Here is a 227,212-nt window from a genome sequence, read left to right as displayed (position 1 = left end):
ACGCCCCCTCCACACCCGTCGGAGCCATAACGAAATCGGGCGTGGTCAAAAGGGCGCAACGGCCTTCGTAGAGGCCGGACGCAACTGCGCACGCCCCCTCCCCCTCTTCCATTTCCCCCTCACTCAGGATTCCTGAGTACCTCCAACACCTCCACCCGCGACGCCTGCCACGCCGGGTACGCCCCGGCCACCAACCCCAGCAGCACCGACGCCACGCAGGCCCCCGCAATCAGCAGCGGGTCGTACAGGTACGGAAAGTCCCCCACGGTGTACACCACGGTGACGATGCCCACAGCCGCCAGCACGCCTGCCGCGCCGCCCACCCCGGCCATCACCCCGGCCTCGGCCAGAAACTGGCGGATGATCACCGTGCGGCTGGCGCCCACGGCCCGGCGGATGCCGATTTCCAGCCTGCGGGCGCGCACCAGCAGGATCATGATGGACAGGATGCCCAGCGCCCCCACGGCAAACGAGATGGACGACGACAGCACCCCCAGCGTCCACACCAGCTCCAGCGCCTGGTTGCGCAGGCGGGCGGAATCCTGCGCCGAGATGACCGAAAAGTCGTCCTTGCGGCTTGGCCCCATGTGGTGGCGGCGGCGCAAGATGTCGGTGACGGCGGCCTTGGCGGCAGCCTCGTCGTTCTGGTCGTGCAGGTTCATGAATACGCCGCTGATCCAGTCCTGATTGGTGAAGCGGCGCATGTACGTGGACAGCGGGGTGAACACCATCTCGTCCAGGTTGGCGCCGGTCACGTCCTGGCCCTTTTCCGGCAGCACCCCCACCACCAGCACGTTGGCGCGAAAGAAGAACACCTGCCTGCCCACGGCGTCTGCCGTGTCGCCGAACAGGCGCTGCGCGATGGCGTAGCCCAGCACGCAGACCTTGGCCTGCGTGGCCTCCTCTTCCTCGTTGTAGAAGCGGCCATGCTCGGTTTCCAGCACGCGCACCTGCGCGTAGGCCGGGGGCGATGCCATGAGCTGGCTGCCCGTCTTCACCCGGCCATAGCGCACCGGCATGGAACCGCTGGCATAGGGCACGCCAAGGCGCACCTGCGGCACGGTGCCCAGGATTTCGCGGGCGTCCTCCAGGCTGAAAGTGGTGGTCATACCGGTGACGCGGGTGGACCCTTCGCGCCGGAAGTTGGCCTGCCCGGACAGGGCCTGCAACAGGTTGGGGCCAAGGCGCTGCGTCTCGATGTCGGCCTTCTTGACCATGGCCTTGGAGATGTGCAGCACGGCGGTAAGCGCCAGCGCGCCCAGAAAGACCCCCAGCATGGCCAGTATCGTGCGCATGCGGTGGGCGGCCAGCGAACGCAGGGCAATGCGCAGCCGTTGCATCACTCGCCCCCGCGCAGGGCCTGAATGGGGTCAAGTGCGGCGGCCTGCCGCGCCGGGCGCAGCCCGAACACCAGGCCCACCGCCGTGGCGGCGGCCAGGGCCAGCAGGAACACCTTGACCGACAGCACCATTTCGATGAGCCCAAGGCGTTCCAGCATCTGGCCCATCAGCGCGCCCAGCAGCACGCCGCCCACGGCGCCGCACAGGGTCAGCGCCAGCGATTCCATCAGAAATTGCAGCAGGATGGCCCGACCCGGCGCGCCCAGTGCCTTCTTGAGGCCGATCTCCACCCGCCGTTCGGTGACCGAAAGCAGGAACAGGTTGGCCAGCACGAAGCCACCCACGATCATGGCCGCCGTCGCCGTCACCCCCAGAAACAGCACCAGTCCGCCCTTGATCACGGACAGGAACTTCAGCACTTCCTTGGCGGTGAGTATGGTGAAGTCGTCGGGGTCTTCAGGGGCAAGGCGGTGCAGGTGGCGCAGCAGGCTGCGCAGGTCTTCCACGTGGGCGTCCATGCCCGCCACGTCCTCGAACTTCACGCGCAGGGCACGGAAGTAGCGGCGGTCCATGTTGAAGCGCTGGGTCAGCGTGGTAAGGGGAATGATGACACGGTCGTCCACGCTGCTGCCACCGCCGGACATGCCCCGGTACTGCAACAGCCCCACCACGGTGAACGGCACGCCGGACATCAGGAAGGTGCGGCCCACGGGGCTTTCGTCGCCGAACAGCTCGCGGGCGGGCCTGTCGCCCATCAGGGCCACGCGCGCGCCGCGCTGCACGTCTTCCGCCGTAAGGTCTCGGCCTTCCACCAGCGGCCAGTTCCAGGCTTTGGCGTAATTCTCGGTGGTGCCGCCCACCAGCGACACGTCGTAGTTGTTGGCCTCGTGCTTCAGGCGCACGTTGCCCTTGGAACGCATGGGCAGCACGATGTACGCACCCGGCAGCGACTGGCGGATGCGCGCCGCGTCTTCCCAGGTAAGGGTAAGGGTGCGGGCGCCCACGGCTTGGTTGACGATGTTGCCCCCGAACACCAGCACCGCGTCCGGCCCGAACATGTCGGCGATTTCGTCGGCTTTCTTGGATGCGCCGTCAACGGCGGCCACGATGACCGTCAGCGAGGCGATGCCCAGCGATACGGCGGCGATGACGAAGAAACTGCGCAGCCGGTAGGCCAGCAGCGCGGAAAGGCCCAGCCTGGCGGCGCGCCAGACTTCGCGCAGTTGTCCGGACAACTCTGACAGGCCTGACACCCCTGACAGGCCACGCGGGCGGGGCGGCGTACCCTGCCCGCCGAAACGGCGGGAAGTCGGGTCGGATTCCGGGCGCGTCATGCGCGTCATGCGCGTCAGGGGCGTCAGGGGCGCCGGGGCCACCGGGGTCGTCATGCCGGAACTCCGCCGCCGACCGGGCCGATGGCGGAAGGATCGGGAGAGGGCAGCCCCTCGCCGTGCAGGCCGTCGCTTTCGATGACCCCGTCGCGGATGACGATGCGCCGCCGCGCGCGGGCGGCGGTTTCCATGTCATGGGTCACCACCACCACGGTCTTGCCGGTACGGTTGATGTCCGCCAACAGGTCCAGGATGTCGGCGCTGGTGGTGGAATCGAGCTGGCCGGTGGGCTCGTCGGCCAGGATCAGGGCGGGGTCGTTCAGCAGGGCGCGGGCCAGGGCCACGCGCTGTTGCTGCCCGCCGGAAAGGCGCGCGGGCACGAAGTCCATGCGGTCGCCAAGGCCCACGCGGTGCAGCAGGTCTTCGGCCCGCTTGCGCTGGGTGCGCAGGTTCTTGTGGCTGTACAGGCCGGGCAGCAGCACGTTGTCCAGCGCGGTGGCGTAGGGGATGAGGTAGAAGTTCTGGAACACGAAGCCGGTCAGCTGGTTGCGGGCCTCCGACCGGGCGTCGTCGTCCAGGTGCGACACGTCGTGCCCGTCCAGCACGTAGCGGCCCGCAGTGGGGCTGTCCAGCAGGCCCAGGATGTGCAGCAGCGTGGACTTGCCGGAGCCGGAAGAACCCTGGATGGCCACGAACTCGCCGCGTCCGATGGAAAAGCTGACGCCGCGCAGCACGTCCACGGTCAGGTCGCCCTGCCGGAAACTGCGGGTGATGCCGGACAGTTCGACCAGTGGCGCGCCAGTGCCCGTCGATGGGGCGGGTGTTTTCACCGCCTCGGTTTGCCGTGCCGTGTCGTTGGGTGTGCTGGTCATGCTGCGCGCCCCGCTACCGGCCCGGACGCGCGGAACCGGGGCCGCCGCCCTGTCCACCAGGACCGCCCGATCCGCCAGACGCCTGCTCGGGCCGCGCCCCCCCGCGCGATGCGGGCAGCACCACCCTGGTGCCCACCACGTCACCTTCGGCCAGCCCTTCCAGCACCTCGCTGGTTTCAGCTCCGGCCAGGCCGATGCGCGGCCGCACCCGGCGGATGGCGCCGCCGTCCTGCACGAACACCACCTGCTCGCCGCCCACCCATTTCAGGGCTTCGTTGGGCACGGCCAGTACATTGTCCTTCTGCTGCACCACGATGCGACACTGGGTGGTCATTTCGGGCCGCAGGTCGGTGGAGGTCTGCGGGGTAAGGCGTACCAGCGCCCGGTAGTACACGATGTTGTCGCGGATTTCCGGCTGCGGGTATATCTGGTTCACCGTGCCGCCAAAGGTGCGGCCCGGCAGCGAATCCACGCGGAATTCCACGGACATGCCGGGGGTTACCTGGCCCACGTCGGTTTCGTCCACGTAGATCCACATTTCCAGCCGGGTGGGGTCCAGCACGGTGATCAGGTTGGCCACCTGAAAGCCCGCCACCACGGTTTCGCCGCCCTGCGCCGTGACCTCGCTGACCACGCCGTCCAGCGGGGCGCGAATCACCGAGTAGGACAGGCGCACGTTGGTGGCTTCCAGCGCGGACTGCGCCTCCTTCACGGCCTCGCGCGCGGTCCTGATGGCCAGCGTCGATTCGCGTTGCAGGCGTTCCAGGGTGGCCTTGCGCGCGGCCAGGGTGTTGGCGGTGGTTTCAGCCTGCTGTTTCGCCTCGTCCAGGGTATTGCGGGCGTCCAGGTCCTGGTCCACCAGGGTGCGGCGGCGCTTCAGGTTCAGGGCCGCGTAGTCGTAGTCGGCCTGCGCGGCGGCCATCTGGGCTTCTGCCTCGCGGATTTGCAGGGGGTACGATGCTTCAACGCGGGCGCGCTCCGATTGGGCCTTGCGCAGGGTGGCCTCGGCCTGGTCCTGCTGGGCGCGCTGCTCGCGGTCGTCGATTTCGGCGATGATCTGCCCGGCTTTCACCTTGTCGCCCACCTTGACGTGCATGGTGCGGATGATGCCGGTGAACCGGGTGCCGGTCTTCACGATGGCGCCCACCTCGGGCTTGATGATGCCCGTGGCGTCCAGCACCTTGCGTACCGTGGCCCGGCTCACGGTGGCGGTCTGGGTGATTTCGGTGCGGCCTTCGCGCCGCGACAGGAAGTAGGCGGCGATCAGGGCCACGGCGAGGGCGATGGCGAGGCCGATGATGATCTTCTTGCGCATGGGGTTCCCGTGTCCGTGAAGTATGGGGAAACATGGAGAAATATGACGGTATGGGCTGTGGGAAGAGGTGGTCCCTCGGGGGCAACGTGGCGCTGGTGCCGCGTTTGCTGTCCGCACTCGTGCGTGGCGTACATATACAGTACGGGATGCACATGGCGTGCACGCCCCACGGGGGGGGCACCGGGCAATGCCGGGACTATAAGTATTCGCGCGGCGAAGGGGAAGGGCATGCGCCGGATGGAACGGCAAGGACCGCACCACCCGGTACCGCGCGCGGGAGGGGGACGGGCTAGTCGCCGGGCCGCAGCGCGGTAAGCCCGTCCGGTCCGTCGGCCAGGCGCAGGCCGAAGCCCGCCCACAATGCCGCCAGCAGTTCCGTGCCGGGTTCCATGTCGGGCGAACCGGCCACGTGGCGGTTGCGGAAGAACGTGTGCAGGTCGCGCGCGGCGGCGGGCAGTTCGGCCCGGTGCAGCAGTTCGGCGCCGGGCGCGGCCAGGTCGGGGAAGTGGTCCAGGGTGGCCCAGGCGTGGGACAGGGCCAGCGAAAGGCGCATCACCAGCGGGCGCACCGCGCGCAGGTAGGTGACGGTATCGCCGGTGCGGGCGTGGTCGTCGGCCAGCATGCGCAACCATGTGCGGGCGTCTGCCGAGGTGACGTGGCCGAGGTCTGCGGCAAAGGCGTGCAGCAGGGCGGTGCGGGCGCGTTCGGAAAGTTCCTGCCGCAGCACCTTGCGCAGCAGCCCGTCGCGGAAGTCCCAGGCCTTGCGGGCGGCGTCGTATTCACCGAACAGGCGCGAGACGGCGGTGAGCAGCACGGCGTGGCTGTCCTGCCGGGAAGCGCCGGTGGCGGCGCGCAGGGGCACTGGCAGCCGCCCCTTGTTCACCAGGCGGGTCAGTTCGCGCCAGTACAGGGCGTAGCGCATGTGGGCGTCGTGCTCCGGCCCGTAGATGCCGGGGTGGAAGACCAGCACCCAGCCCTGCGGGGCGGGGATGGCTGCCGTCATCGCTTTCGGGGGCTTGGGGGCCGTGGGGGCGCCAGACGCGGAAGGATCCGTGCGTGACCGGGGCGCATGCCTGTCCGGGGCCAGTTCGTCCAGCGCCGCACCGAAGTCGGCAGGCACAAGGATGCGCGCGATGCGTACCACGTCGGAAAGGCCGCGTGCCGCCCCGGCGATGACGCCCAGTTCCTCGCGCGCGGCCTGGGGGCCGGTACCGCCTTCCGGGCCGCGCAGGCTCTCCGGCAGGGTTGCTTCCACATCCACCGAAATGCGCATGGGGGGGTGCTCCTTGCGTCGCCGCGCCCCCACGGAATGCGGGGGTGCGCCCCACCATGTAGAGGAAGCACGAAGCCGGGTCAACCTTCCGGCGGCAGCCGTCTGTCAAGGCCCGGCGCGGGCTCCCGCCACGGGGGCGGGCCGTGGAGGCCCACGCCGGGTTTCGGGTTGCCCGGAAAGGGACGCACCATGAAGTGTGTGCCGGGGGTGTTGACACTGCCGCGAGCGGATTTAGCTAATTTCCGGAAAGGGTGCGGCGGAAATTCTGTTCCATGTGCATGCCGCCGCACTGTGGCAATGGCAAATCATGAACGTGCCGGACCAGAGGAGGTACCAACATGGTGATTGACTTCAGCACACTGTACGACATGCCGAAAAGTTTCGAGAGCATGTTCGACGAAATGTCGCGGTTGCATTCGTTCAGCTCGCGGCGCACTGCATATCCGTTGCTGAACGTGCACGAGAATGATGACGGCTACACCGTGGACGTCAGCGTTCCCGGCGTGGCACCCGGAGACGTGGAACTGACCCTTACCGACCGCAACCTGATCATCAAGGGCGAACGCAAGCCCACCGAGGGCAGGTACTTCAGGCAGGAGCGCCTTTCCGGCTCGTTCCAGCGCATCCTGAGCCTGAACGTGCCCGTGGACCGCGACCGCGTTTCCGCCCGCAGCGAGAACGGCATCCTGCGGGTGACCCTGCCCAAGGCCGAAGCCGTGAAGCCGCGCAAGATCGCCATCGAAGCGCCGGCAGGAGGTGTGCAATGATGCCCGACATCACCGAACGCAACGCCAGTGTGGCCCGCACCGGGGACGCCAGCGGCGCAGAACGGTCCGCGTCGGTGCGTGAAGGCAGCGCCGCGCGCATCGAGCGGGTTTCCCCTGCCACGGACATCATCGAGCAGGCCGATGGCTTCCATATCCTGATGGACCTGCCCGGCGTGCCACCGGAGGGGCTGACCATCGACCTTGAAGAGAACGAGGTCACCGTCACCGGGCGCAGCAGCTATGCCCCGGCGGGAAGCGACCGGCGCATGCACGCCGAGTTCGACGCCGTGGAGTTCGTGCGCACCTTCACCCTGTCGGACATGGTGGACAGGGAGCGCATCCGCGCCGTGCTCAAGGACGGGATGCTGAACCTGTTCCTGCCCAAGGCGGAAGCGGCGAAGCCGCGGCGCATCGAAATCTCGCAGGGATAGCGCCAAATTGTCTTTTTGTCCGTTGACGTCGTCAAACGTCCTCTGCCATTTCGGTCAAATACGGTAAGAGTATATTTCCTCATGGCAGGCTCGTTTTCCTTGTCAACGAACAAAAATCCTGCTTTGGCGGTCTTGAGCAAGGGCCGTCGCCCGTGATGCCATCCCCACCGTCGCAATGGAAAGGCCCCCGGCAATGCCGGGGGCCTTTTCGCAGCGCGTCCTTCGGGTCGGAAGCCGACGGGCGAAAGGACAATGGGGGGACAATCCCTACCGGAACCAGCCGCGCTTGTGGAAGAACCACATCATGCCCGCGGCCACCGCCAGCATGCCGCCCAGCGTCGCGTAATAGCCGTAGTCCCAGTCCAGTTCCGGCATGTGGCGAAAGTTCATGCCGTAGACGCCAGCGATGACCGTAAGCGGCATGCACACCGCCGTAAGCACGGTAAGCACCCGGATGCGGTGGTCGGTGTTGCGTTGCAACAGCAGCAGGTAGAACTGGTACAGGTCGCGCAGGCGCATTTCCAGCCGGGCCTGGCTGCGGGCCAGGTGGTTCTGGTTGTCCATGATGTCGCGCAGGCCTTCGCGCTGGCTGGTCAGGGGTAGGGCGGTGGCCTGCAATGTCTGGAGCGTGGCCAGGCAGTAGAACTGGTCCTCGAACTGGATGGACAGCCGGGTGATGGCGCGCTTCAGCGGCAGGATGTCGTCGGGGCTGACCGCGTCGGGGGTGTCGTCCAGCAGTTCGGCCAGTTGTTCGACGCGCGTGCGGGCCTCCATGTAGAAGTGCACGTTGGCGTCGATGCAGGCGTCCAGCAGAAAGATGAGCAGGGCCTGCACGCTGGCCTGTAGCGGGGCGTTGCCGGAGCGGATCATCTGCACCAGTTTGTCCAGCAGGGAGATGTCTTCATCGTGCAGGGTGATCATGCGGCCCGGCAGGCAGAGCACCGTCAGATAGCGGCTGTGCTGGGCGTTCCAGTCGTGGCGGGTGGGCAGGTGGACCATGATGCCGGAAGGAAACACGCTGACTTCGGGGTAGCGGCGTGGTGCCAGGCAGGCTTCCGTCACGTCGTCGGGCAGGTCGTAGGGGGCCAGGAAGCGGCCCAGGTCGTCGCGTGAGGGGGCGGTGATGTCATGCCAGATAACGGCAGGCCTCGGGGACTCGGCCTCGCCTGGCCAGATAACGGCGGGCCTCGGAGACTCGGTCTCGCCTGGCCAGGTAACGGCAGGCCTCGTGGACTCGGCCTCGCCTGGCGCCATGTCAGCGGGCTTCGCGGGCTCGGCCTCGCCTGGCCAGACAACGGCAGGCCTCGTGGACTCGGCCTCGCCTGGCGCCATGTCAGCGGGCTTCGCGGGCTCGGCCTCGCTTGGCCAGACAACGGCAGGCCTCGTGGACTCGGCCTCGCCTGGCGTCATGTCGGCAGGCCTCGTGGATTCGGCCTCGCCAAGCCTTGCGATAACGGGGCCGGGAATGCCGGTTCCGTTTGCCGTGGCGGGTGCGGGCACCCGCGAACAGGCGCCGTTCGGCGCAACGGGCGCTTCCGTGCCGGGGGATACGGAGGCAATGGTGCAATCCGGCGCCAGATGCAGGGTGCGTACGCGCAGGCTGCCCATGGAGGCGGCATCCGGGGGGGACATGGAAGTGGTGATCATGGCGGCTATGCTCCGGAAAAAGCGCATTGCGCGGGTGCGTTGATGGGGGCGTGTGTACCATCATTCACGGCGTTGCGTAAGGGTGTGGCGCGCGGGGTTCTGTGTTCCGCGCGTATGCGTTGCCTGAACGGGGGGCGGATGCTACGGTTACACGGGGCGGCATCTTGTCCAGGCCAGACTGGTGCAGGCCAGACTGGTGCAGACTGGAACGGGTCGGGCCGGACCATCGGCGGGGGCATCCCGTCTGGGGCATTGCGCAACGGAGCGGAGGAGACGATGGAATGCACGGAGCCGGCCACGCACGGCAAGTTGCGGGTACTTTTCGTGGACGACGAGCCCAACGTGCTGCACGGGCTGCGTCTGGCGCTGCGCCACATGCGCGATGCCTGGCACATGTCCTTTGCCGGCAGCGGGGCCGAGGCGCTGGACATTCTTGCCCGCGAGACGCACGACGTCGTGGTTTCGGACATGCGCATGCCCGGCATGGACGGCGACAGGCTGCTGGCGGAAGTGCAGCGCCGCTTTCCCGATACCCTGCGCATCATCCTTTCCGGCTATTCCGACTACGCCATGATCATGCGCACGGTGAAGCCCGCCCACCAGTTTCTCAGCAAGCCGTGCAGCCACGAGGACCTGGCCCGCACCGTGAACCGCGCCTTGCGCCTGCGCGAGGTGCTGTGCAACCCGCGTATCAGGGGGCTGCTGGGGGCCATCGGCTCGCTGCCGTCGCTGCCGGAGGTCTTCGCCGCCCTGCGCGAGGAAATGGACAAGCCGGAACCCTCGCTGCAACGCATCGGCGACATGATCTCGCGCGACATGGGCATGACCGCATCGGTGCTCAAACTGGTCAATTCCTCGTTCTTCGGGTTGCGCAGGCACATCGGCACGCCGCGCCAGGCGGTGGTGCTGCTGGGGCTGGAGACGGTGCGCGGCCTGCTGCTGCTTTCCGAACTGTTCCGGCAGTTCACCCCGCCTTCGGAACTGGGCTGCTCCACCGACCTCTTGTGGCGGCACTGCACCGGGGTCGGGCGGTTCGCCAGGGCCATCGCGGCGGCAGAGGGGCTTTCGGCGGCAGAGCAGGATGACTGCTTCATCGCCGGGTTGCTGCACGACGTGGGCAAGCTGGTGCTGCTTGCCCACATGCCCGGGGAATACGGCGCGGCCCTTGCCCGGGTGCGCGAGGAGGGCAGCCTGGTGCATGACGCCGAGCGTGAGGTCTTCGGTGTCTCGCACGCGGAAATGGGGGCGTACCTGCTGGCGCTGTGGGGCCTGCCCGACACCGTGGTGGAGTCGGTGTACCGCCACCACGCGCCCGCCTGCGGCAGCGTGGATATTGTCTGCGTGGCAGCAGTGCATGCCGCCAATGCCTTGCACCACGAACTGGTGGTGCTGACGCCGGGGCGGGTGCCGAGGCCGATGGACATCGACTGGCTGGCGGCCTGCGGGTTCGAGGGACGCATGACGGCCTGGCAAGAGGCGTGCAACGCCGTCCTGGCCGCGCAGGAGCCGGAAGCGTAACCGTATTCCGGTTGCCACCGTACCTGTCCGCCCCTGTCCGCCCCTGTCCATTCCTGTTCGCGGTGTTTCCGGTTAGCGTCCGGTTTGCTTCCGTTTCATGTCCTGTTCGAGGGGAAAGGCGACCCGGCGGCGGCCCGGCGAGTGCCTTTTGGACTTGCCTTCGCTGTCTCGGGGGGGTAAGGAAGCCGTTCCGCAACACCCCGCCCGACCACAGGTGCCAACCTGTGGTTTTTTTGCGGCGGTGGGTGTTTTGCCACGGCTATGCAGCCGGGTTTCCATGATCCCCAACAGTTGCGCCCACGGGCCGATGCCCGCCGCGCCTGGACCACCCGTCCGGGGGCAGCGCGTCGTCCGCCCACCCATATTGTGGACGCGCGCGGAATGCAGGCCGCGTCAGGGGGAAGGACCGGTGGCCGTGGGCGATGCAGTGTTGCGGGTATACGGATGCGGGCATGCACCCCGCCGGGTGCCGCTGCGTTCCCTTGCCGGGAACGGGCGGCCGATGGAGCGCGGGGGGGATTCATTCTTTTCCGGGATGGCGCGTACGCCCGGCGGCATGGCCGCCGGACGGCCCGTGCCGCCCGACAAGCGAAAGGTGTGTTGATGCGCAGTACAGGACTTGCCGCCGGGTCGATCATTGAGGCCAAGTGCACCCGATGCAACGACATTACGGGTCACGTCATCGTGGCCATGGTCGGCGGTGAAGTGGTGAAGGTCGAATGCCGGGCCTGCGGCTCGGTGCATAAATACCGTCCCCAGAAAAAGGACGCCCCGCGCAATGCCGCACCCTCCGTGCGCAAGGTGCGTGCGGGTGCCACCCGCGCCGAGGCCGTGGACGTTTCCAATTCGCGTTCCGAGGCCGCCCGCAAGGCCGCCGCTACCCGCGCCAATCAGCGGGCCGCGCGCGACGCCGAGGCCACCGAAGTGGCCTGGAAGGTCGCCATGACCCGCAACCCTGCGGAAAACAACCGTAAGTACAGCATGAACGAAAGCTACGAACAGGGCGAGATCATCGACCATCCCGTGTTCGGCCCCGGCGAGGTGCGCGCCGTGCTGCGCCCCGACAAGGTGGAAGTGCTTTTTCAGGAAGGGCTGAAGGTGTTGCGCTGCGTCTGCTAGCTTTTTCGCGGTGACATTGCGCACCGCCCTGCGGACAACAGAAAACCCGGACCTTGGTCCGGGTTTTTTCATGCGCCATGGTGCGGGGCGGGCCAGCTCAGTGTGCGTCAGTGTGCGTTAGGGGCCAACCACGCGCGAATGTCCCCGAACGCCGTGCGCGCCGTGAAGTCGAGGGTCAGCGGGGTTACCGAAACCACCCGGTCCACGCTCAGGGCGTACACATCGGTTTCCGGCGATTCGCCGGGGGCGGGCCTCTTGGTCACGGTGGCGTCACCCAGCCTGCTGGCCAGCGAGGGGGCGGCCAACCGCGATTCGTAGTACATGTCCGGCGAAAGACGGGTAAGCCGCCACGGCGTGCCGAGTGTGGCCCCGGCGGGCACGTCTATCTTCAGCACGTGCACGTCGCCGGGCAGGCCGCGTTCCAGCACCATGCCCGCGAACAGCGCCAGAAAGTGCATGGCCGCGCTCCAGTCCTGTTCGGTGTACGCATGGTGCGATTCGATGCCCGTTTCCATGGATACCGCCAGCGCCGGAATGCCCCGGCAGGCCCCCTCCAGGGCGGCGCCCACCGTGCCGGAACTGGTGATGCTGGCCCCCAGGTTTTCGCCGTAGTTGATGCCGGATACCAGCAGCGCGGGGGCATAGCCGGGCATCACCTTCAGCCCGTGGCCCACCGTGGCCGCCGGCGATGCATCGCAGGCCCAGGCCGTCAGCGGGGTGCCCCCCACGGCCAGTTCCACCTGTTGCAGGGTGGCGTTGCGGTCGCCGGTCTGGGCGCGGCCCATGGCCGTCTGCTGGCGCAACGGGGCAAACACGTCCACCCCGCCCAGGGGATGCAGCGCCTTTGCCGCAGCCAGCAGGCCGGGCGAATGCACGCCGTCGTCGTTGGTCAGCAGGATGCGCGGTGCAGGCATGGGTATTCCTTGCGTGGCGTATTGTCCGGCGCAGGGCCGGTCAGAGTTGTTCGGATGTTGCCGGGCCGCTGGTGTTCCGTTCGGCAGGAACGCCCCCGGCGGCGATGAAATCCACGGCGCGTTCCTCGGCAACGGGGCGGGAGAAATGGTACCCCTGCACCGAGTGGCAGCCCAGTTCGGCCACGATGGCGAGTTGTTCCGCCGTCTCCACCCCTTCGGCCACCACGTGCAGGCCCAGGCTGCGGCCCAGGGTGACCACGGTGCGCACGATCTCGCGGTTTTCCGGGTCCCCGGCCACGGCGGACACGAACGAGCGGTCCACCTTCAGGGTGTCCACCGGAAACCGTTGCAGATAGGCCAGGGACGAGTAGCCGGTGCCGAAGTCGTCGATGCCGATGCCCACCCCCAGCCTGCGCAGGGCTTCCAGCCGCTGCAACGCGCCGTCCGGGTCCTTCATGATGGCGGTTTCGGTAATTTCCAGCTTCAGGGCCTCGGGCGGCAGGCCGGTGTCGGACAGGACGCGGGCCACGCGCCCGGTAAGGTTGGACTGCGAGGCCTGCCGCGCCGAAAGGTTCACCGATACGTACAGGTCGCGCGCGCCGGGCAGGGTGGCCCGCCAGCGGGACAGGGTGGCCGCCGCCTGTTCCAGCACCCACTGGCCGATGCGCAGGATCAGTCCCGTTTCTTCGGCCATGGGGATGAACCGGGCGGGCGGCACCGCCCCCTCGGTGGGGTGGCGCCAGCGCACCAGCGCCTCGAAGCCCAGAAGTCGTGGGCCGTCCACGGCGAACACCGGCTGGTATTCCAGGTACAGTTGCTTGCGGCGCATGGCCATGGAAAGGTCGCCTTCCAGGGTCATCATTTCCATGGTGTGGCGGTGCATGGCCTGGTTGAAGACCCGGAACCGCCCCTTGCCCTGGGCCTTGGCCTGGTACATGGCGATGTCCGCATCGCGCAGCAGCGCATCGGCGGTATCGTACCCCTGGGTGCGCAGCACCATGCCGATGCTGGCGGACGTGCGCACCACCTTGGCGCCCATGCGCACCGGGCGTTCCAGCGCAGCCAGCAGGCGGCGGGTGATCTGCACGACGCGCCGGGGCGAGTCCACGTCTTCCAGCAGCAGGGCGAACTCGTCGCCGCCAAGGCGGGCCACGGTGTCGCCTGCGCGCACCACCGGGCGCATGCGCCGGGCCACTTCCACCAGCAGGTTGTCGCCCGTGGTGTGGCCGTGGCTGTCGTTGATGAACTTGAAGCGGTCCAGGTCCAGCATCAGCACGGCAAAGCGATAGCTGTCGTTGCGGCGGCGGCGCTGGATGGCCCGGTCGATGCGGTCCAGCAGCAGGGCGCGGTTGGGCAGGCCGGTCAGCGGGTCGTGCAGGGCGAGGTGGGTCAGCATTTCCTCGCCCTGCTTGCGCTCTATGGCCACGGCCACCTGTTCGGCCACTGGCACCATCAGTTCCGCATCGCGGGCCGAGAAGAATTCCGAATCCTCGTAGTGCTGCACGACCATGGCCCCGATGACCTTGCCGCGCGAGCGCAGCGGAGTGCCCAGCCAGGCCGCCGGGCGCGCCCCGAACACGGGCCGCGCCTCGATGTCGTTGCTGTGCAGGTGCAATTGCCTGCCGGTGCGGATGACCTCCAGGGTGGGGCTTTGCACCCCGGGGTCGGAAATGCGTTCCACCGGGTTGTAGCGGGCGTCGCGCTCGTCCGCGAAGTAGGCGAAGTCCAGACGGTCTTCCGGTTCGTTGACCAGGGCGATGAAGAAGTTGGGGGCCTGCACGTGGCGGCGCAGGGCCGCATGGATGGACAGGAACAGTTCGTCCAGGTCGCGCGTTTCGTTGATGGCGTTGGCGATGTGGAACAGGATGCCCGCGATGGCGTCGCCCTGCTTGTGGTCGGTGATGTCGGCCAGTGCGCCGGCCACCCTGCTCAGGCGGCCGCCGGGGGCGCGCCGGGCCGCGCCGCGCGCCAGCACCCAGCGCCATGTGCCGTCGGTGTGGCGGATGCGGAACTCATGCTCGAAGCGCTCCGCGTCCGCTCCGGTTATGCGGCGCACCTCCGACAGCACGCCCAGCCTGTCCTCCGGGTGCAGGATGGCCGCGACGTCCATGGGGGAAAGCGCCGCGTCGGGGGCACGGCCCATGATCTCGAGGCAACGGGGCGAATGGTACAGGGTGTTGGTGGCCAGTTCCCATTCCCAGATGCCGTCGTTGGTGGCGGAAATGGCCATGTCGTAGCGCTGGCGGCTTTTTTCCAGTTCCAGCACCTGGTTGCGACGCTCCGTTATGTCACGGATGGTCTGGATGACCCCGGCAAGCCGTCCTTCGCCGTCGCGCAGGGCGGATGCCACGGTCCACACGTGGGCGCCCCGGCCACCATACAGCGTGGGCACGTAGGCTTCCGCCGTCAGCTTGTCGTCGTGGCCGCCAAACTGGGTGTAGTGGCTGGGCAGGGGCATGTCCGGGCTGAAGAACCGGTCGCCCAGCAGGGGGATGCGCTCGCCGTAGAAGGGCAGGGCGTATTCGAAGTTGCCGCGCCCCAGCATCTCGCTGGCGGAATGACCGGTCATTTCCTCCATGGCGCGGTTCCAGGCGGTGATTCGGCGGGTTGCGTCCAGCACCAGGGCCGCGTCGGGCAGGAAGTCGATGATGTCGCGCAGCCTGCGCCACGCCTCGGAAAGCTGGTCCTGCATCACCTTCTGCTCGGTGATGTCCAGCACGAAGCCGTCGATGTAATCCACCTCTGCCGGGGCGTTTTGCGCCGCCCCGTTCGAACCGTCCGCCTGGCCTGGCTGGGTGGGGTGCGTTGGCTGGGTCGGGGCCGGGCCGCGTACCAGCCGCGCGCTGACCAGCCCCCAGAACTGGCTGCCGTCGCGGCGCTTGAGGCGCAGTTCCATGCGGTCCACGCGGCCGGTGGCCCGCAGCGCGCCCACGAAGCGCTGGCGGTCATCGGGGTCGGCATACATCTGCCGGGGAATGTCCGAGACGCATTCCAGCATTTCTTCCGTGGTGGGGCAGCCCCAGATGCGTGCGTATTCCGGGTTGACGTTTTCGTAACGGCCTTCGGGCGTCACGCGGAAGATGCCCACCGGCGCGCTGGTGAAGATGGCATGGTACTGTTCGCGCGCATGATCCAGGTCGCCCGCGTGATTCGAGGCAACTGTGCAATCCGGCGCGGCGGCCCGGTCAGGAGTGCGCGGTTGCGCGTCCCGTGGGGTATCCTGCCCCGCTCCGGCGGTTTTGCCGCGCCGCGCCCGCAACCCCGCCAGCAGCCCCAGCACCAGTCCGGCGGCAAGGCCCAGCAACAGCGCGGGGACCGTCCACGGCATGGCGCCTTCGGTGGCGGCCCAGGCCGGGCGGACCGTGGCAATGGAAACAATGGAAGCAATGGCGGCGAGGGCCAGCAGAAGCGGCGAGCACGGACGTGATGCGGGCGGGAGAACCGGCAGGCGAAACACGAGGGTCAGGCGGCGTGGGGGGCGCAGGCGGTCGATGCTGCGGGGGCTGTCTGCGACAGGATGGCGCACGGCGGGCACGAGGCCCGGCGGAAACAAGCGGGAGCGGCGCGGGCAGTCGGCGGGCACGCGCAAAGGCGCATGCGGCGATGCCTCCTGCGGCCAGGGCGCCTTGCGGCGGGTGGTCATCTGAGGCCCTTCGGGAAACGGCGTTGGATGGAAAAAGGATAGAGGATTCCGCTCCGTTTGAAAAGCGGTCCAAAGGTCATGTGCCTGATGTCATGGAACATTGATCCAAAGCCGGTGTCGGCAATGGTTCCGGGTTCGCCCGGCCGGGCTGGGGCGGGCGTGGCGCATGCACGCAGGGGGGCACCACCCTTGATCTTACCTGTTGACGGATGGCCCTGCATGGGGCAAGGGCAGAAACTGGGGCCGCGCAGCAGGACATCGGTCCTGTCCCGATGAAACGGCGCGGGCGTGATCCATTTTTAGTGAGAGGTTTTTCGCATGGCCAAGTCTATCTACGTCGGCAATCTGCCTTGGGCCGCCACCGAGGACGAAGTGCGCAGCCTGTTCAGCACCTATGGCACGGTGCTTTCCGTCAAGCTGGTCACCGACCGTGAAACCGGGCGCGCCCGTGGTTTCGGCTTTGTCGAGATGGATGACGCCGCAGCTGCGGCGGCCATCGAAGCCCTGGACAACACCCCGTTCGGCGGTCGCAACCTGCGCGTCAACGAGGCGCAGCCCAAGGCGCCCCGCCCGCCCCGCTACTAGACCGGAACCGCACAGGCATTCGCGCCGCTCCGGGACTGCAGGTTCCGGGGCGGCGTTCTGCATGGCAGCCATACCGGTCACCGGACCGGCCCCCGGACGCCACCCGGACGCCACCCGGACCGGCGCCGGGAGTGTGCCGGAAGCGCCGGAAGCGCACTGCGGGGGCGTGTTGCATCCCCCGTCCGCAGGCTGTATATTCAGCTAGGAAATCGCGCCGTCATTTCCGGCGGCGCGGCAAACGATACGGTCTTAAAGACAAGGAGAACGAGATGCGTCAACTCAAGGCCCTCGTGGCGCTGCTGATCGTCGGGCTTGCCCTTTCCGGCTGCGCCCAGACCTACGGCGGCGGCACGTACAAGGGCGGGCAGACCCGCATGTCGCACACCGTGCAGTACGGCACCGTGGAACAGATCAGCGATGCCGTGATCGAAGACAACGCCTCCGGCCTCGGCGCGCTTGGCGGCGCGGTGGTTGGCGGCGTGCTCGGCAACATGATCGGCGGCGGCAAGGGCCGCGTGCTGACCACGCTTGGCGGTGCCGTGGCCGGCGGCGCGGCGGGTTACGCCGGTGAAAAGGCCATGTCCACCAAGAAGGCCATCGAAATCACCGTCAGGCTGGAAAACGGGCAGACGATGTCCGTGGTGCAGGAACCGGACGAAACCTTCGTTGTGGGTGACCGGGTGCGCATCCTGACGGGGAATGACGGGTCTGCCCGCGTCCGCCACTAGACAGGAACCGTTGTCCGCAGGGCGCAAACCGCCCCTCATGCGGCAGGGTTCCGTTTGCCAGGCAGCAGGGTAGTCGGCCCTGGTAGGGCACTTCCCCCATTGCTGACCGCCCGCTGTACACCGGAAGCCAAATGCGTATACTGGACCCGTCCCGGCCTTTCGGGGCGGGTCTTCCCTTTTCATGACGTGTCGCCGGGTGGTGCCCGCCGCGCACGTCGCACGACGCCACCACACCGCGCCGGCGGCGGGCCGGCCTTCACGAACGCGACGGAGGATACCGATGCTTGATCCCAGGGAATGCATCCTGTACAGCGGCGGCGCCGCGGGGACCGAGGCCTGCTTCGGCACCACGGCAGAGGCGTACGGCCTGCAAGAGGTCAACTACAGCTTCGAGGGCCATCAGGTGGAACGCATGCGCGGCGTGCGCGTGCTGACCAGCGAGGAACTGGCCCTGAAGGACGTGAGCCTGACCTACGTCTCGCGCCTGATGAACCGCCAGTACACCCGCGCCCCCCTGTTCCGTAAGGTGTTGCAGTCCATCTGCTGGCAGGTCAGCAGCGGGCACGAGGTGTTCGTTGTGGGCGAGGTGATGGAGGACGGCACCGTCAAGGGCGGCACCGGCTGGGGCGCGGAATTCGCCAAGATCTGCAACAAGCCCCTGTTCGTGTTCGACCAGGTGAAGAACGGCTGGTTCCGCTGGGAACAGGACGCCTGGCTGCCCGAGGCCGCCCCGCGCATTTCCCACCGCCACTTCACCGCCACCGGCACCCGATTCATCGAGGACACCGGCAAGGCCGCCATCGAGGCCTTGTTCGCCAGATCCTTCAGCCGGTAGACAACGACCCAGCGCAATTTAGGGGGCCGTCGGCGACGGCCCCCTTCGTTTTTGGGGCCTGCCGCGACTGGCCGTGACTGGCCGCGACTGGCCGTGACTGGCCGTGGCCACCCAGGCCATTCATCCGCCACATTTGGGCGCGGGGCGCACACCCCCGCCGCCAGGAGAAGCCATGCCGCCGCAACCGGAGCAACACACCACGCGCGCGGGCCTTTGGGGGGCCCTTGGCGCGTTCGGCCTGTGGGGTCTTCTGCCCCTGTACTGGAAGCTCGTCCAGCAGGTACCCTCGTTCGAAATCCTGTGCCACCGCATCGCCTGGTCGGTGGTGTTCCTGCTGCCGCTGGTGCTGCTGGGGGGGCGCCTGGCAGAGGTGCGCGCCGCCGTGGTCTCGCGCCGCAATCTGCTGACCATCGTGGGCAGCAGCCTGCTCATCGGCGGCAACTGGTTCCTGTACATCTGGGCCGTGAATTCGGACATGGTGCTGGAAACCAGCCTGGGCTACTACATGACCCCGCTGGTCAACGCCCTGCTGGGCGCGCTGGTGCTGAGCGAAAGGCCCAGCCGCGTGCAGCTTGCGGCCATCGCCATTGCCGCTGCCGGGGTGCTGTCCATGCTGGTGTCGTACGGCAGGCTGCCGTGGGTGGCCCTGGTGCTGGCGGTGTCGTTTTCGTTCTACGGCCTGTTGCGCAAGCTGGTGAAGGTGGAATCCATCCCCGGCCTGTTCATCGAAACCATGCTGCTCGCGCCCATGGCGGTCGGGTATCTGGGATGGCAGGCGTGGCAGGGGGGCGGCGCGCTGGGGCATCTGGGGGTGACCACCGACCTGTTGCTGGTGGGGGCGGGCATCGCCACCTCCACGCCGCTGCTGTGTTTCGCCTTCGCGGCGCGTCGGCTGCGTCTGACCACGCTGGGGGTCATGCAGTACATCGCGCCGAGCATCGCCTTTCTGCTGGGGGCCTTCGTGTTTCGCGAGCCGGTGACCTCGGCCCACCTGCTGACCTTCGGCTGCATCTGGGCTGCGCTGGCCCTGTACACGGCGGAAGGCCTGCGCGTGGCAAGAAGTGCGCACCGTCATGCCATCCGGTGACAGCCGCAGGGTTTTGGAGTAGCCTGACACGAGTGGTCGTGCGGCCGTGACCCGTGTGTGGCTTGCGCGCAATCCTCGTGTAACATGGGGGCGCCATTGTGGGCGTTCCGTTGCGGGGTTGCGCCGTGCATGGGATGCGGCGCGCGCGGGCGGGAAACCCATCATACCCGGAGGCTGCACATGACCAGGAAGATGTTGTTGCTGCTGTCGATGATCACGGTGCTGCTGCTGCCCTGCCTGGGCCATGCCGCGCCCAAGGAATTCCGCCTGCTGACCTGGAAGGGGTACGCCCCGGCGGAACTGGTGGAAAAGTTCGAGAAGGAAACCGGCTACAAGGTGCAGGTGACCTATTCGAACAACGAGGAAATGATCGCCAAGCTGCGCGCCACGCGCGGCGGCGGGTTCGACCTCGCCCAGCCCAGCCAGGACCGCATTTCTTCCGTGCAGGAAAGCTTTGGCCTGTACCAGCCCATCGACTTCGGCCGCATCGAGGCAGCCCGGTTCATTCCCTCCATGCTCGACGCGGTGAAAAAGAACACCCTGGTCAAGGGCAAGTCGTACGCCGTGCCGTTCTGCTGGGGCACCGACGGCCTGATCGTGAACCGCAAGTTCGCGCCCGAGGCCAAAAGCTTCGCCGACCTGCTGGACGCCAGGTACGCGGGCCGTGCCAGCTACCGCCTGAAGCGTCCCTCCATCATCGCGCAGGCCTTCGGCATGGGCATCGACCCCTTTGCATTGTACGCCGATGAAGCCGCCTACCAGAAGATGCTGGACCAGGTGGAGGGCAAGCTCATTGCCGCCAAGGGCGTGGTGAAAAACTACTGGACCAACGGCGACGCGCTGCTGGAATCCATGCGTTCCGGCGAAGTGCACATCGCCCAGGCCTGGGACAACGGCGGCTTCAAGCTGCACGCCGAAAATCCCGACATCGACTTCGTGGCGCCCACCACCGGCGCGTTGGGCTGGATCGACACCTTCGCCATTCCCGCCAAGGCCGACAACGCGGACGCCGCGTACAAGTGGATCAACTTCATGATGCGGCCCGAAAACGCGGCCGTGTTCACCAACGCCGAAGACACCCCCACTGCCGCCGTGGGCGTGGGCGAACGCCTGAAGCCCGCGTTCCGCGCCGACTTCGAACGCTGCTACCCGCAGCAGGTCATCGACAACATCAAGTGGTACCCGCCCGTGCCCGCCAAGCTCGAAGCCATGGAAGGCAAGGCGCTGGACCGGGTGAAGGCCGCCCAGTAGCAAGACGCCGGGGCGCCGCGCCTGCCCGTTGGGGCGGTGCGGCGCCCCGATTCCGTTTTTATCCGGAACAGGACACGCCGGGCATGCAGGGCCCGGCGGTTTCGCCCCTGCCGCAGTACCGGGGCGGAACCGCAACGGATACCGGATGGCCCGGCAGCGGGTGGCCATCCAGATGCGCCGCGCATGGCGGCCCAAGCCCCCTCGCCAATCTGCGACACCCCCGAAGCGGACCCGGTGCGGGCCACGAAACCCGGTCACGAGACCGGGCGGGGAGAGCGGCGAAGGCGGGCGGGTGGACCGGCGCGGCGGGAGTGCATGACCAGATGCCCACGGATATTTCGCCAGTTGCTCCTTCGGTTCTTTCCCCGGTCGCATCCCCGGTCGTATCCCCGGACGCATCACCGGACGCGTTCGCCGATCTTTCCGTAACCAACCTCGTCAAGCGCTTCGAACGGTTCACGGCGGTCAACGACGTGTCGTTCGAGGTGGAGCGGGGCAAGTTCTTTTCCATCCTTGGCCCTTCGGGTTGCGGCAAGACCACCCTGCTGCGGATGATCGCGGGCTTCGAATCGCCCGATTCCGGCGTCATCGCCATTCGCGGGCGCGACATGGCGGGCATTGCCCCCAACCGCCGCCCGGCGAACCTGATCTTTCAGCACCTCGCGCTGTTCCCCATGATGACCGTGGCCGAGAACATCGCCTTCGGCCTGAAACGCCGGGGCATGGCCGGGGGCGAGATAACCCGCAGGGTGCAGGACGTGCTGGAGCGCGTGGGACTGCCCGGCTACGGCGCCAAGATGCCCGCCCAGCTTTCCGGCGGGCAGAAGCAGCGTGTGGCCATTGCCCGCTGCCTGGTGCTGGAACCCGCCGTGCTGCTGCTGGACGAGCCCCTGGGCGCGCTGGACCTGAAGCTGCGCGAGCAGATGAAGGTGGAGCTGAAGACGTTGCAGGCCGAGGTGGGCACCACCTTCGTGTACATCACCCACGACCAGTCCGAGGCGCTGGTCATGTCCGACCACGTGGCGGTCATGAACGCCGGGCGTTTCGAACAACTGGACACCCCGCGCAACCTGTACCGCCGCCCGGCAACGGCCTTCGTGGCCGGGTTCGTGGGCGAGACCAATGTCTGGTCCGGCACGCTGGAGGAGAGCACCGGCGACGCGGGGCTGGTGCGCACCGACGAAGGCGCGGTGTTTCGTGCCCGCGTGGCCGCCGGGCTTGCCAGGGGGGCGCGGGTGGACATGTTCATCCGGCCCGAGGCCGTGCTGATCGACCCCGACGGCGTGGCGTGCGCGACAGGTGACGCGCCTGGCGGGGTGACGGACGGCGCGGCGGGTGACGGCGGCGATGCGCCCCTGCCGGTACGCGGGGCCAGCGCTGACCTTGGGAACAGGGTACAGGTGCAGGTGCAGGCCATCCTGTTCGACGGCGCGGCCAGCCGCCTGCTGACCCATCCGGAAGGTTCGCGCCGCGAGGTCATGGTGGCCCTGCCCCAGAACCGCCTGTACGACCATATCAGGCCCGGCGACCGCATCACCGTGGGCTGGGACGACCGCGCGGGCATCTGCTTTGCGGCGGGGAGCGGACAATGAGCGCCGCCACGCATTCCGCGTCAGTCAAAACCGGGCCGGGGCTGCGCCTGACCCTGGCGCTGTTCCTGACCCCGGTGGTGCTGTGGCTGGGGCTGCTCATCGTGCTGCCGCACATCGACCTGCTGATCATGTCCTTCCGCATGGACCCGTCCTTCGGCGAGCAGGGCTGGAGCCTGGAAAACTACCACCAGTTCTTCGCGGAACCCATCTACTGGCTGACCTTCGTGCGTACCGCCGGGTATTCGGTGCTGGTCACCCTGCTGACCTTCCTCGTTTCCCTGCCCGTGGCCTTCTACGTGACCAAGGTGGTGGCGCGAAACACCTCGCGCTTTCTGCTGACCATGCTGCTGCTGCCGTTCTGGGTCAGCGAACTGGTGCGGGTGTACGGCTGGATGATCCTGCTGCGCGAAAGCGGCGTGCTGAACCACTGGCTGACGGCGCTGGGCATTACCGGCGCGCCCGTGGAGATGCTGTACAACGACGCCACCATGATCATGGGGCTGGTGTATACCTCCATGCTGTTCATGGTGGTGCCGCTGGTTTCCGTGCTGGAAAGCCTGGACGACAGCCTCATCGAGGCCGCCTGCGACCTTGGCGCCGGCCCGTGGACCATCATGCGCACCATCGTGGTGCCGCACTGCATGCCTGGCATCGTGTCCGGGGGCATCGTGGTGTTCATGCTCACCCTCGGCAACTACCTGACCCCCAACCTGATGGGCGGCAAGAATTCGCTGTGGTTCACCGAGCAGATCTACAACCAGTTCATCGCCAGCTTCAACTGGAACCAGGGCGCCGCCTTCGGCTTTCTGCTGCTGGCGCTGTCGTCGTGCATCATCTGGCTGGGGCTGCGGCTGACCGGACAGAAACTGAGCAGGGTAGTGCAATGATCCGCTCGCTGCCGCGCTCGCGCGGCTACACCATGGGCTACGGCCTGTACGTCACACTGTACTTCGTCTTCCTGTTCGCGCCGCTGGCGGTCACCTGCGTGCTGGCCTTCAACGATTCGCAGTTTCCCTCGCTGCCGTGGAAGGGCTTCACGCTCGACTGGTTTCTGGCCGACCTGCCCGCGCGCACCGGCATCTTCCACGACCGGGGCAACCTTTCGTCCATCTTCACCAGCGCCCAGACCGCCATTCTGGTGTCCGCGCTGGCCACGCTGGTGGGCACCTGCGCCGCCTTCCTGTTCGAGCAGGAGGAGTTTCCGCTGAAGGGCGCGCTGTATTTCCTGATGCTGGCCCCGCTGGTGGTGCCCGGCGTCATCCTGGGCATTTCCATCCTGATTGCCGCCACCACGGCGGGCACCTTCATGGAAGACGTGCTGGGCATCGACGTGGGCATCCTGCGGCCCGGCTTCTGGCTGGTGGTGCTGGGGCAGTTTTCGTTCATCACCACCTTCGTTACCCTGGTGGTGTCCGCCCGGCTGAAGAAGTTCGACCGCACCCTGGAAGAAGCCGCGCTGAATCTTGGGGCCACCCGGCTGGAGGTGATCCGCTACATCACCCTGCCGTTCCTGCGCACGGCCATCATCGGCGCGGGCGCCGTGGCCTTTCTGATGTCGTTCGAGAACTTCAACACCACGCTGTTTCTGGTGGGTTCGGAACCCACCCTGCCCATCAACCTGTACCTGCAGGTGCGCGACGGCTCCACCCCGGTCATCAACGCCATCTCGTTCCTGCTCATCGTGGGCACCTCGCTGGTGGCGTGCGTGAATCTGTATGTGGGGCGCAAGACCGAAGCCAGTTAGCGAGATTTGCTGAAGAACCAACCGGGGAGGGGACCCTTTGCGCTCTGCGGTCCTCATCCGTAAGGTTCGCGCGTTGCGCTCACCTAACGGCTGAGGCAAAGGGTCTCCCTCCCCGGACCCCTCCCCCCCAAACTTTTTATTTGGGCGCATTGATACGCCTTTGCTCGAATTTTCAGGAGGTCAACATGTCCGGCGCAACCACGCCCCGTGAAGGATACTACGCCCTGCGCGCAGGGCGGGTACTGTGCATCGCCCATCGCGGGGCGCGCTCCGTGGCGCCCGAAAACACCATTCTCGCGGCCCAGCGCGGGCTGGAAGAAGGCGCGGACCTGTGGGAACTGGACGTTCAGCTCACCGCCGACGGGCACCTGGTGGTGGTGCACGACGACACCCTGGAGCGCACCACCGACGTGGCCTCCCGCCCGGAATACGCGGGCCGCGCCCCGTGGCGGGTGTGCGACTTCACGCTGGATGAACTGCGCGGGCTGGACGCGGGCGGCTGGTACCAGACCGCCGACCCGCATGGCCAGATCGCCTCGGGCGGGGTGACGGCGGATGACCTTGCCCTGTTCACCGGCCTGCGCATCCCCACGCTGGACGAGGCGCTGGCCTTCACGGCGGACCACGCCTGGCGCGTCAACGTGGAGATCAAGGACATGACCGTCAACGCGGACGGCACCCCCGGCAGCCCCACGTATCCCGGGGACGAGGCGGTGGTCCGCGCCGTGCTGGAGTGCCTCCGCGCCCATGGCCTGGTCGATCGGACGCTGCTGTCCTCCTTCCGGCACGCATGCCTGCGCCACGCGGCCCACATGGAACCCGCGCTGGCCCTTGCCGCGCTGGTGGAAGACGTGCGCCCGGACGACCCGGTGGCCTTGTGCCGCGACCTTGGCGTGGTGGCCTACCACCCCGGCGACGACATCGTCACCGAAGCGGACGTGGCCGGGCTGCGGGCAATCGGCGTGGCCGTCAACGTCTGGACCGTGAACGAGGAAGCGGACATGCGCCGGTTCATCGACTGGGGCGTGGCCGGACTGATCACCGATTTTCCGCTGCTGTGCTGGGGTGTGCTGCGCGAGAAAGGCCTGGGCGCGTAGGCGTGGCGGGATTGCGCCAGCCAGCCGGGGCAGGGCGGCCATGGGCCGCGTGTCCCCCTCGTGCATTCCCGCTCGCGGAATACCCGCATATCCGCATGGTTGACCCGGCGCGCCACAAGGCGTAGGCGGTGCGCTCGGGCATCCGCGCCCGCCATGGTGGCGGTGCCTGGCACCCGCCCCGCAACCCGCGCCGGTTCCGTCCGGCCCGCTTCCGCCCTGCGGAGGAACCCCATGCCCGCCCTCGGGACCGGCGAACTCGCCGCCCTGTCCACCGCCGCCCTCTGGGCGGTATCGTGCCAGATTCACGCCATCCTTTCCCGGCGCCTTGGCGCCCACACCCTGATCCTGCTGCGCCTGCCCATCTGCATCGTGATGTTCGGCGCGTGGTGGGGCGCATCCGTGCTGTTTTTCGGCGGCGGGGTGATGGTGCCCGGTTCGTTCGGTTCGCCCAGTTCGTTCGGTTCGCCCGGCGCGCCCAGTCCACTGGCCTTGATCTCGCTGGCCCTTTCCGGGGTGTTCGGCGTGGCCCTGTGCGACCTGCTGTTCTATTCCGGCGTGGTGCTGGTGGGCGCGCGGGTGGCCCTGCTGGTGCAGTCGCTGTCCACGGTGATCACCGCCATGCTCGGCTACCTGTTGCTGGGCGAGGCCATCGGTCCCATGGGCATCGCGGGCATTCTCATTGCCACGGGCGGGGTGGCCTGGGTGGTGGGCGATGGCGGCACGGTGCCCGAAGGCGCGGTGCCACTATCGCGCGCGGTGCGGCTGCGCGGGGTGGGGCTGGCCTTTGCCTCGGCGCTGGCGCTTTCCGGCGGCATGGTGCTGTCCAAGCAGGGGCTGGCCGAAGGGGTGGACCCGCTATTCGCCGCGCTGCTGCGCATGGTGGTGGCCATGGGCGTGTTCTGGCCCACGGCCATGCTGACCGGCAGGCTGCGCCCGGCTTTGTCCGTGGTGCGCGGCGACAGTCAGGACCGTCGCAATTTCCGTCTGCTGCTGGTGGCCTCGCTCATCGGGCCGGTGGTGGGGGTGTGGCTGTCGCTGGTGGCCATTGGCGCCACCAAGACCGGCATCGCCGCCACCCTCATCGGGCTGGAACCCATCTTCATCATTCCCGTGGCCGCCCTGGTGGAACGGCGCTGGCCCACGCCCCGCGCCATTGCCGGGGCGGGCATCGCCTTCGTGGGCACGGCGTTGCTGTGCCTGCGCAATCTGCCGTAGGCGCGGTCCGCTGACGAAAGGAAAAAGCGCCCGGAGTTGCTCCGGGCGCTTTCGCTTTTTTCTGGGGGACGGAAATCCGGCGGCAGGCGGTTACACCTCGCCCACGGCCATGCCCATGTCATCATCGCTGTTGGTGTCGGGGGCGATGGCGCCCACGGCGGTCCTGGTGCCCGTGGTGTGTCCCGTGTCCGATGTGCCCACGGTACCATGGTTGGCCTCGAAGGCGTGGCCCCACGTGCACATTTCGGACAGCACCGGCAGCACGCTGCGCCCAAGTTCGGTCAGCGAATATTCCACGCGCGGCGGCACCTGCGGATACACCTCGCGGTGCAGCACGCCGTCCGATTCCAACTCGCGCAGTTGCTGGGTAAGCATCTTCTGGGTGATGTTGGGCATGATGCGCCGCAGTTCGCTGAAGCGCAGCGTGCCGTCCTGTCCCAGCCGCCACAGGATGATGGGCTTCCACTTGCCGCCGATGACCTGAAGGGTCAGCTCCAGCGCGCAATAGTATTCCTTGCCCGCGCAGTGCTTGAGGGTGCATGCCGTGACCATCTGGTACCTCCGCCCGAAACATAGTATCATCGGCGGTATCTTTCAAGACCCTACGGTATGGTGCAGGATACTATGCCACAAAATGGTGCGTACTTGATGAAAAATCTGAAGCAGGTATTTTGAGCCGTAACGTTTCGCCTTGTTTCGTCGGCCTTGCCGTCCCGGCCACCGCCGCCTTGCCGCATGGAGTTCCGGCGGGCGCGCGGCTGGCCGGGCACGTGGCGAACCCGCAGGACTCTTGCATTCGTACCTCGTAACGTTGCGCCACGCAGGGCGCAGGAGGGTTTCATGGACGTCTTTTCCGCCATCCACGGTCGCCGTTCCATCCGCAAGTATACCGAGGCCCCCGTTGCCGCGTCCGACGTGCGCGACATCCTGGCCGCCGCCATGGCCGCGCCCAGCGCGGGCAACGCCCAGCCGTGGCGCTTCGTGGTCGTGGACGACCGCGCGCTGCTGGAGGCCATTCCCGCGTTCAGCCTGTATGCCGCCATGGCCGCAAAGGCCCCGCTGGGCATTCTGGTGTGCGTGGATCTGACGGCTGAAAAGTATCCCGGCCTGTGGCCGCAGGACTGCTCCGCCGCCATGCAGAACCTGCTGCTGGCCGTGCACGCCAAGGGACTGGGCGCGGTGTGGACTGCCGTGCAGCCCATGCAGGACAGGGCCGATGGGTTCAGCAAGCTGCTGTCCCTGCCGGAGAATATCGTGCCCTTCGGATTTGCGGTCATCGGCCACCCGGCGCAGGAACTGGCCCCGCAGGACCGCTACGACGAAGGCAAAGTCCACTGGAACGGGTGGTAGCATGCCCATCATCAGCGTTGTGGCCAACCACATGGCAACGGACGACAAGCGCGAACTGGTGCGCGAACTGACCGCCACGGCGGCGCGCGTCATGAAGCTGCCGCCGGAAACCATCACCGTACTCATCGACTGCCGCCAGCCGGAAGACATCGGCGTGGCGGGGGTGCTGCTGGCCGACCGCAAGAAATGACGGGGGGCGGCAACCCGCCGCCCGCCATTGCCTGCATTTTCCCCACATTTTCCCATCATGTTTGTGCCCCTTTCCTTTTGCGGGAAGGACGGCGCACCACGGAGACCTCATGAGCGCATCCATTTTCGCGCCCGCGCGCATCGGCAACCTGGAATCGCCCAACCGCTTCGTCCGCTCCGCCACGTGGGAAGGGCTGGCCACCGACGACGGTCTGGCCACCCCAGCCCTGGCCGAGGTGCTGGGCGCTCTGGCCAAGGGCGGCGTTGGCGTGGTCATTCCCGGCCATGCCTACGTGGAAAAACGCGGGCAGGCTGGCCCGCGTCAGCTTGGCATTCATGACGATGCCTGCATCCCCGGCCTGCGCATGCTGGCAGACGCCGTGCACGCGGGTGGCGGGCGCATCGTGGCCCAACTGGCCCACGCGGGCGGCCTGGCCCACACCCCGGCAACCGGAGAGCCCGGCATGACCGCCACCCCCTTCGAGCGGGAAGGCTTTCTGCCCATGCGCGCAATGACCGAAGCGGACCTCGACGAGGTGGTGGCCGCCCTGGCCGCCGCCGCGCGCCGCGCCGTGCAGGCGGGCTTTGACGGGGTGCAGGTGCACGGGGCACACGGCTACCTGCTGAGCCAGTTTCTGTCGCCCGCGCGCAACAGGCGCACCGATCGGTTCGGCGGCAGCCTGGAAAACCGCATGCGCCCCCTGCTGATGGCGGTGCGCGCCGTGCGCGAGGCCGTGGGGCCGACCTTTCCCGTGTGGGTCAAGCTGAACTGTTCCGACTTCACGGACGGCGGCTTCGAACTGGACGAGATGCTGGAAACGGCCCGGCACGCCATATCCGCCGGGGTGGACGCCGTGGAAATGTCCGGTGGCACGGCCATGAACCCGCCGAACCGCATGCCCGCCCGGGTGACGCGCATCCGCAAGCCGGAGGACGAGGCCTGGTACCGCGAGGCCGCGCGTCGCTTCAAGGCCGAGGTGGGCGCGCCGCTGATTCTGGTGGGCGGCATTCGCACCCCGCAGGTGGCGCAGCAACTGGTGGACGAGGGGACGGCGGACATGCTCTCGCTGTGCCGCCCGCTGATCCGCGAACCCGGCCTGGTGCGCCGCTGGGCGGAAGGTGACGACGCCCGCGCCGCGTGCATCTCGTGCAATAAGTGCTACGGCCCCCTGCGCGAGAATCGTGGTTTCTACTGTCCCGTGGCGCGCGGCGAGGTGGCTGGGGAGTAGCGGGACCCACCCGGCGGCAGGTGGGGCAGAGGGAACGGGGGCGCATGCCCGGCGTTTTCCCCCTGCGGCAGGCCACTTGGATCTTGAGCGGGACGGCGAAACCGCGTACCCGTCGTGGACCGGGTGCAACCCGAATTCCACCAGGAGCCGCGCATGAAGATTCTCGCCATCGACAAGGTTCGCGAAGACGCCACCCCCGACGTCATCCGCGCCAACTTCCTGAAGGAAGTGGCCCATACCATCAAGATGTATCTCGCTGACGTGGTCCGCGAGGTGTACTTTCGGCAGGACCGCTCCGGCACCGTCATGGTGCTGGAAGCCCCCTCCATGGAAGAGGCGCAGTCGCTGATCAACACCCTGCCCCTGGTCAAGCAGGGGCAGATAGAGTTCGAACTGATTCCCCTTGGCCCGTACGTGCCGCTGGGTCTGCTTGTCGAAGAGGCCGACGGCCCGGCGGAAGATACCGCCGCAGGCCCCGCGCAATAGCCCGGATACGGGCCGCGTCCCAGCTTCGCTCCGCCTTCCCTGGCCGGAACAGGCAGGGCGCGGCCCCGCCTCCGGACGGCGCGGGCCATGTGACCACCCACCATGTCCCAATCCCAACCGGAGGATATTCCCATGCATGTCGTCGTCTTTAACGGCAGCCCCCGCAAGAACGGCAACACGTCCATCCTGCTCGGCACCGTCCGGCGCGAACTTGAGGCCGCGGGCGTCACCACCGAGGAATTCCGCGTGGGCGGCAAGGCCGTGCGCGGCTGCATCGCCTGCATGAAGTGTTTTGAAAAGCAGGACGGCCAGTGCATCCAGACCGGCGACCCCATGAACGAGTGGATCGCCGCCATGCACAAGGCCGATGGCGTGATTTTGGGGTCCCCCACCTATTTCGCCAACGTCTCCACGGAAATGAAGGCCCTCATCGACCGCGCGGGCATGGTGTCCATCGCCAACGGCGGCGCCCTGCGCATGAAGGTGGGCGCACCCGTGGTGGCCGTGCGGCGCGGCGGCGCGCAGCAGGTGTACAACGGGCTGATGGCCTTTTTCGGCATCGCCGAGATGGTGGTGCCGTGTTCCAGCTACTGGAACGTGGGCATTGGCCTGGCCCCCGGCGACGTGAGCGGCGACGAGGAAGGCATTCGCACCATGGTCAACCTGGGCCGCAATATGGCCCATGTGCTGCAATGTCTGAAGAACGGGCCGGAGGCGCCGGCTTCCTTGAAAGGCGGCGAAGTTTAGGAAATGACTGGCGGAACGCAAGCGCGACCCGCCAAACCATGCGTCTGCCATGCGGCGCGGCCGGGCTTTTCGTCCTGACCGCGCCGTGTTACGTGGCGGGCAGGATGGATCCGTGCACGGGGGGGAAGGGGAACGGCGGATGGGTGACGGCACGCGGGAATTTCCGGTGGGGCTGCAACGGCAGGCGGACGCTGGCGGCTACGGCCTGCTGGCCCCGGACGAGGCGTGGCGGCGTATCCAGACGGGGGCGCTGGGCGTGGTGGACGTGCGCGATGCGCCGCACTACGAGGCCGGGCACGTGCCCGGCGCGCTGTGTTTTCCCCTGCCGCCCACCTGGATGGCCCGCCTGTTGCGGCGCTGGTGGCTGCACAAGGTACTGTGCGCCGCCCAGTGTCCTTCCGTGGCCTTCGTGTGCGCGGGGGGCACGTCCACCCGCAGCGATTCCGCCGCCCGTGCCGCCGTGGTGCAGGGATTTGCCGTGGCCTATCGCATCGCGGGGGGCATGGACGCCTGGCACGCCGCCGGACTGCCCGTGGAATTCGGCCCCTGCGGGCCGTGCGCACCGCCGGGAGATGAGGCGGGCAACGCTTCGGACCGGGACGGGCGCGATGCCGCACCCCGCCCGGTCTGTTCCGGTGGTGGCTGACGGCTGCGCTGATGGTGGCGCGGCGCGCCACCTCCTGATGCATCGGCCCCTGACCTTCTGTTGACGGCACTTTCACCGGCGGCATGCCCGCCGTTTTTATGCAGGATGCTTCGTGCCCCCTCTCGTGAACGATACCCCGCGCGCCGCTCGGCCTTTGCTCTTTCGGTCTCCGCAAGCGCTGCTGGCCCTGCTGGCCGGGCATCCGTGGCGGCTGGCCTGCACCCGGTGCGCCTGGGCGCTGGCCGTGGCCGTGGTGATGTACCATTCGCTGATACCCCAGCCGGACATGCTTCTGGACGTGCCGAACATCGACAAGGTGTGGCACGCGCTGGCCTATCTGGTGTTGGCGGTGCTGGCGGCGGGGTCCCTGTGGGGCAACCCGCCGTCGCCCTTTCTGCCCCGTGTGGCGCGCCGGGCGGCGTGGTCCATGGCCCTGCTGGGCGTGGCCATGGAGTTTGCGCAGGCCTTCCTGCCCGGCAGGATGGCCTCGGCGGCGGACGTGGCCGCCAACACGGCGGGTGCCTGGCTAGGCGTGCTGCTGGCCGGGGGGCTGGCAAGGCATCTGGCCCGCTGGCATGCCGCGTTTTACGGTGATGCCGCATCCGACCGGGACGCGGTGTCCCCGGTTTTCCCGGCTTCCCCGGATTGATCGGCACCGGGATGGTCCGGATTTCGCGCGGACAGGAGCGCGGACAGGGGCGCGGACAGGAGCGTGGACAGTCCGGTCCGAGGGTTCTCCGGAGAGTCTTTCAGGAGAACGCGTGTGGTTCACCCGCGCCGGAAAAGGCCGGGTTTGCGCCCTGCAACGAAAACCGGCGGACGGGTTGCCCCGGCCGCCGGTAATGCGCAATGCACCAGCTGCGTGAAACTGGCCCGGTTGCCTGAAATTGTTCCGGTTGCGCGAAATTCCCTACAGATAATGCGGCGGCGGACCGGTGTCCTCGCCGCCGTCGTCTTCCATCGCCCTGGTCAGCGAGCGCAGCCGTTCGCGCGTGGCTTCCAGCAGCCGTTCCGCCTCGTCCAGTTGGGCCTGTTGGCGCACCAGCGCGTCGTTCAGTTCGCGCAGGGTCTGCTCCTGAAAATAGACGGTTTCTTCCAGCCGGGTCAGGCGGTCTTCCAGTTCCTTGGTCATGGCGTGTGTCCGTGATGTTGCGTTGGGTGGTCCATGCCCGGCGGGCGCGGTCTTGCCGTGAATGGGGCCGGGCGATGGGGTGGGGCGTCAGGCCGGGGTATCGGCCAGGCGCAGCACCGTTGCGTATTCCTGCGGGCTTACCGGCTGCACGGAAAGGCGGCTGCCCTTGCGCAACAGTTCCATGTCCGCCAGTTCCGGCAGGGTGCGCAGTAGGGCCAGCGATACCGGCTGCGCAAACGTGCGCACCAGCCGTACGTCCACCATGAACCAGCGCGGCTTGTCCGGCGTGGAGGCCGGGTCGAAGTGGCGGTCTTCCGGGTTCCAGGCGGTGTGGTCGGGGTAGGCCTCGCGCACGATTTCCACCACCCCCGCCACCGAGGGGTTGGTGACGCTGTGGTAGAACAGCCCAAGGTCGCCCAGGCGCATGTCGCGCATGAAGTTGCGGGCCTGGTAGTTGCGCACGCCGTCCCAACTGGTGGTGGCGCCGGGCAGGGCGCCCAGGTGGGCGATGGAGAAGCAGCCGGGCTCGGTCTTGAACAGCCAGTGGCGGGGCATGTCGCCTCCTTGCGGGGTTGCGTGGTCGATGCGCCGGACGATACCCGCGCCGCGCTCCTCCGTAAAGCCCGCGCCGCGCGGCGCACTTGGCGGTGGCTGCGTTTTGGCGTAGGGGGGAGCTAAGGCGGGAATTCCGCCGGAGGGTCCATGAAGGAGCGCAGGCCACCCCACCGCAAGGTGCTTCCTTTCCGCCGCATCCGCCGTGGCGGCGGAACAGGCGGCGACGTGCCGTTCGGTGCTCCGCGCCCGTCTGGCCCGTCTGGCTCATCTGGCCTGTCTGGCGATTTCGTGGCGCCGGATGGCCCTGCTGGTGGCCCCCATCCGCCCCATCCGCTCCATCCGCCACATCCGCTCCATCCGCCCCATATGGGCGGCACCGCCGGGCCGGACCTGACGGGCGACTCCCGCGCCACGCATGGTGGCGGCAAGCCGCCGGAACTGGTTGTGGTGCCGAGTCGGGGGGGCAATACCCGCACCCCTCGCGCACTGGGGGCCATGGCCCCGTCCGGCTCGCCCTTCCAGTGCATGGATGGCCTTGCCAGCCTAGTCGGCTCGATGGGGCCAGACGGTCCGGAAGGCATCTCTCGCCATCCCGGCAGACAGCCCGCGTTGCGTCGCCTGCCGTTGCTCAGGCGCATCTTGCGCCGCTTCGCCGATGCCGCCGCCCGGCGCATCGGCAGCCTGTGCGGCGTGGGCTGCGTGGTCACCCCCGGCGAGACGCAACTGTGCGACATGGCAGGCTGCGCCGGATTGCTGGCGCGGCCCGCCATGCACCGCTTTGGCGTGGTGCCGCTGGAGGGTATGGCCGCGCTGTTGTTCGACCCTTCCCTGCGGGATGCGGTTACCTGGCTGGGACTGGGCGTGGACCCGCGCATGATGACGGGCGTCAGGACAAGCGATTGCACGGGCGGCCCGGCAAGCCGCCAGGCAAGCACCCGGTTGCATGGGGGGGCCGGTGGATACGCCATGCCGCCCCTGCCGGGTGCCAGCGGCCGCAACGGCTGGCTGCCCGGCCATGCGGAGGCGGGGCTGTGCGTTCATCTTGGCCGCCAGTTGCAGCTTGATCTGGAATGGGCCTTTCTGCCGTATTTCGAAATAGAGACCTCCGGCTGCGACGCCCCCCCCGGCGAGCCGGGCGGACAGCCCGCCCACGCCCGAGAGCTGCTGCGCCCCGACTGGACGGCCCTTGGCGAGCCGCTGGTGGCCACCCCCTTCACGGTGTCCCTGCACTGGCCGCTGCCCGTTGCCGCCCCGTTGCAGGCCGACCCGCCCTTACCCCGGGAGCTGGCACCCCCGCCGCTGGGGGCACCCTCCATGCCGCCCCCGTCTTCCCCGTCGCACCCGTCGCACCGGGCGGCCCTGTCTTCCCCGTCTCTCCTGTCGCACGGGGGGGGCTGTCTCCCGCGCCATGGGGCGGGCGCCTGATGCTGGTGCTGCCCCTGTCCATGCTGCTGCCGCTGGCGGACCTGCTGTCCGACGATACCGCGCTGCTGACCCCGGACCACACCGAATCCGCAGAATCGGTCCACGACCGCTTGCAGGTGCTGCCCGACGCGGAACTTGCCGCGCGACTGGCGGAGGGGCACCCGCAGACGGCGGCGGTGGTGGCGGCCCGGCTGGCCCCGCAGCGGCGTGACGCGGTGCTGACGCTGCTGGGGCCGGAACTGGCCGCCGAAGTACGGCGGCGCATGGCCCGGCGGCGGCTGTTCCGGCAGGTGCTGTCGCCGGAACAGCGTTTCGTGGTGCGTACCCTGGCCCTGGGCGAGGTGCACGCCGCGCAGGCGTTGGCGGCCATGCGGCCCGAGGCGGTGGCCCGTTTCGTGCGGGTCCTGCGCGGTCTGGGGCGCGGGCTGGGGTCGCTGTACGCGGAACAGGTGGAGGCCGTGCTGCGCGAAGACGGGGCGAACGTGGCGGGGGCGGAGGATATGGTGCTGGAGGGCGAGGCCCAGGTGCGTCGCCTGCTGATGCGGGCCCTGGGGCCGGACGACATGCGCAGCGTGCGGGCCTGCCTGGAGGCAGAGGCTGCGGGCCCGGACGCGTCATTCCCTGCGGGTGAAGGGGAAGGCGCGGTTGCCGGAAGCGGAGATTTCGCGCAGGGCGGCCTTGGCTGCGGGGATGGTGGGCACGAGACCGAACCGTTCGCCCCGTTGCTGGGGGTGCCCGCCGTAACGCTGGCCCGCCTGCTGACGGCGGAGGGGCTGGCCGTGACCGTGGCGGTGCTGCGTCACCTGGCCCTGCGCGATGCGCGGCGGGCGGCGGCGGTGCTGGGCGCGCTGCCCACGGCCTGGGCCGGGCCGGTGGCGGTGGGGCTTTCGCCAGAGGTGGCGGAAACCGGTGGCTGGATGCCGGAAAGGGTAGGGCCTGCCGTACGCGATGGGTGGGGCGGGCCGAATGCGCCCGATGAGCCCGATGAGCCCGATGAGTTGGACGAGCCCGATGAGTTGAACGCGCCCGACGAGTTGGACGAGTCTGGCGGACAGAGCGGGCTGTCCGGTACCCCGGCTCGTGCTGTCCGGTCCGGCTCGCTGGAGGCGCTGCTGGTGGCGGAAAACGCCCTGTGCCATGCCCTGCCGGAGGAGCACGCCTGCCGGGTGCTGGCCCTGCCGGTGCCCCGTGAGGAAAGCGGGCGCGATGCACCGCCCGCCACGGCGCTGGCAGCCCTGCTGCGTCATGGCGGCGACGCGGTGCGCGAGGCCGCGTTGCAGGCCCTGCGCCGCCACCGTTCGGGCGGCGGCAAGGGCGATGCTGCCCCTCGCGAAGGCACCTGGCCCGGCGGCGCGGGGTGCCCCGTATCCCCTGCCGCAGAAGACGGCCCGTCGTCCCCTTCCGATGACGATGTAAGCTGACGCACTGCCCGATGGGCAAGGTCGGCCTGGGCGGCGCAGTCAGCGGTACCTTGCCGGTGCGCCGCTCGTGATGCCGGACGTACCGTCAGGCCGGGCGGCGTCAGCGGTTTCTTCCGCCGCCCCCCTTGGTGCCGCGCCTGTCACTATGCGAGCCGGGGCGAGAGCCGGGCCGGGAGTCGGGCCGTGAGCCGGGACGGGAATCGGGGTGCGGGGTGCTGCGCTTGTCATCGCGTGCATCATTTCGGTTGGCATTACGCCCGTCGTTGCCATGCCCGCCCGATCTGTCGCCAGGCTTGCCGCCCGGCCTGCCGCCCGGTCCGGTTCCGTGGCCGCGCTGGTCGCGGCCTTCGTCATTCCTTCGTTCCCGATCCCGCCGATCCTGCCCGCCGGGCCTCTCGTTGGGCCTGCCCCCCGGCCTGTTCCCGGGCCCGCCCGCCGGACGACCAGGCGCTGCGGGCGGCAGGCCGAAGTCCGGAATCAGGATGCGGTGCTGGCGCAGTCGTTGCGCATCGGTGCGGGCCACGGGCACGGGGTTGCCCTGCGGGTCGATGCCCGCGAAGAACATGGCCGTGGCCACGGTGCCGGGGGTGGGGATGAAGCATTGCACCTGCTTGGGCGACCAGCCGCGCGCGGCCAGCCAGCGGGACAGGGTGCGCATGTCGTCGTCGGTGCAGCCGGGAAAGGCGCTGAGCAGGTAGGGCACCACATACTGTTCCTTGCCCGCCGCCGTCGAATGGTCGGCGAAGGCGGTCAGGAAGCGCTCGAACACGGCAAGGCCGGGCTTGCGCATCAGGTCCAGCACGCTGTCGCAGATGTGTTCCGGGGCTACCTTCAGCTGGCCGCCGGTGAATTCCATGGTATAGGCGCGCAGGGCTTCCTCGTCGCGCAGGGCAAGGTCGAAGCGCACCCCGCTGGCCACGCGCACGTGGCGCACGCCGGGGGTGGCGCGCACTGCGCGCAGCAGTTCCACGGCCTCGGACTGGTCCACGGCAAAGCCGGGGCACACGCGCGGGTGCATGCAGCTTGCCCGGCGGCAACGGGCCGGGTCCAGGGTGCAGCGGGCCTTCCACATGTTGGCGCTGGGGCCGCCCACGTCGCTGACCGAACCGCTGAAACGCTCCATGTCGTTCAGGCGCATTGCCTCGTCCAGCACCGAATCGCGGCTGCGCGAGGCGATGCGCCGCCCCTGGTGCAGGGCCAGCGAGCAGAACGAACAGCCGCCACCGCACCCCCGGTGGGTGGTGATGCTGGTGCGGATCATTTCTTCGGCGGGGACGGGTTCGCGGTGGGCGGGGTGCGCCCGCCGGGCAAAGGGCAGGGCGTACAGCGCGTCCATCTCGTCCGGGGACAGGGGCGGCGCAGGCGGGGCCAGCAGCACGGCCCGCGACGTGGCGGTGTCGTCCACGGGCTGGATGGCCCGCGCGTCGCCGCGGTGCACGTGGCGCTCCAGCAGCAGGGTGGCGCGCATGAGCAGGCGCGGGTCCGCCATGATGGCCGCGTGCGAGGGCAGGCGCATGAGCGGGATGGTGCCGGGGTTGGATTGGTCCGGGCCGTGCTGATCGTTGTCGCCCGGTTCGCCGTCGCCCGGTTCGTCGCCTGTCCCCCGTGCGGCATCCTCTGCCGGGGTTGCGTTCCACTCGGCCATCCGGCCCATGCGGGCCGTGCCGGGGATGCCATCGAAAATTTCCGCAAGGGGGGGCAGCAGGGCGGCGTCGTAGGCGTCCGCTCCCGCGGCCTCCATGGCGGTGTCCAGCGCGCAGGTCGCGTCCAGCAGGGCGCGTTCGCCCATGCCCCACACCAGCAGGTCGGCCTTGGCATCCATGAGAATGGGCCGCCGCAGGGCGTCGGTCCAGAAATCGTAGTGGCTGATGCGCCGCAGCGATGCCTCTATGCCGCCCAGCACCACGGGCAGGCCGGGAAAGGCTTGGCGCGCCAGGTTGGCGTAGACGATGGCCGCGCGGTTGGGACGCGCCCCGGCCTGACCGCCGGGGGTGAAGGCATCGTCGTGGCGCTTCTTGCGGAAGGCGGTGTAGTGGGCCAGCATGGAATCGAGCGAACCCGCCGAAATGCCGGTGAACAGGCGGGGGCGGCCCATGCGGGCCACGTCGTCCGGTGTGTCCCAGCGGGGCTGGGCCACGATGCCGGTGCGAAAGCCGTGCGCCACCAGCCAGCGGCCCAGCAGGGCCATGGCGAAGGTGGGGTGGTCCACGTAGGCATCGCCGGAGACGAGCAGCACGTCCAGCCGGTCCCAGCCAAGGTCGCGCATCTCGCGCGCGGTGGTGGGCAGAAAGGCGGGCTGGGGCAGGGGCGTGCGCCCGCGTTGCGGAACGTATGCCGCAGGGCATGCCCCGGATGGGACCGCGCGGCGCGGCATGGTGCCGCCGGGCCTGGCGCGGCGGTGGTCGTGGCTGGAATGTCGCATGCGCGGACTATAGTGGCGGGCAGGGGGGCAGGCAAGGAGAAGCACCCGATTCCCGGCGGCCCGAGTGGCTCATGCCGGATGGTTGGGCCGTACGGTCATGACAGATGGTTGGGCCGTATGGTCATGACGGATAGCTGGGCCGTACGGTCATGACGGATAGCTGGGCCGTACGGTCATGACAGATGGTCGGGCCGTACGGTCATGACGGATAGCTGGGCCGTACGGTCATGACAGATGGTTGGGCCGTACGGCCCGGGGGGGGGCTGTTGCCTTCGCCCCCGGTTTCGCGCAGTATGCCGGGTGCCCCCCGATACTGGGGACCCCCGTGAGGACGCCATGCGCAAGGATGATGCCGACGGGGCAGCGCAGCCCTGTCACCCCAACACGAATCATGTGCCGGACCCCGTGCCGTCGCATGCACCGGACCCTGCATCGGACCGTACCACCGTCACCGCAAGCGGCCAGGCGGTACCATGCGGATTCCCCGATGCGTGTGCCGATGCGTGCGCTGGTGCGTGTGACAGCGTGCGCCTGCCCGGTGACGCTGACCGGGACCGCCTGCGCACGCTGGAGGAGGAAAACCGCCGCCTGCGCGAGGCCCTGGGGCTGCGCCCCGACGATCCCGTGCCGGGCGGCGCGCCTGTCTGTTCCGATTCGGCAGGGCCGGCAGGGGCGGCAGATTTTCCCGCTCCGGCCGATGGCCTTGCTCCGTCCGGCGTCTCCGGTTCTTTCACCCCACCCGTGTCCTTCGCTGGCGAAACCTCCCCGCCACGCCCCACGCCGGGGCGCTGGGGCGGCTGGCCCCTGCACCCGCGCGAGTTGGCCGACCCCGCTGTGGAAATGGCCGCCCCGGCCGTGGACGGGCTGGTCTGCGCCTACGTTTCCGACATCGACACCCACGAGATACTGCACGTCAACGCCGCGTTGCGCCGCCTTGTGGGCGACTGCGAGGGCCGTCGCTGCCACGAGGCGTTGCAGGGCCGTGATGCCCCCTGCCCCTTCTGCAACAATGGCCGCCTGCGCGACGAGCCGGACAAGGCCCACGTCTGGGAGTTCCGCAACCCGGCCCTGAACCGCTGGTTCCGCTGCATCGATCGGCTGGTTCCGCTGGGCGACGGGCGTCTGGCCCGGTACGAACTGGCGGTGGACATCACCGACATGAAGGAGACGGAAGAGGCCATGCGCCGCTTTCGTGCCGCGCTGGATGCCACGGCCGAGGCCATCTTCCTCATCGACCCGGTGACCGGGCTGCACGTGGACGTCAACCGGGGGGCCTGCGCCCTGCTGGGGCTTTCGCGCGAGCAATTGCTGACCATGGGCCCCTGCGACATCAACCCCACCCTTACCCGCGACCGCTGTCTGGAAATATCGCGCACCGTGCTCAGCGGCACGCCGCTGCTGGACCAGGAGGCACGCTACTGCCGGGGCGACGGCACCCTGGTGCCCGTGGAACTCAGCACCAGCGCATGGCATTCCTCGCGCGGGGATCTTATCGTGGCGGTGGCGCGCGACATTTCGGAGCGGGTGCGCACCCGCAACGAGATGCAGTTGCGCCTGCTGTACGACCGGGTGCTGTCCACCTGCGCGCGCGACCTTCTGGCGCGCCCCTGCGCCGACGACACGCTGCTCGTGGTGCTGGAAAGCCTGCGCGAGGCTGCCGGGGCCTGCCGGGTGTACATTTTCGAGAACCACGAGGACGCGCAAGGCAACCGTTGCTGCTCGCAACGCTACGAACGGTGCGCGCCGGGGGTGCCGCCCCAGATCGACAACCCGTTGCTGCGCGACGTGCCCTACGCCACCGTCATTCCCCGCTGGGGGCAGGAACTGGAGGCGGGCCGGGTGATTCGGGGGCCGGTGGCAACCTTTCCCGAGTCGGAGCGGGTGGTCCTGCAATCGCAGGGCATCCGGTCACTGCTGGTGCTGCCCATCGTGGCGCAGGGACGATGGTACGGGTTCATCGGCTTTGACGACACCCGCAGGCCGAGGGTGTGGGAATCGGTGGATCTCAAGTTCCTGCAAACGGCGGGCGAGATCATCGGCGCCGCGCTGGAGCGCCGCAGGACGGAACAGGCCCTGGCCGAATCGGCGCGCGGGCTGGAGGAAGCCAGCCGGGCCAAGAGCGAGTTCCTGGCCAACATGAGCCACGAGATACGCACCCCGCTCAACGCCATCATCGGCCTGACCGAACTTTCATTGCAAGAGCACCTGCCTGCTGACGTGGCCGAGAACCTGCGCGCCGCGCTGGTTTCGGCAGAGGCGTTGCTGGGCATCGTCAACGACCTGCTGGATCTTTCGCGGGTGGAGGCGGGCAAGCTGCGGTTGGAGTGCATCGATTTCGCCCCGGCGCGGCTGGTGCGCGGGGTGATGCGCGTCATGGGCCACACGGCGGAGCGCAAGGGCCTGTCCCTGACCCTGCACATCGACCGCGACGTGCCCCGCCACCTGCGCGGCGACCCCGGCAGGCTGCGCCAGGTGCTGGTGAACTTCATCAGCAACGCGATCAAGTTCACCGACGAAGGTGGGGTGCATGTGGTGGTTTGCCGGGCGGAACCGCCGGGTGAAGCCGAGATGGGGCATGCTCCGGCCGTGGGGGGCGTGGCGGAGGGGCCCGCTGCGCCCAATGCGCCCGATATGGCTGGTGGCGGCACGCGTGCCGCGCGGGATGCGGGCCTGTCAGTTATGTCGAGCCTGTCGGGCATGTTTCCGGACAGGCCTTCGGAAATGTCCCCGAGGATGCACCCGCACGGCGACACGCAGTGGCTGTGTTTTTCGGTGCGCGATACGGGCATCGGCATTCCGGGCGACAAGCACGACCTGATTTTCGAGAATTTCCGGCAGGCGGATGCCTCCACCGCGCGGCGCTATGGCGGCTCTGGCCTTGGGCTTGCCATCTGCCGCAAGTTCACGGACATGATGGGCGGCCACATCGTGCTGGACAGCATGCCGGGGCAGGGCAGCACCTTTCGCGTGCTGTTGCCTTTCGGTACATGCGAGGCGGGCGTGCACGCCGCCTCGGCGACGGGCGGTCAACCGGATGCGGATGTTTCCGCCCCGCCACAGGTGATGGAACACGCCTCGGGGGCCGCCTGGCGCGGCAGCGCGCCGGGGGTGGCCCGTGTCACCCCGCCCTGGCCGCCCCGGCCGCCCTGGCCGCCCCGGCCGCCCCGGCCGCCCTGCCCCACGGCCAGTGAATCGTTGCAGGTGTTGCTGGTGGAATCGGACGACGTGAACCGCCACGCCGTCAGCCGCGCCCTGTCACGCGGCGGGCACCACCCGGTGACGGCCGCCGCCGGGCGCGAGGCGCTGGAGGCGGCGCGCGTGCGGCGTTTCGACTTGGTCATCACCGACGCGCATCCGCGCGACATGGACGGGGCCGACGTGGTGCGCGCCCTGCGCCGCCTGACCGATGCGGCCACCCCCGCCGACGTGCCGGTGCTGTTCATGACCGGCGACCCCGCCGGAGTGGACCACCCCGCGCTGGATGCCGCTGGCGGGGTGTCCGTGGCCCTGAAGCCGGTACGGTTGAAGACGCTGCTGGCCGCCGTGGAAGACATGGTGGGCGGTGCCGGAGAGGATGCCTTGCGCCGGTCGGCGCCCGCGCCGGTGGACGAAGTGCCGGTGTTCAACGAGGCCACGCTGCTTGTGGGCGGCGACGAGGCTTCGCTGCGCTTCCTGCGCCAGTCGGGCACGCTGCGCGAAAGCCTGTGGTCGGCCATGGACCGGGGCAGCCGGGTGGAGCTTCTCGCCCTGTCACACCTGTTGCGCCTGGAGGCGGAGGCCATCGGCGCCGAACGGGTGCGCCAGATGGCCGAGCGGATGGAACTGCGCACCCGGTCCACCGGCGCGGAAGAAACGCGCCCGGTGTTCATGCTGCTGATGGATGCCTTGAACCAGTTGGAGCACGAACTGCGCAAGATGCAGCGCGGCGCGTTGTCAGCGGAGGAAGATGCGGGTGCCGCATCGGGTGCCGGATCGGGGGCCGGACCGGGCACAGGACCGGATGCGGAATCGGACGCCGGACCGGATTCGGGAGAAATGGCGTAGCCACGGTGCCCGGCGGTTTTTTGGGCCGGTGCGCCGGTGGAAGGCGGGCCGTGCGGAACGGGCAGGCGCGCTGGTTTGCCGCAGGAAAGGAAACGGGCCGGTAACTACCGGCCCGTATCGCATTTCAAGGGGGGTGCCGTTGCACCGTGGTAGCGCGGGGGCGGCTACTTGGCGGGGGGCTGGATGAGCGGGGCGGACCCCATGCCGCCCATGCCCTTGGGCATGGTGGTGTCTTGCCCGTCCTTGGGGCCCATGCCGCCGCCCATGCCCATGCCGCCCTGGCCGTGGTGGGCGCGGAAGGCGTCCCATTCCTCGTGGGTAAGGGCGCCGTTGGCGTCGGTGTCGATGGCGTCGAAGGCGGGCTTCTTCATCTGCGGGAACCCGGCGGAAAATTCCTCCCAGGTCACGCTGGCGTTGCCATCCTTGTCCATGGCGGAGAACTTGTCGTCGGCCTGGGCCGTGGCGGCGCACAGCAGCATGATGGCTGCCGGGATGATGCGTTTCATGGTGCCTCCTGCGGGCTTCGGGTTGCGGTGCGGGTGCGCTGTCGGGTGGCGTGCGCGCGCTCCGTACCGCCATGTATAGGCCCGTGGCGGTGTTGGTCAACAGTCGGAAGCGGGCGGAAGCGTCGGAAGCGGGCAGAAGTGTCGGAAGCGTCGGAAGCGACGGTACGGCCCCCCGGCGGTTTCGGCAGGGGCACCGCCAGCGGGGACGCAAAAGGGCCGGAATGGCGCGTACGCCGTTCCGGCCCTGCCTGTGCATTGGCAGTGCATCGGCACGTTTGGCGGCAACCGTCCGGTGTGCCGCGTCCTGCGTGCCGCGTGCCAGCTACGCGGTCGTGGCCTCGCGCTTCATGCCGTCGATGACGGTCTTCATCTCCTGCGACTGGCGGGCCAGTTCGGTGACGGCCACGGACGACTGGCGCATGGCGTCGGAGGTTTCCGCAGAAATGCGGCTGATGTCCTCGATGGAATGGTTGATCTCCTCGCTGGTGGCGGACTGCTGTTCCGCCGCCGTGGCGATGGAGCGCACCTGCTCCGAGGTAACTTCCACCAGTTGCACGATGGATTGCAGCGCTTCGCCCGACTTGTTGGCGAGGCCGGTGGCGGTATCGATGAGCTGCACCGCCTGCTCCACGTTGTCGATGTTGCGGCGGGTGCCGTGCTGGATGTTGCGGATGGCGTCGCCCACCTCGCGGGTGGCGTTCATGGTCTTTTCGGCCAGTTTGCGCACCTCGTCGGCCACCACGGCAAAGCCGCGTCCGGCGTCACCGGCGCGGGCCGCCTCGATGGCCGCGTTCAGCGCCAGCAGGTTGGTCTGGTCGGCGATGTCGGTGATCACGTTCATGACCTGGCCGATGCCTTCGGCCTGCGTGCCCAGGCTCTGCATGTCCGTCTTGAGGGACAGCGCCTGGGTCTGCGCGTCCGCGATGCTGCGCACCACGTCGGTGACCAGGGTGGCGCCGTTTTCGGCCCTGCCCTTGGCGTTCTCGGCGGATTCCGCGGCCTGGGAGGCATTGCGCGCCACTTCCAGCACCGTGGCGTTCATTTCTTCCATGGCGGTGGCCGTCTCGCCCACGCGGGCGCTCTGGCTTTCCGCGCCCTTGCTGGACTGTTCGACCTGAGCGGAAAGTTCCTCCGAGGCGGAGGTGACGATTTCCACCACGCTTTCCAGCTTGGCGGCCGCTTGCAGCATGCCTTCGGCGCGGGCGCGTACGGCGGCGGCGCGGGCTTCTTCGGCCTCGCGTCCGGCCCTGGCTGCCCGGGCCGATTCCTCGTTGGCCATGCGGGTCTTTTCGTCGGCCTCGGCGATCTTGCCCTTGAGGCTGGTCACCATGGTGCGCAGGCTGTCGGCCAGCTTGCCGATTTCGTTGCGCTGCGCAAGGTCAAGAGTGTCGTCCAGATTGCCTGCCGCCACGGTGGAGGCGTATCCTTCCAGCTTCTTGATGGGGCGCACGGCGATGCGGTCGAGGGCGAACAGGCTGACCGCGATGAGTGCAGCCATGGCCGCGATGCCCATGGCGATCATGTAGTTGCGCTGGGCCACGGCGGGCGCGGCGATTTCGTCCATGTCCATGGTAATGCCCAGTATCCACGTCCAGTTGGGCACGCGGGTCCAGGTCTGCATCACCTCGCGCCCGTCGCGCGTGATGGTGGACTGGCCGTCGGGCGCGGCGATCATCTGGGCCACGCCGGCGTCGCCGGAAATGTCCTTGAGGATCATGGCGTCATCGGGGTGGCCGATGACCACCCCCTTGGGCGAAAGAAAGAAGGGGCGCCCGGTGTCGCCAATCTTTACGGTGTCGATGTAGTTATCCACCAGCCCGTCGATGGCGTAGGACATGCCCACGCCGCCCAGCACCCGGCCGGACTCGTCGAAGATGGGAGCGGTGACGCTGACGATGAGCTTGCCGGTGGCCAGGCTTTTGGTCGGGGAGGAACTGTAGCCTTCCTTCCCGGCCAGGGTCGCCTTGATGTATTCGCGGTCGGCCAGATGGTTGGGCTTGCCTGCCTTGCCCTGGGTGCGCAGGATGACCTGGCTGCCCTGGGCGTTGAACAGGTAGTAGGTGTTTACCCCAGGCGCTGCCTGCGACATGGCGTTGATCACTTCCGTCGCTGCCCCTTCGAGCGAGGTATCGCCCTGCAGGAACTGGCGCAGCACCGGCACCTTTGATGCCCCGCGCATCATGTCCACTTGACGCAGGCCGAAATCCGAGACCGACTTGGAAATGGTTTCAGCCATCAGGCGCATTTCGCGCTTCTTTTCCGTCAGTCCGTCGTCATAGCCGGTTTTCGCCACCACCACGACCAGCGCCGATTGTATCAGCAATACAACGCCGGCAATGATGATGAGCATGGTCGTACGGATGCTCTGCGAGACCATCTCTGCCATCTCCCTTGTTCATCAGGTGGGTGTGTCTGGTAATGCGAGGTCTTGTATCTAGCACCATGCATCGAGAGGTGTCTATCGACGGGTGTTGTGCGTAACCGCCCGAACGGATTGGCATGGCATGCCAAAACCGATGCCGAACAGGTTATTTTTCACGGGGATATGGTGCCGGGCAGTTGGGGAATTGCCCCCGTGGGAAAATGTGGGAGCAGGGGGATATGGGGCGGATGCCCACTGGCGGGGGCGGGAAGCCGGGGGGCTTCGCGGATGTGAAAAGGGCGCATGACCATGGTCATGCGCCCTGAACATTCTGGCTCCCCGGGACGGACTTGAACCGCCAACCTAGTGATTAACAGTCACCCGCTCTGCCAATTGAGCCACCGGGGAACGTGGCCGACGGTGCGGCGAAGAAGGTGTGTATGGTGAAGCGGCCTCTTTGTCAAGCGCATGGTGCAGGTTTCCGCGCTGGTGGCGGTACTGCGGGGCGTCAGCGTGGTGGGCGGTTGCCCGCGTGATGGGCCGGGGGCGGCGGAGCGGTGCGCAGCACCAGCCATCCGCACACCCCGGCCACCAGGGAGGCAGAAAGGATGCCCAACTTGGCGTAGTCCAGGGTGCGCGCGTCCGCGTAGGCCAGTTGCGCCACGAACAGGGCCATGGTGAAGCCGATGCCCGCCAGCAGGGCCACGCCGTACACGTGCCGCCAGGTCATGTCGCGGGGCAGTCGGGCCAGGCCCAGCTTCACCGGCAGCCACACGGCGGCCAGCACGCCCAACTGCTTGCCGAAGAAGAGGCCCGCAGCCACGCCCATGGTCACCGGGTTGCCCAGGCCCCCCAGCAGGTCCGCGCTGATGGATACCCCGGCATTGGCCAGCGCGAACACCGGCATGATGCCCCAGGCCACCCACGGGGCCAGGGCGTGTTCCAGCCTGCGCAGGGGCGTGGCGGCATGGCGGGCGGCGGTTTCCATGGCCTCGACGGCGGCATGGCGGTGGGCGTCGGCCAGCAGATGCCCGTCGGCAGCGCCGCTTTCCACGGCGCCCAGCAGGCGCCGCCCGGCGGAAACCAGGTCGCCGGGGGTGGCGCGCGCGCGGGCCGGAATGCAGAAGGCCAGCAGCACGCCCGCCACCGTGGCGTGCACGCCCGACTTCAGGAAGGCCACCCAGGTGACGGCACCCGCCAGCACGTAGAACAGGGTGCGCACAACGCCCAGGGCATTGCCCAGCGCGGCCACGGCCAGCCCGGCAAAGCCGATGCCCAGCGCCACCAGCGAGATGTCCGCCGTGTAGAACAGGGCGATGGCCAGCACCGCGCCGATGTCGTCGGCGATGGCCAGGGCGGTCAGGAACACCTTGACCGAAAGGGGCACCCGGTCCCCGGCCAGCGCAAGCACGCCGAGGGCAAAGGCGATGTCGGTGGCCATGGGCACGGCCCAGCCCTGCGCTATGCCGGAAGGATGCCCCAGGTTGAAGGCCAGATAGACCAGCGCCGGGGCCGCCATGCCGCCCGCCGCCGCCAGTACGGGGGGCAGGGCCTGGGCGGGGGTGGCCAGTTCCCCGGCCAGCATCTCGCGCTTGATCTCCAGTCCCACCATAAAGAAGAAGATGGCCATCAGGCCGTCGTTCACCCAGAGGATCAGCGGCTTGCGCAGTTCGAAGCCCTCCGGCCCCATGGCGAAGGGGTGCTGCCAGAAGGCATGCCATGCGGTGGCCAGGGGCGAATTGGCTGCGCACAGTGCAAGCACGGTGCAGGCAAGCAGCAGGATGCCGCTGGCTGCCTCGATGCGCATGAAGGACAGGAAGGGGTCGAGCAGGCGATCGGCAGGGGTCGCAGGCCGTGCGTAGGAAGATCGCAGGTCGTGACCGGTGTCGTGCGTCATGTGGACTCCTGTTGATGGTTTGCAGATGTAACTGTTGATACTATGCATGTATTGCGGACAGTCAAGAAAATGCGGGCGCCATTTTTATCGCTGTCGCAATTCCGGAAGCAGCAAGCCGCGTGCATCCATGCGGCATGACAGCGGGTATACCCTGGTGATGGCGGGGCATGGAACGGAGGATGGCGCGGAACGTGGAGCAGGACATGGCGCTGGCCCGTGCGTGGAAATCGGACCGGCGGGCTGCCGGGGGCTTCCCTGATGGCCGCTGATTCGGGTATGGTGCAGGCGTGGAAAACCCTTCGGCATGGAGGCTCCGCCATGAAACACGACCATCTGGACATCGCGCACGAATACTCCGCGTTGCTGCGGACCGACGAGGCGGACGACCGGCAGCCGGGTTCCTTCCGTCCGCCGCACGGCGAGCCGGATCTGCCCGGCGAACCGGGCGCGGCGGGGGAAGGCCCGTCCATCCCCCGTGTGGTGCCGTCGCACGAGGACGAACGCGCCGGGGGCGTGACGCCGGAGGATCTTTCGCTGTGGGGCGCGGGGCCGCGCATCGTGGTGCCCGCCCTGCTGGCGCAGCTTGGCGGAGCGGGGCTTACCCTGGCCCTGCCGGGGCCTTTCGGCATGGAAATGCTGCCCCACTGGGCCTGGGTGCTCATGGGGCTGTGCGCCCTGCTGCTGGGCACGCTGACCGTGCGTCGCGCCTGGGCGGAGCTGAAGCCGGGCCGCCAGGAGGGGCGCCTGGTCACCGGCGGCCCGTACCGGATCACCCGCAACCCCATCTACGCGGGGTGGATCCTGGGCATTTTGCCGGGCATCGCGCTGTGTTTCGCCTCGTGGCCCATGCTGGCCGGGCCGGTGGTGGCATGGGCGCTGTTCCGCGAGACGGTGGTGGTGGAGGAATCGTTTCTTGCCGCCCGCTTCGGTGATGCATGGGATCGCTACGCTACCCGGGTGAACCGGCTGTGGCCCAACCCGTTCCGCATGTACGGCTGAATTGCGAAAAGGGTGGGGTGCCGCCCGGTCCCATGGGGGGCCGTGGACGTGCCATGGGCCGCCCCTGTTGCCTCATGCCGGTCCCCTGCCTGCCTTATGCCTGGCCCGTAACCGGCCCGTATCTGGCCCGTATCTGGTCCGGACGGGAGGATCCATGTTCCCTGCCCTGCGTGCGCTGTTTCGCCCCCGCCGCCCCCGGTGGGACTGGGTGCAGGTGGAGGTGACCACCCGCTGCGACGCGGCGTGCGTCTATTGCCCGCGCACCGCCTGCGGGGATGGATGGCGCAACGCGGACATGCCCATGGCGCTGTTCCGGCGGGTGCTGACCGCCTGCCGGGGCACGCGCCACCTGCACTTGCAGGGATGGGGCGAGCCGCTGCTGCATCCCCGGTATCCGGACATGCTGGCCGAGGCCGTGGCGGCGGGGTACGCGGTGGGGCTGACCACCAACGGCATGCATCTGGATGCAGGCATGGCCGGGGTGCTGGTGGATGCCGGGGTGGACATGGTGGCCCTGTCGCTGGCGGGCATCGGTGCCCGCAACGATGCGGTGCGGCGCGGAGCGCCAACCGCACGGGTGCTGGCCGCGCTGGACGCCTTGCGCGAGGCCAAGGCGCGTGCGGGCAGCGTGCTGCCCCGCGTGCATCTGGCCTACATGCTGCTGCGCCAGGACACGGGCGGGCCGGAAGCTCTCCCCGCGTTGCTGCGCGGGCGCGGCGTGGAAACGGTGGTGGTGTCCACGCTGGACCACGTGACCACGCCCCAACTTGCGGACGCCGCCTACGCCCATGCCGGGGCTGACGAACTGGCCGCACTGGGGCGGCGGCTGGAAGCGGCATGCACGGTTGCCGAGGCAGAGGGCATCCGGATGGTCTGGCGCCTGCCCCGGCCCGCGCAACCGCCTGCATCTTTGCCCGTACATCCGGTTCCGCGGCAGGACGGGCGGCAGGACGCTGCCGTTTCGCTGCAGGCTCACTCGGTCACGCCTGACCATCCGTTCCTGCCGGGGCACGAACCGCCGGAACTCTGGGACGTCCCCAGCGCCATGCTGCACGCGCTGGCGGCGCGCGAGGGGGATGCTTCGTGCACCGAAAACGTGGGCCGTGCCGCCGTGATAACCGTGGACGGCATGGTGGCCCCCTGCGTGTTCGCGGCGCTGCCCCTGTGCGGTGGCCGCCCGCGTGACGGTTCCGGCCCGGTTGCGGCCGGGCGCATGCTGTTCGGCAGCGTGGAGGACGCCACCCTGGCCGAGGTATGGGGGCGTCCGGCGTATGCGGCGTTTCGCGCCGCCCATGCGCGGGGCATGCCGCCAGCGCCCTGCGAGGGGTGCATCAAGCTGCGGGTGCACTGACGGGCGCTTCGCCACAACCTTCGGCCCGCCGCGTTGCCGTGGCCTTGCCGCCCCGGAGGGCAGTTTCCGGCGTCGTCCGGCGTCTTCCGGTGTCGTTTCCCGCCACTTCCCGGCGTCCGACCTTGCCCGTCCTGCCAGTCCTGCCCGTCCTGCCAGCCCTGCCTTTTTTTAGTCCGGCACCCCGGCACCCGCCGCCATCTGCCTGCGGATGAACACCTTGGCCACCTCCATGGAGGCGAACACCGCCGCGCCGAAGGCGGTGATGATGCCCAGGGTGCGCCCGCCGGGCATGTGGATGCCGAAGGCCTCGCGCACCGGCGCGAACTGCATCAGCACGGCCACCAGCGCCACCTCCCAGGCGATGGCCAGCAGCAGCCAGCCGTGCGGCGGGGCCTGCACGATGCTGAAGCGCATGGACCGGAAGTTCAGCGCGATGATCATCTCCACGATGATGAACAAGAAGAACATTTCGGTGCGCGCGGTGCCGATGTCCGCAAGATCGTGCAGGAACAGGCCGAAGAACAGCGGTATCTCGATGCATACGGCCAGCAGCACGAATATCTTCACGTCCCTGGTGAACACGCTTTCGCGCGGGTCGCGCGGGGGGCGGTCCATGATGTCCGGGTCCGGCGGGGCCACGCCCAGGGCCAGCGCGGGCAGTCCGTCGGTGGCCAGGTTGATGTACAGGATGGCGGCGGGCAGCAGGGGCAGGTATTCCGGCCCCAGAAGCAGTACGGTGCCGCCGATGACGGCCACCTCCGTGATGTTGCAGCGCAGCAGGAAGGTGAGATATTTCTTGATGTTGTCGTAAATCCACCGGCCTAGTTCAATGGCTTTCACGATGGAGGCGAAGTTGTCGTCGGTCAGCACCATGTCCGCCGCCTCGCGGGCCACCTCGGTGCCGGTGATGCCCATGGCCACGCCGATGTCGGCCTGCTTCAGGGCCGGGGCATCGTTCACCCCGTCGCCGGTCATGGCCACCACGTCACCGCGCGCCTTCCACGCCTTGACGATGCGCAGCTTGTCCATGGGCGATACGCGGGCATACACGCTGACCCGGTCCACCATGCCCGCGAAGGTGGCATCGTCCAGCGCGGCTAGCCCGTCGCCGGTGAGCACCACGTCGCCCTCCCGATGGATGCCGATTTCGCGGGCCACGGCCTCTGCCGTCAGGCGGTGGTCGCCGGTGATCATCACCGGGCGGATGCCCACCCGGCGGCAGGTGGCCACGGCTTGCGCCGCCTCGTCGCGGGGCGGGTCCATCATGCCCGCAAGGCCCAGCAGCACGTGGCCGTACTCGGCCTCGTCTTCCGCAAGCGGGGCAGGCTGGTGGTCGCCGGGGGCGCCGTGCAGGGGCAGCATGGACAGGGCCAGCACGCGCAGGGCGCGTTCGGCCATGCGTTCCGCCGCTGCCTGAACGGCGGCGCGGTCGGCGTAGCTCAGGGGGCGTATCTCTCCGCCCGCCAGCACCCGGTCGCACCGGGCCAGCACCACCTCTGGCGCGCCCTTCATGAAGGCCGCGTGGTCCGCGCCCGCCACCGGGGCGGCCTGGGGCGACAGCGCGTGCATGGTGGTCATGCGCTTGCGCTCCGAACTGAACGGAAATTCCTCCAGGCGCGGGTTGGGCGCGCGCACGTGCAGGGCGCAGCCCGCCCCGGGCGTTTGGGGCAGGGCGGCCAGCCAGGCCGGGCAGGATTCGGCGGTGTTGTCGGCATCGGGGGTGCGCAGCTTCAGCGCGGCGACCACCAGCGCCGCCTCGGTGGGGTCGCCCCGGATGGCCCACTGCCCGGAATCGCCGGGGGGCAGCAGCTCGGCGTCATTGCACAGCAGGCCCGCCAGCAGCAGGGCCTGCACCTCGCGCGGGGGCGGGCCGTCGGATGCATCAATGTCATGCCCGCCATGGCGCAGGCCGCCCCTGGGTTCGTAGCCCGAGCCGGTGACCTCGGTTTCGATGCCCGCCGCCTCCGCGATGTTTCCCCCTGTTCCCGCTGCCGGGAAGGTGAACAGCGCGCGCACGGTCATTTCGCCGCGCGTCAGGGTGCCGGTCTTGTCGGTGCAGATCACCGTGGTGCAGCCCAGCGTCTCCACGGCGGGCATGCGCCGCACCAGCGCCCCGCGCCGGGCCATCTGGCGCATGCCGATGGCCAGCGCCCCGGTGACGATGGCGGCCAGCGCTTCCGGCACGGCGGCAACGGCTAGCGACACGGCGAACATGATCATGGACACGATGAAGGCGAAATCCACGGTGCCGTGCACGGCCTCGCGCGCGATGCTGAACCCGGCTACCAGCACGCAGATGGTCAGGGCGATGATGCCCAGCCACTTGCCGATTTCCTCGGTGCGTTTTTCCAGCGGGGTTTTCACCGTTTCCACGGTGGCCACCTCGCGGGCGATCTGCCCGAAGGCCGTTTCCATGCCCGTGGCGGTGACCACGGCACGCCCCCGCCCATAGGTGATGGTGGTGCCGGTGAAGGTCATGTTGCGCCGGTCGGCCGTGCCCGCGTCTTCGGCCACGGGGTCCGTGCCCTTGCCCACGGGCAGCGATTCGCCGGTCAGGGGTGCCTCGTCGCAGCGCAGGGAGTGAGCCTCGACGAGGCGCGCATCGGCGGGTACGCGGTCGCCCGCCTCCAGCAGCACCACGTCACCGGGCACCACCTGGGCCGAGGGGATGCGCGTCTCCGTGCCGTCGCGCAGCACGCAGGTGGTGGGCGAGAGCATTTTCTTCAGGGCATCCAGGGCCTGTTCCGCCCGGTATTCCTGCACAAAGCCGAGCACCGCGCAGAACAGCACGATGGCCAGGATGATGGCCGCGTCCACCACCTCGCCCACGGCGGCGGAAAGGACCACCGCAGCCAGCAGGATGACGATGAGCACGTTGGCGAACTGCCCCAGGAACATGCGCAGGGGCGAGGGCTTTTCCTCGTGGGTCAGTTCATTGGGACCGTGTCGGGACAGTTGTTCCTCGGCCTGGGCGGCGGAAAGGCCGCGCGCCGGGTCCGTGCCCAGGGTGCGTGCCACTTCGTCCGTGTCCATGGCGTGCCATGCGGGCTGGGTCATGGTGTGCTCCCGTTCGGGTATGGTGCGGGTGTGGCGTGATGACGCGCCGGGGGCAGGCAGCCCCCGGCGCGGTATTCCGCCGGGCCGCCGTCCGCCCCGGCGTGTCCGTATGGCCGGGACGGGCGGCGGTGGTGCACTATCGGCTACATGGGCGGCGGCGGGAACAGCGTGCCGCCAAAGATCAGGTAGGCGAGCACCAGCGTCCAGATGATGTTCACCCCCTGCCCGATGACGAAGGCCAGGGCAGGCTTGCCCCCGCCAAGGCTGGCCAGTTCGCTGAAGCGCGTCTCGAGCCCGATGCAGGTGAAGGCCAGCGCGAACCACCAGGTGCGCAGCCCGCCCAGGGTGGACTTGGTGGCGCTGACCATGTCGCCGGGCAGGAAGAACGAGAACAGCACCGAAGCCGCCATGAACCCCAGCACAAACTTGGGGAAGCGGTCCCATATCTCCATGGCGCTGGGCTTCTGCCCGCCGGGCAGGTGGGCCGATTCCTTGTAGGCCCACCACACCGCCAGGAAGAACGCGGCAAAGCCGATGAACACGTTCTGGCCCATCTTGACGATGACGCCGATCTTCATGGCCGTTTCACTCACCAGCGCGCCCGCCGCCACCACCGAGCCGGAGGTGTCGAGGGTGCCGCCCATCCAGGCGCCTGCCACCAGGTCGGGCATGCCGGTCATCTTGGCGATGATCGGTTGCAGCACCATCATGGGCACGGCGCAGATGAGCACCACCGAGGTGACGTACGAGAGCTTCTTGGGGTCGCCCCGTACCGCGCCGGAGGTGGCAATGGCCGCCGACACCCCGCAGATGGACACGGCCGAGGAAAGCATGGCCGAGAACTCGTCGTCGATGTCCAGCTTCTTGCACAGCCAGAAGGTGAAGTACCACACCACGGTGATCACCAGCAGGGCCTGCACGATGGCGTACATCCCGGCCTGCACGATTTCTCCGAACAGGATGCCCGCGCCAAGGATGACCAGGCCCGTCTTGATGTAGTACTCCGTCTGCACCGCCGGGCGCAGCCATTGCGGCAGCCCGGCGAAGTTGCTGACGATCAGCCCCAGGAACAGGCACCACAGCACGTATTCTATGCCCAGGTCGTTGATGGTGAAGTTGCCGGCAATGAACTGGGCCAGCCACGCCAGCACGAACACCACGGGAAAGCCCGCCAGGAAGTTGCCGACGTTGCGCCCCAGCAGCATGATGCCCACCGTGGCCACCGCCAGCAGGCCCACCAGCAGGGTGAGCGAGGCGGCAAGGTTGCCTGCGGCAAACACCTTGCCGGGCAGGGCGCCTGCGTTGTCGCCGAGCGACTTGGCGATTTCGCCGCCCTTCTTCTTGATGTCCTTGTCCTTGGCCGCCTTGACGGCGTCGGCCAGGGCCTTGGCGGCGTCGCCCACGGCCTTGCGGTCCTTGCCTGCAAGCGTGGTCTGGAGCAGGGCGGCGGACGCGGCAACTCCCGCCTCGCCCTTGGTGGTGGCCTGGGTGGCAAAGGCGGTCACTTCCGGCGCCTTGCTCTGGGCCAGTTGGGCGAATTCGCCGTCGGTGGTCCACTTGAATTTGGGAAGGCTGACGGTGAGACCGCCAAGAATCAGGATGATGATCAGAAAGCCCAGCCAGACTGCCAGCCAGTCCTCGGTCTTCCAGAGTACGGAAATCCCCAGCTTGTTTTCCCCAGCCATACGAAGTCCTCCTCCGTGTCTTGCGGTGGGTTGATGAAGCATGCGGATCCAAAGGCTGCCCTCCGTGCGTGTCGCGTGCGCCAGTGGCAACGGCGCGAAGCGGTATGTTTGACGGGGGCGGGATGGCGGGACGTATCCTCCTTTTCCGGTTGCGCACGACATGAACCACGCGGGGCGCATGCGGGCGGGTGACATGCGGCACAGGGCACGCATGATGGGCCGCGACCGCACGGAACGGAGGGGAGGGGCGCGAACTGGGCGCGAACTGGGCGCGAACTGGGCGCGAGTGGGGAGGGGTGCGGCGCGGTGCGGGCGGGGTGGCGAGGCCCCGCCGAAACTTTGCCTATGGATATGTTGATATTAAATGTGTGGCCTGATGTCCAGCGCCCGCCCGCATCCGGCCAGGCGGCCACAACGCGGCGGCACGCAATGCAAAAGGGCGCATGACCGTGGTCATGCGCCCTTGCATTCTGGCTCCCCGGGACGGACTTGAACCGCCAACCTAGTGATTAACAGTCACCCGCTCTGCCAATTGAGCCACCGGGGAACGTGGCGCGCCAAGCGTTTTCCGGCGCGGAGGCTGAAGTACCCGCAACGGGCCGGACGGTCAAGCAAAAAATCGCGCAGCGTGAAAAAACTGTTGACGAACGGGCGCCTTGGGCGTTTCTTGACTGCCGCACTCAATTGGCATACCCGTAGCAGTCCGGCAGACGGCAGAATCAACAGGTCCACGGAGAACGTCCTTGAGCAGTCAGGAACAGTCAAAGCGCAAGAAGATCAAGCTTGCCACCAAGTCCGAGCGGGCGGAATATTTCATGCCCATGCTCGAAAGCCTAGAAGCCCGCGACGAACTGAACGAGGTCGTCAAGAACCGGGTGGTCAAATCCTGTGAACTGCTGGACGACGGCGTTGCCCTGTACCCCAACGGTTTCGTGAAACAGCACGACGTGGCGGCCATTTCGGCCGAATACGAGGGGCTGACCGCCGAGGAATTGGAAAACGTCGACACGCGCTTCACCTGTGCGGGGCGTATCGTCTCGCAGCGCTCGTTCGGCAAGGTGACCTTCTTCCATCTGATGGACAAGAGCGGCCGCCTGCAATGCTACACCTCGCGCGAAGTGCTGGGCGAAGACCCGTACCGCAACTTCAAGAAGCTGGATATCGGCGACATCGTGGGCGTTTCCGGCACGCTGTTCCGCACCAAGACGGGCGAACTGACCCTGTCGTGCGACCAGTGTACCCTGCTCACCAAGTCCATCCGGCCCCTGCCTGAAAAGTACCATGGCCTGAAGGACGTGGAGACCCGCTACCGCCAGCGCTACGTGGACCTCATCGTCACGCCGCGCACGCGCGAGATTTTTCGCAAGCGCACCCTGATCGTGCGCGAATTCCGCCGCTTCCTGGAGGAAAAGGGCTTCATGGAGGTGGAAACCCCCATGATGCAGCCCATTCCCGGCGGCGCCACGGCCATGCCGTTCATCACCCACCACAATGCGCTGGACATGCAGCTGTACATGCGCATCGCGCCGGAGCTGTACCTGAAGCGCCTGCTGGTGGGCGGGTTCGAGAAGGTGTTCGAGATCAACCGCAACTTCCGCAACGAAGGCATCTCGACCCGGCACAACCCGGAATTCACCATGTGTGAATTCTACTGGGCGTACGCCACCTTCGAGGATCTCATGGACCTGACCGAGCACCTGTTCGCCCATGTGGCCGAAAAGGTGTGCGGCTCGTACGTGGTGACCTACCAGGGCCAGGAAGTGGACCTTACCCCCGGCCGCTGGACGCGCCTTTCGTTCCATGATTCGCTGGAGAAGATCGGCGGGCATTCGCCGGAATTCTACAACGATTACGAAGCGGTGCGCAAATATATCCGCGAACGGGGCGAAAAGGTGGTGGACGGCGAAAAGATGGCCAAGTTGCAGGCCAAGCTGTTCGACCTGGATGTTGAAGGCAAGCTGATCCAGCCCACCTTCATCTATCATTATCCTACCGACATCTCGCCGCTGTCGCGCCGCAACAACGAGCGGCCCGACGTGACGGACCGCTTCGAGCTGTTCATCACCGGGCGCGAACTGGGCAACGCCTTTTCCGAACTGAACGACCCCGTGGACCAGCGCATGCGCTTCCTGGACCAGGTGGCCGAGAAGGAAGCGGGCGACGCCGAGGCGCATTTCATGGACGAGGACTACCTGCGCGCACTGGAATACGGCATGCCGCCCGCCGCAGGGCAGGGCGTGGGCATAGACCGTCTGGTCATGTTGCTGACCGACTCGCCGTCCATTCGCGAGGTCATCCTGTTCCCGCTGCTGAAGCCGGAAAGCTAGGCCCCGCCGCATGAGCTTCGAACTGTTCGTGGCCTTGCGCTACCTGTTCGCACGGCGCAGGCAGACCTTCATTTCCGTCATTTCCGTCACCTCCATCCTGGGGGTGGCGCTGGGGGTGGCGTCGCTGATCGTGGTGCTGGGCGTCATGAACGGCTTCACCACCGACCTGCGCGACAAGATCCTGGGCGCCAACGCCCACGGCATCGTCATGTCCGCCGACCGCACCGGGCTTACCGACGCGCCGCATCTCATCGAGAAGATCCGGCAGGTGGACGGGGTGCGCGGCGCGACGCCGTTCATCTATTCCGAAGTTATGCTCTCCACCCCCCACGGGGTGAAAGGGCTGGTGCTGCGCGGCATAGACCCGCAGTCCGCTCCATCCGTGCTCGGCATCCTTTCCAACATGACCAAGGGCAGCGTGGCCGACCTTGCGCCGCGCGCGTCCGCATCCGGCGCGGGTGAGGGCGGCATCCTTTCCGGTCCGCCCGGCGTGATCATCGGCGACGAACTGGCCCAGCGATTGGGCGTGGTGGTGGGCAGCCGGGTGAACCTGCTGTCGCCCGCCGGGCAGAAGACCTCCGCCGGGTTCGCCCCGCGCATCCGCCCCTTCATGGTGGTGGGCGTGTTCTCCACCGGCATGTTCGAGTACGATTCCTCGTTGGGCTTCGTATCGCTTGACGCCGCGCGCGACGTGCTGGGCCTGCCCGACGGTGCCGTTTCGGGCGTGGAGTTGGCCGTCACCGACGTGTACAGGGCGGACACGGTGGCCGAGCGGGTTACCCGTGCCGTGGGCGGCTACCCGCTGTATACCCGCCACTGGATGGAGATGAATGCCAACCTGTTCGCCGCGCTGAAGCTGGAAAAGACGGCCATGGCCGTGATTCTGGTGCTGATAGTGCTGGTGGGCTCGTTTTCGATCATCACCACGCTGGTCATGCTGGTCATGGAAAAGACGCGCGACATCGCCATACTCATGTCCATGGGGGCCACGCGGGGCATGATCCGGCGCATCTTCATGCTGCAAGGCACGGTCATCGGGGCCATCGGCACCGGCCTCGGCTATGCGCTGGGGCTGGGCGTTGCGGAGCTTCTCAAGCGCTACCAGTTCATCAAGCTGCCGCACGGCGTCTATTCGCTGGACCACCTGCCGGTGCTGCTGCAATGGCCCGACATGCTGGCCATCGGCGCAAGCTCCATGCTGCTGTGCTTCGTCGCAACCATCTACCCGGCGCGCCAGGCTGCCAGCCTGGAACCAGCCGAAGCGCTGCGCTACGAATGAGCACCGATTTTTTGCACATGACCGCTCCTGGCCAAAGGGCGGGCGGAGAAGGCGACGGCGAGCCGCTGTACCGCCTTGCCGGAGTGGACAAGGAGTACGACGGACCGGCCGAGCAGCTGACCATCCTGCGCGGGGTGGACCTTTCCATCCGCCAGGGAGAGTCGGTGGCCATTGTCGGAGCATCCGGCTCGGGCAAGTCCACCCTCTTGCATCTGCTGGGTACCCTTGATACTCCCTCACAGGGACAGGTGCTGTTCCAGGGCCGGGACATGGGAACCATGTCGCCGGACGAGAAGGCGGGGCTTCGCAACCGCGAGATCGGCTTCGTCTTCCAGTTCCATCACCTGCTTCCGGAATTCGATACATTGGAAAACGTGGCCATGCAGGCCATCATCGCGGGCATGCCGCGCGCACAGGCCCTTGCACGGGCGCGCGACACCCTGGCCCTGGTCGGCCTGGCCGACAGGACCGCGCACCGGGTGACCACGTTGTCGGGCGGCGAGCGCCAGCGCGCCGCCATCGCGCGGGCCATCCTGATGCGGCCAAAGGTGCTGCTGGCCGACGAGCCTACGGGCAACCTCGACGCGCGCACCGGCCACCTGGTGGCGCGCCTGCTGCTTGATCTCAACCGGGAACTGGGCATGACCCTCGTCATTGTCACCCATAACCGTGAATTGGCAGACATCATGGGCAGATGCCTAGAACTCAGAGCCGGAGAGCTGTATGACCAGACTCGCTAGATGGGGGCGCATCCTTGCGGTGGCCCTGCTTGTGCTTGCACACGCGGCAACCTCTCCGGCCCAGACGCCGAGGGATACCACCGTCATCGTCCTGCCTTTCCAGGTGAATGCCGGACCGGACCTCGAATATCTCAACGACGACCTGCCGGAACTCATCTCGCAGCGCCTTGTTGCGCGCGGGCTTACCGTCATTGCCCGGCAGGACACCCAGGCCCTGGTGCGCGACCAGCGTGTGACCAACCTGGACGTGTCCATCGCGCGCGACCTGTCGGTGCTGGCGGGCGCGGGTGTTGCCGTGTACGGCAGCTTCAACCAGGTGGGCGAAGGCTTCAGCATCGACGTGCGCGTGGTGGACGCCCTGGGCATCCGCGCCGCGCGGCCCTTCTTCATCCAGAAGGAAGGGCTCATCAACGTCCTGCCCGCGGTGGACGAACTGGCGGAGCGCATCTCGTCCGACCTGCTGCGCCGCAACACCCTGGCCGACGTCAAGGTGCGCGGCACCAAGGTGCTGGACCCCGACGTGGTGCTGATGCGCCTGACCACCCGCAAGGGCGATCCGGTCGACCCGGCCGCCATCAACCGCGAAGTGAAGCGCATCTGGGACCTTGGCTACTTCAGCGACGTGCAGGCCAACGTGGAGCAGGACGGCGAAGGCCTGATCCTGGTCTACACGGTGCAGGAAAAGCCGCGCATCGAAAACGTTACCGTAGAGGGCTCGGACAAGGTGGACGTGGACGACATTCTTGCCGCCATGAGCACCAAGACCGGTTCGGTCCTCAACGAAAAGCTGCTTGCGCAGGACCTGCAAAAGGTTACCGAACTCTACCGCAAGGAAGGCTACTACCTGGCCAAGGTTTCGCACCGCGTCGATTCGCGGGCGGGCGGGGCTGGCGCCAGCCTTGTGCTGAAGGTGGAGGAAGGCAAGAAGCTGTACATCAAGAAGGTGGCCTTCGAAGGTGTTGAAAAGCTGGATGCCGACGACCTGAGGAAGCAGCTGGCGCTGTCCGAGCGCGGCATGTTCTCGTGGATCACCGGTTCCGGCGTGCTCAAGGACGAACACCTCGAGCGCGATTCCGCCGCCGTCACCGCCTACTGCATGAACCACGGCTACCTCGACGCCATGGTGGCCGCGCCCAGGGTGGACTACGAAGAGGACGGCATCATCGTCACCTTCGCCATCAAGGAAGGCCCGCGCTACAAGCTGGGCGAGGTGACCTTTGCGGGCGACCTCATCGAGCCCGACACCCGCCTGGCCGAAATCGTCAAGCTGGACGACGTGAAGAAGGATGACGGGTTCTTCCGCTTCAACGTGATGCAGGAAGACAACAAGGCCCTCACCGATTTCTACGCCGACTACGGCTACGCCTTCGCCGAGGTGAACCCCCGTACCAAGAAGCACGAGGACGAACCCGTGGTGGACGTGGCCTACACCGTGAACAAGCGGCAGAAGGTGTACATTCGCCGTGCCCTGGTGGAAGGCAACGACAAGACCCGCGACAACGTCATCCTGCGCGAACTGCGCATCACCGATGGCGACATGTTCGAGGGCCAGAAGCTGCGCCGCAGCGCGGAACGCCTGAACAAGCTGCAATACTTCGAGGCCGTTGGGACGGAGCTTGTGCCCACCGAGCGCGAAGAGGAAGTGGACCTGAAGGTCAAGGTGAAGGAGAAGAACACCGGCGCGCTCATCGGCGGTATCGGGTACTCCACCTACTACGAGTTCGGCGTGTCCGGCACCATCATGGAACGCAACCTGTTCGGCAAGGGCTACCAGACCTCGCTGATGGCCATGTTCTCCGGGCGCCGCACCGCGTACCAGTGGTCCTTCACCAACCCGCGCTACAACGACACCAACCTGTCGGTGGGCTACGACGCGTACAACATCCGCGACGAGTACACGGACTTCAGCAAGAATACCATCGGCAACACCGTCCGCTTTGCCTATCCCCTCGGCGAATACACCACCGTGGGCTGGGGTTACCGACTCGACTTCTACAAGCTGTACGACATCGAGGACGACGCGGCTGACATCATCAAGGATCGCGAAGGCGACAACGTGTCCAGCGTCGTGCATGGCCGCATCACCCGCGACACCACGGACAGCAAGGAAAACCCGACCCGTGGGAATATCACCAAGATATTCACCGAATACGGCGGCGGGGTGCTGATGGGCGACGATAACTTCTTCAAGCCCACGGTGCAGACCGAACAGTACTACCAGTGGCGTCCCAACCACGTGCTGCACGGTCGCGTGCGCGGTGGCGTGGTGCTGGAAACCAGCGACGAGGACGTACCGGTGTTCGAACGCTTCTACATCGGCGGCATCGACTCCATCCGCGGTTACAGCTCCAAGGACATCTCTCCGCGCGACAAGGACACCGGCGACCGCATCGGCGGCGACCGCATGGCCTTCGCCAACCTGGAATACATCTGGGTGTTCCATCCCGAACTTGGCCTTGCCCTGGTGCCGTTCTTCGACGCTGGGTTCAACGCCGACTCGAGCGAGAAGTTCACCTGGGACGACGAGATCAAGAAGTCCGTGGGCCTCGAATTCCGGTGGCGCTCGCCCATGGGCGACCTGCGCTTCGCCTACGGTATCCCGCTGGACGAAAACCGCGAAGGCGACAAGACCAACGGCCGCTTCGAGTTCTCCATGGGCCAGTTCTTCTAGCCAATGCGGCCGCCCCACGGGGCGGGACATGGCACGCAGCATGACGGGGGCGCGGCGCAGGCCGCGCCCCTTTTGCGTGCCTGTGGTGCCCGTACGGGTGCATGCCGCGCAAAGGCACACGGCCTTCGGCAGACCGGGCCTGTGGTCTTCACCGGGCCGGGTCGGATGTCTTTGCCGGGCTGGGCCGAACCGGTGCGGACGGGAAGGATTTCGCCGCCCGAAGGCGTGGATATGCCCGCAGGCCCGTCCCTGCGGGCTCGCCGGCGGGTACGGGTTGCCAACGAGGCGCGGGTTGCGGTAGGGTTTGCCGCCGCCGCAGCCCGTACGTGGCGCTGCAAGCCGCACCGCGCCGTGGCCGCCCGGCGGAACCCAGGAATGGACATGCACAGGTTTTTTGCCCTCCTTCTGCTTTCCCTCACCCTCGTTTGCTGCATCGGCCTTCCCGCACCGGCGAAGGCCGCTGATGCCGCGTCCGCGTATGCTGCCGCCAGGAAAGAGCTGGAGTCCCTGAAGCGGGACGCCCGGCGCGGTGCCCTGCGCGAACCGTGGGAACGCGTGGTGTCCCGTTTCGACGGCGTGGTCCGGCAGCATCCCCGCTGGGCCAACGTGCCCGCCGCCATGTTCCATGGTGCGCTGGCCATGGGTGAACTGGCCAGCCGATCGTTCCGCACGGCAGACTTCGAGGACGCCGCCCGCCGCTTCGAACGGGTGGCTGCCAAATACGCCTGGCATGTGCTGGCCGACGACGCGCTGCTGCACGCGGCAGACATCCGGGGCAACCGCCTTGGCGATGTCGCGGGTTCCCGCAAGCTGCTGGATACCATCCTGACCCGTTACCCCGGTGGCGATATGGCCGACCCCGCCCGCGATCTGCTGGCGGCCCTTTCCGGCGTGCCCGGCGGAGATGCTCCTGCGGCGCCGGTGGCCGTGGGGCGGTCTGGGCGTATCGAGCAGGACGCCGACGTACCCGGCGCCAAGATTGCGGGCGATTCCGCACGGTCTTCGGGTGGCGGGGTGGCGGTGGCTTCCGCCTCGGACGGCGTTCCCGCTCCCAAGACGCCCGCCAAGGCAAAGAAAGGCGCGCGCAGCGACCCGGCCAAGGCCGCGAAGCTGTATGCAGAGGCCCGCAAGGAACTGGATGCCCTGCGTGGTGACGCAAAGCGGGCGGCCCTGCGCGAACCGTGGTTGCGGGTGATGACCCTGTACGAGGGCGCCCGGGATGCCGCGCCGGAAGGGGAACAGGCGCCCAATGCCGCCTACGGCATGGCCGTGGCGCAGGAGGAACTGGCCGCGCGCTCGTGGCGCAAGGACGATTTTCTCGCGGCGGTGACCCGCTACAATGAAGCGGCGGCCGCCTACCCGGAGGACTCGCTGGCCGATGACTGCATGCTGCGCGCCGCGCGGCTGCGGGCCACCCGCCTGGACGATGCCGACGGGGCGCACCAGTTGCTGGAAACGCAATTGCGCCGCTATCCCAAGGGCGACATGGCCGGAGAGGCCCGCGCCCTGCTGGCGGACCTGACCGCCGCGCGCGTCACCGCATCCGCCCAGCCGGGCAAGGCGGCACCCGCCGCCCCGGTGACGCCCGCCGCTCCGGTTTCCTCCGGCCAGCAGTCGGGCACCACGTCCGTGCCCGCGCGCGGGGGCAAGCCCGCCGTGTTGCGTCAGGTGTCGTGGCGGGCGGACAATGACCGGGCCACCATCACCATCGAGCTTTCGCGCGAGACGGAGTGGCGCAGCCAGTATGCCGCGCCGGACAACGGCGCGGGCCGCCCGCCGCGCCTGTACCTCGACTTTTCAGACGCCCTGCCCGATGATGCGGTGAAGCCCGGCGCCAAGGTGTCCGGGGCGTTGCTGACGCGGGTGCGCTCCGACCAGCCGTCGTCCGGCCACACCCGGGTCATCCTGGATTTCAAGGCCCTCAGGCGCTACAAGGTGCAGGCCGTGCGCAACCCGTATCGGGTGGTCATAGAGGTGGGCGCCACCGACGCGGCGCTGCCCGATGGCCAGCGGCCCGACGATTCCCGCGTGTCCGTGCCCGTGCGCGAGGCGGACAAGGCCGCGCCGTCCACCCCCCCAAAGGATCTGGTGGAGCAACTGGGCCTGACCGTGCACACCGTGCTGATCGACGCGGGCCACGGCGGCAAGGACCCCGGCGCCATGGGTAACGGCATCGTCGAGCGCAACCTGACCCTGAAGATGGCCAGGATGGTGGGCGAGCGCCTGCGCCGCATGGGCTTTTCGGTCATCTACACCCGTGACAGGGACGTGTTCGTGCCGCTGGACAAGCGCACGGCCTTCGCCAACGACAAGAAGGCCGACCTGTTCCTGTCGCTGCACGTCAACGCCAACACCGATCCGCGCATCTGCGGCTTCGAGACCTACTACCTCGACCTGGCCCGGTCGGACAGCGCCACCCGCGTGGCCGCGCGCGAAAACGCCGTCAGCGAGAAAAGCCTCAGCGACCTGCAATTCATCCTCACCGACCTCATGCTCAACGCCAAGACCCAGGAATCGCGCGACGTTGCCAACTTCGTGCAGGATTCGTCTCTCGGGCGGTTGCGGCGCGACGGTTTTCCCGCCCATGACAACGGCGTGCGCTCGGCCCCGTTCTATGTATTGATGGGGGCGCGCATGCCTTCGGTGCTGGTGGAGCTTGGCTACTGCACCAACCCCGACGAGGCCCGGCGCCTGAACTCGGAAAAGTACCTCTCCACCCTGGCCGACGGCATCGCCGAGGGCGTGGCCTCGTACAAGCGCAAACTTGCCCGTTTTTCGCAATGATGACGCACCGCTTGACGCCCCATCGACAAGGGGATAACTGACCGCGAACCCCTGCATATCGCGCCCCTTGGCGCGGCATGCGGCAGGCGCCGGAAGAACGGCGCACGCCGGGCGTCGGGCGGCGTTCGGCAACGTTCGGGGATCCCGCGAATCGGCATCCGCCGCATCGTATACCATTGCAAGCTACGCCGGTTTCCGGCTGCCACTCATCCAAGGTGTTTTCAAAGGAGTCGCTTCGCATGCGTAGAGTTCTCATCCTGGCCGCGGCCTTCGTCCTTGCCTGGACCACCGTTGCCGTTGCCGCCGACATGAAGATCGCCATCGTCAACATGCAGGCCATCGCCTCCCAGAGCGAAGCCGCGCAGGACGCCCAGAAGAAGATGAAGGCCACCTTCGGCGCCGAAAGGGACCAGTTGGAAAAGCAGGCCAACGACCTGAAGAAGAAGGCCGAGGACATGAAGGTCCAGTCTGCCGCCCTGTCCGCCGAAGCCAAGGAAGACAAGAAGGTGGAGTTCATCCGCCTGAAGCGCGACCTTGAGGACAAGACCCGCGCCTTCGCCCGCAAGGTGGAATCAGCCGAAGTGCGCGTGCGCCAGGAAATGGCCGCCATCATCCTGAAGGCCGCCAAGGAGTACGGCGAGAAGAAGGGCTACACCCTGATCCTCGACGGCGCCGCCGCTGGCGTGGTGCATGCCGACAAGGCCATCGACGTGACCAAGGAACTGCTGGAAGAAGTGAACCGCGTGTACCGCGCGGGCAAGAAGTAGCGGGGGGCCGATGGCCAGACTGCTTTCCGAGTTGGCGGGGCTGCTGGGACTCGAACTGCGCGGTGAAGACCGCTCCATCGAGGGCGTGAACACCCTCGAGGCGGCAGGCCCCGCCGAGGTGAGCTTTCTGGCGAACCCCAAGTACACACCTCTGCTGGCGTCCACCCGCGCGGGCGCGGTGATCGTGTCGGCAGAGCACGCGGACGCGGTTCCGTGTGCCCTGGTGAGCGCCAATCCGTACTTCGACTTCGGCCGCACCCTGGCCCTGTTCTCCAAGCCTCAGGGCAGCCTTTCGGGCGTGAGCGACATGGCGTTCGTGCACCCCGAGGCGGAACTGGGCGACGGCTGCACCGTCTATCCCTTTGCATTCATCGGTCCCCGTGCGCGCATCGGCGCGGGGACCGTTCTTTTTCCCGGCGCGTACGTGGGCGAGGACTGCCGCGTGGGTGCCGGGTGCCTGCTGTACCCCAACGCGGTACTGATGGCCGGGACCGAAATCGGCAACGGCTGCATCCTGCACGCCGGGGTGGTGCTGGGGGCCGACGGCTACGGCTTTGCCCGCACCGACTTCGGCATCCAGAAGATTCCGCAGGTGGGCACCGTGCGCCTTGGCAACGACGTGGAGGTGGGGGCCAATACCACCATCGACCGCTCGGTACTGGGCGTGACCACCATCGGTGACGGTACCAAGATCGACAATCTGGTGCAGATCGGCCATAACGTCGAGATGGGGCGCAACTGCCTCATCGTCGCCCAGGTGGGCATTTCCGGTTCCACCAAGGTGGGCGACGACGTGACCATGGCCGGGCAGGTGGGCGTGGCCGGGCATCTTTCCATCGGCAACGGGGTGACCCTGGGGCCAAAGTCGGGCGTGGCCAAAAGCATTCCCGACGGAGAAACCATGGGCGGCGCCCCCGCCGTGGACAAGGCCACCTACATGCGCACCCTGACCGTGATGCCCAAGCTCCCCGACATGTACAAGCGCATCGGCAAGCTCGAGAAGGAGCTTGAAGAACTGAAAAAGCTCGCCGCCAAGGAATGACATGACCGACCCCGCACAGAACATCCTCGACATCCGCCAGATTCTGGGCCTTCTGCCCCATCGCTATCCCTTCCTGCTGGTGGACAGGGTGACGGAATACGTCCCCGGCGAGTACATCAAGGGATACAAGAACGTGACCATGAACGAGCCGTTCTTCGAGGGGCACTTTCCCGGCGTGCCCGTGATGCCGGGCGTGCTGATCATGGAAGCCCTGGCCCAGGCCGGGGGCATCCTGGTGGTCAAGAGCACCGATACCCCCGTCGAGGACAAGTTGTTCCTGTTCACCGGCATCGAGTCGGTGCGTTTTCGCAAGCCGGTCTACCCCGGCGACAAGCTGGAACTGCACTGCCGCCTGCTGCGCCACAAGCTGAAGCTGTGGAAGATGGAAGGCTTCGCCTACGTGGACGGCAAGCTGGCCGCCGAGGCGGTGATGACCGCTGCCGTGACCAACAGGGAGGACATGTAGTGGCCGCGCAGGTGCATCCTTCCGCCTTCGTGCACGAGAGCGCCCTGCTTGGCGACGATGTCGTGGTTGGCCCCTGCGCCGTCATCGAAGCGGACGTGGTGATCGGGGCCGAGTCGCGCATCGACGCCTTTGCCTCGGTCAAAAGCCATACCCGCATGGGCGAGCGCAACCACATCCATTCCTATGCCTGCGTGGGCGGTGAACCGCAGGACCTGAAATTTCACGGCGAAGTCACCACCCTGGAAATGGGCGACGGCAATACCGTGCGCGAATTCGCCACGCTGCACCGGGGTACGGAGGGCGGCGGCGGGGTGACCCGCATCGGCAGCAACAACCTGCTGATGGCCTATACCCACGTGGCGCACGACTGCGTTCTGGGCAACGGCATCGTCATGTCCAACGGCGCGACCCTGGCCGGGCACGTGCACGTGGGCGACCACGTGATCCTCAGCGGCCTTTCCGCCGTGCACCAGTTCGTGCGCATCGGCGACCACGCCTTCGTGGGCGGCATGAGCGGCATCGCGCAGGACTTGCCGCCGTTCATGCTGGCCGTGGGCCACCGCGCCGGGGTGCACAGCCCCAACCTGGTGGGCCTGCGCCGCATGCAGGCCACGCGCGAGCTCATCGCCGCGCTGAAGAACGCCTACCGGCTGGTCTGGAATTCCGAGGTGCCCCGCAAGGAGGCCCTGGAACAGCTGGAATACGAGCTTGGCAACTACCCCGAAGTTCTTCTATTCGTAGAATTCATTCGCGCCAGCGAGCGCGGCATTCTGCCCGTATCGCAGGGAACGCCCGTATAGCCCGTACGGAATGCACCGGCATTCCGCCAAAGGGGGAAAGCGGGCCACGGCCCCTTTCCCCCTTCGGCGTTTCCGGGGGGCGGATGCAGCGGCCACGCCGCGCAGCACAGACCCGGCACCAGGCCCGGCGGGGCGGACGGCACACGTACGACACACACGCACCTTTGACGGCACATATCCGCACGGGAGCAGCATGAGCAACGAATCGATCGGCATCATCGCAGGCAAGGGACAGTTTCCGGCGCTGGTGGCCCGCGGCGCGCGCGCCGAGGGGCTTTCCGTCATCATGTGCGGCTTTCACGGCCACACCGACGAGACGCTGGAGCACGAGGCGGACGCCTTCGCCATGCTGCACCTGGGGCAGCTTGGCAAACTCATCGACTTCTTTCGCGACAACAACGTGCACCGCCTGTGCCTGGCCGGGGCCATCAGCAAGCCGCGCGCGCTGGACCTGCGGCCCGACCTGCGGGCGGCCAAGGTCTTGTTCCGCCTGCGGGCCAAGGGCGATGACGCCATCCTGCGCGCGGTGATCGACGAACTGGAATCGGAAGGCCTTGCCGTGGTGCAGCCCGCCTCGCTGGTGCCCGGCCTGCGCGCGCCAGAGGGCGTGCTGACCAAACGCCCGCCCAGCGACGAGGAATGGGCCGACATCCGCTACGGCTGGCCCATCGCCCACGTGCTGGGGCGGCTGGACATCGGCCAGTGCATCGTGGTCAAGCGCGGCATGACCGTGGCCGTCGAAGGCATGGAAGGCACCGATGCCACCCTGCGCCGTGGCGGCGAACTGGGCGGCGAGGGGTGCGTGGCGGTGAAGGTGGTCAAGCCCGGCCAGGACGACCGCATCGATCTTCCGGCCCTTGGCGCGGGCACCATCCGGGTGCTGGCCGACTACGGCTATACCTGCCTTGCGCTGGAAGCGGGCAAGACCCTGTTCTTCGACCGCGAGGAAAGCCTGGCCCTGGCCGACAAGCACGACATTTCGATCATCTCCATGCCGGAAGGGTTCATGGCCGGAGAGGAACCCGAAGTCGCCAACTGATCCTGCCGTTGCGTGGATACGGCGGGTTTGCAGGTTTCACCGTGTATTCGGCAGACCCCACGCGGGCCGGTTGCCCGCATACATACATGCCGCTTGAGAGGGCGGCGGAGGATACAGCGATGCGTCTTGCCCAGCGCATGGAAAGCGTGCCCCGTTCCTACATCCGCGAAATCCTGAAGGTGACGGCGCAACCGGACATCATTTCCTTTGCCGGGGGGCTGCCCCACCCCGCGTCATTCCCGGTGGAAGCGGTGGCCGATGCCGCCGCCCGCGTGCTGGAAGAGGCCGGGCCGGAAGCCCTGCAATACACCACCACCGAAGGCTTTCCGCCCCTGCGCCAGTGGATCGCCGACCGCTACAAGCGGCAGGGCATCCATGTCTCGCCCGACGACATCCTGATCACCACCGGTTCGCAGCAGGCCCTGGACCTGGTGGCCAAGGCGTGCATCGACCGGGGCGGCAAGGTGGTCATGGAGCGCCCCGGCTACCTTGGCGCCATCCAGTGTTTCGCCGTGTTCGGGCCGGATTTCGTCACCGTGCCCCTGACCCCGCGCGGGGTGGACACGAAGGCCCTGCGCACGGCGGCCAGGGATGCGCAGGTGTTCTACGCCGTGCCCAGCTTCCAGAACCCGTCCGGCATCACCTATGACGATGCGACCCGCCGCGAGGTGGCCGAGATCATGGCCGAAACCGGCTGCCTGCTGGTGGAGGACAACCCCTACGGCGAACTGCGCTTCATGGGGCAGCACCTGCCGCCGGTGCGGGCGTACGCGAGCGCGCCGTCCGTACTGCTGGGATCGTTTTCCAAGGTGGTCTCGCCGGGCCTGCGCTTGGGCTGGGTGTGTGCCCCGCAGGAGGTGCTGAACCCCATGATCACCGCCAAACAGGCCAGCGACCTGCACACCCCCGGCTTTACCCAGCGCATCCTGCACCGCTACCTGATGGACAACGACGTGGACACGCACATCGCCTCCATCCGCGCTCGCTACGGCGCCCAGCGCGACGCCATGGTGCAGGCCATCCGCCAGCATTTTCCGGAAGAGGTGGCCTGCACCGAGCCGGAAGGCGGCATGTTCCTGTGGTGTACGCTGCCGGAAGGCATTTCCGCAGAGGCGCTGTTCCACAAGGCCATCGAGCGCAAGGTGGCCTTCGTGCCGGGGCGTCCGTTCTACGTGGACGAGACCGACGACACCTTCCGCCTGAACTTCTCCAACTCCAGTCCGGAACTGATCGACGAGGGCATCGCGCGTCTTGGGCAGTGCCTGCGCGAGTATCTGGGGGGCGCGGCATAAGGGCCGTCGCCGCCGTTCCCTTCGTCTTTCGATGATGCGAAACGACAGGGGGCGCTCCACCATGATGGTGGGGCGCCCCTTTTCGCGCACGGCCTTGCACCGCAGGCGTGTTCACCGGAAGCCCGGCGTGTCTAGGCCCGGTAGAATTTCCCGGTACACGAGGTGACGTCCACGGCAATGACGGCGGTCATCTTCAGCATGCTGGGCGGGTAGCCCTTGCCGGTGTGCTGCGGGGTGTATTTCGCGACAATGGCGTCGAGCACGCGGGTTACGACGGCGGTGTCCTGCACCACCGAGGCCCGCCCCCGGATGACCACGCTTTCGTACTCGGTGTTGGTGTCGCAAGGCAGATCGGGGTGGTGGATGAGCGAAAGCATCTTGTCCACCTCGAACCCGACCTGCGGGTCGCGCCTGATGTTGTGCAGCTTCTCGCCTGCGGCCAGCCCGTGGATGTAGACGATGCCGTCCATGACGGCGAAATGGACCGGCGTGACGTACGGGCAGCCGTCGGCGCCGTTGGTGGCCAGCCTGCCCACAAGCTCCGTGTCCAGCAGGTGGGCTATCTGTTCCGGCGAGAGAGGGTGGTCTTTCATTCTTGCCTGCATGGGAACCTCCGGGTAGATATTTTCTGTCCCCACATGTAGTGCAAGTGTACTGCTTGTGGATAGGGACAGTTCCGTTTTCCGGAAGCGGACAGCCTTCGGCCCGCGCCGCCGCGCCAGAAATGCCCGCACTGGCTGCCCTTGCGCCGACATCCGCCAATTCCGTTGCCGTATGGACCGGGAGTTTTTCATGCTGCACCTGGATGCCGCCGCCGATGTGCCGCTCTACCAGCAGATATATGAACAACTGAAGGCAGACATCCTTTCCGGGGCACTGCCGCAGGGCATGCGCCTGCCGTCCATCCGTGCCCTGGCCCGTGATCTGCGCGCCGGAAAGAACACGGTGGAAAATGCCTACGCCCAGTTGGTGCTGGAAGGATACGTGTCGGTGCTGCCGCGTTCCGGGTACCGGGTAAACGTGATCCAGCGCGACCTGCATGCGCCGGAAAGCCCTGTGGCGCAAAAAGGCGGAAAGGTCGGGCATCGGGACGCGCCAGCCACCCGGCGTCCGCCGCACCATGATTTCCATTACGGCAACCTGGATGCCGCCACCTTTCCCTACGCCGTCTGGCGCAAGCTGCTGTTCGCGGTCATGGAGGACGCGCGGACCGGGCGCATCGCCTCCGACGGCATGCACGTCTATGGCGATGCCCACGGCGACCTGCGCCTGCGGGCGGAACTGGCGGCCTACCTGTACCGCAGCCGGGGGGTGCGCTGCACCGAGGACCAGGTGGTCATGTGCAGCGGTCTGCAACCGTCGATCATGGCGGTGACGCGCCTGCTGCACCACGAGCACGGGGCGGTGGCCCCGGTGGCGCAGGTCGCTCTGGAAGACCCCGCCTACAACGGGGCCAGGCGCGCCTACGAATGCTTCGGCTTTCGCACCATCCCCATCCCCGTCAACGGGGACGGCATCGACGTGGCGGCGCTGCGGGCGTCGCCCGCGCGGGTGGTGCATATTGCCCCGTCGCACCAGTTTCCCACGGGCGCCGTCATGCCCATCTGCCGCCGCATGGAAATCCTCAACTGGGCCACGGAACGCGGCGCGTGGATCGTGGAAGACGACTACGACAGCGAACTGCGCTACGACGGCAGGCCCATTCCGTCGTTGCAGTCCATCGACCGGCATGGCCGGGTCATTTACATGGGCACCTTCTCCAAAACCCTGTCGCCGGGCATGCGCATGTCGTACATGGTGCTGCCGGAACGGCTGGTGGACACGTTCCGCACGGTGTTCGCGGGGTTCCAGTGCACGGTGCCCTGGCTGGAGCAGGCCGTGCTGGCCCGCTTCATGGCTGAAGGGCACTGGGACAGGCACCTGCGGCGGATCTGCCTGGCCAAGAAGCGCAAGCACGACGTTTTCGTGGGCACGGCCACCCGCCTGATGGGCGAAGGGGTGCGCATCCACGGGCACAATGCGGGGCTGCACCTGCTGCTGGAGGTGCCCGGCGGGCCGGGCGAGGCCGCGCTGGTGGAGCGGGCGGCCATGCACGGCGTGCGGGTGTACCCGGCATCGCCGTTCTGGGCGGACGCGCGGCGGTATCCGGGCAACTGCCTGTTCATCGGGTACGGCATGCTGTCCGAGTCGGACATCGCGGCGGCCCTGGAACGATTGCGGCAGGCGTGGTTTCCGTCCATGGTATTGCGGGGTTGACGCGGCGCCCTCCGTTCGTAAGATGCGGATGCGACTCCCCGGATTTTCCGAGATTCCCGCTCCTCCGCCCGGAAGGGGCGAACGATATGCGCAGTTTCCCCAAGGAGGGCAGCATGCCCCATACAGAGCAGATATGGCGCAACGTGGACGCCGTGCGGCGTGAAGCGCCGCTGGTGCACAGCATCACCAATTTCGTGGTCATGAACGTCACCGCCAACGCGCTGCTGGCCGCCGGGGCCTCGCCCATCATGGCCCACGCGCGGGAAGAGATGGCGGAACTGGTGCATATCGTTTCCGCGCTGGTGCTGAACATCGGCACCCTGAGCGCGCCGTGGATCGACAGCATGTTTCTGGCCGGGGCCGCCGCGCGCGAGCGGGGCATACCCGTGGTGCTCGACCCGGTGGGCGCGGGCGCGTCCACCCTGCGCACCACCACCGCCGCGCAGCTCATGGAACGGGTGCGCCCGGCCATCGTGCGCGGCAACGGTTCGGAAATCATGGCGCTCGCCGGTGCGGCGGGAGCCACGCGCGGGGTGGATTCCACCCGCGACGCGCACGCCGCCGCCGATTCCGCGCGGGCCCTGTCGCGCCGCCACCACTGCGTCACCGTGGTCAGCGGCCCGGTGGACCTGATAACCGACGGTGACGAGGTGGTGCTGGTCACCGGGGGGCACGAGCTGATGCCCCGCGTCACCGGCATGGGCTGCACCGCCACGGTGCTGGTGGCCGCCCACGCCGCCGTGGCTGCCAGCCCTCTGGAAGGTGCGGTGAGCGGCATGGCCGCCATGTCCGCCGCCGGAAGCATGGCGGCGGAGCGCGCCGCCGGGCCGGGCAGCTTTGCCATGCATTTCATCGACGCCCTGTACAGCCTGTCGGAAGCGGACATCCGCGCCCGGGTGCGGGTGGCCCGCCCGTGAGCGCCTTGCGTCGGGCTGCGGATTACGGGGTGTATCTGGTCACCGACCGCGCGTTGTGCCGGGGCCGTGCCCTGCCCGACGTGGTCATGGTGGCGGTGGCGGGCGGCGTGACCATGGTGCAGTTGCGTGAAAAACACGTGGACACGCGCGAATTCGTGGAACTGGCCCGTGCGCTGAAGGCGCTGCTGGCCCCGCGCGGCGTGCCCCTGCTGATCAACGACCGGGTGGACGTGGCCCTGGCTGCCCGCGCCGATGGCGTGCACGTGGGGCAGGGCGACATGCACCCCGCCGACGTGCGTGCGTTGCTGGGGTCCGACGCCCTTGTCGGCCTGTCCGTGGAGACCATGGAGCAGGCGCGCGAGGCGGAAGCACTGGACGTGGACTATCTGGGGGTGAGCCCGGTGTTCGCCACCCCCACCAAGACGGACACCGCGCCGCCGTGGGGGCTGGATGGCCTTGCCCGGTTGCGCGCGGCCACCGGGCGGACGCTGGTGGCCATCGGCGGCATCGGCCCGGCCAACGCGGAAGATGTGTTGCGGGCAGGGGCCGACGGGCTGGCCGTGGTCTCCGCCCTGTGCGCGGCGGACGATCCGCAGCGGGCGGCGGAGGAACTGCGCGGCGCGGTGCGTACCGTCAGGGGATGGTAGGCGACCGCCCGATGTGCGGACGGATGCGCCAGACGGATGCGCCAGGCGGATGCGTCAGGCGGATGCGTCAGGCGGATGCGCCAGACGGATGCGCCAGGCGGATGCGTCAGGCGGATGCGTAAGGCGATGCACCCGTTGCGTGTGGCGGACGGGGGCGGTGCAGGCCGGGTGTGCGTGCCGGAAGGCCGGTAACTGACCGGAGGCTGGCGATTGGCCGGGCGCTGGGCGACCGGTTTTCGCCCAGGGCGGTGGAAGGGGACGCGGAACGTGCCGTCCGGCAGGTCGCCGCGAGCCGTGATGGCGGGAACAACGCAAGGAGGAGCCATGCGCATTGCCGTGGCGGCGGACGGGCCCCGGCCCGACAGCAACGTGGAGCCGGTGTTCGGCCGGGCGGAATGGTTCGTGGTGACCGATACGGAGACCGAGGGCGTCATTGCCGTGCGCAACGCGCACCGCGACGACCGCGAGAGTGCCGGGCGCTCGGTGGCGCAACTGCTGTCCGCCGCGCGGGCCACGGTGGTGCTGTGCGGCGAATGCGGCCCCAAGGCGCGGCTGGCCCTGGCCGATGCGGGCATCGAGGTGCTGGCGGCCAGCAGCGGGCTGGTCAGCGAGGCGGTGGCGCGTTACCGCGAGCTGATCGGTAACGTCCCGCAGCAGTAGCCCGGCTTTCAGGGATTTTTGCCGACAGGTGTCCGGCCTCGTCCCGATTCTGCTGGGTTGCCCGGAAGGTTCCCGGCAAGGCCTGGTGCGGACGACCGTCTACGAAAAGACAAACTGCTCCGTTTCCACGCCACCGGTGTCCACGCCGAAGGCGCGCAGCTCGTCCAGCACGTGCTGCTGCATGGGGGCGGGACCGCACAGGTAGAACGAGGCCGTGGCCGAATGCACGTGGCGGGTCAGCATCTCGCGCGAGAGGTGCCCCTTTTCGAAGAACACGGCGGGCAGTTCCGGGTCGGCGTAGTGGTGCGGATTCGTCTCTCGCGTGAGCACGTGCACCACGGTCAGGTCCAGCCGCCGGGTCATGGCTTCCAGTTCCTCGGCGGCAAAGGCGTCGCCATAGGTCTTGTTGGACCAGAACAGCACCACCCGGTTGGTCGCCTCCGCCTGGTCGAAGCTGCGCAGCACGCTGAGGAACGGCGTGATGCCCACCCCGCCCGCGATGAGCACGATCTGTTCCTGCCGTTCGATGTCGCGGCAGAACACTCCGTAAGGCCCGGCGCAATGCACCTCGTCGCCGTCGCGCAGGCCCGGCACCAGTTCCGACGTGAAATGCCCCTTGCCCCGGATGGTCAGGCGCACGGTATCACCGGGCGCGGCGGCGATGGTGAAGGGGTGGGCCTCGCTCCAGCCGTCCTCCGCCATCACGCGCAGGGTGGCGAACTGCCCCGGGCGGAAGCTGCGGAAGCGCTCGTCGTCGCCCGTGTCGATGTACACGGAGGTGGTGTTGTCGTCCTCGCGCACGGTGCGCAGGACGCGGGCCTTGCGGCCCTTCATGGTCGTGGAATCATCGCTCATGTGTCACTCCCTGGGGGGCATGCGGTGCCTGCGGTGCGCTGGCCGTTCCGTCGGTTGGCGGCCAGTCCGCAGTTTCGCCCATGGCGGGGGGCATGACAAGCAAGGCACGCGGAAAGTCCCGTAAATATCACCGCCAGACCCCGCGAAGTTCGACCGGCCCGCCCGGTCCCGGCCCGTTGCATCCCGCCATGTCCCGGCATGTCCCGGCATGTCCCGCCGCGCGGGGCGGGACGTTGCCCCGCGCCGGCTCAGCGTCCGCGCAACCCCAGTGTCTTCATGCGCGATTGCAGGGTGGTGGGCGGCAGGCCCAGCAGTTCCGCCGCCCCGCCCGGGCCGTGCACGCGCCCGCCCCCTGCCGCCAGGGCGCGTTCGATGTTGGCGCGCTGCAATGCGCGCCATTGCGCTTCGGAGATGATGCCCGTGGGGGCCGATGCGCCCGGTTGCCCTGACTCAGCAACGTCCCCGATGTCCCTTGTTCCCCAATGCATTCCGGAAGCGCCGTCCTCCTGTCCGGTCGCCTTCACCCCGCCGGGGGCTGCGGAAGGGGGCGGGCAGACCGGAGGCAGGTCCAGTACCAGCCGTCCCCCCTCGGCCATGATCACCCCGCGCTCGATGACGTTCTGCAACTCGCGCACGTTGCCCGGCCACGGGTAGGCTTGCAGTTCGGCCATCTGGCGGTGGGCGATGCGCGGCTCCGGCAGGTTCAGGCGGCGGCACGAGGCACGCACGAAGTGCCGGGCCAGCAGGGGGATGTCATCGCGTCGGGCACGCAGGGGCGGCAGGGCCACGGGGAACACGCTGAGCCGGAAGAACAGGTCCTGGCGGAAGCGCCCGCGCTCCACGTCGGCCCGCAGGTCGCGGTTGGTGGCGGCGATGATGCGCACATCCACGCTGCGGCTGCGCTCCTCCCCCACCCGTTCGAACACCCCCTCTTGCAGTACGCGCAGCAGCTTGCCCTGCAATTCCAGGGGGATTTCTCCCACCTCGTCAAGGAACAGGGTGCCGCCGTCGGCCAGTTGAAAGCGGCCCAGGCGGTCGCGCAGGGCGCCGGTGAACGCGCCTTTCACATGGCCGAAGAATTCGCTTTCGAACAGTTCGCGCGGGATGGCCGAGCAGTTCACCCGTACCAGCGGGGCGGCGGCGCGCTGGCTGCGGTCGTGAATGGCCTGGGCCACCAGTTCCTTGCCGGTGCCCGATTCTCCCAGCAGCAGCACGGTGGCGTCGGTGGGGGCCACCATGTCCACCTGGTCCAGCGCCCGGCGCAGGGGCGGGCTGTCACCCACGATGGAGTGCGGCGCACGGGCACGGCGCACCTCGCCGCGCAGGTGTTCGTTTTCCAGTTCCAGCGCCCGGCGCAGGTGCTGGATTTCCTCGAAGGAGCGGGCGTTGACCACGGCGGCGGACAGCGAATCGGCAAATATCTTGTGCATCTTGCGGTGCAGCAGCATCAGGTCGGCCAGCACCCCGCGCATGGGCCGGTCGTAGAACACGGCCATGACCCCGATCATGTTGCCCTTGAACTGCAACGGGTAGGCGGCGTAGGCGTGGATGGATTCGGCCACGGCCCAGGCCGGGCGGGGCCAGTCATCCGGCGATGCCGCCCACGTGGGCTCGCCGCGCGAGGCCACCTGCCCCACCAGCGGTTCGGACAGCGGCACCATGGCGTACGTGCCCTCGGCATGGCGCCAGTCGCGCACCGGGGTCGCGGTATGCCCGGCCACGGTCATCAGGCGCAGGATGTGCTCTCCCTCGCCGGGGCCGGAAGTGGGGGCGGATGCGGCGCCGGCGGCAGGGGGCGGCGTATCCATGAACCAGATGCACCCGCACATGACGTGCGTGCCCCGGTTGACGCGGTGGGTCAGTTCCAGCAGGCCCTCCACGGTGCGCTCCTGGGCGACGTTGAGCATCATGTCCAGAAACGGGCTGATGTCGAACTGCTGGAGCACCGAATGGGCCAGGGTGGGCTCAATGGCGTCGGGCAACGGCTGGGTGGGCGGGGTGTCCGCAGACAGGTGGGGCATGGGGACCTCGTGGCTTGCGGGGCGGGCGTCGGATTTGGCGGCGGGCGGCGTGGGGCATCGCGGCGTACAGATGTTGTCTACGATATATCGTTACGAAATTTCGTCAACAACGAAATTTCGTCAGCGGACTGCTGGCGGCTCTGCGCGACAAACCCTTGTCCGCCATGGGGCGAGCGATTGTCACACGTCTGGCACGAGTTGTGCTTTGTGACGCCATGAAAGACGGTGCTGCCGTTCTTTTCGGTGCCGAGTCCGCGCGTTCCCTCGCGCCCGGACTTATGATTCAGTCGCTTCATTTCGACAAAACCCCGGTGTTCCCCTCACCGGGGTTTTGGCATTTTCGGGGGGACGAGGAACAGCCGAGGCTTGCGGCTGCTGCCTGGAGAGCGTGAGCCAATCCGTGTGCCAATCGGTGTGCCGAGCGGAGTACCAGCCCCTGACCATATCCTGTCCAGTCCTTCGCAATCCGCCGCGAATCCGTCAACCGGCGTGCATCGGGTGACAGGCGATGCCCCGTGCAGGGCCTTTGCCGGGGCCGCCGGGCGCGGGTATTTGCGTCCGATGGCAATTGGCGTATGGGAAAGGTGTCAGTGAATGATCCCGTGTCCGATATTCTTCGGGGGTGGTTGTGTCGCAGGCGATGGGGCTGGGAATGCAGGGCGGCTGCGGTCGCGACGTGCAGGATATTGCCGAGGAGGCGGTGGCGCGGCGATTCCGGCTTTCCGGTGCGGCGCACCCGTTGCTTGCGTTGCTGCGGCGCAGGGCGGTGGAGGCGCTTGCCCAGTCCTTGCGTGCCGGTGTCTCGTGCGAGTTGCCCGCCCCGCGCATGCCCCTGCCGCCCGAAGTGATCCACGAGGCCAACAGCGGGGTGGTCCCCGGCGATCTGGACGGGCTGGCCGAGCGCGCCCGGCTGCCCGCCCTGCCTCAGGTGTTTCTGGAATTGCAGCATGCCATGGAGCGCGAGGAACCCTCGTACGAGGAACTGGCGGCCATCATTTCCAAGGACCCCCGCCTGGCCGCGTCGCTGTTGCGGCTGGTCAACGGGCCGCTGTTCGGCTTTCGGGCGCCGGTGGAAACGGTGAGCCGCGCGGTGGCGGCGGCGGGCACCCGCCGGGTGACCTCGCTGGCTCTCGGCACCTTCGTGCTGGGGCTGTTTCGCGAGCGGCCACCCCACGTGGTCAACCTGCACGATTTCTGGCTGCATTCGGTGGCCACGGCGCTCATGGCGCGGGCCTTGGCCACCCGCCTTGGCCGCGACGATCCGGAACGGTATTTCGTGGCCGGGCTGCTGCATGATATCGGCTGGCTGGCCATTTGCGCCGTGTGGCCCGCCGGGGCGGAGCGGGTGCTGGACCGCTGCCGCGATCTGGGGGAAACGCTGACCGAGGCAGAGCGGGCGGAACTGGGCATGACCCATGGCGAAATGGGCGCGGCGCTGCTGCGGCGCTGGAATCTGCCGCCCGTGCTGGTGGACGCGGTGCAGGCCCACCATGCCCCGTCCGAAGCCCCGGCCAGCGACGAGGCTCTGCTGGTGCACCTGGCCGACGAGGCGGTGAAGGCCTTCGACATCGGCGGTACCGGCGACGACTGCGTGCAACCGCTGGATGCGGACGCGTTGGCCGCGCGGTCCATTTCGGCGCACGATCTGGACGCCGCCTGCGACGTACTGCTGGAAGGGGTGGACGAGATGTATGCGGTGCTGGGGGCCGGTGCCAGGGGCTGACGCGGCACGGGGGATGCGTTGTCCCGCACCCGCCACTCCGGCTGGCAAATCCGGCTGGCTGGTCCGGCCCGCCGTATGGTTTTTCGATATCCGTCGGTAACAGATCCGCCCGTTCCCGCCCGGGGATGGGCGGATCAGCCGTTTGTGCAGACGGCGCGGATGCGCAGGGGCGCGCGCACGTCGATGTCCAGTTGTCCCGCCCCGCGGGGGGTGCCGTCCACCTCCCAGTGCAGCAGGCTGGCGCAGCCGGTGTCGGGCGGGGCCACGGTGATCCGCTGCCCCTCGAAGTAGCGTCCGGCATACTCGGTGTAGCCGGGCTCGCCGTCGATGCACACCGGGCCGGGCGCGCTTACCTGCACCTTGTGCCAGCGGGGTGCCCTCAGGTCGCGCACGGTTTCCTCCAGCACCTCGTCGGCCCGGTTGGCCAGCAGGCTGCGAGCCATGTCCACGTCGAACATGGTGTTCCCGGCCTGGCGGTCCAGTGCCTCGTATCGGTCAAACAGCCGTTCGCGGGCTGCGTCATTCAGGGTGTGGTTCAGCGCATGGGTGACGTAGCGCAGGAAGAAGTCGCGAAATTCCGGCGATTCCTGCCACAGGCGCAGGAACAGGCGCATGCGCACGGCCTTCTTTTCGTCCATGGCGTACTTCCAGCCGGGGCGCCGGTCCAGCGGGCCGCCGGGCACCAGATGCTGGAAGGCCTCGTCCAGGTCCCAGGCGATGTTGATCCAGCGCGGGTTCGGCTGGTTCTTGTCCAGCAGGAAGGCGCCCTGGTCCCAGTCGGTCTCGCCCAGATATACGGCGCCGAAGATGATGGCGCACATGCTGCGCAGATCCATGCGGCGCTCGGCCTGCTGCATGGTCAGCGGAGCGGGCAGCAGGCGGAGCCACAGGTACAGTTCGCGCAGGGCCGCGAATTCCGCCCGGTCGTTGCCCTTACGGATGGAGTAGAGCAGGAAGTTGCCGTGCCCCAGCCTGCGTTTCCAGTGGGCGTCGGCAATGTGCTCGCTGATCAGCGAAAGTCCCATGTCCTTGCCATTCACGGAGAACACGGCAGGCACGAACCGGGGTGTTTCCGCCCCCAGCATGCCCATGATGTCCAGCCCCAGCATGTTGATGAAGCCGGGGCTGGTGGTCTTTTCCTTGCGCAGCACCAAGCGTTTCAGCGTGCCTTCGGTGTCCGGAAAGAACAGGTCTGCCGGTTGGGCCGGGGCGCCGTACGCATTGCGAAAATACACGCGGTAACTGATGCCGAGATCGCGCGAGCCGCCACCGTGCAGGCGCAGCCCCACGCCGGTGGCTAGGCGTTCCTGGCCGTCGCGGTAGTAGACCAGGGCCGCAGGGCGTTCCCATTCGCGACCGCGTTCCTTGTGGTTGACGTTGATGCCGGTTTCCGGGTCGCTCAGGCTGGCCTCGTCGGTGCGCACGGCGAACACCGGCCAGCCGCTGGCCACCATGGCGGGGTCCGCATCGCGGCGGGCCTGCTCCAGCAGCGCGGCGGTGTGGGCCGTGTTTTCCGGGGCCACGGCATGCACGTCGGGCAGTCCCATTTCGGTCAGCAACTGGCGCTTGCGGGGCGAGCCCAGTGAATCCTTCCGGGTGGCCATGTCCAGCGACACGAAGCGGTACTGCCGGACGGCGGAGGTGCGCTCCAGCAGCAGCCCTGCACAGAGCAGGGCGGCAACGAACAGCGCCGCAGCCCATAACGGGATGCGGGAGGTGTGGGGCGTGCGGTCGCCGTGCGGAGGATGCGTGCCGTTCGGGCCAGTCACGCCAGACAGGCCAGTCCCGCCAGTCCCGCCAGTCTCGCCAGACGGGCCAGACGGGCCAGACGGGCCGACGCGGGTGGCTGGTGCTGGCGGCGCAGCGCCGTCCCCCTGCGGCGGGCTACTGGGCCGCGTGGTCGAAATAGACATTGATTTCGGCGCTGGGGGCAAGCCCGCTGGCCAGCGTGGTCAGGCGCTGCACCAGGGTTTCGTCGGACCGGGCGAAGGTGGCGATGATGGTGCGCCGTTCGCCGTCGCCCGAAATGCTGGCCACGGTCAGTTCCGGCAGGCTGTCGCGCAGGGCGGGCAGCAGGGCCGCGTCGGCCTCGCGCTCCGTGGCCGGATAGGCGATGACCGCCGTGCCGCTGCGCCGGGCCACCCGGCCGCGCCGGAAGCTGTGCACCACCACCAGCCCGGCGGTGATCACGCCCAGGAACAGCGCCAGGATGACGATGTTCAGGGTGGCGCAGCAGATGGCCGTGGCGATGTTGACCATGATGAAGCCCACCTCTTCCGGTTCCTTGATGGGGGTACGGAAGCGGATGATGGACAGGGCGCCCAGCAGGCCCAGCGACAGCGGCAGCGAGAACTGCACGCAGATGAAGATGGCGGTGATGGACGGCCCCAGCAGCAGGAAGCTGCGGTGCACCAGGCTGCCCGTGCCCCGGCTTTCGTAGAACCGCGAATACAGCAGCGCGGTGTACTGCGAGGTGAGCAGGGAGATGATCAGGGCCAGCAGGAAGGTGCCCGCGCCGATGTCCGCCGCCTGCTTGGAGCCGAAGCCGGTGACGGAAACCAGCGCCTGGTAGGAGCTGCCGAGAACGTCGAAGAGTGATTCAACCATGGGGATGAAAGCCTCGTGGGATAGGGGTCCGTTGCCCGCAGGGGCAGGTCAGTTCGTTGCGCATACGGCGCGGATGTGCATGGCGGAGTGCACGGGCAGGTCCAGCGTGCGCCCTTCATGGCGGGCGCCGTCCACCTCCCAGTGCAGCAGCCGGGCGCAGCCTTCGTCGGGCGGGGTCACGGTGATCCGCTGCCCCTCGAAATAACGACCGGTATAGTTGGTGTAGCCGGGCTCACCGTCGATGCGCACCGCGCCCGGCGCATCGACGCGTACCGTGAACCAGCGGGGTGCATTCAGGTCGCGCACGGTTTCCTCCAGCACTTCCTCTGCCCGGTTGGCCAGCATGCGGCGGGCCAGGGCAAGGTCGAACAGGGTGTCGCCAGCCAGACGGTCCATGTCTTCGTATCGGGCAAACAGCCGCTCGCGCGACGCGTCGTTCAGGGTGTGGTTCAGCGCGTGGGTGACGTAGTTCAGGAAATAGTCCTTGAATTCCGGAGATTCCTTCCACAACCGCAGGAACAGCCCCATGCGCACGGCCCTGTCCTCGTCGAAGGCGAACTTCCATCCGGGACGCTGTTCCAGCGGCTGGCCGGGGGTGATGTTCTGGAATGCCTGGTCGAGGTCGAACACGATGTGCGTCCAGCGCGGTTGGGGCTGCGACCTGTCGAGCAGGCAGGCCCCCTGGTTCCAGTCGTTCACCGACAGGTATACGGCGCCGAAAATGATGGCACACATGCTGCGCAGGTCCATGCGGCGTTCGGCCTGGCGCATGGTGAGCGGCGCGGGGACGTACCGTGCCCACAGCGACAGGGTGCGCATGGCGGCAAATTCCTGGCGACCGTTGTTGTTGCTACCCCGATTGTTGTTGAAGGAAAAGAGCAGGAAGTTGTCGTGCCCGAGCTTTTGCTTCCAGGGGTTGACGGAGATGTGCTCCGAAAGCAGCGACAGCCCCATGTCCTTGCCGTTCAGGGTGTAGACCACCGGAGAGTAGTCGGGCGTCTGCGCGCCCAGAAGGCCCATGACGTCCAACCCCAGCATGTTGACGAAGCCGGGAACGGTGGTCTTTTCCTTGCGCAGCACCAGTCGGCGGACGAAACCGTGGGCATCGGGAAAGAACAGGTCGGCCGGAAGTTCCACCTCTCCATAGGACTTGCGGAAGTACAGGCGGTAGGAGATGCCCTGGGCCCGCGAGCCGCCGCCGTGAAGGCGCAACCCCGCACCGGTGGCCAGGCGTTCCTGCCCGTCTCGATAGTAGACCACGGCGGCCGGGCGCTCCCATTCCCTGCCCCGTTGCCCGGGGTTGGCGACGATGCCGGATTCCGGGTCGTACAGGCTGGCGTGGTCGGTGCGGATGGCGAGTACCGGCCAGCCGCTGGCCACCAGGGCGGGGTCCGCATCGCGGCGGGCCTGTTCCACCAGCTCAGAGGTGTGGTGCGTGTTTTCCGGGGCCACGGCGTGCACGTCGGGCAGGCCCATTTCGGCCAGCAGGTGCCGCTTGCGGGGAGAGCCCAGCGCGTCCTTCTTGGTGGCCATGTCCAGCGACACGAAGCGGTACTGCCGGACGGCGGAGGTGTGCTCCAGCAGCAGCCCGGCGCAGAGCAGGGCGGCAACGAACAGTGTCGCCGCCCACAGTGAGATGCGGGGAATGCGTGGGGCTTGGGGCACGCGGGAAGGGCCGGATGGCGGCGCAGCGCCGTCCCCCTGCGGCGGGCTACTGGGCCGCGTGGTCGAAATAGACATTGATTTCGGCGCTGGGGGCAAGCCCGCTGGCCAGCGTGGTCAGGCGCTGCACCAGGGTTTCGTCGGACCGGGCGAAGGTGGCGATGATGGTGCGCCGTTCGCCGTCGCCCGAAATGCTGGCCACGGTCAGTTCCGGCAGGCTGTCGCGCAGGGCGGGCAGCAGGGCCGCGTCGGCCTCGCGCTCCGTGGCCGGATAGGCGATGACCGCCGTGCCGCTGCGCCGGGCCACCCGGCCGCGCCGGAAGCTGTGCACCACCACCAGCCCGGCGGTGATCACGCCCAGGAACAGCGCCAGGATGACGATGTTCAGGGTGGCGCAGCAGATGGCCGTGGCGATGTTGACCATGATGAAGCCCACCTCTTCCGGTTCCTTGATGGGGGTACGGAAGCGGATGATGGACAGGGCGCCCAGCAGGCCCAGCGACAGCGGCAGCGAGAACTGCACGCAGATGAAGATGGCGGTGATGGACGGCCCCAGCAGCAGGAAGCTGCGGTGCACCAGGCTGCCCGTGCCCCGGCTTTCGTAGAACCGCGAATACAGCAGCGCGGTGTACTGCGAGGTGAGCAGGGAGATGATCAGGGCCAGCAGGAAGGTGCCCGCGCCGATGTCCGCCGCCTGCTTGGAGCCGAAGCCGGTGACGGAAACCAGCGCCTGGTAGGAACTGCCGAGAACGTCGAAGAGTGATTCAACCATGGGGATGCCTTGTCCGGTGGGAGTCTTGCCCGGCGTGTTGGGGGCGTCCGGGAACGTGGGGGCGGAGTCTGTGCCGACAGGTATTGGCCTGTTCAGTGGTGCCGCGTTACGCGCGCGCGGTTGGTGCGCGGTGCCGGGTGGGGCGCCAGGAGCAGCATCCGCACGGCACGGGACGGGCCGGCATCAGGCCTGGCCGGGGGGCGGCCCGGCAGGCGCGAAACAGGTGTATCCGCCAGGCACGCCGGTGGAGCAGAACAGCATGTCGTGGCATGCGAGGTACTTGGAAAATGTTTCCCGCCGGAAGTGGAAGGTGCTCACGGCATGCAGCGAACGCGGCATTTCGCGCAGGCCGCCCTTTACCTCCAGCACGGCCACGGGCAGGGGCGTGGGATTGTGCCGGGCAATGAAGGCCGGGTTGGTGCGGGGGACGTGAATGCCCGTGTCCACGGCGATGCGTGCCCCGGTTGCCGGATCGATGAAGCGGTGGCGGGTGTAGCGCAGGATGAACATGGGAAAGATGGGGCGGGGAAAGGGAATGCCCGCTTCGGCCAGATGCTCGGGCAGGCGGCACAGCGCGGGATCCGTCAGTGGGGTGTTCCACAGGGTGGCCCCGTCCAGAGGGAGCAGCACGCGGGCCTTGTCGCGCGCGGCGCCTTCCTTGCGCTTGGCCTCAAGAAACACGGCGCGCTCCATGACCGAGCCCCGCACGGCGCCATACCAGCGGCAGCGTATCTTGGTCTTCAGGTAGTCGCTGTTGCGCTTTTCTTCCAGCAGGTCCCGTTCGGGCGTGTCGTAGTAAAGCGAAAAGACATCCGCCGCCGGAAACGCGGGGTCGGGACGGCACACCGCGCCCAGAAGGTCCACGACCGCACGGGCGAAGGCCGGGGCGAAGGTGTATTTTATCTCGTTGCTCACGATGGGAACCGCCGCGGATGCGAGAGGATGATGGTGCCGGAGCGTGTTGTCGTGCCCATGTTTACAGGCGCTGCATGCGGGTCGAAAGGTTGGCGCGGCTCCGGACCGTGACGCACCCGTGTTACGGGATATCGTGCGGAAAGTCCATTTTGGCGCGCGGCGGGGGCATGCGCGGTGTCCCGTGCGCGGCGTGGAGACGCAAAGCTCGTTCCGAACGTCGGAATTGCCGCTATGGACTCTCTTGCGTCGCTGCCCGCAGTGATGAGGTCGATGCGGTGATGTGCTGCACGAGCCGTTCGTTATCACTGTGGCGGCGCACCTGCATTCTCAGGTAGCCTGGGGGCATGCCGGGGATGTTGTCGCAGGACCGTATCAGCATGCCGTGGCGCAACAGTTCGCGGCGCACCGCTTCCGCCGTGATGCCGCTGCGCAGCAACTCTCCATTCAGGCGGCAGGTTGCGAAGCTGGGTCCGGCACCGATCGTGCGGGGGGCGAAGACGCCCGACCGGCGCAGCCCGTCGAGCAGCGCGGCGCGGTCGGCGCGCAAGGTGCCAAGGTGCGCCCGGTAATCCGGCAGGGCGTGCAGAAAGCGCCTGCCCATGGCCTCGGCAAACGGGGACACCATCCACGGCGGACGCCGGGACTGCAAGAGGTCAAGCCGGTTTTCCGGGCCAGTCAGATAGCCCAGGCGTATCCCCGTGCAATGGAAGAACTTGGTGAAGCTGTGCAGGCACAGCAGCGTGCCGCCTGCCGAGGAGGGCGGACACGCCGGGGCAAGGGCCACGTGGCGGTGGGCGGCATGTTCCGGCGTATCCCACAGGAAATCGCGGTAGGTCAGGTCGGCCAGCACGGTGCGGAAGCCGGAGCGGAACAGGGCGGCCACCAGGGCGGGCAGGTCGGGCGCGGTAACCGGGCAGGGGTTGCCCGGCGAACAGAGCACCACAAGTTCGTCGTCCGTATCGGTTGTGACCGCGGCCCGGAAGTCCGGCGGGGGGGCGTCCAGCGCGCATGCGGGGTCGGCGTGCAGCACCCGCCACGGTATGGCGTGGGCCTCGCAGGCGCGGGCGTATTCGGAAAAGGTGGGCCCCAGCAGTGTGACCCGGCGGGGGCGCAGCACGCGCAGGATCAGCCAGATGAGTTCGGACGAGCCGTTGCCCACCATGATGTTGTCGGGGGCAAACCCCTCGTGGGCGGCCAGGTCCTCGCGCAGGGCGGTGCTGGAGCTGTCCGGGTAGTGCTCGAAGGGGTGGGGCAGCGCCTCGACCAGGGTGCGGGTCAGTTCGCGCACATGGGCGAAGCCGTTACTGCTGTGATCCGTGATGCACTCCGGCTCCATGCCCAGTTCGCGGGCCACGCGGTAGATTTCGCCGCCGTGCGTGCCCTGCTCCGGAGCGGAATCACGAGGCACGGCGGGCCGCAGTGCGGGCGCGGCATGGGGGGGCGGTCCGGCATCAGACATCGGACAGTCCACGGCGTTGCAGCAGCGTGCGGTACAGCGCCTCGAAACGGGTGATGCGCGCCTCCGTGGAAAAGTCCGGCGCGATGGCGCGGCTGGCCTCGGCCCAGGTGGCGCGCAACTGGGCATCGCCCATGGCCGTAGCCAGTGCATCTGCCAGCGCGGGCACATCGCCGGGGGGCACCAGCAGGCCGTTGCCCCGCACCAGTTCGGGCACGCCGCCCACCTGCGAGGCGATGACCGGCAGGCCGGAGCAGATGGCCTCCAGCAGGGTGTTGGGCATGGATTCGGACAGTGAGGGCAGCACGAAGGCGTCGAGCAGTTGCAGGTAGTCGGCCACGCAGTTGCTGTGCTCCACCAGCCGGACGCGGTCCGTGATGCCCAGTTCTGCGCACAGCGGTTGCCATCGGCCGGGAGTGACCCCCACCACGACCAGATGCGGGGTGCCGCTGGCGTCCGCCGCCCGGCCCTGCTCGCATGCCAGCGCAAAGGCTCGCAGCAGCGGGGCTACGCCCTTCACGTCCTTGTCTCCGGCCACGCAGCCCAGCAGTGTGGCGTCTGCGGGCAGGTCCAGTTCCGCGCGCACGGCGTCCGCCCCGCGACGCGAAACGAGCCGCGCGGCAGGAATGCCGTTGTGGATGACCGCAAGGCGCCGTGCACCCACGCCCATGCCGCGCAGCACCTTGGCGCAGGCGTGCGAATTGGCCACAAAGGCGTCCAGCCCCGGCGACCAGTAGGTCAGCGGGTTGCCGGGGCGGTAGACCACCCCCCGGTAGCCCACGCAGACCACGCCGCGCCGCCGCCAGAACAGCCCGTGCCAGGCCAGGCGCTTCACCGCCTTGTTGTGGAAGGCCTGCACGATGCAGGGGCCGTGGCCCGGCGCGGGCATGGCCGCCTCCAGCGCGTCCTTCCACCTGCCGGGCGATTCGGGCAGGTCGGCCCAGGGCATGGTGTCCGACAGGGTGCGCAGCGTTGAACCGGACGGGGTGAAGAAGGTAACCTGATGGCCGCGTCCGATCAGCCCTTCGGCAAGGTACAGGGCCTGGCGGGCGCCGCCACTGCGGGTGGAAGACGAGGTGACGAGAAGTATGCGCATTTACGTGCGGGGGGTGGGGTGTTGCAACAGGCGGTGGTACAGGGCGCGGGTGCGGTCGGCCATGGCCTGGATGGAAAAGTGTGCGCGCAGCCGGGCCGGGTCGGGGCGCGGGGCGGCCAGTGCGGCGGCCAGTTCGTGTGCGGGGTCGCAGCCTTCGGTGATGAAGCGGAAACCGTCGTACCATTCGGCCATTTCTTCCAGCGTGTCGGTGCGGATGGCCACGATGGGCATGCCGAACGAGGCCGCTTCCAGCACCGCACCGGGCATGCCTTCGGACCCTGGAGGAGACGTGAAGAGGAACGCGTCGAATATGTTGTAGTAGTCGCCGGGGTACGGGGTTTCGCCGGGAAAGATGACCTTGTCGGCTATGCCCAACTCGGCTGCCTGGCGACGCAGACCATCGGCATGGCCCGCCTCTCCCCCCACGATGACGAAGACCATGTCCGGGTCCAGGGCCAAGGCTCTGGCGGCCATGGACAGCAGCATGTCCAGCCGTTTGCAGCCGGTGATGCGTCCCACGTTGCCGATGACTCGTGCCCGTGCGGGGATGCCCAGCTCGGCCCGCAGTTGCCGGGCGTTCTTGCGCGGGGCCAACGCCGAAAAGTCCACCCCGTTGTGCAGTACCTCGAACTTGGGGGCCGCAAGGGGCATCTGGGCCGCAAAGTAGTCGCGGCTCTCGCGGGAGACATGCAGCACCCTTGTGGACAGGGCGCTGTGGATGAGCATCTCTTCGATGCGCTGTTTGGCGCGGTGGGCGGGATTATCGTACCAGTGGCTCTTCAGGGTGTGGATTTGCCCGATGCGAACGGGCGTGCCCGCCAGCGCCCCGGCCAGTGCCCCGGTGACGTTGGCGGAAAAGGAGTGGTTGTGCAGCACTGAAACGCCGTGCCCGCGCAGCAGTCGCGCCAGTCGGACGATGCCCGTGGGACTCCATTTGGTGGGTATGGGCAGATGGTGCACCCGCACGCCCTTGTCGGCCAGTTCCTGCGCGAAGGCCCCCGGCGTGCGGTAGGTGACCACATGCATCTCGAATTCGTCGAGCAGCAGGGGCAGCACGGCCCGCAGGCGTGAGGCAACGCCGCCGTAGTGCAGGCTGTTGGTGAGGCGGAAGACGACGGGGCGCGTGTGCATGGTCGGAATGTTCATGATGGTGTTGGTGAAGTGGGGCATGCGGTCCGGTGTGCCGGGGAAGGGGAACACGCCGCTGGTCCATCCAGCCGGTCCTCCGGCACGGACGCGCGAGCATGCAGGCTGGCCTGTCACAGGCAATGGGCGGAGGCGGGCCGGATCGGGCGGAACAACAGGATCGAGTCGCCATGATTGGGTCGCCATGATCGGGTCGCCCTTTCCGCCCAGCGAGGTGCAAGCACCACATATGCCCGCGCGCGGCCCTTTCAGCGGGCGGGCTCGGTCAACTGGTCCGCTTGATCAGTCCGGCCAACCATGCTTCCAGTTCGTGGGCCTTGGCGTCAAGCTCGCAGTGGGCGGCGCAGGCCCGGCGTGCGGCGCGCTTCATTTCCAGCAATTGCTCATCCGGCAGGGTCAGCGCCTTGCGCAACATGTCCGCGAATTCCGCCGGTCCGGCGGCATAGGGCAGCAGCCAGGGGGTCAGCTCCGGTGTGTACACCTCGCGCACGCCGCCCACGTCGCGGGCCACGGGCAGCAGCCCCTGGGCCAGTGCCTCTTGCAGGGTATTGGGCAGTCCTTCGCTGAGCGAGGCCAGCAGGAACACGTCGGCGCGTTCCAGCAGTTCCGGCACCCTGGTGGTGAAGCCGTGCCACCGGATGCGCTCGGCAATGCCCAGCGAGGCGGCAAGCTCCTTCAGGTGGGGTTCGTGCGAGCCGGTGCCCGCCACATCCAGTTCGAAAGGAATGTCCAGGCTGGCCAGGGCGCGCAGCAGCGTTTCGTGCCCCTTGTCGGGATTCAGCTGCTGGGTGGCCACCAGCCGCCGGGGCGTGGAGACGGACAGGGGGCCGGTGGCCACCCGCTTGGCGGTGAGCACCACGTGCAGGTCCTCTGCCCTCAGGTACGGCAGGCTGGTCAGGAACCCGTCGGCTATGTACTGGCACGAGCAGAGGAACTTCGGGGCGATCCAGGCGTGCAGCAGGCGCGTCTTGAGGCGGTGGGGGATGTCGCCGGGCAGGCCGATCTGCTGGATCACGGGAATGTTCAGCAGCCGGGCGGCAACCCCGGCGGTGGCAAGGTCCTTGCCGATGTTGAGGATCACCACGTCGGTGCGATGTTTGCTGAATTGGCGGTGGAACCAGGCGATGGAGGCCGGATTGAGGTCGAAGCCGAAGTTTGCGGCCTCGCCATGCCCCATGCGTCGTCTGGCCTCGTCCACGAAGTCCTGCTGCCGTCCGTAGACGCGCACGTCATGCCCGTAGGCGGACAGGCGCTCGGCGAAATCGAGGATCCAGGTCTTCACCCCGCCCCATTTGCGGGTGCTGTTGACGAAAGCGATGTTCATGAATTGTTCCGGGTTTCGTGGATGGAGGTTTCCACGGGTGAGGCAAGGGAGGTGTCGGTATTGGTTTCGGCGTTGATGACGGTGCCGATCATCACGCCCAGATGCCCCATGGATACGGCCATCCACCACGTACGCAGAAAGTCGTGCGCGAACAGCGCCTCGACCAGGTAGCACAGCCACCCGGCCAGGAAGAACGCGGCCATGGTCCACATGTCGTACGGCGCGCCGGAACGCGGAACGTTGCGGTGTACCCGCCGCAGCCCCCAGGCCAGCATGCCCAACAGGAAGGTCATGGCGATGGCGAAGCCCACCGCGCCGGTGTCCACCAGAAACTGGATGTACACCGAGTGCGGGTGCTGGATGTGCGGCGAATTGATGACCGGTTGCAGCTCCAACGCCTTGAACGCCGGGCCGAACATGCCCATGCCCCATCCGGTCAGGGGGCGGGCCTGGATGACTTCCCAGGCCATGCGCCACAGCTCGATGCGGCCATCGCGCATGGCGGTTTCCAGGGTGATGCGCTGCGGGCCGAACAACATGGCCAGAATACCGATGCCTGCGGGCACCAGCAAATATACGGGCTTCGGGCGCGTGAACAGGTACCACAGCAGGAACAGGGCGGCGGCAACCCCCAGGTAGCCGCTGCGGGCCTGGGCGAATATCAAAAGGTGGACGCCCGGTGCCAGTATCAGCGCGGTGACGGCGGCCCTGCGCCATGCGGAACGGGTTTGGGGCTGCATGGCCCACAGGCCGAGGGCGGGTATCAGGACGAGCGCCATGTAGTCCCCCACGCGATAGGTGGACATGGAGCCGGTGAGCCGCCCGAATATGACGGCGGTGCCGTTGATGAGGTCTTGGCCGGTAAGCTGCTGATAGATGCCGTCCAGTCCCTCGTAGACGCACACGATGGCAAAAGCCCAGACCAGGCGGCGCATGTCGCGCATGTCCCGCGCGCATTCCATGGCCACGAAGGGCAGGGCGAACCCCTTCCAGACGTTGGGCAGCACGTAGACAAGGCTCTGGCGCGGGTCCAGCGACAGGGCCGTCTTCACGCAGATGAGCCCGTAGAAGACCACGAACAGCCACTTGAGCGGAAAACGGCGCAGGGTGGACTGTCGATACCCCCAGTAATGATAGGCGAGCAGGGCGGCCAGGCTGAGGATGGGGCCGGTCTCGCGGAATGCCTGCCCCAGCGGAAAGGTGACGATGGACAGCCAGAACAGCCAGAAGAGGGCCGTGCGTGCCCATTCCGCCTTCTGCGGGGCGGATGCGGAACGGAATGTTGCGGCTGCGGTGGTGATACGATGGCGGATGTCTGTCATGTGAACCCCGTGCATGGGCCTGTCGTCAGGGCGTGACGCGCCGCAGCGCACCCTGCATGCGTGCCGGAAGGCGTCAGCGGATGCTTCCGGCCAGCAGGTCGGCATAGAAGGCCAGCAGGCGCTCCGCGTAGCGCGGCATGGTGAGCGGTTCGATCACCCGGTGCGCGGCTTCGGAAAGCCGTGCCCGCAAGGCGTCGTCGCGCAGGATGGAAAGCAGTTTGGCCGCGATGTCGCCGGGTTCGGTTTCGCATACCAGCGAGGCTTCGGCCGCCACCTCCAGCGAGGGAACGTGGCGCGAGACCACGCACGGCAGGCCGCAGTACAGGGCTTCCATCTGGGCGATGGGAAAGCCTTCGAAATCCGAGGGCATGGCGAAAATGTCCGCTGCCCGGAAAAAGGCCGCCACGTCCTGGCGGAACCCCGTGAGCACCACGTGCCCGTCAAGGCCCAGGCTGTCCCGCAGCGCTTCCAGGCGGGCCCGCTCCACCCCTTCGCCCACCAGCACCAGTGATGCAGGCATTTGCTGGTCGTGCAGGATGCGCACGGCCCGGATGAGCAGATCCAGGTTCTTCTGTCGCACGTACCGGCCCACCGAAAGAATGACCGGGCCCGAGACGCCGTAGGCGGCCTTCAGGTCCAGCGGCGGCATGTCGCAACGTCTGGGGTCGATGGCGTTGTAGAAGACCTGCACTGGCCTGCCCGCGCGATTGTGGTCGGCGGTAACCACTTCGGCCACGGCCTTGGAGACCGCGAGGTACGCGGTGGTGGCGTACGAGAGCAGCTTGTCGGAAAGCCTGCGGTGCAGCCGTTTTTCGCGCTTGACGTTATGCAGGTGGGTGACCACGGGAATTCCCAGGCCCAGCGCGGCAAGGCGCCCGTGGTGGTTGGCGCTGATGTGCATGGTGTGGATGATGTCGGGCGCGTAGTCGCGCAGCATGCCGCGCAGGCGCAGCGTGGTGTCCAGCCTGTGCGAGGCGATGGCGCGGATGCCGGAACCCACGGACCGCACGTCGAGCCCCTGTTCCACGAAGCGGCCATGCATGTCGCCGGTGCCGGACAGGTTGAAGATGCGCGCCTCGGCAAGGCCGCTGCGGCGGTACTCCGCCGCAAGGTCGCACAACCAGGTTTCCACGCCGCCGAAGGGCAACCCTCCGACGAGATAGGCTATCTTCATCCTGATGCTTCCGGCTGATGGTTCCGGGGCGTTGGGGCGCGTCCGGTTTGCGCCTCCGGTCCGCGCGACCGGCAAGAATTTGGTCGGCACGCCAGGCACCGCGCCACGCTGGCGCCTTGAGGCGGCGTTTGCGCGCCCCGTTTCGCGCGGGGGGGGCGAATGCTGAAAGCTCCTACCTGCAGCCCGCCGCATGGTCAAGGATTACCAAGGCGCAAGGGGCGCGGAGAGCCGTGGTGTAGCCGTTGCCGAACGTCTTGCGGCGCGGAATCGGCCACCTGGGCGAACGCGCACGCTTCCTCGTATCCGCCGCGATTGGTCGCCATCGGGCGCAATCGGCGCCACTCGTGTTCCCTCGGTTGATAAAGCTTAAGGTTGCGGGTACAAGGATTCAATGTCCGCCCGGCGCATACTATTCCTCGCTCCGGCCACCGCCGTGACCCGAATCTTCCCCAAGCTGCGCGATGCGGGATTCGAGGTCGGCATAGCCGAGAACCTCAAGGGTGCCTCCGCCTTCATCCGCAAGTCGGGCCCGGCCGTGATCTTTTCGCGGCCCAGCCTGCCCGGATACAAGGTGGACGACCTGCTTGCCGTGGGCGCGGACGACCCCGCCTTTCCTCCCGTCATCGTGTTTGCCGAAAAGGGCTCGGCGGAAGAGGCCGAACGCTGCATGTCGCTGGGCGCGCGTGACTACTGGCTGGAACCGCTGCTGTTCGAGAAGGTGGTGGCAGCGCTGCCCGCGCCGCGCCGCGCTGCCGCGCCGGTGCCTCCTTCGTCCACCCTGGGTGGACGCACGCCCGAGCAGCGCCCCGGCGTCCCCCGCATCGTGGGCGACCATCCCGCCGTGCGCCGCGTGCTGGCGCTGGCCCGTCAGGTGGCCCCTTCGCGCGCCACGGTGCTCATTTCCGGCGAATCGGGCACCGGCAAGGAAATGTTCGCGCGCTTCCTGCACGGCTGGAGCGACCGGGCCGAAGGCCCCTTCGTGGCCGTGAACTGCGCCGCCCTGCCGGAACACCTGCTGGAAAGCGAGCTGTTCGGCCACGAGAAGGGCTCCTTCACCGGAGCCATTGCCCGCAAGCTGGGCAAGTTCGAGCTGGCGAGCGGCGGCACCATCCTGCTCGACGAAATTTCCGAGATGGACCTTGGCCTGCAAGCCAAGCTGCTGCGCGTGTTGCAGGAGGGCGAGGTAGACCGCGTGGGCGGCACCGAAACCGTGAAGGTGGACGTGCGCGTACTGGCCACCACCAACCGCGATCTGGATGACTGGGCGAAGCAGGGCAAGTTCCGGCAGGATCTGTTCTTTCGCCTGAACGTCATTCCCCTGCGCCTGCCCGCCCTGCGCGAGCGCGGCGACGACGTGATTGTGCTTGCCCGGCATTTCGCGGCCACCTACGTGCGCGAGTACGGCCTTGCCCCCGTAGAGTTTTCGCCCGAGGCCGAGGAGTGGCTGCAACACTACGACTGGCCGGGCAACGTGCGCGAGTTGCAGAACCTGATGGAACGCGCCGTGCTGCTGGCCGGGGGGCGGCCCATCACCACCCGGCATTTTCTGCTCGACCCCGACACCTGGCCGCTGTTCGACGAGGGTGACCTGTTCCCCGGCTCCGAGGGGGATATCGCCCCGACTGGGGCAGGGGCGGAAGGCGCCTCGGGCATGTCCGGTGGCACCTTGTCCGGTGGCTCCTTGTCCGGCGGGTTCACGGCGGATGGTGGTCCGGCTGGCGGTTCCAACGGCGGCGGCTCCTTCCCCGGCGGGGTCATCCCGCTGCACGAGATGGAGCGCATCATGATCCTGAAGGGGCTGGAGGTCACCTCCGGCAACCGTACCCAAGCGGCGGAACTGCTGGGTATCTCGGTGCGCACCCTGCGCAACAAGCTCAACGAATACCGCGGAATGGGCATAGAAGTGGCCTGACGCCCCTTGCGGGCCGCGGTGATGTGCACTACACCGGACAAGCCGCCCGGAACCCCACGCGCGGGTTCGCGGGCGGTTGCGGCATGTGGCCCCGGCATCGCGGGCCGCCGTGCGGCACGTTCCGCACGGTGCCTGTCGCATCGCCAGATGTTTTGCCGGCTGTTCAGCCTGACGTTTCGCGGGTTCCGGATCGCAACCGGATCGCACCGGCCCGCAACCATACGATGCACCGTGTCCCAGGGACCTTCGGCCCGCCGGACGAATCAGCTTACGGGCGGCGCGGGCGCGCACGCCATACCGGCAACGCCGAATCCACGAGGGGTAGCATGTCCATGAACCTTACGCAGAAGATCATCGCGGCGCATCTCGTCAGCGGCGAGATGGCCCCGGGGGCCGAAATCGGCCTGCGCATCGACCAGACCCTGACCCAGGACGCCACCGGCACCATGGCCTACCTGCAATTCGAGGCCATGGGCGTTGACCGCGTGCGCACCGACCTTTCGGTGAGCTACGTGGACCACAACACCCTGCAAATGGGTTTCCGCAACCCGGACGACCACCGCTTCCTGCGCACCGTGGCCGCCAGGCACGGCGTGATCTTTTCGCCCCCCGGCACCGGCATCTGTCACCAGTTGCATCTGGAAAATTTCGCGCTGCCCGGCGCAACGCTTGTCGGCTCCGACAGCCACACCCCCACGGCGGGCGGCATCGGCAGCCTGGCCATGGGCGCGGGCGGCCTTTCCGTGGCCCTGGCCATGGCGGGCGAAGCGTACTTCATCTCCATGCCCCGCGTGGTCAAGGTGCGCCTGGAAGGCCGCCTGACCGGCTGGGCCTCCGCCAAGGACGTCATCCTGCACCTGCTCGGCCTGCTCACGGTCAAGGGCGGGGTGGGCAAGGTGTTCGAGTTCGCCGGGCCGGGCGTGGCCACCCTGAGCGTGCCCGAGCGCGCGGTGATCACCAACATGGGCGCGGAACTGGGGGCCACGGCCTCCCTCTTCCCCAGCGACGAACGCACCCGCTCCTTCCTGGCCTCCATGGACCGCGAGGGCGACTGGAAGGAACTCTGCGCTGACGCGGATGCCACGTACGACGACGAGATCGTCATCGATCTTTCCGCGCTGGTGCCGTTGGTGGCCCAGCCGCACATGCCCGACCGGGTGGTGCCCGTGGCCGAACTGGCGGGCCTTTCGGTGGACCAGGTGGCCATTGGCTCGTGCACCAACTCGTCCTATGCCGACATGCGCATGGTGGCAGAGGTGCTGCGCGGCAAGCTGGTGAACGTGGGCACCGACACCATGGTCTCGCCCGGCTCCAAGCAGGTGCTGAAGATGCTGGCCGCCGAAGGGCTGGTGGAACCGCTGCTGGACGCGGGCGTGCGCATCCTTGAATGTTCGTGCGGCCCGTGCATCGGCATGGGCGGCTCGCCCGTGTCGGGCGGGGTCAGCGTGCGCACCTTCAACCGCAACTTCGAAGGCCGCAGCGGCACCAAGGACGCCAAGGTGTACCTGGTCTCGCCGCTTACCGCCGCCATGGCCGCACTGAACGGGCAGTTCACCGATCCGGCCACCTGGGGCACCCCCCCGGCCCAGCCGGAACTGCCGGCAAAGGCCCCTTCCATCCGCCATCTGTTCGCCTTCCCGCCCAAGGACGGCAGCGGCGTGGAAGTGCTGCGCGGGCCCAACATCGTGGCGCTGGAGCAGTTCACGCCCATGGACGACACGGTGACGGCACCGGTGGTCATCAAGCTGGGCGACGACATCACCACCGACCACATCATGCCCGCCGGGGCGGAGATCACCTCGTTGCGCTCCAACGTGCCCGCCATCGCGCAGCACGTGTTCGGCCGGGTGGACGCGGACTTCGTGGCCCGGGCCCGGGCGGCGGGCACCGGGGTCATCGTGGCCGGGGACAACTACGGGCAGGGTTCCAGCCGCGAACATGCGGCGCTGGCCCCCCGGCACCTGGGCATCCGCGCGGTCATCGTGCGTTCGCTGGCGCGCATCCACCGAGCCAACCTGGTGAACTTCGGCATCCTGCCGCTGATCCTGTGCGACCGGGCCGATTATGACAGGCTGGCCGTGGGCGGTACGGTGACCATTCCCGCCTCGGTCATCACCGCCGGTGGCGAGGTGGAGGTGCTGGTGGAGGGCGCGGGCGCCATCCGCGTGCGGAACGATTTGACGCAGAAGGAATTGGATATTATCCGGGCAGGCGGATTGCTGAACCACGTCCGCCTTTCCAGAAAACAGTAGGGTGTCCTTGCCGGGACTCCGCACGGAGCCTCCGGCACCCCCGGCCCCCCGACGCAACCGATGCGCACCGGCGCAGCCGGACGCACCGGGGGGCATTGGCGCACACCGCAATGGAGTTTCTCAATGCTTGAACTGATCCGTGCCCACGCGCAGTCGTGGGGCGTGAAGATTGCCTTCGGCGTCATCATCCTCGTGTTCGTCTTCTGGGGCGTGGGCTCCATGAACAACAGTTCGTCGGGCGCCCTTGCCACGGTGAACAAGAAGCCCATCCTGTTCCAGGAGTTCGGGCGCGAATACGAGCGCCAGGTGGAAGCGCTGCGCAGCCGCTACCCCGGCATCACCGCCGAGGACATGAAGCAGATGGGCCTCAAGCGCCAGGTGTTGCAGTCCATGATCACCGAACGACTGCTGTCGGACGAGGCCGCGCGAATCGGGCTTTCGGTGTCGCCGGTCGAACTGCGCCGCTCCATCGAGTCCATAACCGCCTTCCGCAACGGCGACGGCAAGTTCGACGCCGAGGTGTACTGTTCCGTGCTCAAGGGCCAGCAGACCACCCCCGGCCGCTTCGAGGACGGCATCCGCCACGACATGCTGCTGCAGAAGCTGCGTGACCGGGTCACCACGCCCGCCTCGGTGACCGACGAGGAAGCCCGCGCCCTGTTCGACTATGGTCGCGAGCGCCGGTCCGTCGAATACGTGCTGTTCCCCCTGGAAGACTACGTGCTCAAGGTGACCCCCACCGATGAGCAGATCGCCGAACGCTACAACGAAAACATGGATGCCTGGCGCAACCCGCAGCGCATCAGCCTGGATGCGGTCACCCTGACCCCGGCCAGCCTGGCCGCCAGCGTGGAGATTCCCGAATCGGCCATCGCCGCCTTTTACGCGGACAACGCAGACACCTATTTCGTGGTGCCGGAGCGCGTGCGCGCCCGCCACATCCTGTTCATGGCCCAGGAAGGGGCGAGCAAGGAAGAGGATGCCGCAGCCCGCGCCAAGGCCGAGGACGTCATCGCCCAGTTGAAGAAGGGCAAGGACTTCGCCGCGCTGGCCAGCAAGCTGTCCGACGACAAGGGCAGCGGCGCGCAGGGCGGCGACCTTGGCTGGTTCACCAAGGGCCAGATGGTGCCCCCCTTCGAGGAGGCCGTGTTTGCACTGAAGGCTGGCGAGATCAGCGCCCCCGTGCGCACCGCCTTCGGCTGGCACGTCATCAAGCTGGAAGCGCACGAAGCCCAGCGCACCCGCGTTTTGGACGAGGTGCGTGGTGAAATCCGCCAGCGCCTCGGCGAAGAGAAGGCATCCGAAAGAATGCACGAGGCCCTGGATACCGCACTGGAAATGGCGGGCGCGGGCAAGTCCATCGACGACATCGCCAAGGCGCTGAAGCTGGAGCGCAAGCCCACGGGCCTGTTCTCGCGCGCGGACGCCGGAGTTGCCGTGGGGCTGAAGGGTCAGTCCGTGGGCACCGCCTTCACCACCCCGGCAGGGACGGTCATCGACACGCCGCTGGAAATCGAAGGCGGCTACATGATCGCCGCCGTGCTGGAATCGCAGCCGGAAAGCGTGACCCCGCTGGAAAAGGTGAAGGAAGAGGTGGCCGCCCAGGTGCGCCGCATCGAAGGTGCCAAGCTGGCGGTCAAGACCGCGCAGGAAGCCGGGGCCAAGCTGGCCGATGGCCTGCCCGCCGAGCTTTCCGCCAAGGTCAAGGCAACCGACGCCTTCGGGCGCAACGGCGTCATCGCTCCCTTCGGCCAGAGCCGTGCCCTGGTGGATGCCGCCTTTGCCGCCGCCCCCGGCGCATGGCAGGCCACCCCGGTGGATACCTCTGCGGGGGCTGTGCTGTTCCGGGTCAAGGACGTGCAGCGCCCCACCGACGCCGAATGGTCCGCCGCCGCAGAAACGGTGCGCGCCACGGTGCTGTCCGCCAAGCGCGAGGAGATGTTCCGCGTGTTCGTGGGCGAACTTTCTTCCGCCGCCAAGATAGAACTGCGTAACGCCAAGATGCTCGACGACTAGCCGTCGTTCGCCAGCAGAGAAGACGCAAGGCCGCCCTTCCGTGAGGAAGGGCGGCCTTAGTTTTTTGTCCGGCGCCTCTTGTTGCAATAATGTAAAATTTATGAGTGTCTGGCGGCGTTCTTTTAACATGTTGAAAAGTTGAGCGTGTTGCGTGCGGGCAGGTTTGACGTGTGTGTGCCGGGCCGCGTCAGGATTACTTTTGGCGTTGTAGAGGAGAGAGGAAGCGACGTTCGAGGAAATAAGAACAAAATAGTAAAAATTTGAATGATTATTTTGACAATTTTGTGTTTATACGGCGCCATCCGGGAGCGGCTGGGTGGTGGGTGCCTGCGTATTTGCCTGAAAAGTATGATGTTGATGAGTTGGCCTGAAAGATGCTTCACACGTTTCATCGTAGCTGCCACGTGCATTTCTGTATTAAGGGTGGTATTGGGAAAAACATTTTTTCCATATCTGCATCGAGCAGAAGTGCATGTAACTGCAAAATGTGTTGCATGAAGTGAGGAATGCGGGATGAAACGGCTGAAAGCTATCGTAACAGCGCTCATTGTCTTGTGCACACTGTTCGTATCATGCGCATCATATGCGGATGATGCTCCTGTGTCTGATCCGAGCGGCGCATCCATCGGTACTGCTGCGGACGTCATCGGCGCGACGGCGGGAGCACCCACCAAGGAAGAGTTCGACACGCTGTCCCAGAGTGAGCCGTTGGCGGCCAAGGTTGCCGATGTCGTGGGGCATAACCGCATCGCCATCAACATGGTGTGGACGCTGTTGTGCGGCTTTCTGGTCATGTTCATGCAGGCGGGTTTCGCCCTTGCGGAAACGGGCTTCACCCGTGCCAAGAACGCCGGGCACACCATGGCCATGAACATGATGATCTACGGCATCGGCATGCTGGGGTACTGGATATGCGGTTTTGCGCTGCAAATGGGCGGGGTGGGCGGCGTGCTCAGCCTGGGCGGCGCCGGGGCGCTGGCCAACGAATTTACCGTGACCATCGCGGGCAAGGATTTCGGCCTGTTCGGCACCACCGGGTTCTTCCTGTCCGGCGATGCCTATGACGCGGTGATCTTTTCCGTCTTTCTGTTCCAGATGGTGTTCATGGACACCACCGCCACCATCCCCACCGGTTCCATGGCGGAACGCTGGACCTTCAAGTCCTTCGTCGTCTACGGCTTCTTCATTTCCATGTTCGTGTACCCGCTGTTCGCCAACTGGGTGTGGGGCGGCGGCTGGCTGTCTGCCCTTGGCAAGAACTTCGCCCTTGGCCACGGCATGGCCGACTTTGCAGGGTCGTCCGTGGTGCACATGACCGGCGGCGTTGCGGCAGCGGCGGGAGCCATCGTTCTGGGGCCGCGCCTTGGCAAATTCAAGCCTGACGGTACTCCGGTGGCCATGCCCGGTCACCACATCCCCATGGCCATTGCCGGGTGCTTCATCCTGGCCTTCGGCTGGTTCGGGTTCAACGCCGGATCTACCCTGGCTGGCGGCGATCTGCGCATCGGGGTCATTGCCACCAACACCATGCTGGCTTCCGCTTCTGGCGCGTTCTTTTCCATGATGTACATGTGGATGCGTTACGGCAAGCCCGACGTGTCCATGGCGGCCAACGGCCTGCTGGCGGGCCTTGTTGCCATCACGGCACCGTGCGCGTTCGTCAACTCGGTGGCGGCAGTGGGCATCGGCGCCGTGGCCGGGTTGTTGTTGTGCGTCAGCGTGCTGTTCGTGGAGCAGACCCTGAAGATCGACGACCCTGTGGGCGCCATTTCGGTGCATGGCGTCAACGGCGCCTGGGGCGTGCTGGCCCTTGGCCTGTTTGCCGACGGCACTTACGGCGACGGGCTGAACGGCGTGGCAGGCACCGTGAAGGGGCTGTTCTACGGCGATGCCTCGCAGCTCATGGCCCAGCTGACCGGCATGATCACCAACATCGTGTTCGTGTTCGTGGTGATGTACGTGTTCTTCAAGCTGCTGGACAAGGTGATTCCGCTGCGCGTCGATCCGGAACTGGAACTGGAAGGGCTGGACCAGGCCGAGGTGGCGGTTTCCGCCTACCCCGACTTCAACCTGAAAAAGGCCATGAAGTAGGAGGCTGCCATGAAGAAGATCGAGGCCATCATCAAGCCGTTCAAGCTGGATGCGGTGAAGGACGCGCTGATCGCCATAGGGGTGTTCGGGCTGACGGTGACCGAGGTGCGCGGCTACGGACGTCAGCGCGGCCACGTGGAAACCTATCGCGGCCTTGAATACGAGGTGCAGTTCAATTCCAAGATCAAGATCGAAACCGTGGTGCCCGACGGCATGAGCGACCAGGTGGTGAAGGCGATTACCACGGCGGCGCGCACCGGGAGCATCGGCGACGGCAAGATATTCATTTCCACCCTTGAAGAGGTGATCCGCATCCGTACCGGCGAGGAGGGCGTGGACGCCATCTGAGGGCACTATTGCCTTCCACCCCATGTGACGGCCTGATGGCAGGCGCGTCCGAACGGGGCCGCCAGCGGTGACGGCCCCGTTTTTTTTCATGCAGGCCGGGCCGCCAGTGATGGCGGCCCGCTGTTTTTCATGTCGGCCGGAACTTGCGCGCGGCGTCCGCCATGCGCGGGCCGCAATGTCCGGCCTGCAATGTCCGGTCTGCAATGTCCGGTCTGCAATGTCCGGCCTTGTCCCGTTGCTCAGCAGGTACAGCCGGGGTGCAGCAGTTCCTCGCGCACGCAGGGGGTGATGTCGTTGGCGTAGTGCAGGTACAGTCCCGGCACACCCGCCAGCGGCGTCCAGTAGCCGTCCACGAAGCGGTTTCCGGCTTCGGTGTAGCTCAGGCTGCGGACGCAGGCATTGTCACGCACGGCCTGGTTGGCCTTGCATGCGGCGCAGGGCTTTTCCGGACCGCACAAAGTGAAGCATTTTATCCCCGGCTCTATGCCTGCGGTCAGTGCTGCCGCGTTTGCGGCCACAACGGTGCGGTTGGACCGGGTGAGCATGACCGGGGAAGGGTGCTTGTCCCACATCATGTGAAAGGCTTCCAGAATGTTGGAAGCGATGCCGTTGGAAGCGATGTCGCCGGGTGCGGCGGTGGCGTGGGGCTTGTCGGTGGGGTGCATGTGTCCTCCGGTGTCTTGCGGGTGTCGTCCGGTGCAGGTGCGCCAGTGCAGGTGCGCTGGCGCGTCCGGTATGGCAATGCCCAGCGTGAATATCCATTCGGGGCATTGCTGGTTGCCATGAACACCATGCTATGCAATGATCACTGGTGAGTGAATTGCCGATTGGCCATAATGCTTACCTGATCGGACAGAAGATGTTCTGGAGTTTTTCCCTTACCTTCGCGGAATCCACCACCTGGCACGCCCACGATGTGTACGAGTTCGTGCTGTGCCGTTCCGGTAGCGGCCTGCTGCTGCTGGACAGCGGTGAGGTGGCACTGGCAAAGGGGCGCACCGTGCTGGTGGCCCCGCGCGTGCGGCATCGCTACGTCTTTGGCCGGGGCGAATCCGTCGGACTGAAGGTGGTGTGCCTGACCCAGGGGGACATGGCCACCCAGCTTTCCCCCACGCAGGTTGCCGCCCTCATGGCACCGCAACCGACGGGCTGTTCCATGGTGGAACACCATGCCGACGCCGCCCGGTTGTGGGATACGGCGGACATGATCCCCGACGGCATCGGGCGGGACGAAGGCGCGGAGATTCCCGTCGCATGGGGGGCCATTGGCCTGCTGCTGGCCTTTCATGTGCGGGACATGCAGGCGGGTGGCGATGCAGGGGCGCGGCACCATGACGCCATGCGCAAGGTGCGCGGCTGGCTGGACGCCCATCTGGCCCAACCGGTGGATCTGGACGGGCTGGCTGGCCGGTTCGGGCTGTCGCGCAGTCTGCTGACGCGCGAATTCCGGCGCCATGCGGGCGCCAGTGTGGTGGAGTACGTGAACATCCGCCGTCTGGAAAAGGCCGGTAGTGAACTGGCGCAAACGGACCGGGGCATTGCCGAGGTGGCGCTGCGGTGCGGCTTTGCAAGCCTGCCCAACTTCTACCGCCGGTTCAGGGCGCTGTATGGGGTGACCCCGGCGGAATTTCGCCGGGTCGTTGCCGAGAATGCCGGTGGCACTGTCGGGAGCGGACCGGGGATTGCCGCAGCCTCTGCTTCCGGCCCTGCCGCGGGCACGGCAGCGCTCGTCATGCCCCGGCCGGGGTAAGCGCTTGACAGCGCGGGCGGGGCAGGGCAAGGGAGGCGTCACCCGCAACGGGAGCCGGAAGATGCGCCGCAAGGCAGGCCGCGTCCATCCCGGTTCCGCAACCAGCAGGAACCCCACGTGCGCACCGCAGACTCCTACCGCAAGGTCTTTCCCGTCACCTGGGAACAGCTTCACCGCGACGCCAAGGCGTTGTCGTGGCGGCTGCTGGAGAAAGGGCCCTGGACCGGCATCATCGCCATCACCCGTGGGGGCCTGGTGCCCGCCGCCATCATTGCTCGCGAAGTGGGGGTGCACCTCATCGACACGGTGTGCATCACCAGCTACAAGTGGCAGGATCAGACCAGCCGCCTGGAAGTGCTGAAGGGCGTGCAGGGCGACGGCGAAGGCTGGCTGATGGTGGACGACCTGGTGGACACCGGGCGCACGGCCAAGGCGGTACGCGAAATGCTGCCCAAGGCCCACTTCGCCACCGTGTACGCAAAGCCCGAGGGGCGCCCCCTGGTGGACACCTACATTACGGAAGTCAGCCAGGATACATGGATTCTCTTTCCGTGGGACTCGGAGGTGCAGTACGTGCAGCCCCTTGTCAACCAGCGGGAAGCGGGCTAGAAATTTCTTTTCCCGCATCAGCGTCGGCCTGGCCACCCCGTGAGGGAGCAGGCTGCGGTCCTTGCACGTAGGCGGACGGGTGCCCCGTTCGCAGCTGTATACCGTTCCATTCACCAAGCCCCGAGGAGGCTCCCGATGCGCAAATCCGTATCCGCGATGTTGCTGGTTGCCGCCATGCTGCTCATGGCCGCCCTGACCGGCTGCGGCGAAGACAAGAAGCCCGCAGAGGCCCCCAAGGCCGAGCAGAAGCCCGCCGCCGCCGCCCCTGCTGCCACGCCCGCTCCGGCAAAGGAAATGCAGGTCGGCTTCGTCTACGTTTCGCCCGTGGGCGACGTGGGTTGGTCCTGGGCCCATGACCAGGCCCGCAAGGCCCTTGCGGAAATGCCCGGCGTGACCACCTCGTTCGTGGAATCGGTGCCCGAAGGGGCCGACGCCGAACGCGTCATCCAGAACATGGCGCGCAAGGGGTACGACATCATCTTCACCACCAGCTTCGGGTACATGGACCCCACGCTGAAGGTGGCGGAGCAGTTTCCCAACACGACCTTCATGCATTGCTCGGGCTACAAGACGGCGCCCAACATGAGCAACTATTTCGGGCGAATGTATCAGGCCCGCTACCTGACCGGCATGGTGGCTGGCTCCATGACCAAGTCGAACATCCTTGGCTATGTGGCGGCCTTCCCCATCCCCGAAGTGATTCGCGGCATCAACGCCTACACCATGGGCGTGCGTGCGGTGAACCCCAAGGCCGAGGTGCGCGTGGTGTGGACCAAGACCTGGTACGACCCCGCCACCGAAAAGGAAGCCGCCAAGAGCCTGCTGGACGTGGGCGCCGACGTCATCGCCCAGCACCAGGATTCCCCCGGCCCGCAGGAGGCCGCCCAGGAACGCGGCGTGTACTCCGTGGGCTACAATTCGGACATGAGCCACTTCGCCCCCAAGTCGCTGCTGACCTCTGCCGTGTGGAACTGGACCCCGTTCTACAAGAGCGTGGTGGAAAAGGTCCGCAAGGGTGAATGGAAGTCCGGCGCGTTCTGGCCCGGCATGGAAACCGGCATCGTGGGCATTGCCCCTTACGGCGACATGGTGCCGCAGGACGTGCGTTCCAAGGTGGACGCGCGCAAGGCCGAGATCGTGGCGGGCACCTACAAGGTGTTCTCCGGCCCGGTCAAGGATCAGAATGGCGCGGTGCGCGTACCCGACGGCCAGGTGCTTTCCGATCAGGACATGCTGGGCATGACCTGGTTCGTGGAAGGCGTGGTCGGTTCCACCCAGTAGTCGCGGTCAAGAACCGGAGCCCCCTGTCCATGTTCCTACCCAGAGTCGTGAAACGGCAGGAGCCCCTTCAATGGGGCTCCTTTTTCATTTTCGCGGCGGCCCTCGTCGTATCGCTGGGGGTTAGCTGCGCGTTGCTCGCCGTGCACGGCAAGCCGCCGCTGAAGGCGTTGGCGGTCCTGTGGTCGGGCGGCTTCGGCGGCCCCTTCGCGCTGGAAGACACGCTGCTGAAATCCATCCCCATCTTCCTGTGTTCGCTGGGGGTGGCGGTGTCGTTCCGCATGCAGGTGTGGAACATCGGCGCCGAAGGGCAGTTCGCCCTTGGCGCCGTGGGCGCCACGTGGGCGGTGCTGGCCTTTCCGGGCCTGCCCATGTGGGCCATGATGCCGGTGATGTTCCTGTGCGCCGCCGTGGCGGGCGGGCTGTGGGCGGCGGTGCCCGCCGTGCTGCGCCTGCGCTTCGGCATGAACGAGATCATCTCCACGCTGATGTTCAACTACATCGGCATCCTGTTCCTGCAATTCCTGGTCTATGGCGCCTGGAAGGACCCGGCCAGCTTCGGTTTTCCCATGACCCCCATCTTTCCCAAGGCCGCCATTATCGGCCCCATCTCCCCGGCCACCCTGGGCCGGGTGCACTGGGGCCTTGCGGTGTGCGCGGGCGTGGCCGTGCTGCTGGCCGTGTTCCTGAAGCGCACCCGCCTCGGCTTCGAGTTGCTGGCCGGGGGCGAAAACCCCCGCGCCGCACGCTATGCCCGCATGCCCTACAACCTGCTGGTGCTGCTGGTCATGTCGCTGTGCGGCGCGCTGGCGGGGTTTGCCGGGTGCATCGAAACCTCGGCCACGGTCAACCGCCTGCAACCCAGCATCATGGTGGGCTACGGCTACACCGCCATCGTGGTGGCCTGGCTGTCGCGCCTGCGCGTCAGTTCCATCGCCTGTTTCGCCTTTCTGCTGGCGGGGCTGCGCGTGGGCGTGGAACACCTGCAACTGGACTTGCAGGTGCCCGCCGCCTTCGGGGGCATTCTTGAAGGCATGATCCTGCTTTCGGTGCTGGCCGGGCAGTTCTTCGACCGTTATCGCTTCACGCTGAAGGGGAGAAGCTAGCATGGACATGGATACCGCGCTGCTGCTCTCCATCCTGGCCGCCACGGTGCAGTCGGGCACGCCCATCCTGTACGCCACCCTGGGCGAGATGTTCACCGAACGTTCCGGCGTGCTGAACCTGGGCGTGGAAGGCATGATGATCGTGGGTGCGTTCACCGCGTTTCTGGCCACCCACCTTACCGGCAACCCGTGGGCCGGGGTGCTGGCCGCCGGGCTGTGCGGGGGCGGGCTTTCGCTGTTGCACGGGGTGGTCTGCCTGGTCTTTCAGGGCAACCAGGTGGTGTCCGGCCTTGCGCTGACCATTCTGGGGCTGGGGCTGGCCGACTTTCTGGGCACGCCGTACGTGGGCATCACCACCACCGGCTTCCAGGCCTTCGCCGTGCCGGTGCTAGCAGATATTCCCGTGCTGGGCACCATCTTTTTCCGGCACGACGCGCTGGTCTATCTTTCGTACCTGCTGCCGCCGCTGTTCTGGCTGTTCATGGCCCGCACCCGTGCGGGGCTGGCCCTGCGCGCCGCGGGCGAGCACCCCGCCGCCGCATCCGCCGCCGGTCTTTCGCCGGTGCGCATCCGCTGGTGCGGCATCTTCACGGGCGGTTTTCTGGCCGGGCTTGGCGGGGCCTACCTGTCGCTGGCCTACACCCACCTGTGGACCAACAACATGACTTCCGGGCGAGGGTGGATTGCCGTGGCGCTGGTCATCTTCGCCTTCTGGCGGCCTGGCCGCGCCGTGTTCGGCGCGTACCTGTTCGGCGGGGTGATGGCCCTGCAACTGCGCTTGCAGGCCATGGGGGCCAACCTGCCCTCGTCGCTGATGCTCATGCTGCCCTACGCACTGACCGTGCTGGTGCTGCTGGCCTCGTCGGCGCGCGGCGGCGGACGCGCCGCGCCCGCCGCGCTGGGCGTGAACATCGAGCCCGAGGAATGATGCCATGAGCGATACGCCGCATACCCATGCCGCCGTGGCGCCGGAAACACCCCGCCGCGCCCGCGAGGCCCACGCCCATCTGCCGCCCGTGGTGCGGCTGGACGGCATCTGCAAGTCGTTCGGCAAGGTGCGCGCCAACCACGACATCACGCTGGACATCCGCCCCGGCTGCATCAAGGCCCTGCTGGGAGAGAACGGCGCGGGCAAGTCCACGCTCATGTCCATACTGGCGGGCAAGCTGCGCCAGGATTCGGGCTCCATCATCGTGGACGGCACGCCCACGGTGTTCGCCTCGCCGCGCGATGCCCTGCGCGCGGGCATCGGGATGGTCTACCAGCACTTCATGCTGGTGGATTCCATGACCGTGGCCGAAAACGTGCTGCTGGGCCAGTCGCCCCACATGCTGCTGCGCCCCGCACGCATGCGCGACGAGGTGGCCGCGCTGGCCGAGCGCTACGGCCTGGCCGTGGAACCGGCGGCCCGCGTGGGCGGCCTGTCCATGGGCGAGCGGCAGCGGGTGGAAATCCTGAAGCTGCTGTACCGCGACAGCCGCGTGCTGATCCTGGACGAACCCACGGCGGTGCTGACCCCGCGCGAGACCGACCAGCTGTTCGAGGCCATGTGGCGCATGGCCGACCAGGGCAAGGCGCTGGTGTTCATCAGCCACAAGTTGCAGGAAGTGCTGACCGTTGCCGACGAGATCGCCATTTTGCGTCGGGGCGAGGTGGTGGACGAGTTCAGCGAGGCCGACGTGCCCAACCAGACAGTGCTGGCCAACCGCATGGTGGGGCGCGACGTGGTGTTGCAGGTGGACGCCAAGCGGCTGGCCCCGGTGGACACCGTGCTGTCCGTCGAGCATCTTTCCGGTCCCGGTCTTTCCGACGTGTCGCTTACCGTGCGGCGCGGCGAAATCGTGGCCATCGCCGGGGTGGCGGGCAACGGGCAGAAGGAGCTGGTGGAGGCCATCTGCGGCCTGGCCCGGCCCGAAGCGGGCGAGGTGCGCATTCTTGGCCGCCCGTGGCGCGAATTCTTTGCCGGGCCCCCCGGCAGGCGCGGGCTGGCCTACATCCCCGAGGACCGTCAGGGGCTGGCCACCTGCCGCCAACTGGACCTGGTGGACAACTTCCTGCTGACCACGCGCAACCTGTTCGCCAAGGGCGTGTTTCTGGACCGGGCCGAAGCCGTCAACGCGGTGAAGCGGGTGGTGTGGGAATACAACGTGCAGCCGGGCGACATCACCGCGTCCGCGCGGGCGCTTTCGGGCGGCAACCTGCAGAAGCTGGTCATCGGGCGCGAGTTCTTCCGCAAGCCGGAAGTCATCGTGGCCGAAAACCCCACCCAGGGGCTGGACATTTCCGCCACCGAAGAAGTGTGGGGCAGGCTGCTGGAGGCGCGTTCCACCGCCGGGGTGCTGCTGGTCACCGGCGATCTGAACGAGGCGCTGGAGTTGGCCGACCGCATCGCGGTGATGTACCGGGGCCGGTTCATCGACGTGTTCGACAAGGATGATGCCGCCAAGGTGCAGGCCATCGGCCTGATGATGGCCGGGGTACGTCCCGACGAGCCGGACGAGCCGGACGAGGCGGACAAAGCGGGCGAGCCGGACGAGGCGGACAAAGCGGGCGAGCCGGACGAGTTGGGCGATCCGGACCAGAAAGACGAGGCGGAGACGCCCGCGTAGACCGCGCACCTGCATGTTGCCGACGTTTCAATGACGCAACGGCGGGCCATCCCGATGGGGTGGTCCGCCGTTGCGTCATTGGTGGGGGAAAAGAGGGGAGGGAAGACGCGTGGTTGCCGCAAACCTAGCCGGAGCAGCCGCACCCGCCGCCATTGCCGCTACCGCAGCCACCCGGCTTGGGCGCGCCCCCGCTTGCGCAGGCGCAACCGGACGCCGGGGTGGCGGTTCCGCTCGCGCAGGCGCAGCCTGTGGCGGCACCGGCCCCGGCGTTGCGCGGGGTGCTGGCGAACGGGCTGCCCAGGCGCAGCTTGGGGGTGGCGGCGGACATCAGCCGGTTGCCCTGGCCGCCGCAGGCGGGGCAGGCACAGGTTTCGGCATCGCGGGTGCACAGTTCCTCGAACACGGCGCCGCAGCCCTGGCAGGAAAATTCGTACATGGGCATGGGTGTGACCTTTGCGTGTCGGCCGGTGTTTCGACCCGACTGCTGTATGGTTGCGGTTGTAAGCCGCCGCCGAACGCGCTATTGATAGAATGCGCAAACACTCCCGCGCGGGGCTGTCGGCGTTCTTCCTCATGGACGACGCACCGCCCGGCGGGAAATGGATCTGCGGCGTCCCCTTGGCCTGGCACTTCAATAATCATTTCGCGCCGTGGCGCAAGCGTTGCGCCGCCCCGGCGCCAGCATCCCTTCCCAACCCCGACCGGCACGCCCGGCGGCGGTCCCAAGGCCGCTCCGCGCGCGTCGGCAGCAAAGGAGCACGACATGGCAGTGAAGAAGATTCTGTTCCTGGTGGGCGATTTCGTGGAAGACTACGAAGTCATGGTGCCGTTCCAGATGCTGCTGATGGTGGGGCACGACGTGCACGCGGTGTGCCCCGGCAAGAAGGCGGGCCAGCAGGTGCGCACGGCGGTGCACGACTTCGAGGGGGACCAGACCTACTCCGAAAAGCCGGGCCACAACTTTACCCTGAACGCCGACTTCGACGCCGTGAATACGGCGGATTACGACGCGCTGGTGATCCCCGGTGGTCGCGCGCCCGAGTACATCCGCCTGAACCCGCGCGTGGTGGAGATCGTGCGCGAGATGGCGGCGGCCAAAAAGCCCATCGCCTCGGTGTGCCACGGCCAGCAACTGCTGGTGACGGCGGGTGTGGTCAAGGGGCTGACCTGCACCGCGTATCCCGCCGTGAAACCGGACATCGAAGGTGCGGGCGGCACGTGGTGCGAGGTGAACGATACGTTCACCAACGCCTGCGTGGATGGCAACGTGGTCACCGCGCCCGCATGGCCTGCCCACCCCGAGTGGATACGCAAGTTTCTGGGGGTGCTGGGTTCGCGCATCGAACCCTAGAGCCTGTGCCGCTATGGCCTTTTTGTCCCCTGCCTGCGTCATAATGATTTTTTATTCCGGTCGAATACGCGAAGAGTATGCTCCCTTCATAAAAAATCATTCTTCCTTGGCAGAGAACAAAAATTCTCATAGCGGCAACAGGCTCTCGCCACTGGCTTGGCGTGTCCTTTCCTTCAAGAAAGGTCAGGCAGCCAAAGATCGAAACGCGACGTCCGGCGAATCCGCCGGGCGTCGCTGCATATGGCGCGTGACCGCCACCGGGGAGGCCTGATGGACACAAAGGATGCCGAAATGGGCGCGTGGAGCGGGACCGTCGGGTTGTTTGCCGACGATACCCTGGCGTGGGCGGGCAGGACGGTGGCCTATGCCGCGCCCGCCAGTTCTGCCAGTTCCGCTAGTTCTGCCAGTTCTGCCAGTTCCGCCGGGGCTGCGGGACCGGACGGCGGTACGGTGGACTGCGAGGGGCGCTTGTTTCTGCCGGGCGGGTTCGGGGTTGCCGCTGAAGAAGGGCAGCCCGGCGGCGTGCCCGGTGTACTGCTGCTGCACGAATACACCGGCCTTGGCGGCTACCTGTTTCGCAGTGCCGCGCAATTGGTGCGGGCCGGGTATGCCGTGCTGTGCGCCGACCTGTACGGTACCGCCTTGCGTCCGACAGATTTCGAGCAGGCCCGCGCCTGCCTGCGCCCGTTGCGTGACGACAGGGCGCTGCTGCACCTGCGCGCGCGGGCCGGGCTGGATGCCTTGGCCGGTGTACCCGGCGTGGATGCGGGCCGTTTGCTGGCCATGGGGTTTTCGCTGGGCGGCGGGGCAACGCTGGAACTGGTCCGTGCCGGCGCCCCCCTGCGCGGCGCCGTCAGCATGTACGGCTATCTTGCCTCGTCGCAACCGGTGGTGCCCGGCGCGGCGCATTGCCCGGTGCTGGTGCATCTGGCCGGGCACGACCATGTCATTCCCCTGGGCGACATCGAGCCCTTTGTCCGCGAGATGGCCAGCGCCAGCGTGGACTGCCGGGTGGTGCTGCACGCGGGCGCGGGCCACGGATTCTGCAATGCGGCGTACGGAACGGACTTCGATGCCGGAGCGTCGTGGCATTGCCCGCGTACGGAGGCCAGGGCATGGGATGACGTGCTGCGCTTTTTCGCGGAGTGTCTGGAGGATCGTTGATCCCGTGCCCCCGTGCCCTTGCAGCTTCCCGACTGGCGGGGCTGACCGGGTGAAGATTCGGGGGGCGACTGGCTGGCTGGGGGACCGAGGGCCAAGGGCGGGCAGGTGTGCCAGTGCCGACGGTCGTTGTCCCCGGTCTGGGGCGTTGTGCCGTTGCGTGGCCAGTTCGTGGGACGGTGCGACGCCCCTAGAATTGCGGCATGGGCCGTTCGCGCTTGTCGGGGAACAGGCCGGGCTGCGGTGGCGTGGCCTTGCGCCGCGCGCCCAGCACGTTGGGCAGGGGAGCCGCCGCGTTGCCGCCGCTCCAGAAGTCGGCCATGTGACGGCCCATCCAGATGTCGGTGCGCACGGGGGTGCGCAGGTACAGCCCGGCCTGCGGGCCGCCCTCCACGTACATCACGTCGCGGATGTCGAGGGGCAGCGCCAGCAGGATGGTGGCGAAGCGCCACGCCGTGAGCGGTTCGCGGCAATGCAGGAACAGGATGGCCCCGCTGCCGTCCTGGCCCACGGCGGCCACCGAGTACAGCGGCCCGCCCTGCGGCCACAGGATGCGCCGGTTGGCCCCGATGAGCCGGTAGTTCTGCACCGCTCCCCGGTACTGCGGCAACAGCGTTTCCCATGGGTCGACGGTACGGTCCAGCAGGTCGGCCTGGGGCAGATCGGGCGACTGCGGCCCGAACACGAAGAACGCCCCCAGGTTGCCCCCGATGCGCGGGTTGTTCAGGTGTTCGCCGTTGCGCAGGTAACCTGTGCTGGTGCGCGCGTCGGGCAGGTACATGCTGGCGTTGACCACCGCGTTCAGGTCGTGGCGGCGGGCCCATTCGGCCAGCGACAGGGCGGGTTGGCCCTCTTCCGACGTGGTGTGCAGGCTGAATTCGTAGTAGGCAGGGTCGATGCGCAGGGCCACGATGCGCTCGGGGCCGTCGGGCGCGTCGGGCGCGGAAAAGATGCCCAGTTGCAGCCCGGTGTCCAGTTCCGTCCAGCCGGGGGCCTCGTCCGCCCGCGCCGGGGCCGCTGCCAGCAACAGGCCCAGCATCGCCAGCATGGCCGCCGCCTTGCGCAGGGCGCGCGTGCGGATGCCTGGGCGGCGGAAGCCGGGCAGGGCAGGGCGCGCGGGCGCGGCAGGGAGCGGTGCGGTGACGGTCATGACGGTACGGCGGGTGTGGCTGTGCGGTGGGTGGCCGGGCGCAGGAAAGGTTTGTGCGGCGGGATTGTACCGGGCCGAAAAGGCCGACCGGACGGCCCCCCCTCCGGTACAGGCTGGCAGTGTAGGGGAAACCCTTGCGCGGCGCAACGGGCAGCGCGGCACCGGCAGGCAGCGGCCAGGGCGGGCAATGCCTGCGGACGCCGGGGCTGGCAGGACTGGTGGCGGGCGGCCATGTGGTGCAACGCTGTGGGCATTTCAATATTGACATATCAAGATAGCTTGATATAGAACGGTTCCACCACGTGAATGCGAGAGGGAGTGGCCCCTGCCAGTCAGGCCAGCAATGCCAGTCAGGCCAGCATGGGCCAGCCAGCATGAGCCGGGCGGCTCAACGCCCATCGGGCTAATCAGGCTAGTCAGGCTCATCGGGCCCGGCATGCACGGCTTGCGCGCCGCCCGCCTCCGCACGACAGCACCCGCAGACGCCAGCCCCTGGCAGCAAAGGATACGCCGTGAAGATCAGAGACAGCATCGCCGCCAGCACCAGCCCCTTCTATTCGCTGGAATTCTTTCCCCCCAAGGAACGGGAGAACTGGCCCGGCTTCTTCGCCACCGTGGAACGGCTGAAGGGCCTGAACCCGCTGTTCGCCTCGGTCACCTACGGCGCGGGCGGTTCCACCCAGGACAACACGCTGGAAATCACCTCGCACCTCAAGAACGTCATGGGCCTTGAGCCCATGGCCCACCTGACCTGCGTGGGCGCCACCCGCGAGCGCATCGCCGATTATCTGCGCCGCCTGCGCGAAGTGAACGTGGACAACGTGCTGGCCCTGCGCGGCGATGCCCCCAAGGGACAGGACATCGACTGGGACACGGCGGAATTCCGCTATGCCGCCGACCTCGTGCGCTTCACCCGCGACGAGCAGCCCGGCATGGGCGTGGGGGTGGCCGGGTACCCGGCGGCGCATCCCGAATCGCCCAGCTTTGCCAGCGACCTGCGCCACACGGCGGACAAGGTCAATGCCGGGGCGGACTTCATCGTTACCCAGTTGTTCTTCGACGTGCGCGAATATTTCGACTTCGTGGAACGGCTGCGCGCCATGGGCGTGAATGTGCCGGTGCTGCCGGGTATCCTGCCCATCCAGAGCCTGGAATCGGTGCGGCGCATCCTGTCGCTGTGCGGGGCCAACATTCCCGGCAAGCTGTATCTGGAGTTGGAGACCGCCAACGAGAAGGGCGGGGCGGAAGCCGTGAAGGAAGCGGGCATCGCCTTTGCCCAGCAGCAGATTCGTTCGCTGCTGGACGGCGGGGCGCCGGGCATCCACCTGTACACGCTGAACCGCGCCGATACCTGCCTGCGCATCGCCGAGGCCGTGGGCGCGGCGTAGGCCGGGTTTTTCCGGCCTTCCTTCCTGGCAGGGCCGCACGGTCGCTTGACTTTCCGCGCGGCTTCGGCAATACGGGAGGCGCTGATTGATTAAACAGTTTGTCCGCGCCGCAGGGCACCGATACGGCGCGACGGACCCCACCGCACTTTCAGGCGAGGCACGGCACGGATGGCACCCGCGCCGGTCCGCGCAGGGTCGGGAACATTCGGTCATGGTACCGGCTGCGCAAGAGGGCTTGCCAGTTCCCGTCCGGCGCGGCGCGCCGCCGCCAGCGGTCCAAGGCCCCCGGAGCCGCCAGGTCTCCGGGGGCTTTTTCCGTGTGTCTGGCCGGGCGTGGGCGTATCGGGGCCATCTGCTCCATCTGTTCCATCTGCTCCATCTGCCCCGGCTGCATCACCCGAACCAGCTGTCCTGCCTGCTCCCCTTCCGTGGTCTTCGCCGCACCCTTCCCGGCCCTTCCGTTTCGCCAGTCCCCCCATGGCCCCCGTCTGCTGCCTTGGTTGACGCACCGTGCGCAAGACGGTAGCACGGCTCCATTCCAGACCGGAGCAACCGTGAACAGTACCTCGCCCTCTCCCATCCGCGAAGCCGCAACGCTTCCTCCCGCCGGGTATTCCGGCCCCCCCGTCCGCCCGATCATCGACCCGGCCAGCGTGCGGCGCATCCTGGTCTGCCAGTTGCGGCAGATCGGCGACGTGCTGCTGGCCACCCCTTCGCTGGAACTGCTGCACCGCCAGTTCCCCCAGGCGGAAGTGCACGTGCTCACCGAGCGCAAGTGCACCCCCATGCTGCACGGCAACCCCGCCGTGCACACGGTGTGGGCCATCGACAAGAAGGATCTGGGATCCCTTGCGCGAGAGGTGGCCTTCTACTGGCGGGTGGCGCGCACCGGCTTTGACGTGGTGGTGGATTTTCAGCAGTTGCCGCGCTGCAGATGGGTGGTGGCCATGTCGCGCGCGCGGGTGCGCCTGTCGTATACGCCCGCGTGGTACAACCGCTGGCTGTTCACCCACTGGGTGCAACCGCGCGACGGGTACGCCGCCATGGCCAAGGCCAGCGTGCTGGAGCCGCTGGGCGTGCGCTGGAACGGCGAGCGCCCCCGCCTGTATCTGGACGATGCGGAGCGCGACGCCGCGCGTGCGCTGCTGGCTTCCCTGGGGCTTGCCCCGGGGCAGCGGCTGATCACCGTGGACCCCACGCACCGCCGCGCCACCCGGCGCTGGCCTGCCGCTCAGTATGGCAGGCTGTTGTCGCTGGCCGCCGCGCAAGATCCCTCGTTGCGCTTCATGCCGCTGTTCGGCCCCGGAGAGGAGGACGACGTGCGCGCCGTGGTGGCCGCCTGCGACTGCCCGGGAAAGGTGCTGGTGCCGGACCGCATGCTGTCGCTGCGCGAAATGGCCGCCTGCATCGATCAGGCAGTGCTGCACGTGGGCAACTGTTCCGCGCCGTGCCATATCGCCGTGGCCGTGGGCACGCCTACCTTCGTGGTGCGCGGGGCCACCAGCAGGGCGTGGTCATTTCCCGCGCCCGAACATTTCCACATGGCGTTGGGGCTGGACTGCCAGCCCTGCAACCGCAACGAATGCGCCAACCCCGACCCGTTCGCCTGCCTTGTGCGCCTGACGCCGGAAGCCGTGTGCCAGGCCATGCTGGACCATCTGGCCGCCGTGTCGCGCTGACAGGGTGGCTGGCGGCGGTTGCGGGATGATACCGGTCGGCCCTGCCCGCCGGGCTGGCGCTCGGGGGCGGCCTGGGCCTCTGGCAGCCGGTTCGGGCTGTTCCTGCCCGGCAGGCATTGCCCGACATTATAAGCCGGTCGGCGTGTTCGGACTTTCACGGCGCCGGGAAAGCGGCTAAGGTGCCGGAGCTACCCTTTGGTCCGGTTGTGGGGCATGTGTCGGGGATGTCCGGACGTGCAGCATGGGGCGGGGTAAGGCGGGGCGGTGCGTGCGAATGCAACGGACATGGCATGCGGCGCCACTGCATCGCGGCGCGAGGGCATGCATCTGTAGTGCCACGCGCCACTGGGCAACATGCACGGAAGCATGCGGGGAATTCATGTCGCGCCACTGTCGCTTTGGGCATCATGCAACGCAAAAACCCCGCAGTGGGTTTCCACTGCGGGGTTTCGTTTGCTCTGGTGGGCCATCAGGGACTCGAACCCCGAACCAACTGATTAAGAGTCAGCTGCTCTACCAATTGAGCTAATGGCCCAGCGCCTCAACGCGAAGGGGAAACTAAAGAGAACCGGCTCCGAAGTCAAGCGGATTTTTCCGGGGTTCTCGTTTTTTTCCAAAACAATGAAAAAAGCGCATAAAATAAGCATGTTGAAGAGTCTATTTTTGGGTGTCCGGGTGTTTGCGGCACTGCTTGTCTGGCTGTATTGCGCCGCCATCCCCCTGCATGCGGCCGATCTGTCCGCTTCGGGCGGTGGTTCAGCCGGTCTCGGACCCCGTCCGGAGGTGACCGCAGAGGTCTTCAGGGAAGTGCGCGAGGGCGAGGGCGGCGCGCTGGTGGTGGTCTGGCTGGAAATGCCCGCCGGGTATCACGCCTATGCCAACGACATTGACGGCAGCGGCGGCAAGGGAAGCGGCGCGGGGTTGCCCACGGTGGTCACCGTGCGCGGTGCCTCGTCCCCGGCTCCGGCCCCTGCCCAGACTCCTGCCCAGACCGCTGTTCCCACCGGTACGCCCGGCGTCCTGTATCCGCCCGGCCGCGAGATCATGGACCCCCTGTCACCCGGCCAGCGGGTGCGGGTATACGAAGGTCGGACTCCGGTGTTCGTGCGGCTGCCGCAGGATCACCTGGATCGCGACCTGACGGCCTCGGTTTCCCTGTTGCTGTGCTCTGACCGCAACTGCCTGCCGTATCGCGGTGGCGTGGCGTTTCGCGTGGACGGTGCCGCTCTGGGCGCATTGCCCCCCGCCGACGGGCAGCCCTGGCTGGAACACCTGCGCGCGGCGCGACCCGGAGTGCAGTCGGCGTCCGTCCGCCCCGGAGAGGAGGGGGGCTCTTCTCCCGCTGCTCCGGCATCCGAAGCTACCGCTGCGCAAAAGACGCAGGGAGCACAGGGCGCGCAGGAGCAGGTCGACCGGGTAACCATTCCCTTCGGCAAGGGGGGGCGCTCCGTGCCCCTGCCGGGCATGCCGGACGCACAGGCGTCCGCCAACGCCACCGGAGGGGGCGTGTCGGACACCCTGCCCGGCATCATCATTCACTGGAATTTCGCGCCGCGCTACCAGGTGCCCGAACTGGAGGTTTCCGGCCTGGGCAAGGCATTGCTGCTGGGATTGCTGGCGGGCCTGCTGCTGAACCTGATGCCCTGCGTGCTGCCGGTGATCAGCCTGAAGCTGAGCGGCTTCGTGGCCGTGGCGGGCCTTGGGGGCGACGATGCGCGCCGGGCGCACTTCCGTGAGCACAATCTGTTGTTTGCGGCGGGGATCATGGCCTGGTTCCTGCTGCTGGCCTTTATCCTGGGGGGCGCGGGGTTGGCCTGGGGGCAACTGTTCCAGCGGCCCGGCGTGGTGCTGGGCCTGTTGCTGGTGGTGTTCGGCCTTGGGCTGAGCATGTTCGGGCTGTTCACCCTGCCGGTGCTGGACCTGAAGGCCGTGGGGACGGGCGGCGCAAGCCGCGCGCAGCCGTTTTTCACGGGGCTGGTGGCCACGCTGCTGGCCACCCCGTGCAGCGGTCCGCTGCTGGGCGGCGTGCTGGGCTGGGCCTTTCAGCAGCCGCCGGAGATCATGGCCTTTGTCTTCATTTCGGTGGGCGTGGGCATGGCCCTGCCGTATCTGGTGCTGGCGGCCCGTCCGGGGCTGGTGCGCCATTTGCCCCGGCCCGGCGCGTGGACCGGCACGCTGGAACAACTGGTGGGCTTTTTCCTGATGGGCACCTCGGTGTACCTGCTGACCATCCTGCCCGAGGCTTGGCTGATGCCCGCACTGGTAACGCTGCTGGCCGTGGCCTTTGCCGCGTGGATATGGGGGCGCTGGGGCGGGTTTGATGCCTCGCCGCGCCGCCGTACGGTGGTGCGGCTGGCCGCTGCGGCACTGGTGGCGGTGGCGGTGTGGCTGTCCTTTGCCCCTTCGGCCCCGCCCGCCCGCTGGGAACCTTTCGACCCCGCCGCCTTCCGGGCCATGCTGGGGCGCGAGCCGCTCATCGTGGACTTTACCGCCGACTGGTGCCCCAATTGCAAGCTGCTGGAACAGACCACCCTGTCCGGCGCGGCGGTGTCCGAATGGGCGCGCAATCATGGCGCCCGGCTGGTGCGCGTGGACCTGACGGAAGAATCGCCCGAGGCCCAGGCCCTGTTGCGCGCGCTGGGCAGCAGCAGCATTCCCGTGGTGGCGCTGTTTCCCAAGGGGCTGTTGTCCGCCTCGCCGGTGGTGCTGCGCGACCTGTTCACCACCGGGCAGATGGAGCAGGCCCTGCTGGAGGCGTTCGGAAAGCCGAAGCAGGAATGGACAGACTGACCGGTCGGATGGCCGGGCAAGGCCGAGTAACGAGCCGAAACACGATGCGCCGTCCGGGGATTGCCCCGAACGGCGCTTTGTTGCACCCCCCGAGAGGTGGGGCGCAATGGTTCTGCGATTGGGTCGGGCGCGTGCCGTGCGGGCTATTCCCGGACGAAGGTGCGGTACATCAGCGACATGCCCAGCATGTTCGAGGCCGCCTGCACGGCGTCCACCACGTCCGACTCGCGCCAGCCCTGGGCCAGCAATTCCTCGATGTCGGCGCGGGTAACCGTGGCGGGCTCGTTGACCGCCCTGGTCACGAAGGCCAGCAGCGCGCTTTCGGTTTCGTCCAGCGGGGTTTCCGCGGGCTTGCAGGACAGGCTGGCGATGTCATCCTCGCTCATGCCCTGCATGCGCAGCAGGTCGTGGTTGAACACGGCGCAGGGGGCGTAGGCGAACTTTTCCGAGGCCACGTAGCGGATGGACGCCAGCAGCGGCGGCGAAAGCCGGTCGTGATGGCGGAAATAGCGGATCATGCCGGCCTGACGCTCCATCAGACCGGGGCTGACGCTCAGAAGGCGCATGGGCATGGGAATGTCGATCTGCGCGGGAACAAGGGCATAGGTGTCGGCCACGATGCCTTCGGCCTTGTCGCGTTCCACGGTGTTCACCAGATACATGGGAAGCTCCTTTGTTTGCGTTGTTGCTTTGTAGTAGACCGGTCGTCTATTGAGATGGCCGGATGTTCCCGAGGGTGATGCCGTTCCGTATACGTGGGCGGGGGACGCTTTGGCGCGTCTAGTCGCTCCGGGGATTCCGAGCGCCTGCGGTCGGGTCGGCCTGCGGGCCGGAAAGGATGCGCGTGAAGACCATTTTCTCCAGCCGCAGCAGGGGGTGCACGTTCTTTTCCGCCTTCATGCGCAGGATGGCCCCTTCCCAGGCGTCCATGACAAAGGCGGCGGTCTCGTAGGGTTCCAGCCCGGAGGCCAGTTGGCCATGCGCGGCGGCCTCGTTCAGGACATCGCCCATGGCCCGCGACACACCGTCCAGCACCTCGCGCAGCTTCCCGCACATGGCCGGGGAAAGGTCGCACATTTCCTGGGCCAGGTTGCCGAAGGGGCAACCGCGCTCGAAGTCCCATTCCTGATAACGCTTCCGGGCCAGTTCGAAGAACCTGCGCAGCCGGTCCAGCGGGGGCGCGTCCGCGTCGCGCAGCACTTGGGCGAGGGCAGGGGTGCGCACCTCGCGGTAATGGTCGATGAGCGCGAGGCCGAACTCTTCCTTGCTGGGAAAATAAAAATAGAACGAGCCCTTGGGGACTTGGGCCAGGTCGAGGATTTCCTTGATGCCGGTATTGTTGAACCCCTTGCGGTGGACCAGTTCGGCCCCGGCATCCAGGATGGCTCGGCGTGCGTCGCGTTTCATGGGTTTTCTAGTAGACCAGTCGTCTAGTGTCGGTCAAGCGGAAAAGTCCGGCCGCCTTCGCGGTGTGCGCAGGCGGCCAGACGGTGTCGTTAGGGGAAGTCGTGGCGATGGGGAACGCGGGCGAGGCGCGGGGCGTTACACGCAGACCATGTCATAGGCCGTGCCGGTCAGGGCGCGCCCGCCTCCGGGGGCAACCTCGAAGGTGTTCTCCACCCCCACCATGCCCACCCCGGCAATACCCATCTTGGGCTCCAGGGCGATGGTCATGCCTTCTTCCAGCGGCTCGTCGAAGCGGTGGGCAATGACCGGGTATTCGTCGATGGTCAGGCCGATGCCGTGGCCCAGGAAGGTGACCTTGTTGGACCCCAGCCCCATGAAGCCTTCGGACAGCCCTGCACGGTCCACGATTTCCAGCGTGGACCGCCAGATGTCCGAGGGAATCTCGCCGGGGCGCAGCCGTTCCGCCGCACGGGCCTGCACCTCGATGCACAGGTCGTGGGCACGGCGCACCGCGTCGGGGATGGAGGCGGCGTTGCCCGCCCAGTACAGCTGTGTCTTGTCGGTATGGTAGCCTTCAAGGCAGAAGCCGATGTCCAGTGCCAGCGGGGTGCCACGCCGCCAGACCGAACCCGCGTACCCCATGAACGGGATGGCCGGGTGCTCGCCCTTGAGGCCCAGCGGGCCGTTGAAATGGCTGGGGTAGTTGCCGTTGTCCCCGGCGGCGATGTGCCCCAGAAAGCATTCCTCGCCGGGCGCGCCCATGCGCATCAGCCCGCCGTGCCCACGGCTGAAGAACACCTGCCATGACAGGTGCGAAATCTCGCGTTCGGTCATGCCGGGGCGCAGCAGGCCGGGCAGCACGTCGTGCAGGCATTCGTGGTGGCGGGCACCGGCCAGGCGCAGCTTGACCAGTTCCCATTCCGTCTTGCGGGCGCGGGCACGGGTAAGCACCGCGTCTCCCGGCACGAAGGCGACCCCCGTCAGCCGCTGTTGCAGCATGGTGGCCAGCGACCACGGCAGGCCGGACATTTCCGCCGCCACCTCCAGGCTCAGCGGGTTGCCCGCGTCGGCGCACAGGCCGGGCAGGTCGCCGTAGGAGCGGAAGGACACGATGTTGTCCAGCGGGCTTTCCAGCCGGGCGCGTTCCTCGCCCTTGCGGACCAGCAGCACCGGTTTGCCGTCGCGGGGCAACCACAGCACGCCGTTGCCCGCCGTGCCGGTAAGGTAATAGATGGCCACGCGCGAAAAGGCCATCAGCCCGCCCGCATCGGGGGCGTGCGCGGCAAGGATGCCCAGCGCGCGGGACTGGCGCAGCCGGGCTTCTTCGGCGGGCAGGCGCTCGGCGGCGGTGAACGGGCGGGGAGCGGGGGCGTGCGAAGCGAGAGAGTGGGACATGGGGGCGGAGGCTCCTTTGCGGCTGCGGTTCCGGCGATGGGCACAAGGTAGGCCAACGCGAAGCCGGGTGCAACAGGACGCAGCCGGACGCAATCGGGCGGGGCGTATCGACGGGGCCGGGTACGGCAGGGGGGCGCATGGACACTGGCGGGCGGTTCCGCACCCGGCAGCACGCAACTACAGTGGCAGGCGCGGCGATTGCGCTTGGCGGCAAGGCCGGGTAGAGAGGATGTTTCCGGATTGTTGCTCGCGGCCGGTGACGGCGGCGCGATTGAAAGAGAGGCAGGGGCCGCACCAGATTGCGTGCGTGTGCCCATGGCTTTGGCCGTTCATGTGGTTTCAGGGGTACAGGATGCTGCTCGACGCTACGCTTCGCTCCATACTGCGCGAATCGCGCACCATCGCCGTCATCGGCGCCAAGGACAAGCCCGGCCAGCCCGTGGACATGGTGGGCCGCTATCTGATCGAAGCCGGATACGACGTGCGCCCGGTGCACCCGGTGCGCCGCACCGTGTGGGGCATGCAGGCCTACCCGACCATCGCCGACGTGCCGGTGGACGTGGACATCGTCAACGTGTTCCGCGCGCCGGAGCATTGCCCGGCCCACGCGGTGGAGGTGCTGGCCCTGCCGCGCCTGCCGCGTCTGTTCTGGATGCAATCGGGCATCACCAGCCCGGAGGCGGGCCGGATGCTCTTCGAACGCGGCGTGGCCGTGGTGGAGGACCTGTGCCTGATGGTGGAACACCGCAGGCTGATGGCCGGGGGGCTGCTGTGAGCATCAACGATTCCGCGCCCCCCACGTCTGGCACGACCGCCGCATCTGGCACGACCGCCGCATCTGGCACGACCTCCGCACCATGGGACGACGCCTTCGACTGTCGCATGTGCGGCCAGTGTTGCCAGGGCGAGGGCGGCATCGTGGTCAGCCCCACCGATCTTGCGCGCATCTGCGATTTTCTGGGCATGACGCCCGAAGCCTTCGAGGCCGCCTACGGCGAACGCAGCAACGGCAAGCTGAAGGTGCGCACCGGAGCGGACGGCAACTGCGTGTTCTTTGCCACCGGGCGCGGCTGCACCGTGCACGAGGGCAAGCCGGACATCTGCCGGGCCTGGCCGTTCTTTCGCGGCAACCTGGTGGACGCGGACAGCCTGGGCATGGCCAAGGAATACTGTCCCGGCATCCGGCCCGACGTGCGCCACGCGGAATTCGCCGCCGCAGGGCGGGCGTACCTTGCCGCGCACGGGCTGCTGGCGTCTGACTGTACGTGCGAGGCCAACGCCCTGGTGCTGGACAGGAACAAGGACGGCGGCAAGTAGCCGGTCAACAGGGCAACCGGTCATTCAACAGACGCAACGGTAAGGTTTTTCGCCAAAACAGCCGAAAGGGCTGCGGGCAGGGTAAATGGGGGCGTGGAGGTTGCGTGACGCTGAGGGAATGCTACCGGATACTGCAAGTCGGCAACGGCGCGTCGCTTGACGAGGTCAAGAAGGCGTACCGTACGCTGGCGTTCGAGCTGCATCCGGACCTGAACCCCGGCAGGCCCGACGCGGCCCGCCGTTTCCAGCGCCTGAACGAGGCGTACGTGCTGCTTTCGCGCACGCTGGACGCCGCCGGACACGGCGGCAACGGCACCGGAAGCGGGGGGGCTGGCGCGGCGGAGCGCGAATCCGCCGAGCGGGAGGCCACCCGCGCCTACGAGCAGGCCCGGCAGCGCTTCGGCGATATGGGGACTGGCGGGACTGGCGGAGCGGGCGGGGCGGGAGGCGGCAACGGGCCGTCGGCGTCTTCCGGGGCTGGCGCATCGGGTGCGTCATCTGCGACCGGCCCGTCCGGGGGACCTTCCGGCTCCACGGCATCGGGCGGGGCGTCCGCAACGCGCGGCGCAAGCGGGGCAGACCGCAACCGCCGCAGGGCAGAGGCAACCTATCAGGGCCGACAGGACGAGGTGTTGCAGGACATCCTGCGCGACCCGTTCGCCCGGCGGGTGTTCGAGGACATCTACAGCCAGATCCGCCGCGACGGCGGCGGGGGGCTGGCCGCGCGCCCGCCCAAGAAGCGCAAGCTCAGCCTGGAATGGGGCGGCAAGGCCCTGACGCTGGACCTTACCCATGGCATCGGCGGGGCGGTGAAGGGCTGGCTGCGCCGCCAGATAGACGACGAGCAGACGGTGCACCTGCCCGCGCCCAGCATCGTGCCGGGGGCGCGGCTGCGTTTGCAGGTCACCCAGGGCCTGTCCGGCGAGGTGCGCACCGTGGAGGTGACCCTGCCCCCGGATTATGTGGTGGGGCGCCCCATCCGGCTCAAGGGGCTGGGCAAGCGCATTGGGCCGTGGCAGGGCGACCTGTACCTGCGCATTCTGGCAAAGGTGCTGTAGCGCGGGGTTGCTTTCGGTCTTTTCCCTCGCGCCCCTCGGCCCGCAACGGCTTTTCGGGGCGGTTCCGCTTCATTCCACGGGCATGTGCCCGCGCGCGAGGCCGGTATCTTCACCGGCCTCTTTCATTTCCGGGGCTTCGGCAATACCGGCGGCGCGGGATACGCCCCCGTCGCGTTTGTCACCCCCCCGCGCGCCGTCCAGCACCACGCAGAACACCGCCGCAATGACCAGCCCGGCGCCGATCCAGCCCGAGGGCGGGAACAGTTCGTCCCACAGCCAGTAGGCCAGCAGGGCGGCCAGCACCGGCTCGAAGTTGGCCACCACGGCCACGCGGGTGGGAGAAAGGCGGCGCATGCCCTCGCAATAGGCCATGTATGCGCCGTACGTGGTCACCAGCCCCATGCCCACGACCAGCAGCGCCCACGCCAGCGGCCCCTTCGGGGTAAAATCCACGAAGGGCAGCAGGGCCAGCGCCCCCACCGGCAGGCAGAACAGGTACAGGGTGACCGGCGAATGGCGGTGCAGGAAGTGGCGGCTGAACACGTAGTGCAGCGAATAGGTGAAGCCCGCCAGCAGGCCGAAGCCGATGCCCGCCGCGCTGGCCCCGCCCTGCAACCCCCCGCCCGACCGGCAGATCAGGAAGGCCCCGGTCATGGCCAGGCCCAGGGCGGCCAACTTGGCGCGGGTCAACGGTTCGGCGAAGCACAGCCGCGAAAGCAGCGCCACCCACGCCGGTGCGGTATACAGCAGGATGGAGGCCAGCGCCGCGCCGCCTTCGCGCACGGCCAACTGGTACGAGCCGAAGAACAGCGCCACCCCCACCAGCCCGAAGGCCGCAAAGGTGGCCGCATCGCGCGCGGGGGCGCGCCACAACCCGTACCGGACGGCGTGCAGGCCGAAGAACAGTGTGCCGAACGCGGCGCGCCAGAAGGCGATTTCCAGCGGGGTCACCCCTTCGGCAAGGCAGTAGCGGGCCAGCGGGCCGATAAGCGCCCACAACCCGGCGGCAAGCAGCACGAAGCCGTATCCGGCCAGCGGCATGGCATCCTCCCGTTGTTGTCGTACCGGTGTTGTGAACGATGGCGGGGGGGATGGCAAGCGGGGAACATGCGGAAAAACGGCTGCATGGCCGCGTGATGTTTCCGCAACCCGACGGCGACTTCACAGTGGCCCCCGGCGGTGGTACAACGCGCGGAGACATGTCCGCCGGATGCGGATCGGACATGCCGCACCGGACACACTCGTCCTATTTCGCCCGACTTCACCCGATCGGCCCGATCATCCCGTTCACCCCGATCACCCCGATCACGCAGACCAATGGGACCCGTGCCGCAAGGCCAGCGCCCGCAGGAGGATGCCACGGATGGCCCCCAACACGCCCGATACGCCCGATACCCCCGACCAGACTCCCGACCCGACCCCGGCCCGAGATACCTCCGGCCCCGACCGCCCCATTCGGCAGGACGGCAGCCTGCTGGACATGCCCAGGCCCCCCAAGCGCAAGCGCAGCAAGCTGGCGTGGGTGTTCCTGCTGGCCGTGCTTGTGGCGGGCGTGGCCCTGTGGCAACTGCGCGACCTTGTCCTGCGTGATGCCGTGCCCGACCGGCAGGCCAACATGACCGGTACCGAGGCCGCCATCCTTGGCCCCAACGCCACCAACGGCACGCTGCCCTCCATGGTGCCCATGGACGGCGACGCGGCAGCCGGTGCCCCGGCCGAGGCCAACGCCACCGCCGGAGCGCCGGGCGTCAACGCCACCAGCCCGGACGGGGCCTTTGCCCAGGACGACGCGGTGGTCCGCTTCGCCTTCGCGGAGGACATGGCCAACTGGCTGGTGGAGAACTACTATCCCAAAGGCACCCACATGGAGGCGCGTACCTCCGGCTGGGTGGCCCCCAGCCTGAAGTCGGCCAACATGCGCTACGGCGTGAACATGACCGGGCTGTCCTGGTCCGGCGACGACATTTCCGCCGGGCGCGCCAGCGTGCTGGACTACGCCTTCACCCCGGCCATGCTCGAAGCCCTGCAACGCCTGTACGCCGACCGGTTCATGGCGGCCATGGCCACGGCGGCAGCGGCGGCCAAGGTGACGGACAAGGGCAGGGAACGTCCGCTGGCCCCCGCCGAGGTGGCGGAAATGTACACCCTGTACGCCACGCGGCTGCGCGGCCTGTCCGGAGCGCTGCGCGAGGTTGCGGGCATGACCGACGCGGTGGTGCGGGTCAACGCCTGGCTCACCGCGCAGCAGACCGCGCTGGAAGCCAACGCCAAGTATCAGGACGCCGTGTTCGGCTACGACACCGCGCGCGAGGGCAATTCCACGCATCTGGCCGAGCAGGCCCGGCGCATCATGGAGCTTTCCGGCAAGGCGTACCAGCAGGCCATCATGGCCCGCGAACGCGCCCGCGAAACCCTGGCCGAGGCCATTCGCCGCAACCCCGACGCCCGCAGGCTGGACGACGACACCCTGGTCTACGCGGCCGGATGGGTGTACCGCCGGGCCAGCGGCAAGCCGGAAAAGATGGATGCCGTGCGCATGGCCGCCACGGTGCTGGCCGATACGGCGGCCCGTTTCGACAAGGCGGCGCAGACCGCGCGCCAGTAGGGTCGGAAAGACGATCCCGCAAGGACGACGCCGCGAGGGGGCAACCCTTCGCGGCGTTTTTGCGTGGAAATGTGAGGGGAAAGGGAATCGGGAGCGTTCCGTCAGAACTGGCGGTCCAGCAGGAGATGCGAGAAATATCCCAGCACGGCGGCCGCGTACCACGGCGCTGCCGCCTGCCATGCCCAGCCGTACAGCAGCATCGGGGCCAGCAGCAGGGGCAGGGGCACCAGCAGCATGGCCCACCAGGTGTGCGTCCACCCCCGGTGGCCGTCGATGGCGGGCAGCATGGCCAGCAGGCCCAGCAGGGCTGCCCACTGGTAGCGCCGGGTGGCGATGAGCGCCACGTCGGCCACCACCAGCAGCCCGTAGAACCAGGTGCGCCCGCGCGAGTGGGTGTCCACGTCTGGGGCCAGGGCAAAGGCGGTGGACACGGCCAGCAGGGCCGCCTGGGTGGGCAGGCCGGGGGAATATATGCGCAGGGCCTGCGCGGCGAACAGGGCCCCGGCGGCCAGCACAGTGCCGCCGATGATGTGGGTGCGGTATCCGGGCATCGGTGATGTGGATTGGTGATGTGGATTGATGATGTGGATTGATGATGTGGATTGGGGTGCGGGTTGAAGGGGGCAGCTGCCGTGACACAAGGCGCGGCCCGTTGAGTGGGGCGGAATGCCGCAGCAGACGTCACGGCGCCGGGCGACCATATGCCACCCTCCGCCCGGCGGGCAAGCGGGGCGCGCTGGCTAGGCCGGGCTGCCACGTGCTACACGGGTGGGGCTGCACGGCGTACGTACCGTTGCCCGCATGTCCCCTTTGTCCCCTTCGTCTTGTCCCGTGCCGTCCGGCGCAGGCCTGCCACTGCCAACCGTGGAATCCGCCATGTCCGAATCGTCGTCCCCCTCATCGCGCCCATTATCGCCCGCCGTCCTTGCCGTCTCCATCTCCTCTGTCGATGCCCCACCCGTCCGCACCATTCTGTTCACGGGGGGATGCCGCAGCGGCAAGAGCGGCCTTGCCCAGCGCTGGGTGGAATCGCTGGGGCCGGAGCGGGTGTACATCGCCACCGGGGCCGCCCGCGACGCGGAAATGGCCGAACGGGTGCGCCGCCATCAGGCCGCTCGGGGCGCGGGCTGGCGCACGCTGGAGGAGCAACTGGACGTCTGCGCGGCCCTGCGCGGGTGCATGGGGTCAGGCGCGGGCGAAATCGCCGCGGCCCCCCGCCCGCACGGGGTGCTGCTGGACTGCATCACCCTGTGGCTGACCAACCGCATGCTGGCCGACCATGACGATGCGGCCATCCTGCGCGGGGTGGAGGATCTGGCAGCGCTGCTGCGCGCGGCCAGCGTGCCTGTGGCCGTGGTGACCAACGAGGTGGGCTGGGGCGTGGTGCCGGAAACCCCGCTGGGCCGCCGCTTCCGGGACCTGTCCGGAGAGGCCAACCAGCTTCTGGCCACGGCCTGCACCAATGTGATCCTTGCCGTCAGCGGGCTGCCGCTGGCCGTGAAGGGCGGGGTGCCCGCCGCCTGCGCGGGGTAGGTGGGACGGCCTGCGAATGGCCGTATTACATAGTTATTTCTCACAGTTGTTCGCGTTTTGCTTGCCGCGACATTCGTTGCAGAATTCCCCGGTGGTGGGCTTCGATTGCTGCTCCACATAGTCGGTGGTGGGCCAGTTGGAACAGTTGGAACAGTAGTGCCAAGTGTCCGAGTTCTTTTTTCTTCTGTATGCCATAGGGGTATCTCTCCTTGGCCATTCGCAGGTAGAACACCTATTATTAGTTGATTTTATATTTGTAAATCTATGTATAAATTTGACACCGCGCATTCAGAGCGCGCCCACTGGACCCCGGCCCTTCGCTGGAGTAGAAGCCGCATGAGCCGCCCGTGCGGCCCAACCCCAGAACAGGAAGCTTCACATGCCCGGATATGTTTTTCGTTTCGTTCCTACCCGCCTGATTCCGTTCGGCCTGCTGCTGGCCGCCGCGCTGTTGACCGTTGCCGTCTCCGTTCCCGCCCCCTGCCTGGCCGCCGCCGAGGAAACCCCGGAAGCCGCCCTGCGTCAGGTGCAGACCGCCATCGACACCAGCGACGCCGCCCTGCTGGAAAAGTACGTGGACGTGGGCCGCATTGCCCAGCGCGGAGTGGACGCCTTCATGTCCGATCTGGTGGCCCGCCCGCCCAAGGCCGTTTCCGGCGGCGGCGAAACCCTGCCCCTGCTGGCCATGCTGTCCAGCGCGGTGCAGTCGGGCGCGCAGTCGCAGACCGCCCAGACCATGAAGATGCTGGTGGCCGAAGAAACCCGCAAGTTCGTGGTGTGGGGCGTGGCATCCGGCAATTTTTCCGGCAAGCCGGTGAAGAAGGAGCGCAAGGCCACCGATGGCGGCCTGTTCTCGCCCCTGTTCTCCGATGCCTCCGTGGGCCGCAAGGAACTGCGCAGCGTGAAGTCCGTGACCCGCGACGGCGACAAGGCCACCGCATCGGTGGTGCTGTTCGACCACGGCAGCGAACGTTCCTACCCGGTGGACCTGGCCCTTGCCCGGCGTCAGGAGGGCAACTGGCAGGTTACCGACGTGACCAACGCCGCCGCGCTTATTGCCGCCATTCGCAAGGAAGCGGAGAACAGATAGGGCCATCGTCACGCCGGATCGTCACGGTTTCCCTCCGTAACTGTCCGCCGGACGACCGCCCAGACACCTCCCTTTCGCCATCCCTTTCGCCAAATCGGGCCGCATGCGATGATCGCGTGCGGCCCTTTGCGTTGCATGCCTTCGCGGTGGTACGCACCACACGAGGCGCAAGCGCCGTCCGAACGTCACGCGCGCGTCACAGACATGGGCGACATGATGAGCACTCGCACCGCCCGTCCCCCGTGCCGCCGGTATCCGCCACGGATACGCACCTGTCCGGTCGGCCCCCTCGGGCACCCCACCTTGTCCCACCATGCAGGAGGTCCGGTCCATGAACTGTTCCCGTTGGCATCACGCGGCACGGGCGGCCATAGCCCTGTGCGCCATTCTGCTGTGCTGCACCCTGGGCATTGCCCATGCGAAACAGGCGGCACAGGCCAAGTACGTCATCCTGCTCATCGGCGACGGCATGGGCATGGCCCAGCGCAACGCCGCCGAACTGTATCTGGCCGCACAGAAGGGCGACACCACCCCCGGTATCGTCAAGCTGAACATGAGCCAGCTGCCCGTGCAGGGGGCCACCACCACCTATTCCATCGACTCGCTGATCACCGATTCCGCCGCCGCAGGAACCGCCATGGCCTGCGGGGTGAAGACCACCAACCGTGGCCTTGGCGTGGACGGCAAGAAGGTGCCCGTTACCTCCATCGCCGAAATGGCGCGCGACAAGGGCGTGAAGGTGGGCATCGTCTCCACCGTCTCGCTGGACCACGCCACCCCCGGCGCGTTCTATGCCCACCAGCCCAGCCGCAAGAATTACTACGAGATCGGGCTTGAACTGGCCGCCAGCCGCATGGACTACTTCGCGGGCGGCGGCTTTCTGGACCCGGCGGGCAAGAAGTCGATGCTGGAGGGCGAAAAGCGCAACGTGGTGGATGCCATCCGCGGGGGCGGCTTTCGCTACGTCAACGATGCCACCGAATTTCGCGCCCTGAAGTCCGGCAAGGAGCGCGTGGTGTTCGTGAACCCGCGCCTGCAGGACGAGCAGGCCATGCCCTACGCCATGGACGCCGCCCCCGGCGACGTGAGCCTGGCCGAAATGACCCGCAAGGGCCTTGAACTGCTGGATAACCCCAAGGGCTTTTTCCTGATGGTGGAAGGCGGCAAGGTGGACTGGGCCTGCCACGCCAACGACGCCGTCAGCTCCATCACCGACGTGCTGGCCTTCGACGCCGCCGTGGCCGAGGCCATGCAGTTTCTGCGCAAGCATCCCAATGACACGCTGGTCATCGTCACCGGCGACCACGAAACCGGCGGCATGTCCATCGGCTTTGCGGGCACTAAGTACGATTCGTATCATACCCGGCTGAAGCACCAGAAGATTTCGTACATCGCCTTCGACGAGAAGTTCGCGGCGTTCCGCAAGGCCAATCCGCAGGGCAAGTTCGAGGACGTGCTGCCCATGGTGAAGGAAAACTTCGGCCTGGCCGTGCTGTCCGATGCGGAGCGTGCCGCCCTGCCCAAGGAAGGCGACGCTATGGGCATGGTGCTGAAGGACTACGAGGTTGCGGAACTGCGCGCCGCCTTCGACCGCAGCATGCAGGGCGGCGACCGCAAGGCGCTTTCCGAACAGGATTACCTGTTGTACGGCGAATACGAGCCGTTCACCGTGACCATCACCCATCTGCTGAACCAGAAGTCGGGCATTTCGTGGACGACTTACTCGCACACCGGGGTGCCTGTGCTGACATCTGCCGGTGGGGTGGGCGCCGAACGCTTTGGCGGGTTCTACGACAACACCGACATCTTCGCCCGCATGGCCGAAACCATGGGCCTGAAGGCCCCCCTGAAGGCTGGCGACAAGCCCGCAGCCAAGGCTGACGCGGGTGGAACCGTGACCGGCCCGATTGTCAGCCAGCCCCTCGGGCAGCACGTCAGTCAGCCTGTGGCCCAGCCCGCGCAGGCCGTGGCCGCCAACTAGGCGGGTGGGCCGAGAGGCCTGACTGACAAGGACAACCGCACTGCGGGCCGGGCGGCGGGACAATCCCGTGGCCCGGCCCGTTCCCGCATGGGCGAGGGAGGGGGGCGGGGGGCGGCGCGGGCGGGATGGCCTTCGCCATGAGCAGCGGGTGAATGTGGAATGCGGAAGAACGTACACGGCGCGGCCAGCACCGCGCGGGAGAGCATATGACCACCGGGCTTGAAGGAACGGCGAACGGGACTGCCGGTGCAGGCGGGATTGTCGGAACTGGCGGAACTGGCGGAACTGGCGGCACGGGCGAGGCAAGAGCGGGCGAAGTGCCGGGCCTATCCGGTTCGGATCAGGGTTGGGAACAGGGAGCGGGGCCAGTAAAGGCAACGGCGTCGGCTGCAACAGCCTCGGCTGCATCTGGGTCGGTCGCCCCGGCTCACCTGCACATCCCCCTGCGCTCCACCCGGCGCGATACCCTGCTGTGCGTGGTGCTGGCCCTTGTCTGCCTAGCCCTGTACCTGCTGCCCACCGGGTTCGAGGACCGTCTGCCGGATAACGCGGTGCGCTGTCGGGCCACGGTGGTGTCCGTGGACAACGAGCGGGTGCATCAGTACGGCATTGTCCGCATGGGCACCCAGTACGTCAGCCTGCGCGCGCTGGACGGCCCCTACGCCGGGCAGGCCTGGCAGGCGGGCAACGAACTGGTGGGCAAGATGGAACTGGACAAGGTGTTCGCCCCCGGCGACACGGCTCTGCTGGTGCTTACCCTGCGCGACGGCAAGGTGGCCGACGCCGTGGCCCAGGATCACTACCGTCTGCGCACCCAGGCTGTGGCATTCGGCGTGTTCGCCCTGCTGCTGGTGGTGTTTGCCGGGCCGACCGGGGTGAAGGCGCTGCTGTCGTTCGTGTTTTCCGCGCTGATGATCTGGAAGGTGCTGGTGCCCGCGCTGCTGCGCGACGTGGACCCCATCCTGCTGGGGCTGGGGGTGACCACGGCCATTACCGCCGCCACCATCCTGCTGGTGGGCGGCATGAACCGGCGCGGTCTGGCCGCGTGGCTGGGCACCCTGCTGGGCATTGCCGCCACCTGCGGGCTGGCGCTGGCCTTCGCCGGGCCGTTCCAGTTGCACGGCGCAGTGCGCCCCTATGCGGAAACGGTGCTCTATTCCGGCTACCCGCACCTGCACATGACGCGCATCTTTCTGGCCAGCATCTTCATGGCCTCGTCCGGGGCGCTGATGGACCTTGCCATGGACGTGGCCGCCAGCATGGCCGAACTGGTGGCCCAGAACCCCGGCATCTCGCGCCGGGCCGCGCTGGCCTCCGGCCTGCGGGTGGGGCGGGCCGTGGTGGGCACCATGACCACCACGCTGCTGCTGGCCTATTCCGGCGGGTACATCGCCACGCTGATGCTGTTCATGGCGCAGGGCATCCCGCTGGAAAACGCCCTGAACCTGCCCTTTGTGGCGGCGGAGGTCATGAACACCCTGGTGGGCAGCATCGGCTTGGTGACAGTTGCCCCGTTCACCGCGCTGACGGGCACGTGGTTGCTGGTGAGGGGAAAGGGGGAGGGAGTAAGTGTCTATGTGCGTCAGGAATGAAATATGTAGAAACTTGTCGTGCTAATTTTGTTCTATGATGAAAATTTTACTCTAGCATTGGGCAGTTGTTGGAAATGTGCCGTGAGAGATCGAAAAAGAGTAAGCGAGTACGTCTTTTCTGGTCTTTGTCCGATAAAAAGTCGAAACCATTTTTCTGATAAAAGGCTATTGTTTTTTTGTTGCTGTAGGCATCGACAGTGATAAATCGACATCCTGTCCTGTTGCAGTTGAGAAACATTGACTTGATGAGGTTCATAACGGATGAGCCTATCCCGGATCTGTGATAAGCACAGTTGATTCCTAAACGTCCAATTTTGACGGCAGGGGAGTTTTTGTATGTAAAGCCAGAGGGAGTCGCCTTGGGATTGTAGCCATCTTCAATGCTCAGCGAGTCGTTGAGTAGGCTGACGAATCCAATAGTTTCAGAGTCGAGTGAATCTGGGTCGACTAAGTATGTAATGGCGTATGTCTTGGTCATGAGCGCTTTTTCATGTCGCTCTACGTCATCTCGGATAAATCCGTCTAGGTCGCTGTTGCCACAAGAGAACCCCGCGAAGACTGTGAAGTCCTCCACGGGGTTCAAAGAGACCGTTCCGTCTGAAATGCTATTTCGATCCGCAGGTTCGCTTGGCAAGGATCAGTTCCCTTACTTTGCTTACATTGGGGGTTGCCACGGGTGGGACTTTTGAAGAGACTTCACGCTCTATTTTATCTCGGAATGCCCGGGCTTCTTTACCCTTCAGAACGGGAGTCGGCTTGATTGCCATTGCCATGGTAGCCTCTCCTTTTCATTGAGTTCGAGCCTTGTGCTCTGTTTTCACAAAGTCTGGCTGCGTTAATTATCCTTCGAAACCCTTTGGCGTCAATGAGAATTCGTGTTGCTTTATGAACAAAGCGTTCTCTTGTGATGGAGAATAAGTATTTCTCCAGTATTGACAAGGTGTAAGGAGGATTTTGAGGGCGGTTAGATGTAACCTGTTATAATGCCTTGTGCTGTAGGGCAGTTGGCGGAATGCCCGAAAATCGCTTTTTGAATCTGTGGGTTGTGCCAGCTTTTGATAAGTAGGCACAACCCACTGTGGTTTCCTGGTACCGGGAGCGAGACTCGAACTCGCAAGGTGTTGCCACCGGCGGATTTTGAGTCCGCTGCGTCTACCAATTCCACCATCCCGGCAGGTGTAGGGAAAGGGCTATGGCACAGCGGGCATGGTCCGGTCAAGGGCAGAGTTGCACCGCAGGCCGGAAGGGGGCTGCGGTGGCTGGGTGAGCCGGGGCAGGAGTGCAGGCGTACAAGCCTTGCCCGGTTACGCTCGCAGGCGCGCCCCCGACCACGCAGGGCCGGGCCACCCTCACGCAGCCCTGCCTATTCCCCGCCCTGCGCAACTTTCCTACTTTCCGTCGGCGGGCAATATCACCTTGGAAAAGGCGCTGCCGTTCCAGCGGTACACCACCTTGTGGTCAAACTTCACCTGCGCAAGGCCGGTGGCTGTCCACAGCAGGGCGCGGGCTTCCAGGCCATCCTCGCCAAGGCAGAGCATGACGGACGGGCTGGTGCCCGGGGGCAGTTTGTAGCCGGGGGCGAAAAAGTCGGCGATGTCCGGCTCTTCCGGCGTGGCGGCGGGGGCCAGCCTGCCCTCGGGCTTGCGGCGCCACAGTTCCAGCGCGCAGGCCTCGCCGTTCTTCACACCCATGGCGGCCAGGGTGTCGCCGTTGTCGGCGCGGAACACCCGCACCGAAACGCGCGTGTCCAGCATGGGCAGGGCACCCACCTCGTAGTGTTCCGGGGTGCTTTCGATGACCGCCCAGAAATCGGTTTCGCCCTCGTCGGCAAGCTGCTGCTTTTCTTCTTCGTTCAGCCCTTCGGCGGTATTTTCGAAGATGGTGCCCGGCAACATCCGGAACATGTCCAGCGCGGTAACCTGCCCCCCGGCGGCATGGGCCGTTGCCGCGCCCGGTGTCGTGCCTGTCGCCGCCGCCAGTGCCGCCGTCAGTATCGCCAACAGGACGGCAACGCGCATAATGCGATGCATGATGAACTCCTTCCTTCTTTCGATGCGCCGCCAGCCTGCGGCGGCGCTGCCATGATACGCGGGCCACGGGGCCGTGTCCATTTGCAGGGTGCCCGAACCGTGGGGAATTTCCGTGAGCAGGGTCCCGCTTCGGGCTGCTGCATCGCGGTGTTGCCCCGGCGATTTTCGCGCACGCCGTCTGACGGAGGTCATGCGGCAGCGTGGCCGACCTGATGTCGCCTGACCTGATGTCACCTAACCGGACGTCTCCTGACCGGATGCGGTCTGGCCGGATGGAGAAGGGTGGCATGTACAAGGCCCCACCCCGCGTCGCCATTGTGGCGCGCACCCGCGCGGGGTAAAGCGCCCGCTGCGAAATGGCAGGCAAAGCCGCTTCCAAGTCCCCGTGGTTTCCGGTATCACGGTGCTCCAACAAACGGAGCATATCGTGACTCTTCCCGTCGGTTCACTCATCAACATGGCCGCCGTCGTCGGCGGCGGCGCGCTGGGCATGCTGCTGGGCGCGCGTCTGCCCGACCGCGTGCGGGCCATCGTGTTTCAGGGGCTTGGGCTGTGCACCATGGTCATCGGCATGCAGATGGCCTTCAAGACGGCCAACCCGCTGATCATGATCTTCAGCATTCTCAGCGGGGCCATCATCGGCGAACTGCTGCGGCTTGAAGACGCCTTTGCCCGCGCGGGCGAGGCTTTGAAGGCCAAGCTGCGTTCCGGCAACCCGCGCTTTACCGATGGCTTCGTCACCGCCACGCTGCTGTTCTGCATCGGGTCCATGGCCATTCTGGGCCCGTTCGACGAAGGGCTGCGCGGCGACCGGACCATCGTGCTCACCAAGTCCATTCTCGACTGTTTCGCGGCCATCGCCCTGGCCTCGGCCTACGGGGTGGGGGTGCTGTTTTCCGCGCTGCCGCTGTTCATCTACCAGGGCTCGCTGACGCTGTTCGCCGGGGTGCTTCAGCCGCTGCTGGGCCCGGCGGTGATGAACGAATTGACCGCCACGGGTGGGCTGATGGTCATCGGCATTGGCATCAACCTGTTGGAACTGAAGCGTATTCCGCTGGCCAACATGTTGCCCGCGCTGCTTACGGCGGTGCTGCTGGCCTCCATTTTCATGTAGCGCGGCGGCGGGCTGGGGCAGGCGTCCGGCGTGACCGCGCGGGCAATCCGCACGGGCAACCGGCACGGGCAACCGGCACGGGCAACCGGCACGGGCAACCGGCACGGGCAGGCGTCGCGTGCAATCCCCGCCGCGCATGGCGTATCTTTCCGGCGCGTTCGCGTACCCGGCAGCACCGGGTACAACGGCGCGCCGGACGCCGTTTGGCGCGGGCATGCGGTTGGCGGGCCGACCCCGGTCACCCTATGGCAGCCGGACCATCTTGCGCCGGGTACTTGCCCCGCGCGTCGGATGTCGTATCTTACCCCCTGTTGTGTACCGTTGCGCACTGTCGTGTACCGTTGTGCACTGTCGCGAACTGCCGCGCCCGTGGCCCCGCCCCGGTGACCCGGCCCCTGTGCCCCTGTCCCTTGACGCGGCACCCGCGCCCGCGCGCGCCACGGTCTTCGCGTCCCCGCATCCCCACCCCACCAACCCGCGCGTCCCGCACGACGCCTTGGCGGCCCCGCCGCCCGCCCCATACGAGACCCACCGCATGAGCAAGCCCTGCATCCATATCGAGGGAGCGCGCCAGCACAACCTCAAGAACGTCACCCTCGACATCCCTCGCGACGAACTGGTGGTGGTCTGCGGCCCCTCCGGCTCGGGCAAGTCCACTCTGGCCTTCGACATCGTCTACGCAGAGGGCCAGCGCCGCTACGTGGAATCGCTGTCGGCCTACGCCCGCCAGTTCCTGCCCCAGATGGACAAGCCGGACGTGGAGAAGATCGAGGGACTTTCCCCGGCCATCTCCCTGGAACAGCAGACGGCCACGCGCAACCCGCGCTCCACCGTGGGCACCGTGACCGAGGTGTACGACTTTCTGCGCGTGTTCTGGGCGCGGCTGGGGCGCATGTACTGCCCGCAGTGCGGCCTGCCCATCGAGGCGCGCGCGGCGGACGAGATCATCGCCGACATCCTTGCCCTGGGCGAAGGCACCCGGTGCATCGTGCTGGCCCCGCTGGTGGAACACCAGAAGGGCACCCACCTCGACAGGTTCAAGAAGCTGAAGGCCGAAGGCTTCGTGCGCGTGCGGGTAAACGGGGCCATCATGGGCATCGACGAGGTGCCCGCGCTGGACAAGAACCGCAAGCACACCATCGACCTCGTGGTGGACCGGCTGGTCATCAAGGACGGCATCCGGGGGCGGCTGGCTGATTCGGTGGAACTGGCCCTGCGCTACGGCGACGGTCGGCTGGTGGTGCACCTGCTCCCCGAGGGCAAGGACGGGAAAGACGAGAAGGACGGCAGCGCGGCCAAGGGCGGCGCCAACGCCGGGCGCGATATCGTGCATTCCACGGAATCGGTGTGCCCGGCCTGCCGCATCAGCCTGCCCGCGCCAAGCCCGCAGCTGTTCTCGTTCAACAGTCCGCAGGGGGCCTGCCCGCGCTGTCTGGGCCTTGGCAGCGTGGAATATTTCGAGCCCGCGCTGGTGGCGCCCAACCGGGGCCTGTCGCTGAATACCGGCGCGCTGCTGCCGTGGAAGAACACCAAGCTGTTCGAACGCCACAGGGACGCGCTGACGGCCCTTGGCAAGCGCTGGGGCTTCACCCTGTCCACGCCGCTGGCCGCGTATTCGCCCGATGCCCTTGATGCGCTGTTCCACGGCGAGACCGAGGACGGTCGCCCGGCGGGGCGCGGCGCGGGCAGCAACCTGCGCCGCAACTGGCTGGGCGGTTCCGTGGTGGTGGGCGGCAACGGGGAGAACGGGGGGAATGGCGAGAACGGGCACGCGGGGCACGACCACAGCCCGGCACTGCCCGTGGCTCCGGCAGCCGCCAACGGCACCGTCACCGATGAACGCTGGCCCGGCGTGGTGTCCATCCTCGAACAGGGCATGCAGTACGGCGACGCCTGGCGTGAACTGCTGTCGCGCTACCGCCAGAGCATGGCTTGCCCGGTGTGTTCCGGGGCGCGCCTGCGGCCGGAATCGCTTTCCGTGCGGGTGGACAGCCTGAACATCCACGAATTCTGCTCCATGTCCGTGGCCCGCGCGCTGGACTGGCTGCGCGAACGCCGCTTCGAGGGGCGCCACGCGCTGGTGGCCGAACCGCTGATGAAGGAACTGCACCACCGGCTGGAATTCATGGTCAACGTGGGGCTGGACTACATCGCCCTTGGCCGCAACATGGCCACCCTGTCCGGCGGCGAGGCGCAGCGCATCCGCCTGGCCTCGCAACTGGGGTCGGGGCTGGTGGGGGTTACCTACGTGCTGGACGAACCCTCCATCGGCCTGCACCCGCGCGACAACGAGCGGCTCATCAAGACCCTGCGCAGCCTGCAACGGCGCGGCAACACCGTGTTGGTGGTGGAGCACGACGAGGCCACCATCCGCGAGGCGGACACGGTCATAGAGCTTGGCCCCGGCTCTGGCGTGCTGGGCGGCGAGGTGGTGTTCCTCGGCCCGGTGGACACCCTGTTGTCCTCGTCGCAAAGCCTTACCGCGCAGTACCTGCGGGGCGACATGGCCATTGCCCGGCCCCGCGCGCGCCGCGCCCCGCGCGGCTGGATGACCCTGCACGGGGTGACCACCAACAACCTGCAAGGCATCGACTGCCGGGTGCCGCTGGGCGTGCTGACCTGCGTGACCGGGGTTTCCGGCTCGGGCAAGAGTTCGCTGGTCATGGATACCCTGTACAAGCATCTGGCGTTGGCGCAGGGCATCCGGGTGGACCAGCCGGGCTCCATCGAGGGCATCGAGGGCGCGGAGACCATCGAGCGCATCGTGTCCATCGACCAGACCCCCATTGGCCGCACCCCGCGTTCCAACCCGGCCACCTACACCAAGATATTCGACGAGATACGCGGCATCTTCGCCATGACGCCCGATGCCCGCAAGCGCGGCTACAAGCCGGGGCGGTTCAGCTTCAACGTGCGCGGGGGCCGCTGCGAGGCCTGCGGCGGCGATGGGCAGATCCGCGTGGAAATGCACTTTCTGCCCGACGTCTACGTGACCTGCGACGTGTGCAAGGGTCGCCGCTACAACCACGAGACGCTGGAAGTGCGCTACAAGGGGCTGAACATCGCGGAAGTGCTGGACCTTACCGTGCGCCAGGCGCGCCAGTTCTTCGAGAACTATCCGGTGCTGGAACGCCGCCTTGGCGTGCTGGAGGACGTGGGTCTGGAATACCTGCGCCTTGGCCAGCCCGCCACCACGCTGTCCGGCGGCGAGGCCCAGCGCATCAAGATATCGCGCGAACTCGGCAAGCGCAGCCTGCCCGGCACCATGTACATCCTCGACGAGCCCACCACCGGCCTGCACATGCACGAGGTGGGCAAGCTGATCACCGTGCTGAACCAGCTGGTGGACCGAGGCGCCACGGTGACGGTGATCGAGCACAACACCGACGTCATCCTGGCCTCCGACCACGTGGTGGACCTTGGCCCCGGCGGCGGCGAGAACGGCGGGCGCATCGTTTCCGCCGGTACGCCGGAAGAGATCATGGACGACCCCCACTCGGTGACCGGCACCTTTCTGGTGCAGGAACACGCCACCCGCCACCCCGGCATGCCCATGCCGCGCGTGCCCGTGGCCGCCGCGCCCGCGCCTGTCCAGATTCCCGGCCTTGATATGAGAGACATGGGGGACATGGGTGACATGGGGGACATGGCGGATACGGGTGACGCGGGGGACACGGACGGCGACAGCATCGGCCCGGACGACACGGATGCGTCGGACGCCACGGGCGGCAAGGCGGCCTCCGCCAAACCTGGTCGCAGGCCCAAGGCTGGCACGGCGGACAAGGTTGGCAAACCCGGCAAGGCCGGTGCCGTGGCCACCGCCACCGCTGTTTCCGCCACCGGGGACGCCCCGCGCAAGCGCGGCAGGCCTCGCAAGAATCCCTGAACGCTGGCGGGCGGTGGAGCCGCCCGCCAGTGTCCGCCTTCGGCAACGCCCATACCCCGACGCATTGCCCAGCCCCCGTGTGCCTGCGCACGGGGGGCGTTGCGTGCCTGCATCGCGGCATGACGGGACATGGCAGGATATGACGGGGCACGCCCCGGCGTGGTCCGTGCGAGACGGATGGGACGTGTGTGAAGAAATGTCGGACCGTGTGATTTGTTCTTGTCTCGCGTGGTAAGTGTCTACTCCGCGCCTGCCGATGTTTCCGTTGCCGCATCCATCGCATGGGTGTAAGATATCCAGCGAATTGACCGTACGTTTTCCCCCACAGGAGATGCACATGGGCCGATTTACCGGCTTCGATGAAGTATATGCCGCGCTGTATGTGGATTTCGACAATATCTATTCCCGCCTGCGCGAACAGGACGAAGATGTCGCCCGCGCTTTCGCCACCAACCCCCAGCGCTGGGTGAAGTGGATAGAAGGCCATGCCCTGCGCATGTTGTACGGCGACGGCGTGCGCCGCCGCATTCTGAAGCGCATCTGCTACATGAATCCGCAGTGCTTCCACGAATTCCGTCCGTTCTTCATCCGCGCCGCCTTCCAGGTGGTGGACTGCCCGCCGCTGACCAATCAGGGCAAGACCAGCGCCGACATCCATCTGGTCATGGACTGCATGGATGCGCTGAACCACTCCACCCGCTTCGACGAGTTCATCATTCTTTCCGGCGACGCGGACTTCACACCGCTGCTCATCCGGTTGCAGGAGCACGCCCGCCGTCCGCTGGTGCTTTCCGTGGGCTACACCTCGCCCGCGTACACCGCCGCCGCCTCGTGGCGCATCCGCGAAGACTGGTTCGTGCAGCAGGCCCTTGAAGACGAACGCCCGGCGGAGCCCGTGTCCGCGCCCGCCCCGTATGCCCCGCGCGGCAACGGCGAGCGCCTGGCCCGCGTGGCCGAGGTGGTGCGCCGCATCGTGGCCGATGCCCCTGCCGCCGTGGGCGTTGCCTCGCTGGCCCAGACCCTTCAGCGCGAGGTGGACCCCGGCACGGACTGGTTCGGCTACGGTCGCCTGCGCGACCTGCTGGACGCGCTGGACCTGAAGGGGCTGGAATTTTCGGCGGTGCCCCCCGGCTACCTGTACGATCCGGAACGCCACGAACAGCCCGAGGAACGCGACGCCCACGACGACTTTCGCTCGCGCTACCCCGACCTGTACGACTTTGCCCTGAAGGTGCATCGCCTGACCGACATGCCCCTGCTGCGGCCCGACCATTTCCGGCAGCTGCTGGGCATCATCGTGGAAGAAGTCAACGCCAACGGGTTCTTCATGACCACCACCTCGCGCAACGTGCGCGACCGGTGCGTCGAGGCGGGCCTGCCCATCGCGCGGGGCCACGTGAATTTCGTGCTGGTGGGCATTGCGCGCGGGGGCTACCCCCTCAACGAGCAGGACGGCGTGAACCTGCGCGAGGTGGGCAAGGCCTTTCTGCGCAACGCCTACGACCTGTGCCGCATGTCGCAGATCGACCTGACCAAGCCGGAACAGCAGATGCTGATGGTGTGGATACTCCCTAAAGAATCCATGGGCGATTAGGGGGCGGCAGCCGTTGCCACTGCGGTCCTTTTGTCCCCTGCCTGCGTCAGAAAAGTTTTTTATTCCAGTCGAGTACGAGAAGAGTACACTCCTTTCATAAAAAATCGTTCTTCCTCGGCAGAGAACAAAAATCTCCGCAGTGCCAACGCCACCCAAAGGCAAATGGCCTGTTTGCCTGAGGGCGCGTCACGACGAAATGAAAAAGGAACCGGCTCCCCGCGAGGGGAGCCGGTTTTTGTTGGTGGAGTGGGCAATACCAAGCGTTCAGCCGGTAATATCCGATGCCGGGAATGGCGTTCGCGGTCCTTTCCGCGCCTGCGCCCCGTCTACCACTGCACGTAGCTGATGTGGGTTTGCAGGTATTCCATCAGGCCGTGCTTGCCGTCGGCCCCGCCGATGCCGGACTTGCGCCACCCGGCGTGGAAGCCCTGCATGGCCTCGAAGTGCTCGCGGTTGACGTACGTCTCGCCGAACTTCAGGCGGTTCATGGCGTACATGGCGCTGTTCACGTTGGTGGTGAAGATGGACGAGGTCAGGCCGTAGTCGCTGTCGTTGGCCAGGGCGATGGCCTCGTCGAGGTCCGTGAAGGTCAGCACCGGCAGCACCGGGCCGAAGATTTCCTGCTGCACGATCTCCATGGCCTGGCGGCAGCCGCCCAGCAGGGTGGGCTGGTAGAAGTGGCCGGTCGGCGTATCCGGGATGTGCCCGCCGGTGATCACGTGCGCCCCGTCCTCCACGGCGCGTTGCACCATGTCCGCCACCTTCTTCTGCTGTTCCGCGCTGACCTGGCTGGACATGTCCGGGGCCGTGGCGGCCATGGGGTCGCCGTAGGTCACGGCCTTGAAGGCCTTGGCCAGCATGTCGGTGAACTGGTCGGCGATGCGCGCGTCCACGTACAGCCGTTCGGCGCAGTTGCACACCTGCCCGCTGAAGATCACGCGAGAGGCCACCACCGCCTTGGCGGCAAGTTCCAGGTCGGCGTCGGCGCAGACGATGGCCGGGGCCTTGCCGCCCAGTTCCAGCGAGGTTTTGGTGATGTTCTTGGCGGACGAGGCAATGACCCGCTGGCCCGCCTCCACGCTGCCGGTCAGCGAAATGATGCCCGGAATGGGGCTGCGCACCAGCGCTTCGCCCAGCGTGCCGCCCGCGCCGGTGATGATGTTGAGGACGCCGTGCGGCAGGTCCAGCCCGGTCAGCAGTTCGGCAAAGGCCATGATGGTGTTGGGGGCGACCGAGCTTGGCTTGATGACCACCGCGTTGCCGGTGAGCAGCGCCGGGGCCACCTTGCGGGCCATGACGAAGAACGGGAAGTTCCACGGGCAGATGCCCACGGATACGCCCACCGGCTTGCGCATCAGAAAGATGCTCTCGCGCGGGCGGTCGCTCTGGATGATCTCGCCTTCGTAGATGCGCGCCCATCCGGCGTAGTAGTCGAAGTATTCGGCGGTGACGTCGATTTCCACCTGCGCCAGCGGCAGCACCTTGGCTTGCTCTTCCACCAGGATATGGGCCAGATCAACGCGGTGCTTGCGGATGAGCTCCGCCATTTTCTTCAGGTATCCCGCGCGGTCGGGGGCGCTGCGGGCCGCCCAGGCGGGCTGCGCGGCGCGGGCCGCATCAAGCGCGCGCCCGGCGTCGGCCTCGTTGCCGTTGGGCACGGTGGATACGATCTTGCCGGTGAACGGGTTTTCGACCTCTATGACGTCCTTGCTGCTGGAGGAAACCAGGGAACCATCGATGTACTGCTTGTAAGCCTTCATGATGCCTCCGGATTGCACGTGAGGTGAGGGATGCTGCCCGGCATGTGCGGGCGCGGGATGGCCTGCGGTCCCATCCCTGCGGGGCAGGGGGGACTGTGGAGGACTACACCGCCTTTCGTCGCCCTCGTCAAGGTGCGAAGCAGGGTATGCAGCATGGCTGTGTTGCAGTGGCACTGCATTCAGGAATGGCGCGGCAAATTCTTCGCAGGAATTTTTGAAGATTCGTGACTGCATCCGTAAATATTCGGCGGGCCGAGGACTTCGGAGTGTCGCGGAAAGCATCATCCGTCCGGCTGTTTGTATAGGCTGTGACTATCGAATGGCGCTGAATGAATTGACTATTCCGCTTTGTGGGTGCGCCGCGCGACGTATAGGGTGGGCGCCACTACACAGTACACGCGGAGGTGTTCATGCGTCAGTTGCAGAACGAGGGGCGGCGCGGGTTTCTGCGCGCCTCGCTGACCGGGGTGGCGGGGCTGGCCGCCGCCTCGTTGCCGGGGGCGGCGCAGGCCGCGCCATTCCCCGGCGGCAGGTTGCAGGTATGGTCGTGCGGGGGGCTGGCGGAAGCCATGCAGCCCGCCCATGCGGAGTACGAGCGGCGCAGCGGCGCGGCGGTGGTGTACACCGGGGCGTTTGCGGCGGCGCTGGGCAAGTCCCTGCTGGGCAGCGGCTCGACAGAGGTGTTCGCCGGGCGGGTGCTGGATCTTGCCAAAAAGCTGCGCGCGGAAGGCCGGATGGCCTATTTCAAGCCGCTGTGCTTCACCAGCTACGTCATTGTCACGCCCACGGGCAATCCGGGCAACGTGCGCTCCGTGGACGACATGGCCCGCAAGGGGGTGCGGGTGGCCATGGCGCCAGAGGCCTCGCCCCCCGGCGGCGCGGCGGTGGTCGGGCTGCTCAAGAAGGCTGGCTGCCTGGATGCGGTGATGGCCAACGTGGCCGACCCCGGCACCTGCGTGCAGCGTTCGGTGGAGGCGGTGACCACCGGCAAGGCCGACGCCATGATCGTGGAACTGCGGGTCACCCGCTTGCCCCAGTTCGCGGGCAGGCTGGACATCGTGGAAATTCCCGCCGGGCTGTTTCCGCCGCCGCCGCTCACCTTCACCGTGGGCGTCATGCAGGAAGCGCGCGACCGCGCCCTGGCCGACGACTATGTGGCATGGGTAACGTCTCCCGACGGGCAGGCGCACTTCGAGCGGGCCGGGTTCATCCCTGCCATTTCGCCGCGCGGGCAGGAACTGGTGGAAAAGCTGGGGGTGAAGGATGTCTGATGCGGGCGTGAACACCGCGCCTGCGGCGGGCGGCGCGGCGAACCTGACGGAACTGAAGCCCCGCGCCGTGCGTCAGGGCGCGCGCGCCCGCACCCTGCGCCTGTGGAACCGGGCGGTGCAGGTCGTCATGCTGCTGGTGATCGGCCAGTGGTCGTTCTACGGCATCTTTCGCTGTCCGTTCGTGGTGCCGTACATCAGTTGCCAGAACTGTCCGGTGGTGGCCTGCCACGGGCGGCTGTTCACCATGTTCTGGGGCGTGTGGGCCGGGTGGCTGGCGCTGGCGGCGCTGTTCGGCCGTGCCTTCTGCGGGTGGGCCTGCCCCGGCGGCACGGTGAACCGCCTGCTTGGCCTGTTTGCGCCGTTGCGCCTGAAGCCCGGCGGACTGGCCGCGCGCCTGCTGCCCTTCGGCAAGTACGGCGGACTGGCGCTGGCCCTGTGGGCCTACTTCGTACTGGGGCAGCCGCGCGTCAACGTGCCCATCCGCACCGGGGAATTCCTTGGCGCGGTGGCCCTTACCTTCGAGCACGCCATGCCGCTGTGGCTGGTGCGCACATGGACGGTGGTGGGCATTCTGTCGTTGGGTGTGGCGGTGTCCGCCGCGTGGTGCCGTTTTGCCTGCCCGGCGGGCGGGGTGCTGGAAGTGGTGCGCCGTTTCGCCCCGTTTGCGGTGTACAAGACCGACGCCTGCAACGGTTGCGACAAGTGCCGCAAGGTCTGCTACATGGCCACGCGGCCCGGGGAAACCAACTGTACCAACTGCGGGGACTGTATCGGCTCGTGCCCGCAGGACTGCATCGGCATGGGGCGGCAACCGCGATGAGCGCGGGCGATTCGCGCCACCCGTGCTTTACCGCCGGGGCGCACGCAACGCATGCGCGCATCCACCTGCCGGTGGCGGCGGCCTGCAACATCCGTTGCGGGTACTGCGACCGGCGGCACGACTGCGTCAACGAATCGCGCCCCGGCGTGACCAGCCGCGTGCTGAACCCGGCAGAGGCCGCGCAACTGGTGGACCGGGCCGTGGCGGCCCTGCCGCACCTTTCGGTGGTGGGCATTGCCGGACCGGGGGACCCGCTGGCGGACCCCGGCCCCACGCTGGAAACCCTGGCCCTTGTACGCCGGGCGCATCCGGGCCTGCTGCTGTGCCTGTCCACCAACGGGCTGGCTCTGCCGGAGCATGTGGATGCGCTGGCCGCGCTGGGCGTGGGGCACGTTACCGTGACCCTGAACGCCGTGGACCCGGAACTGGGCGCGCGCCTGTATGCGCATGTGACGGCGGATGATGGCCGCGCGCTGCATGGCGCGGAGGGGGCGGCGCACCTGCTGGCCCGGCAGGAGGAAGGCCTGGCGCGCCTTGCGCGGGCGGGCATTGCCGTGAAGGTGAACACCGTGGTGGTGCCTGGCGTCAACGATGCCCACGTGGAGGCGGTTGCCCGGCGCGCCGCCGCGCTGGGGGCATCGCTGATGAACTGCATCGGACTGATCCCGGTCGCGTCCACGCCGCTGGGCGGGGTGAACGCGCCGGGGCCGCAGATGATGGATGCCGTGCGCGCTGCTGCGGGCCGCCATCTGCCGCAGATGCGCCACTGTGCCCGCTGCCGGGCCGACGCCGCCGGACTGTTGGGCGACGGCGGCACGCTGGGCGGGCTGGGGCTGCTGCCCCCGAATACGGACACGCCGCGCCGGGAGCATGACTTGCCGGGACTGCCGGGTATATCGGATAGGGCAGGCATGCCGGGCTGTACCGGGCGACGGCGGTGCGGTTGAGGGCGGATGAAGCCTTCGGCGGTGCCACCTGCCCTGGTACGGGAAGAGGACAGATAAACGGAAAGGACGCCGTCCCATCATGGGCGGCGTCCTTTCTCGTTTTCGGGAAATGCTCTCACGCGCGGGTCACTTTTCCGCGCCCCAGACCTGTTCCAGCCGCCGGTCGCGTCCGCAGCCGGTCCGGTAGTAGGCATAGCGGATGGGATTCTTGCGGTAGTAGTCCTGATGGTATTCCTCGGCGGGCCAGAAGGTGGATGCGTCTTCTATGCTGGTGGCCACGGGTTTGCCCAACCGCGCCTCGATGGCCTTCTTGCTGGCCTCGGCGGCATGGTGTTGCGCGGCATCGGCCACGAAGATGGCCGAGCGGTACTGGCTGCCCCGGTCGCAGAACTGGCCGCCCGCGTCCAGCGGGTCCACGTTGCGCCAGAAGACATCCAGCAGGGTTTCGTAGGTTACCCTGGCCGGGTCGTAGGTTACCCGCAGGGCCTCGGCATGCCCGGTGAGGCCCGAGGACACCTGCTTGTAGGTGGGCGCATCCACGTTGCCGCCGGTATAGCCGGAGGTGGTTTCCAGCACGCCGTCCAACTGGTCGAAGGGTTTTTCCATGCACCAGAAGCAGCCCCCGGCGAACACGGCGGTAGCCGTCGTGCCGGTTGGCGCCCGTGGTGTGCCGGCCTGCGCGGCGCGGGCCGTTGCGGGCAGCAGCAGGACGGCCACCAGCAGGGCGGAAAGGGGCAAGAGCTGCGCCAGCGCGGCCAGCGTCGACGTTGCGGTCTCGATGAAGGGGGACTGAAGCAGGGTGGACATGGTGCGCACTCCCGTGCCGGAGGCGGCGCGCCGGAAGTGGCGCGTCCGTCCGGGCATCATGGCAGATATAGCACGCCTGCGCCGGGAGTACAGGGGGGCGCGATGTGTTTGCGGGATGGGCGAAGGCGCAAGGAGGGTGCGCTCTGGGGCGGCAGGGTGCCCATGGCGAAAGCGGCGGACGGCTACCCGCCGCACCACATGTCCGCCAACTGCTGGCGGTGGTGCAGCAGGATGTCGCAGTAGTCCAACTCCATTTCCAGCATGTCCCGGTCGCTGCGGCGCAGCCATTCCGACAGCCACCCGAAGCGGGATGCCAGCACCATCAGCGGCAGGTGGCGCAGGGTTTTCGTCGGTATCCCGGCAAGGCTGTACGGGGCCACCCCTTCACGCAAGGTGGCGGTAAGCCCGGCGGCAAAGCCGCGCCCAAGGCCGGAAGGATGCTCGAACCCCACGCAGCCGATGCAGTTGGCGGCGTCGTACAGCATGGGCTGCGCGCCCGCGAATTCCCAGTCGATGACCCCGCGTAGCGCGGACAAAGGATTGGGCCCGCTGGGGGATGGTGGAGTCGCGTCGCCATCCCCGCAGGGTGCCCAGATAAGATTCAGGGGGTGGGTGTCGCCATGGGCCAGCACCACCGGCTGGGCGGCCAGCACGTCGGGCAGGGCTTCCAGCGCGTCGCGCACCGGGTGCAGGCGGCGGGCGGCTTCCGGCATGCGGCGGGCCACGGCCTCGTGCAGCCCGGCGATGAACGCAGGCAGCGGCGGTACCGGCGCGGGGGGCAGCCCGGCGGGCAGGTTGTCCCCGGCCCGGTGCAGGGCCAGCAGCAGGGCGGCCACGGCGGTTCCGCGCCATGCATGGTCCAGGTAGTCCGGGCGGGGCGGTTCCGCGCCGGGCACGAAGGGCGAAAGCTGCCAGTACCCGGCATGGGGTGGGGTGTCCGCCGCCAGCACATGGCGCAGGGCGGAATTCGACGGGGCCTCGGCAATGGGGGTTCCGCCCTGGGCAACGCCATCCGGCGCGCGCTCATGCGCGGCGTCATCCTCCACCGGCAGGTAGGCGGGCACCAGCGGGGCCAGTTCCGGGCCGGACACGGCAGGGTCCGCCAGTTGCGCCAGCAGGTCGCCCATGGCCTCGCGCCGGGGCACCTGCGCCGGGGCCAGCCGTTCCAGCATCCACAGCCGCCCGTCGTCGCCCTGCACCGCCGTGCGGGTCAGGCAGCGTTCCGGACTGCCGGGCAGGGGAAATTCCGTGGCCAGGCGGCGCGGGGTGATGCCGAAACGGTACAGCAGGTCGAGCATGGGGGCTCCGTGGCGGTTGGCGTGGCGGTTGGGTTGGCCGGAAAGACGGAGGCGCAATGTTCCATGCCGGGCGCCCCCCTGTCCAGTTGTCCAGTTGTCCAGTTCTCCGCTGTCCAATTTTTCGGGGGCAGGGGGCAGGCGCGGGACGGGCGGGATGGCACGGCAGGCAGGGGGGCGGGCCGCGCGTCCGGTCGTTTCCCGGCATTGCCACGGTCGCCGGGGCAACGTAGTATCAGCCGCGTTGCGCGTTCCGTGTCCGAACAGCCCGGCCCCCGGCCATTCCGGAGTGTTTCCGCCGTGACCTTCGCCGAACTGCCCCTCGACGCCCGCTTGCTGGCCGGGGTGGAAAGCATGGGCTATCACCTGCCCACCCCCGTGCAGCGCCGGGCCATTCCCGCCGCACTGTCCGGGCGCGACGTGCTGGCCCTGGCCGCCACCGGCACGGGCAAGACAGCCGCCTACGCATTGCCGCTCTTGCAACGCCTGCTGGAAGGACCGCGCGGGGTGCTGCGGGCGCTGGTGGTGGCCCCCACCCGAGAACTGGCCGAGCAGATTCACGATCACATCCGGCGGCTTGGCTCCATGACTCGCCTGCGTTCCGCCACCATCTACGGCGGGGTGGGCATCATGCCGCAGGCCCTGCGGCTGCGCACCGGCGTGGAGATCGTGGTGGCCTGCCCCGGTCGGCTGCTGGACCACCTGCGGCGCGGCAACCTGGACCTTTCCGCCCTTGACGTGCTGGTGCTGGACGAGGGCGATTCGCTGTTCGAACTGGGCTTTCTGGCCGACGTGCGGGCGTTGCTGGCCGCCGTGCCCGCGCGGTGCCAGCGCATGCTGTTTTCCGCCACGCTGCCCCAGGCCGTGCAAGGCCTGGCGGGCGAGGCCCTGCGCGACCCCGTGACCGTCAGCGTGGACGCGCAGGCTCCGGCGGCCACCGTGGACCACGCCCTGTATCCGGTGCCCGCCCATCTCAAGACCCCGCTGCTGAAGGCCATGCTGCGCGCCCGGCTGCTGCCCGGCGTGTCCGGTCTGCCCGTATTGCCCGACCCACCCGATCTCCCCGATTTGCCCGACCTGCCCGATGGAGAGGACACCCCCGAAGGCGGCACCGAGCATGACGGCATAGCCGTTGTACCGCGTGACGGCGTAGCCGTTGTACCGCGTGACGGCGTAGCCGTTGTACCGCATGACGGCGTAGCCGTTGTACCGCATGACGGCTCGCGCGGCGGCCATCCGTCCCTGCACGCCGTCGAGGACGGATCCCTGGCTGGTGCGGTGCTGGTGTTCGTGCGTACCCGGCACGGGGCGCGCCGCCTGTGGCAGCAACTGGCCTCAACCGGGCTGCGCGTGGGGTGCCTGCAAGGCAAGCTTTCGCAACGGCGGCGCCAGGCAACCCTGGACGGGTTTCGCACCGGGCGCTACGCCGTGCTGGTGGCCACCGACGTGGCCGCGCGCGGACTGGACATTTCGCGGGTGACCCACGTGGTGAACTACGACGTGCCCGCCACGGCGGACGCCTACATCCATCGCATCGGCCGCACCGGACGCGCCGCCCGCGCGGGCACGGCCATGACCCTGGTGGCCCCCGGCGACGAGACGGCGGTGCGCCATATCGAGCGCGCCCTGGGCGGCCCGGTGACCCGCTGCCGCTTCGAGGGGTTCGATTACGGCGCGGCGGCACGCAGCCCGGAAGGGGCACGCCCCGCGCTGCCGCCCCGGCAGGCCCGCCTGCCCGGCGGGCGCAAGCCGCAACTGCAACCTGCCGAGGTTCCGGAATCGCCCCGCCAGCCCGCCCGGCCCCGCCCGGCCCGTCATGCCGTGCCCCCGGCGGCCCAAGGTGCCTTGGGTGGCGCGCCGCAACCGCAGGGCCAGCAGGCGGCCAAGCCCGCCCGCTCGCAGGGTACCCCCGGAACTGCCGGGCACGCGGGGCAGGATGCGCGCGGCAAGTCCGGGCGGGACGGAATGGGCCGTGAAGGCGGAGGGCGCGGGTCTTTCGGCTCTTCTGGCGGCGGCTCCGGTCCCCAATCCGCAAACTGACGGCGTATCCCGGTCCGCGCGGAAATGGCAGGAGACCAGGCCATGAACCGCCCAGTCCGCCCAGTCCGCGAGGAGGCGTTCCGCGCGCCAGCTTGAACCACGGCGTTCCCTTTGCTACATCCTGTGTCCACTGCTGGCGCGGCCTGTCCTTTTCCGGCCCGGTCCAGTGCGTCCAGACCGTCCGATCCGATCTGATGCGGACCGATTCGCCCTGATCGGGCCAGATCCGGTCTGGTCCGGCCCGTCTGGCCTGATCCGGCCCGTTGGCCATCCGCAGGACACTTTTCAATCCGCGTGCCGCACGGCACGCTTCATCCGGAGGTACGCATGCCCTCGTTCGACGTGGTCAACAAGGTAGAGATGCAGGAACTCGACAACGCCGTGAACAACGTGAAGAAGGAAGTGGAAACCCGCTACGACTTCCGCAATTCCGTCACCGAAATCGAACTGCATCGCGGCGACAAGCGCATCCATCTGCTGGCGGGCGACGAAATGAAGATGCGCGCCCTGCAAGACATGCTGCAATCCCACTGCATCCGCCGCAAGGTTGACCCCAAGTGTCTGGAGTTCAAGGATATCGAACCGACATCCAAGGGCCAGGTCAAGCGCGATGTGGTGATCCAGGAAGGCATCACCAAGGATGTCGCCCAGAAGATCGTCAAGAAGATCAAGGATTCGAAGCTCAAGGTGCAGGCCGCCATCCAGGACGACCAGGTGCGCGTGACCGGCAAGAAGATCGACGATCTTCAGGAAGTCATCCAGTTGCTGCGGGGGGAGGAGTTGGGCGTGCCCCTTCAGTTCGTCAACATGAAAGCCTAGCGCATGCGGGCCTGTTGCCCGCTGGCTGCGTTGCGGCACACCCCGGCTTCCTCGACGTAGCGCTGCTACGCCGTCGTCGCCGTGGCGCACCGCGCCTTGCCTTCTGGGCCGCCGCCGCGTTTCGCCATCGCAGGCCACGCCCTCGCCCCGCCCGGTGCCCGAGCGGGGGGCGCAGGTTTGAAAGGCGGAAGAGAGTGGGGTGGAGGCGTATGGCGTGCGGCCATCAGCCATGGCAGGTTCTTTCGCATGCAGATCACAAGCAAGCGCCCGGATACTATGCGTATCCGGGCGCTTGCTTGTGTATGCCGTGTGGTGTGCTGCTGTACGTTGTCCCGTCCTACCCGGCACGTCCATCACGCACGGCGGCGGCGAAGGTTTCCAGGTCGTTGGGCTGCCCGGGGGTGTGGTCTTCCGGGTAGAGCAGGGCGGACATGTAGAACACGGAATCGATGCGCAGGGCGTTGGATGCGCTGGAGGCAAAGCGCGAAAGCCGGTCGGCGATGGCGTCTCGCTCGTGCCCTTCGAACTGGGGCAACAGGTCGCGGGCGCGATCGGGCAGCGAGGTCAGCAGTTGCGCCTTGCGGCGCATCAGGTCGCGGTAGGCGTCCTGGTCCTCGTTTCTGTGCAGCGCCTGTTCGGCTTCACGCTCTATGTCGCGTACGGTGGCGGCCATTTCGTCAAGCCAGTGTCCAAGGGCTTCGCGTCCCTTGCGGGCGTCGGGTTCGGTGGCGGGCATGGGTGGCACCTCCTGTTATGGTCTTAGTACCCTTGTGCAGGCCGGGGCGCAAGGGTTGCGCCCCGCGCCCCGCGCCGGGGGCGGGCTGGGATGGAGGCGGACGGGCAGCCGGAGGGCATCGAAAAGGGGCGGGGCGTCGTGCGCCCCGCCCCATGTGTACCTGGCGGTGTGTGCGGGCCGGTGCCCCCGGAACCTCAGCGCCGCAGTTCCAGCCGTACGCCCCTGCCGGGGGTGCTGCCCGACATCTGCGAAGCGTGCGCGTCGCGCCGGTAGGATGCGCTTTTGAAAAAGTCGCACTTGGCACAGTTGCCGATCTTCTTGGCAAAGGTTTCCTGCACCTGTCCGCCGCAGAAGGTGCCGGTAACCCCGGCACAACTGAAGCCGTGGTCGGGCCAGGCGGGACAGATGCCCATTTCCTTTTCCTTGGCGCCGCCCTTTTCGCGCCCGCACTTCTTGAATTCCCAGCAGGGCGCGGCCTTGCCCGCCGCCGCTGCCGCGTCGTCGGCCTCGTCGGTGGCGGAAATGCGCGCAACGGTGCGCGAAAGGTCGCTGGAACGCCCGGCCAGGCTGAAGACGTCCTGCGCGGCGTGGTTCATCATGTCCATGGTGCGCCCGGCAATGCCGGTAATGGCCTCCACAGCGCGGTTGATTTCGGCAGAAGTGGCCGACTGCTGTTCGGCGGCGGTGGCGATGGACTGTACCTGAATGCTGGTGTTGTCGGTAAGGGCAAGGATTTCCGACAGCGCGGTGCCGGAATCCTGGGCGCGGCGGGCGGCCTCGTTGACGGCGGCACGGGCCCCGTCCATCTCGCGGGCGGCGGCGCGCGAACTCTGCTGGATGCCGGTGATCACCTCGCTCACCTCGCGGGTGGCGTTCATGGTCTTTTCGGCCAGCTTGCGCACTTCGTCGGCCACCACGGCAAAGCCGCGCCCGGCATCCCCGGCGCGGGCCGCCTCGATGGCCGCGTTCAGCGCCAGCAGGTTGGTCTGGTCGGCGATGTCGGAAATCACGTTCATCACCTGACCGATGTTGCCCGCCTGCGTGTCCAGTGCGCCCACGCGTTCGGCCAGTTGCCCGATGACCTGTTCCACGCCGTCGATGTGCGCCACCAGTTCGTTCACCTGGCGGGCACCGTCCACGCTGCGGCGGCGGGTTTCGGCGGCCTGGTCGGCGGCGTGGGACGCGTTGCGGGCCACTTCGATGACCGTGGCGTTCATCTGTTCCATGGCGGTGGCGGTTTCTGCCGTGCGCTCCTGCTGGCTGCCCGCCCCCGCGTTGGCTTCCTGGATCAGGGTGGCCAGGTCTTCCGCGGCGCGGGTCACCTCGCTGGCTGCCGACATGGAGTCGGCGGCAAAGCGTTCGATGCGCGACGAGGTGCTGGCCAGGGTACACTGCGCGGCGCGCAGCCGGGTCAGGTCGCGCAGCAGCACGAAGCTGCCGTGCGTGCGGCCCGCCGTGTCGGTGATGGGCCGGGCGGACAGAGTGAGGTGGATCAGGCAGGGCATGCCCGGGGCGGTGCCGTTGTCCGGCACCCCACAGGCCAGGGGGATGGCCAGTTCGCCCGTGGCGGCGCGGCCCTCGCGGATCTGGCGCAGCAGTTCCGCCCCCTTGGCATCGGTGGGGGCGGGGCGCAGGCCCACGGTTTCAAGAGTGGCGGGCAGGGCGGGCGGCGTGGTGCCCGTGTCGAGCAGGGCCAGCAGGGTCGGGGAGGCGCAGGTGACCATGCCCTTGGCGTCCAGCAGGATGTACGGGGCCGCAGTGTCCGCAGAGCGGGAGGCGTCCTGCCCGTCATATCCATCCAGGGCTTCCAGCATGGCCTGGCCTGCGGCGGCATTGCGCAGCGCCTCGTCGCGCAGGGCGGCGATGGCGGTGGCGGCATCGGACAGGGCGGCGGGCGCGTTTGCGGCGGAGCCGCCGAGGCCCTTCAGCGCGGCATCGTGCAGCAGGCGCGCGTCGGCAGCCAGACCGCGCATGCGGCACGCCAGCATTCCGGCAGCGGCAATGCAGGCGACAGCCAGGGCGGCAAGGCCGTGCGACAGGGAAAACGTGCCGGATACAAGCGGCACAAGGGCGGCAACACCGGCCGCGAGAAGGCCGGTGCCTATGGCACAGAACAGTGTTTGTGAAGAAAGGTGGCGCATGGATACCCCAAGGGATTGTGGCGTGTGCGCCATTTCCCATGGCGCTTGATGCGGCGGTAGTGCTGCGTCTATCCCCTGCTGTACATACATGTCAATGTTAGCACGTACTTACGCATGTTTTTGCGGTGTTGTGGTAACACGCCGGTATCGCAGGGTTTTGTGGACTTGTTTTGTCCGGCTTGCCCGGTGGCCTGTTGCGCGCTAAACTGATTGATTGAACGCTATATTCAGTTGTTGGCGGGCTCTTTCCGAACATTTGTTCGGGTAGACGAATTTTTGTCCGTTTTTTTGCAGAAACGTATATTCTTGGTGGGATACTCGCATGGCATTGCTGGGCATACAGGACGTCACGCTCAACCTCGGTACCGGCAAGCTGCTGGACGGGGCCACCCTGCATGTGGAGCAGGGCGAGCGCATCTGCCTTGTGGGGCGCAACGGGGCGGGCAAGTCGACGCTGCTGCGGCTGATGGCCGGTGACCTGCGCCCCGACGCAGGCGAGGTGGTGCGCACGCCGGGGATGCGCTTTGGCAGCATGCCGCAGGAGGTGCCGGTGGATATGACCGGCCCGGTGTTCGGCATCGTGGCCGGGGGGCTAGGGCCCGAAGGCGAGGCGCTGGCCGCGGCGCGGCGCGGGCTGGAATCGGGCGAAGGGTGGGAGCATTACGGCGATGTAGTGTCCGTGTGCAACCACCTGCGGCTGGACCCGGAGCGCGAATTCTCCACCCTGTCGGGCGGGCGCAAGCGCCGGGTGCTGCTGGCCCGCGCACTGGTGGCCTCGCAGGACCTCTTGCTGGACGAACCCACCAACCACATCGACATCGATACCATCGCCTGGCTGGAAGAATATCTGATGCGCCGCGCGCGCACGCTGGTGTTCGTCTCGCACGACCGGGCCTTCGTGCGCCGTCTGGCCACCCGCATCGTGGAGGTGGACCGGGGCCGGCTGCATTCCTATGCCTGCGGGTACGACCAGTACCAGGAGCAGCGCGAGGCCCGGCTGGAGAACGAGGAGCGCCAGTTCGCCCTGTTCGACAAGAAGCTGGCCCAGGAAGAGGTCTGGGTGCGCCAGGGCATCAAGGCCCGGCGCACGCGCAACATGGGCCGGGTGCGCGCCCTGTACGCCCTGCGCGAGGAACGCGCCCGCCGCCGCGAAAAGCAGGGCGGGGTGGCCATGCTGGCGCAGGAGGCGGAACGCTCGGGCAAGCTGGTCATCGAGGCACGCAACGTGTGCTTCGCCCACGAGAACGCCAGGTCGGTGCTGCGCGACTTTTCCGCGCTGATCCAGCGTGGCGACCGGGTGGGGCTGATCGGTCCCAACGGTTCCGGCAAGACCACCCTGCTGCGCCTGCTGCTGGGCCAGCTTGTGCCCCATTCCGGCGAGGTGCGCCACGGCACCCGGCTGGAAATTGCCTATTTCGACCAGTTGCGCACGGCCCTGGACGGCGAGAAGTCGGTCATGGACAACGTGGCCGAGGGCGCGGACACCATAGATGTCAACGGCAACCGCCGCCATGTGGCCGGGTATCTGCGCGACTTCCTGTTCGAGCCGGACCGGCTGCGCCTGCCCGCCAGGGTATTGTCCGGTGGCGAGCGCAACCGCCTGCTGCTGGCCAAGCTGTTCACCCGCCCCTCCAACGTGCTGGTGCTGGACGAACCCACCAACGACCTGGACGTGGAAACGCTGGACCTGCTGGAGGAACTGCTGGCCGAATACCAGGGCACCGTGCTGCTGGTGAGCCACGACCGAGCTTTTCTGGACGACGTGGTGACCAGCACCCTGGCCTTTGACGACGACGGCAACGTGCGCGAGTACGTGGGCGGCTACACCGACTGGCTGCGCCAGCGCCCGAAGCCGGTTGCCGATGGTGCCGGGGGGGATGCCACCCCGCGCAGGACCGGAGAGGGCGACGGCAGCGGGGCGGACGGTAACGGCTCCGGTCCCGGAACTGCCCAGATCCGCAAGCTGACCTTCAAGGAGCAGCGCGAACTGGCCGGGCTGCGCGATGAACTGGCGGCCCTGCCCGGCAACCTGGACGCGCTGGAGCGCGAACAGGCCACGCTGGAAGCCCGCCTTGCCGAGCCGGACTTCTTCACTGCCGACCCGGAAGGTTTCAACGCTGCCGCCGCGCGCGTTGCCGCGCTGGAAGGCGAGCAGACCGCCCTGCTGGAACGCTGGGAAGTGGTGGAGGCGCGCATCGCGGAGCTTGCCCAATTCCGTGAATGACCGCGAAGAACCGTGAATAGTCGCAACTAACCGGCGCCGCATGATATTCCGGGGACGCCCGCGCCAGTTCGTCTGGACACGCGGCGTCCCCGTTCCTATCTGCACGGTTCGCCATCGCGCGCCATGCACGCGGTGGGCTTTCGCCGACCATCCCGATCCCCCCCATACACACTCACATTTCAATGCGTTACGCGCAGGCCCGGCAGCCGTCGGGCTTCATGAAGGATATCGCCATGTCCCCGACGTCACACGTTGCCACGCCCCCGCACCAGCCTGTTCCCAATTCCCTGGCCCTGCTGCCGCTGGGCCTGTTCCTGGCGCTTTTCATCGGTGCCGGGCTGGCCCTTGGCGCCGCCGGAACGGAAATGGCCTTCTACCAGTTGTCGCCCACGGTGGCCATTCTGCCCGCCATCGCCCTTGCCCTCGTCCTGCGCGAGAAGGACCTGGCCACGGCGGCCCGGCCCGGCGGGCTGACCCGGCGGGTCAACGTCTTCCTGTCCGGCGCGGGCGAGATCAACATCATCACCATGTGCGTCATCTACCTGCTGGCGGGGGGCTTTGCCTCGGTGGCGTCGGCCATCGGCGGGGTGGAATCCACGGTGAACCTGGGGCTGTCGCTGGTGCCGCAACGGCTGGTGCTGCCGGGATTGTTCGTCATTTCGGCCTTCGTGGCCACGGCCATGGGCACTTCCATGGGCACCATCGCCGCCGTGGGGCCCATCGCGGCGGGCGTGGCCGCCCAGACCGGCACGGATGCCGCGCTGCTCATGGGTGCGGTGGTGGGTGGGGCCATGTTCGGCGACAACCTGTCCATGATCTCCGACACCACCATAGCGGCCACGCGCACCCAGGGCTGCGACATGCGCGACAAGTTCCGCATGAACTTCGCCATCGCGCTGCCCGCCGCGCTGCTGGCCGTGGCGGTGTTCTGGCTGGCGGGCGACGCGGGCCGGGCCGCCGCGCCGGGCGGTTACCGCGTGGTCACGGTGCTGCCCTACGTGGCCATTCTGGTCATGGCGCTTTCGGGCATGAACGTGTTCGCCGTGCTGTTCGCGGGCATCGTCCTGGCGGGCGGCGTGGGCATGGCCGTTGTGGACGGCTACACCCCGCTGCGATTCGCCCAGGACATCTACAAGGGCTTTACCGGCATGCACGAGATTCTCGTGCTGTCCATGCTCATGGGCGGCCTTGGCGAACTCATCCGCTATCAGGGCGGGGTGGCCTGGCTGCTGGCCGCCGTGCGCCGGTTCACCGACCGGCCGGGCCGCCAGAACGGGGCCGCTACCCGCACGGCTGAGGCGGGCATTTCCGGCCTGGTGGCCGTGGCCGACCTGTGCACTGCCAACAACACCGTGGCCATCATCCTTACCGGGGGCATGGCGCGTGAAATCGCCGCCACCTCCGGCGTGGACCCGCGCCGCAGCGCCAGCCTGCTGGACATCTTTTCGTGCGTGGTGCAGGGGGTGGCCCCGCATGCGGCGCAGGTGCTGCTGGCCGGGTCCATCGCGGGCATCTCGCCCGTGGCGGTGCTGTCGGCCAACTACTACTGCCTGCTGCTGGGCGTGGCCGGGGGGCTGGCCATTCTCACCGGGCTGCCGCGCGCCCCGCGCACGGCAGCGTCTGAAGGCGCGCAGGCCCGGTCGGTCTGATGTGCCGTGCCCGAATGGCACGCCTCCACGGCTGTGCCCGACTTGTCTGGCCTGACGTGGTCCGGGCCGGGCGTCCCGACCTTGCCGACCTTACCGATTGGCCCGATTGGCCCGATTGCCCCGATCTGGCCGGTCTGCCCGATTTGGCCGCCTTGTCGCGCCCGGTCTGCGCAAGGGCGAACGTCGTGCGGAAGGGTGCGAGTTCGTGAGGTTTTTCGGAAGGCATGCCGGGAGTGCGGCGTGTTGAATTTGCATGACGCCCCAGGAAAATGCAAAAAAATGCACACAACCCCCTTTTCAACCCGTAAACCCGCCTTATACTCCAACGCGGTTGCACCGCACCGCCACCGTGTGAACGGGAGCGGGCGGCCAGCCGCACCCGGCGGCCGGACCGAGCCCCTGTCGGACTCCGGCATCTGCCGAACAGCCACGATACACCGGGCGAGACGAATTTCGCCCCCCGCCATGCGGCGGGAGGGCGCGCGTGTGACACGGTCATGACGCGCGGCGAGATGACCGCCCTTGTCGTTGGCACTCGCACCCCGTGAGTGCCAAAGACGGGACAAACAGCGATCACCTAAAGTTGGAGGACTAGTTGTCATGAATCTGAAGCCTTTGAATGACCGCGTGCTGGTGAAGCGCCTCGAAACCGAAGAAAAGACCGCCGGCGGCCTGTTCATTCCCGACACCGCCAAGGAAAAGCCCTCGCGCGGCGAAGTCGTCGCCGCCGGTCCCGGCAAGGTCGCGGAAGACGGCAAGCTCATCGCCATGACCGTCAAGAAGGGCGACACGGTGCTGTTCAGCAAGTATGCGGGCACCGAGATCAAGCTTGACGGCGTCGAGCACCTCGTCATGCGTGAAGACGACATTCTCGCCATCATCGAATAACGCCCCGCGAACTTAGCACTTACTCCCGAGGAGGATGAATACAATGGCTTCCAAGGAAATCCTGTTCGACGTCAAGGCCCGTGAAAAGCTTTCCCGCGGCGTGGACAAACTCGCCAACGCCGTCAAGGTGACCCTCGGCCCCAAGGGCCGCAACGTGGTCATCGAGAAGTCTTTCGGTTCGCCCGTCATCACCAAGGACGGCGTGACCGTGGCCAAGGAGATCGAACTCGAAGACAGGTTCGAGAACATGGGCGCCCAGATGGTCAAGGAAGTTGCTTCCAAGACCAGCGACATCGCCGGTGACGGCACCACCACCGCCACCATCCTTGCCCAGGCCATCTACCGCGAAGGCGTGAAGCTGGTGGCCGCTGGCCGCAGCCCCATGGCCATCAAGCGCGGCATCGACAAGGCCGTGGAAAAGCTGGTCAAGGAACTTGGCACCCTGGCCAAGCCCACCCGCGACCAGAAGGAAATCGCCCAGATCGGCACCATTTCCGCCAACTCCGACACCACCATCGGCAACATCATTGCCGAGGCCATGGCCAAGGTGGGCAAGGAAGGCGTCATCACCGTCGAGGAAGCCAAGGGTCTGGAAACCACCCTTGAAGTGGTCGAAGGCATGCAGTTCGACCGCGGCTACCTGTCGCCCTACTTCGTGACCGATCCCGAAAAGATGGTCGTCGAACTCGACGAGCCCTTCATTCTCTGCAACGAGAAGAAGATCTCCAGCATGAAGGACATGCTGCCCGTTCTCGAACAGGTGGCCAAGATGAACCGTCCGCTGGTGATCATCGCCGAAGACGTGGAAGGCGAAGCCCTGGCCACCCTGGTGGTCAACAAGCTGCGCGGCACCCTTCAGGTTGTTGCCGTCAAGGCCCCCGGCTTCGGCGACCGCCGCAAGGCCATGCTGCAGGACATCGCCGTCCTGACCGGCGGCACCGTGGTGTCCGAAGACATGGGCGTGAAGCTCGAGAACATCTCGGTGGCCGACCTTGGCACCGCCAAGCGCGTTGTGGTTGACAAGGAAAACACCACCATCGTGGACGGCGCTGGCAAGTCCGACGACATCAAGGCGCGCGTGAAGCAGATCCGCGCCCAGATCGACGAAACCACCTCCGACTACGACCGCGAAAAGCTTCAGGAACGCCTGGCCAAGCTGGTGGGCGGCGTGGCCGTGATCAACGTGGGCGCCGCGACCGAAACCGAAATGAAGGAAAAGAAGGACCGCGTCGAGGACGCCCTGAACGCCACCCGCGCTGCGGTGGAAGAAGGCATCGTCCCCGGTGGCGGCACCGCCTACATCCGCGTCTGCAAGGTGCTGGACGACGTGAAGCCCGCCGACGACGATGAAGCCGCCGGCGTGAACATCATCCGTCGCGCCATCGAAGAACCGCTGCGCCAGATCTCCACCAACGCCGGCTACGAAGGTTCCATCGTGGTCGAGAAGGTGCGCGAAGGCAAGGACGGCTTCGGCTTCAACGCCGCGTCCGGCGACTTCGAAGACCTGATCAAGGCTGGCGTCATCGACCCCAAGAAGGTCACCCGCATCGCCCTGCAGAACGCGGCCTCCGTTGCCTCGTTGCTGCTGACCACCGAATGCGCCATTGCCGAAAAGCCCGAAGCCAAGAAGGACATGCCCATGCCCGGCGGCGGCATGGGCGGCATGGGCGGCATGGGCGGCATGTACTAGGCCGAAAGGCTGGTACGGCCAACCCGGCCACCACATAGCTGCGACCATGGGCCGGAACCTTCGGGTTCCGGCCCTTTTCGTTTGTGCGCTGGGTGGGGCGCGGAAAGAATGCGGGCCATTCCGACTTGACGCGGACCCGGAGCGCGGGCACCACGGGGCAGGAGCGTGAACATGCCGACGACGAACCACAACGACATATCCGCTGCACCGGACGCCCCGACCGCCACGTCTGTCCCCGACAAGGCGCTGCTGCTGGACTGGGGCGGCACGCTGATGCGCGTCATGCCCCGCTGGATGGGGCCGCAACACGGATGGACCGACGAGGAACCCATGCCCCACGCGGGCGAGGTGCTGTGCGCCCTGGCTGCGGGCTGGCGGCTGGCTCTGGCCTCCAACGCCTCGGAATCGGACGAGGGCCCCATCCGGGCGGCCCTTGCCCCCATGGGCGTGGGGCCGCTGCTGGCCGGGGTGTACACGTGGCGTTCGGCGGGGGCGCCCAAGCCCTGGCCGCCGTTCTGGGCGTATGCACTGCGCGACCTGGGCCTGCCCGCCAACAGGGCGGTGATGATCGGCGACGACTGGACCGGCGACGTGTGGGGCGCCACGCAAGCCGGAATGTCCGGCATCTGGTTCGATCCGCCGCGCCCGGGTGGTCAGACCCGGGAAGCGCGCACCACGCCCCGGGTGCGCACCATGCGCGATTTTCGCGAGTTGCCCGGCCTGCTGGCCGAACTGGGATTCGAAGGCTGAATCGGGCGGATTGTCCCTCAGGCAGCGGACACCCTGCGTTGCCGCCCGCAGCGCGTCAGCACACGTCCTGGCCGCATACAGGCACACGTCCTGGCACGCTTCCTGGCACGCTTCCTGCCGCCAACGAAAGCGCCCCCGCCGGTTTCCCGACGGGGGCGTTGTGTCTGTCGTCATGCGTGCCGGGTCATGGGGGCCGCCGACGTGTGCGGGCAGGCACGCGGAGCGGGGGGAGTGGCCCGGAAAGGCGAGGCGTTGTAGGCCGGGTCAGGTACCGGAGCGGGCACCGTTTGGGCAGGGCGCGCTGCCGGACGCGCCCGCCGAAGGTGCCCGGCTACACCAGGTAGCCGCAGGAATGGATGATGTTCTTGCGCAGGGTGCGCCCCTTCCAGACCGCCTCGGGGCCTTCGCTGCGGATTTCCTCGCTCACGATGTCGCGCAGTTCGCGCATCTGTGCGTCGGTGAGTTGCAGGCGAGTCATGTCACCCATGAGTTCCAGCGGGTCGGACCAACTGGTGGGCATGGGTTCGTCCTCGTTGTGGTAGAGGTAGTAGATTACACACTCGCCAACGGGCTGCAACTTCTCCAGAAAATCCTTCATCGTGTCTCCCTTTTTTCGCGAAGCCGTCCGGGCTTCGCGTGGTCAATCCGCCGGGGGCTGGGCCGGCGGACCACCGTGCGCCCTTGGGCTGTCCGCCGTCCCGCCGGATGTTCCGGCTGGGTGTGTGGCGGCCCCCGTGGCGCAACGGCCTGTTAGCTGCATTTTTTTTCTGTGGGTGCGCAATTGGCCTGAAATCCACCCACATGCACCGCACGGCTCCAGCGTCCGGACGATGCCCCCAAAACAAAAAGGCCCCTCGCGTGGAGAGGCCGACGCCGCAAGCCCGCGATCATGATCCCGTGCGCTACACGGTCGGTGTTGGCACCTTGTCCCGACCGACGGCGTCACGTCGGGGCAGGTTGCCGGGCGGTCACAGGGCCGGACCCTCGCGCCTCTCTCCATGAATGGGGCATATCTAGCGGTTGAGTGCACAGTTGTCAATCTATGAACAGGAAATCAGGAAATACTTGTATAGTAATTTTTCTGGATGGATGCAGTGTGTAAAAAGTGGTTTCGTATAGTACCACTGCTGAAAAAAATGTGCCCGCGCGGCTGAAAGTTCCTGAAATGGAGCGGTGGCCGTCGGATTCATGGGCGGATGCGCCGGATCTGGGAAGGCGCCGGATATGGGGGATGCGCCGGACATGGGGGGATGCGCCCGCAGGGCCAATGGGGGAAAGGGCCGGACGCGGAGCGTGCGCCAGGTGCGTGCACGGCGGCGGACGCAGTCCTGCCCGCCCCATCGTATGGTCAAGCGGGACGGTATGGGGTAGTGGTTCCTGCGTACCACGTTCGCGCACAGGAGAGTCCGCCGCCGCATGAAGCTGTTTACCCGCACCCACCAGATGGGCGCCGCCGCCCTGCTCATGGCGGCCAGCGTCTTCGTGTCGCGGTTCATGGGGCTCCTGCGCGACAAGGTCATCTCCTACCTGTTCGGCGCCACGGCAGAGGCGGACATCTACTTCGCCGCCTTCGTGGTGCCCGACTTCATCAACTACCTGCTGGCGGGCGGGTACTTCTCCATCACCCTCATTCCCCTGCTGTCGGAACGCTTCGAGCGCGATCCGGAGGACGGCTGGCGTTTTTTCGCCGCCGCGTTCTGGTGGATAACCCTGGCCATCTGCCTGCTGACCGGCGTGGCGTGGTGGTTCGCGCCGGAACTGGCCCGCGTGGCCGCGCCGGGCTTTGACGCACCGTCCACGGCGCGTCTGGTGCGTTTCCTGCGCATCATCCTGCCCGCGCAGGCGTTCTTTCTGCCGGGGGCGTGCGTCACCGCGCTTCTGTACATGCGCCGCCAGTTCGCGGTGCCCGCCATGGGGCCGCTGGTGTACAACGGCTGCATCATCGGCGGCGGCGTGCTGTCGTGGGCGCTGGCCCCGGCACGCGGCATGGAGGGCTTTTGCTGGGGCGTGCTGGCGGGCGCCGGGCTGGGCAGCTTTGCCCTGCCGGTGCTGGCCGCCGCGCGCGGCGGCGGGGTGCGGCTGCGCCCGGTGCTGCGCCACCCCGGCGTGCGCCGTTTCGCCCTGCTGGCCCTGCCGCTGATGATCGGCCAGTCGGTGGTGGTGCTGGACGAACAGTTCGTGCGCATCTTCGGTTCCATGACCGGCGAGGGCGCGGTGAGCCTGCTCAACTATGCCCGGCGCATCATGCTGGTGCCGGTGGGGGTGGTGGCCCAGGCCGCCGGAGTGGCTTCGTATCCGTTTCTGGCGGCGCTGGCCGCCAAAGGGGAGAGCGATGCCTTCGACGCCACCCTGTCCACGGCCCTGCGCAATGCCCTGGCGGTGATCATCCCCCTTTCCATGTGGATGCTGCTGGCGGCGGAACCCACCATGCGCCTGATCTTTCAGGGCGGCGGGTTCGCCGCCGCAGAAACCCTGGCCGCCGCGCCCCTGCTGCGGGTGATGCTGTGCGGCGTGGCCTTCTGGGCCGTGCAGCAGGTGGTGGGCCGGGCCTTCTATGCCCATCAGGACACGGTGACCCCGGCGGTGGTGGGCACCCTTGCCACCCTGGCTGCGCTGCCGCTGTATGTGCTGGCGGGCCACGCGGGCACGCGCGGCACTCTGGGCGTGGCCGTGGCGGGTACGGCGGCGGTGGCCGTGTATACCGTGGCGCTGGCCCTGGTCTGGCGCAGGCGCCATGGCGGGGGCGGCCTTTCCGGCCTCATCGGGTGCGGCGCGAAATCGGCGGCGCTGTGCGCCGCCGCCGCGCTGCCTGCCTGGCCCGCGCTGGCGTACGCGCCGCTGCTGGTACCGGCCAGCCCGGCGGGCCAGTTGTGGGGGGCGTTCCTGGCGCTGGCCGCCAGTGGTCCGGTGTTTGCCGGGACGTACCTGCTGCTGGCGCGCCGTTTCGCCCCGGATATGGCGGAGCCGGTGCTGTCGCGGCTGCGCCCGCTGCTGGCACGTCTGCGCCGTCCGTAGGCGAGTGCGGCGAGAGCCGCCGGGCGGCGGCTTTTGGGCTCCGGCTTCCATTGCCCGCCTTCCTGCTCGCCGTGGCCTTTTTCCGCTCCCCTTTCCCGCTTGCCCCCGCCGCGCCACATGAAAAGCCCCCCGCCGCGTCAACCGCGCCGAGGGGCTTCGGGCCGCACCGATAGGACAGGGCCGGGCAGGGCCGGCTACTGTTCGAGGCCGCCTTCGCCCTCGTACATCATGCCGCCTTCCTCTTCCATCTCCAGGGTTTCCACCTTTTCCTCCAGCCATTCCAGAACGGCGCGGGCGGTGTGGTAGTTCAGCACCACCTTGGAGCGGATGTGGCGGGTGATCACCTTCAGGTTTTCGTCGTAGGGGGCCACCTCGTGGCCGAAGCTGCCGTCGGGCGCCACAAGGCGCTCGGAGAATGGCGGCATCTTGTCGGTTTCTATGTAGAAACTCATTTCGATTTCGCCCTGCGGGTTGATGCCGCCCCACACGCCGTGGGCGTATTCCAGCCGCACGCCGGAATCGTGCTCGTATTCGTAGCGGATTCGGGTCGGGTATTTCGGGTCCTGACTCATGGACGCTCCTTGGGAAAGTATGGGACCGGCGGAATGCCTGGGCGGTTACGCCAGTGGCGGGTATGCCGGGGGTGGACATGCCGGGCGGGGCCGTTTCCGGCGCTCGGCGGGCTGGCGGCAACGGGGACCCCGCAGGTCAGCCGATCAGCCGATCAGCGAAACCAGCGAGCCTGCAAGGCGTTCGGGCACCACCAGCGGACTCTGGCGGCGGGTGTCGCCCCTGGGGGGGCTGTAGCCCGCGCGTTGCAGGCGCTGGCGTTCAACGGCCGCATCCGCCTCCATGTCTTTGACGACGGTTTGGGTCTTGTCCAGCAGGGTGGGGGACGTCGGGGTCAGGTAGGGTGGGTCGCGCCACGGGTCGAGCGGTTCGGACATGGCTCTGAGCAATCCGGGACTCATGCGGCGCAGGCCGGGAAGCTGCGTGGCGAAATCCGTGGACATGTCCGCCTCCGGGCCGTTCATCCTGTCCGGTTCCTTGGGCGCGCATTCTAGGGTAGACGCCGGGTGAAGTAAAGGCACGCCGGGCGCCACGGAAAGGGCCATGGCGCGTCGCTGCGCCATGGCCCGTGTGTTCCGTGTCCCGGCCCGTACCTGGCCCGTACCCGGCCTGGTGCCCGGGGGGCGGGGCGGGCCGAACCCGCTGGCGGACGATGCTAATTCTTGTCCGGCTCGTACCCCGGCAGCACGATGGACGACGGTGCACCCGCCGCGCCCGAACCCTTGGGACAGTCCTTGAGCAGGGTGCAGATTTCGCAGCCGCCCTTGAACGGGAAGTGGGTGACCACGGCGTAGCGGCGCGAAAGGGTGGGGCCGTCACCGCTGTAGGGCAGGCCTTCGGCAACCAGTGCGGCGCGCAGTTTGTCGGTGGGTTTGGGGGCCGGGGCGCAGCCCACGTCCTCCACCTCGGGGAGCAGCATGTGGACCGCGCTCATGACCATGGTCTGGGCCAGCGAATTGATGATGAACGCGTCGGAGGGGGATGACTCCCACGCGGCGTCCACCTCTTCTTCCACGTCGGCGTCCAGCCACACCACAAGGTACTGGATCTTGCCGGTATCGATGCGCAGGGCGTGCAGTTTGTCCATCCAGGCTTCCCAGCGCAGCATCAGGCGGTCCATCACTTCGCCGCCGATGCGCGTCTCCTGGCTGGTGTTCATCAGCAACTCCACGTCGAAGTAGGGCTGCACGTCAAGTTTTTCCGAAGTATGTTCCGCCATGTCCCTGTCTCCTGGGGGTTGTGCTCGTGTGGGGGCGGGGTGCGCCGGGGTGCATCCGCGCGCACGGGGCGAGCCGTTGCCCGCACCTGCATGGCGGGCCTGTCCGGCACTGACTGAGTTGTCCGGCGCTGACCGGCGTTGTCCGGTGTTGTCCGGCGTTGCCCGCATTTCCGTGGACGAGACTTTGCGCGAAAGGCGCGTGGCGCGTCAAGGTACAAGGGGGTACGGCGAGGGGACAAGTACTGCGGAGCGTACAGGCGGGTGCGCCGCCGTGGCGGGGGGCTGGCAGGAGGGCGGAGGCGTCGTGTGCTGTCGGAAGGCGGTGCGCGGCGGGTCATGCCCGCGTGGCGGGCAGCTGCGCAGCATGTGGGCATGGCTGGTGTCGGGCACCGGGCAACGGCATGCCCTTCGCGCGGCCGAAGGTGCCTTCGGCCGCCGCGCTGCGGCGGGGCGGGGAGGGACGGCTACTGGACGAAGTAGCGCTCCATGAGGGCATGGCTGGTAACATCGCCGCCGATGAACGACGCACCTATGCGCGTGGCGCCCTTGCCGCGTTCGTTGCGGGTGCTGCGACAGCGCATGCGTACGGGCGGATTGTTGTCGTCGAGGCGAAAGATCACCTCGAACTCGCCGTCGGCCAGGCGCATGTCCAGCTCGGAATTGGGGGGCATCCGAAAGCCCACGCCGTTCAGCGAGATGTCGTGCAGTTCCACGGGCTGGTAACGTCCGTAATGGCCGTCCGGCTCGGTGACGTACACCACCCCCGGCAGGCGGATGGGGTGGCGCTCGAAGGAGCGCCGGTCCGCGTCGTCCCGCGATTTGGCATCGCGGCGCAGCAGGTAGCGTTCCAACAGGCCTTCCACGAGGGCCGTCGTGGTAATGCCCATTTCTTCCGCGGCGGTGTCGATGCGCTTCAGCAGGTCGGGGTGAACACGAAGTTCGCGGAATCTTCTCATGGCGGCTCTCCCAGGTTGTCCACAAAAGGCAGACAATGACGCTTGACGCCAAGATATGAAAAGTTCGTGCCATCCGTGCGCGCGGGCATGATGTTTTTGGGTGTTGTTGATGAATATCGTATTGTTGAGAGTGTTTTATGCAATGCGTATCCGGGCGGAGCAGACCCGGAAGCTGTCCGATCGGACCGGTCCGTGTCCGGAGAAGGCGGACAAAAGCCCCCCACGTAAGGCAAAATGGGGTACAAGCAGCGCCATGATGTGGCCCCGCATAAATCTAGCCCCCTTTCCGAAAATATAATGCTGTGGCATAGGATATGGATAGGTGCGCGATGCATGGTCCGTGTCGGTGGACAGCGGCAAGCCGGAGGGCGGAGCCGGGGGGCGCAGCATGACCGCAGGGTGGGTCGTCAATTCAGGATGTTACGGGATTTCGAGGGGTGTGTCAGGTTGCGTCAGAGTATGTTGGATGCGCCAGATCGTGTCAGATTGCACCCGATCGCACATGACACGCGGACACACGGTATGCGGCGCATTGGCGCACGAGCGGGGGCCGGCGGATATGGCCGGTGGAAGGGACCATGGCAGACGTTCTGGTGATTGATCCTACGCGGCGGTACAGGGAATACCTTGTGCCCGCCATCACCGCCGCCGGGCATGCGTGCCGCGTGGTCTCCACCTGCGAGGAGGCCGTGGCCAGCGGACGCCGCCGCCCGTGCGACGTGGTGCTGCTGGACGTGGATACGCCCGGTCCGGAGGGGCTGGGCAGCCTGCCGGAATTGTCCGCCATGCGCGGCCAGCCGGAGGTGCTGGCCCTTACGGCCCTGCGCACGGGAAACCGGGCGGAGGACGCCATTCGCGCCGGGGCCTGGGACGTGCTGCTGCACCCCGTTCCCGAATCCTCCGTACGCCAGGTGCTGGAACGCTGCCTGTACCACCACGCCGCCAAGGTGGCCCTTATCGGCCAGGCCAACATCAAGCGCGGCGACATCATCGGCACCAGCCTGCCGCTGGAGCGCTGCCTGCATTCACTGGGTGTGGCCGCGCGCACCGACACCAACGTGCTGATCCTGGGCGAAACGGGCACAGGCAAGGAACTGTTCGCGCGGGCCGTGCACGAGAACAGCGAGCGTGCCGGGCGCGGCTTCATCGTTGTGGACTGCACCAACCTGCCGAGCACCCTGGCCGAAAGCATCTTGTTCGGGCACGAGCGCGGATCGTTCACCGGGGCCGACGCCGCGCGCGACGGCCTGTTCAAGCAGGCCGACGGCGGCACCATTTTCCTGGACGAAATAGGCGACCTGGATCTTTCGGTGCAGAAGTCGCTGCTGCGGGTGTTGCAGGAACGCACCTTTCGTCCCATCAGCGCCCGAAACGAGGTGCGCAGCGATTTCCGCCTTGTGGCCGCCACCAACTGCGACATAGAGGACATGGTGCGGCGCGGGGCCTTCCGCAAGGACCTGTACCACCGCCTGAAGACCCGCATCATCCAGTTGCCCCCCCTGCGCGAACGGCGCGACGACATAGAGCCCCTGGCCCGGCACTACGTGGACCGCATCTGCCGCCAGCACCGCCTGGCAGCCAAGCAGATGTCGCCCGACTTCGTGGACGCGGTGCAGCTCTACCACTGGCCGGGCAACGTGCGCGACATGATCAACGCCCTGCATTACGCGGTGCAGGCGGCCTTTGCCGAACAGCGGCTGTACCCCCAGCACCTGCCGGTGGAAATCCGTGGTCACGTCATGCGCGCCCGGCGCGACCCGGCCCCCGCGCGCGAACACGAGGAAGAGATGCACCCGCCCATGCTCGGTACCGGCAGGGGGACGGCGGATGCAGAGGGTGGGGCCGGGGACAACGGTCGTGGCTACGAGGTGGAACCCGGCCCGTTCGGCACGCCTGGCCAGTCCGGCCAGCCGGGATATTCTGCCCCGTCCGGCTCGTCGGGAGCGCATGGCCTGTCCGGTGGGTCTGGCGGCGTTGGCCTGTCGGGTGGCGTCGCTCAACCGGGGCGCACGGGGACGTCGGTGCCTGCGGGCACCGGCGTGGCATTCGCCATGGCCGCTCACGGTCAGCACGGAGAACCCGGCGCCATGACCGCTCGGCCGTCGGACATCTGCCAGCCGCCCGTGGAACGGGAGCGATTCGGCTTTGCCAACGAGGTGTTCCCCTCGTTCCGTTCCGCGCGCGAAGTGACCATGGACCGCATGGAGTCCGCCTACCTCATGGAACTCATCCGGCGCAGCCGGGGCGAGATAGCCTCGGCCATCGCCCTTTCCGGCCTATCCCGCGCCCGGCTGTACGAACTGTTGCAGAAGCATTCCATCTCGCTGCGTAGCAACAACTGACCGGGCACCTTCCTTCTCTTTCTCTTCTTTACCGTTCCGCGCCACGGGGGCATTCCCCTTCGCGCTGCCTGAACATGCGGTTTTTCCCCGTGGAATTTCGCCTTCATCGCATGCGGCGCAAGTGGCGCCGCGCGCGACTTTTGGTTGCCGGAACGAGACAACCGCCCGTCATCTCTGTTACACGGTGCGAAAGGCAGGCCGCCGGGCAGGCGCGTGCCACGGTTCAAAAATGCATTGGGCGATCACGTGTTCCCTAATGTTCGTGAGTGGTTGGCCGATATATGAAGTACACACTCACCTTGTTACCGTGCGAGGCGTGCATGAAGTTGACGATTCTTCGCAAACTGCTCCTCATGGTCATCTGTATCGTGCTGCTGACGGCGGCGGCCATTTTCGGAACGGCCCATCATTTCATGAAACGCGGCTTCGCCGACGAATCGGCGCAGGGGGTAACCCGGCTGCGCGACGTGGTGGTGCGCAACATCGGCGACCGCTCCGCGAAATTTCAGGAGGAAGCGGCCCTGGTGGCGCAGCACGCGGATTTCGCCGCCGCAGTGGCTGCGGGCGACGGTTCGCGCGCGTCCGAACTGGCCAAACGCCTGATGCGTGACGTGGGCTCCGACTTCATGACCGTCACCGACGACAAGGGCAACGTGCTGGCACGCGGCCATTCGGACAAGACGGGCGATTCGGTGCTCGATCAGGACACCGTGCGTCGGGCCCTGCGTGGCGAAGCTTCGGTGGGGGTCATATCCGGCACGGTGGTGCCGTTCACCCTGCGCGCGGGTGCGCCCATCCGCCGCGACGGCAAGGTGGTGGGCACGGTGGCCATCGGCACGTCCCTGGTGCGCGAGGGCTTCGTGGACGACCTGAAGTCGTTCACCGGCCTTGAGGTTACCGTATTCAAGGGCGACACCCGCGTCATGACCACCATCGTGCGCGACGGCAAACGAGCCATCGGCACGCGCATGGACAACCCCAAGGTACTGGAGACGGTATTCACCGCAGGCAAGACCTTTCTGGCGCGCAACCAGATTCTGGGCAGCGAATACGAGACGGCCTATTGGCCCATCCTGGACATGGAGGGCAAGACCATCGGCATGTGGTTCATCGGCATGCCGGTGGCCAGCATCATTGCTGCCCAGGATCGGGTGACCGATTCTTCGCTGGCGGTGATGGCGGGGGTGCTGCCGGTGATGATCGCGGTGGCCTGGCTGCTGGCGCGTGCCCTGTCGCGGCCCATAACGCACACCACCGCCTTTGCCACGGCCGTGGCCGGGGGGGACCTGAATTCCGAGCTTACCGTGCGCACCGGCGACGAGGTGGGGCAACTGGCCGACGCCCTGCGCTCCATGGTGGGCACGCTCCGGGACAAGATAGGCGAGGCCCAGGAGCAGACCCGCCTTGCGGCGGATGAGACGAAAAAGGCCCAGCAGGCCATGGCCGAGGCGGAAGAGGCCCGCGCCCGCGGCGAGCAGGCCCGGCGCGAGGGCATGCTGCACGCCGCGCGCGAGCTGGAAGGCATCGTGGACATTGTCTCCGCCGCCTCGGAAGAGCTTTCGGCGCAGATCGAACAGTCCTCGCGCGGGGCCGAACTGCAAAGCCGCCGTACCGGCGAGACCGCCGTGGCCATGGAAGAAATGAACGCCACCGTGCTCGAGGTGGCCCGCAGCGCGGGCCTTGCGTCCGACACGGCGGGTGACGCAAAGGCCAAGGCCTCGGCCGGGTCGGGCATCGTGGAAGCCATGATTGATGGCATTGGCGTGGTGCAGCGCCATTCCGAGACCCTGAACCGCGACATGGACGCCCTGGGCAAGAGCACCGAGCGCATCGGGGCCATTCTGGGCGTGATTTCCGATATCGCCGACCAGACCAACCTGCTGGCGTTGAACGCCGCCATCGAAGCCGCTCGCGCAGGGGATGCCGGGCGCGGCTTTGCCGTGGTGGCCGACGAGGTGCGCAAGCTGGCCGAAAAGACCATGACCGCCACCCGGGAAGTGGGCGAGGCCATCGGCGGCATCCAGCAGGGTGCCAAGGTCAGCATCGCCCAGGTGGGCGAGACGGCGCGCGAGGTGGAAAGCGTCACCGGCAGGGCGCGCGAGGCGGGGCAATCGCTGGTATCCATCGTGGCCCTGGCCGATTCCGTGTCCGATCAGGTGCGTTCCATCGCCACCGCCAGCGAAGAGCAGTCCGCCGCCTCGGAGGAGATCAACCGGGCCGTGGAGGAAGTGAACCGCATCTCCACCGAGACCAGCGACGCCATGCGCCAGTCGGCCCTGGCCGTGGGTGAGCTTGCGGCGCAGGCCCAGAAGCTGAAGGCCATCATCGAACAGATGCAGCGCGAGAACGCCTGAGACCGGGCGCGCCTTTCCTGTCCGGTCCTGCGGGGGCCGGGCGCGCGGATGGCGTCAGGCTGGTCACAGGGCCTTCGGGCCGACCACAGGGCCGCATTGATCAAGAACGACGACCGGGATCGTCCCTGCGGGGGCGGTCCCGGTCTTGCGTGGGTGGGCACGGTGCGGGCAGGCGGGCGGCGGCAGTACCGGGGCGCGAAGGGGGCGTAAGCGGACGGACAGCGCGGTGCTGCGTGCTCACGAGCAGACGGCGTCGCCGTTGCGCAACTGGCGCAGCACTTCGGCCACATCCGGCATGTCGACGTGGTTGCCGCGCAAAAGGTCGAGGCAGGCGTCCACCACGTCGGCAGCGTAGCGGGTACCGCTGCCCGCAGAAAGTTCGTTCATGGCCGCTTCCAGGCAGTGAGCGGGGCGGTAGGGGCGGTGCGAGCACATGGCCTCGGCCACGTCGGCCACGCCGAGGATGCGCGCCCCTTGCAGGATGGCGTCGCCCGCGACCCCGTGCGGGTAGCCGGAACCGTCCAGCCGTTCGTGATGCTGCAACACCATGCGCGCCACGGGATGGGGGAAGGGAATGCGTTCCAGGATGTCGTGCCCGAACTGGGGGTGCTGGCGCATGAAGGCCATTTCGTGGGTGTCGAGCACGGTGGGTTTGAGCAGGTACTGGGCAGGGATGCACAGCTTGCCGATGTCGTGCAGCATGCCCGCCACCCGTACCGCCTCCACCTCGTCGTCGGGCATGCCCAGCCTGCGGGCCATGGCCGTGGCCAGTACGGTGACGCGGGCCTGATGGGTGCCGGTGTAGGCGTCCTTCAGGTTGGTGACCCGCGACAGTGAATCCACCGTGGCTTCCAGCATGCCGCTGAGCTGGTCGTAGGCGGTGCTCAGTTCGCGGGTGCGCTCGGCGATGCGCGCCTCCAGCCCGGCCCGGTAGGCCTCGTTTTCCACCAGCAGGCGCGCCCGTTCCAGGCAGCGCGCCACGGTGTGTTCCAGGGCGCCCATGTCCTGCAGGGGCTTTATCAGATAGTCCCAGGCCCCTTCTCTCAGGGCAGCCACGGCATCATGCAATACCCCGGTGCCGGAAACCACGATCACCGGCGTGCCCAGGCCAGAGGCTGTGATGGCCCGGATTACCGAAAGACCGTCCAGCACCGGCATGCGCAGGTCCACCAGGACAAGGTCCGGCCGGTGTGCCTGCCAGGCATCCAGCCCGGCGCGACCATCTCCGGCCTGCAATACCGCGTAGCCGCTGTCCGACAGAAAGTCGGCCAGCGAGCCGCGAACCTGCGGGTCGTCGTCGATGACCAGGATGCTGGGCGGAGTGGGCATGGCATGTTCCGAAAGAACGGCGTGGCCGTACGCGGGCCGGATGGGTTGCGTGGCGGGTTGGGCCGGGCGGGGATGGTCCGGTGCGGGCGCGGGGCTGGTTCCGATGTTTGCCGACGTGTCATGGCGCGACACGTATCGGGTAAGCGAACACTAGCAGGCGGCGGTGACCACCGCAAGGGGGCGGGACACCGTCTGGAATGCGGCACGTGACGGCAGGGCCGCACCGCGTTTTGCTGCGCTGCGCGCCAGCATCGCCTGGGTCAAGCGGAGCATGCGGACTGCCCGCGCAGCACGCTGCCGCATGGCTGGTGCGGGCCGCCCGCCCTGGCGCGCGGAATGCTATTCCGTCGGGTGGCGGCCCACCACGCCGCGCAGGCCCGTGCACAGTCCCTCGTGCATGCAGGGGGCCAGGTGCAGCACGGCGGGAAAGGTGGCGCCCGAGGCGTGCATGGCCGTGCAGGCCAGCGAGGCGGGCTGGCCGTCGCGCAGTGCCGCGGCTATGGCGGCGGCCATGCGGGGGCGCTCGTCCGGGGCCAGCAGGTCCAGCAGCCCCGACGACGGCGGCAGGGCCGCCGGGTCGATGCCGAACTGGGCGGATGCGGCGCGGTTCAGCGAGCGCAGGATGCCCGCCGGGTCGGTTTCGAACACCGTGACGGACAGGGTGTCGATGAATTCGCGTTGGCGGCGTTCATGTTCGCGCAGCAGGCGGTACAGCTCGAAGCTCTCGATGGCGTTGGCGCAGTGCTTGAGAATGAGCGAGAGCAGCGAAAGCAGGATGCCCGAAAGGTTCTTTTCGGTGCGCGGCATGGCCCCGATGAACATGCCCCGCACGCGCGAGGTGGTGGCCAGCACGCTGAGCACCAGGCGGTGGCTGTTGTCGGAGGAATACACGGTGATGGGCCGGTTTTCGCGCACGGCCAGGGCGAACACGCCGGTCTCGATGAGCCGTTCCACCTCGCGTTCGATGGCCGGTCCTTCCTCGCTGGGGCGACACAGGCCCAGCACGAAGTCGGAGGTGTGCTCGTCCACCAGGTAGAACGCCGTGACCGAGAACTGCACCAGTTCGCCGATGCGCGCCACGGCCTCGTCCAGCAGGTCGGAGGGTTCTTCCAGCCGGTTGATGCAGGTCTGGAAGTCGCCGAGGTTGAAGGCCATGTCCAGTACGTCGAGCGTGAACCGGGCCTGGTCTTCCAGGTGGCGCAGCCGGGCGTGCAGGCCCGCGCTGCCGAAGGTGGGGTCGTTGCTAGTCATGCGTTTCCAGGAACCTGATGATTTCCAGCACCTGATATTCCATCTGGTTGGCCGTCTGCACCACCGCGCCGGGGGGCAGGGCCAGGGCGGCCCAGCCGTCGTCGGACAGGGGGGGCACCAGCACTTCGCCGCTGGTGCCGTAGCCCAGGGCGTTGGCCAGAAGGTCGGCCACGGCCATGATGGCCGGTTCGCAGCTGCCGCTTGAGCTTTCGGGGGTGTGATGCCGCTGTACGTTGCGCTCCAGCGATATCGGGCACTTCCATTGCCGCAGGATGGCCCCGCCCATTTCGTCATGGGTGAAGCCGACGATGTCGCGCTCCAGCGAGCGAACCGTGGTGCCGCGTGTCCGGGCCTCGGCCAGCAGCAGCCGCCCGTGGTCGGGCAGTTGCCCGTAGATGGCCAGCCGCCCAAGGTCATGCAGCAGCCCGGCCACGAAGAACCGTTCGCTGTTGCTCATGCGGTGCAGCCCGGCCAGGATGCGCGCGGCCACGCCGCAGGCGATGGAATGCGTCCAGAAGGCGCGCATGTCCACGAGGTCCTGCGGCACCCCCCGGAAGGCCGTCACCACGCTGACTCCCATGGCCAGCGAGACCAACTGGTTGGTGCCGATGATGGATACGGCGCGGGTGATGGTTTCGATGCGCGCCCGCAGCCCGTAGTAGGCGCTGTTGGCGATGCGCAGCAGCCGCGCGGAAAGATCGGTGTCCTTGGAAATGATTTCTGCCGCGTCGGCGGCGGAACTGCGCGGGTCGTTGACCACCTCGACCAGGCGGTGGAACACGCTGGGCAGGGTGCCGAAGCGCATGTCTTCGCGCAGTACCGATTCCAGCGTCACTGGCCTCGGGGCCGGATCTGGCCGGACGGGGGTTGGGGCCTCGCCGGGGGGGGCGGGCCACGGCGGGGTCGAGGCGGCAAGGCGCATGGCGCAGTGGCGCATCAGCGCGGCCACGTGCGGGTTGGCCGGGTCGTGCAGGGTGAAGTGGGCGCGGGTGCGTTCCATGGCCTCGTCGTAGCGGGCGGCCACGGTGGGCGGCATGTCCCCTTCGTTGTCCTCTTCGCCGATGACGGCGGCCTCGGTGACGCCCCAGATCTTGAGAATGCGCAGACCCGCGGGCGACAGCACGTCGCCACACTTGAACAGCAGGCGTCCGTTGCCGTCGCGTATGTCGTCGGCCACGCGCATGCCTGGCTTCAGGTCTGTGATGCTGATGCGTGTCATGAGGCTCCGTGCGGGGCTGCGGGCATGTGCCCGAAACGGCTCGCGCCTGTGTGCCGGTTCGGGGTAATCCGGCGTGATCCGGTGCGACCCGGCGTGATCCGGTGCGACCCGGCGTGGTCGGGCATGATCCGGCGTACGCCGGGATGCCCCGTGATGCCCCAGAAAGCCGGGGGGATCGGGACGGCCGGAACGACCGGATGCGCGCCCGGCCCGGCGAGGGGCGCTTGGCGTGTCAGGCAGGTCGTTCAGGTAGGCCAAATGCGTCAGGGCAATACAGACCCGATGCATAGTACAGGAAATGACCGGGCGCATGCAACAGGGTTGCCGTGCACTGCCCCCACGCCGCCCCGGAACCGCTGGTGCGACTGCCCCTTCTCCTGGTCTGCCGCGCGTTGCTTCCCCTTCGGGGCGAGTTCTGGTAGGTACGTGCCCGGACCAAGAGGCTGCGGATGCGTCTCGCATGCTTGTCGCAGGCGTGCAGTCGCGGTATCGCCGGTATCCTGCGACGGTCCTGTTCCGGCCCCTGATTCGTTTCCGGCCTGTTCCGGCAGTTCCGACCTGTCCGGGCCTGTCCCGGCAGGTCTGCTCCGGCATAGGGCCGGCCAGTGGCGGAGCACATCCGAAGCCCCTCCAGCCCTTCGGCTTCCTCGGCCTCCACGGCCCCACAGCACCCACGGCTACTGTCGGGCGCGGACACCACTCCCTTTTCGTTCCAAGGACACCGAATGAACTTCAACATGCTGGACGCAGCGTTCCTGATCATCGTCGGGTTGTTCGTGCTGCGCGGGCTGTTTCGCGGCTTCGTGGAAGAAGTGGCGGGCCTGGTGGGCGTCATCGGCGGGTTCATCTTGGCCAACCGCCACCATGGCGATGCCGCGCCGCATGTGGCCAAGGTTGTGGGCGACCCCGGCTGGGTCAACGTCATCGCCTACGCGGGCGTGTTCCTGGGCGTGCTGCTGGTGGTGGCCATCGTGGCGCGCATCATCCGCAAGCTGCTGGTCATCACCTTCGCGGGCTGGCTCGACCACATGGCGGGTGGGGTCATGGGCGCGGCCAAGGGGCTGCTGATCTGCTCCATCCTGCTGGCCGTGCTGCTGCACTTTCTGCCCGACGCCGCTTTCGTGCGCGATTCCCGCGTGATTCCGTATCTTTCGATGGTTACCGGCTACGTGAAGACGTTTTTGCCGCAGCAACTTTTCTGATGGCCGGCCCTGGCCGGGGCAACACCCCAATATCACCTGCAACGCCCGGCACGCCGGGCTTCCGATGGATCGCAGACCATGAGCACCGAACCCGCTTCCCCCAAATCCTCCGCATCGGGCAACGGCCTTCAGGCCATCACCGACGTCATCGACCGCCTGCTGGCCCCCGAGGGCTGCCCGTGGGACCGTGAACAGACCCCGGAATCGCTGGCCGACTACGTCATCGAGGAATGCTTCGAACTGGTGGAGGCCATCCGTTCGGGCAAGGTGCACGACGTGCGCGAGGAACTGGGTGACGTGATGTTCCTGCTGGCATTCATCGGGCGCCTGTATGCCGACAAGGGGGCGTTCACCCTGTCCGATGCCGTGGAGGGCAACGCCGCCAAGATGATCCGCCGCCATCCGCACGTGTTCGCCGAGGGCGAATGCGCCAGCCGCGAGGAACTGCTGCGCAACTGGGAGCGCATCAAGCGCGAGGAAAAGGCGGCGGCCATGGCCGAGGATGGTGCCGATGCCGCTGATGGCGACGGGAAGGCCGCATCCGCCGAAGGTGCGTCCGGCGATGCCCCGGGGGGCGTGTTCGACAGCCTGCCCAAGGGGCTGCCCCCGCTGGTCAAGGCGTACCGGTTGCACTCCAAGGCCGCCCGCGTGGACTTTACCTGGGAAAGCGACGAGGACGTGGAACAGCAGGTGGAGGCCGAATGGCTGGAATGGCTGGATGCCTCGGCCAGCGGCGACAAGGAACGCCAGGAGCAGGAACTGGGCGACTTTCTGTTCACCATCGTGGAGCTTGGCCGCCGCAAGGGCATCAAGGCCAACGCCGCGCTGGACTACGCCACGCTGAAGTTCCTGCGCCGTTTCGAGGGCATGGAGGCGCTGGCTCGCGAGCGCGGGCTGGACTTCCCCAACCTTCCCTTTGAAGAAAAGGACGCGCTGTGGAACGAGGTGAAGGCCGCCGAAAAGGCCTGATGCCCGACCGCCACGCAGGTGGTGCGGCGGTGCGCGGCGGGGAGCGCGGAGCGCGCCTTGCCAGTTGTACCCCCGCGCCCCGTGCGGCCCGTGCGCCCCAGACGGCCCAGACGGGTCATGCGGCCCAGACGGGTCATGCGGCCCAGACGGGTCATGCGGCCACCGTGGCCCGTCCGGTGCATCCTGTCGAGGAAGATGCCGCGTCATCTTCCGCCTGTCCGTCCGGCGCCGCCTGTCGGGCCGTGACAACGGCTGCGGCCTTGTCCCGTGGCCCCGGCGTGCCTGCCGGGGCTGGTATGAAGCCGGACCCGCGTGTCCGGCGCATGGCAGATGCCATCCTCCACTGGCTGGCCACTGGCGTGCGTCTGGATGGCCCGGCGCGCACGTTTCTGGAAGCCCAACTGGGAATGGCGGGGCTTGCGAACCTGCCTGCGGTGGATGCCGCCGCGCGGCTGGCCCCGCTGCTGGAGGCCGGACCGCAAGGGCAGGACTCCGCCCCGTCCGGCGCCCCGGAATCTCACGACCTCCCCGACATTCAGGACGTGCTGGAGTACCTGTTGTACCCGGACGCCGCGTTGCGCCTGTCCGTGGAACGACTGCTGGCCTCGGAGGCCGCCGAAGATGCGCGGCCCGCATCCGACCCCCTTGCGCAACCGGCCAGCCTCGTGGATGCGGTGCTGGCCTTGCTGCCGCAGGGCGCCACTGCCGTGCTGCATGTTCCGGATGTCTCCGGCGCTACCGGAGACCTTTCCTCTTTTTCAAACACCCCTCGCAGGCCGGATGCGCCCACTGCGCCCGACATGCCCGACATGCCCGACATGCCCGACATGCCCGACATGCCTGGCGGGGGCGGCACGTCCGGCCCCGTCCGGCTCGATCTGCCCGTGCCCCCTTGGGCCATGGCCCTGCTGGTGCGCCGCCTGCGGCTGGACCGGGTGATCCCCCGGCCCCTGGCCGTTGCCGTGTCGGGTCACCTGCCGGAGGCGCAGGCCCTCGCGGTGCGCCTGGCCCTGCGCGACGCCCGGTTCGACCTTGCCGAAATGCCCGCCGACAGCGCCGCCGCATCCCCCACGACTTCGCCCCGCGAATCCCGCCCCGATCTGGTATTGCGGTTCATCCGGCGCATGCCCCCGTCCGACCCCGGCTATGTCGAGGCGCTGGCCCTGTGGCTGGACCTGCTGCACGACCTGCCGCCCGGCAAGAGCGCGCACGCGGCCCTTTCCGCCCGGCGCGAACGGTTGTCCCGCGCCGCGCGCGAGGCGGACGAATTCACCGAGCGGCTGGGCCGCCTGAACATGGAAATCCTGATGCTGCAAGGGGTGCACGCTCCGGCCCTGGACGCCGGAGAGGCGCGCCGCCGGGTGCGTCTGATGGACCGGATGTGCCTGGCCGTGCTGGGCCGGCCCGCCGCGCAGGACCTGGCGGAAGAGGGCATGCCCCCTGGTTTGCCCGGGGTGCAGGAAGGGCACGACCTTGGGGCGTTCGACCCGGCCACGGGGCTGGACGACCTGATGCGCCTGCTCTTGTAGGGGCTGTTTTCTGATTGTCCGTTCGCCCGTTGGCCGACCGACCCGAAAGGGGGCGAAGCGGTCCTGCGGCTGCGGGGTGCTGCGAGTGCCCCCAGGCATCCGCGCCCGCCGCGGTCTTGCTGTCTCCCCGCAAAAGGTCGGGTGCGCCGCCACGGAACCATTCCGCCACGGCGCACCCCGGTGCCCATTGGCGCCCGCGCGTCAGACGGTGACGTCCACGTGCTCCCCAAGGCCGCGCACGGCCACGGGAGACTCGGTCTGCGTCTGTCCGGCGTCCCGGCGTTCCTGCCGGGGAATGGCATCTGCCTGAACGGTCGCAAGCTGCTGCCCATCCTGTTGCATCAGGCGGGTCTGCTCCAGCACGTTCAGGATGCCCTCCGCGCCACCGGTGAACTGGTCTATCCGCATGGCGCACCTCCTTTCCGGGGGATACATGACCCCGTATTCTTCCTATCGGCAGGTGGCGCGCTTTCCACAGGGGTGCCCGTGAAAACGGATGCATTCCGCACCTGTCTTGCGTATCATCGGGCATGTCGCAGAACGGCCAGGCCTGTGCGCGGACAGGGAAACGGCCCGGAAGTCCCGCATGGCAGGCAAACCTGTTTCCGGTCGTGCGCACCGTCAACGCCCGCCAGTCTGACCGGTACCGTCAGGCTCGCAGCCCCGGCAAACCGGACAGGTTGGAGATCGGACGGGCCAGACTGGCCACAACGGGCCGCGCCCAAAGGGAGGCTGCCATGCTCATGCCGCAGAACGAGGCCAAGTTCCGCTACTGTCCCTTCCTGAAGACCAGCGACGACAAGATGCGTTTTTGCGTCGGTGCCCAGTGCATGATGTGGCGCTACAAGCATCCCCAGCGCAACGCCGAAGGCGACGAGGGGTATTGCGGGCTGGCTGGCAAGCCCGCTGGCGCCATGTAGCGCCGGTTTCAGGCAAAGACAGGCCGAATTCGGATCAGGCCCAACTCCGCCGGGGGGCGGGCCGCAACGGGCGTTTCCATCCACCTTGTCCGATGCGCCGCCGCCACGGCACCGCATGCATCATCCCACCCACGGGCATCCATCCATGAATACCACACCGGCCAAGGGAAATCGCACCACCGCCTCGCGCAACCTGTTCTCGTACTTCCTCTTCCTGTTGCTGCTGCTGGCCCTCTGGCTGGCCTATCAACTGGTGGAATCCTTCCTGCATACCCTTATTCTGGGGGCGGTGTTCTCTGCCATCTGCTATCCGCTGTACCTGCGCTGCAAGCGACTGGTGCGCGGCAGCTCCATCGTTTCGGCGTTGCTGGTGCTGACGGGGCTGGTGGTGTGCATCGTCATTCCGTTGTGCGTGTTCGTGGCCCTGCTGATTCCCCAGGGCATGCAGACGGTGACGGCCATCAACAAGTGGCTGAGCGGCGGCGGACCGGCGGAGCTGATGTCGGAATCGAACCTGGAGCCGTGGCTGCAATGGGTGCGGGTGAACCTGCCGTTCATCGACCTTGGCCACATCGACTTCCAGACCAGCCTGTTGCAACTGTCGCGCACGGCAGGGCAGACGCTGATCCAGTGGGGCTCGTACGTGCTGGGAAACACCATGCTGTTCTTCCTGCACTTTCTGCTGCTGCTTCTGGTGATGTTCTTCATGCTGAAGGACGGCAAGCGCATGGTGGACGGGGTGAAGTACCTGTGCCCCCTGCGCGAGGAGCAGGAGGACCTGATCATCCAGAGTCTGCGCCGCGTGGCCCGCGCCGTGCTGGTGGGCGGGCTGCTGGTGGCCGTGGTGCAGGGCGTGCTGGGTGGGCTTGGCATGGCCATCGTGGGCATGCCCGGCCTGTTCTGGGGCACGGTGATGGGGTTTGCCTCGCTGGTGCCGGTGGTGGGCACGGGGCTGGTATGGGGACCGGCATCCATCTACCTGCTGCTGATGGGGCAGTGGAAGGGCGCGGTGTTTCTGGTGCTGTGGTGCTCGCTGGTGGTGGCCGGGGCCGACTCCTTCCTGCGGCCGTACTTCATGCGCGGCAGTTCGGGGGCTTCGGTGTTCTACATCTTTCTGTCCATTCTGGGCGGGCTGAAGACCTTCGGCATGGCGGGCATTATCTACGGCCCGCTCATTCTCAGCTTCACCATGGTCATGCTGACCCTGTACGGAGAGGAATACCGCGACATCCTGGCGCCCAGCGCCCCTGCCCCGGCCGATTGCCCGTCGCCGGAGAGCGGGCACGGGGGAATTGGGGGAACTGGGGATGCCGCCGCGCCACTCCCGGGAGGAGAGGGCGGCCAATAGCGGCGGCCCCGTGCGCATCCCGGTCCGGGAACGCGCGGATTTCGTACGCGCGTGGCCTTCTTGCCATTTTCCGGGGTTATGGGTAGGCGATGGAGTGGGCAGGGTGTTGACCGCCCGTGGCGAGGGGACAATGCCGCGGACGAACCGACCCCGTCACACCCGTCTGGCCCGTCTGGCCCGTCATGCCAGGTTGGCCTGTCTGGCCTGCCTGGCAGTATCCGCGTACCGTTCCGGCTACCGCAGGCCCAAGGGCGTGCACGGCGCGAAGCGCGGCCCCGCCGGTTACGTCCGGCCCTGTATCGCAAACCGTCGATGAGCGGGTTCCTGCCCGCAGGGGGAGACGTGTTGCGCGAACCTTCCGGTGCAAACCCCTTGTCCGGTGCGGCAGAATCGCATGCCGATCCGGAACGTTCCGCCATGGCCGAGGCAATGGCGCGCCCTGACGTGCGCCCGCCCTCCGGCCCGCCGGGCGCGTGTCCGCATGACCTGCCCCCGTCGCATCCGTCGCAACCATCGCATCCGTCGCAACCATCGCTTCCGTCGCATCCGGCACATCAGTCGCCGCTGCCCTCGCTGTCGCCGTTGCCGCCCGTCATCCGCGTCTCGGGCGATGCCCTGTTCGCCGGGCTGCCAGACCTGGCCGCCATGCTGGGCAAGCCCCCATCACCCGACAGTCCCGAACCGATTTCCGATTCCGCCACCGCCGTGCAGGCATCATTGCCCGAGCAGCCTTTGCCCGCCCCGACTTCGTCCGGCCGCGTTTGGCCCCATGGCGACCTTGCCGCGCAGTTCGGCGCGGCGGGCATTGGCGTGTGCGTGTTCGATCCTGCGGGTCAGTTGCTGTACATGAACGGTCCCATGGCCGACCTGCTGGGGTGCGGGCCGGAAGGCATTCCTTCGCTGTTCTGCGCCCGCATGGTGGGGCTGGAAGGCACGGCCGACGTGCTGGCGCTGTTCCTGCGCGTGGCCTCCGGCCAGGACGAGGGCGGCAGCGTGCGCAAGCGCTTTCTGCGCGGCGACGGCGGCACCATGCTGGCCTCGGTCACCCTGTACGCGGTGCATGATGCCCTGGGGCTGCCGCTGCATGTGGTGCATCTGGTGCGCCCGCTGGAGCGTACCGATCGTCCCGAAAGGGGCGGTGACCGGCCCGAGGCCCTGGCCCGGCGACGTTTCGACGACGTGCCCTTTCCCGTGGGCTGGTCCGCCGCCGACGGTGCCCAGACCTCCGGCACCGCCCGGCCCGACCGCTACCGCGCCGCACTGCACCTCATCGCCCATGCAACCCTGCATGAGGTCGATCCCGACGGGCTGGGGGCGGCCTTTGCGCGCGTCTTCCGTTCACTGCTGCCGGGCGAACCGCCGGAACTGGTGGTCTACCCCGGCGACGGCAGCCGAACGGTCTATGCATCCGCCGAATCTGCCGGGCGCAGGGATGCCGCGCCCCCGTGCGACCTTGCGGCGCGGGTGTACCTGCGCGGCGAGACCGTGCACGTGGACGCCGACGCACTGCGCGAACTGGCCGAGCTTGGCGAATGCCTGCTGCCGGACCCCGTGCCCGCCCACTGGCTGGGCGTACCGCTGCGCACCCGCACCGGCGAGGTGATGGGAGCCATCGTGTGCCGGGTGGACGGCGGCGAGGACAGCGACCACGCGGACAGGACCGATGCGCAGCCCCTGCCGCGCCCCGTGCCCGCGCGGGCCAGACCGGGCTTTTCGGCGGAAGACCGCCGCCTGCTGGAACTGGTGTCCGGTCACGTGGCCGACGCCCTGGCCGCCCGGCGCGACATGGGGCGCCGGGCCCTGGACGAGGTGCGCTATCGCGCCTCGTTCATGGACGCGGTGGCGGGCATGGCCCTGCTGGACGCCGGGGGCAGGCTGCTGGCGGTGAACCGGGCCTTCGAGGCCGCCTTCGGCTACCCCGACGGCGTGCTGGCGGGTACGGAACTGCGTGATCTGCTGCCCCCCGACATGGCCGGGCAGGCCCTGCGCGAGTTCGGCGGGCTGTGGCTTTCGGTATCGGCCATCCGCGCGACGGCGGGGATGACCGGGGCGGGTGGCGCCATCGTCGAAACCTCGTGGCCGTTCCTGCGGGCCGATGGCGAAAAGCGCTGGATGCAGCAGAGCCTGCGCATCCTGCCCGGCGAGGCGGGCCATCCCCCGTGCGCATTGTTGCAGGTCACCCCGCTGGAGGGCGGCAACGGCCGCGCCGGGCGCGATCCGGCCACCCGCGACGAGGAACGCATGACCCAGACCGCCTTCCACGACGTGCTCACCGGCCTGCCCAACCGGGTGCTGCTGCTGGACCGCGTGGAAAGCGCCCTCAAGCGGGCCCGGCGGCACGATCATTACCGCTTTGCCGTGCTGTTCCTGGACATCGACCGCTTCAAGGTGGTCAACGAAAGCCTGGGCCACCGCGCGGGCGACGAACTGTTGCGCCTGTTCTCGGACCGGGTGCTGCCCTGCCTGCGCGAGGTGGACACCCTGGCCCGTTGCGGCGGCGACGAGTTTGCCGTGCTGCTGGACGACGTGGAGGACACCGCCGAGGTGGGCACCATCGTCGAACGCATTCAGGACGCCCTGCGTACGCCTTTTCCGGTGCACGACACCGAGGTGTACATGGCCGCCAGCATCGGGGTGGTGGTGCGCGCCCGGCAGTATGCATCCGCAGAAGACATCCTGCGCGACGCCGACCTTGCCATGTTCCGCGCCAAGGAATCGGGCAAGGGCCGCTACGAACTGTTCGACGAGGATGTGGTGCCCGCCGCCCCGGACAAGCTGCGCCGCGAAAACGAACTGCGCCGGGCCATGGAGCGCGGCGAGATAGAACTGTACTTCCAGCCGGTGGTTTCGCTGCGCACCGCGCGCATCACCGGGCTGGAGGCGCTGGTACGCTGGAACCACCCGGACCTTGGCTTGCTCACCCCTTCGGAGTTCATCCCCCTGGCCGAGGAATCGGGGTTGATCTACCATCTGGACCGGCACGTGCTGGAACTGGGCTGCGCCTCGGTGCGGGCCCTGCGCGAACGGGCCGGACCGGCGGCGGAATTCGCCCTGAACCTGAACATTTCCGCGCGCAGCTTCCGCCGCTGGAACATGGTGGAAAGCTATTCCGCCGTCATCCTGGAGTCCGGCTGCAACCCGCTGGACGTGCGGCTTGAGATCACCGAAAGCCTGCTGCTGACCGGCGTGGATGCCGTTACCGACAAGCTGTGGAAGTTCAAGGAGCTGGGTGTTTCACTGGTGCTCGACGACTTCGGCACCGGCTATTCCTCGCTGAACTACCTGCGCCAGTTCCCCATGGACATGATCAAGATCGACAAGTCGTTCACCAGCCGCGTGCACGAGGAAAAGGCCGCCTACGGCATCGTGCAGTCCATCGTCAGCCTGGGCCGGGGTCTTGGCCTCGGCGTGGTGGCCGAAGGCATCGAACGGCCCGAACAGGCCGAGGTGCTGCTGGAACTGGGCTGCCTGTACGGGCAGGGCTTCCTGTACTCCCGCCCGCTGCCCTTCGACCGTACCGTCAAGCTGCTGGAACGCCGCTGCCCCCTGCCGCTTTCGGCGGGGTAGGGAGACTGAAATTGAGGAAGGCAAACGGGGGAAGGGACCCTTTGCGGCAGCCGTTACACGAGCGCAACGCGCGAGTGTTACGGATGGCGACCGCAGCGCGTAAAAGGGTCTCCTTCCCCCGTACCCCCATCCCCCTAAACTTTTTAATTGGTGGGGGGATACGAAAACGGGCCGGATATTCTCCGGCCCGTTTTGTTGTTTTTGGAGGAAGGGTAGGTATGGCCCCTGAACTGTAGCGTGGTGAGAGGAGGGCAAAAGGAACAGCCCTATAAAAAGTTGGGGGGGAGGGGGCCGGGGAGGGAGATCTTTTCCAAAAGGTCCCCTCCCCGGTTCATTCTTCCCTTATTCGTCTTTCGGAAACGCCAGGGGCAGCAGATCGTCGATGTGGCCCACGGGGTGGACTTCGATGCGGCGCAGCAGGTCTGCGGGGATGTCTTCCAGGTCCTTGATGTTCTGGCGCGGGATGATGACGTGCTGCATGCCGCGCGCCACGGCGGCCAGTATCTTTTCCTTGATGCCGCCCACGGGCAGCACGCGGCCGCGCAGGGTGATCTCGCCGGTCATGCACAGTTCGCTGCGCACCGGGGTGCCGGTAAGGGCGGAGATGAGCGCGGTGACCATGGTCACCCCGGCGGAGGGGCCGTCCTTGGGGGTGGCGCCTGCGGGCACGTGGATGTGCAGGTCGAGCTTTTCCGAGAAGTCGGGCTCCACGCCCAGGCGTTCGGCGCGGCTGCGCGCGTAGGAAATGGCGGCCTGTGCGCTTTCCTTCATCACGTCGCCGAGCTGGCCGGTCATGGTCACGCCGCCCTTGCCCTTCATGGGGGTGACTTCCACGTGCAGCACCTCGCCGCCGTAGGGGGTCCAGGCCAGGCCCAGGGCCACGCCGGGCAGCAGTTCCGTTTCCTTTTCCTCATCGATGAAGCGGGGCGCGCCCAGCAGCTTTTCCAGCATGCGCGGGGTGACCCGGAAGGGGCCTTTCTCGCCCTCGGCCTTGCGGCGGGCCACCTTGCGGCACAGCGAGCCTATTTCGCGCTCCAGGTTCCGCAGCCCGGCCTCGCGGGTGTAGCCGGTGATGATGCGCTCGATGAGCGCGTCGGGCACGGTCACCTCACGCGGGGACAGGCCGTTTTCCTTGGCCTGGCGCGGCAGCAGGTAGCGGCGGGCGATGGCCAGCTTTTCCTGCATGGTGTAGCCGGGGATGGAGATGACCTCCATGCGGTCGCGCAGGGGGGCGGGAATGGTGTCCAGCTGGTTGGCCGTGCAGATGAACATGACCTTGGACAGGTCGAAGGGCACGTTCAGGTAATGGTCGCTGAACGAGAAGTTCTGTTCCGGGTCCAGCACCTCGAGCAGCGCGGATGAGGGGTCGCCCCGGAAGTCGGAGCCGATCTTGTCGATTTCATCCAGCATCAGCACGGGGTTGCGCGTGCCCAGTTGCTTCAGGCTCTGCACGATGCGCCCCGGCATGGCCCCGATGTAGGTGCGCCGGTGGCCCCGGATTTCCGCCTCGTCGCGCATGCCGCCCAGCGAGATGCGCTGGAACTTGCGGCCCATGGCGCGGGCGATGGACCGGCCCAGCGAGGTCTTGCCGACGCCGGGAGGCCCCGCGAAGCACAGGATGGGTCCCTTGGACTTGGGGTTCAGCTTGCGCACGCTGAGGTATTCCAGAATGCGGTCCTTGACCTTGGCGAGGCCGTGGTGGTCCTCGTCCAGGATCACCTTGGCCTTGTTGATGTCCAGCCGGTCGCGCGAAAGCTTGGCCCACGGCAGTTCCGCCAGCCATTCCAGGTAGGTGCGCACCACGGTGGCCTCGGACGAATCGGGATGCATGGCGGCCAGACGGCGCAATTGCTTGTCCGCTTCCTTGCGGACTTCACGCGGCAATCCGGAGCGTTCAAGGGCGCGGGTCAGGTCTTCCAGTTCCTCGTCCTCGTTGCCGGATTCGCCAAGCTCGCGGCGGATGGCCTTCATCTGCTCGCGCAGGAAGTAGTCCTTCTGGGCCTTGTCCATGCCCTCGCGCGCCATGCTCTGGATCTTGGCCTGCATGGACGCCACTTCCACTTCCTTGACCAGCTGCTCGTTGACCAGGCGCAGCCGGGCGTCGGGGTCGGTGCATTCCAGGATGGCCTGCGCGTCGGAGACCTTCATGCGCAGGTTGGCGGCGATGAGGTCGGCAAGGCGGCCGGGGTCGTCCACGGAATTGAGCACGGCCATGATGTCCGAAGTGGCGATGCCGCGCAGCGAAAGAATCTTTTCGCTCTGCTCGCGGGCGGCGCGCATCATGGCTTCCTGCTCGACGGTGGGCGGACCCAGTTCCGGCTCGGGCAGGGTTTCCACGCGGGCGGTAAGATAGCCGTCGCCCACGCCGAAGGATTCCACACGGGCGCGGCTGATGCCCTGCACCAGCACTTTCAGCCGGTTGTCGGGCATCTTCAGCATGCGCATGATCATCACCACCGTGCCGGTGGGGTGCAGGTCTTCCGGCGCGGGGTCGTCCACGGACTCGTCGCGCTGGGTGCAGATCATCAGGTAGCGGCTGCCGTTGAGGGCCGCGTCCACGGCCTGCACCGACTTTTCGCGGCCCACGAACAGGGGCAGGATCATGTAGTTGAACACCACCACGTCACGCACGGGCAGCACGGGCAGCTCGTCGGGCAGCACGGGCAGTTCCGGGCCGTCGGGTGTTTCCGTCGATTCCGGTCCGTCCGGGGGCACGGTGTCGGGGGTGTCCGGTTTCGCGACGGCGAAGTCGCCGAGACCGTCGAAATCCAGGGCACGGACATCATCACCCGCGCGGGGCGTCGTGGTCACGCTTGCCTCTGCGTTGGTCGCGTCGCCCTGAGTGTCCCGGTCGCCGGGCTGGATGTCGATGACGGTGGGGGCGGTGGCGTCAGTCGCGGCGTCGGCGTCGGCGTCGGCAGGGGAGGGCGCGGTGGCGTCCCGTTGTTGCCTTGCGGCCTTGCCGGTGTCCTTGTCGGAGCTTGGGTCGGAGCTTGGGCCGGAGCTTGGGCCGGAGCTTGGGCCGGAGCTTGGGCCGTCCCCCTTGGGGGTGCCGTCGTCGTATATGTCGTCGGTCATGCGGGGTACTCCTCGCGTGTCAGAATCGGACATGGAAATCGTGCAGGGGGGCGCTTTGCCCGTCCCGCGTGCCGGGCGCATCGGTGCCGCCTGTCAGAACAGGCTCGACAACCTCAACAGGCCCGCGTGGCGCGTCCGGTGAATCGGACGAATCGGGATACGGCTGCTCCTCCACCCTGGTGACATTGGCGAACATGGGTCCTTTCCACAGGGCCTCGCGCAGGGTGTCCATGCGTTTGTCCGGTCCCCGGGCTTCCAGTTCCACGCTGCCGTCGGGCAGGTTGCGCACCCATCCGGCAAGACCCAGGGCACGGGCGGTGCGGCAGGTCCATGAGCGAAAGCCCACCCCCTGCACCCGTCCGGTGACCCTGAATCGGCTGCGCATCATGGTCGTGCTGCTCCTGGTTTTCCCGGCGTGCGGGGCGGGGGGGGGCCGCCAGATCAGGCCGTCGCCAGATCAGCCATCATCAGATCAGGCCGTCATCCTTGAGGCTGTAACAGGTGTCATCGGTGACGATGACGTGGTCCAGAAGGCGCATGCCGATGGCCTTGGCGGAAAGTTCCAGTTGCCGGGTGATCTCGATGTCTCCCGCCGACGGCGACGGGTTGCCGCCTGGGTGGTTGTGCACCAGGATGATCGATGCCGCCTTGTGCCGCAAGGCCAGCTCCAGGATTTCGCGCGGGTACACGGCGGAGGCGTTTACCGTGCCGCGCGAGGCCCGCTCCCATGCCACCATGCGGTTCTGGGTATCCAGCAGGGCCACCCACACTTCCTCGTGGGGCGATGCTGCCAGACGCATCCGGGCCATTTCCGCCACCGCCTGCGGGCTGCCCAGCACCTCGCGCTCGCGGGCCGGGGTTTCCACGTAGCGGGCCATCACCTCGCGCAGCAAGGCCCAGAAATCGAGCATCGACGTGCCAAAGCCCTTCACTGCCAGCAACTCCGAGGGCCGGGCGTCCAGCACGCCTCTCAGGCTGCCGAAGCGGGTCAGCAGTTCCTTGGCCAGCGGTTTGGTATCGCGCCGCAACAGCACGTGGCCCAGCAGCAATTCCAGCACCTCGTAGTCGGGCAGGGCGGCGGGGTCGTTGCGCAGTCTGGCACGCACCCGTTCCCGGTGCCCGTGATAGTGGGGACCATTCGTCATAATAAGCAGTCGTACGGGGCGTGCAAGCCCGTTGTAGGCGGGCCGCCCGTGATTGCAGGGTCGATGGCCGCATGGCGGAGGGGCGTGCGCATGGCCCGGCGGTGCCCGCTGGGCGCGGCGGCAGGCCGGATTGGCAGGGCCGGGGGGGGCACCATCCGTCAGTTCCTCTGTCCGCCCGGCACGTACGCCGGGGGACGGGGCCTGCCGGATTGTCCGCCGCCGGCTTGGCCCGCACCAGCCTGACCGGTACCGGTCGCGGCGCGGCGGCTGCGGGCGAACAGGGTGAACAGTCCGGCCACCAGCATTTCCATGGCCTGCTCGGGTGAGCGTTCGCCACTCTTGATGCCCTGCTCCGCCTCCAGCGCCAGGTCCCATATCCGGGCAAGCCCGGCATGGCCCAACTGGCGCGCCAGTTGCTGCTTGGGCGGCAGCACCGAGGGAGGCAGGCGCACCGGCTCGCCCGCCAGCAACTGCCACAGGATGCGCGTTTCGCGCAGCAGCATGCCCAGAAAGGGAAACAGCATGGAATCGCCGCCCAACCGGTCGCGCAGCACCTGGCGCCACACCGTCATGGGCGCGTTGCCCGCTTGCAGCGCCCGCATGAAGGCAAAGATGTCGATGTCCGCCGCATGGTCCACCAGCGCGGCCATGGCCGGAGTCACCTCTCCGTCGCCTGCTGCAAGCGAAAGCTTTTCCAGTTCGGTGGCGATGGCGGTGGCATCGGGTGGAAGGGCGGCGCAGACCGCCTCCAGCGCGCCGGGGGCGAAACGGAGGGAGCGCGAGGCGGCATGCTGGCGCACGAAGGTGGCCACGCCGCGTTCGTCAAGGCCGGGCGAGCGCCATATCCATTTCTGCGTTTCCGCAAAGTCCAGGCAGCGCAGCTTGGCGATGTGGGCGGGCACTTTGGGCTGCCCCTTGTCGAAGGGTACTTCCAGGCACAGAAAGGGCCATGCCAACGGATTGGGCTTGGCCAGCGCTGCGGAAATGCGCTTCCAGGTTTCTGCGGGCAGATTCTGGGCGTTGCGCACCACCAGCGCGCGCGGCGTGGCGAACAGCCCCTGAAGGGTCAGGTGTTCCCAGAAGGCGGGGGGCAGGGGTTCGTCGCCCCAGAATGCCTGGCGGTCCCAGGTGGCGGGGGCTGAGGGGGCCAGCCCTCCCAATCCGGAGGACGCGGCGGAATTGTCACCAGCCATGGGCGCCACGTACGGATGCGCGGCCAGCAGCGCGTCGATGCGGTCGCGGGTCAGGCGGGAATCGGGGCAGATGCAGATGGTGAAGCCGGGTCGGGTCATGCAGTCACCGTGGGGTTGCGGGGCGGCAACAAGAAGGCCCGAAGGGAACGCCTCCCCTCGGGCCGTTTATATCCGGGCCTTGGCCTGCGGTCTAGAAGCGCTGGCGCATTCTGTCCACCAGCCGTCGCACCAGTTCGATGCCCACCCGTTCGGCGGCCTCGCGTTCGTTGTAGGTGTCGTACGAGTCGTAATAGGTGACGAGTTTCGATTCCCAGAGCACGGCGTTGGTGGTGCCGTCGTACACGGTGGCATCGGCGGCCATGGAGGCCGTGTACAGCTGCGTCCTGTCGTCGGAGTCGCGCACGTCGCCGCGCAGGCGGAAGTAGTGCACCCGCAGCTTGATCTCGTAGTCCGCGCGGCCTTCGTCCTTCCACACGGCCAGGCTGCGCGCGGCAACCTCGTCCCGCAGGGCGGAACGCAGCATGTACGGCAGCCACGGGTACATGGTGGGGTTGTCCACGCTCTTGATCTTGAGGGTCTTGCTGCCGTCACCGAAGATGCCGGTTTCCTCGCTGGTCAGGTTGTATCCCGCGCAGCCGGACAGTACGGCCAGGGCGGCCAGCAGGGGCACGACTGTGAGGACACGCAGCGCACGCCGCGTCATGCGGGACAGGAATCCGCCGTTGCGGCCCGCGCACGGGCCAAGGTTCCTGAAGGACGCGGCGGCCATGGCTAGCCGACCACCACGTTGACGAGCTTGCCGGGAATGACGACGACCTTGCGCACGGTGACATCCTCCAGATGGCGGGCCACGTTGGGTTCCGACAGGGCGGCGGCCTCTATGGCCTTGGCGTCCGCCCCTGCGGGCACGCTGACGCGGCCGCGCAGCTTGCCGTTGATCTGGACCACAATGGTTTCCTCGTCACGGGCCAGGGCTTCCTCGCTCCATTGCGGCCACGGCTCGTCGGTGATGCGTCCGGCGTTGCCGATGACTTCCCACAGCTCTTCGGAAAGGTGCGGGGTGATGGGCGAGAGCAGCGTGAGCGCGGTGGCCACGGCGCTGGACAGCACCCGGCGACCGCCCTCGCTTCCGGACAATTCGTCCTTGGCGAGGTACAGCGCATTGACCAGTTCCATCACCGCCGCGATGGCCGTGTTGAACTGGAACCTGTCGCTGATGTCCGCCCCGGCCTTGCGCACCGTGGCGTGTTCCTTGTTGCGCAGGTCCTTGGCCTGGGGCGTCGCGGCGTCTGCCGCCGTGGCCGAGCAGGCCTTGACGGGCATGAGCACGCCGGAAAGTTCCTCGGCCAGGCGCCAGATGCGCCCGATGAAGCGGTAGGAACCCTCGATGCCGCTATCGCTCCAGTCGAAGTCGCGTTCCGGCGGCGCGGCGAACAGGCAGAACAGGCGCACCGTGTCCGCCCCGTAGCGGGCGATCATTTCGGTGGGGTCCACCACGTTGCCCTTGGACTTGGACATCTTGGCCCCTTCCTTCAGCACCATGCCCTGGGTGAGCAGGTTGGCGAAGGGTTCGTCCAGGTCCATGTAGCCGCAGTCGCGCAGGGCCTTCACGAAGAAACGCGAGTAAAGCAGGTGCAGGATGGCGTGTTCCACGCCGCCGATGTACTGGTCCACGGGCATCCAGTACTTGAGCGCGGCGGGGTCGAACGCGCCGTCGTTCTTGCCGGCGCTGGTGTAGCGCGCGAAATACCACGAGGACTCCACGAAGGTGTCCATGGTGTCGGTCTCGCGGCGGCCCTTGCCGCCGCATTTGGGGCAGATGCAGTCCGCGAATTCGGGGGTGTCGGGCAGGGGCGAGCGGCCATCCTCGTGGGTGCGCACTTCCAGCGGCAGCAGCACGGGCAGGTTCTCGTCCTTTTCGGCCACCACGCCGCAGGTATCGCAGTACACCACGGGAATGGGTGCGCCCCAGTACCGCTGGCGCGAGATGTTCCAGTCGCGCAGGCGGTAGTTGACCGTGCGGCGGCCTTTGCCGGAGGCTTCCAGCGAATCGGCGATCTTCTGCTTGGCGGCATCGTTGGGCAGGCCGTCGAATTCGCCGGAATTGACCAGCAGGCCTGCCTCGGTCCAGGCGGCCTGCATGGCGGCGGTGTCCAGCGCATCGCCTTCCGGCTGGATGACCACCTGCATGGGCAGGTCGTACTTGCGGGCGAACTCGAAGTCGCGCTGGTCGTGCGCGGGCACGGCCATGACCGCGCCGGTGCCGTATTCGGCCAGCACGAAGTTGGCCACCCAGATGGGCATGCGGTGGCCGGTGAAGGGGTTCACGCAGTAGGCACCGGTGAACACGCCTTCCTTTTCCAGGTCGTCCGACTGGCGCACGATGCGGTCCATGTTGCGGATGCGCTCCACGAAGGCCCGCACCGCCGGAGCTTCGGGCTTTCCGTCAATGAGCTGTTCCACCAAGGGATGTTCCGGCGCAAGGCTCATGAAGGTGGCGCCGAACACGGTGTCCTGCCGGGTGGTGAACACGGTGATGGAACTGTCGGCATTCTCCAGCGGAAACACGATCTCCGCGCCGATGGACTTGCCGATCCAGTTGCGCTGCATGCTCACAACACGCTCGGGCCAGCCCGCTTCCAGCTTGTCGAGGTCGGCCAGCAGTTCTTCCGCGTAGTCGGTGATGCGCAGGAACCACTGGGTCAGGTTCTTCTGCTCCACGGCGGAGTCGCAGCGCCAGCACAGCCCTTCGATGACCTGCTCGTTGGCGAGCACGGTGTGGCACTTGGGGCACCAGTTCTGCGGGGCCTGCTTGCGGTACACAAGGCCCTTCTCGAAGAAGCGCAGGAAGAACTGCTGCTCCCAGCGGTAGTATTCGGGCGTGCAGGTGGCAAGCTCGCGCCGCCAGTCATACGAGTAGCCAAGGCGGCGCAACTGGCTGCGCATGTTGTCGATGTTGGAAAAGGTCCACTTGGCGGGATGGGTGCCGTGCTTGATGGCGGCATTTTCCGCGGGCAGCCCGAAGGCGTCCCAGCCCATGGGGTGCAGCACGTTGAAGCCCTGCATGCGCTTGAAACGGGCCACCACGTCGCCGATGGAATAGTTGCGCACGTGCCCCATGTGGATGTTGCCCGACGGATAGGGGAACATCTCGAGCACGTAGTACTTGGGCTTGTCGGAGTGGTGGTCGCAGTGGAAGGTGCCGCTTTCTTCCCAGGTGCGCTGCCATTTGATTTCGATGGACTGGTGATCGTATTTCATGCCGCGTTCGGGTTTCATGCCGCGTTGGTCCTTGTGGGCTGGTCCGTGTGAACTGGTTCCCGTGAACTGGTCCGTGTGAACTGGTCCGTGTGAACTGGTCCGTGTGAACTGGTGCGGGGCCGCCTGCCGTGCCGTTGGTGGCCGGTGCCTGTTCCGTCCGCCGGTGGTGGCGAGTCTCTGAACCGGCATCTGGTCCGGTTCTGAACTGGCGGGGCGTGCCTGCCGGGAAGACCGAGGGCGCGAGCCCGTCAGACCGTAGCCTTTCGGACGCGCGCCTTCAAGTGCCAATTGCGCATTCGCGGGGTGATTCCGGGCGGTTAAGCGCCGCCGAACTCCCCCGCCAGCACCGGGGCCTACTGCCCCTTGGGCGATAGTCGGCCCGATTCCACCGCGCGGGCCACCGCGTCGAGAATGCCGTTGATGAACCCGCGCGAGTTGTCGTCGCCGAACTGCTTCGAAAGCTCGATGGCCTCGTTCATGGCCACCTTGGCGGGCACGTCGTCGCGGAACAGCATTTCGTACACGGCGATGCGCAGCAGCGTCAGTTCCACGCGGCCCATGCGCTCCACGCGCCAGTTCTGCGAAAATCCCGAAACCGCCTCGTCCAGTTCGGCCTGCGTCTTCCACACGCCGAGGATGACTTCCCACGCGTAGCCCTGCGGGGCGGTGGCGGGGGCGTGCCGGTCGGGCTTTTCGTCCTCGGCGGTGCGGTCGGCCACATCGGGCGAGGCGGCATAGGCCGCGCGCAACGCGCCTTCGCTGGTGGCCGGGGTGAAGCTGAGCCCGTACAGCACCTGGAAGGCCAACGCGCGCTCGCTGCGCCGGGTGGGTTTTTTGCCCTGGTTGGTCATGGGGTTACAGCTGCTCCATCACGCGCACGGTTTCCAGCACGGCGGCGGCGGCTTCCACGCCCTTGTTGCCCGCCTTGGTGCCCGCGCGTTCGATGGCCTGCTCGATGGAATCGGTGGTCAGCAGGCCGAAGCCCACGGGCACGCCGGAATCGAGCGAAATGTGGGCCAGGCCCTTGGTGGCTTCACCGGCCACGAAGTCGAAATGGGGAGTGGCCCCGCGAATGACGGCGCCCAGGGCGATGATGCCGTGGTAGCGGCCGCTCTTGGCCAGCTTCTGGGCCACGATGGGCATTTCGAATGCGCCGGGAATGCGGACGATGGTCATGTCCTCGCGCTCGCAGCCGTGGCGGGCCAGGTAATCCACCGCACCGCCCACCAGACGGTCCACGATGAAGTCGTTGAAGCGGGTGGCGATGATGGCGAACTTCAGGCCCTTGGCGTCGAACTGGCCCTCGATGGTCTTGACGTGCAACATTGGGGGTCTCCTTTTCCGGCGGCGCGCCGGGGCGTGATATGGGGCCGTCCTCCGCCCGCGCCGGGCTATGCCGGGCGCGGGCGGGGCGGTTGTGCGTCGGTTAGATTTCGCTCGGCGTATCGGTGTGCTTGAGCTCGAGCAGGTGGCCCATCTTTTCCTTCTTGGTGCGCAGGTACGCCTCGTTGAAGGAGCAGGATTCCAGTTCCACGGGCACCCGTTCCACCACATCGATGCCGTAGCCTTCAAGGCCGATGATCTTCTTGGGGTTGTTGGTCAGCATGCGCATCTTGCGCACGCCAAGGTCCACCAGAATCTGCGCGCCGATGCCGTAGTCGCGCAGGTCCGCCTTGAAGCCCAGCTTGTGGTTGGCCTCCACGGTGTCGTAGCCTTGGTCCTGCAAGGCATAGGCGCGGATCTTGTTGGCAAGGCCGATGCCGCGCCCTTCCTGGCGCATGTACAAAAGCACGCCCTTGCCCTCGCCCGCAATCTGGCACATGGCCGCCGCCAGCTGGCCGCCGCAGTCGCAGCGCATGGAACCCAGCACGTCGCCGGTCAGGCATTCGCTGTGCACGCGCACCAGCACCGGCTCGCCGGGGGTGATGTCGCCCTTGACGAGCGCCAGGTGGGTTTCGTCGTGCAGTTCGTTCTCGTACGCGATGACGCGGAATTCGCCGTACTTGGTGGGCATCTTCGCTTCTGCCACGCGCTTTACGGACAAAAGGCCCGACTGCATGCGGTAGCGGATGAGATCGCGGATGGTGGCGATCTTCATGTCGTGCTTTTTCGCAAACTCGATCAGGTCGGGCATGCGGGCCATTTCGCCGTCGTCGCGCATGATCTCGCAGATCACCGCCGCGCCCTTCAACCCGGCCAGCTTCGAAAGATCGACGCTGCCCTCGGTCTGCCCGGCGCGCACCATCACGCCGCCCTTCTGGGCCCGCAGCGGAAAGATGTGGCCGGGGGTCACCAGGTCTTCGGGCTGGGCCTCGTCGGCCACGGCTGCCAGGATGGTGGTGGCGCGGTCGGCGGCGGAAATGCCCGTGGTCACGCCCTTGCGCGCCTCGATGGACACCGTGAAGTTGGTGCCGAACTTCGAGCCGTTGCGGCGGGTCATCATGGGCAGTTGCAGCTTGTCCACCTGCGCCGGTTCAAGGGCCAGGCAGATCAGGCCGCGCCCGTGCGTGGCCATGAAATTGATGATTTCCGGGGTGATGTGCTGGGCGGCGATGGTCAGGTCGCCTTCGTTCTCGCGGTCTTCATCGTCCACCAGGATGATCATCCGACCCTTGCGGATTTCCTCGATGGCTTCCTCGGTCTTGCAAATGGGCATGGCTACCTCTGGATATGCGGCGCCGCCCCGTACGGGCGCGGCGTTCTGGACATGGGTGAAGACCCGGCCCCGGCGTTCTGCGAAAACGCCTAGAAGCCGTGTTCCTTCAGGAATTCCACGGTCAGCGCACCGCCCCCGCCGGAGCCGGAGGCAGCATGGCCGGTGGCGGATGGACCGCCCTGCCATGCCGAAAGCATGCGCTGCACGTACTTGCCGATGAGGTCCGTCTCCATGTTCACGCGGACTCCGGGCTTCCACCCTGCGATGGTGGTAACCCGCTGCGTTTCGGGAATGACGTTGACCTCCAGAAAATCCGGGCCGCAATGATTAACCGTCAGGCTCACCCCGTCAAGGGCCACGGAGCCCTTGGGGATGACCTGGGGGCCGAATTCCTGCGGAAACTTCAGCCGGTAGCGGCGCGACTGGCCTTCTTCGCGCACCTCGGCCACGGTGGCCACGCAGTCCACGTGGCCCGCCACCATGTGCCCGCCCAGCCGGTCGCCCATGGCCAGCGCGCGTTCCAGGTTCACCCTGTCGCCGGTCTTGAGGTCGGCCAGGGTGGTCAGGCGCATGGTTTCCGCAGAGGCGTAGCAGGTGTACCACGCGGCATCGCGGCTGCCGCCGTGGGTTTCCACGGTCAGGCACACGCCGTTGGCCGCGATGGATTCACCCACCATAATGTCGGACAGCATGAACAGGGGCCGGATGCGCAGGCGGGTTTCCTTGCCCGCGCCCTCCACGGCCACGATGCCGCCCTGTCCCTGAATGATGCCGGTGAACATGAACAGTCTCCGAGGCGGCGCGCCGCCGTTGTCTGGAACGTATCACTACGCCTTGGGGCGCAGTGTGATGACAAGGTCTTCGTCGCTGGTGGCGGTGGCGGCCACGCGCAGGCCCAGCGCATCGTCCATGCGCAGGGGCGCGCGCCCGTCGAACAGGGGGCGCGCCGCGTTGTCGCCCAGCACCTTGGGGGCCAGGTGCAACTCGAATTCATGCACCAGCCCGGCTTCCAGCAGGGCCAGCCCCAACTGGCCGCCGCCCTCGCACAGCACGTACAGGCAACCGGCTTCGCTGCGCAACCGGGCCAAGCCCGCGCGCAGATCCAGCCCAGTGCCGCCCGTGTTCTCCGTGCTGCTCAAGCCCGGCAGTCCCCACACCCGTGTGCCCATGGCGCGCACCGTGTCCGCTGCCGGGGATGCCGCAGCGGCCTCGGTGGTCCAGAAAATGGCGTCCGCCGCCCGCTGTTGCAGCAGAACAAGGTCGCCAGCCCGCGCGGCCACCTCGTCCATGCGCGAGGTGACGGCCACGGCCAAAGGCTGGCGGCGCGGGGCGGCTGCATCGTCAACGTTGGGGCACCCCCCTTGGGGGGCGACGGGAAAAGCATCGGAAAAGTCACCGCAGCGGGCGGTCAGCAGCGGGTTGTCGGCGAACAGGGTTCCACCGCCCACCAGCACCGCCCCCCCGGCATGGCCCGCGCCCGCGCGGATGGCATGCACCCGGCGGCGCGAAGCCGCGCAGCTTATCCACTGCGAATGGCCCGTGCGGGTGGCGATGCGCCCGTCCAGCGTGCTGGCCAGCTTCAGGATGACGTAGGGCAGGTCCGTCTTTTTCCAGGTGACGAAGTCGGCCACCAGGTCGCGGCAGTCCTGCTCGCACACGCCCATTTCAACATGCACGCCGTGCTGGCGCAAAAACTCCGCACCGCCCCTGGCCACGGGGTTGGGGTCGGGCATGCCCACCACCACGTGGCGGATACCCGCATCCAGCACCGCCCGCGAACAGGGGGGCGTCTTGCCGTGGTGGTTGCACGGCTCCAGCGTGACCACCAGGGTGCAGGCTGCCGGGTCCACGCCGTTTGCCGCCGCGTCGCGCAGGCATTCCACCTCGGCGTGGGGCATGCCGCAGGCCGTGTGATAGCCGCGCGCCACTATCCGGCCGTCGCGCACCAGCACCGCGCCCACCGTGGGGTTGGGCGCTGCACGCCAGCGACCCCGCCGGGCAAGCGCGATGGCCTCGCGCATGAAAATTTCAAAGGGATACGGCGCTGTCATGGGCGCGACCTGCTCCCGCAGGCGCAGCCGCCCCCGCAGCCACAGCTGCCGTCGCCGCTGCCGGGAGTGCCGCCGGGCACATCGGGACCGTCCGGCGCATTGGGGATGTCCGGCGCATTGGGGATGACCGGCGGCAGGCAGGGACTGCCCGTGCGCGGGGTGAAGGGCAGCACCTCGTACCGCACGCCCGATTCGCGCAGCATGTCCTCGGCCAGTTGGTCGGGGTACGATTCCGCGTAGCGGATGGCCGTGACGCCGCAGTTGATGAGCATCTTGGTGCAGATCAGGCAGGGCTGGGTGGTGCAGTAGATTTCCGAACCCGACAGCGAAATGCCGTGGATGGCGGCTTGCACGATGACATTCTGTTCTGCGTGCAGCCCCCGGCAGATTTCGTGGCGCTGGCCAGAGGGCACGCCCAGCTGTGCGCGCAGGCAGCCCACGTCCAGGCAGTGGGCCACGCCGGAAGGCGCGCCGTTGTACCCCGTGGCCAGAATGCGCTTGTCCTTCACCGCGATGGCTCCCACTTTGCGCCGGGTGCAGGTGGAACGCTCGGCCACGAGGTAGGTGATCTCCATGAAGTACTGGGGCCAGGGGAGGCGGGACAGCGTGGACATGGGCACCTCAGGGCTGAAGGGCGACACCGCGCACTGCGGTCCCGCCGTTTGGAAGAGCGATGGGAGCGCAGTGCTCGGATAAAAACGGGAGGGGAGCCGTGGCAAACACCGGGGCGGCTGTCCGCCCCGGTGTCGTCAGGTCATCAATAGCGTCGGAGCGGCAGGCCTACCAGGCGAACAGCGGGAACTGCCGCGCAAAGACTTCCACTTCGCGGCTGATGGCCGCAAGCCGGGTCTCGTTGTTCACGTTGGCCAGGGCGTCCACGATCCACGCGGCCACCTTTTCCATTTCCGCTTCCTTCATGCCGCGCGTGGTCAGGGCGGGGGTGCCCAGGCGCACGCCGGAAGTCACGAAGGGCGAACGGGTCTCGAAGGGCACGGTGTTCTTGTTGGCGGTCATGCCCGCCTTGTCCAGCGCGTGCTCGGCGTCCTTGCCGGTGATGTCCTTGGCCGTCAGGTCCATGAGCATCAGGTGGTTGTCGGTGCCGCCGGAAACTAGGTCGTACCCGGCGGCGGTCAGGCAACCTGCCAGCGTGACGGCGTTCTTCACCACCTGCTTCTGGTAGTCGGCAAAGGTGGGGCGCAACGCCTCGCCGAAGGCCACCGCCTTGGCCGCGATGACGTGCATCAGCGGGCCACCCTGGATGCCGGGGAAAATCTGGCTGTTCAGGGTCTTGGCGTTGTCCTCGTCGGACAGGATCATGCCGCCGCGCGGGCCGCGCAGGGTCTTGTGGGTGGTGGTGGTGGTGTAGTGGGCCTGCCCGATGGGGGTGGGGTGCAGGCCCGTGGCCACCAGGCCCGCGATGTGGGCCATGTCCACCATCAGCTTGGCGCCCACTTCGTCGGCAATGGCGCGGAACCGGGCAAAGTCGATGGTGCGCGGATAGGCGCTGGCACCGGCCACGATAAGGGTGGGCTTGTGCTCGCGGGCAAGGGTGGCCACTTCGTCGTAGTCGATGCAGCCGGTTTCCTTCTTCACGCCGTAGAACACCACGTTGTACAGGCGACCGGAGAAGTTCACCGGGCTGCCGTGGGTCAGGTGACCGCCGTGCGAAAGGTTCATGCCCAGGATGGTGTCGCCCGGCTTCAGGCAGGCGAAGTACACGCCCATGTTGGCCTGGCTGCCGGAATGGGGCTGCACGTTGGCGTAGCCGCAGCCGAAGATGGCCTTGGCCCGGTCGATGGCCAGGTTTTCCGCAATGTCCACGAATTCGCAGCCGCCGTAGTAGCGCTTGCCGGGGTACCCTTCGGCGTACTTGTGGGTCAGCACGCTGCCCTGGGCCTGACGGACGGCGGCGGAGACGAAGTTCTCGGACGCGATGAGTTCGAGCTTGCCGGTCTGACGTTCGATTTCAAGAGTGACCGCGCGACCCACTTCCGGGTCTTGAATCAGCAGTTCGTCCATGGTTCGCCTCCGTGAATGGTTGCGGTCGCGCGGCGTCAGGATGCTGCGCGACCTCTGGAAATATCGTTCTCCCGTGCCCGGTTGGAGGGTGGGAGATGTTCTGCAAGCCTCCGGCGGGCAGGGGGCCAAGCCCCCTGCACCCCCGTTCAGGCAAGCGGGTTCGGACGGTGTCCGATATCAGGTGGTACTGCCGTGCCCAGGCTGTTCGCAAAACGGGTTTTCCGTTCGCTGGCAAGGAAAACAAGCTCGCCATGAGGGAGTATACTCTTATCGTATTCGACCGATATGGCGGGCGCTGTTTGACGCAGCCAGCGGGCGGAAGGCCCGTTTTGCGCGGCTAGCCAGCCCAGCGCTTGTACAGCATGCAGCAGTTCGTCCCGCCAAAGCCGAACGAATTGCACAGCACGTATTCCGGCTGGTAGTTTTCCGAACCGCCCGTCATGTAGTTCAGGTCGCATTCCGGGTCGGGCGTGTCACGGTTGATGGTGCCGGGAATGATGCCGGTGTGCAGCGCCATGACGCTGAACACGCCTTCCATCCCGCCCGCGGCGCCCAGCAGGTGCCCGGTCATGGACTTGTTGGCCGTGATGCGGATGTTCTTGGCGTGATCGCCGAACACCTTCTTGATGGCCTTGGTCTCGCACAGGTCGTTGAGGTGCGTTGAGGTGGCGTGGGCGTTGATGTGGTCCACGTCCTCGGGGCGGATGCCCGCCTCGTCGATGGCGGCGCGCATGGCCTGCGCCATGCCGAGGCCATCCTCGTGCGGGGCGGTCATGTGATAGGCGTCGCCCGATGCACCGTAGCCCACCACTTCGGCGTAGATGGTGGCGCCGCGCGCCTGGGCCGATTCCAGCGATTCCAGCATCAGGAAGCCGGAGCCTTCACCGATGACGAAGCCGTCGCGCTCCTTGTCGAACGGGCGCGAAGCCCTGGCGGGGGCGTCGTTGTTGCCCGTGGACAGGGCCTTCAGGGCGGTGAAGCCGGAAACGCCCATGGGCGTGATGGTGGCTTCCACGCCGCCGGTGATCACCGCGTCGCAGCGGCCCATGATGATGTCGGTGTACGCGTAGCCGATGGCGTGCTGGCCCGACGCGCAGGCGCTGGTGGTGACCAGGTTGGGCCCCTTGGCCCCGGTGAAGATGGAGACCTGGCCCGGCGCCATGTTGGAGATCAGCATGGGGATCATGAACGGCGAGACGCGGTTGGGCCCCGACTCGACGAGCTTGGAGTGGAACACCTCGATGGTGTCCAGCCCGCCAAGCCCCACGCCCAGCAGCACGCCCACGCGGTGGGCGTTGGCATCGTCGATGACGAGGCCGGAATGCTCGACGACCATCTTGCCGGTGGCCACCGCGAACTGGACGAAACGGTCCATGCGCTTGGCCTGCTTGGCCGGCATGTACTTTTCTGGGTCGAAGCCCTTGACCTCGCCCGCGATGCGCGAGGTGTACTCCGAAGCGTCGAAGTGGGTGATGGGTCCGATGCCGGACTTTCCGGCAATCAGGCTCTCCCAGCTTGTCGCCAGGTCGTTACCAAGGGGGGTGATGGCCGCAAGGCCGGTCACGACGACACGCTTTCCGGTCATTAAGATTTCCTCTTGGCGGTAGTGGGCCGAATCCGCGCAAACGGGGTGAATGTGAAGCGATGACGAATGGTTGCGCGTCGTAAGCGTGGTTCCGGCCATGCGGAAGAAAAGCGCGAGAGCGTCTTATGACCTCGTCATAAGACGCCCGCATGCGATCTTCGTTGCGTGAAGAACAGGCCCTACTGCTTGTTCTTGATGTAGGCGATGGCGTCCTGGACCTTGAGGATCTTCTGGGCATCGTCGTCGTCGATTTCGATGCCGAATTCCTCTTCCATGGCCATTATCAGTTCGGTCAGGTCGAGCGAGTCGGCGCCAAGGTCTTCCACGAAGGAGGCTTCGGGCTTCACTTCCTCGGCGGACACGCCAAGCTGATCCATGATGATCTTGCTGATCTTTTCTTCAACGGACATGGTCCCTCCAATGCTGTTTTCGTTTCGGTGCCGGTCGGTGCTGCGTACGCGGCGGGCAACTAGCAGTACATGCCGCCGTTGACGGCGATGACCTGCCCGGTGATGTAGCCCGCCTTATCGGAAGCCAGAAAGGCCACGGCATCGGCGATGTCCTGGGGTTGGCCCAGGCGCCGGAGCGGGATGGCTTCGATATATGCCGCGCGAATCTCGTCGGTGAGCTTCGCGGTCATGTCGGTTTCGATGAAGCCGGGGGCCACGGCGTTGACCGTGACGTTGCGCCCGGCAAGTTCCTTGGCGGCGGACTTGGTCATGCCGATCAGCCCCGCCTTGGCGGCGGAATAGTTGATCTGCCCGGCATTGCCCATCTGGCCCACCACCGAGGTGATGTTGACGATGCGGCCCCTGCGCTGCTTGGTCATCAGCTTGGCGGCCTCGCGCAGGCAGGTGAACGCGCCGGAAAGGTTGACGTCCAGCACGCGGTCGAAGTCCTCGTCCTTCATGCGCAGGATAAGCCCGTCCTTGGTGATGCCCGCGTTGTTCACGAGCACGTCCAGGGTGACCTTTTCCCGGATTTCTTCCTGAAAGAACGCAGACACGGCGGCGGCGGCGGAAACGTCCAGCCGGAAGGCGCGCGCAGAGCCGCCCGCGGCGTTGATGCCAGCGGCCACGGCTTCGGCTTCCTCGGGCTTGCTCACGTAGGTGAGGTAGACCTGAAAGCCCTCGCGGGCCAGGGTTTCCGCCACGGCCTTGCCGATACCCCGGGAGCCCCCGGTAACCAGCGCGGTGGATGTGAGTTCGCTCATTCGGCCTTTCTCATGTTGCGGGTTGCTTGGGGCACCGCCTTATACCGCAAAGACAGTGCGACTTCAATTGGCCCGATTCGGGGTATCCTGAGGGGCGGTCTTGATTCTCCTCAGGAGTCCCACTGACCGTGCGCACGTTGATTTTTTGTTGCTGGCAAGGAAAACGAGGCTGCCATGAGGGAATATACTCTTATCGTATTTGACCGAGATGGCAGACGAAGTTTGACGAAGCCAGCGGCAAAAAGGCAATGTGCGCCTAAAAATGGAGAAGCGCAGATCCCCAGGTAAACCCACCCCCGAAGGTGGCCAGCAACACGCGCATGCCGGGGCGCAGCACGCCCTTGGCCCGCGCGTCGGCAATGGCCAGCGGCACGGACGCCGCAGAGGTGTTGCCGAATTCGTGCAGGTTCACGAATACGCGCTCGGTGGGGATGCCCAGCCGGTCGCCCACGGCCTCGATGATGCGCAGGTTGGCCTGGTGCGGAATGAGCAGGGCCACGTCGTCAGTGGTCAGGCCATTGCGCGCCAGCACGTCCTGGCTGATGGCGGCCATGTTGCGCACGGCGTGCTTGAACACGTCGCGGCCGTTCATCTGCACGAAAAAGTCGTCGCCCACCGGGTCGCCCTTGGCGTAGGGGGTGTGGGTGCCGCCGCCGATGGTCAGCAGGCCGCCCAGGTTGCCGTCGGACGCGCAGAGCACGTCTTCCAGCAGGGCGCCTTGGCCGTCGGCGGTAATCACCGACGCGCCCGCACCGTCGCCGAACAGCACGCAGGTGGTGCGGTCGGCCCAGTTCAGGCGGCGGGTCAGGGCTTCGGTGGCGGTCAGCAGCACGCGGGCGTCGGGCTGGGCGGCCACGATGGAGCGGGCCATGGACAGGCCGTACACGTAGCCCGAGCAGGCGGCGTTGAAATCAAAAGCCATGGCGCCCACGATGCCCAGCTTGGCCTCGATGAGGCAGGCGGTGTTGGGGCACAGGTAGTCGGGGGTGCAGGTGGCGTTGATGACGTGGGTGATCTCGCCCGGTTCCATGCCCGCGTCGGCCAGGGCCAGACGGGCGGCCTCCGCTGCCGCGTCCGAGGCGTTCTGCCCCTCGGCCAGGCGGTGGCGCTGCTTGATGCCGGTACGGGTGGTGATCCACTCGTCGGTGGTCTCCACGAATTTTTCAAGGTCGAAGTTGGTCAGCACGTCCACGGGAGTGTACGCACCGAACCCCCTGACCCGGCAGGCAATATCGCGCGATGCTGTCATGTGGCTGATTCCGGTCGGCGCGCGGGGCGCCGCATGTGCAGGGTGGGGGACGCTACTTGATGGCCTTGCCGTAGCGGGTGAGCTCCTCGTTGGCGCTGATGGCCTTGACGAGGCGTTCGTTGGTCTTCTTTTCCACGAAGGTGGCGGCCATCTTGACGGCGCTGCGCACGGCCTTGGAGTTGGACTTGCCGTGGCAGACGAAGGCGATGCCCTGCAAGCCGAGCAGGGGAGCGCCGCCGTATTCGGCATAATCCACGAACTGGGCAAAGCGGCGGAAGGCGGACTTGGCGAGCAGGGTGCCGACCTTGGGCAGAAAGCCGGAGAGCAGTTCGCGCTTCAGCACGCGGCCCAGCGACGTGCTGAGCCCTTCGCTCAGCTTCAGCGCCACGTTGCCCACAAAGCCGTCGCAGACCACCACGTCCACCTCGCCGCTGAAAATGTCGCGCCCTTCCACGTTACCAACGAAGTTGATGCCGTTCTGGGCCAGCTTGAACAGTTCGTAGGCTTCCTTGACCAGGGTGTTGCCCTTGCCTTCTTCCTCGCCGATGCTCAGCAGCCCGATGCGCGGCGAATCGCACGACAGGATGTCGCGCGCGAAGGCGTCGGCCATGAGGCCGAACTGGAACAGGTGGTGCGGCTTGCAGTCCACGTTGGCCCCCACGTCCAGAAGGACGATGGGGTTCTTTTCGGTGGGCATGATGGTGGCAAGCGCGGGCCGGTCCACGCCGGGAATGCGGCCCATGATGAACATGCCGCAGGCCACGGTGGCGCCGGAGTGTCCGGCACTGACGATGCCGTGGGCCTGGCCGTCGCGCACCAGGCGGCAGGCCACCTGGATGGAGGCGTCCTTGCGGCGGCGCAGAATGTCCGAAGGCTTTTCGTCCATGCCGGCCACTTCGCTGGCGTGGACAACGTCGCAGGCGACGCCGTCAAGGGATATCTTGGCCAGTTCGGCCCGCACCTTTGCCTGGTCACCGACCAGCAGAAGGGCAATTCCCTTGTCGCGCGCCGCCTCTATCGCGCCGGGGACCACCACGGAGGGGCCAAAATCCCCCCCCATGGCATCCACGGCGATGATGGTCGCGTTACTCATTAGGCTGGGCAACCACCTGACGGCCCTTGTAGGTGCCGCAGCTCGGGCAGGCGCGGTGCGGAACGGTGGGCTCACCGCAGGCGCAGTACACGATGGTGGGGATGGCCACGCGATCGTGCGAACGGCGCATACCCTTCTTGGACTTGGACTTCTTGTTCTGCTGAACGGCCATGGCGTTCCTCTCCTGGATGTCCCGCCGAGGGCGGCGGGGGTTGTGCTACTTCTTTTCGATGGTAAGGCCGCGCAGGGTGGCAAGCCTGGGGTCGCCACTTTCGCTCTTGCAGGAGCAGGGGGCGGCGTTCAGGTTGCTTCCGCACGACGGGCACAGGCCCTTGCAGCCAGCGGAGCACAGCGGCTTCGCCGGCAGGGCCAGCAGAAATTCTTCCCACAGCAGGCCGGACAGGCTTACTTCAACGCCCTGCCCGGAAGGGGAGATGCGGATCACGGCCGCGTCCACGTCCTCGAAATCGCTGTCCACTTCAGGCTCAGCCGGGGCCGCCTTGCCATGCCTGCGCGCGTCGTCCTGCGCAGGCTGCTGGGCCGGAAACGGCTCGAAGCTGTCGAAGGACTGGTCGATGGCCATCTCCGCAGGCTCGGCGCAGCGGTCACAGGGCGCGCTGATGCGCCCGGTGAGCTTGCCGCGCACAAGGCAGCCGTCGTCCTGCGGCAGCAGGAACACCGAGCCGTGCAGCGGCTTGATGATGGTGAACGGCAGTGAAAACTCGGCGATGGGACCCTGCCAGATGGACTGGTCGTCAACCTCGTACTCGCCGCCGCCCGCCGGAATGTCCTTGAGCGGAATCCAAATCTGGTGCATGGCTACCTCGCGAGCAGCGATTACTACATGCGAACCCTTCGGGCTGTCAAGAAAGGGGTTGCGTTTTTCAGGGCGGCGGTATAAGACTCCCATCTCTCGCGGCGGCAAACATCCAGAATGCGTCCGGAACGTGCCCGGCACATCGGTCGACGCCCGCCCCGCGCGGCGCCCCGGCGGTTGAACGCCACCGGCGGCACATCAGAACGACCACGCGAACTTTGCACATATACGGAGGAAAGTCATGTCCAAGCAGTGCGATGTGTGCGGCAAGAAGGCCCAGGTCGGCCACCATGTGAGCCACTCGAACATCAAGACCAAGCGTCGCTTCGAGCCGAACCTTCAGAACGTCCGCCACCAGTACCCCAACGGCGAAGTGAAGACCCTCAGCGTCTGCACCCGCTGCCTGCGCTCCGGCGCGGTGGTGAAGCCCGCCGTCCGCAAGGCCGTCTAAGGCTTTCCGATCCGAGCGTTCAAAGGCCCCGGTGGTTTCCGCCGGGGCTTTTTGGCGTTGTTGTTCCGGGCGCGGCGTCACGCAAATGTCGCCGTCCATCCGGCGTGGCGCACTTTCCGTCGGCAGCGCGGCGGGGTAGGGTGCGGCCATGTCCTGGACACTTCCCGCCCTGCTGGCGGCCGTGCTGGCCGCGCTGGATGCCACCCTGCTGCGCCGCTTTGCCGGGGATCTGCCCCCGGCCCGCATGGTGGCCTATCCGGTGTTCTGGAGCCTGCCGCCGTTCCTGGTGCTGTTGGCGGTGCGCGGCCTGCCGGATCTGCCCGCGCCGTTCTGGCTGGCCACCCTTGTCGCCGTCCCGGTGAACATGGCGGGGCACCTGCTTACCGCGTGGGCGGTGCGCCTGTCGCCGGTGTCGCGCACGGTGCCCTATCTGTGCTTTTCCCCCGCCTTCGTGGTGTTGCACGAATACCTGCTGCTGGGGGTTGCGCCGCGCCCTGCGGGCGTGGCCGGGGTGCTGCTGGTGGTGGCGGGCAGCTGGGTGCTGAATGCGGGCAACGACGCGGAGGATGCTGCGGCACACGTTGCGAACCCCGCCGCGATGCGGGACGCGGGCGGTGCCGTCCGCAGGGGCGGGGGTGTCCTTGCCCGTTTGCTGCGCCCCTTTCGCACCCTGGCCACAGAGCGCGGCTCGCGGATCATGCTGGGGGTGGCCCTGCTGTGGAGCCTGGGCAGCGTGCTGAACCGCCAGATGGTGCTGCACGCCACCCCGGCCGTTGCAGGCGGGGTGTTCTTCGCCATTTACGGCCCGGTCATGCTGGCGGCGTTGATGCTGTTCGGCGGGGTGCGTCCGCGCATGCTCCTTGACCGCCCATTGCGGGGCGCGACCATGGGGGCGGTGCTGTTTCTGGCCGCGTACGCGCACTTCACGGCCATGAGCCTGACCACCGCCGCCAACATGATCGCGGTGAAGCGGCTGGACGGGGTCTTCGCCGTGCTCATGGACAAGCTGGCCGACGGGGTGCGCGGCGTTCGCCGGGCCCGCGAGCGTGGCGGGAGTGGCGTGGGCGGAGTGCCCGACGCGGCGGACGCGGCGGACGCGGCGGACACGGCGGAGGCGCGCCGGGGAACCCGCCCGACCCGCGACGGCAGGCTGCCCGGCGCGGCGCTGATGGCCGCCGGGGCCGCGTTGGTGGTGCTGTCCGCCTGAGTTGTCCGCCTGACGGGTATTCTCCGCGCGTTGTCCCACTGCATCCCCAGCCTGGTCGCCGTACGGTCCGCCGTATTCCTTCCCCCGGCGCCTCCCTGGTCCCCGCGTGCGGGCGGCGCCCTTCCTCCGCCGTGCCCCCTCTCGGCCTCATTCCCCGCACTTTACCGGCGGGATACGCCTTGCCGCCGGGGGCTTCCATGACTATCCTTTCCAGAATGGACGCACGCGGGCCTGCCGCAGGCATGCCACCCTGCGTCGCCTCTTCGTCACCGTTTTCCCGCGCCCCGCATTCCGGCTGCCGCCACGGAGCTGGCACCACGGATGTGCCCCACGAATCCGGCGCATCGTTCCCACCGCAACCATCCCGGAGCCCCCATGCCCCGTCTTGGTCTTGTCCTGCTGCTGGTCCCCTTTCTGGAATTCTACGTGCTGGTGGAGGTGGGCGCGCGCATCGGGGCGTTCAACGCCGTGCTGCTGGTGATCCTGTTCGCCATGGTCGGGGTGTGGCTGGCCCGCACCCAGGGCATGGGCACGCTGGCGCGCATCCAGCAAAACCTGGCCCAGGGCGTGCTGCCCGCCGACGAGATGCTGGACGGGCTGTTCCTGCTGCTGGCGGGCATCCTCATGGTGTTCCCCGGCTTCGTGTCCGACGTGTTCGGGGTGCTCCTGCTGTTGCCCCCGGTGCGCAGGCTGGCCGCGCACCTGCTGCGGCGGCACATGAACGCCACCATCCAGGCCGAAGGCCGTACAGGCCGGGCGGGTGACCGCGCGGGCGGGGCGTCGGTGCACGTGCGCACCTGGTATTTCGGCCCCGGCGGGGCGCGGCACACCGAAACCTTCGGTGGCCCCATGTTCGGCCCCAATGCCAATGGCCCAGATGGCCCAGGCGGACTGAACGGACAGGGCGGACTGGATGCCCCGAATGGGCCGGATGGCAGCGGTCCTCATCCCTATGGTCCGGACCATGGGGGCGGCGCTGGTGGTGCTCAGGCCGGGCGGCAGGAACCCCGCCGCACCGTGGTCATCGATTGCGAACCGGTGGCGCCTTCCGGACCGGCGGATGGTTCCGGCAAGTCTGGCGGCCAGTCGGGTGATTCTTCGGATGGGACATCCGGCGGTTCGGGCGCGCGCTAGCGCATCCGGCCCCGGTCCACGCTTTTCGCACAGCTCATGCCACCCCCCAACGGATCAGACCGCTTTCGCCGCCCCCGGCAGGTGCGCTCCGGCGGTGCGTCGCACCTTGTCGGGCGCAGCGCCGTGGCCACCGGCCTCGCGGCGCGGCCGGAACACGTGGCGGCCGCCCTGCGCCGCAGGCCCGTGTTGCCCCCGTTCTGGCGCGACCTGACCGTACCCGTTCCCCCGGCCCTGAACGCGGCGCAGCCCGTGCCGTTGCCACACCTGCCGCCGTGCACCGCGCAGTGCCTGCCGCGCTGGCGGCTGGTGCTGGAAGCGCGCAACATCCCGTTGATGGCCGTGCGCCGGGGCGAGCGGCAACACCTGTTCGTGCCCGTGATGTACGAACGGCTGGCCCGGCAGGAACTGCTGGCTGCGGAGGGCGAGGACGCCGCTGCCCGTGCCCGCCCCCCAGCCTTGCCCCCCGCTCCCTTGCGCGCCAACGTGCACCTGACCCTGCTGGGCCTGCTGCTGCTGGCTCTGTGGCACGGGGTGCGCATGGGCTGGTGGTGGGACATGGCCCTGCCCCTGCCCGACCTGGATCCGGACGTGTGGCGCGATGCCGGGGCCATGGACGTCTACCACACCGTCATGCGCGGGCAGTGGTACCGCGTGGTCACGGCCCTGACCCTGCACGCCGACAGCCCGCACCTGTTCGGCAACATCCTGTTCGGCAGCTTCTTTCTGATTCCCCTGTGCCGCCGCGTGGGCAGCGGACCCGGCTGGCTGCTGACCATTCTGGCGGGCGCGGGCGGCAACGTGCTGAACGCGCTGGTGCGCCCGGCATCGCACGTCAGCCTGGGGTTTTCCACGGCGTTGTTCGGCGCGGTGGGCGTGTTGTCCGGGCTGCTGGCGGTGGAGGGCGGCTGGAGCGGCTGGCGGCGCATGGTGGTGCCGCTGGCTGCCGGACTGGCCATTCTGGGCATGCTAGGCAGCGAAGGGGAACGCACCGACCTGGGCGCGCACCTGTTCGGCCTGGTGGCGGGCGTCGTGGTGGGTATGGCGGCGCAGGGGCTGCGCGAACGCTTCGGCCCGCTGCCGCGCTGGCTGGAATGGCTGGCCGGCGCCGTCTGCGCCGCGTTGCTGGCCGGGTGCTGGATGCTGGCCCTGCGGTAGACGTTGCGCCCTGCGCACGTGGCTCATGCCACCAACGCAAGACTGCCGTGGAGTCGCCTCCACGGCAGTCTTGCGTTGATGGCTTTGCGGAGTGGCTACTGGGCGGAGCGGCTACTGGGCCTGCGCCGTTGCCGGTGCGGGAGTGGCCGGGGTGTCCGTGGCGCCCACGCCGGGCGGCGGCGGGGGCGGGGTGGGCACCGGCACGGGCTGGGGTGCTGCCGGGGGGTTGTCCTGCGGCTGCGGGCCGGGCAGGGGCACGGCAGGGGCAGCCGGCGTGGCGGGCGGCTGCTCGGGCTGCACGGGCTGGGGCGCAGCGGGCGTGGCTGGCGCAGCGCCGTCGCCGGCATCGCCGGGCGCGGGCTGCGGCAGGGCCGGAGCATCGGGTGCCGGGGCCTGTTCGCCGGACACGGCGGGGGCGGCACCCGCATCGGCGGGGGCGGGCGTTGCCATGTCCGCAGGCTGCGAGGGCTGCATGGGGCCGGAACGTTCCGCCAGCACGTACTCGCGGTCCACGATCCACTGGCGGTGCACCTCGCGCAGGTCGGCGGGCTTGTCGGCCCATTCCGCGAAGCGGTCGGCGCGCATGGCCACCACCAGTTGCGGGAACACCGCCGTGGCGGCGCGCAGCGAGTCCTCGTCGGAAAGCTCTTCGATGTTGGAGCCCGCGTAGTAGGTGTAGGTGCCGGAGTAGACCTTGTAGCTCACCGGGTGGTACCCCTTGCGGATGTACTCGCCCATCAGCTCGGCCTGGGCGCGGGGGCTCATGACCGGGTCCAGCGAAGGGGCGGTGAACAGGGCGGCGGGCACGACGAACGCGGTGACGAAGGCGGCAAGGGTCAGCAGGCCGCCTTCAGGGCGGCTGCGGTCCACGGCCTTCCACAGCAGCACGGCGAACACCAGGGTGATGCCCGCAAGGATGGGCGCGCCGCGCGCGATGTCGAGCAGGGCGAGCACCTGTGGCTGAAAGCGCACGCGCACCATGTCCGGCGCCCACTGCCACAGTGACGCGCCACCCAGGGCCAGCGCCAGCGCGAACAGCAGCAGCGCCGTCAGGCCGAAATACATGCGGCTGCCGAACGCGTTCAGCCGCAGCAGGGCACGGGCGGTGACCACGGCCAGCAGCGGGAACAGCGGCAGCAGGTAGATGACGATCTTGATGCTGACCGCCGTCAGCAGGGCGAACGAGGTGACCAGCGCCAGCCAGATGTAGGCCATGCCGTCGTCCTGGCCCTTGCGGGTGGCCAGCACGGCACGCACGGAGGTGGGCGTGAAGGCGCGCCCCCACGGCAGGAACGGCAGCACCAGGGTAAACGGCAGCCACGCGGCGGGCAGGGTGGCCAGATAGTGCCACCACGGCTGTTCATGATGCCAGGCGGCGGTGGCGCGGTCCACGATCTGGTGACGCAGGATGTTGCGGATGAGGTCCGCGTAGCCTTCGAACCATACGGCCCCCACCCAGGCCAGCAGGGTGGCCAGCATGATGCCGCCGCCGATGGCCACGTCCATGCGGTTCAGGCGGCGGGGCATGCCGCGCCACAACCCGTAGGCCACTCCCGCCAGCAGCGGAAAGGCCATGCCGAACGGCCCCTTGACCAGGGTGGCCACGGCAGCCAGGGCAAAGGCAGGGACTATCCAGCGGAAGGCCAGGGGCAGGCGCAGGCCCCGGTACATGCAGATATGGGCCAGGGTGATCACGGCGGCGAACAGCAGGTCCATGCGGGCGTAGTGGGTCACGCCCAGGAAGTACATGCCGCACAGCAGCACCAGCCCCGCCGCGAACGATTCGCGCTTGTCGCACCCGGCCACCAGGCGGGCCAGGGCATAGGTGGCCCACAGCACCAGCAGGCCGGAAACGGCGGCCCCCAGCAGGAAGACCATGGAGCCGTCCACGCCGGGAATGGCGTCCAGCAGGCCAAGGAACCAGAAATATACCGGTGGCTTGTCCGGGTAGGGGGAGCCGTTCAGGTGCGGAACCAGCCACTGGCCGGTGGCCAGCATGGTTTCATAGACGTTGCCGTGACGGATTTCGTCCGAAAACCACAGGGACCGCGCATCCAGGGTAAAGGCCGTCTGCGCCGCGTAGATGAGGGTAAGCGGCAGCAGCGGGAACAGGGCCAGCAGGTCGTACAGGCGGGCCAGGATACCCTTGGGGCGTCCCCCGGCCTGCGGGGGAGGACAGGATCCGGCGGGTTTGCCGCCCCCGGAACCCGTGCCATTGGCGGCGGCACCGGGCGGGGTCTGCGGCGTTTCCGGAGAAGCGGCGGCCTTGGATTGGGAGGCGGCGGTTTCGGTCTTCGGATCGGTCATAGGGGGGCGGTCCTGTGGGTGATGCGGTGTATGATGAAGGCGGCAAGGCTGCCCAGCAGAAGCCCCGCCAATACGTCGCTGGCGTGGTGTTGCCCCAGCAGCACCCGCGAATAGCCCACGGCGGCCACGTACCCGCCAAGGGCAAGGGATGCGGCCATGTGCTTCCAGCGCATGGCCAGCGGCGGGCAGGCCCCGGCGATTTCCGCCGTGTGGCCGGAGGGCAGCGAATTGTGCGGCCCGTCGAACGAAAAGGGTACCCATGGCCCCGTCACGTCGGGCCGGGGGCGCCCGGCGGCGATCTTGATCACCCGCACGAGCAGGAACGAAATCAGCAGTTGCACCGCCACGTAGGCAAGGACGAAGCGCACGGTACGCGGGTCGTGGCGGCGTCGGCCGCGCCAGAACAGCGTGCCGTAGACCGCGTACAGGGCCGGGTTGCCCCAGTCGGTCAGCACCATGACGAGGCTGGCCGTATCGGGGTTGGCGTGCCGCCAGGCGCGCCAGTGGGCGGTCACCTCGTCCCCGGTGCCAAGGCACACGGTGGATATCGCAAGCAGCGCCAGCAGCGGCAGGGTGCACAGCAAATGGTGCGCGATGGGGTATGGCTGACGCATCGCCGCCTTATAGGGCGAAACCGCAGTGAAGGGAAGGGCGCGAGCATCCCGCGCCGCGTGTCGCGAACAGGGCGGCCCGGCCCGCTTCGACCCGATGTGGTCCGGCAGTTGCCGGGTGTGCACGGCATGGGCATGGCCAGTGTCTGTCTCTTCCATCCTGCAGGGGATGCGACGTACCGTGTCGCGCGGCCAGGGTGCCTTGACGCCTCTTGTGCGCTAGGGTACTTGGTACGGCTTTTCCGCAATACGGGCAGTACGTCACGGAGGATGAAATGTTGTCGAAAATGGTGGCTGGCATCGCCGCGCGCTGGAGCGCGCCGGGCGGGTACCGCGAGGTGCTCGGCGTCAGCCTGCCGCTGGTGGCCAGCATGGCCTCCACAACGGTCATGGAGTTCACCGACCGGCTGTTCCTGAGCCATTACTCGGTGGAGGCCATCGCGGCGGCCACCCCGGCTGCCGTGGTGCATCTGCTGTTCCTGCTCACCTGCATGGGCATCACCGGGTATTCCGGGGTGTTCATTGCCCAGTACATCGGTTCCGGCGCGCCGCGCCGTGTGGGGGCCGCCCTGTGGCAGGGCCTGTACATGGCGCTGGCCTTTGGCGCGGGCATGGGCCTCTTGTGGTACGCCGCGCCCGCCATCTTCGCCTTTGCCGGTCATTCGCCGGGGGTGCAGGCGGGCGAGGTGTCCTATTTCCGCATGCTCACGGCTGGCTCGGTGCTGCCGCTGGTCAACAGTTGCCTGGCCGGGTTCTTTGCCGGGCAGGGGCGCACCCGCCCGGTGATGTTCGCCAACATGGTCGCCATGGTGGTGAACATTCCGCTGGATTACGCCCTGATCTACGGTGTGTGGGGCCTGCCCGAAATGGGCATTGCCGGGGCTGGCCTGGCCACGGCCACCGGGTGGGGCGTGGGCACGCTGCTGTTCGTGTGGATGGTGTTCACCCCCCGCAATGAACGGAACTATAAGGTGTGGAGCGGGCGCGGACTGGAGCCGGAACTGTTCCGCCGCATGGCCCGTTACGGCCTGCCCAGCGGCATCAACGGGTTTGCCGAACTGTTTTCGGTGACGTGGTTCGTGTTTCTGGTGGGTGAACTGGGCGAAACGGCGCTGGCTGCCACCAACATCACCTTTTCCATCAACATGGTGGCCTTTCTGCCCATGATCGGCATGAACATCGCCGTGGGCAGCATGGTGGGGCAGGCCATGGGGCGGGGCAACCCCGCCGAGGCCGAGCGGGTCACGTCCAGTACCCTGCACGTGGCCATGGCCTGGATGTTCGCGCTTTCGCTGCTGTTCTTCTGCGCGCCGGGCCCGCTGTACGGGTTGTTCCTGGGCGGCGGCGCGCACGATGCGGCCATGACCGCGCAACAGGCCGAAATCCGCGACCTGGGCGTGGTGCTGCTGCGCTTCGTGTGCGTGTACTGTCTGCTGGACGGGGTGACCATCGTGTACACCGGCGCGCTGAAGGGCGCGGGCGATACGTGGTTCGTCATGTGGAACATGCTGCTTGGCTGCGTGGTCTGGCTGGTGTTGCCCACGCTGGCCCTGCGCGCCTCGGGCCTGATGACCCTGAACTCGCTGTGGGCGGCGTTCACCGCGTTCATCCTGCTGCTGGCCGTGGTGTCGTGGCTGCGTTTTCGACGCGGCGCGTGGAAGCGGCTGCGGCTGGTGGAAACGGCGCACCCGCTGCCCGATGTGCCCGCAGCGCCGGGTGCTCCCGAAGGGGGCGGCGAGGTCTGAGGTTTCGCGGGGTGCGGCAGGCACCGCACGTCTTTCCTTTTCCCGGACTGGCGGTGTGCAACAGCCCGGAGATGCACGACAAAACGGCCGCGCGGCAAGCACCGCGCGGCCGTTGTCGTTTGCGACGGGCGTATCTCTGGCACCGGGGGTCAACTTTCGGCCAGCCTTGCCTCCACGGAGGCCACCTTGCCCGCCATGCGGCCCACGGGGCCTTTGCGCAGGTCCACCTTCAGGGTCATGTACACCCGGTCGCAGTCCGCTTCCAGCGCGGCCAGGCAGCGGTCTGCCACCTGCATGACCTCGGCCCTGCCGCCTTCGATGGTGGTGCCCATGGGGCCCAGCTGGTAGGGCAGGCCGCTTTCCTGAATGACCGACAGCACGCGGGCCACCCACTGGCTGACGCTGGCCCCCTTGTCCATAGGAAAGACGGCGATTTCGGCGAGAACGCTCATGATGCCTCCGTGCGGCTGTCGCTTGTCCGGGCGCTACGCAGCCTGCTGGCCCGCGCTGGTCATCACTTCGTCGATGCGGCGGATCTTGTCCAGCACCCGCCGGGCAATCTGCCGGAATTCCGTCATCTGCGACAGGCCGAAGCGGTCGCGCCCGTGCACCAGCCCGGAAACGTCCATGATCTCGTTGTACAGGTACGGCGTGCAGATGGGGTCCTGGCGCAAGTAGAAGTGCACCCGGCCCAGCATTTCGACGATTTCCGCGCCGTGGCGTTCCGGCTTGCGGAACAGGGTTTCCAGCCTTTTCTGCGCATTGCGCAGCGAGGTGCGCCACTGCGGCAGGCGGGGGGCGAACAGGGGCTGCTCGCACGGGGTCATGGCCGCGTCCAGGCGCTGGCGGAAACCCGCCAGAATGTCGGCACGACCGTCCGCGCCGCCGCCGTCCGTGTTGCCGCAATCCGCCGGGGGCGGCAGTTCGCGGTCGATGGCATCGGGCGTGATGTCCCGCGCGCCCCGGATCAGCGCGCCGCCGCCGTACAGGTTCACCACGTCCAGTTGCAGGGTGCGGATGTCCTGTTCCATGTCGCGCAGGGCCGTGGCGTAGGGCAGGGTGGAGCGTACCGGTCCGTCGCGGCCCGGCAGGTCCAGCGTGCCCACGGTGATGGCGGCGGCGTGGTGCCCGGCGGCGTGCGATGCCTCGCCCCGCCAGCCGAAGTCCTGCCCGGCCAGCACCATGCGGCCCGCACCCATCCAGTGCAGCAGGCGCAGCAGGGCCACGCTGACGTTGCCCGCCGCGTCCAGCACCAGGTCGTCCTTGCCCGCGATGAAGGTGGCCATGCCGCCCACGGTCCACAGCGGCAGCGTGGGGCCGGGATAGCGGCGCACCACCTCGGGCTGGACCTTGGTGGAATAGATCAGCGGCACGTGGCGCGCCCATTCCGGGTCCAGCCGGTCGTACACGCGAAAGATGCCGTCGCTGTAGTCGATGCACAGGGCAAGGTCGGGGCGGATGCCCACGGCCTGCATGGCGGGCAGGGTTTGCAGCGCCGCCGTGACCAGCGCGCGGTCGGCCAGCCGGGCCACGGCCGGGGCCGATGCGGCCAGCGAAGGCCCGGCGCCCGCGATGATGGCGGGCAGCCCGTCCAGCGCCCCGCGCAGCGACTTCATGTCGCCGTCGGCCAGGGCGCGACGGAAGTTGGAAAGCTCGTTGCCCACCATCACGTCCTGGGCGCGGCGCAGGGTGGAAAGCTCCACCGACAGGGCGTCCAGCTGCTCGCGGCAGATGCGTATCCAGTGGGCGTAAGCGGGGCCGATCTGCTGGCTGGGCAGGTCTGCCTGCAACAGGATGCGCCCGAACAGGAACTGCTTGTCGCAGCCGCGCACGGCGGCCACCAGCGCGTCGAACCGGGGCTCCACGAAGGTCAGCCTGCCCGATTCGATGAACGGACGGTAATCCGTCAGTCCCAGGCACAGGGTGAGCATGGCCGGGTCGGGTTCCACCACCAGCAGCCGGTGGCGGGGCGGCGTCTTTTCCAGCATGTGGTTGATGCCGTAGCCCAGGTTGGCGCCCACGATGATGGTGGCCGAACGCTCCGCCTGTTCCGTGGGGGGCCATGACCGGTAGGCGAAGTGGGGCGGAAAGGCGTCAAACAACCGACGACCGTCCTCCAGTTCGACATCCAGCATGTTCCAGCGGTTCAAGCACAGGCGGGGGGCCAGCGTCTCGGGCGCGGGAGCGTTTGCGGCCAGCCACGCGGCCAACTGGGGCTGCGCGGCGGCCAGGGCCTTGGTGTTGTCGGCGAGGAATTGGGTGTGGTTCATGGTGCGGCCCTTGCATGATGCATGCCGACCGACCGCGTACGGGTGGCATGCCATGCGGCGGCGGGCATGCGCGTGGCAGGCAGGGCCGGAAACATGCCGCCCCTTGGCGCGGCGCGCGAAGGGGCGGCGATTGGATGCACTGGTCGTGGCGCGGAATGGCCGGGATTGCCTATGGCGCGGCGGTTCCGGATTCCGGTGCCATCGGATCGGCGGGGGGTGCCGGGGGAGTGGGCAGCGGCGGCACCGTGATGGGGCCATCCAGGGTTTCCGGGGCCTTTCGCAGGGGGGCCTTGTAGGTGGAGGTGCTGTCCGCCGCGCCGTCGCCCCCGCCGGGAAGGGCAGTGGAAGCAGGGGGAACGGGAACGATCGGGCCGTCCAGTGTTTCCGGCGCGGTGCGGCGTACCGACTTGTACGGCACGAGGCCGCCTGTCGTGTCCGAGGGGGGCAGGGGGGCCGGGGCGGCGGATTCCGCCGGGGGTGTCGGCGGTGTCAGGATGGCAGGTTCGGGAGCCGGGGCCGTTGCTTCCGGCGTTGCATGGGCCGCAGGGGGAACCACCGGTTCCGGCAGGGCCGGGATTTCCGGCGGCGTGACCGGCGCGCGCACCTCGCCGCCCGTGTCATGCGGTACGGCGGGGGACATATCGGGGACGGGTTGCGTGGGCACGGGCGACGGTTCGGGCACAAGGTCCGGTACCGGCTGGGGATCATTCGCAGGAGCAGGCGCGGGCGTCACCGATTCGAGCGGTGCCGGTTCAAGCCGGACCGGTTCAAGCCGGACCGGTTCGGAGGCCGAAGGCAGGGGAGCCTGCTCCGTGGGAGTCAGGTCCGCTGGCGGTGCGACGGGGGCATCGGGCAGCGGTTCATGCGCTTCCGGGGCCACGCCGGGCGGCACGCCCGGCATTGCTGCCGCGCCGTCGCTGGTGCCAGCGGTGCCGACGGGCATGCCGTCCGTGACAGCGTTTGTGGCGGCGTCCTGCGGCGTGGCAGGCGCGGGGCTGACTTCGGCCCCGGCGGGCGGGGCGATGCGGATGGTCAGTTCCGGCACGGGCGCTGGCACAGGGGGCACCACCACCGGCTTGGTCGGCGCGGGGGGGGCGGCCACCGGCATAGGCGTGGCGTCGCGGGCGGGCACGAACGGCCCCTTGGGCTGTTCCGCCGCCGTTGCCGCGCCGATGGACCTAGCGTCCCGCCCCACCAGGACGGCGCGGGTTTCCCACGGGTTCAGGTGCAGCACCATGCGGCCGCCTTCCAGCGGCAGCGGGGTGCCTTCCTTCAGGTCCACGGCGGGGTTGCCCGCGCCGAACAGTTCCAGCAGCCTGGGCGTGGCGGCCATGTCCAGACGCTCGGTCACGGCCTCGCGCCCGAAGTTGGTCACGGCCACCACCATGCCGCGCCCGCCGGGCAGTTCCACGGCCAGGGCGATGCAGCCGCGTCCCTGCGTGCGCAGGCGGGCGGCCACGCGTCCGGCGGCAATGCCGGTGCGTTCGCGCATGGCGGTGATGGCGTGCACCCCGTTGAGGAACGAGTGCGGGTCGTGCAGTTGTTCGTCGGGCGTGGGGTAGGCCGCCGGGGCGCGGGGCATGCCCTGTTTGGTCAGCACGGTGGTGCGGGCGGTGCGGTACAGGGCGTACGCGCCGCGCGGGGCCAGCGCCGGGTCCCAGCGCTCCTCGGAATCGGCCATGACGTGCCAGTCCAGCGGCAGGGCACCGGCCAGGTCCTGCCCGTGCAGCACCAGCAGGCCCGGCTGCATGGCCTTGAAAAAGACCAGGGCCAGATGCCCCTGGCGGATGGTTTCGCGCGCGTCGGCCCTGGCCGCGTCGGCATGACTGTAACCGGCGCCCAGCGCGGCAAGACCGGCCCCGGTGACGGGCAGCACGTCGCCTGCGCCGCCCAGCGGCATGGTGGACGCCCACAGGGACGCGCGCGCGCGCATGGCCGCACGCATGTCGTCCGCAAGGGCGGCATCGCCCGCCGCTGCTCCGGGTGGCAGCATGCCGGGGGCCAGTTGGGGCAGGGCGTAGTCCACGCCGTCCGGACCGGGGGTGGCATGCACCAGGCGGCGCATGTCGATGCCAAGGCGCAGGGCGTCGTCCAGCAGGGCGCGCAGGGGGCGCGCATCGCCGGTAAGCAGGGCGTGCTCGGCGGCGGGGCTGGTGACGGCATCTTCGGCCACGTCGGCGGATTCGTGCAGGGTGCGGGCCAGCAGCGGCAGGGGCAGACGGTCGCGTTGCCATGCCCACCCGCCGTAGCGGCGCGTTTCGCGGCCCAGGGACAGGGCGGCGGAGGGCGCGGGTTCCAGGGCCGGAACATGGTTCGGGTCGCCGTGGGCGGCGCGGGGCAGCGGGTCCAGCCCGGTCAGGGGTTCCACCCGGAAGCCGGTCAGGGCCATGCCGCGCAGGCCGATCTGCTGGATGATGCTGGAAGACAGGATGCGCCGGGCGGCGGCGGAAGGGTCGTCCCAGTGCAGCACGGGCATGTCGTAGCGCCCGGCATGGCGGTAGGCCCAGCGGCGCAGGGTGCCGTCGGCCCCGCGCACCTCGCCGGTGACGGCCCAGCCGCCGGGCCGCGCCCACGACAGCAGGTCGCGCGAGAGGGACGCGGGCAGCAGCCCCTTTTCCGCCAGCAGGTCGTGCTGGGCACGGGTGAGCGGGCGGGCCTGCCATTCCGATGCGCTGGCGGGCATGTACGGCCACAGGTCGCGCGGAATTTCCACCAGGCAGTAGGCCCCGGGGTACTCGCGCACGTTGCGCGCGGCCAGAAAGAAGTCCGGCCCCATGCCGGTGGCGGCGGGGATGATGTCGGTGCCCAGCAGCATGCGGTTGTTGTCGGTAAGGCGGCGCAGGCGCAGGTATTCGTCGTCGCTGCCCGCAGCCTCGGAAAAGCCGTGCTGGATGGTGTCGTCGCCGGTCAGGGTGGCGCTGCGGTCGTAGGCCCAGATGGCTCCGGCACCACCGGAGGGAGCGATGTACAGCCCGCGCGCCCCGGCGCGGCGCAGCAGTTCCTGCGTCTTTGGCTGGGCCAGGATGGCAAAGGCCGAGGGGGTGCCGTCGGCGATGAGCGCCATGGGGTGCACCAGCAGCCAGGTGTCTGCGGCGCGCAGCAGGTTGTCCGGGTCGGGCGGCAGGGTGGGAGAGCGCCAGCCAAGCTGGCTGCCGGAGACCACGCGCGAGAGTTCCGCGCCTGCCCCCAGCAGCGACTGCTTTTCCAGCCACTGCATGTAGCCGGGGTCCGCGCGGGTGACGGAAGGCCCTTGCGGCAGCAGCAGCGACTTCTGCTTGGCCGGGGCTGCGCCGCACCCGGTCAGGGAGAGGCATAGGGCCAGACACAGGGCCGGTGCCGCAGGCAGCATGGACGAACGGCGGGGCGCGGCAGCGGCGCGCGGCAGGCCGGATTGCGGGCGGAATGGGGGCAGACTGCGGAACATGAGGGCAATGGCGCGGAGCACGGCGCGGTTCGGCATGCGAGTCTCCTTTATCATGCCGACATTACAGGGGGCCGGGGGGGCTGTCAAAGGCGGTATTGCGGCCATGCCACACCATTTTCGCTTTACACGCGGCGTGAAGCGGGGCAAACCGGCACCTGTGGCCATTCGCGCCACGGATCACAGGGAGGATCTTCATGCCGTTTTTCGAAGTGGACGCGCAGAAATGCAAGCGCGACAACATCTGTATCGACGAATGCCCCATCCGTATCCTGATCGTCGACAAGGAAACGGGCGTGGCCAAGATGCGCCAGGGTGCCGAGGATGCCTGCATCCGTTGCGGCCATTGCGTGGCCGTCTGTCCGAGCGGGGCGGTGCGCCTTGAAGGCATGCCCCTTGACGAATTTGCCCCGGTGCGTCGCGAACTGGCCGTGGAGGCCGACGCGGCGGAACAGTTCCTGCGCGGGCGCCGCTCCATCCGCACGTTCAAGGAACAGCCGGTTGAGCACGACGTGCTGGCCCGGATCATGGACACCGTGCGCTGGGCTCCCACCGCCAGCCACCGCCAGCCGGTGCGCTGGGTGATGGTGGAAGACCCCGCCCGGACCCGTGAAATCGCCGCCCTGATCATCGACTGGATGCTGCACCTGCGCGAACATGACCCGGAAACCGCCAAGCGCCACAACGTGGCCGGGCTGATCGCCGGGTCGCGCAAGGGCGTGGACCTGGTGCTGCGCGGCGCGCCGCACATCGCCGTGGCCTGCTGCGACGGCGGTGCCACCTGGCCCGCCGTGGATTCGGCCATCGCCCTTACCTATCTGGAACTGGCCGCCCATGCCCACGGTGTGGCCGCCTGCTGGGGCGGTTACTTCACGTACGCGGCCAACGCCTACGCCCCCCTGCGCGAGCTGCTGGGCCTTGGCGAGAACGACCGGGTGCAGGGCGCACAGATGCTGGGGTATGCGAAGTATCGGTACCGGCGGATTCCGTGGCGTAAACCCCTCTCCATCACCTGGAAATAGTGCTGGCCGCGCGGATCATGGGCGATTGCGGCGTCAGATATTGTTTCCGCTCGGGTCATGTACCAAAGACGTACACTCCCCTCGCGGAAACAATATCTTCCTTGCCCTCGCCGCACGCTGCGCGCGGCCAGCATGCCGTTATGTAGCGGTACATTAGGAAGAATGGAGAAATAAAACCGCCCCGACCAGGAATCCTGGTCGGGGCGGTTGTCTTTTGGGAGGGGGAAGGGAGAATATGCTCTTTTCATTTGCCTTCAGGCATGGCCGACAGGCGGAGCGATGTTGTCCGAGGGCAAGGAAAACGGCGATGCAGCGAGGGGAGGCTTCGGTATTTCTTGCAGCGGCGATACCCGACAAACGGCGGGATTTGGCCCGGCACGCAAGGAAAGCGGCCCCGGCGCGAGGGGAGTGTACTCTTTGGTACATGACCCGAGCGCCGGGGCCGTTTGACGCAGTGGTCGCGGCCAAGGCCCGCCGTTTGTCAGCCATGCCTAACGCATGCGTGCCATGACGGCGCGAAGCGCCTCCGCCTGCTCCGCCAGTGCGGCAACGGCACGGGCGGCCTCGCGCATGGCGTCCACGGTCTCGCCCGAGATGCGGTCCACCTCGCCGGTGGCGCGGCTGATTTCCTCGCTGGCGGCGGATTGCTGGGACGCGGCGGTGGCGATGGCCCGTACCCGGTCGGCGGTGGTCACGGCAATGGTGACGATGTGTTGCAAGGTCTGGCCGGAGGTTTCCGCCAGTTCGGCAGACCGGCCCACGTTGCGGGCGGCGTTTTCCGTGGCTTGCAGGTTGCGGGCAGCCCCGGCGCGAATGCGCGTTACCGCCTCGCCCACTTCGCGGGTGGCGCCCATGGTCTTTTCGGCCAGTTTGCGTACCTCGTCGGCAACCACGGCGAAGCCGCGCCCGGCATCCCCGGCGCGGGCCGCCTCGATGGCGGCGTTCAGCGCCAGCAGGTTGGTCTGGTCGGCGATGTCGGAAATCACGTCCATGATCCGGCCAATGCCCTCCACCTGCGTGCCCAGTTCGCGCATGTCGGTGCGCAGGCCCTCGGCGTCGGTGGCCACGGCGGTGCTGGCGGCCACGGTCTCGCGGGTGATGGAGGCGCCTTCCTCGGCCTTGGCGCGTGCTTCGTCGGCGCTGGCGGCGGCCTCGTCGGCGGCGCGGGCCACCTCGACCACCGATGCGTTCATCTGGTCCATGGCGCTGGCGGCCTCACCGGCGCGGGCCTTCTGCACGTCGGCCCCGCGTTCGGCCAGTTCCACCTGGCGGGCAAGCCCGGCGGCGGCATCGGCCACCACCTGCGAGATGCGGTCCGCCTCGGCGGCCACCTCGCCGATGAGGGTGTTCTTGGCCTCCATCTCCTGCTGGTGGGCCTTGATGTCCGTCAGGTCGGCGAAGATGGAGAACGCGCCGATGAGGTTGCCGTCCATGTCCAGCAGGGGCGCGGTGTCCAGGCGGGCGTGCACGGTGCCGCCGGTGCGGCGGGCCAGGGTCAGTTCCGTGTTCAGGATGGCCCGGCGCTCGCGCATGCAGCGGCCCACCACGGTGTCGCGCCCGGCCTCGCCGTAAAAGAGCACGGCCACGTCGGTGCCCAGGTGCTCGTCGGGCTTGCCGGAAATGCCCAGCAGGTCCAGCATGGCCTGGTTCAGGTAGGTGATGCGGCCATCGGTATCCACCACGTAGCTCGGCATGGTCATGCCGTGCAGGATGCCGTTGGAAAAGCCCAGGCGATGCTTGATTTCGCCCACCATGGTCCGCACGCCGCCGATGGTGCGGCCGATGTCGTCGTCGGCCACGTAGTCGATGGCCGCGTCGTAGTTGCCCCTGGCCACTTCCGCCGTGAAACGGCGCAAGGTGCCCAGCGGGCGCGACACGGTGCGCAGCAGCCCGAACACGCAGATCAGCGCCACGCCAAGCGCCACCACGGCAATGATGGCGGCGTTCTGCAAGAGATGCGCATCCAGCCCGTGCACCATTTCCGTGCGGGTCATGCGCATGGCCACGCGCCAGTCCCACGGTTCGAAATGGCGCACGTAGGCGCGCAGGGGCACGCCGCCCATGGTGTAGTCCACGTGGCCGTCCTTCACGTCCTTGAAGAAGGTGGCAATGCCAGCTTCTTCAAGCGTCTTGCCGCGCAGCGTGGGATGGTGGAGAATCATGCCCGAGGCATCGTAGACGAAGGCGTAGCCCGCACCCGCCACACGCACCTTGTCCATCATTTCGACAAGCTGCGGCGTGCGAATGGGGCGGCCCACGAAAATGACGGCGATGATGGTGCCGTCCTCGTCGCGCACGGGCTTGTAGGCGGTGATGTACCAGTCGTTCACCACGTAGGCCCGGCCCGTGTAGGTCTGGCCCGCCATGACGGCCTTGTAGACGGGGCTGTCTTCCGGAATGTAGGTTCCCACGGCACGCTGGCCGTCCGCCGTGCGCACGTTGGTGGCTATGCGCACCAGCTTGCCGGGCAGCACCTGGAACAGGGTGGCGGCGCCGCCCGCCATCTGCTGCACGCGGTCCACCACGTCGTGGTTGTTGCGCATGGGTTTGCGGCCCAGCAGCGAATACTGGAACAGGCCGGGCATCTCGACCGTTTCCTTCTGCTTGCTGACTTGGTTGACCACATCGACTTTCTGCACGTCGGCCTTGCGCACCATCAGCGGGCCATCGGCCAGCAGTTGCGACTCGAACAGCGCAAGGTCGGAGGTGACCTTTTCCTGCGTGATGGCGTGCTGCATCTCGATGGTGGAGACAAGATTGTCCGTGGCGGACTTCAGGTTGAGCTGCCCGAGGTCCACCAAGTCGCCCCGCACGACGATGGTGAGCACGATGGCCATGAAGGCCACGGTGCTTGCCACGATGGCGGCGCTGCCCAGATAGAATTTGGTGCTGAAACGCATTCGCTGGAACATGGGCCCCCCCAAGACTGGTGGCCGCAAGGCATCGCCACGCAAGAGTGCCGCGTGGCCGAAATGCGGCCCGGGTGTGAAACGAGTGTGTCCGGCGCTGTGATTGTCAGGTAGTGTTAATCAAGAAAACGTCAAAATCAACATGATACATTCAGGCAGGAGTGCGGAATGAGCGGAAGTGCGGGAAAGGACAGGTTCGATACCTCCGGGTTCGTCATGCGCAAGCAGGATGTGGGCGAGGCCGATGCGACCATGACCGTGTCGCGCGCGGGACGCAGGCCCCCCTTCGACCCGGCGGCGGAGCGTATCGTGATTCTGGGGCTGCCGGGCAGCGGCAGGCGGCAACTGGCGGAACTGGTGGCGCGCCGCTTCGGCATGCAGGCGGCCACGCCGGAGGACGATGCCGCGCCCGAGGTGGTGACGGAATTGTGCTGCCGCACCGGGCTGGTGCTGGCGGCGCCCGTTTCCGCCGTGCGCGACGAGCATCTGCGGGCCTGCCTGCGCGACGGGGCGCGGGTGTTCTACATGATGACCAACCCGGTGCGGCTGGCTGCGGAACTGGGCCTTTCCGGCGAGACGGGCGAAAAGTTCTGCCGCGAGGCGCTGGAACTGGAAACCCTGTGCATGGGCGTGTTGCACTTTCTGCTGCCGGACGGAAGAACGCCGGAGCAACTGGTGGTCAACGTGTGCGAGAATCTGGGAGTGGCCTGAGCATCACCACGCGGCCACGCAGCCGTCACCGCGCGGATCGGCAGCACCTTCCAGGGTGCCGTCCGCATGGCGCACGATGGCCCCGGCATGGCCCATGACCGGGTCGTAATCGCCCACCATGCGCACGGGATGCCCGGCTGCGCGTAGCGTAGCGGCAACGTCCGGGGGGATGCGGCCTTCCAGCCGCAGATGCACGGCGTCGTCCCCCCAGGTCCGGCCCAGCAGCCAGCGCGGGGCGCTGACGGCTCGTTGCAGCGGCTGGCGGAAGACCACGTGGCGGGTGAACACGGCGGCCTGGGTCTGGGGTTGGCCTTCGCCGCCCATGGTGCCATAGGGCATGACCCTGCCGTCGGCCAGCAGTGCCAGGGCCGGGTTCAGGGTATGGAACGGCTTGCGGCGCGGGGCCAGCGCGGCAGGGCTGCCTGTCTGGAGCGAAAAGCCGCAGCCCCGGTTCTGCCAGGTGATGCCGGTACGCGGCAGGACCACGCCGGAGCCGAATTCGAAGTAGATGCTCTGGATGCAACTGACGGCGCGTCCCTGTGCGTCCACCGCGCCCAGCCACACCGTGTCGCCGCCGGAGGGCGGTGCGGGCCACGGCAGGGCGCGGACCATGTCCACGTCGCGGGCAAGGGCGTCCAGCCGGTCGGGGAGCAGGGCGTCTGTCACGGGGTACGGCGCGTGGTCGGGGTCGCCCACAAGGTCGTCGCGCATGCGGAAGGCGCGCTTGGTGGCCTCGACGATGGCGTGGAGGTGGGCGAAGGATTCCGGTTCGATGGGCGCGCCCGCGCTGCGCAATCGTTCGAAGATGCCGAGGATGCACAGCGACGCCACACCCTGCGATGGCGGCGGCAGGTTGAACACCTGTCCTTGCGGCAGGCGCAGGCACAGGGGGGCCACCAGCAAGGCCCGGTGGTCCGCGAGGTCCGTCGCCGTGAGGGGCGAGCCCGCTTCGGCAAGGTCGGCAGCCATGGCGGCGGCCACCCGGCCCCGGTAGAAGTCGTCCAGCCCGCGTATGCCCAGCGTGTGCAGGGTGTCGGCCAAGGCGGGCAGGCGCAGGATGCTGCCTTCCGGCGGGCAGATGCCGTCCGGCAGGAACTGCGCGGCAAAGCCGGGTTGCGCGGCCAGCGATTTCATGTTGTCGCGCACCAGCGCGTGGTGCCCGGCGGTGACGGCAAAGCCGTGCCGGGCGTGCCACTCTGCTTCTTCCAGCAGGCGGGACAGGGGCAGGGCGGGACCCCAGGCGCGGGCGTGGTCCAGCGCCGCCGCCCAGCCGGATACGGCCCCGGCAACAGTGATGGCGGCCAGCGGGCCGCGCCGGGGAATCTGGTGCGCATGGCCCGCCGTGCGGAGCAGGTCCGGGGTTACCGATGCGCCGGAGCGCCCGCTGGCGTCGATGCCCACGGGGGCGGGTGCGCCGGGTTCATGCATCAGCCAGAAGCCGTCGCCGCCAAGGCCGGTCATGTGCGGGTAAACGGCGCACAACGTTGCGGCTGCGGCAACCACGGCCTCCGCGGCGTTGCCGCCCTCGCGCAGGATGGCCAGCCCTGCCTGCGAGGCGAGGTGATGCGGGGTGACGACCATGCCCCTGCGGGCGCGCGGCGTGTGCAGCATGACCGGGCTCCTTGGTTGTCTGCGTCAGCGAACTGCTAGGGGGTGACAGTGTTGCTATGTTGTCCGCAACACCGCTGCCGGGGCGATGCGCCCATTATCGAAAAGTTTGTGGAGGGGAATGGGGGCTTGGGGGAAAGGGGAGGAACTTTTCAAAGTTCCTCCCCTTTCCCCCAATTTTCTTATCCTCTTAACCTTAGATAATTGCGGAACAACCGGCGGCTCATGCGCGACCAGGTGTCGAAGTCGGCGGTGGATTCCAGGCCGGGCACCAGCGCCTTGACCACGGGGAATTGCAGGTCGGCGTGGGTGAGTTCCACGTACACGGGCGCCATGCGGTTGACGGTGAACAGGGTTTCCAGCAGCGCCAGATTGCGCTGGGGCGATTCCAGGGTCAGGTCGGGCAGGTCTTCCAGCTTGCGTTCCGGCAGGCCGCGCACACCGGGGCCGGAGGGGCCGCCGTTGGGGTAGGCGAAGGGCGTTTCGGTCATGGCGGAAAGCACGGCGCGGCGGCCGGAAAGCCCCGCGCCGGTGCCCCGCGCCACCTGGCCGCGCGGACCCACCACGAAGCACTTGTAACAGGGCACGCCGAACTCGGTGGTCAGGTCCTGGAACTGGATGTGGATGCCGCGCGCGGCATAGTCGTCCAGCAGGGATTGCAGGCGCGTGTCGTCGGTGACCAGGCGGAAGCACTGCGAGCGGTCGTAGGGCATGGTGGCTTCCGCGTCGCGCTCGAGGATTTCCGTGAGTGCGGCCACCTTGGCTTCGTCCATGATGTTGCCGGTGGCAAGGCCGGTGGACCCGGAGGCCGAGAACAGGGCGATTTCGTCAAGGTTGCAGAACAGGTAGGCCATCTGCGCGGGCACCAGCACGGGCCGCGTGCCGCCCGCATCGTCGGGGGTGTGCCCGGCAAGCCAGTACAGGGGCTGGTCCTGATAGGGGGCCTCCAGCGGGATGGCGTGGGGGGGCAGCACCTCGCGGCCATCGGCCAGCAGTTCGGACAGGCGGGCGCGCAGCAGCGGCTGTGGCGTGGCCCGGTCGAGCACATGCAACTGGCCATCCACTGCGCCCACGGAAACGTAGGACGAGGCGCGTTCCACCATCTCCATGGCGTACGAGGCGCGCGCGTCGGCCAGGGACAGGCCGCGCCCGTAGGTGGTGCCCTCGCCCTTCAGGGTGTAGTCCAGCGCGCCGCAGCGCACGGTCATGTCCACATTCCAGCGGCGCAGCAGGGCGATGGGCGAAAGGGACGCCTCGTGGCGCATTTCCACCCCGGCGATGATGCCGTTTTCCACCAGCCGCTCCAGCGCGAGGGATGCGGTCTCGTGCGACGGCGGGCGCTGCCAGGGGGCGGATTCCGCAGGCCCCATGGCCAGCAGGGCGCGGATGTCGGCGGCGGTGGCCACCGGGCGTTCCGGGCCGTCGAGAATTTCCGCCGGGTCGTACAGCGGAGGGATGTCCATGTCTTCGAGTTGCGGCAGCATGCGGTGGTTGTGCATGTTGTCGCGGAATACCTCGCACCAGGCGCGATGCAGGTCGCGGTCGGGCTGGGCGTGCCAGCGCAGCGCGATGTGCGGAGTGGCGGCCTCGATGGCGGCAAGGGTTTGCGGCGCGGGGGCAGGAGCGGTGCGGTGGAGAAGGTCCGAAAGGCCGGGGTTCAGCAGGCACGCCTCGCGCAGCAGGGCGGCGGTGGCGGGCCGGGCGATGGGGTCAAGCCCATCCAGCAGGGCGGACATGCGTTCCGGGGAGAACACGGCGGCAAGGCGCAACAGATGGCTGTGCAGGAATTCGTCGAGGGGAGCGGCCTCCAGCCGGTCGAGGCCCTGCTCGAAGGTCATGTCCACCGGAGGCTCGCAGGCGAAATAGCCGGTGGTGGCCTCTGTGGAGGTGTGGGCATAGCGGTAGTGCAGGGTGGGGAGAGACGCGGGGGTGGCCGCAGGCTTGGTTTGGTCGGGCATGGGTCCTCCGTGAGTGTGCGTGCGGATGGCATAGCGTATGGGGGGCAGGGGGGGAAG

The 227,212-nt window shown here is 67.7% G+C and carries 178 protein-coding genes, 4 tRNA genes, 2 pseudogenes and 1 riboswitch; of the genes and pseudogenes, 95 read left to right on the top strand and 89 right to left on the bottom strand.

What is annotated here, in order from left to right; translation table 11 throughout:
• Positions 1-119 precede the first annotated feature (119 nt).
• From ABWO17_RS12315 to ABWO17_RS12295, 5 genes are all read right to left on the bottom strand, one after another.
• Entirely contained in the window at positions 120-1,340 is a 1,221-nt protein-coding gene (locus tag ABWO17_RS12315) for an ABC transporter permease (protein ID WP_353118933.1), read from the bottom strand.
• On the bottom strand, positions 1,340-2,728 hold the full coding sequence (locus ABWO17_RS12310; RefSeq protein WP_353118931.1) for an ABC transporter permease: 1,389 nt from the start codon (positions 2,726-2,728) through the stop codon (positions 1,340-1,342). Before ABWO17_RS12310 ends, ABWO17_RS12315 begins: the two co-directional genes overlap by 1 nt.
• A complete protein-coding gene (locus ABWO17_RS12305) occupies positions 2,725-3,543 on the bottom strand; it encodes an ABC transporter ATP-binding protein (RefSeq protein WP_353118929.1) in 819 nt (272 codons plus the stop codon). The genes ABWO17_RS12310 and ABWO17_RS12305 overlap by 4 nt, the downstream gene beginning before the upstream one ends.
• Before the next feature lie 13 nt (positions 3,544-3,556).
• On the bottom strand, positions 3,557-4,858 hold the full coding sequence (locus tag ABWO17_RS12300; RefSeq protein WP_353118927.1) for an efflux RND transporter periplasmic adaptor subunit: 1,302 nt from the start codon (positions 4,856-4,858) through the stop codon (positions 3,557-3,559).
• 289 nt (positions 4,859-5,147) lie between these two features.
• A complete protein-coding gene (locus ABWO17_RS12295; protein ID WP_353118925.1) occupies positions 5,148-6,131 on the bottom strand; it encodes a hypothetical protein in 984 nt (327 codons plus the stop codon).
• A 338-nt stretch (positions 6,132-6,469) separates the two neighbouring features.
• On the opposite strand from ABWO17_RS12295, the gene ABWO17_RS12290 reads away from it, so the two are divergent.
• Both ABWO17_RS12290 and ABWO17_RS12285 read left to right on the top strand, forming a co-directional pair.
• Entirely contained in the window at positions 6,470-6,898 is a 429-nt protein-coding gene (locus ABWO17_RS12290) for an Hsp20/alpha crystallin family protein (protein WP_353118923.1), read from the top strand.
• Positions 6,898-7,329, top strand: coding sequence for an Hsp20/alpha crystallin family protein (locus tag ABWO17_RS12285; protein ID WP_353118949.1), 432 nt, complete (start codon positions 6,898-6,900; stop codon positions 7,327-7,329). Before ABWO17_RS12290 ends, ABWO17_RS12285 begins: the two co-directional genes overlap by 1 nt.
• A gap of 267 nt (positions 7,330-7,596) precedes the next feature.
• Here ABWO17_RS12285 and ABWO17_RS12280 read toward each other — a convergent pair whose 3' ends face one another.
• Entirely contained in the window at positions 7,597-8,976 is a 1,380-nt protein-coding gene (locus ABWO17_RS12280; protein WP_353118921.1) for a magnesium transporter CorA family protein, read from the bottom strand.
• 276 nt (positions 8,977-9,252) lie between these two features.
• Between ABWO17_RS12280 and ABWO17_RS12275 the strand changes: the two genes are divergently transcribed.
• A complete protein-coding gene (locus ABWO17_RS12275) occupies positions 9,253-10,494 on the top strand; it encodes a response regulator (RefSeq protein ID WP_353118919.1) in 1,242 nt (413 codons plus the stop codon).
• 603 nt (positions 10,495-11,097) lie between these two features.
• Positions 11,098-11,613, top strand: coding sequence for a hypothetical protein (locus ABWO17_RS12270; protein ID WP_353118917.1), 516 nt, complete (start codon positions 11,098-11,100; stop codon positions 11,611-11,613).
• Between the two features lie 107 nt (positions 11,614-11,720).
• Here the strand turns inward: ABWO17_RS12270 and surE are convergent, their stop codons facing one another.
• Both surE and ABWO17_RS12260 read right to left on the bottom strand, forming a co-directional pair.
• On the bottom strand, positions 11,721-12,527 hold the full coding sequence (surE, locus tag ABWO17_RS12265; RefSeq protein ID WP_353118915.1) for a 5'/3'-nucleotidase SurE: 807 nt from the start codon (positions 12,525-12,527) through the stop codon (positions 11,721-11,723).
• Positions 12,528-12,567: 40 nt separating this feature from the next.
• Positions 12,568-16,170 carry an EAL domain-containing protein gene (locus ABWO17_RS12260; RefSeq protein ID WP_502914913.1) on the bottom strand — a complete coding sequence of 1,201 codons (3,603 nt, stop codon included), beginning with the start codon at positions 16,168-16,170 and terminating at the stop codon, positions 12,568-12,570.
• Between the two features lie 318 nt (positions 16,171-16,488).
• On the opposite strand from ABWO17_RS12260, the gene rbp reads away from it, so the two are divergent.
• The 10 genes from rbp (at position 16,489) to ABWO17_RS12210 (ending at position 26,304) form a co-directional block, all read left to right on the top strand.
• Complete coding sequence (gene rbp / locus ABWO17_RS12255; RefSeq protein WP_035068700.1) at positions 16,489-16,755, top strand: RNA-binding regulator; 267 nt, start codon at positions 16,489-16,491, stop codon at positions 16,753-16,755.
• A 269-nt stretch (positions 16,756-17,024) separates the two neighbouring features.
• The gene (locus ABWO17_RS12250) at positions 17,025-17,483 is read left to right on the top strand and encodes an outer membrane lipoprotein (protein WP_353118911.1); all 459 of its coding nucleotides are present in this window, start codon (positions 17,025-17,027) and stop codon (positions 17,481-17,483) included.
• A 280-nt stretch (positions 17,484-17,763) separates the two neighbouring features.
• Positions 17,764-18,318, top strand: coding sequence for a hypothetical protein (locus ABWO17_RS12245; RefSeq protein ID WP_353118909.1), 555 nt, complete (start codon positions 17,764-17,766; stop codon positions 18,316-18,318).
• A gap of 172 nt (positions 18,319-18,490) precedes the next feature.
• Positions 18,491-19,405, top strand: coding sequence for an EamA family transporter RarD (rarD, locus tag ABWO17_RS12240; protein WP_353118907.1), 915 nt, complete (start codon positions 18,491-18,493; stop codon positions 19,403-19,405).
• A 180-nt stretch (positions 19,406-19,585) separates the two neighbouring features.
• On the top strand, positions 19,586-20,656 hold the full coding sequence (locus ABWO17_RS12235) for an extracellular solute-binding protein (protein ID WP_353118905.1): 1,071 nt from the start codon (positions 19,586-19,588) through the stop codon (positions 20,654-20,656).
• Positions 20,657-20,979: 323 nt separating this feature from the next.
• Entirely contained in the window at positions 20,980-22,248 is a 1,269-nt protein-coding gene (locus ABWO17_RS12230) for an ABC transporter ATP-binding protein (RefSeq protein ID WP_353118903.1), read from the top strand.
• Positions 22,245-23,135: an ABC transporter permease gene (locus ABWO17_RS12225; protein ID WP_353118901.1), complete on the top strand. Its 891-nt coding sequence runs from the start codon at positions 22,245-22,247 to the stop codon at positions 23,133-23,135. The genes ABWO17_RS12230 and ABWO17_RS12225 overlap by 4 nt, the downstream gene beginning before the upstream one ends.
• Complete coding sequence (locus ABWO17_RS12220) at positions 23,132-23,992, top strand: ABC transporter permease (RefSeq protein ID WP_309541318.1); 861 nt, start codon at positions 23,132-23,134, stop codon at positions 23,990-23,992. The genes ABWO17_RS12225 and ABWO17_RS12220 overlap by 4 nt, the downstream gene beginning before the upstream one ends.
• Positions 23,993-24,177: 185 nt before the next feature.
• Positions 24,178-25,089, top strand: coding sequence for a glycerophosphodiester phosphodiesterase (locus ABWO17_RS12215; RefSeq protein ID WP_353118898.1), 912 nt, complete (start codon positions 24,178-24,180; stop codon positions 25,087-25,089).
• Positions 25,090-25,320: 231 nt separating this feature from the next.
• Complete coding sequence (locus ABWO17_RS12210) at positions 25,321-26,304, top strand: DMT family transporter (protein ID WP_353118896.1); 984 nt, start codon at positions 25,321-25,323, stop codon at positions 26,302-26,304.
• Positions 26,305-26,394: 90 nt separating this feature from the next.
• On the opposite strand, the gene ABWO17_RS12205 is transcribed toward ABWO17_RS12210, so the two are convergent.
• Positions 26,395-26,856 carry a winged helix-turn-helix transcriptional regulator gene (locus ABWO17_RS12205; protein ID WP_353118895.1) on the bottom strand — a complete coding sequence of 154 codons (462 nt, stop codon included), beginning with the start codon at positions 26,854-26,856 and terminating at the stop codon, positions 26,395-26,397.
• Positions 26,857-27,144: 288 nt separating this feature from the next.
• On the opposite strand from ABWO17_RS12205, the gene ABWO17_RS12200 reads away from it, so the two are divergent.
• From ABWO17_RS12200 to ABWO17_RS12170, 7 genes are all read left to right on the top strand, one after another.
• Positions 27,145-27,654, top strand: coding sequence for a nitroreductase family protein (locus ABWO17_RS12200; RefSeq protein ID WP_353118893.1), 510 nt, complete (start codon positions 27,145-27,147; stop codon positions 27,652-27,654).
• Position 27,655: 1 nt separating this feature from the next.
• Positions 27,656-27,844 carry a 4-oxalocrotonate tautomerase DmpI gene (gene dmpI, locus ABWO17_RS12195; protein ID WP_353118891.1) on the top strand — a complete coding sequence of 63 codons (189 nt, stop codon included), beginning with the start codon at positions 27,656-27,658 and terminating at the stop codon, positions 27,842-27,844.
• Between the two features lie 109 nt (positions 27,845-27,953).
• Entirely contained in the window at positions 27,954-29,072 is a 1,119-nt protein-coding gene (locus ABWO17_RS12190) for an NADH:flavin oxidoreductase (RefSeq protein ID WP_353118889.1), read from the top strand.
• Positions 29,073-29,225: 153 nt separating this feature from the next.
• On the top strand, positions 29,226-29,558 hold the full coding sequence (locus tag ABWO17_RS12185) for a hypothetical protein (RefSeq protein WP_353118887.1): 333 nt from the start codon (positions 29,226-29,228) through the stop codon (positions 29,556-29,558).
• Positions 29,559-29,690: 132 nt separating this feature from the next.
• Entirely contained in the window at positions 29,691-30,305 is a 615-nt protein-coding gene (locus ABWO17_RS12180) for a flavodoxin family protein (protein ID WP_353118885.1), read from the top strand.
• Positions 30,306-30,444: 139 nt separating this feature from the next.
• The gene (locus ABWO17_RS12175; protein ID WP_353118883.1) at positions 30,445-30,951 is read left to right on the top strand and encodes a rhodanese-like domain-containing protein; all 507 of its coding nucleotides are present in this window, start codon (positions 30,445-30,447) and stop codon (positions 30,949-30,951) included.
• A 112-nt stretch (positions 30,952-31,063) separates the two neighbouring features.
• Positions 31,064-31,600: a VanZ family protein gene (locus tag ABWO17_RS12170; protein WP_353118881.1), complete on the top strand. Its 537-nt coding sequence runs from the start codon at positions 31,064-31,066 to the stop codon at positions 31,598-31,600.
• Positions 31,601-31,861: 261 nt separating this feature from the next.
• Here ABWO17_RS12170 and ABWO17_RS12165 read toward each other — a convergent pair whose 3' ends face one another.
• Together ABWO17_RS12165 and ABWO17_RS12160 are read right to left on the bottom strand one after the other, a co-directional pair.
• Complete coding sequence (locus ABWO17_RS12165; protein WP_353118879.1) at positions 31,862-32,083, bottom strand: SlyX family protein; 222 nt, start codon at positions 32,081-32,083, stop codon at positions 31,862-31,864.
• A gap of 87 nt (positions 32,084-32,170) precedes the next feature.
• A complete protein-coding gene (locus ABWO17_RS12160) occupies positions 32,171-32,638 on the bottom strand; it encodes an EVE domain-containing protein (protein WP_353118877.1) in 468 nt (155 codons plus the stop codon).
• A 147-nt stretch (positions 32,639-32,785) separates the two neighbouring features.
• On the opposite strand from ABWO17_RS12160, the gene ABWO17_RS12155 reads away from it, so the two are divergent.
• A complete protein-coding gene (locus ABWO17_RS12155; protein WP_353118875.1) occupies positions 32,786-34,063 on the top strand; it encodes a hypothetical protein in 1,278 nt (425 codons plus the stop codon).
• On the top strand, positions 34,063-35,484 hold the full coding sequence (locus tag ABWO17_RS12150; protein ID WP_353118873.1) for a magnesium and cobalt transport protein CorA: 1,422 nt from the start codon (positions 34,063-34,065) through the stop codon (positions 35,482-35,484). Before ABWO17_RS12155 ends, ABWO17_RS12150 begins: the two co-directional genes overlap by 1 nt.
• A gap of 100 nt (positions 35,485-35,584) precedes the next feature.
• Here the strand turns inward: ABWO17_RS12150 and ABWO17_RS12145 are convergent, their stop codons facing one another.
• Positions 35,585-37,858 (bottom strand): YgiQ family radical SAM protein, encoded by a 2,274-nt coding sequence (locus ABWO17_RS12145; protein ID WP_353118947.1) that lies wholly within the window; start codon positions 37,856-37,858, stop codon positions 35,585-35,587.
• A gap of 384 nt (positions 37,859-38,242) precedes the next feature.
• Here ABWO17_RS12145 and ABWO17_RS12140 point away from each other — a divergent pair, with 384 nt between their 5' ends.
• The gene (locus tag ABWO17_RS12140) at positions 38,243-41,950 is read left to right on the top strand and encodes an ATP-binding protein (protein WP_502914912.1); all 3,708 of its coding nucleotides are present in this window, start codon (positions 38,243-38,245) and stop codon (positions 41,948-41,950) included.
• 164 nt (positions 41,951-42,114) lie between these two features.
• Here ABWO17_RS12140 and ABWO17_RS12135 read toward each other — a convergent pair whose 3' ends face one another.
• The 4 genes from ABWO17_RS12135 to nhaA all read right to left on the bottom strand — a co-directional run bounded on the left by ABWO17_RS12135 (position 42,115) and on the right by nhaA (position 46,715).
• Positions 42,115-42,456 carry an EF-hand domain-containing protein gene (locus ABWO17_RS12135; RefSeq protein WP_353118869.1) on the bottom strand — a complete coding sequence of 114 codons (342 nt, stop codon included), beginning with the start codon at positions 42,454-42,456 and terminating at the stop codon, positions 42,115-42,117.
• Positions 42,457-42,778: 322 nt separating this feature from the next.
• Complete coding sequence (locus tag ABWO17_RS12130; RefSeq protein ID WP_353118867.1) at positions 42,779-44,833, bottom strand: methyl-accepting chemotaxis protein; 2,055 nt, start codon at positions 44,831-44,833, stop codon at positions 42,779-42,781.
• Positions 44,834-45,150: 317 nt separating this feature from the next.
• Positions 45,151-45,226, bottom strand: a tRNA-Asn gene (locus ABWO17_RS12125).
• 100 nt (positions 45,227-45,326) lie between these two features.
• Positions 45,327-46,715: a Na+/H+ antiporter NhaA gene (gene nhaA, locus ABWO17_RS12120; protein WP_353118865.1), complete on the bottom strand. Its 1,389-nt coding sequence runs from the start codon at positions 46,713-46,715 to the stop codon at positions 45,327-45,329.
• Positions 46,716-47,033: 318 nt separating this feature from the next.
• Here nhaA and ABWO17_RS12115 point away from each other — a divergent pair, with 318 nt between their 5' ends.
• Positions 47,034-47,714 (top strand): methyltransferase family protein, encoded by a 681-nt coding sequence (locus ABWO17_RS12115; RefSeq protein WP_353118863.1) that lies wholly within the window; start codon positions 47,034-47,036, stop codon positions 47,712-47,714.
• A 154-nt stretch (positions 47,715-47,868) separates the two neighbouring features.
• On the top strand, positions 47,869-49,065 hold the full coding sequence (locus tag ABWO17_RS12110) for a radical SAM/SPASM domain-containing protein (protein ID WP_353118861.1): 1,197 nt from the start codon (positions 47,869-47,871) through the stop codon (positions 49,063-49,065).
• 168 nt (positions 49,066-49,233) lie between these two features.
• On the opposite strand, the gene ABWO17_RS12105 is transcribed toward ABWO17_RS12110, so the two are convergent.
• The 3 genes from ABWO17_RS12105 to ABWO17_RS12095 form a co-directional block, all read right to left on the bottom strand.
• The gene (locus ABWO17_RS12105; RefSeq protein WP_353118857.1) at positions 49,234-52,122 is read right to left on the bottom strand and encodes a cation-translocating P-type ATPase; all 2,889 of its coding nucleotides are present in this window, start codon (positions 52,120-52,122) and stop codon (positions 49,234-49,236) included.
• Between the two features lie 143 nt (positions 52,123-52,265).
• Positions 52,266-53,807: a YeiH family protein gene (locus ABWO17_RS12100; protein ID WP_353118855.1), complete on the bottom strand. Its 1,542-nt coding sequence runs from the start codon at positions 53,805-53,807 to the stop codon at positions 52,266-52,268.
• Between the two features lie 471 nt (positions 53,808-54,278).
• Positions 54,279-54,354 (bottom strand) — tRNA-Asn (locus tag ABWO17_RS12095).
• A 274-nt stretch (positions 54,355-54,628) separates the two neighbouring features.
• Here ABWO17_RS12095 and lysS point away from each other — a divergent pair.
• From lysS to ABWO17_RS12040, 11 genes are all read left to right on the top strand, one after another.
• Entirely contained in the window at positions 54,629-56,134 is a 1,506-nt protein-coding gene (lysS, locus tag ABWO17_RS12090; protein WP_353118945.1) for a lysine--tRNA ligase, read from the top strand.
• A gap of 10 nt (positions 56,135-56,144) precedes the next feature.
• Positions 56,145-57,413, top strand: coding sequence for a lipoprotein-releasing ABC transporter permease subunit (locus tag ABWO17_RS12085; RefSeq protein WP_353118853.1), 1,269 nt, complete (start codon positions 56,145-56,147; stop codon positions 57,411-57,413).
• Between the two features lie 17 nt (positions 57,414-57,430).
• A complete protein-coding gene (locus ABWO17_RS12080; protein ID WP_353118851.1) occupies positions 57,431-58,153 on the top strand; it encodes an ABC transporter ATP-binding protein in 723 nt (240 codons plus the stop codon).
• Positions 58,137-60,824 carry an outer membrane protein assembly factor BamA gene (bamA, locus tag ABWO17_RS12075; protein WP_353118849.1) on the top strand — a complete coding sequence of 896 codons (2,688 nt, stop codon included), beginning with the start codon at positions 58,137-58,139 and terminating at the stop codon, positions 60,822-60,824. The genes ABWO17_RS12080 and bamA overlap by 17 nt, the downstream gene beginning before the upstream one ends.
• Before the next feature lie 381 nt (positions 60,825-61,205).
• Positions 61,206-63,608, top strand: a complete 2,403-nt coding sequence (locus tag ABWO17_RS12070; protein WP_353118847.1) for an N-acetylmuramoyl-L-alanine amidase — start codon at positions 61,206-61,208, stop codon at positions 63,606-63,608.
• A gap of 239 nt (positions 63,609-63,847) precedes the next feature.
• Positions 63,848-64,375 carry an OmpH/Skp family outer membrane protein gene (locus ABWO17_RS12065; RefSeq protein ID WP_196607746.1) on the top strand — a complete coding sequence of 176 codons (528 nt, stop codon included), beginning with the start codon at positions 63,848-63,850 and terminating at the stop codon, positions 64,373-64,375.
• Between the two features lie 10 nt (positions 64,376-64,385).
• Complete coding sequence (lpxD, locus tag ABWO17_RS12060) at positions 64,386-65,417, top strand: UDP-3-O-(3-hydroxymyristoyl)glucosamine N-acyltransferase (protein ID WP_353118844.1); 1,032 nt, start codon at positions 64,386-64,388, stop codon at positions 65,415-65,417.
• Between the two features lies 1 nt (position 65,418).
• Complete coding sequence (gene fabZ / locus ABWO17_RS12055) at positions 65,419-65,883, top strand: 3-hydroxyacyl-ACP dehydratase FabZ (RefSeq protein WP_007527376.1); 465 nt, start codon at positions 65,419-65,421, stop codon at positions 65,881-65,883.
• Entirely contained in the window at positions 65,883-66,683 is an 801-nt protein-coding gene (gene lpxA, locus ABWO17_RS12050) for an acyl-ACP--UDP-N-acetylglucosamine O-acyltransferase (protein ID WP_353118842.1), read from the top strand. Before fabZ ends, lpxA begins: the two co-directional genes overlap by 1 nt.
• 193 nt (positions 66,684-66,876) lie before the next feature.
• Positions 66,877-67,722 carry an LpxI family protein gene (locus tag ABWO17_RS12045; protein WP_353118840.1) on the top strand — a complete coding sequence of 282 codons (846 nt, stop codon included), beginning with the start codon at positions 66,877-66,879 and terminating at the stop codon, positions 67,720-67,722.
• Positions 67,723-67,841: 119 nt separating this feature from the next.
• The gene (locus ABWO17_RS12040; protein ID WP_353118838.1) at positions 67,842-69,014 is read left to right on the top strand and encodes an aminotransferase-like domain-containing protein; all 1,173 of its coding nucleotides are present in this window, start codon (positions 67,842-67,844) and stop codon (positions 69,012-69,014) included.
• A 131-nt stretch (positions 69,015-69,145) separates the two neighbouring features.
• On the opposite strand, the gene ABWO17_RS12035 is transcribed toward ABWO17_RS12040, so the two are convergent.
• On the bottom strand, positions 69,146-69,607 hold the full coding sequence (locus tag ABWO17_RS12035; protein WP_353118836.1) for a pyridoxamine 5'-phosphate oxidase family protein: 462 nt from the start codon (positions 69,605-69,607) through the stop codon (positions 69,146-69,148).
• Between the two features lie 199 nt (positions 69,608-69,806).
• Here ABWO17_RS12035 and pdxR point away from each other — a divergent pair, with 199 nt between their 5' ends.
• The 4 genes from pdxR (at position 69,807) to ABWO17_RS12015 (ending at position 73,494) form a co-directional block, all read left to right on the top strand.
• Positions 69,807-71,270 (top strand): MocR-like pyridoxine biosynthesis transcription factor PdxR, encoded by a 1,464-nt coding sequence (pdxR, locus tag ABWO17_RS12030; RefSeq protein WP_353118835.1) that lies wholly within the window; start codon positions 69,807-69,809, stop codon positions 71,268-71,270.
• Positions 71,271-71,383: 113 nt separating this feature from the next.
• On the top strand, positions 71,384-72,187 hold the full coding sequence (thiM, locus tag ABWO17_RS12025; protein WP_353118833.1) for a hydroxyethylthiazole kinase: 804 nt from the start codon (positions 71,384-71,386) through the stop codon (positions 72,185-72,187).
• A 5-nt stretch (positions 72,188-72,192) separates the two neighbouring features.
• Positions 72,193-72,834, top strand: coding sequence for a thiamine phosphate synthase (gene thiE, locus ABWO17_RS12020; protein WP_502914915.1), 642 nt, complete (start codon positions 72,193-72,195; stop codon positions 72,832-72,834).
• 324 nt (positions 72,835-73,158) lie between these two features.
• Positions 73,159-73,494, top strand: a complete 336-nt coding sequence (locus ABWO17_RS12015) for a NifB/NifX family molybdenum-iron cluster-binding protein (RefSeq protein WP_353118829.1) — start codon at positions 73,159-73,161, stop codon at positions 73,492-73,494.
• A gap of 99 nt (positions 73,495-73,593) precedes the next feature.
• Here the strand turns inward: ABWO17_RS12015 and ABWO17_RS12010 are convergent, their stop codons facing one another.
• Together ABWO17_RS12010 and ABWO17_RS12005 are read right to left on the bottom strand one after the other, a co-directional pair.
• Positions 73,594-74,349 (bottom strand): ferredoxin reductase domain-containing protein, encoded by a 756-nt coding sequence (locus tag ABWO17_RS12010; protein WP_353118828.1) that lies wholly within the window; start codon positions 74,347-74,349, stop codon positions 73,594-73,596.
• A 248-nt stretch (positions 74,350-74,597) separates the two neighbouring features.
• On the bottom strand, positions 74,598-76,370 hold the full coding sequence (locus ABWO17_RS12005; protein ID WP_353118826.1) for a sigma-54-dependent Fis family transcriptional regulator: 1,773 nt from the start codon (positions 76,368-76,370) through the stop codon (positions 74,598-74,600).
• Positions 76,371-76,998: 628 nt separating this feature from the next.
• On the opposite strand from ABWO17_RS12005, the gene ABWO17_RS12000 reads away from it, so the two are divergent.
• On the top strand, positions 76,999-78,093 hold the full coding sequence (locus ABWO17_RS12000; RefSeq protein WP_353118824.1) for an HDOD domain-containing protein: 1,095 nt from the start codon (positions 76,999-77,001) through the stop codon (positions 78,091-78,093).
• A 134-nt stretch (positions 78,094-78,227) separates the two neighbouring features.
• Here the strand turns inward: ABWO17_RS12000 and ABWO17_RS11995 are convergent, their stop codons facing one another.
• The 11 genes from ABWO17_RS11995 to ABWO17_RS11945 form a co-directional block, all read right to left on the bottom strand.
• A complete protein-coding gene (locus tag ABWO17_RS11995) occupies positions 78,228-79,862 on the bottom strand; it encodes a CotH kinase family protein (RefSeq protein ID WP_353118823.1) in 1,635 nt (544 codons plus the stop codon).
• Between the two features lie 115 nt (positions 79,863-79,977).
• Positions 79,978-80,700: a DUF4956 domain-containing protein gene (locus ABWO17_RS11990; RefSeq protein WP_353118819.1), complete on the bottom strand. Its 723-nt coding sequence runs from the start codon at positions 80,698-80,700 to the stop codon at positions 79,978-79,980.
• A gap of 48 nt (positions 80,701-80,748) precedes the next feature.
• A complete protein-coding gene (locus ABWO17_RS11985; protein WP_353118821.1) occupies positions 80,749-82,365 on the bottom strand; it encodes a CotH kinase family protein in 1,617 nt (538 codons plus the stop codon).
• Positions 82,366-82,411: 46 nt separating this feature from the next.
• A complete protein-coding gene (locus ABWO17_RS11980) occupies positions 82,412-83,134 on the bottom strand; it encodes a DUF4956 domain-containing protein (RefSeq protein ID WP_353118819.1) in 723 nt (240 codons plus the stop codon).
• Between the two features lie 183 nt (positions 83,135-83,317).
• Entirely contained in the window at positions 83,318-84,049 is a 732-nt protein-coding gene (locus ABWO17_RS11975) for a VTC domain-containing protein (RefSeq protein ID WP_353118817.1), read from the bottom strand.
• A gap of 229 nt (positions 84,050-84,278) precedes the next feature.
• The gene (locus ABWO17_RS11970; protein ID WP_353118815.1) at positions 84,279-85,508 is read right to left on the bottom strand and encodes an aminotransferase class I/II-fold pyridoxal phosphate-dependent enzyme; all 1,230 of its coding nucleotides are present in this window, start codon (positions 85,506-85,508) and stop codon (positions 84,279-84,281) included.
• A complete protein-coding gene (locus ABWO17_RS11965; protein WP_353118813.1) occupies positions 85,501-86,601 on the bottom strand; it encodes a glycosyltransferase family 4 protein in 1,101 nt (366 codons plus the stop codon). The genes ABWO17_RS11970 and ABWO17_RS11965 overlap by 8 nt, the downstream gene beginning before the upstream one ends.
• Positions 86,602-87,801, bottom strand: coding sequence for a glycosyltransferase (locus tag ABWO17_RS11960; protein WP_353118811.1), 1,200 nt, complete (start codon positions 87,799-87,801; stop codon positions 86,602-86,604).
• A gap of 211 nt (positions 87,802-88,012) precedes the next feature.
• Positions 88,013-89,071 carry a glycosyltransferase gene (locus ABWO17_RS11955; RefSeq protein WP_353118809.1) on the bottom strand — a complete coding sequence of 353 codons (1,059 nt, stop codon included), beginning with the start codon at positions 89,069-89,071 and terminating at the stop codon, positions 88,013-88,015.
• Positions 89,068-90,393, bottom strand: coding sequence for an O-antigen ligase family protein (locus ABWO17_RS11950; protein WP_353118807.1), 1,326 nt, complete (start codon positions 90,391-90,393; stop codon positions 89,068-89,070). Before ABWO17_RS11950 ends, ABWO17_RS11955 begins: the two co-directional genes overlap by 4 nt.
• 73 nt (positions 90,394-90,466) lie before the next feature.
• Positions 90,467-91,567 (bottom strand): glycosyltransferase, encoded by a 1,101-nt coding sequence (locus ABWO17_RS11945; RefSeq protein ID WP_353118805.1) that lies wholly within the window; start codon positions 91,565-91,567, stop codon positions 90,467-90,469.
• Between the two features lie 391 nt (positions 91,568-91,958).
• On the opposite strand from ABWO17_RS11945, the gene ABWO17_RS11940 reads away from it, so the two are divergent.
• The 5 genes from ABWO17_RS11940 to ABWO17_RS11920 all read left to right on the top strand — a co-directional run bounded on the left by ABWO17_RS11940 (position 91,959) and on the right by ABWO17_RS11920 (position 100,186).
• Positions 91,959-93,479 carry a sigma 54-interacting transcriptional regulator gene (locus ABWO17_RS11940; protein WP_353118803.1) on the top strand — a complete coding sequence of 507 codons (1,521 nt, stop codon included), beginning with the start codon at positions 91,959-91,961 and terminating at the stop codon, positions 93,477-93,479.
• Between the two features lie 326 nt (positions 93,480-93,805).
• Positions 93,806-95,731, top strand: a complete 1,926-nt coding sequence (locus ABWO17_RS11935; RefSeq protein ID WP_353118801.1) for an aconitate hydratase — start codon at positions 93,806-93,808, stop codon at positions 95,729-95,731.
• Positions 95,732-95,854: 123 nt separating this feature from the next.
• Entirely contained in the window at positions 95,855-97,747 is a 1,893-nt protein-coding gene (locus ABWO17_RS11930) for a peptidylprolyl isomerase (protein WP_353118799.1), read from the top strand.
• A 600-nt stretch (positions 97,748-98,347) separates the two neighbouring features.
• On the top strand, positions 98,348-99,838 hold the full coding sequence (locus tag ABWO17_RS11925; protein ID WP_502914911.1) for an ammonium transporter: 1,491 nt from the start codon (positions 98,348-98,350) through the stop codon (positions 99,836-99,838).
• 9 nt (positions 99,839-99,847) lie between these two features.
• Entirely contained in the window at positions 99,848-100,186 is a 339-nt protein-coding gene (locus ABWO17_RS11920) for a P-II family nitrogen regulator (protein ID WP_353118795.1), read from the top strand.
• 239 nt (positions 100,187-100,425) lie between these two features.
• Here ABWO17_RS11920 and ABWO17_RS11915 read toward each other — a convergent pair whose 3' ends face one another.
• Positions 100,426-100,851 (bottom strand): hypothetical protein, encoded by a 426-nt coding sequence (locus ABWO17_RS11915; protein ID WP_353118793.1) that lies wholly within the window; start codon positions 100,849-100,851, stop codon positions 100,426-100,428.
• A gap of 194 nt (positions 100,852-101,045) precedes the next feature.
• Here ABWO17_RS11915 and ABWO17_RS11910 point away from each other — a divergent pair, with 194 nt between their 5' ends.
• The 6 genes from ABWO17_RS11910 (at position 101,046) to ABWO17_RS11885 (ending at position 107,538) form a co-directional block, all read left to right on the top strand.
• A complete protein-coding gene (locus ABWO17_RS11910; RefSeq protein ID WP_353118791.1) occupies positions 101,046-101,936 on the top strand; it encodes an AraC family transcriptional regulator in 891 nt (296 codons plus the stop codon).
• 117 nt (positions 101,937-102,053) lie between these two features.
• Positions 102,054-102,545: a xanthine phosphoribosyltransferase gene (gpt, locus tag ABWO17_RS11905; RefSeq protein ID WP_353118789.1), complete on the top strand. Its 492-nt coding sequence runs from the start codon at positions 102,054-102,056 to the stop codon at positions 102,543-102,545.
• 135 nt (positions 102,546-102,680) lie between these two features.
• Positions 102,681-103,826, top strand: a complete 1,146-nt coding sequence (locus ABWO17_RS11900; protein ID WP_353118787.1) for a BMP family ABC transporter substrate-binding protein — start codon at positions 102,681-102,683, stop codon at positions 103,824-103,826.
• 29 nt (positions 103,827-103,855) lie between these two features.
• On the top strand, positions 103,856-104,929 hold the full coding sequence (locus ABWO17_RS11895; protein ID WP_353118785.1) for an ABC transporter permease: 1,074 nt from the start codon (positions 103,856-103,858) through the stop codon (positions 104,927-104,929).
• Between the two features lie 7 nt (positions 104,930-104,936).
• The gene (locus tag ABWO17_RS11890; RefSeq protein WP_353118943.1) at positions 104,937-105,857 is read left to right on the top strand and encodes an ABC transporter permease; all 921 of its coding nucleotides are present in this window, start codon (positions 104,937-104,939) and stop codon (positions 105,855-105,857) included.
• A 4-nt stretch (positions 105,858-105,861) separates the two neighbouring features.
• Positions 105,862-107,538, top strand: a complete 1,677-nt coding sequence (locus tag ABWO17_RS11885) for an ABC transporter ATP-binding protein (RefSeq protein ID WP_353118783.1) — start codon at positions 105,862-105,864, stop codon at positions 107,536-107,538.
• A gap of 124 nt (positions 107,539-107,662) precedes the next feature.
• On the opposite strand, the gene ABWO17_RS11880 is transcribed toward ABWO17_RS11885, so the two are convergent.
• On the bottom strand, positions 107,663-107,980 hold the full coding sequence (locus ABWO17_RS11880; RefSeq protein WP_353118781.1) for a zinc ribbon domain-containing protein: 318 nt from the start codon (positions 107,978-107,980) through the stop codon (positions 107,663-107,665).
• Positions 107,981-108,301: 321 nt separating this feature from the next.
• Here ABWO17_RS11880 and ABWO17_RS11875 point away from each other — a divergent pair, with 321 nt between their 5' ends.
• Positions 108,302-108,889, top strand: coding sequence for a DJ-1/PfpI family protein (locus ABWO17_RS11875; protein WP_353118779.1), 588 nt, complete (start codon positions 108,302-108,304; stop codon positions 108,887-108,889).
• 270 nt (positions 108,890-109,159) lie between these two features.
• The gene (locus ABWO17_RS11870) at positions 109,160-110,053 is read left to right on the top strand and encodes a dienelactone hydrolase family protein (protein ID WP_353118777.1); all 894 of its coding nucleotides are present in this window, start codon (positions 109,160-109,162) and stop codon (positions 110,051-110,053) included.
• 187 nt (positions 110,054-110,240) lie between these two features.
• Here the strand turns inward: ABWO17_RS11870 and ABWO17_RS11865 are convergent, their stop codons facing one another.
• On the bottom strand, positions 110,241-111,200 hold the full coding sequence (locus ABWO17_RS11865; protein ID WP_353118775.1) for a phosphodiester glycosidase family protein: 960 nt from the start codon (positions 111,198-111,200) through the stop codon (positions 110,241-110,243).
• A 512-nt stretch (positions 111,201-111,712) separates the two neighbouring features.
• On the opposite strand from ABWO17_RS11865, the gene metF reads away from it, so the two are divergent.
• Both metF and ABWO17_RS11855 read left to right on the top strand, forming a co-directional pair.
• On the top strand, positions 111,713-112,588 hold the full coding sequence (gene metF / locus ABWO17_RS11860) for a methylenetetrahydrofolate reductase [NAD(P)H] (RefSeq protein WP_353118773.1): 876 nt from the start codon (positions 111,713-111,715) through the stop codon (positions 112,586-112,588).
• A 653-nt stretch (positions 112,589-113,241) separates the two neighbouring features.
• The gene (locus ABWO17_RS11855; protein WP_353118941.1) at positions 113,242-114,267 is read left to right on the top strand and encodes a glycosyltransferase family 9 protein; all 1,026 of its coding nucleotides are present in this window, start codon (positions 113,242-113,244) and stop codon (positions 114,265-114,267) included.
• 459 nt (positions 114,268-114,726) lie between these two features.
• Here ABWO17_RS11855 and ABWO17_RS11850 read toward each other — a convergent pair.
• Positions 114,727-114,802 (bottom strand) — tRNA-Lys (locus ABWO17_RS11850).
• A gap of 248 nt (positions 114,803-115,050) precedes the next feature.
• Between ABWO17_RS11850 and ABWO17_RS11845 the strand changes: the two genes are divergently transcribed.
• Positions 115,051-117,057, top strand: a complete 2,007-nt coding sequence (locus tag ABWO17_RS11845) for a protein-disulfide reductase DsbD family protein (protein WP_353118771.1) — start codon at positions 115,051-115,053, stop codon at positions 117,055-117,057.
• 143 nt (positions 117,058-117,200) lie between these two features.
• Here the strand turns inward: ABWO17_RS11845 and ABWO17_RS11840 are convergent, their stop codons facing one another.
• The 3 genes from ABWO17_RS11840 to ABWO17_RS11830 form a co-directional block, all read right to left on the bottom strand.
• Positions 117,201-117,719 carry a carboxymuconolactone decarboxylase family protein gene (locus ABWO17_RS11840; protein WP_353118769.1) on the bottom strand — a complete coding sequence of 173 codons (519 nt, stop codon included), beginning with the start codon at positions 117,717-117,719 and terminating at the stop codon, positions 117,201-117,203.
• Positions 117,720-117,837: 118 nt separating this feature from the next.
• Complete coding sequence (locus ABWO17_RS11835; RefSeq protein WP_353118768.1) at positions 117,838-118,464, bottom strand: TetR/AcrR family transcriptional regulator; 627 nt, start codon at positions 118,462-118,464, stop codon at positions 117,838-117,840.
• Between the two features lie 135 nt (positions 118,465-118,599).
• Positions 118,600-119,859 carry a M24 family metallopeptidase gene (locus ABWO17_RS11830; protein WP_353118766.1) on the bottom strand — a complete coding sequence of 420 codons (1,260 nt, stop codon included), beginning with the start codon at positions 119,857-119,859 and terminating at the stop codon, positions 118,600-118,602.
• Positions 119,860-120,211: 352 nt separating this feature from the next.
• Here ABWO17_RS11830 and ABWO17_RS11825 point away from each other — a divergent pair, with 352 nt between their 5' ends.
• The 3 genes from ABWO17_RS11825 to ABWO17_RS11815 all read left to right on the top strand — a co-directional run bounded on the left by ABWO17_RS11825 (position 120,212) and on the right by ABWO17_RS11815 (position 122,234).
• Positions 120,212-120,634, top strand: a complete 423-nt coding sequence (locus tag ABWO17_RS11825) for a CoA-binding protein (protein ID WP_353118764.1) — start codon at positions 120,212-120,214, stop codon at positions 120,632-120,634.
• On the top strand, positions 120,631-121,176 hold the full coding sequence (locus ABWO17_RS11820) for a YkgJ family cysteine cluster protein (protein WP_502914910.1): 546 nt from the start codon (positions 120,631-120,633) through the stop codon (positions 121,174-121,176). Before ABWO17_RS11825 ends, ABWO17_RS11820 begins: the two co-directional genes overlap by 4 nt.
• A gap of 104 nt (positions 121,177-121,280) precedes the next feature.
• Positions 121,281-122,234, top strand: a complete 954-nt coding sequence (locus ABWO17_RS11815; protein WP_353118762.1) for a J domain-containing protein — start codon at positions 121,281-121,283, stop codon at positions 122,232-122,234.
• Between the two features lie 69 nt (positions 122,235-122,303).
• On the opposite strand, the gene ABWO17_RS11810 is transcribed toward ABWO17_RS11815, so the two are convergent.
• The gene (locus tag ABWO17_RS11810; protein ID WP_353118760.1) at positions 122,304-123,275 is read right to left on the bottom strand and encodes a DMT family transporter; all 972 of its coding nucleotides are present in this window, start codon (positions 123,273-123,275) and stop codon (positions 122,304-122,306) included.
• A 322-nt stretch (positions 123,276-123,597) separates the two neighbouring features.
• On the opposite strand from ABWO17_RS11810, the gene ABWO17_RS11805 reads away from it, so the two are divergent.
• Positions 123,598-124,839 carry a hypothetical protein gene (locus ABWO17_RS11805; RefSeq protein ID WP_353118759.1) on the top strand — a complete coding sequence of 414 codons (1,242 nt, stop codon included), beginning with the start codon at positions 123,598-123,600 and terminating at the stop codon, positions 124,837-124,839.
• Positions 124,840-124,940: 101 nt separating this feature from the next.
• Here the strand turns inward: ABWO17_RS11805 and ABWO17_RS11800 are convergent, their stop codons facing one another.
• Complete coding sequence (locus tag ABWO17_RS11800; protein WP_353118757.1) at positions 124,941-125,390, bottom strand: metal-dependent hydrolase; 450 nt, start codon at positions 125,388-125,390, stop codon at positions 124,941-124,943.
• A gap of 325 nt (positions 125,391-125,715) precedes the next feature.
• Between ABWO17_RS11800 and cobU the strand changes: the two genes are divergently transcribed.
• The 4 genes from cobU (at position 125,716) to ABWO17_RS11780 (ending at position 131,035) form a co-directional block, all read left to right on the top strand.
• Complete coding sequence (cobU, locus tag ABWO17_RS11795) at positions 125,716-126,372, top strand: bifunctional adenosylcobinamide kinase/adenosylcobinamide-phosphate guanylyltransferase (protein ID WP_353118755.1); 657 nt, start codon at positions 125,716-125,718, stop codon at positions 126,370-126,372.
• A 379-nt stretch (positions 126,373-126,751) separates the two neighbouring features.
• Entirely contained in the window at positions 126,752-127,462 is a 711-nt protein-coding gene (locus tag ABWO17_RS11790; protein ID WP_353118753.1) for a hypothetical protein, read from the top strand.
• A gap of 331 nt (positions 127,463-127,793) precedes the next feature.
• Entirely contained in the window at positions 127,794-129,443 is a 1,650-nt protein-coding gene (locus ABWO17_RS11785; protein ID WP_353118751.1) for an alkaline phosphatase, read from the top strand.
• 206 nt (positions 129,444-129,649) lie between these two features.
• Positions 129,650-131,035 carry a YibE/F family protein gene (locus ABWO17_RS11780; protein ID WP_353118750.1) on the top strand — a complete coding sequence of 462 codons (1,386 nt, stop codon included), beginning with the start codon at positions 129,650-129,652 and terminating at the stop codon, positions 131,033-131,035.
• A 46-nt stretch (positions 131,036-131,081) separates the two neighbouring features.
• On the opposite strand, the gene ABWO17_RS11775 is transcribed toward ABWO17_RS11780, so the two are convergent.
• The 4 genes from ABWO17_RS11775 to ABWO17_RS11760 form a co-directional block, all read right to left on the bottom strand.
• A complete protein-coding gene (locus tag ABWO17_RS11775) occupies positions 131,082-131,513 on the bottom strand; it encodes a GNAT family N-acetyltransferase (protein WP_353118748.1) in 432 nt (143 codons plus the stop codon).
• A gap of 127 nt (positions 131,514-131,640) precedes the next feature.
• Positions 131,641-131,808, bottom strand: coding sequence for a hypothetical protein (locus tag ABWO17_RS11770; protein WP_353118746.1), 168 nt, complete (start codon positions 131,806-131,808; stop codon positions 131,641-131,643).
• 314 nt (positions 131,809-132,122) lie between these two features.
• Positions 132,123-132,209, bottom strand: a tRNA-Leu gene (locus ABWO17_RS11765).
• 214 nt (positions 132,210-132,423) lie between these two features.
• A complete protein-coding gene (locus ABWO17_RS11760) occupies positions 132,424-133,065 on the bottom strand; it encodes a hypothetical protein (protein ID WP_353118744.1) in 642 nt (213 codons plus the stop codon).
• A 427-nt stretch (positions 133,066-133,492) separates the two neighbouring features.
• On the opposite strand from ABWO17_RS11760, the gene ABWO17_RS11755 reads away from it, so the two are divergent.
• The 3 genes from ABWO17_RS11755 to ABWO17_RS11745 all read left to right on the top strand — a co-directional run bounded on the left by ABWO17_RS11755 (position 133,493) and on the right by ABWO17_RS11745 (position 139,659).
• Positions 133,493-134,179 (top strand): DUF554 domain-containing protein, encoded by a 687-nt coding sequence (locus tag ABWO17_RS11755; RefSeq protein ID WP_353118742.1) that lies wholly within the window; start codon positions 133,493-133,495, stop codon positions 134,177-134,179.
• Positions 134,180-134,714: 535 nt separating this feature from the next.
• Positions 134,715-138,065, top strand: a complete 3,351-nt coding sequence (gene uvrA, locus ABWO17_RS11750) for an excinuclease ABC subunit UvrA (protein WP_353118740.1) — start codon at positions 134,715-134,717, stop codon at positions 138,063-138,065.
• 337 nt (positions 138,066-138,402) lie between these two features.
• The gene (locus ABWO17_RS11745; RefSeq protein ID WP_353118738.1) at positions 138,403-139,659 is read left to right on the top strand and encodes an NYN domain-containing protein; all 1,257 of its coding nucleotides are present in this window, start codon (positions 138,403-138,405) and stop codon (positions 139,657-139,659) included.
• 326 nt (positions 139,660-139,985) lie between these two features.
• On the opposite strand, the gene aldA is transcribed toward ABWO17_RS11745, so the two are convergent.
• The gene (gene aldA / locus ABWO17_RS11740) at positions 139,986-141,419 is read right to left on the bottom strand and encodes an aldehyde dehydrogenase (RefSeq protein WP_353118736.1); all 1,434 of its coding nucleotides are present in this window, start codon (positions 141,417-141,419) and stop codon (positions 139,986-139,988) included.
• Positions 141,420-141,829: 410 nt separating this feature from the next.
• Here aldA and ABWO17_RS11735 point away from each other — a divergent pair, with 410 nt between their 5' ends.
• From ABWO17_RS11735 to ABWO17_RS11725, 3 genes are read left to right on the top strand one after another with little or no spacing between them, the layout of a single operon-like run.
• Positions 141,830-142,690, top strand: a complete 861-nt coding sequence (locus tag ABWO17_RS11735) for a substrate-binding domain-containing protein (RefSeq protein WP_353118734.1) — start codon at positions 141,830-141,832, stop codon at positions 142,688-142,690.
• Positions 142,683-143,510: a 4Fe-4S binding protein gene (locus ABWO17_RS11730; protein WP_502914909.1), complete on the top strand. Its 828-nt coding sequence runs from the start codon at positions 142,683-142,685 to the stop codon at positions 143,508-143,510. The genes ABWO17_RS11735 and ABWO17_RS11730 overlap by 8 nt, the downstream gene beginning before the upstream one ends.
• Entirely contained in the window at positions 143,507-144,457 is a 951-nt protein-coding gene (locus ABWO17_RS11725; RefSeq protein ID WP_353118730.1) for a radical SAM protein, read from the top strand. Before ABWO17_RS11730 ends, ABWO17_RS11725 begins: the two co-directional genes overlap by 4 nt.
• Before the next feature lie 126 nt (positions 144,458-144,583).
• Here the strand turns inward: ABWO17_RS11725 and msrA are convergent, their stop codons facing one another.
• Together msrA and ABWO17_RS11715 are read right to left on the bottom strand one after the other, a co-directional pair.
• Positions 144,584-145,264, bottom strand: a complete 681-nt coding sequence (gene msrA / locus ABWO17_RS11720) for a peptide-methionine (S)-S-oxide reductase MsrA (RefSeq protein ID WP_353118728.1) — start codon at positions 145,262-145,264, stop codon at positions 144,584-144,586.
• Between the two features lie 182 nt (positions 145,265-145,446).
• On the bottom strand, positions 145,447-146,562 hold the full coding sequence (locus ABWO17_RS11715) for a phosphotransferase (protein WP_353118726.1): 1,116 nt from the start codon (positions 146,560-146,562) through the stop codon (positions 145,447-145,449).
• A gap of 297 nt (positions 146,563-146,859) precedes the next feature.
• On the opposite strand from ABWO17_RS11715, the gene ABWO17_RS11710 reads away from it, so the two are divergent.
• Positions 146,860-148,599, top strand: a complete 1,740-nt coding sequence (locus ABWO17_RS11710; protein ID WP_353118724.1) for a DEAD/DEAH box helicase — start codon at positions 146,860-146,862, stop codon at positions 148,597-148,599.
• Between the two features lie 327 nt (positions 148,600-148,926).
• Complete coding sequence (locus ABWO17_RS11705; protein ID WP_353118722.1) at positions 148,927-149,418, top strand: YajQ family cyclic di-GMP-binding protein; 492 nt, start codon at positions 148,927-148,929, stop codon at positions 149,416-149,418.
• A 337-nt stretch (positions 149,419-149,755) separates the two neighbouring features.
• Here the strand turns inward: ABWO17_RS11705 and ABWO17_RS11700 are convergent, their stop codons facing one another.
• A complete protein-coding gene (locus ABWO17_RS11700; RefSeq protein WP_353118720.1) occupies positions 149,756-150,154 on the bottom strand; it encodes a hypothetical protein in 399 nt (132 codons plus the stop codon).
• Between the two features lie 194 nt (positions 150,155-150,348).
• Complete coding sequence (locus ABWO17_RS11695; protein WP_353118718.1) at positions 150,349-152,295, bottom strand: methyl-accepting chemotaxis protein; 1,947 nt, start codon at positions 152,293-152,295, stop codon at positions 150,349-150,351.
• 322 nt (positions 152,296-152,617) lie between these two features.
• Here ABWO17_RS11695 and ABWO17_RS11690 point away from each other — a divergent pair, with 322 nt between their 5' ends.
• From ABWO17_RS11690 to ABWO17_RS11670, 5 genes are all read left to right on the top strand, one after another.
• Positions 152,618-154,519: an ATP-binding cassette domain-containing protein gene (locus ABWO17_RS11690; protein ID WP_353118716.1), complete on the top strand. Its 1,902-nt coding sequence runs from the start codon at positions 152,618-152,620 to the stop codon at positions 154,517-154,519.
• A 233-nt stretch (positions 154,520-154,752) separates the two neighbouring features.
• Positions 154,753-156,168: a Na+/H+ antiporter NhaC family protein gene (locus tag ABWO17_RS11685; RefSeq protein ID WP_353118715.1), complete on the top strand. Its 1,416-nt coding sequence runs from the start codon at positions 154,753-154,755 to the stop codon at positions 156,166-156,168.
• Between the two features lie 600 nt (positions 156,169-156,768).
• Entirely contained in the window at positions 156,769-157,056 is a 288-nt protein-coding gene (gene groES, locus ABWO17_RS11680) for a co-chaperone GroES (protein WP_167122072.1), read from the top strand.
• A gap of 43 nt (positions 157,057-157,099) precedes the next feature.
• Positions 157,100-158,746 (top strand): chaperonin GroEL, encoded by a 1,647-nt coding sequence (gene groL, locus ABWO17_RS11675; RefSeq protein WP_353118713.1) that lies wholly within the window; start codon positions 157,100-157,102, stop codon positions 158,744-158,746.
• A 171-nt stretch (positions 158,747-158,917) separates the two neighbouring features.
• Entirely contained in the window at positions 158,918-159,496 is a 579-nt protein-coding gene (locus tag ABWO17_RS11670) for an HAD family hydrolase (RefSeq protein WP_353118712.1), read from the top strand.
• A 331-nt stretch (positions 159,497-159,827) separates the two neighbouring features.
• On the opposite strand, the gene ABWO17_RS11665 is transcribed toward ABWO17_RS11670, so the two are convergent.
• Positions 159,828-160,094 carry a hypothetical protein gene (locus ABWO17_RS11665; protein ID WP_353118710.1) on the bottom strand — a complete coding sequence of 89 codons (267 nt, stop codon included), beginning with the start codon at positions 160,092-160,094 and terminating at the stop codon, positions 159,828-159,830.
• Positions 160,095-160,380: 286 nt separating this feature from the next.
• Positions 160,381-160,501, bottom strand: a riboswitch (SAM riboswitch).
• 411 nt (positions 160,502-160,912) lie between these two features.
• On the opposite strand from ABWO17_RS11665, the gene murJ reads away from it, so the two are divergent.
• Positions 160,913-162,511 (top strand): murein biosynthesis integral membrane protein MurJ, encoded by a 1,599-nt coding sequence (gene murJ / locus ABWO17_RS11660; protein ID WP_353118708.1) that lies wholly within the window; start codon positions 160,913-160,915, stop codon positions 162,509-162,511.
• Between the two features lie 194 nt (positions 162,512-162,705).
• On the opposite strand, the gene ABWO17_RS11655 is transcribed toward murJ, so the two are convergent.
• The 4 genes from ABWO17_RS11655 to ABWO17_RS11640 form a co-directional block, all read right to left on the bottom strand.
• Entirely contained in the window at positions 162,706-163,083 is a 378-nt protein-coding gene (locus ABWO17_RS11655; RefSeq protein ID WP_167121979.1) for a hypothetical protein, read from the bottom strand.
• A gap of 144 nt (positions 163,084-163,227) precedes the next feature.
• A complete protein-coding gene (locus ABWO17_RS11650) occupies positions 163,228-163,524 on the bottom strand; it encodes a hypothetical protein (RefSeq protein ID WP_353118707.1) in 297 nt (98 codons plus the stop codon).
• Between the two features lie 212 nt (positions 163,525-163,736).
• Entirely contained in the window at positions 163,737-164,300 is a 564-nt protein-coding gene (locus tag ABWO17_RS11645) for a hypothetical protein (RefSeq protein ID WP_353118705.1), read from the bottom strand.
• Positions 164,301-164,764: 464 nt separating this feature from the next.
• Positions 164,765-165,256, bottom strand: a complete 492-nt coding sequence (locus ABWO17_RS11640; RefSeq protein ID WP_353118703.1) for a PilZ domain-containing protein — start codon at positions 165,254-165,256, stop codon at positions 164,765-164,767.
• A gap of 578 nt (positions 165,257-165,834) precedes the next feature.
• On the opposite strand from ABWO17_RS11640, the gene ABWO17_RS11635 reads away from it, so the two are divergent.
• A complete protein-coding gene (locus ABWO17_RS11635; RefSeq protein WP_353118702.1) occupies positions 165,835-167,598 on the top strand; it encodes a sigma-54-dependent transcriptional regulator in 1,764 nt (587 codons plus the stop codon).
• A gap of 320 nt (positions 167,599-167,918) precedes the next feature.
• Positions 167,919-169,952 carry a methyl-accepting chemotaxis protein gene (locus ABWO17_RS11630; RefSeq protein WP_353118700.1) on the top strand — a complete coding sequence of 678 codons (2,034 nt, stop codon included), beginning with the start codon at positions 167,919-167,921 and terminating at the stop codon, positions 169,950-169,952.
• Positions 169,953-170,189: 237 nt separating this feature from the next.
• Here ABWO17_RS11630 and ABWO17_RS11625 read toward each other — a convergent pair whose 3' ends face one another.
• From ABWO17_RS11625 to ABWO17_RS11615, 3 genes are all read right to left on the bottom strand, one after another.
• Positions 170,190-171,281, bottom strand: coding sequence for an HD domain-containing phosphohydrolase (locus tag ABWO17_RS11625; protein ID WP_353118698.1), 1,092 nt, complete (start codon positions 171,279-171,281; stop codon positions 170,190-170,192).
• A 339-nt stretch (positions 171,282-171,620) separates the two neighbouring features.
• Complete coding sequence (locus ABWO17_RS11620) at positions 171,621-172,532, bottom strand: PAS domain-containing protein (RefSeq protein ID WP_353118696.1); 912 nt, start codon at positions 172,530-172,532, stop codon at positions 171,621-171,623.
• A complete protein-coding gene (locus ABWO17_RS11615; protein ID WP_353118694.1) occupies positions 172,525-173,751 on the bottom strand; it encodes an HDOD domain-containing protein in 1,227 nt (408 codons plus the stop codon). Before ABWO17_RS11615 ends, ABWO17_RS11620 begins: the two co-directional genes overlap by 8 nt.
• 725 nt (positions 173,752-174,476) lie before the next feature.
• Here ABWO17_RS11615 and ABWO17_RS11610 point away from each other — a divergent pair.
• From ABWO17_RS11610 to ABWO17_RS11600, 3 genes are all read left to right on the top strand, one after another.
• Positions 174,477-174,953, top strand: a complete 477-nt coding sequence (locus tag ABWO17_RS11610) for a CvpA family protein (protein ID WP_353118692.1) — start codon at positions 174,477-174,479, stop codon at positions 174,951-174,953.
• Positions 174,954-175,031: 78 nt separating this feature from the next.
• Positions 175,032-175,922, top strand: coding sequence for a nucleoside triphosphate pyrophosphohydrolase (mazG, locus tag ABWO17_RS11605; RefSeq protein WP_353118690.1), 891 nt, complete (start codon positions 175,032-175,034; stop codon positions 175,920-175,922).
• A gap of 323 nt (positions 175,923-176,245) precedes the next feature.
• Entirely contained in the window at positions 176,246-177,451 is a 1,206-nt protein-coding gene (locus ABWO17_RS11600) for a hypothetical protein (RefSeq protein ID WP_353118688.1), read from the top strand.
• Positions 177,452-177,652: 201 nt separating this feature from the next.
• On the opposite strand, the gene ABWO17_RS11595 is transcribed toward ABWO17_RS11600, so the two are convergent.
• Positions 177,653-177,859 (bottom strand): hypothetical protein, encoded by a 207-nt coding sequence (locus ABWO17_RS11595; RefSeq protein ID WP_353118687.1) that lies wholly within the window; start codon positions 177,857-177,859, stop codon positions 177,653-177,655.
• 329 nt (positions 177,860-178,188) lie between these two features.
• Between ABWO17_RS11595 and ABWO17_RS11590 the strand changes: the two genes are divergently transcribed.
• From ABWO17_RS11590 to ABWO17_RS11580, 3 genes are all read left to right on the top strand, one after another.
• Complete coding sequence (locus ABWO17_RS11590) at positions 178,189-178,371, top strand: hypothetical protein (protein ID WP_353118685.1); 183 nt, start codon at positions 178,189-178,191, stop codon at positions 178,369-178,371.
• A 145-nt stretch (positions 178,372-178,516) separates the two neighbouring features.
• The gene (locus ABWO17_RS11585) at positions 178,517-179,719 is read left to right on the top strand and encodes an AI-2E family transporter (RefSeq protein WP_353118683.1); all 1,203 of its coding nucleotides are present in this window, start codon (positions 178,517-178,519) and stop codon (positions 179,717-179,719) included.
• 582 nt (positions 179,720-180,301) lie between these two features.
• A complete protein-coding gene (locus tag ABWO17_RS11580; protein ID WP_353118681.1) occupies positions 180,302-183,286 on the top strand; it encodes an EAL domain-containing protein in 2,985 nt (994 codons plus the stop codon).
• Positions 183,287-183,628: 342 nt separating this feature from the next.
• Here ABWO17_RS11580 and lon read toward each other — a convergent pair whose 3' ends face one another.
• The 20 genes and pseudogenes from lon to ABWO17_RS11480 all read right to left on the bottom strand — a co-directional run bounded on the left by lon (position 183,629) and on the right by ABWO17_RS11480 (position 204,646).
• Positions 183,629-186,364: an endopeptidase La gene (lon, locus tag ABWO17_RS11575; RefSeq protein ID WP_353118680.1), complete on the bottom strand. Its 2,736-nt coding sequence runs from the start codon at positions 186,362-186,364 to the stop codon at positions 183,629-183,631.
• 19 nt (positions 186,365-186,383) lie between these two features.
• Entirely contained in the window at positions 186,384-186,752 is a 369-nt protein-coding gene (locus ABWO17_RS11570) for an acylphosphatase (RefSeq protein ID WP_353118678.1), read from the bottom strand.
• 79 nt (positions 186,753-186,831) lie between these two features.
• Positions 186,832-187,509 (bottom strand): RadC family protein, encoded by a 678-nt coding sequence (gene radC, locus ABWO17_RS11565; protein WP_353118676.1) that lies wholly within the window; start codon positions 187,507-187,509, stop codon positions 186,832-186,834.
• Between the two features lie 158 nt (positions 187,510-187,667).
• The gene (locus tag ABWO17_RS11560) at positions 187,668-188,801 is read right to left on the bottom strand and encodes a DNA polymerase III subunit delta (protein WP_353118675.1); all 1,134 of its coding nucleotides are present in this window, start codon (positions 188,799-188,801) and stop codon (positions 187,668-187,670) included.
• A gap of 91 nt (positions 188,802-188,892) precedes the next feature.
• Complete coding sequence (gene lptE, locus ABWO17_RS11555) at positions 188,893-189,471, bottom strand: LPS assembly lipoprotein LptE (protein ID WP_353118673.1); 579 nt, start codon at positions 189,469-189,471, stop codon at positions 188,893-188,895.
• Positions 189,472-189,473: 2 nt separating this feature from the next.
• Positions 189,474-191,963: a leucine--tRNA ligase gene (gene leuS, locus ABWO17_RS11550; protein WP_353118937.1), complete on the bottom strand. Its 2,490-nt coding sequence runs from the start codon at positions 191,961-191,963 to the stop codon at positions 189,474-189,476.
• 353 nt (positions 191,964-192,316) lie between these two features.
• Positions 192,317-192,814 carry a transcription antitermination factor NusB gene (gene nusB, locus ABWO17_RS11545; RefSeq protein WP_353118671.1) on the bottom strand — a complete coding sequence of 166 codons (498 nt, stop codon included), beginning with the start codon at positions 192,812-192,814 and terminating at the stop codon, positions 192,317-192,319.
• A gap of 4 nt (positions 192,815-192,818) precedes the next feature.
• Positions 192,819-193,289, bottom strand: coding sequence for a 6,7-dimethyl-8-ribityllumazine synthase (gene ribH / locus ABWO17_RS11540; RefSeq protein WP_015946709.1), 471 nt, complete (start codon positions 193,287-193,289; stop codon positions 192,819-192,821).
• A 100-nt stretch (positions 193,290-193,389) separates the two neighbouring features.
• Positions 193,390-194,619: a bifunctional 3,4-dihydroxy-2-butanone-4-phosphate synthase/GTP cyclohydrolase II gene (locus tag ABWO17_RS11535; protein WP_353118669.1), complete on the bottom strand. Its 1,230-nt coding sequence runs from the start codon at positions 194,617-194,619 to the stop codon at positions 193,390-193,392.
• An 89-nt stretch (positions 194,620-194,708) separates the two neighbouring features.
• Positions 194,709-195,401 carry a riboflavin synthase gene (locus tag ABWO17_RS11530; protein WP_353118667.1) on the bottom strand — a complete coding sequence of 231 codons (693 nt, stop codon included), beginning with the start codon at positions 195,399-195,401 and terminating at the stop codon, positions 194,709-194,711.
• A 45-nt stretch (positions 195,402-195,446) separates the two neighbouring features.
• Positions 195,447-196,670 (bottom strand): bifunctional diaminohydroxyphosphoribosylaminopyrimidine deaminase/5-amino-6-(5-phosphoribosylamino)uracil reductase RibD, encoded by a 1,224-nt coding sequence (gene ribD, locus ABWO17_RS11525; RefSeq protein ID WP_353118665.1) that lies wholly within the window; start codon positions 196,668-196,670, stop codon positions 195,447-195,449.
• Positions 196,671-196,830: 160 nt separating this feature from the next.
• Positions 196,831-197,275 (bottom strand): annotated as a pseudogene (locus ABWO17_RS11520) (deoxycytidylate deaminase); the annotation flags it as partial.
• Positions 197,276-197,450: 175 nt separating this feature from the next.
• The gene (glyA, locus tag ABWO17_RS11515) at positions 197,451-198,689 is read right to left on the bottom strand and encodes a serine hydroxymethyltransferase (RefSeq protein ID WP_353118663.1); all 1,239 of its coding nucleotides are present in this window, start codon (positions 198,687-198,689) and stop codon (positions 197,451-197,453) included.
• Positions 198,690-199,026: 337 nt separating this feature from the next.
• Complete coding sequence (gene fabF, locus ABWO17_RS11510; RefSeq protein ID WP_353118661.1) at positions 199,027-200,274, bottom strand: beta-ketoacyl-ACP synthase II; 1,248 nt, start codon at positions 200,272-200,274, stop codon at positions 199,027-199,029.
• Between the two features lie 179 nt (positions 200,275-200,453).
• Complete coding sequence (gene acpP / locus ABWO17_RS11505; protein ID WP_015946716.1) at positions 200,454-200,684, bottom strand: acyl carrier protein; 231 nt, start codon at positions 200,682-200,684, stop codon at positions 200,454-200,456.
• 59 nt (positions 200,685-200,743) lie between these two features.
• Positions 200,744-201,487 carry a 3-oxoacyl-[acyl-carrier-protein] reductase gene (gene fabG / locus ABWO17_RS11500; protein WP_353118658.1) on the bottom strand — a complete coding sequence of 248 codons (744 nt, stop codon included), beginning with the start codon at positions 201,485-201,487 and terminating at the stop codon, positions 200,744-200,746.
• Positions 201,488-201,743: 256 nt separating this feature from the next.
• Positions 201,744-202,736, bottom strand: coding sequence for a beta-ketoacyl-ACP synthase III (locus ABWO17_RS11495; protein ID WP_353118657.1), 993 nt, complete (start codon positions 202,734-202,736; stop codon positions 201,744-201,746).
• A gap of 52 nt (positions 202,737-202,788) precedes the next feature.
• The gene (plsX, locus tag ABWO17_RS11490) at positions 202,789-203,829 is read right to left on the bottom strand and encodes a phosphate acyltransferase PlsX (protein WP_353118655.1); all 1,041 of its coding nucleotides are present in this window, start codon (positions 203,827-203,829) and stop codon (positions 202,789-202,791) included.
• Complete coding sequence (gene rpmF, locus ABWO17_RS11485; protein WP_167128888.1) at positions 203,822-204,001, bottom strand: 50S ribosomal protein L32; 180 nt, start codon at positions 203,999-204,001, stop codon at positions 203,822-203,824. The genes plsX and rpmF overlap by 8 nt, the downstream gene beginning before the upstream one ends.
• A gap of 45 nt (positions 204,002-204,046) precedes the next feature.
• Positions 204,047-204,646 carry a YceD family protein gene (locus ABWO17_RS11480; RefSeq protein ID WP_353118653.1) on the bottom strand — a complete coding sequence of 200 codons (600 nt, stop codon included), beginning with the start codon at positions 204,644-204,646 and terminating at the stop codon, positions 204,047-204,049.
• Positions 204,647-204,887: 241 nt separating this feature from the next.
• Between ABWO17_RS11480 and rpmB the strand changes: the two genes are divergently transcribed.
• The 4 genes from rpmB to ABWO17_RS11460 all read left to right on the top strand — a co-directional run bounded on the left by rpmB (position 204,888) and on the right by ABWO17_RS11460 (position 208,593).
• Positions 204,888-205,097, top strand: a complete 210-nt coding sequence (gene rpmB / locus ABWO17_RS11475; RefSeq protein WP_353118651.1) for a 50S ribosomal protein L28 — start codon at positions 204,888-204,890, stop codon at positions 205,095-205,097.
• A 148-nt stretch (positions 205,098-205,245) separates the two neighbouring features.
• Entirely contained in the window at positions 205,246-206,304 is a 1,059-nt protein-coding gene (locus ABWO17_RS11470) for an EamA family transporter (protein WP_353118649.1), read from the top strand.
• A 375-nt stretch (positions 206,305-206,679) separates the two neighbouring features.
• Positions 206,680-207,438, top strand: a complete 759-nt coding sequence (locus ABWO17_RS11465) for an FxsA family protein (protein ID WP_353118647.1) — start codon at positions 206,680-206,682, stop codon at positions 207,436-207,438.
• A 36-nt stretch (positions 207,439-207,474) separates the two neighbouring features.
• Positions 207,475-208,593 carry a rhomboid family intramembrane serine protease gene (locus tag ABWO17_RS11460; protein WP_353118645.1) on the top strand — a complete coding sequence of 373 codons (1,119 nt, stop codon included), beginning with the start codon at positions 207,475-207,477 and terminating at the stop codon, positions 208,591-208,593.
• 111 nt (positions 208,594-208,704) lie between these two features.
• On the opposite strand, the gene ABWO17_RS11455 is transcribed toward ABWO17_RS11460, so the two are convergent.
• Both ABWO17_RS11455 and ABWO17_RS11450 read right to left on the bottom strand, forming a co-directional pair.
• A complete protein-coding gene (locus tag ABWO17_RS11455) occupies positions 208,705-210,900 on the bottom strand; it encodes an ArnT family glycosyltransferase (RefSeq protein WP_353118643.1) in 2,196 nt (731 codons plus the stop codon).
• On the bottom strand, positions 210,897-211,514 hold the full coding sequence (locus ABWO17_RS11450; protein ID WP_353118641.1) for a phosphatase PAP2 family protein: 618 nt from the start codon (positions 211,512-211,514) through the stop codon (positions 210,897-210,899). Before ABWO17_RS11450 ends, ABWO17_RS11455 begins: the two co-directional genes overlap by 4 nt.
• 272 nt (positions 211,515-211,786) lie before the next feature.
• Here ABWO17_RS11450 and ABWO17_RS11445 point away from each other — a divergent pair, with 272 nt between their 5' ends.
• Complete coding sequence (locus ABWO17_RS11445) at positions 211,787-213,256, top strand: MATE family efflux transporter (protein ID WP_353118640.1); 1,470 nt, start codon at positions 211,787-211,789, stop codon at positions 213,254-213,256.
• 149 nt (positions 213,257-213,405) lie between these two features.
• Here ABWO17_RS11445 and ABWO17_RS11440 read toward each other — a convergent pair whose 3' ends face one another.
• The 3 genes from ABWO17_RS11440 to ABWO17_RS11430 all read right to left on the bottom strand — a co-directional run bounded on the left by ABWO17_RS11440 (position 213,406) and on the right by ABWO17_RS11430 (position 218,986).
• Positions 213,406-213,708 (bottom strand): MTH1187 family thiamine-binding protein, encoded by a 303-nt coding sequence (locus ABWO17_RS11440; protein WP_035069022.1) that lies wholly within the window; start codon positions 213,706-213,708, stop codon positions 213,406-213,408.
• A 33-nt stretch (positions 213,709-213,741) separates the two neighbouring features.
• Positions 213,742-215,526, bottom strand: a complete 1,785-nt coding sequence (locus ABWO17_RS11435; RefSeq protein ID WP_353118638.1) for a motility associated factor glycosyltransferase family protein — start codon at positions 215,524-215,526, stop codon at positions 213,742-213,744.
• Between the two features lie 169 nt (positions 215,527-215,695).
• Positions 215,696-218,986: a hypothetical protein gene (locus tag ABWO17_RS11430; protein WP_353118636.1), complete on the bottom strand. Its 3,291-nt coding sequence runs from the start codon at positions 218,984-218,986 to the stop codon at positions 215,696-215,698.
• Between the two features lie 158 nt (positions 218,987-219,144).
• Here ABWO17_RS11430 and ABWO17_RS11425 point away from each other — a divergent pair, with 158 nt between their 5' ends.
• Positions 219,145-219,969 carry a nitroreductase family protein gene (locus ABWO17_RS11425; RefSeq protein WP_353118634.1) on the top strand — a complete coding sequence of 275 codons (825 nt, stop codon included), beginning with the start codon at positions 219,145-219,147 and terminating at the stop codon, positions 219,967-219,969.
• A gap of 491 nt (positions 219,970-220,460) precedes the next feature.
• On the opposite strand, the gene ABWO17_RS17125 is transcribed toward ABWO17_RS11425, so the two are convergent.
• Complete coding sequence (locus ABWO17_RS17125; RefSeq protein ID WP_502914914.1) at positions 220,461-221,330, bottom strand: methyl-accepting chemotaxis protein; 870 nt, start codon at positions 221,328-221,330, stop codon at positions 220,461-220,463.
• A 12-nt stretch (positions 221,331-221,342) separates the two neighbouring features.
• Positions 221,343-222,806, bottom strand: a pseudogene (locus tag ABWO17_RS17120) (Cache 3/Cache 2 fusion domain-containing protein); the annotation flags it as partial.
• 240 nt (positions 222,807-223,046) lie between these two features.
• On the opposite strand from ABWO17_RS17120, the gene ABWO17_RS11415 reads away from it, so the two are divergent.
• Positions 223,047-223,589 carry a nucleoside/nucleotide kinase family protein gene (locus tag ABWO17_RS11415; RefSeq protein WP_353118630.1) on the top strand — a complete coding sequence of 181 codons (543 nt, stop codon included), beginning with the start codon at positions 223,047-223,049 and terminating at the stop codon, positions 223,587-223,589.
• A 3-nt stretch (positions 223,590-223,592) separates the two neighbouring features.
• Here ABWO17_RS11415 and ABWO17_RS11410 read toward each other — a convergent pair whose 3' ends face one another.
• Together ABWO17_RS11410 and ABWO17_RS11405 are read right to left on the bottom strand one after the other, a co-directional pair.
• Positions 223,593-225,200, bottom strand: coding sequence for a gamma-glutamyltransferase family protein (locus ABWO17_RS11410; protein ID WP_353118629.1), 1,608 nt, complete (start codon positions 225,198-225,200; stop codon positions 223,593-223,595).
• A 179-nt stretch (positions 225,201-225,379) separates the two neighbouring features.
• Positions 225,380-227,155, bottom strand: a complete 1,776-nt coding sequence (locus tag ABWO17_RS11405; protein WP_353118627.1) for a YcaO-like family protein — start codon at positions 227,153-227,155, stop codon at positions 225,380-225,382.
• Positions 227,156-227,212: the final 57 nt, after the last annotated feature.

Source organism: Nitratidesulfovibrio sp. (assembly GCF_040373385.1).
GTDB lineage: Bacteria > Desulfobacterota > Desulfovibrionia > Desulfovibrionales > Desulfovibrionaceae > Cupidesulfovibrio.
This window is presented reverse-complemented; position numbering and strand designations above follow the sequence as displayed.

What these genes read in the sequence shown, in the direction of transcription:
- ABWO17_RS11805 (WP_353118759.1), top strand. Translation starts at nt 123,598, where the DNA reads ATGGCCCCCAACACGCCCGATACGCCCGATACCCCCGACCAGACTCCC.
- ABWO17_RS11630 (WP_353118700.1), top strand. Translation starts at nt 167,919, where the DNA reads ATGAAGTTGACGATTCTTCGCAAACTGCTCCTCATGGTCATCTGTATC.
- ABWO17_RS12040 (WP_353118838.1), top strand. Translation starts at nt 67,842, where the DNA reads ATGCGTCTTGCCCAGCGCATGGAAAGCGTGCCCCGTTCCTACATCCGC.
- ABWO17_RS11955 (WP_353118809.1), bottom strand. Translation starts at nt 89,071, where the DNA reads ATGAACATCGCTTTCGTCAACAGCACCCGCAAATGGGGCGGGGTGAAG.
- ABWO17_RS11825 (WP_353118764.1), top strand. Translation starts at nt 120,212, where the DNA reads ATGCTGCTCGACGCTACGCTTCGCTCCATACTGCGCGAATCGCGCACC.
- ABWO17_RS11535 (WP_353118669.1), bottom strand. Translation starts at nt 194,619, where the DNA reads ATGCCCATTTGCAAGACCGAGGAAGCCATCGAGGAAATCCGCAAGGGT.
- ABWO17_RS11470 (WP_353118649.1), top strand. Translation starts at nt 205,246, where the DNA reads ATGTCCTGGACACTTCCCGCCCTGCTGGCGGCCGTGCTGGCCGCGCTG.
- ABWO17_RS12135 (WP_353118869.1), bottom strand. Translation starts at nt 42,456, where the DNA reads ATGAAACGCATCATCCCGGCAGCCATCATGCTGCTGTGCGCCGCCACG.
- ABWO17_RS12180 (WP_353118885.1), top strand. Translation starts at nt 29,691, where the DNA reads ATGCATGTCGTCGTCTTTAACGGCAGCCCCCGCAAGAACGGCAACACG.
- ABWO17_RS12110 (WP_353118861.1), top strand. Translation starts at nt 47,869, where the DNA reads ATGTTCCCTGCCCTGCGTGCGCTGTTTCGCCCCCGCCGCCCCCGGTGG.
- cobU (WP_353118755.1), top strand. Translation starts at nt 125,716, where the DNA reads ATGTCCGAATCGTCGTCCCCCTCATCGCGCCCATTATCGCCCGCCGTC.
- murJ (WP_353118708.1), top strand. Translation starts at nt 160,913, where the DNA reads ATGAAGCTGTTTACCCGCACCCACCAGATGGGCGCCGCCGCCCTGCTC.
- ABWO17_RS12245 (WP_353118909.1), top strand. Translation starts at nt 17,764, where the DNA reads ATGCTTGATCCCAGGGAATGCATCCTGTACAGCGGCGGCGCCGCGGGG.
- ABWO17_RS11465 (WP_353118647.1), top strand. Translation starts at nt 206,680, where the DNA reads ATGCCCCGTCTTGGTCTTGTCCTGCTGCTGGTCCCCTTTCTGGAATTC.
- rpmF (WP_167128888.1), bottom strand. Translation starts at nt 204,001, where the DNA reads ATGGCCGTTCAGCAGAACAAGAAGTCCAAGTCCAAGAAGGGTATGCGC.
- ABWO17_RS11735 (WP_353118734.1), top strand. Translation starts at nt 141,830, where the DNA reads ATGCGTCAGTTGCAGAACGAGGGGCGGCGCGGGTTTCTGCGCGCCTCG.
- ABWO17_RS11670 (WP_353118712.1), top strand. Translation starts at nt 158,918, where the DNA reads ATGCCGACGACGAACCACAACGACATATCCGCTGCACCGGACGCCCCG.
- ABWO17_RS11655 (WP_167121979.1), bottom strand. Translation starts at nt 163,083, where the DNA reads ATGAGTCAGGACCCGAAATACCCGACCCGAATCCGCTACGAATACGAG.
- ABWO17_RS11870 (WP_353118777.1), top strand. Translation starts at nt 109,160, where the DNA reads ATGGACACAAAGGATGCCGAAATGGGCGCGTGGAGCGGGACCGTCGGG.
- ABWO17_RS11685 (WP_353118715.1), top strand. Translation starts at nt 154,753, where the DNA reads ATGTCCCCGACGTCACACGTTGCCACGCCCCCGCACCAGCCTGTTCCC.
- ABWO17_RS12150 (WP_353118873.1), top strand. Translation starts at nt 34,063, where the DNA reads ATGCTGGTGCTGCCCCTGTCCATGCTGCTGCCGCTGGCGGACCTGCTG.
- ABWO17_RS11840 (WP_353118769.1), bottom strand. Translation starts at nt 117,719, where the DNA reads ATGTATCTGGTGAACACCGTGGAACGCGACAAGGCCGAAGGCATCGTG.
- ABWO17_RS12220 (WP_309541318.1), top strand. Translation starts at nt 23,132, where the DNA reads ATGATCCGCTCGCTGCCGCGCTCGCGCGGCTACACCATGGGCTACGGC.
- ABWO17_RS12260 (WP_502914913.1), bottom strand. Translation starts at nt 16,170, where the DNA reads ATGACCACCCGCCGCAAGGCGCCCTGGCCGCAGGAGGCATCGCCGCAT.
- ABWO17_RS12315 (WP_353118933.1), bottom strand. Translation starts at nt 1,340, where the DNA reads ATGCAACGGCTGCGCATTGCCCTGCGTTCGCTGGCCGCCCACCGCATG.
- ABWO17_RS11690 (WP_353118716.1), top strand. Translation starts at nt 152,618, where the DNA reads ATGGCATTGCTGGGCATACAGGACGTCACGCTCAACCTCGGTACCGGC.
- ABWO17_RS11980 (WP_353118819.1), bottom strand. Translation starts at nt 83,134, where the DNA reads ATGGTTGAATCACTCTTCGACGTTCTCGGCAGTTCCTACCAGGCGCTG.
- ABWO17_RS11625 (WP_353118698.1), bottom strand. Translation starts at nt 171,281, where the DNA reads ATGCCCACTCCGCCCAGCATCCTGGTCATCGACGACGACCCGCAGGTT.
- ABWO17_RS11560 (WP_353118675.1), bottom strand. Translation starts at nt 188,801, where the DNA reads ATGACCCGACCCGGCTTCACCATCTGCATCTGCCCCGATTCCCGCCTG.
- radC (WP_353118676.1), bottom strand. Translation starts at nt 187,509, where the DNA reads ATGACGAATGGTCCCCACTATCACGGGCACCGGGAACGGGTGCGTGCC.
- ABWO17_RS11930 (WP_353118799.1), top strand. Translation starts at nt 95,855, where the DNA reads ATGCTTGAACTGATCCGTGCCCACGCGCAGTCGTGGGGCGTGAAGATT.
- groES (WP_167122072.1), top strand. Translation starts at nt 156,769, where the DNA reads ATGAATCTGAAGCCTTTGAATGACCGCGTGCTGGTGAAGCGCCTCGAA.
- groL (WP_353118713.1), top strand. Translation starts at nt 157,100, where the DNA reads ATGGCTTCCAAGGAAATCCTGTTCGACGTCAAGGCCCGTGAAAAGCTT.
- ABWO17_RS12035 (WP_353118836.1), bottom strand. Translation starts at nt 69,607, where the DNA reads ATGAAAGACCACCCTCTCTCGCCGGAACAGATAGCCCACCTGCTGGAC.
- ABWO17_RS11770 (WP_353118746.1), bottom strand. Translation starts at nt 131,808, where the DNA reads ATGGCAATGGCAATCAAGCCGACTCCCGTTCTGAAGGGTAAAGAAGCC.
- ABWO17_RS11730 (WP_502914909.1), top strand. Translation starts at nt 142,683, where the DNA reads ATGTCTGATGCGGGCGTGAACACCGCGCCTGCGGCGGGCGGCGCGGCG.
- ABWO17_RS11725 (WP_353118730.1), top strand. Translation starts at nt 143,507, where the DNA reads ATGAGCGCGGGCGATTCGCGCCACCCGTGCTTTACCGCCGGGGCGCAC.
- ABWO17_RS11635 (WP_353118702.1), top strand. Translation starts at nt 165,835, where the DNA reads ATGGCAGACGTTCTGGTGATTGATCCTACGCGGCGGTACAGGGAATAC.
- ABWO17_RS11700 (WP_353118720.1), bottom strand. Translation starts at nt 150,154, where the DNA reads ATGCCCGCCACCGAACCCGACGCCCGCAAGGGACGCGAAGCCCTTGGA.
- fabF (WP_353118661.1), bottom strand. Translation starts at nt 200,274, where the DNA reads ATGACCGGAAAGCGTGTCGTCGTGACCGGCCTTGCGGCCATCACCCCC.
- rbp (WP_035068700.1), top strand. Translation starts at nt 16,489, where the DNA reads ATGGCCAAGTCTATCTACGTCGGCAATCTGCCTTGGGCCGCCACCGAG.
- ABWO17_RS11715 (WP_353118726.1), bottom strand. Translation starts at nt 146,562, where the DNA reads ATGCTCGACCTGCTGTACCGTTTCGGCATCACCCCGCGCCGCCTGGCC.
- ABWO17_RS11835 (WP_353118768.1), bottom strand. Translation starts at nt 118,464, where the DNA reads ATGAAACGCGACGCACGCCGAGCCATCCTGGATGCCGGGGCCGAACTG.
- plsX (WP_353118655.1), bottom strand. Translation starts at nt 203,829, where the DNA reads ATGAGTAACGCGACCATCATCGCCGTGGATGCCATGGGGGGGGATTTT.
- ABWO17_RS11865 (WP_353118775.1), bottom strand. Translation starts at nt 111,200, where the DNA reads ATGACCGTCACCGCACCGCTCCCTGCCGCGCCCGCGCGCCCTGCCCTG.
- ABWO17_RS12235 (WP_353118905.1), top strand. Translation starts at nt 19,586, where the DNA reads ATGACCAGGAAGATGTTGTTGCTGCTGTCGATGATCACGGTGCTGCTG.
- ABWO17_RS11445 (WP_353118640.1), top strand. Translation starts at nt 211,787, where the DNA reads ATGTTGTCGAAAATGGTGGCTGGCATCGCCGCGCGCTGGAGCGCGCCG.
- ABWO17_RS12045 (WP_353118840.1), top strand. Translation starts at nt 66,877, where the DNA reads ATGAGCAACGAATCGATCGGCATCATCGCAGGCAAGGGACAGTTTCCG.
- ABWO17_RS11600 (WP_353118688.1), top strand. Translation starts at nt 176,246, where the DNA reads ATGGCAGATGCCATCCTCCACTGGCTGGCCACTGGCGTGCGTCTGGAT.
- ABWO17_RS11460 (WP_353118645.1), top strand. Translation starts at nt 207,475, where the DNA reads ATGCCACCCCCCAACGGATCAGACCGCTTTCGCCGCCCCCGGCAGGTG.
- acpP (WP_015946716.1), bottom strand. Translation starts at nt 200,684, where the DNA reads ATGTCCGTTGAAGAAAAGATCAGCAAGATCATCATGGATCAGCTTGGC.
- ABWO17_RS11435 (WP_353118638.1), bottom strand. Translation starts at nt 215,526, where the DNA reads ATGAACCACACCCAATTCCTCGCCGACAACACCAAGGCCCTGGCCGCC.
- ABWO17_RS11875 (WP_353118779.1), top strand. Translation starts at nt 108,302, where the DNA reads ATGGCAGTGAAGAAGATTCTGTTCCTGGTGGGCGATTTCGTGGAAGAC.
- ABWO17_RS11705 (WP_353118722.1), top strand. Translation starts at nt 148,927, where the DNA reads ATGCCCTCGTTCGACGTGGTCAACAAGGTAGAGATGCAGGAACTCGAC.
- ABWO17_RS12165 (WP_353118879.1), bottom strand. Translation starts at nt 32,083, where the DNA reads ATGACCAAGGAACTGGAAGACCGCCTGACCCGGCTGGAAGAAACCGTC.
- ABWO17_RS12215 (WP_353118898.1), top strand. Translation starts at nt 24,178, where the DNA reads ATGTCCGGCGCAACCACGCCCCGTGAAGGATACTACGCCCTGCGCGCA.
- ABWO17_RS12065 (WP_196607746.1), top strand. Translation starts at nt 63,848, where the DNA reads ATGCGTAGAGTTCTCATCCTGGCCGCGGCCTTCGTCCTTGCCTGGACC.
- ABWO17_RS11965 (WP_353118813.1), bottom strand. Translation starts at nt 86,601, where the DNA reads ATGCGCATACTTCTCGTCACCTCGTCTTCCACCCGCAGTGGCGGCGCC.
- ABWO17_RS11570 (WP_353118678.1), bottom strand. Translation starts at nt 186,752, where the DNA reads ATGATGCGCAGCCGATTCAGGGTCACCGGACGGGTGCAGGGGGTGGGC.
- ABWO17_RS12015 (WP_353118829.1), top strand. Translation starts at nt 73,159, where the DNA reads ATGCGCATTGCCGTGGCGGCGGACGGGCCCCGGCCCGACAGCAACGTG.
- dmpI (WP_353118891.1), top strand. Translation starts at nt 27,656, where the DNA reads ATGCCCATCATCAGCGTTGTGGCCAACCACATGGCAACGGACGACAAG.
- ABWO17_RS11910 (WP_353118791.1), top strand. Translation starts at nt 101,046, where the DNA reads ATGTTCTGGAGTTTTTCCCTTACCTTCGCGGAATCCACCACCTGGCAC.
- ABWO17_RS11990 (WP_353118819.1), bottom strand. Translation starts at nt 80,700, where the DNA reads ATGGTTGAATCACTCTTCGACGTTCTCGGCAGCTCCTACCAGGCGCTG.
- ABWO17_RS11940 (WP_353118803.1), top strand. Translation starts at nt 91,959, where the DNA reads ATGTCCGCCCGGCGCATACTATTCCTCGCTCCGGCCACCGCCGTGACC.
- ABWO17_RS11640 (WP_353118703.1), bottom strand. Translation starts at nt 165,256, where the DNA reads ATGAGAAGATTCCGCGAACTTCGTGTTCACCCCGACCTGCTGAAGCGC.
- ABWO17_RS11920 (WP_353118795.1), top strand. Translation starts at nt 99,848, where the DNA reads ATGAAGAAGATCGAGGCCATCATCAAGCCGTTCAAGCTGGATGCGGTG.
- ABWO17_RS11830 (WP_353118766.1), bottom strand. Translation starts at nt 119,859, where the DNA reads ATGTCCCACTCTCTCGCTTCGCACGCCCCCGCTCCCCGCCCGTTCACC.
- ABWO17_RS11760 (WP_353118744.1), bottom strand. Translation starts at nt 133,065, where the DNA reads ATGCATCGCATTATGCGCGTTGCCGTCCTGTTGGCGATACTGACGGCG.
- ABWO17_RS11595 (WP_353118687.1), bottom strand. Translation starts at nt 177,859, where the DNA reads ATGCGGATAGACCAGTTCACCGGTGGCGCGGAGGGCATCCTGAACGTG.
- ABWO17_RS11890 (WP_353118943.1), top strand. Translation starts at nt 104,937, where the DNA reads ATGGATACCGCGCTGCTGCTCTCCATCCTGGCCGCCACGGTGCAGTCG.
- ABWO17_RS11775 (WP_353118748.1), bottom strand. Translation starts at nt 131,513, where the DNA reads ATGACCAAGACATACGCCATTACATACTTAGTCGACCCAGATTCACTC.
- mazG (WP_353118690.1), top strand. Translation starts at nt 175,032, where the DNA reads ATGAGCACCGAACCCGCTTCCCCCAAATCCTCCGCATCGGGCAACGGC.
- ABWO17_RS11900 (WP_353118787.1), top strand. Translation starts at nt 102,681, where the DNA reads ATGCGCAAATCCGTATCCGCGATGTTGCTGGTTGCCGCCATGCTGCTC.
- ABWO17_RS12250 (WP_353118911.1), top strand. Translation starts at nt 17,025, where the DNA reads ATGCGTCAACTCAAGGCCCTCGTGGCGCTGCTGATCGTCGGGCTTGCC.
- ABWO17_RS12155 (WP_353118875.1), top strand. Translation starts at nt 32,786, where the DNA reads ATGAAGGAGCGCAGGCCACCCCACCGCAAGGTGCTTCCTTTCCGCCGC.
- ABWO17_RS12145 (WP_353118947.1), bottom strand. Translation starts at nt 37,858, where the DNA reads ATGCCGCGCCGCGCGGTCCCATCCGGGGCATGCCCTGCGGCATACGTT.
- ABWO17_RS12005 (WP_353118826.1), bottom strand. Translation starts at nt 76,370, where the DNA reads ATGCCCCACCTGTCTGCGGACACCCCGCCCACCCAGCCGTTGCCCGAC.
- ABWO17_RS11590 (WP_353118685.1), top strand. Translation starts at nt 178,189, where the DNA reads ATGCTCATGCCGCAGAACGAGGCCAAGTTCCGCTACTGTCCCTTCCTG.
- ABWO17_RS11645 (WP_353118705.1), bottom strand. Translation starts at nt 164,300, where the DNA reads ATGGCGGAACATACTTCGGAAAAACTTGACGTGCAGCCCTACTTCGAC.
- ABWO17_RS12280 (WP_353118921.1), bottom strand. Translation starts at nt 8,976, where the DNA reads ATGATCACCACTTCCATGTCCCCCCCGGATGCCGCCTCCATGGGCAGC.
- leuS (WP_353118937.1), bottom strand. Translation starts at nt 191,963, where the DNA reads ATGAAATACGATCACCAGTCCATCGAAATCAAATGGCAGCGCACCTGG.
- ABWO17_RS12275 (WP_353118919.1), top strand. Translation starts at nt 9,253, where the DNA reads ATGGAATGCACGGAGCCGGCCACGCACGGCAAGTTGCGGGTACTTTTC.
- ribH (WP_015946709.1), bottom strand. Translation starts at nt 193,289, where the DNA reads ATGTTGCACGTCAAGACCATCGAGGGCCAGTTCGACGCCAAGGGCCTG.
- ABWO17_RS12080 (WP_353118851.1), top strand. Translation starts at nt 57,431, where the DNA reads ATGACCGCTCCTGGCCAAAGGGCGGGCGGAGAAGGCGACGGCGAGCCG.
- bamA (WP_353118849.1), top strand. Translation starts at nt 58,137, where the DNA reads ATGACCAGACTCGCTAGATGGGGGCGCATCCTTGCGGTGGCCCTGCTT.
- ABWO17_RS11885 (WP_353118783.1), top strand. Translation starts at nt 105,862, where the DNA reads ATGAGCGATACGCCGCATACCCATGCCGCCGTGGCGCCGGAAACACCC.
- rpmB (WP_353118651.1), top strand. Translation starts at nt 204,888, where the DNA reads ATGTCCAAGCAGTGCGATGTGTGCGGCAAGAAGGCCCAGGTCGGCCAC.
- ABWO17_RS11790 (WP_353118753.1), top strand. Translation starts at nt 126,752, where the DNA reads ATGCCCGGATATGTTTTTCGTTTCGTTCCTACCCGCCTGATTCCGTTC.
- ABWO17_RS12070 (WP_353118847.1), top strand. Translation starts at nt 61,206, where the DNA reads ATGCACAGGTTTTTTGCCCTCCTTCTGCTTTCCCTCACCCTCGTTTGC.
- fabG (WP_353118658.1), bottom strand. Translation starts at nt 201,487, where the DNA reads ATGAGCGAACTCACATCCACCGCGCTGGTTACCGGGGGCTCCCGGGGT.
- ABWO17_RS11915 (WP_353118793.1), bottom strand. Translation starts at nt 100,851, where the DNA reads ATGCACCCCACCGACAAGCCCCACGCCACCGCCGCACCCGGCGACATC.
- msrA (WP_353118728.1), bottom strand. Translation starts at nt 145,264, where the DNA reads ATGTCCACCCTGCTTCAGTCCCCCTTCATCGAGACCGCAACGTCGACG.
- ABWO17_RS12270 (WP_353118917.1), top strand. Translation starts at nt 11,098, where the DNA reads ATGCGCAGTACAGGACTTGCCGCCGGGTCGATCATTGAGGCCAAGTGC.
- ABWO17_RS11450 (WP_353118641.1), bottom strand. Translation starts at nt 211,514, where the DNA reads ATGCGTCAGCCATACCCCATCGCGCACCATTTGCTGTGCACCCTGCCG.
- ABWO17_RS11480 (WP_353118653.1), bottom strand. Translation starts at nt 204,646, where the DNA reads ATGCACCAGATTTGGATTCCGCTCAAGGACATTCCGGCGGGCGGCGGC.
- ABWO17_RS12230 (WP_353118903.1), top strand. Translation starts at nt 20,980, where the DNA reads ATGCCCACGGATATTTCGCCAGTTGCTCCTTCGGTTCTTTCCCCGGTC.
- ABWO17_RS12140 (WP_502914912.1), top strand. Translation starts at nt 38,243, where the DNA reads ATGCGCAAGGATGATGCCGACGGGGCAGCGCAGCCCTGTCACCCCAAC.
- ABWO17_RS11415 (WP_353118630.1), top strand. Translation starts at nt 223,047, where the DNA reads ATGAGCGGAAGTGCGGGAAAGGACAGGTTCGATACCTCCGGGTTCGTC.
- ABWO17_RS12200 (WP_353118893.1), top strand. Translation starts at nt 27,145, where the DNA reads ATGGACGTCTTTTCCGCCATCCACGGTCGCCGTTCCATCCGCAAGTAT.
- ABWO17_RS12290 (WP_353118923.1), top strand. Translation starts at nt 6,470, where the DNA reads ATGGTGATTGACTTCAGCACACTGTACGACATGCCGAAAAGTTTCGAG.
- aldA (WP_353118736.1), bottom strand. Translation starts at nt 141,419, where the DNA reads ATGAAGGCTTACAAGCAGTACATCGATGGTTCCCTGGTTTCCTCCAGC.
- ABWO17_RS11410 (WP_353118629.1), bottom strand. Translation starts at nt 225,200, where the DNA reads ATGCTGCACACGCCGCGCGCCCGCAGGGGCATGGTCGTCACCCCGCAT.
- ABWO17_RS11650 (WP_353118707.1), bottom strand. Translation starts at nt 163,524, where the DNA reads ATGTCCACGGATTTCGCCACGCAGCTTCCCGGCCTGCGCCGCATGAGT.
- ABWO17_RS11665 (WP_353118710.1), bottom strand. Translation starts at nt 160,094, where the DNA reads ATGAAGGATTTTCTGGAGAAGTTGCAGCCCGTTGGCGAGTGTGTAATC.
- ABWO17_RS12285 (WP_353118949.1), top strand. Translation starts at nt 6,898, where the DNA reads ATGCCCGACATCACCGAACGCAACGCCAGTGTGGCCCGCACCGGGGAC.
- ABWO17_RS11880 (WP_353118781.1), bottom strand. Translation starts at nt 107,980, where the DNA reads ATGCCCATGTACGAATTTTCCTGCCAGGGCTGCGGCGCCGTGTTCGAG.
- ABWO17_RS11800 (WP_353118757.1), bottom strand. Translation starts at nt 125,390, where the DNA reads ATGCCCGGATACCGCACCCACATCATCGGCGGCACTGTGCTGGCCGCC.
- ABWO17_RS11585 (WP_353118683.1), top strand. Translation starts at nt 178,517, where the DNA reads ATGAATACCACACCGGCCAAGGGAAATCGCACCACCGCCTCGCGCAAC.
- ABWO17_RS11970 (WP_353118815.1), bottom strand. Translation starts at nt 85,508, where the DNA reads ATGTCTGATGCCGGACCGCCCCCCCATGCCGCGCCCGCACTGCGGCCC.
- ABWO17_RS12175 (WP_353118883.1), top strand. Translation starts at nt 30,445, where the DNA reads ATGGGTGACGGCACGCGGGAATTTCCGGTGGGGCTGCAACGGCAGGCG.
- ABWO17_RS11895 (WP_353118785.1), top strand. Translation starts at nt 103,856, where the DNA reads ATGTTCCTACCCAGAGTCGTGAAACGGCAGGAGCCCCTTCAATGGGGC.
- surE (WP_353118915.1), bottom strand. Translation starts at nt 12,527, where the DNA reads ATGCCTGCACCGCGCATCCTGCTGACCAACGACGACGGCGTGCATTCG.
- glyA (WP_353118663.1), bottom strand. Translation starts at nt 198,689, where the DNA reads ATGGACGAACTGCTGATTCAAGACCCGGAAGTGGGTCGCGCGGTCACT.
- ABWO17_RS11430 (WP_353118636.1), bottom strand. Translation starts at nt 218,986, where the DNA reads ATGCCGAACCGCGCCGTGCTCCGCGCCATTGCCCTCATGTTCCGCAGT.
- lpxD (WP_353118844.1), top strand. Translation starts at nt 64,386, where the DNA reads ATGGCCAGACTGCTTTCCGAGTTGGCGGGGCTGCTGGGACTCGAACTG.
- lysS (WP_353118945.1), top strand. Translation starts at nt 54,629, where the DNA reads ATGCTCGAAAGCCTAGAAGCCCGCGACGAACTGAACGAGGTCGTCAAG.
- ABWO17_RS12085 (WP_353118853.1), top strand. Translation starts at nt 56,145, where the DNA reads ATGAGCTTCGAACTGTTCGTGGCCTTGCGCTACCTGTTCGCACGGCGC.
- ABWO17_RS12100 (WP_353118855.1), bottom strand. Translation starts at nt 53,807, where the DNA reads ATGGCTGGGGAAAACAAGCTGGGGATTTCCGTACTCTGGAAGACCGAG.
- ABWO17_RS12185 (WP_353118887.1), top strand. Translation starts at nt 29,226, where the DNA reads ATGAAGATTCTCGCCATCGACAAGGTTCGCGAAGACGCCACCCCCGAC.
- ABWO17_RS12225 (WP_353118901.1), top strand. Translation starts at nt 22,245, where the DNA reads ATGAGCGCCGCCACGCATTCCGCGTCAGTCAAAACCGGGCCGGGGCTG.
- ABWO17_RS11810 (WP_353118760.1), bottom strand. Translation starts at nt 123,275, where the DNA reads ATGCCGCTGGCCGGATACGGCTTCGTGCTGCTTGCCGCCGGGTTGTGG.
- ABWO17_RS12205 (WP_353118895.1), bottom strand. Translation starts at nt 26,856, where the DNA reads ATGGTCACGGCATGCACCCTCAAGCACTGCGCGGGCAAGGAATACTAT.
- ABWO17_RS11945 (WP_353118805.1), bottom strand. Translation starts at nt 91,567, where the DNA reads ATGAAGATAGCCTATCTCGTCGGAGGGTTGCCCTTCGGCGGCGTGGAA.
- ABWO17_RS11620 (WP_353118696.1), bottom strand. Translation starts at nt 172,532, where the DNA reads ATGACTAGCAACGACCCCACCTTCGGCAGCGCGGGCCTGCACGCCCGG.
- ABWO17_RS11695 (WP_353118718.1), bottom strand. Translation starts at nt 152,295, where the DNA reads ATGCGCCACCTTTCTTCACAAACACTGTTCTGTGCCATAGGCACCGGC.
- ABWO17_RS11785 (WP_353118751.1), top strand. Translation starts at nt 127,794, where the DNA reads ATGAACTGTTCCCGTTGGCATCACGCGGCACGGGCGGCCATAGCCCTG.
- ABWO17_RS11780 (WP_353118750.1), top strand. Translation starts at nt 129,650, where the DNA reads ATGACCACCGGGCTTGAAGGAACGGCGAACGGGACTGCCGGTGCAGGC.
- ABWO17_RS12115 (WP_353118863.1), top strand. Translation starts at nt 47,034, where the DNA reads ATGAAACACGACCATCTGGACATCGCGCACGAATACTCCGCGTTGCTG.
- ABWO17_RS12105 (WP_353118857.1), bottom strand. Translation starts at nt 52,122, where the DNA reads ATGACCCAGCCCGCATGGCACGCCATGGACACGGACGAAGTGGCACGC.
- ABWO17_RS12305 (WP_353118929.1), bottom strand. Translation starts at nt 3,543, where the DNA reads ATGACCAGCACACCCAACGACACGGCACGGCAAACCGAGGCGGTGAAA.
- ABWO17_RS11455 (WP_353118643.1), bottom strand. Translation starts at nt 210,900, where the DNA reads ATGACCGATCCGAAGACCGAAACCGCCGCCTCCCAATCCAAGGCCGCC.
- ABWO17_RS12210 (WP_353118896.1), top strand. Translation starts at nt 25,321, where the DNA reads ATGCCCGCCCTCGGGACCGGCGAACTCGCCGCCCTGTCCACCGCCGCC.
- ABWO17_RS12160 (WP_353118877.1), bottom strand. Translation starts at nt 32,638, where the DNA reads ATGCCCCGCCACTGGCTGTTCAAGACCGAGCCCGGCTGCTTCTCCATC.
- nhaA (WP_353118865.1), bottom strand. Translation starts at nt 46,715, where the DNA reads ATGACGCACGACACCGGTCACGACCTGCGATCTTCCTACGCACGGCCT.
- nusB (WP_353118671.1), bottom strand. Translation starts at nt 192,814, where the DNA reads ATGACCAACCAGGGCAAAAAACCCACCCGGCGCAGCGAGCGCGCGTTG.
- ABWO17_RS12310 (WP_353118931.1), bottom strand. Translation starts at nt 2,728, where the DNA reads ATGACGACCCCGGTGGCCCCGGCGCCCCTGACGCCCCTGACGCGCATG.
- ABWO17_RS12010 (WP_353118828.1), bottom strand. Translation starts at nt 74,349, where the DNA reads ATGAGCGATGATTCCACGACCATGAAGGGCCGCAAGGCCCGCGTCCTG.
- pdxR (WP_353118835.1), top strand. Translation starts at nt 69,807, where the DNA reads ATGCTGCACCTGGATGCCGCCGCCGATGTGCCGCTCTACCAGCAGATA.
- ABWO17_RS11615 (WP_353118694.1), bottom strand. Translation starts at nt 173,751, where the DNA reads ATGACACGCATCAGCATCACAGACCTGAAGCCAGGCATGCGCGTGGCC.
- ABWO17_RS17125 (WP_502914914.1), bottom strand. Translation starts at nt 221,330, where the DNA reads ATGGAGGCCAAGAACACCCTCATCGGCGAGGTGGCCGCCGAGGCGGAC.
- ABWO17_RS11530 (WP_353118667.1), bottom strand. Translation starts at nt 195,401, where the DNA reads ATGTTCACCGGCATCATTCAGGGACAGGGCGGCATCGTGGCCGTGGAG.
- ABWO17_RS11425 (WP_353118634.1), top strand. Translation starts at nt 219,145, where the DNA reads ATGCCGTTTTTCGAAGTGGACGCGCAGAAATGCAAGCGCGACAACATC.
- ABWO17_RS11745 (WP_353118738.1), top strand. Translation starts at nt 138,403, where the DNA reads ATGGGCCGATTTACCGGCTTCGATGAAGTATATGCCGCGCTGTATGTG.
- ABWO17_RS11405 (WP_353118627.1), bottom strand. Translation starts at nt 227,155, where the DNA reads ATGCCCGACCAAACCAAGCCTGCGGCCACCCCCGCGTCTCTCCCCACC.
- lptE (WP_353118673.1), bottom strand. Translation starts at nt 189,471, where the DNA reads ATGGCCGCCGCGTCCTTCAGGAACCTTGGCCCGTGCGCGGGCCGCAAC.
- uvrA (WP_353118740.1), top strand. Translation starts at nt 134,715, where the DNA reads ATGAGCAAGCCCTGCATCCATATCGAGGGAGCGCGCCAGCACAACCTC.
- ABWO17_RS12300 (WP_353118927.1), bottom strand. Translation starts at nt 4,858, where the DNA reads ATGCGCAAGAAGATCATCATCGGCCTCGCCATCGCCCTCGCCGTGGCC.
- ABWO17_RS12295 (WP_353118925.1), bottom strand. Translation starts at nt 6,131, where the DNA reads ATGCGCATTTCGGTGGATGTGGAAGCAACCCTGCCGGAGAGCCTGCGC.
- ABWO17_RS12130 (WP_353118867.1), bottom strand. Translation starts at nt 44,833, where the DNA reads ATGGTCTCGCAGAGCATCCGTACGACCATGCTCATCATCATTGCCGGC.
- lon (WP_353118680.1), bottom strand. Translation starts at nt 186,364, where the DNA reads ATGACCGACGACATATACGACGACGGCACCCCCAAGGGGGACGGCCCA.
- ABWO17_RS12190 (WP_353118889.1), top strand. Translation starts at nt 27,954, where the DNA reads ATGAGCGCATCCATTTTCGCGCCCGCGCGCATCGGCAACCTGGAATCG.
- thiM (WP_353118833.1), top strand. Translation starts at nt 71,384, where the DNA reads ATGCCCCATACAGAGCAGATATGGCGCAACGTGGACGCCGTGCGGCGT.
- ABWO17_RS11495 (WP_353118657.1), bottom strand. Translation starts at nt 202,736, where the DNA reads ATGACAGCATCGCGCGATATTGCCTGCCGGGTCAGGGGGTTCGGTGCG.
- fabZ (WP_007527376.1), top strand. Translation starts at nt 65,419, where the DNA reads ATGACCGACCCCGCACAGAACATCCTCGACATCCGCCAGATTCTGGGC.
- ABWO17_RS11950 (WP_353118807.1), bottom strand. Translation starts at nt 90,393, where the DNA reads ATGACAGACATCCGCCATCGTATCACCACCGCAGCCGCAACATTCCGT.
- ABWO17_RS11440 (WP_035069022.1), bottom strand. Translation starts at nt 213,708, where the DNA reads ATGAGCGTTCTCGCCGAAATCGCCGTCTTTCCTATGGACAAGGGGGCC.
- ribD (WP_353118665.1), bottom strand. Translation starts at nt 196,670, where the DNA reads ATGACAGCGCCGTATCCCTTTGAAATTTTCATGCGCGAGGCCATCGCG.
- ABWO17_RS11935 (WP_353118801.1), top strand. Translation starts at nt 93,806, where the DNA reads ATGTCCATGAACCTTACGCAGAAGATCATCGCGGCGCATCTCGTCAGC.
- rarD (WP_353118907.1), top strand. Translation starts at nt 18,491, where the DNA reads ATGCCGCCGCAACCGGAGCAACACACCACGCGCGCGGGCCTTTGGGGG.
- ABWO17_RS11610 (WP_353118692.1), top strand. Translation starts at nt 174,477, where the DNA reads ATGAACTTCAACATGCTGGACGCAGCGTTCCTGATCATCGTCGGGTTG.